The sequence below is a fragment of the Methylobacillus methanolivorans genome (assembly GCF_054588515.1).
Genome location: NZ_BAAILT010000003.1, coordinates 1 through 216831 on the forward strand (window position 1 = coordinate 1; position 216831 = coordinate 216831).

The window sequence follows — 216831 nt, forward strand, 5'->3', positions numbered from 1 at the left end:
AGTGGTGATCGCTGCCGTCAATGTTGTCTTACCATGGTCAACGTGACCAATCGTGCCTACGTTGACGTGCGGCTTCGTCCGCTCAAATTTACCTTTTGCCATTTCCGTTTCCTTTAACCGACTTTATCAAGTTAATGTGTGCGTTTAATATCCAAGCACCAAATGGTGCCCATGGCGGGAATCGGACCCGCGACCTCTCCCTTACCAAGGGAGTGCTCTACCACTGAGCCACATGGGCAATTCTTAAATTCTGATTTTGAACTGGAGCGGGCGACGAGGTTCGAACTCGCGACATCTTGCTTGGAAGGCAAGTGCTCTACCAACTGAGCTACACCCGCACATCTAACCAGAAATCTATACCCTGGCTCCAAATTCTATGCTGGTGGAGGGGGAAGGATTCGAACCTTCGTACTCTGAGAGAACGGATTTACAGTCCGTCGCCTTTAACCACTCGGCCACCCCTCCAAACAGAACCCGGGATTATGCGTATATTTTGACTTAGTGTCAAACGCATTTTGAAAGAAATGGTGCCGGATGTCGGAATCGAACTGACGACCTTCGCATTACAAGTGCGCTGCTCTACCAACTGAGCTAATCCGGCACAACTAAAACTTGTTATTTCACCACCCTTAACGAGGGTTTTTTGACTACCGGCACATCAGAAGAGGCAACCGCCTCACCGTCAGCACCTTGAGTATTTTTTTCACTTGGATCCTCAGGCGAATCCACATCAAAAAACATACCCTGATTATTCTCGCGAGCAAATATTCCTCGCACCGCACTCATGGGCACATACAACTCATTTGATGCACCGTTGAAACGGGCTGAGAATGTAACAGCATCCGCGCCAATATGCAAACCTTTTGTAGCACCGTAATTAATATTTAGTACAATCTGCCCATCTCTTACGTAAGCCATGGGCACTACAGTTTGCGAATTGACAGCAACCAACAAGTGCGGCGTCAAACCATTATCCGTACACCACTCATGAATAGCGCGCACCATATATGGTTTGGTTGAGGTAATTTCACTCATTTCCCCACCTATTTGCGCATTGCTTTTTCAGAAGGTGTCATTGCTTCAATGTAAGCCGGGCGAGAGAATATACGTTCTGCGTATTTTAGTAAAGGGGCAGCTTGCTTTGGAAGCTCGATACCATAATGCCCCAACCTCCAGAGCAACGGCGCAATGGCAACATCCAGCATAGAAAACTCATCACCCAAAATATATTCCTGACGACTAAACAGCGGCACGATCTGGGTCAGATTGTCCCGAATCGTCGCACGCGCCTTATCGGCTGCTTTAGTATTCCCCGACTCGATATCTGCAATATGGCTAAAGAGTTGCTCTTCAAAGTTATGCAAGAACAAACGGGCACGGGCACGCATTACGGGATCAGCTGGCATCAGTTGCGGATGAGGGAAACGCTCATCAATATATTCATTGATGATATTAGCTTGCTCAAGCACCAAATCACGCTCAACCAGCACAGGCACGGTGTTATGCGGATTGATGACCGCCAAGTCTTCCGGCTTGTTCGCCATATCCACATCAATCACCTGAAAGTCCATGCCTTTTTCGAACAACACGATGCGGCAACGATGGCTATAAGGACAGGTAGTACCGGAATACAAGGTCATCATAATTCATATCTCACTTGAAGAATGCCCGACGGGCAACGTGAAACCCGTCGGATAGTAGTAAAGGCCATGACCAAACGCAGCGCGTCCAGTCAAGCAAGGGCAGAATTCTACAGAAATCCCAACAAAAATGAAACAATTAGTTAAATTTAAACTTAATAATCATTGGGTTATATGGGATTTTCTATATCAATAAACTCATATTCCAAGGCAAATTTCTCTGCCAGATGCCGTCCCAACATCTCCACACCATAACGCTCGGTAGCATGATGCCCCGCTGCAATGTAGGCTACGCCAGTTTCTTGAGCCAAATGAAACACCTGCTCAGATACTTCTCCACTGATATATACATCAACACCCAGCGCAATAGCAGCCTCAAAATAGCCTTGCGCCCCACCACTACACCACGCAATACGCCGTATTTTCCTCTGAGGCTCACCAAATATCTGTGGCGTGCGTTGCAACTTTACCGCCAGCACATCGGCAAACTCAGCCAATGTACTTTCCTTAATTAAGGATCCATACGCGATAAGGCCTTGTTCCCCTGTCCAACCTTCTATTGCAATATTCATGATTTGCGCTAGCCTGGCGTTATTGCCCAGCACCCGATGAGCATCCAGCGGCAAGTGATATGCCAGCAAACCTATGTCATGCTGTAACAAGAACTTCAATCGCGCATGTTTAACCCCCGTTACCACAGGCGGTTCGTTACGCCAGAAATATCCATGATGAACCAAGACCGCATCAGCACCCGCCGATTTTGCAGCCTCAAGCAAAGCCATACTGGCCGTCACTCCAGACACCAGCTTCCTAACTTCATCACGGCCTTGCACCTGTAATCCGTTCGGACAATAATCCTTGAAGCGCTCTACCTCAAGAAATTGTCCGGTATAATCAACCAGCTCTTTCAATTTCATTGACATCTCCAACATTTAGATTCGCAACGTCGACATCAACATGCGCAAACTCTGGCTTATTTTTGCACAGACCGTCACTATCAGTCTCGCTGCTCTTTTCGTAGTGCAATTGTTCTACCCGCAACTTCTGCCCCTGAATGAAAAATCGGCGACCTCAATCAAAGAAGCGCCTTCTCAAGCTGAAGACAACCACACACAACCAGGCTCCTATCGCCATGCGGCACAAGCGGCAATGCCTAGCGTAGTCAACATTTTCACTTCAAAAAAAGCGAATCAATCCTCCGCTAACCCATTCATGGATGATCCTTTGTTTCGCCACTTTTTCGGTGATCAAATGGACGAACAACAAAGCCAACGCGAAAATAGTCTAGGTTCCGGCGTTATTGTTAACAGTCAAGGGCTAATTCTGACCAATCACCACGTGATTGAATCTGCAGATGAAATCGAAGTTGCATTACCGGATGGCAGGACCTTTCCCGCTCGCATCGTCGGCACAGACCCTGAAACCGACCTTGCTGTCCTGAAAATCAATGTCCGCAACCTGCCTGCTATTACTTTTGCCCAACCAAGCAATCTCAGTGTAGGAGATGTTGTATTGGCGATTGGCAATCCTTTCGGTGTTGGACAAACCGTTACTCAGGGCATTATTAGCGCCCTTGGTCGCAGTCATCTCGGGATTAACACCTTTGAGAACTTTATTCAGACCGATGCCCCGATCAATCCAGGCAACTCCGGTGGCGCACTCATTGATACCGAAGGCAATTTGGTCGGTATCAATAGTGCCATCTACTCCCGTAGCGGCGGTTCCATGGGTATAGGATTTGCTATCCCTGTAAGCCTGGTAAAGCAAGTCATGGAGCAAATTATCCGTCAGGGTAGTGTCACTCGTGGCTGGATTGGCATAGAAGCACAAGACATCACACCGGAACTGGCCGAGTCCTTTCACTTGAAGCAAGTGCGAGGATCTCTGGTAGCTGGCCTTGTCCGCGGCGGCCCCGCGGACAAGGCGGGATTACGGCCTGGGGATATCCTACTTGAAATTGATGGCAGGGAGGTCATCGACAGCTCGACCATGCTGAATGTGATCTCCAACCTCAAACCGGATAAGAAGGTAATGATCAAGCTCGCCCGCAATGAAAACGAACTGGTACTACCCATCATGATCGGCAAACGCCCCACACCTCAACTAGCACGCAACCGGGAATAGCAGAGTCCAGCCTCAAGTAGCCCACCCAAAGGCAACAACTCAATGCAGTTGTTGCCGACTTTTCTTCTGTATCAGGCCTGCAACTAGAATACCCACCTCATATAGCAACCATAAAGGCACGGCCAGCATTACCTGGGAAATCACGTCAGGCGGAGTAAAAATCGCCCCAAGGACAAATGCACCAACAATGACGTAAGAGCGTGCCTCGCGCAGCGAAGCGACACTAACAATGCCAGCGCTCACTAACAATACTACAGCCACGGGCACCTCAAACGCCAAACCAAAAGCAATAAATAAGGTAATGGCAAAATCCAGGTATTTCCCTATGTCCGTCATGACAGCCACTCCTTCTGGAGCTGTATGAGTAATAAAACCGAACACGACAGGAAAAACCAGTAAGTACGCAAACGCCATGCCAAACAAGAATAGCAGGGTACTCGCAAACACCAGTGGCCCGATCAAGCGTCGCTCATGTGTATAAAGACCGGGGGCGACAAATGCCCATATCTGGTACAACGTATGCGGCAACGAAATCATGAACGCTGCTAGCAGGACGACTTTCATCGGCACAAAGAATGGTGTTGTCACATCCGTGGCAATCATCCGTCCACCCACAGGCAGGCTTTGCAGCAGAGGCTGCGCCAAGAAATGATAAATATCGTTAGCAAATGGGAACAGCACCATTGTAATCAGGACGATCCCGATAATGATGCGCAACAGACGATCACGCAACTCAATCAGGTGCGAGACGAAAGTATCAGAGGGATTATTCAATCTGGTATGCCGCGTTTTTTTGTACCATCTTCCACAGGATGGTCATGGACTTGAGACTCTAGATTACCTTGGGCAGAAGAAGCCATTTGCTGCACCTCCTGCTCTATATCAGTTCCCACCTGCTTCAAGGCAGACTCGGCATCGCGCATATCAGACTGCAATCGCTGCAACTCTTCAAACCGCAACTCCCGACTGATATCAGACTTGACGTTATTGACATAACGCTGCACCCGCCCCAACAGCAGGCCTACCGTGCGGGCAACCTTAGGAAGTTTTTCCGGACCAATGACCACAAGTGCCACGATCCCGATCACCACCAGTTCTGAAAAAGCAATATCGAACACAGGCGACTCGAAATGCTACTGCTTTTCCTTGTGCCTGATATCGTTGTCTATTGTCTGCCCCTTGGCATCATCGTCAAGCGCAGCATTGCCGGATTTACCTTCGTTGACTGCTTCCTTGAAGCCTTTGACCGCACCACCGACATCGCTGCCCAGATTACGTAAACGCTTGGTGCCAAAAATCAGAACTACGATCGCAAGCACGATCAACCAATGCCAAATGCTGAATGAACCCATCGCCAGTCTCCTAATCTCAAACTTTTGGCACGGTGTCGCCACCACCAAATACGTGAATATGTAAATGAAAAACTTCTTGGCCACCTTCGCGACCAGTATTGATCATAGTGCGAAAGCCCTTCAAGCCTAACTGCGCAGCAAGCTTGGGGGCCAGTAACATTATCTGGCCAAGTAACGACTGATGCGAAGCATCGCAGCCAGCTAGGCTCTCCACGTGGATTTTCGGCACAATCAGAAAATGTACGGGAGCAATAGGACGAATGTCGTGAAAAGCAATGACTTCATCATCCTCGTAGAATTTATTGGAAGGAATATCATTCGTCACTATCTTACAAAAAATACAATCAGCACTCATCTGATATTCAACTCCAATTCAAAACGCTTAATTCTCACTCTACCGGACGAGAGGCCTTCTCTTCAAGCCCAGACAAGCCTTCGCGCCTAGCCAGTTCTTTCAGTACATCCTGAGGGCCTAAGCCTGCATGGGCCAACATAACGAGGCTATGAAACCAGAGATCTGCGGTTTCATAAATGATTTGCTCGGCATCGCCATCTTTGGCGGCAATAATCGTCTCAGCTGCCTCTTCGCCTACCTTTTTCAGGATAGCATCCAGGCCTTTTGCATACAGCTTGGCGACATAAGATGACTGGGGATCTGCGCTTTTGCGCTGTTCCAGCAACTCAGCCAGTCTATCTAGCACATCACTCATGGTGATAAATATCCTCTGGATTCTTGATAACCGCTTGGTCAACAATCCAATGTTCCTGTTCCAACTTCTGGAAAAAACAATCATGGCGCCCAGTATGACAAGCGATACCACCCACCTGCTCCACTTGAATCAAGATGACATCTTCATCGCAATCCAATCTGATTTCATGCACTTTCTGCACATGACCAGACTCCTCGCCTTTATGCCAGAGCCTTCCTCGCGAACGTGACCAATAAACAGCTTGCCGGCTTTCAGCAGTGAGGCGCAAAGCTTCGCGATTCATCCAGGCAAACATTAATACCTTGTTGGTCCCTACTTCCTGAGCAATCACGGGCACCAGACCATCCTCGGTCCATTGAACATGCTCCAGCCATTGCATACTCATAAGCGCACCTCAATCCCATGCTCTCGCATATATTCTTTGGCTTGACGCACGGTATATTCGCCATAATGGAAAATACTGGCAGCCAGCACCGCATCTGCCCCGCCCTCTTTCACGCCTTCGACTAGGTGCACCAAGTTCCCCACACCACCGGAAGCAATGATGGGCACATCCACAGCCTCACTGATTGCCCGATTCAGAGGTAGATTGAAACCCATTTTAGTACCGTCACGATCCATGCTAGTCACTAGCAACTCGCCAGCGCCCAGCTCTACCATCTTGCGTGCCCAATCTACCGCATTTAGACCCGTAGGGTTGCGTCCGCCGTGGGTAAATATTTCCCAATGGTCACCCACCTGCTTGGCATCAATGGCCACGACTATGCACTGCGATCCAAATCGGCTAGCAGCATCTGCCACCAATTGAGGATTTGTCACTGCGGCAGTATTAATGCTGACTTTATCAGCACCAGCATTGAGCAATCGGCGCACATCTTCCACCGCACGCACACCACCGCCCACCGTCAATGGAATAAATACTTGCGAAGCGACTTGTTCGATGATGCCAAGAATCAGTCCACGATTGTCAGAACTGGCGGTAATATCCAGAAAAGTCAGTTCATCCGCGCCCTGCTCATCATATCGGCGCGCAATCTCCACGGGATCGCCCGCATCACGCAGCTCCAGGAAATTCACCCCCTTGACCACACGGCCATTGGTGACATCCAGGCAAGGAATGATGCGCTTGGCTAAGCTCATGCCTGACTCAATTCATCCGCGAGCGCCTGGGCCTCGGTAAAATTCAATGTACCTTCGTAAATAGCACGACCTGTAATCGCGCCCATTACACCTTCACTCTCAACCTCAACCAGGCGTCGCACATCATCAAGATTAGTTACACCACCACTGGCGATCACTGGAATAGTCAGCGCTTGGGCCAATGCCACGGTCGCCTCAATATTGACACCAGTCAGCATACCGTCACGGCCAATGTCGGTATAAACCACGGCTTCTACACCGTAATCCTCGAACTTCTTGGCAAGGTCGATGACGTCGTGACCGGTCAGCTTGGACCAGCCATCGACCGCAACCTTGCCATCCTTGGCATCCAACCCGACCATGATCTGACCAGGGAAGGCATAACAGGCTTCATGCAAGAAACCTGGGCTCTTGACTGCAGCCGTGCCCACGATCACATAGCTAATACCGTTATCCAAGTAACGCTCTATGGTCTCGAGGTCGCGAATACCGCCACCCAGCTGGATAGGGATGTCGTTACCCACGGCTTGCACAATCGCCTTGATAGCATCCTCATTCACAGGCTTGCCGGCAAACGCGCCATTCAGGTCGACCAAGTGCAATCGCTTGCCGCCTTGATCAACCCAATGTCTGGCCATGGCACCGGGATCCTCGGAAAACACCGTGGCATCTTCCATTAAGCCTTGTTTTAAACGAACACAATGACCATCTTTCAGGTCGATAGCAGGAATAATCAGCATGATATTGACGAATTAACGATTAAAACACCCCGTCCCACTGGACGAAGTTTGAAAGAAGTTGAAGACCAGCATGATGGCTCTTTTCCGGATGAAACTGCACCGCGAACAGGTTGCCATGGGCAATAGCACTAGTAAAGCGCTTGGGATATTCGCTATAACCCGCAGCCAAACTGGTATTTTCAGGAGCCACATAATAGCTATGCACATAATAAAAGCGCTCGCCATCCTCAATGCCATGCCATAACGGATGAGCTACGCTTTGACGCACTTGGTTCCAGCCCATGTGTGGCACTTTGAGTTTGGCGCCATGCTCATCATGCATGTCGGCAGCAGCAAAGCGCTTGACCTGGCCCTTGAACAGGCCCAACCCTGAGGCATCTCCCTCTTCGCTATGCTCAAACAATAGCTGCAAGCCAATGCAGATGCCCAGAAATGGCTTATCTGCTGCGGCAGCCATCACCGCTTCGCGTAAGCCACGTGCATCCAACTCACGCATGCAGTCTGGCATGGCACCCTGACCTGGAAACACCACACGTGTGGCAGCAGCAATCGCTACCGGGTCACTGGTCACAACAACGGTCTGGTTGGGCGCAACATGCTCCAACGCCTTGGACACGGAGCGCAGATTGCCCATGCCATAATCAACAACGGCTATATCTGTCATGGTAAGTCGGTAGAAAACCGGAAATGTCTATAAACTGCCTTTGGTTGAAGGCATTATACCCACCATACGGGGGTCAAGTTCAACCGCAGCGCGCAAAGCACGGCCAAAAGCCTTGAAAATGGTTTCTGCTTGATGATGCGCATTCTTGCCGCGCAGATTGTCGATATGCAGCGTAATCGCAGCATGATTGACAAAGCCCTGGAAAAATTCACGCACCAAATCAACATCGAATTCGCCAATGCGAGCACGGGTAAAGTCCACATTGAACTCCAACCCTGGACGTCCGGAAATATCCAGCACAACCCGCGACAAAGCTTCATCCAATGGCACATACGCATGCGCATAACGGCGTATGCCCTTTTTGTCGCCCAATGCACGACTAAAGGCCTGACCCAAAGCAATGCCCACATCCTCAACGGTGTGGTGAGCGTCAATATGCAGATCGCCCTGACACTCAACGTTGATATCCATCATGCCATGTCGGGCGATTTGGTCCAGCATATGATCAAAAAAACCAACCCCGCTATTCAGCTTGGATACACCGGTGCCATCCAGATTGATGGCGACAGCAATCTTGGTTTCTAGAGTATTGCGGCTCACTTCAGCGTTACGCATGGCAGTCATTCACATCACAAATCATTGAGTCATAAAATCAAAACCGTTGCAAAACAGTCAACACAGTCTTGCAACGGTTCCAGACAAGCTAAATATTGGCATATCTTGGATATGCCACAGACAGCTTGATTAGCTGAACAGCTTCTTCAGCCAGCCGAACACACCACCACTGCTTTGGGTACCCTTAGCAGCAGCACTGATTTCAGCAGCTGCTGCTGCTGGATCAGCTGCACCGTAGATAGCAGCGCCAGCAACAACGATGGTCGCGCCTGCATCAACCACTTGCTTAGCAGTAGTTGCCTTCACGCCACCTGCAACGGAAATATCCACGCCCAGGTTCAGACCTGATACCAGACCCAGGTCAGCGAAAGGAGTTTGACCAGCCGCTTGTTGGTCCAGACCAGTGTGAACGCCGATGATGTGCGCACCCAGCTTAGCAACTTCCTTGGTACGAGCAGCCTTATCAACTACATTGATCAGGTCGATCTGTGCCTTCTTGCCGTACTTGTTAGCTACATCAATTACACCCTTGATAGTGCCGATGTCAGCAGTACCCAATACGGTAACGATGTCAGCGCCAGCCTTGAAGAATGGCTCAGCTTCGTAGAAGCCAGCATCCATAGTCTTCAGGTCAACCAAGATCTTGTTATTAGGGAACTTTGCGCGCAGAGTTTCCAGCAGTTTGATACCGTTGTACTTGATGCAGGGTGTACCGATTTCAAGAATATCAACGTGTGGTGCAACAGTCGTAGCAAGTGCTACGGTCTGATCGAAATCTAGTGAATCTAATGCCATTTGAACTAATGGTTTTGCCACGATGCTTCCTCCGCTTAATTACAGAATTATGATGTACTGACCGCGCTATGATACATTTTTTCCATTGATTAAGGGAAGTAATGGTGCACTATTCTCTTAATTTATCGGGAAATCAACGCCATAGCCCGCTAATTGCGCCAGTTTTTAAGGGGTTAAAATCTCTTTTAATGCATCAACCAGGGCTTGCGACTGCATATCAGTACCAATAGTAATGCGCAGGAAATCACTGATACGTGCCGGCTTGCTGAAATGGCGTACGATGATGCTGCGCTCCCGCAAACTGGCAGCCAACTCTGCACCACTACGCTCGCCATGCCGGGCAAAAATAAAATTGGCCGCAGAGGGTAGGACGACAAAGCCCAGGGCCTGCAATTCACGAATCAAGGCTTCTCTTGTCGTCATGACCTTGCGACAGGTCTCGTCAAAATAGGCCTTATCCTCAATCGCAGCAACTGCGCCACTGATGGCAAAACGATCCAGCGGATAGGAGTTAAAGCTATCCTTGACCCGGATTAAGGCCTCGATCAAATGAGGCTGGCCAATTGCATAACCAACTCGCAAGCCTGCCAATGAGCGCGCCTTGGACAAGGTATGGGTCACTAACAGATTGGGATACTTCACCACTAGGCCAACCGCAGACTCTGCGCCAAAATCGACATAGGCTTCGTCGATCACCACGACGGATTCTGTATTAGCATTGAGCAGGCGCTCAATCTCTACCAGCGGCAAACCACGGCCAGTGGGTGCATTCGGATTAGGGAAGATTATGCCGCCGTTTGGGCGCTGGTAATCAGCGACATTGATCTCAAAGTCTTCACCCAAGGCCACCGTTTGGTAGTCTATGCCATACAAACCACAATAGACAGGGTAAAAGCTGTAGGTAATATCAGGAAAAAGGATGGGCGCATCATGCTTGAGCAAGGCCTGGAAAGTATGCGCTAACACCTCATCAGAACCATTGCCAACAAACACATGGGTAGCAGGCACATCGTAAAACTGAGCCACGGCTTGCACCAAGCGTTCTGACGTTGGATCAGGGTAGAGGCGCAAACTATCACCAACCTCCGCCTCAAGTGCAGCAAGCACTTTGGGGCTGGGCCCATAGGGATTTTCGTTGGTATTGAGCTTGACCAGATTAGCCAGTTTGGGCTGCTCCCCAGGGACATAGGGAGTTAGCTCATGAACAACCTTGCTCCAGAACTTGCTCAAGATCAGCCTTTCAAACGAAATTCAGCCGAGCGGGCATGAGCTTGCAAGCCTTCGCCATATGCCAAAGTAGCAGCTACCCGTCCCAGTTTCTGTGCACCGGCGCTGGAAACCATGATTAAGCTAGAACGCTTCTGAAAATCGTAAACACCTAAAGGCGAGGAAAAGCGTGCAGTACGCGATGTCGGCAATACGTGGTTAGGACCAGCACAGTAATCGCCCAAAGCCTCGCAGGTATCGCGCCCCATGAAAATTGCACCGGCGTGACGGATTTTCTTGCTGTATGCCAGCGGTTCATCCACCGATAACTCCAAGTGCTCTGGCGCAATATAGTTGGCAATCTCGGCCGCCTGCTCAAGATCCTTCACTTGGATCAAGGCGCCACGATTTTGTAGCGATGTGCGGATGATTTCCTTGCGCGGCATTTCCTCGACCAGCTTTTCAATGCTGGCTTGCACAGCGTCAAGGAACGCAGCATCAGGCGAAAGCAAGATAGCTTGTGCCAATTCGTCGTGCTCGGCCTGGGAGAACAAGTCCATCGCTACCCAGTCCGGGTTGGTCTTGCCATCACAAATAACCAAGATTTCAGAAGGACCCGCCACCATGTCGATACCTACCACGCCAAATACACGGCGCTTGGCGGCGGCCACGTAGGCATTACCAGGGCCAACGATCTTGTCGACTTGCGGCACCGTTTCCGTGCCATAGGCCAATGCCCCCACAGCCTGGGCACCACCGATACAGAACACACGGTCAACACCACAAACAGCGGCAGCAGCTAGCACCAGTTGATTCTTCTCACCACCTGGTGTCGGCACCACCATGATGAGCTCTTGCACACCCGCCACCTTGGCAGGGATGGCATTCATCAATACTGATGACGGATAAGCCGCCTTGCCACCCGGCACATAGAGACCAACGCGATCTAAGGCCGTCACCTGCTGGCCCAACAACGTGCCATCTTCCTCGGTATAAGTCCAGGAAGCCATCAGTTGTTTCTCGTGATAGGTACGCACACGTTCAGCCGCGTGTTGCAGCGCATCTCGCTGCTCAGCAGGCAATCCAGCCAGCGCGGCTTGCAGCTCATCATGAGCAATTTCAAGCTGCGACATTGATTGTGCAGATTGCGCCTCCAGACGATCAAAGCGCTGGGTATACTCCAGCACCGCAACATCGCCACGAGTTTTGACATTACGCAGGATATCGGCCACCACGTTGTCTATTTGGTCATCTTGCGCAGTCTCGAATGCAAGCAAGGCCTTCAGGTCTTGATCAAAGCTCGCATCGTTAGTAGAAAAACGTCTGATATTCATGATTTCAACCTGTTATTGATTGGCCGCTACGGCCTTGGCAAACGCATCCATGATGGGCTGCAACTGGTCGCGCTTGAGTTTGAGCGACGCCTGGTTCACAACGAGGCGCGAACTGATGTCGGTAATTTCTTCCACTGCCTTGAGATTATTGGCACGCAAAGTGCCGCCAGTGCTCACCAAATCCACGATAGCATCGGCAAGGCCTACCAAGGGTCCCAGCTCCATAGAGCCATAGAGCTTGATCAGGTCGACATGCATGCCCTTGGCAGCAAAATGCTCACGGGCAGTCTTCACGTACTTGGTCACCACCTTAAGACGCGCACCGCGACGAATAGAACCGAAATAATCAAAATCCTCGCGCACCGCCACCATCATGCGGCAACGCGCAATGTTCAGGTCCAACGGCTGGTACAAACCATCCCCACCATGTTCATCCAGCACATCCTTGCCAGCGATCCCCAAATCGGCAGCACCGTATTGCACATAGGTCGGCACATCGGTAGCACGCACGATGATCAGGCGCACATCAGGGCGATTGGTCGGCAGGATCAGCTTACGGGATGCTTCCGGGTCTTCAAGCGCAGTAATACCTGCCGCCGCAAGCAAGGGTGTGGTTTCCTCGAAAATGCGACCCTTGGAAAGGGCGATAGTAATCATTGCTGTCTTTCTTGGTTATTTGACCCGCTGGATGTTTGCACCCAGTTGGCCCAATTTTTCTTCCAGGCGTTCATAGCCACGGTCAAGGTGGTAGATACGCTCAATCACCGTCTCACCACGCGCCACCAGGGCAGCCAATACCAAACTGGCAGAAGCACGCAAATCAGTCGCCATGACGGTAGCACCTTCCAGGAACTCACAACCGCGCACAATAGCGGTATTGCCTTCAACTTCAATATTGGCACCCAGGCGCTGCATCTCCTGTACATGCATGAAACGATTCTCGAAAATGGTTTCTGTCACGGTGGCTACGGCATCCGCTACCGTATTCAAGGCCATGAATTGCGCCTGCATATCAGTTGGGAAAGCCGGGTGTGGTGCGGTTCTGATACTGACGGATTTCAGCGCTCCCCGTTGTTGAAGCACACCCTGGCTTTGCACCGTAATACTATGACTGTCATATTCAATCTGCGCACCGCTTTCACGCAATTTGTCGATCACGGCATCCAGTAGATCGGCACGCGCATTGCTGAGCTTGACCTTGCCACCGGTCATCGCGGCAGCCACCATGTAAGTACCCGCCTCAATGCGGTCACAGACCACATCATGCTGAGCTGTATGCAAATTGGCAACACCAGTGACCGTAATCACATCGGTGCCCGCACCCTCAATCTTGGCACCCATCTTCATCAGACATTCGGCAAGATCCACCACTTCAGGCTCGCGTGCGGCATTTTCCAGCACAGTTGTGCCCTCTGCCAGTGCAGCTGCCATCATGAGGTTTTCTGTCCCCGTCACGGTGACGATATCCATGAAGACGCGTGCGCCCTTGAGCTTGGCTGCCTTGGCTTCGATATACCCATGCTCAATATGGATTTCCGCACCCATGGCTTGCAAACCCTTGATATGCAAATCAACAGGGCGAGAGCCAATCGCACAGCCACCAGGCAACGAAACCCGGGCATGGCCAAATCGCGCAAGCAAAGGCCCCAGCACAAGAATGGAAGCGCGCATGGTCTTGACCATGTCGTAAGGCGCTTCACAGGTATGAATATCACTGGCATCCAGGCTCAAGCCACCCTCGCCTGCGACCTCAATCTTGACACCCATGTGGGCGAGCAATTTACGCATAGTGGCAATGTCATGCAAGTCTGGCACATTGCCCAATAGCAATGGCCCATCCGTCAACAGTGCAGCACACAGAATGGGCAAGGCCGCATTCTTGGCACCGGAGACTGATATTTCACCATTTAAAGGGCTGCCGCCCTGGATGACTAGCTTATCCACGTGTTATGCCTGGGCTTCCTGCAATAGTTTTTGCAATTCACCTTGCTGGTACAGGTCGCGCATGATGTCTGCACCACCAATGAATTCGCCCTTGATGTACAACTGCGGGATAGTCGGCCAGTTGGCATAGACCTTAATGCCCTCGCGGATGGCGGGATCAGCCAACACATCAATCGCGACAAAATCCTTCAGGCCACTGGCTTGCAGAATTTGTACGGCCAGGCCAGAAAAACCACATTGTGGGAATTTTGGACTGCCCTTCATGTAAAGCACTACCGGGTTACTTGTGACCTGGCTCTTGATCAGTTCTTGCGTATCCATATTGTTTCCTTCAAATAAAATCGGTTGCCATCACAGCGTGGCATTGAGTTTGGCCCAGGCTTCCGGGGTAAATGTACGCATGGACAAGGCGTGAATTTCCTCGCGCATGCGCTCTCCCAACGCCTGATAGACAAGTTGATGCTGTTGCACCATGTTCTTGCCCGCGAACAACGGGCTGACAATGACAGCCTCAAAATGCTGTCCGTCGTCACCCAACACCTGCACATGATCACAAGCCAGGCCTTGGGTAATGTAGTTCTTTAATGCTTCTGCACTTAACACGTTCAGCCTCGTAATTTGTAGCCAGATTTCAGCATCTGTAAAGTAATGAATGATAGGGCAAAAAAGCATCCACCCACAACGCCCAGGCTGATATAAGGCGAAATATCACCCACGCCGAAAAAGCCGTAACGAAAGCCATCAATCATGTAGAAAAACGGGTTGAGGTGCGATACCTGCTGCCAAAATGGCGGCAAGGAATGTATCGAGTAAAACACTCCTGACAGGAATGAAAGCGGCATGATGACAAAATTCTGGAACGCAGCCATCTGGTCGAACTTCTCTGCCCAGATACCGGCAATGATGCCAAAAGTACCGAGCAAGCCACTGCCCAACACAGCAAACGTCAATATCCAGCCAGGGTGTGTCACGGGCAGATCAATAAAGATCATCGACACTAGGTAAATACCCAAGCCGACCACCAGGCCCCGAATGATCGAAGCTGCCAGAAAAGCAAGATACATTCCCAGATAGGAAATCGGCGTAAGCAAGATAAAAATCAGATTACCCATGACCTTGGACTGGATCAGGCTAGATGAGCTATTGGCAAAGGCATTCTGCAATAGCGACATCATGATCAGTCCAGGAATAAGAAAAGCCGTGTAGCCCACCCCAGGATACACCTGCACCCGCCCCTCCAGCACATGCGAGAAAATCAGCAGATAAAGCAATGCCGTCATGACCGGGGCCGCCACCGTCTGGAAGCTCACACGCCAGAAACGCAGCAACTCTTTCTTGAACAAAGTCCATGGGCCGCGCAGATTATGCTTGATCAGGCCGTTCATCAGCTCACGATCTCCACGAACACATCTTCAAGATCGGCTTCGATCAATTGCATATCCTCTACTGCCACACCTGCAAGCCTTAATTCAGCCAAGATGGATTCCAGTTGCGCCACTTCGGTCAGCGCGAGCACATAAGTATCGCCTTGCTGGTCACGCGCCAGCGGCAGCAAAATTGCGGGCAAGGCGGCAGAAAGCTTGAGGCGCAAACGCTTGCCGGGTACGCGATTCAAGAGGTTACGCGTACTATCCAACGCCACGATTTCACCTTGCTTCATCATGGCAATACGGCTACAGAGTGTCTCCGCTTCTTCCAGATAGTGTGTCGTCAGAATGATAGTATGGCCTTCGCGATTCAAGCGGCGAATGAACTCCCACATGCTTTGGCGCAACTCGACGTCCACGCCTGCAGTTGGCTCATCCAGCACAATGACGGGAGGTTTATGCGCCAAGGCCTGGCCGATCAATGCCCTGCGCTTCATGCCTCCAGACAAGCGACGCATATTGACATGCGCCTTGTCTGCCAGCCCGAGTGATTCGATGATTTCATCCACCCAGGCATCGTTGCTGCGTCCCTTGCCGAAATAGCCAGCCTGGAAACGCAACATTTCACGCACATTGAAAAACGGGTCAAACACCAGCTCTTGAGGCACCACCCCTAAGGCCTGTCTCGCTTGGGCATATTGGCTATTGACGTCAAATCCCATGACTTGCAATTGCCCGCTGGTAGGGCGAAGTAACCCTGCTAACAGATTAATCAGGGTAGATTTTCCCGCACCATTCGGGCCCAGCAACGCAAAAAATTCGCCTTGCTCGATAGACAAGTCTATCCCTTTTAGCGCATGTAAATCGCCAAAACGCTTGTGCACCTGCTGAATATTGATTGCGGGAATCATGAATAGAAATTGGGGCCGAAGCCCCAAAACTCAATGGCTGTGGCTAACGCCTGATTGTGGAATCAACTCTAGCACGCCATATAGCGTCGCCAAGCTGACAAGATTGGCTGGCAAATTGACCAGCTTGATATTGGCCTTATTCGCGGCAGCATGACGTAGCCACTCAAAGATCAGGCTGAGTGCCACGGTATCCACCTCTACCACCTGGGCAAGATCAACCTCCAGTGCAGCAGGCATCTGCAAAGCCTTGCTTTCAGCCAGCAACACATCGACCTGATTGATGGTCATATCACCGCTGATTAGCCAGCGACTTCCTTGTTGTTGAATCTGTGCCAAGTTCTACTCTTCGTTTACTTGTTGGATTCCTGATTCTTGGCAGCCAGCTTCTGGATCAAACCATCCAGGCCACCTTGACGAATCTCGTTGCTAAATTGACCGCGATAGTTGGTCACCAGGCTGACGCCTTCAATCGTGATGTCATATACCTTCCAGCTTTCGCCATTTTTTTCCAGACTGTAATCCACAGCAACAGGCTGACCACCGGGTTGGAGAATCTGGGTTTTCACGGTCACATCGGTGTCACTAGGCTGCGCACGAAATGGCTTGTATTCAATGGTCTGGTTGCGATATTTAGACAGTGCAGTGGCATAGGTGCGTAGCAACAAGCTGCGGAACTCTTCCTGGAAAGCCTTCTTCTGCTCAGCAGAAGCCTTACCCCAAGCCTTGCCCAGCACCAAGCGCGACACACGGTCAAAGTTAAAGTTAGGCAGGATTTTTTCTTCTGCCAATGCAAAAATCTTGCTTTGGTTACCGGCCTGGATGTCCTTATCCTGCTTCACGACAGCAAGCACATCTTCCGCTGTTTTCTTTACCAAGGCATCAGGTGCTATTTCTGCCATCGCCAGATTTGCGCAACCGACAAACGCCATTGCGACCATCCACTTCATCATCTTTTGCATACTTACTCCGCCTCTTTAGTTATCGCTCGACTTACTTGTCGTCTGATTCCGATGCCTTGCTGTAGAGGAACTGGCTGATCATCTTTTCCAGCACTACAGCATCTTGTGTCTTGCTGAACTTGTCACCATTCTGCAGCATCTTGTCATCACCACCGGCTTCCAGGCCGATGTACTGCTCACCCAGCAAGCCAGCAGTATAGATATTGGCAAACGTATCCTTGGGGAAAGGATACCGTTTGTCGACCTTGACTGTCACCAGCGCTTCATACGTCTCGGGATCGAACTTGATACTGTCTACACGCCCAACCACCACACCAGCACTTTTCACCGGTGCACGTGGCTTGAGACTACCAATATTCTCAAAAGCTCCCGTCACACTGTAGGTTTCCCCCAAGGTAGCGCTATTAAAATTACCTACTTTCAAAGCCAAACCAAACAGTGCAGCAGCACCTGCTGCAACAAAAACACCGACCCAAAGATCAATTGTTGTACGTTCCATCTTTTCTCCAGTGTGTTGCGTTTACGCAACAATCATGAACGAAGTCATTACAAAATCAAGACCCAACACTGCCAGTGATGAATTCACCACAGTGCGCGTCGTCGCACGGCTAACACCTTCTGCCGTCGGCGGCGCATCAAACCCTTCAAACAAGGCGATCATGGTACAAGCGATGCCAAACACTACACTCTTGATCACCCCATTCACAATATCTTCACGCCAATCCACGCTAGCCTGCATTTGTGACCAGAATGCACCAGCATCAACACCTATCAGTGGTACTGCCACGAGGTAACCTCCCAGCACGCCCACCATGGAAAACAAGGCTGCTAGCAAAGGCATTGAAATAACGCCAGCCCAGAATCGCGGAGCCACCACGCGCCCGACTGGGCTCACCGCCATCATCTCCATCGCAGATAACTGCTCGGTAGCCTTCATCAGGCCGATTTCCGCAGTAATCGCTGTTCCGGCACGACCGGCAAACAAGAGTGCCGTCACTACTGGCCCCAGTTCACGCACCAGCGACAAGGCCACCAACACACCGATAGCCTCGGAAGAGCCATAACGCTGCAAGGTGTTGTAACCCTGCAACGCCAGCACCATACCGACAAAAAATGCCGACACCAGGATAATAATCAACGACAGCACACCCGTCGCATAAATCTCGCGTATGGTCAGGTGCAAGCGCCGGAAGCTTTCGCCCGAATAGATCAGCACATAAAAGAAAAAGCGCAAGCTGGAGCCGAAGCGCCAGATACGATCAATGACGCGGTGGCCGATACCACGCAACACATTCGCCACTGCACTAAACATTCGCACTCCTCAAGATATCCTGCCTGTAGTCAGGGGCTGCATAGTGGAAAGGCACAGGGCCATCGACTTCACCATGTACAAATTGGTGAACAAATGGCAACTCGGATTTGCGCAGATCCTCTGGAGAGCCCTCTGCAGCCACCACACCATCAGCGACAAAATATACATAATCAGCAAAGGCAAACACCTCCTCCACATCATGCGTGACAATGATGGAGGTGGCACCCAACGCATCATTGAGGCTGCGGATCAGGTTACAGGTCACCGCCATCGAAATTGGATCCAAGCCAGCAAACGGCTCGTCATACATGATGATGGATGGATCAAGCGCTACAGCACGTGCCAACGCCACACGTCGCGCCATGCCACCGGAAAGCTCAGTCGCCTTGAGATCACGTGCGCCACGCAGCCCAACAGCATTAAGCTTCATCATGACCAAATCGCGGATCATGGATTCCGGCAGATCAGTATGCTCTCGAATGGGAAAAGCCACATTCTCATACACGGAGAGATCAGTGAACAAAGCGCCTTGCTGAAATAGCATACCCATCTTGCGGCGCAATGCATGCAGGCCCTTGCGATCCTGCTCATGCACCACCTTGCCGGTCACCCGCACCTCACCACCCGATGGCTTCAACTGCCCACCGATCAAGCGTAACAGCGTAGTCTTACCACTGCCGCTCCCACCCATGATGGCTACCACCTTGCCACGCGGGAACTTCATGTTGATCCCTTTGTGCAGCAGGCGCGTTTTGTATCCAAAAGATAAGTTGTCGATTTCGACGATGTTGTCGCTCATGATCGCTACTTTTTTGATTAGCCGACTATTTTAATGCAAAAGCGCTCGAGTTCATAACGCTGAAAAAGTAAAAGCCCGCAAATGCGGGCTTTATCAATAGATGATCACTAAAAAGACATGCATACTGTAAACATATTTCCATCGGGTACATTAGCATTTGCTAAAGATGGCCCCGGCACACCATCGGCCACTACCCGCACATTGCCAGAATTGGTGACGCCATCATCCAACAAAACATCAATTTGTTTTGCTAGACGTCCCACAACCCCGCCAGAACAAACAACAAATGCACCAACCATAGAATTCACACCAGCATCAGTAATTGTACTAAATCCATTGATGCTCTGAATTCCTAACCGTCCACCATCCGCATTTCTCGGAATATACGCTTGATCCCCGATAACAGTTGAGCCAGAGGCCAAACCTGCTAGTCGCACATGCTGCCAAAATAAATACGATTCATCGGTAGTAATTACAGAATCCCACGTACCTTCAATTCTGGCATTGCCTACTGTACCACCGGTTGTAGCAAGCACCCCATTCGTCACATGATTAGCTACATTGGCATCATCGCCAGGTAAAGCCCTGAATTTATCTTGATAGGCATAAAGTAGTATTTGCGTATTCTTGAAATCATTCGCCATGCTTTTCGCCTTGGCGCTATTAATCAACTCCTGCCCCTTAAGCACGCCGCCCAGCAGCAGGCCGATAATCACCAGGACTATCGCCAGCTCGATCAGCGTAAAGCCGGATGTTTTTTTCATATAAGATCCTTGCATGAAGTTGCCAAGATGACAGCTTCTAATAAATAAGTTGGTATGAGATATGCAACTCCCGTGCCAACCACTGGCGGTACCCAATATGCATCCAACTCAGCTAGCACAAGGCTTACAGACCGATTCTCTGCACGCCCCACAAGAGAAAATCCTGCATCAAAGTGTTGAGATTTCGTCTATAGTGACAAAATTACGACACTCATTACTAGAGATACCTTTATTTCATGGCCAGTCTGAACAGCCTTAGCAACGCCTACCGCCCCAGCGCATCTACCATGCAACAGTGGATGTTAGGATTGATGTTGTTAAGCCTGCACGGCGTTATGCTTTGGGGTTTTGATGACCCGTTGCAAAAAGGCCTCCTGCTCTGCCATTACGGCTTGTTCCTGATCTGGCAACCGATCTGGCAAACCAAGGAAAAGCTTTCAGCGCAGGCCATTCTCTTGTTTGCGGCAGGCGGCATCTTGCTCGCTACGTTTGTCAGTTGGTGGTTACTTGCTATCTGGCTTTCTGCCTTGTTTGGTCTGCTAGGCGGGCGCATCTTCTCGGCAACTGCGCAGACCTCGCGCCTCAGTTACTTATTCGCCGCCACGTATCTGCTTTCAGCCCTGTTACTGTGGGTCATCCCTCATTTACTAGATGCCGATACGGCAATAGAAGTAGCAGCTTTCCTGATGCTTTACCTGCTGCCCATCCTGCCACTGGTGATCTTGTTTCTGCGTGTCAAGCAAGAAACCCATCAGCATGCGCCTATCCTCGACTTTTTCTACACTCTGTTGTTGTTCCTGCTTTCGGTGACACTCATCCTGAGTATTGTCACGATCTCGCGCACCACTGAGGCAGATTATGCAGAAGTGGTGGTGTGGGTAGTATTTGGCCTGGCAGGCGCATTGGTACTGGCCAGCTGGCTATGGAACCCGCGCGCAGGCTTTAGCGGCATCGGGCAGCTGCTATCACGCTATCTGCTGAGTGTCGGCTTGCCATTCGAGCGCTGGATCAAGAATATTGCAGAACTTGCCGAACGAGAAACCAGCGCCAAGGAATTTATGCATGCCGCCATGAATGAAGTGGAGACCCTGCCCTGGGTGGCAGGCGGAACTTGGCAAACCGAAGAGGATGAGGGCGAATTTGGTGCCCAGGCACCTTACCATGCCGATCTTGAGTTTCACGATTTCCACCTCACGCTTTATAGCCGCTGGCCCCTCACGCCCGCCCTTATCATCCATCTCAAGCTACTCACGCAAATCCTGGGAGAGTTTCATGAAGCGAAGCGCCGCGAGGAGGCCTTGCTGCAAAACACTTATATGCAGGCCATCTATGAAACCGGCGCACGACTCACACACGACATGAAAAACATCGTGCAATCCATGAACGCACTATGCAGCGCTGCGGAACAAGCAACAGAAGCAGATAACGATCGCCTGGTAGCGCTGATTCGTAAACAGTTGCCACTCCTTAACCAACGCCTGGCATTGACGCTGGACAAACTGGGAGCGCCGCGCAACGAGGCCACACGCATGCTGCCCCTACTAGAATGGTGGGACAATCTGCAGCAACGCTACAACGGCACGCGCATCAGCTTCAGCGAATCCATCATGCTGGATAGCGAATGCAAAATCGATAGCGAAGTGTGGGACAGCGTGGTAGATAACCTGCTACAAAATGCCCTAGCCAAGGCCAGGCAAGCACCTGAAATTCTTATCCACGCTCATGTGGTGATGAATGAACAGGTGTTTGTCGAAGTCACAGATAGCGGCAACCCGATGCCGGATGATGTGGCCACCAGCCTCTTCCGCAAGCGTATCCGCTCCGAAGGTGGGCTGGGCATCGGGCTATATCAGGCTGGACGCCAAGCACAACAAGCAGGCTACCAGCTCTCACTGGTAAACAACCAGCCACGACAAGTATGCTTCAGGCTAGCAATGAAATAGCAAAAAACTCAACCATGCATAACCGCTGCATGAAGCAATAAAAAAGGCCGCATCACTGCGGCCTTTTTTATATGAAATCACTTATAACTCACCATAAGAATGCAAACCAGACAGGAACATGTTCACCCCAAGGAAAGCAAAGGTAGTGACTACTAGACCAACCAGTGCCCACCAGGCCAAGATAGGGCCGCGCAGCCCCTTGACGAGCCGCAGGTGCAACCAAGCCGCATAGTTGAGCCAGACAATCAAGGCCCAGGTTTCTTTAGGATCCCACGACCAGTAACCGCCCCATGCCTCTGCCGCCCACATGGCACCAAGGATGGTGGCAATGGTAAAGAATGCAAAACCAACAGAAATCGCCTTGTACATCAGATCATCCAGCACTTCCAGGCTGGGCAGACGTGAAGCAAGAATACCCTTGCTCACCAGCAGATAAGCCGCAGCCACCATCGCTGCCAGTGCAAATGTGCCATAGCCGATGAAGTTTGCTGGCACATGGATTTTCATCCAGTAAGATTGTAGTGCTGGCACCAGTGGCTGGATTTCATACGCCTGGCGATCAAAGGTATACCAGAGTATAAAGCCGACCGCGGCATTGATCACGATCAGCACAAAGCCACCCAACTGGCGCGTGGCATAGCGGCCTTCGTAATAAAGATAAGCCAGCGCGGTGATCAGGCAGAAGAGGATAAACACTTCATAAAGGTTGCTGATGGGGATATGCCCGACATCGGGAGCAATCAGGTAAGACTCGTACCAACGTACCATGAGCCCGATGAAGCCCATGACTACAGCAGACCAAGTCAAACCCGACCCTACCTTGGAGGCAAAGGCAGAACGCGCAAACAAGCCCAGCCAATAAGCCAGCATGGCCAGGACAAACAGTACGTTCATCCACATAATGGCAGACTGGCTGGCAAACAAGAACTTGAGGAGGAACACTTGCTCTACACTGGCCTGGCTGCCATTGTAGAGCTGTATGGCACCAAGGCTGATTGCTGCAACTACCAGCAACAAGGTGCGCACTGGCTTCCATTGCCAGCCTAGCCAGCTAAACAAGGCAACCGATCCAAACAAGATACCGACTTCATAAGCATCCATGAACTCAGCGTATTGCTGGAAGGCAAACAAGCCACCCAGCAACAACAGCAACGCATAGCCCCAATCCAGCAGCCCCAAGCGCTTGAAGAATGGTTCCGGCACATCTTCCATATAGGCAGTTTTCATCATCAACCTCAATGCATGTTGGTTACGTGACAGATGTCACACGTGCTGGTTTTCCAGCAGGCGCGCGAGCTTGTCGCGCATCTTGTCGAATTCAATATCGAAATCACGGTTCTTGCGGTTAGCCGACATGGCAAATAGCACACGATTGTTTTCCGGCTTCACCAGCAGCCAGATACGGCGCTCGCGAATATAAATCATGGCAAAAATGCCCAACACCAATAATACCGATCCAGAATACACCAGCACCTTGCCTGGTGAGCGTGTCAATTGCAAACCACTAGACTGGCGATGGTCGAACCCGCTCAATTGCAGATATAGCGGTGCTCCATAATGGAAGCTATCGCTGATCGCATGCAAGCTATCCTCGATGAAAAACTGCAAGGCATCACCGTTTTCGGCAGGAGGCAAGCCTGCACGCTCACGACTGATGGCATGTGCTGCAAAAGCCGCTGTAGTAACTACCTTGACATAAGCCTGTGCCGCACCTGCCCGTTGCGCCTCTGGTACGGCTTCGTCAATCATCTCTGCCACCTTGCCGAAACCACCCTGGCTGAATGCCTGCAACAATTGCATGACACTGGCCTCGAACCTGCTCCGCGTTTCCGTATTCAGCTCGCTATGGCTGGATAAAGCCAATTGCGAAACACGGCGCACGATTTCAGGATACAGCGATTGGTCAAACATGGCCGCACGGAAGTTCATGTACCCATCGATACTGCCTGCATCATCCGCAGGTATGCGCAAGTAACGATAGCTATCCTGCTGCATGGAGCGCATGCCGGAGAGGAAATATTGCCGCCCATCCAATATCAGCGGATTCATGTAATTCACGTACTCATGCGCCTGGCCCTCAGCATCGCGAACCTTGAAGGTAACGTTCGGCCCCACATTGCGTGGCTTACCCTTACCATCAGTAGAAAGATTCAGGATATTGAACAGACGGAAATCAGATAACTCGACGCTCAATGGGCTATTGCCACCACTCACATCATATTTATTGAACACATTGCCGGAGAATGGAATATTGTCCGCATGGCTTCCGAGTAGGTTCCACACTTTGAAATCAAGCTTGGAGCCGCCATCGCCAAAATCCGACTGATAAATCGCGACACCTTTGTAGATCAAAGGATGATTGACCTTAATAGTTGCCGTGATCGGCTCCTCATGTTCCGGGTCGATGATCATGACATCGCTCTCGAACGACTTGGGCTGCCCAGTTTCATAATGCTCGATGCGGAACGCTTTCAGCACAATGCTAAATGGCAGATCCTGCACCAGATAACCATCCCTCACCCGCATAAATGCGGCGTTGGCACCGGCACCTTCAGGCAAGGTCATATTGGCACGGAAAGAAAGATTGGCAGGTGACATGCGGCTTTCAGCCGGCACCTTGCGCTCGGGGATGTCCCGCGTTTCCACGACCTTATATCCCAGTAGCTCTTGCGCCTTGAATACCAGGTTGCCATCCATGAGGCCACCAATACAAATAATAACGATGGCCGCATGCGTAAGGATATATCCCAGGCGCTGATAACTACCCGCCTTGGCGGCAAGCAAGTGCCCGCCATCTTCCTGCGCGACCGTCTTATAGCGAAAGCCGTGCTGCGTCAGGAATTTTGCCAAGCGCGAGGTTGTTTCCTCAGTGGAATAGGGAGTGTGGTACTCATACTGATGACTGAAACTACGCAGTGAAACCTCTTTTGCCGTTTCACGGAATGCGCGCAACTCCCGCAACATCAGGGGCGTATTGCGATAAATACAGAGTGAGGTGGAAAGAACCAGAAAAACCAGAATGACCAGAAACCAGCCTGAGTGGTATACATCGTACAGGCCGAGAAACTCGAAAAACTCAAACCAGAACTGGCCAAATTGCACCACGTAATTGGTATAAGGTTCATTCTGCTTAAGCACTGTCCCGATAATTGAGGCAATGCCAAGCACGACCAATACGCTCACCGCAAAACGCATGGAACTCAGCAGCTCGTATAACCTATGCCTATGGGACTGTACGGATTTCAAAACAAGACCATTCAAAAAATTTGAGGTGAGACCTTAGATATCGATGATTGGTTGCAGCCTGACGATATAAAAAATAAGGGCGGCTATTGCCACCCTTAACGCTCGCACTTGGCTTTTGGTTGTCAGACTTGTGCAATAAGCTGCCAGATTTTACTTCAAACCCTGAATATAATCAGCGACTGCAGCAATATCGGCATCCGTCATCTTGGCAGATACCATGCGCATCATCTTGGCAGCGTCGTTCTTGCGTTGACCATCACGGAAAGCTTTTACCTGGCTAGTTGTGTAGTTGGCATGCTGGCCAGCCAAACGTGGGAAGCCAGGCGCAATACCTTCCCCATTAGCACCATGACAGGAAGCACATGCTGGAACACCCGCACCAGGAATGCCTGTCTTGAAAATCTTTTCACCTATCGACCCTGGGCCATTGCTCACAGATGGCGTAGAACGTGGGGCCTGCTTGGCATAATGTTCAGCGACCACTGCCATATCTTCATCGCTCAACGGAGCAACAATGCCCATCATGACTGGGCTCATGCGCACATTGGCCTTGATATTCTTCAACTGCTTTTCTAGGTATGCAGCATGCTGACCAGCGATTTTCGGGAACATAGGCACCATGCTATTGCCGTCAGGACCGTGACATCCAGCACAAATCTGGGCCTGAGCAGGTACTTTGCTTACGACATCATCTTCATCGTCGTCATCTTCTGCATGCGAAACTGCTGCAGTTGCCAGCATCATGGCACTCATGATCAGTACCGCATATTTACGCAACAACATAGCCACTCCTAAAGTTCTTTTCAGATACCAATACTGCGAATAGGGTCGCATTTTATATAAAAAACCCTACTTCGTGCTAATATTTTTCCCTTTCCGACGATACCCCTGCCGAATCCATGCCTTTGTTTCAAAACGCCACTTTCTACATCTCCGCACACAAGCTCAGCGACCTTCCACCTCCTGCTGGTGTTGAAGTTGCCTTTGCCGGACGTTCCAACGCTGGCAAATCCAGCGCACTCAACACGCTTGCCAACCACAATCGACTGGCATTTGTCAGTAAACAACCCGGGCGCACCCAACTCATCAACTTCTTCAGCTTAGGGAACGAGCGCTTCCTGGTGGACTTGCCTGGCTATGGTTATGCCAAGGTGCCGGAGGCCATGCGCAAGCACTGGCAGCTCACGCTGGCCAACTACTTGAGTCAGCGTCCGTGCATTGGTGGGCTAGTCTTGGTGATGGACTGCCGCCATCCACTTACTCCGCTGGATCGCCAGATGCTGGATTGGTACAGCCCAAGCGGTAAACCCATCCATGCCTTGTTGACCAAGTCGGACAAGCTATCGCGCCAGGCAGCCAACCAGACATTGCAGCAGGTCAGAAAAGAGCTTGAGGCAAACTGGGGAAATTGCAGCGTACAGCTATTCTCCAGCCTGAAAAAACAAGGCGTGGAGGAAGCTGAAGCGGTGATCGGGCGCTGGTTATTTACGCCGGAAGATGATGTCCCAGACGCCGTGGCCTAGCTTGATGCCGCGGTTCTCGAACTTGGTCAACGGACGATAGTCAGGCTTGGGGGCGTAATCTTGTGCAGTGTTTTCCAGCAAGGATTCCTGCTGCAACACATCCAGCACCCACTCGGCATACTCCTGCCAATCTGTCGCCACGTGCAGGTAAGCGCCCGCTTTCAACTTGCTGCATAGCAGCTTGACGAACTCAGCCTGGATCAACCGGCGCTTGTGATGGCGCTTTTTGTGCCAAGGATCGGGGAAGAAAATATGCACGCCATCCAGGCTCGCATCAGGAATCATGTGTTTTAACACTTCCACCGCATCGTGCTGAACGATGCGCAGGTTCTTGAGTTCCAATTCTCCAATCTGCTTGAGCAGACTGCCAACCCCAGGAGCATGCACTTCTACCCCAAGGAAATCACGCTCAGGCTGAGTCTGCGCAATTTTGGCCGTACTATCGCCCATACCAAAGCCAATTTCCAGGACTTTCAGGCTGGCATCACGCCCAAATAGCGCATTCAAGTCGATCAACGACGGTGCATAAGGCACACCAAATACCGGCATTAATTCATCCAGGGCACGTTGCTGGCCATGGGTCAAGCGCCCCTGGCGCAATACAAAGCTACGGATGGGGCGCTTCGCGAGCTCTTCCTTGCTGATATTTTCCTTGTTTGCTGCCTCTTGATCCATGCTTGACTCAACCACTGAAAAAACCGCGATTATAGGGTATGCGAACGGTCACCGCGAACAAAACCCGAGAGCGGCGCGACACCTCTGCCCAAAGCTAACACCTTGAACAACTCGCCCATTTCCGCAGGCGACAAGAGCTTTTGCGCCTGGCTGGCCAGCGGTGCATATTGCTTGAGATCATGCGCTGGCACGCGCAACATCAGGTCGGTGATGCCACAATTGATGAGGAATTGCGCCTGTCCACAATATCCCAGCAATTGCAGGCCTTGCGCTTGGCCTGCCTCGGCCATGGCAGAGAAATCCACATGAGCGGTAATATCCTGCAAGCCAGGATGAAAGAATGGATCAGGATGCGCATGATGGCGGTAATGGCACATCAATGTGCCCTGTTGGCGCTGCGGATGGTAGTACTCCGCCCGTGAAAACCCATAATCAATGAACAACAGCACGCCCTGTCGCAGGCAGTGTGCCAGGCTTGCCACCAGCGCACGGGCTGCCGGACTCACTTCCGTCTGGTAAGACCCTGGCAAGACAAGCGTATCAATGCCAGCGACCAAAGCCTGATTCAGTAGCTCCCGGGGCATCAGCATCAAGCCTGCTTGATCATCCGCCGCCACCCCCATCTCCTGCCACCCTGTGCCGTACTTGCTGATCACATGCACAGGAACAGCATCCAGCACTTCATTGGCAAGCATCACTCCGGTGAAGCTCTCAGGCAAGGCATCCAACCAGCACAGTCGCTCATACAGCATAGGAGAAAGCACAGCCTGCAAGTGCTGCTTTTGCACGGCTTGCAAATCCGCGCTGACTTCTAGGATCAGGTATTGATCCGGCAATCTATCCGCACGCTGCATTTCCTCCAGAATGGCTGCAGCCAGCCTGCCACGCCCGGCGCCGAGCTCAAGCACACTACCGCCCGTCTGCGCCAACACCTCCATTACCTGCCGTGCCAGGGTGTGGCCGAACAATGGCGTCATTTCCGGCGCGGTGACGAAATCACCGGCTTCGCCAAATTTTGTTGCTCCCGCACTGTAATAACCCAGGCCAGGGGCGTATAACGCCAGCTCCATATAATGTGCAAAGCTGATCCAGCCGCCAGCAGCGGCTAATTCGTCGCGAATCAACGCAAGCAATTGAGCGCTATGGGCAATCGCCTGGCTATCAGGAAGAGGTAAGGCAGAGATATTCATGGTATTAGATTATAATCTCGCGTTCTTCCCGAATATCGATGCGATCTGGAACATTTGGTGGATTCCTCTCTGGAAAATAAAGTTATTTTGATCACTGGCGGTGCTAAACGCGTCGGTGCGGCGATTTGCCGCCTGTTGCATGCCGGTGGCGCGCAACTAATGATCCATTATCGCAGCTCGGATGACGAGGCACGCACTCTGCAAACGGAGCTTAACCTGCAACGCCCAAACTCTGTCGCGATCATTCAGGGAGATTTGCTAAGACTCAGCGTACTGCCCAAGCTGGTGCAGGAAACCGTGCAGCACTTTGGCCGGCTGGATGCACTGATCAACAATGCCTCCAGCTATTATCCCAGCGAGTTGGGCACAATCAACGAGCACCAATGGGAAGACCTGATCGGCCCCAATCTGAAGGCACCCCTATTTCTGTCCCAAGCGGCAGCGCCTGAACTGAAAAAAACCCACGGCACCATTATCAATATCACCGATATGCATGTAGAGCGGCCCAAAAAGGGCTATATCGTCTATAGCGTCGCCAAGGCTGGGCTGGTGACCTTAACCAAATCCCTCGCACATGAGCTGGCACCCGAAGTCAGGGTCAACGCCGTCGCACCCGGGCCAGTGTTATGGCCTGAGAACAACCCGCAGTTTGACGAGGTGTATCGCCAGCGCGTGATCTCGCAGACACTGCTGAAGCGGATTGGCGAAGGCGATGATGTTGCCAAGGCTGTGCGCTTTCTGTTGCAAGACGCCCCTTTCATTACCGGACATGTGATCGCCGTCGATGGCGGACGCTCACTCAATCTTTAAAAGTATTCATTCATCATGATCAAACACTACCCCGACGACGCCTCCAATAGTTTCCTCAAGCTGCGCAACAGCTTGATCAGCGCCACTGGTAAGGCGATTGGCGACTACAACATGATAGAGGAAGGCGACACAATCCTCGTCTGCATGAGCGGTGGCAAGGACTCCTACACCATGCTCATGATGTTGCTGGCTTTGCAGGAACGCGCGCCCGTCAATTTCAGGCTTATCGCCATGAACCTGGATCAAAAGCAACCGGGCTTCCCCGAGCACATTTTGCCTGCTTACCTCGCACAGCTTGGCGTGGAACACCGTATTGTCGAAGCCGACACCTACTCCATCGTCAAGGAAAAGATTCCTGAAGGCAAAACCACTTGCTCGCTGTGTTCGCGCCTACGTCGCGGCATCATCTACCGTACCGCACAAGAGCTTGGAGCAAACAAGATCGCCCTCGGCCACCATAGAGACGACATCGTTGAAACCTTGTTCCTCAATATGTTTTTCGGCGCCAAGATGAAGGCCATGCCGCCTAAACTAGCCACCAACAAAGGCGAGTTCCACGTTATCCGCCCACTGGCTTATTGCGCAGAAAAAGATATTGCCAGCTATGCACGCAGCATGAGTTTCCCCATCATCCCTTGCGATCTCTGCGGCTCACAGGAAAACCTGCAACGCCAGAAGGTGAAGGACATGCTGCAAGCCTGGGAACGTGAGCAGCCTGGACGCGTCAACAATATCTTCCGCGCTATCTGCAATGTAGAGCCATCACACCTGGGTGATACCGATCTTTATGATTTCAAGCATATGTCGCAAACCAAGGTAGAAGACGAAGACCCATTGTTTGGCGACATCGACAAGGAAAACAATCCGGCCCTGAGCTTGGTTTCTAGCGAAGGTTCGCGCATCGAGTTCAAACGTAACATCGCTTAAACACTCCCTCCAAAACAAGAAAGTGCTGTCGGCAAGCACCTAAATTTACAGCGCTTTCTTGTGTAGCAAGCAATTTACTCTTATCATCTGCCGCTCCGCATCCCACAAATTGTGTGTCCATGTCAAAACTGCTGATCGTTGAATCACCTTCCAAAGCCAAGACCCTGCAAAAATATCTGGGCAAGGATTTTGAGGTTCTGGCCTCTTATGGACACGTGCGCGACCTGATTCCCAAGACGGGAGCCGTCGATCCGGAGCATGACTTCGCCATGAAGTATGAAGTGATCGACCGCAACTCGCGCCATGTGGATGCCATTGCCAAAGCAGTCAAGAATGCCGATGCCATCTACCTCGCCACCGACCCGGATCGCGAAGGAGAAGCTATTTCCTGGCATATTGCCGAAATCCTCAAAAGCAAGAAGCTGCTTAAGGACAAGCTGCTGAAACGCGTGGTGTTTCACGAAATCACCAAGAATGCGGTACAGCACGCGATTGACGAACCGCGCGACATCTCCATGCCGCTGGTCAACGCCCAGCAGGCGCGTCGGGCGCTGGATTACCTGGTTGGCTTTAACCTGTCGCCATTGCTCTGGAAGAAAATCCGTCGCGGCCTCTCCGCTGGCCGCGTGCAAAGCCCGGCGCTACGCCTGATTGTCGAACGCGAGCTCGAAATCGAGGCCTTCACCAGCCAGGAATACTGGACTATCCACCTCGAATCAGCCAAACACCAGCATGTGTTCGATGCCAGGCTGGTACAGCTTGATGGTCAGAAGGTAGAGCAATTTACCGTCACCAGCCAGGAGCAACAACAAGGCATTGTCGGCAAACTGCTCGCCGCCAGCGCTGGCAAGACCACGGTTACACGTGTCGAAAAGAAACAGCGCAGCCGCAGTCCGGCAGCACCATTCACAACTTCCACGTTGCAACAGGAAGCCGTGCGCAAGCTGGGCTTCACCACCAGCCGCACCATGCGCGTCGCACAGCAACTGTATGAAGGTATCGACATCGGTAGCGGCACTGTCGGCCTCATTACGTATATGCGTACCGACAGCTTCAGCCTGGCCGCCGAAGCGGTGATGCAGATTCGTGACTATATCAAGAAAAATTTTGCTGCCGACTACCTGCCAAAGTCGCCCATCATGTATAAGACCAAGGCGAAGAATGCACAGGAAGCGCACGAGGCGATACGCCCGACCGATATTACGCGTACTCCAGCCAGCGTTCGTGCCTACCTGACGGATGAGCAGTTCAAGCTGTATGAAATGATTTGGAAGCGCGCATTAGCATGCCAGATGACGCAGGCCAAATTTGATGCTGTGAGTATAGACCTTGCGGTTGGCAGTGAGGCCAATCTGTTCCGTGCCACTGGCCAGACTCTGGTATTCCCGGGCTTTATTGCTGTTTACATGGAAGGTGTGGACGACGAGGAAGAAGAAGGCGAAAGCAAGCTGCCACACCTGGAAACAGGTGAAGTGCTCGCGGTGCAGAAAATCTTTGGTGACCAGCACTTCACCGAACCGCCACCACGCTATTCTGAAGCCAGTTTGGTCAAGGCTCTGGAAGAATTCGGTATTGGCCGTCCTTCCACTTATGCCAGCATCATTTCTACCCTGCAAGACCGCGAATATGTCCTGCTCGATAAAAAGCGCTTCACACCTACGGATGTAGGCCGCGTGGTGAACAAATTTCTCACTGAGCACTTCACACGCTATGTCGACTACGGCTTTACTGCCAACCTCGAAAACGAGCTTGACGATATCGCCGAAGGCGGACGTGAATGGATTCCTGTGCTCAATGATTTCTGGCAAGGCTTCAGCAACCAGATTCAGGAAAAAAGCAATGTAGAGCGTCCTGGCGTGGAAGTGCTGGACGAGCCATGCCCGAAATGTGGCAAACCGCTGCAATCGCGTCTCGGGCGCTTTGGCAAGTTTATTGGCTGCTCAGGCTTCCCCGAGTGCGACTATATCCGCAACCCAAGCGCCAATAGCAACAACAACGAACCAACAGTCATCGGTCAAGAGCCGGAAAGTGGCAAAGATATCCTCTTGCTCAATGGCCCCTATGGTCCTTACCTACAAATCGGCCTACCCGAAGCAGACAGCAAGAAAAAACCGAAGCGTGTGAGCATTCCCAAGGAAATCTCTGCGGCCAGCATAGATATGGAGACTGCGCTAAAACTGATCGCATTGCCACGCGACCTGGGCCAACACCCAGAAACCGGCAAGAAAATCGTTGCCAACATCGGGCGCTTTGGACCTTATGTCAATCATGACGGCAAGTTCAAATCCATTCCCAAGAGCGACAGCGTTTTTGACATTGATATGCCACGCGCGGTTGAGCTATTGGCGCAAGCCAACGCAGGCCCTGCGCCAATCAAGGAACTCGGCGCTCACCCAACGGAAGAAGGGACGATTGCCATCTACTCAGGACGCTTCGGCCCCTACGTACAACACGGCAAGCTACGCGCGACGCTACCCAAAAGCCAGGAACCTGAAAGCCTGACCATGGAGCAGGCCCTGGAACTGTTGGCAGCCAAGGCGGCCAAGGATGCTCCCGCCAAGAAAACCAAGGCGACTTCCAAGGCTTCAGCGAAGAAAGCCACCACCAGCACAAAAGCCAAGAAATCCACGACCACGACACGCAAGAAAAAAACCGCGGACGACGAGTAACATCGCCACAGGAATTCAAGGCAATAAAAAAGCGGCTTATGCCGCTTTTTTATTATTCCTCAGATATTAATTCAACTAGGCTTCATCGACTAGCTCGCGTGACGATGGTTAGTACTGCTTTCTATCCATTTGCGGATTTTCTGGGCATCACCTACACGGGCATTTTTGCTGAAAGAATCCAGCAAGACGATGATAAGCGGCTGCCCACCCACTTGAGCCTGCATGACCAAACAACGCCCGGCTTCGTTGATATAGCCAGTCTTGGATAGTCCAATCACCCAGTCGCTATTACGCACCAGTACATTGCTATTCACGTATTGCAAGGGTGCTCGCGTGTTGCTCACAGGCACCGCATAAGAGCTGCTGGTCGATACATGTCGAATCTCGGGATATTGATATGCAGCACGCACCATTTTCACCAAGTCTTCTGCAGTCGAGACATTGGCACTGTTCAAGCCAGTGGGGTCAGCAAAGCGAGAATGCAACATCCCCAGCTGCAATGCCTTGGCATTCATCGCTGCGACAAATGATTCAACACCGCCTGGGTAATGACGTCCCAGCGCTGAAGCTGCACGGTTTTCAGAAGCCATCAGCGCCAGCTGCAACATTTCTGCACGTGTCAGGGCAGCACCAATCGGCATGCGCGAACCAGTACCCTTGAGAGTATCAATGTCTTCACGCGTCACATGCAGTTTTTCGTCCATATCCAATCGAGCGTCCAGCACCACCATCGCCGTCATCAGCTTGGTCAGGGAAGCGATGGGAGAAGCAATATCAGTGCCCTTGGCATAGAGGATCTCGCCTGAATCCTGATTCACGATCATGGCCTTGCTTGAAGCCAGCTTCAAGCCAGCCGCATCATCCTTGAATACGCCTGCACTTGGGCTTGCCACAGCAACAGCACTGTTTGAACGTATCGTACTGATGATACGACCACTCGCCTCATTTTTCTTGGCGACTTTGGTCTTGGTTTTTTTCTGCGCAACGACCTTTTTGCTCGCCTTGGTTTTGCTGGCAGCTGTCTTTTGCGGCTTTTTGTCTGCCGCATAAGACAATACGGGCGGCATGCACAACGCCAGCATTGTCAGTAATAGTGTAATTTTACGCATGATGTCACGCCCACCCCGTTCAATGGTCGAGAAGAATAATATCCAAAAAACTTTGATTTGTCATTTACATAGCAACGGAAGTTTATAAACTTTCTTAATAGAGAATCATAAAAAAATCTCGCGATACACTGACTTAGCTGGTTTATGCGAAAATAAGACGATATTTATCTTCTGAGCTTTCCATGAAAATCCCTGAGCATTTGCAATATACCGCTGAACATCTATGGGTACGCCCACATGAGGATGGATTCTGGCTGGCTGGCATCACCGATTATGCACAAGACTTGCTGGGCGATATTGTCTATGTAGAAGCCCCGAAGCCCGGGAGCCATATAGCCGAGGGCCAGCCTTGCGGTTTGGTAGAATCAGTCAAGACCGGCTCCGACTTGCATGCCCCGCTCAACGCAACCGTGATCGCAATCAATGAAGCATTGCAAAGTACGCCAGAAAACATCAACGATAAACCGTATGACGCCTGGATATTCTCTTTTCAGCCTGATAATGAACCCACAGGTCTGTTAAGCGCGGCTGAATATCAAGCCCTCTTGGGCTAATCCTTTTTCAGCGCTTCAACCACGCGCTCACGCAAGCTATGCGCCAGGGCCTTTTCTACCTCGGCGCTGAGCTTGGGAGTTAAGGCCTGCATTTCCTTCGCAAGGGCATCCTGAATGGCCTGGGCAATCACAGGTTGCATATCAGCCATCACCGCCTCGGCGAGCTCTTGGCGCGCAAGTAGTAATTGCGGGTGCATTGCCTCCGGTTGGGCAAACAACGGCTCATCCGCAAACTCGTCGTCGTCCTCCACATCAGCAGGCAGAAATTTTATGCCAGATTCCTGGGGATGCTCACCCTCCGCTGATATTGCTAATGATGCAGCCGCCGCAAGTTCAGCTTGTTCGGCATTCGCATAATAAGGCGCCAGCCACTGCTCAATCTCCACCGCACTGAACGCGCCGCTCCCTGCATATACATCCGTCAGCACAGGTACTTCATCCTCAGCAACTGGCGCAGAGACAGCTGCTGCACCGCTCAGTGCATGGATGCGCCGCAGCACCAGCGCCAGTTCATCTTGAGGTTGATCACTCATGAAATACTCTTTTCATCATAAAGCCGCGCCAGTAGCATCGAATGTACGGATTTCGTAACCGCGATCCCGGTAGAAACGGAAACGCTCACGTGCTGCAGCACGGTCATCCTCGTCCAAACCCACAACTTCAATCAATCGCTTGAAGCGACTAAAGAACGGTGGATACTGCCTGTCCAGATTGATCAGGATGTCATCATGCGGCAAAGGATCATGACGCCAATCGATAATGATCGGCGTCTCGGCCGCACGCGGATGCGTAGCATGACAATGCGGCAGGAAGCCGATGGGAGGATTACTCCAGAACAATGTCCCTAACTTCTCCGCTTCCTGCTGAGTAGCAGTCAACACCATCAGTCGCCGCCCACGCTGGGCAGCGCGACTACTGAGATCGGCCACATGCAAGGCCTTGTTTGGCACGTTGAAAAAGAAATCTACCCGGGTCATGCGCCTTTACTTCCCAGCGCGCTGTTTGAGGAACTCGGTCAACAGCGGCACTGGACGTCCCGTGGCACCTTTATCCTTGCCGGATTTCCAGGCAGTGCCGGCAATATCCAGATGCGCCCAGTCATATTTCTTGGCAAAACGCGACAAGAAACATGCTGCGGTGATACTGCCACCGGCCCTGCCACCAATGTTGGCCATATCAGCAAAATTGCTATCGAGCTGAGGCTGATAATCATCCCAGAGCGGTAAACGCCATGCGCGATCCTGTGCTTCGTTGCCTGCTTGCAGCAGCTCATCAGCCAAATCATCCTTGTTGCTAAACAAGCCACTGGCATGATGACCCAATGCGATCACGCAAGCACCTGTCAGGGTGGCCACATCAACCACGGCTTGCGGCTCAAAGCGTTCAGCATAGGTCAAGGCATCGCACAGAATCAGGCGACCTTCGGCATCGGTATTCAAGACCTCAATCGTCTGGCCGGACATGCTGGTCAGTACATCACCGGGGCGCGTCGCATTACCGTCAGGCATATTCTCGCAAGTCGGGATAATACCAACCACGTTGAGTGGCAAGCCCAGCTCGGCAATTGCCTTGAAGGTACCTAGCACACTGGCAGCCCCACACATGTCGTACTTCATCTCGTCCATGTCGGCACCTGGCTTGAGCGAAATACCACCGGTATCGAAGGTAATCCCCTTGCCCACCAGTACGACAGGCTTCTGCGCTTTCTTGCCTTTTTTGTGCTGCAGCACGATAAGTTTGGGTGGCTGTACACTGCCCTTGGTCACACCCAGGAAGGAACCCATGCCCAGCTTCTCGATATCAGCCTGTTCCAGCACCTCGACTTGTAGCCCGTGGCTTTTAACCAATGCCTTGGCCTGTTCAGCAAGATACGTAGGGGTACAGTAATTCGGTGCCAGGTTGCCAAGATCCTTGGCAAAGCTGATACCAGAGGCCAAAGCCTTACCCTGCTTGATCCCCTCGTTGCCAGCCGCCACATCACCGCGCTGGGCAACATGCACCTGTAATTTGGCAATGCCTTTCTTGCCATTCGTTGCCTTGCTCTTGAATCGGTCAAAACGATACGTACTGTCCTCTGCCACTTCTACCACCTGGGAAACACACCAGGTCACATCGCGCTTCTTGACTGATAATTCAGCAAGGAATGTCGCGACATCTGCATCTTCCAGGTTACCCAGCGCCTTGATAGAGGCGCGTACAGCCTGGCGATAGTTGCGTTCGTTGAGTTCACGCTCCTTGCCCAGCCCTACCAGTAGCACACGGCTGGCTGCTACACCGGGAATGGAATGCAACAACACCGTGGAACCGGGCTTGCCATCAATATCCCCGGCTCGCAGGATATTGGTCAAATAGCCATCGGAGACACGATCCAGCGCCTCAGCCGCAGTGGAAAGCTTGCGTGCTTCAAACACGCCAACCACGACGCAATCTTTACGCTGTTTTTCCGGAGTACCACTTTTTATGCTAAATTCCATTCCTTGATCCTTAAGATTAAAGCCTTCTGAATTATCCCGCGTTTTCGCGGTAAATCAACCTCAATTGCGGAATCTGGACTACCTGTTTTTCTAAGATGCTCTTCAAACGCTCACTCCTGCAAGAGCTAGTCACCACTGCCATTGGCGGCTTTATGGTGCTGTTCGGCATTGTCATCGCCCAGCGCGTAGCCTATTACATTGGCATTGCAGCAAAAGGCAGCCTAGCCAGCGATGCCATTAATACCCTGCTCGGCTTCAGCATGCTGAAGTTCTTGCCCATGATGCTATCACTCACGCTCTTCCTGGCTGTCCTGCTTACTTTATCGCGCTGGCACCGCGACAGTGAGATGGTGGTCTGGTTCAGCTCAGGGCAAGGGTTGTCCAGCTGGATTCGTCCTGTCCTGACTTTTGGCGTACCCGTTATTGTCGTCATTACCTTCCTCAGCCTGTTTGTCACGCCATGGGCAACCAACAAGGGAGCTGAATTCCGTGACCAACTGAAAAGCCGTGATGAGCTATCTTCCATCAGCCCCGGCGTATTCAAGGAATCACGCCAGGCTGATCGTGTGTTCTTTGTGGAAAGCTTTGATGAGCTAGGCAATATCGTCAAGAATATCTTTGTGCAATCCATGCAGCACCAAAAGCTCGGCATCATCGTGGCTGCTCGCGGACATCGAGAGACCGCAGAGAACAACGACAATTTTCTCGTGATGCAAAATGGCCGCCGTTATGAAGGCACCCCCAACACTGCGGAATACTCGATTACCGAATTCGAGCGCTACGCTATCCGCATCGAGCCTGCGGAAGTCCAGCAGCAACCCCCCAATACACAATCCAAAAGCAGCCTGGATCTATTCAACGAACACAGCCTGGATAGTAATGCAGAACTACAATGGCGCCTTGCCATCCCTATTTCCGCATTTGTATTGATCCTGTTGGCCATTCCACTGAGCTTTGTTGACCCGCGCTCAGGTCGCTCTGCTAACCTGATGATGGCTCTGCTGATCTATATTGTGTATAACAACCTGCTCAGCATCCTGCAAGCCTGGCTGGCACAGGGGAAAATCCCTACCATGGTTGGCCTGTGGCCAGTGCATGCATTCTTCCTGTTGCTGACATTCTGGATGTTCTATCGCCGTTTGTTCCAGCTACCGTTCCTGCCACGCCTGTGGCGCAAATAATATTGCGATGAAACTACTCAACCGCTATCTTGCCCAGGAAATCATTTCCAGCATCATGCTGATCATGCTGGGGTTGCTGGCCATGTTTTCCTTCTTTGACCTGATTCAGGAGCTGGAAAGCCTGGGCCAGGGCAGTTACGGCATCGGCAAGGTCTTGCTCTACGTATTGCTCAGCGCACCCGGCCACGTCTATGAAGTAGTGCCCGTCGCAGTGCTCGTGGGCACCATGTATTCCTTGGGCCAGTTTTCACGCTACTCCGAACTGATCATCCTGCGCGTTAGTGGCATCTCCATCCGAAAAATCGCTTTCTCCCTACTACGCGTAGGTCTGGTATTCGCCGTGCTGACTTTCCTGGTTGGCGAACTCATTGCACCTTTGAGCGAAAAAGCCGCGCAACGCATCCGCATCCAGGCGACTGACTCCGTTGTGGCACAAGACTTCCGTTCAGGGCTCTGGGTAAAGGATGGCAACAGCTTCGTCAATGTGCAGACCGTCATGCCAGACGCCTCGCTCATGAATATCAACATCTATGAATTCGACAACGAATTCCGCCTGCGCACCATCAGCAACGCCAAAGATGGCAGCTTTGACGGTAAGAACTGGAATCTGCATCAAGTCACGCAAACCCATTTTGAAGAGCAGAAAATCCGTACCAACATGTTCCCGGAAGCCACCTGGCAATCCTTGATTCGTCCGGAATTGCTCAATGTACTGCTGGTGGTGCCGGAAAAGATGTCTGCGTGGAATTTATATTTCTACATCAACCACCTGACGAGCAACAAGCAGAAAACCTCTCGCCACCAGATCGCACTCTGGTCGAAAATGATCTATCCCTTGGCCTGTCTGGTGATGGTCATCCTGGCCTTGCCTTTCGGTTTCGTGCAGCAACGCTCAAGCTCGGCAAGCACCAAGATTTTTGCAGGGATCATGCTGGGGATCGTATATCAAGTATTGAACCGGGTATTTGTACACCTGGGCTTGCTCAATGACTGGTCGCCATTATTCAGCGCAGTCATGCCGACCTTGCTCTTCATGATGGCAGGCATCTTCATGTTGTACTGGGTGGAACGTAGATAAAAGTAAAAAGCCGTATGCATGACATACGGCTTTCTTGCGTTAGTCTAACTCTTCAAGACCGGTATCGATGTCAGGATTATCGCGGCGCAATGCTTCGCGCTTCGATTCTGGCAGGCGCTTGTACTCTTCCCACTTTTTGCGCAATTCTGCTTTTTTCTCAGGCGACAGGTTCTGGTATGCCTGGTATTTCTTGCGCGCATTCTCACGCTCGTAAGGCGTCATGCGACTCCAATGCGTCAGGCGCTTCTGCACCAGTTGCTGTTGCGTAGCTGACATCTTGGGATAATCGCGTGCTATATCCAGCATTTTCTCACGCTGCCACGGACGCAAAATATCCCACTCCTGCGCCAGTGGCGCCAGCACCTGACGCTGGCTTTCATTGAGTTGCGCCCAACTTGGTTCCGATGCGCCTGTTTCGGCACCTGCTGTTAGCGTAAGCAATAACAGGCTGGCTGCTATTGCTGTTTTAACCATGAATAAAAACCTTGATCAAGATATGCCTCGGGGGGGAGTTCAGAAGCCAGCAGGAAGGCATCGCCATGTTCACCATGACCATGCTCAGTCAATTGCTGGGTAACAACAAAAGTAAACAATACAGCCGCCACCAGGGCAGCCAAAGACAAGGTACGTTGATGATGGAGGGCATAGCCCGCAACCAAGGCGAGCAACCCACGCCCCTGTGGCTGGGAAGACTGTGAGTGTGCAACCATACGCGACACCGCTCGGAGGCGCGCCTCAGCTAGGCGATTGACCACCTCGGGTGTCAGATGCTCTGTAGTTTCGTCCAATCGGCGGACGATTTCTTTTGCAAAACGCTGTTCGTGATTCATCGCTCGCCCCCAGCCTTGTCGAGCACTTCTTTAGCAAAACCGTATTTTTCAAGTGTCGCAGCCAACGCGTGGACTGCCCGGGAACAATGAGTCTTGACGCTACCTTCCGAGCACCCCATGGCTGCCGCTGTTTCAGCAACATCCATATCTTCCCAATAACGCAAGATGAATGCTTCTCGTTGACGCGTTGGCAAATTTTTTATTGCGGTTTCAATAATCGCAATGGTTTCCTGCTGTTCATACTGTTGTTCCGGGTTGTCATGATCATCTTCAGAAACCATCGTCTCCAGAGGATCATGCTCCTCGTCGTCATGCTGATTGACACCCAGCGAGGATAGCAAGGTCGTCCAGATACCACGCACCTTTTGCCGCCGCCAGTAATCCTTCATGGTGTTTTGCAGGATGCGCTGAAACAGCATGGGATATTCTTCAACAGGCCTCGCGCCGTACTTTTCCGCCAGCTTGAGCATGGCATCCTGGACAATGTCCATGGCAGCATGATCGTCGCGCACGGCATATGCCGTCTGCTTGAAAGCCCGACGCTCGACTTGTGCCAGAAAATTTGAGAGTTCTTGTGTGCTCGCCATTGAAGTGCTTGGATGCTTTTTATTGCATTTAGTGCCTCGGCACGTGGAACATCAGCTATTGCGAGTGAGTATATCAGGTTTGATTTTGTGGCCTGGCCTGCTTTTAGCTACAATCAGCCCCATTCTCCACCCACTTCATTGAGCATCATGCTGAAACTGCTGTTACTCGCTATTGTCGTCTGGTTGCTCTTCACCATCCTCAAGCGCTATCGCCATAACGTCGACCAGCCGACACAACCACGCCCCCACCCCGAAGACATGGTGCAATGCGCACATTGCCAAGTACACCTGCCGAGAAGCGAAAGCATACAGGATGGCGCGTTGCACTACTGCTCAGAGGCACATCAACAGCAACATCAATCATGATCAAGCAGTCTGCCCACACTGGCAGCAACACTAGTACGAACTTCTGGCAGCCATTAGCCCTGTTCGGGGTCTACCGCATTCTGCTTGGCATCGTCTTCCTTGCTTCGTATTTTCTGCTACAAGACACCCGCGTTTGGCTCAACTACAACCCCACGCTGTACCTCAGCTTGTCTTTGGGATACTTAAGCTTTGGTTGCCTGGCGCTATGCCTGAATGTCCTGCGCAAACCCAACTTCAGTGCCCAACTATCCCTGTTAACCCTGCTAGATATCGGCTTTATCGTTCTGCTCATGTATGCCAGTGGCGGCATCAAGAGCGGCCTCGGCTTGCTGCTGATTGTCACCATTGCCGCAGCGAGCTTGATCAGCCAGGGAAGGCTGGCCTTGTTTTATGCCGCGGTAGCGAGCATAGGCCTGCTGCTGGAGCAGTCTTACCAGATGTTGATCTGGAATGAGGATTTTGGCGATTATTCGCATGCAGCGATGCTCAGCATCAGTTGTTTTGCTACTGCCTGGCTGGCCCACAGTTTCAGCAAGCGCGCCAATCTGCATGCGCAACTTGCCTCGCAACGCGGGATCGACTTGGAGAACCTTGGCCAGGTCAACCAGCTCATCACGCAGGAAATGGATGATGGCGTCCTGGTAGTGGACGAAGCGCTCAACCTGCGTCATCGCAATCGACAGGCGGATTTTTTGCTGGGCCTGGAAGGTGATATCCGCAACCACCAGCCACTCGCCAACTATGCTCCTGAACTGCACACACTATTACAACATTGGCACCAACAAGGCCACGGCAAACCGCAAGGCTTGATCAAACTCAGCCTGAGCAAACGCGACCTGCGCCTCAAAATCATGCCGGTAGGCGAAAGCTATGCACACGGTACCGTCATCTTCATCCAGGACTGGAGCCACCTGCAAACCCAAGCACAGCAACTCAAACTGGCCGCACTGGGACGGCTTACCGCCAATATCGCCCATGAGATCCGTAACCCTCTGAGCGCCATCAGCCACGCTACGCAATTATTGCAGGAAGACGAATCACATGACCCTGCCAGTCAACGCATGCTGCAAATCATCAGCGACAATGTGCAGCGCATGGAGCAGATGATCAAGGATGTACTGGAGCTGAACCGCCGTGATCGTACAAAACAACAGAAAATCCAGCTGGCAGACTTTCTGCGCGAGTTTCACGACCAGTTCTACCAAGTGGAGAAAATTCCCGCTCAAGGCTTTGTCCTGGATACCGACGACTTGGAGCCCACGATTGATTTCGACCATCGCCATCTGCACCAAGTACTGTGGAACCTGTGTCGCAATGGATGGCGCCATAGCCAGCAGCACGATGGCAGCCTGACACTGTCATTGCGCAGTGAAGCCGAGCAATGGCTAATTGAAGTGCGTGATGACGGCCAGGGTATTCCCGAGCATGCGCTGGCACACCTGTTTGAGCCATTTTTCACGACAGAAAGCACAGGGACAGGGCTTGGCCTTTATATCGCCCGCGAACTATGCGAAGCTAATGGCGCTACCATAGAACATGTCGCCATTGAGCAAGGCTGTTCGTTTGTTATCCATATTGAGAAAACTGAATCTGCATGAGTGCTTTTCCCGCTTGCCTGGTTGTCGACGACGAAACCGATATTCGTGAGTTGCTGGTGCTCACCCTGGAGCGCATGGATATCCGTGCGGATAGCGCAAGCAACCTGACTGAGGCCAGGCATCTATTGGAGCAAGGTCAATATGGCTTATGCCTCACCGATATGCGCTTACCCGATGGCAGCGGGTTGGACCTAGTCAAGCACATCGCCCAAGATTATCCTGGGCTGCCAGTCGCCGTCATCACGGCTTACGGCAGTGCGGAAAATGCCGTTTCTGCCCTCAAGGCCGGTGCTTTCGACTACCTCACCAAACCCATCTCACTCAAGCAATTACGCCCACTGGTGCAATCCGCGCTCAAGCTTGCCTCTGTTGAAGAAGAAAATACCGCGTCAGGTACGCTGAATATGATAGGCAACAGCGCCGCCATCAAGCAAGTACGAAGCATGATAGAAAAACTCTCGCGCAGCCAGGCGCCTGTCTACATCAGTGGAGAATCTGGCAGCGGCAAGGAGCTGGCTGCACGCTTAATTCACCAGCACGGCTCCCGGCGCGATGGCCCCTTTATTGCTATCAACTGTGGCGCCATCCCGGAAAACCTAATGGAAAGCGAGTTCTTTGGCCATAAAAAAGGCGCTTTCACTGGTGCGACACACGACAAGGAAGGCATGTTCCACGCCGCCAAAGGCGGCACCCTTTTCCTGGATGAAGTCGCTGACCTGCCACTTGCCATGCAGGTCAAGCTATTACGCGCCATTCAGGAAAAGAAGGTGCGCATGGTGGGCGGCACGCAGGAAGAAAGCGTCGATGTACGCATCATCAGCGCCACACACAAGAACTTGTCCATCCTCATGGAGCGTGGTGAATTCCGCCAGGATTTATACTACCGCCTCAACGTCATTGAGCTTAAACTGCCTGCACTGCGCGACATGCAGCAAGACATCCCGCTGCTCGTTGACTCGCTGCTTGCCAAGCAATGTCGTGAGGAGAGCCGTGCCGTGCCGGCATTATCCCCTGCAGCCAACCAGATGCTGGCAAGACACAGCTTCCCTGGCAATGTGCGTGAACTGGAAAATGTGCTGGAACGCGCGCTGGCTTTGTGCGACGGCAATACCATCACGGCTGATGACCTCTTGCTGGACCAAGACCCAGCCATGCAAGTACCCACGACCAATACATCTCCAGCGGATGAAGGCCTGCCATTGCCTGACTATCTGGAGCAATTGGAAAAAAAGGCAATCATCAATGCCTTGGAAAAAACCCAACACAACAAGACGGCGGCAGCCAAACTGCTTGGCGTCAGTTTCCGTACCTTTCGCTACCGACTCAGCAAGCTGGGACTGAGCAAAGATAACGACTAACGCACTGATGAATAGCGCCTTATTGATAGACCAGCATGGCATAGTGGCAGGGGCAGAGTTCATCGCCTCACCCAACCATGATGAACGCCCGAGTGCTCAGGATATTTGCCTGATCGTCATCCACAATATCAGCCTGCCACCAGGAGAATATGGTGGCCCTGGCATCACCCAACTGTTCACTAACCAGCTAGACCCTGCAACGCACCCCTACTACGCAGCTATACATCAACTCAAGGTTTCCGCGCACTTCGTCATCCGGCGCGATGGCTCGCTGCAACAGTTCGTTGCTTGCGAGGCGCGTGCTTGGCATGCCGGGGTCTCTAGCTGGCAAGGGCGCGAATGCTGCAATGATTTCTCGATCGGTATTGAGTTGGAAGGTAGTGATGATGAACCCTTCACCGCGCCGCAGTACCAACTATTACAAACGCTACTCCATCGCTTGGTCTCGCACTACCCAATCCGCGATATTGTCGGCCACTCCGACATTGCACCTGGCCGCAAGACGGACCCTGGACCTTATTTTCAATGGGAACGGTTAGCCGACCTCAAGGCAAGCATGGAAAAAACCGGCAATTCCGGTATAGACTCCTGAATTCTCGGGACAAAGCCAGGTTGACATGCAATAGTGCCAACCAACAAGCATGAGGGATTTATCCCTCATGCAATCAATCAGGAAAACTAGAATCAATGTCAGCTTATCGTGTAGGGGCTTTTGCACTTCTTGCCCTGTTACCTTTATTGAACATCGCTTGTAGCAAAAAAGAAGAGGTAGCTAAACCTGCCTCGCTCCCCTTGGTCAGCATCGCCACGGTGGAAACAGCCCGACTCGAAATTCGTGAGCAAGCGATCGGTACCCTTGAAGGCATCATGGACCCTACGGTAGCAGCAGAGGTGCCTGCCCGCGTCTTGAGGATACTCGCCCGACCAGGACAAGTCGTGAAAAAAGGCGAAGTCATCGCCCTGCTGGATGCGCAAGACTACACATTGCAACAGCACGAGGCTGAGAGCGAAGTTGCCAGGCTGGAGGCCTTGTTGCTGAACCAGCAACGCAATGTGGAACGCAACCAGAAACTGGTCGAGAAAAACTTTATTTCTCAAAATGCACTTGATGATCTGGAAACACAACAGATCGCACTCAAACGCCAGCTTGAAGGTGCACGCTCCCGCCTTGCCACGATTACCCACAATGGCAACAAAACCCGCTTGCTTTCTCCTATAGACGGCAAGGTCGAGAAGCAGATCGTCTCTCCGGGTGATTATGTCAAGGTAGGTGATCCCATCCTACAGATCATCAGTAACCAGAAGCTGCGTGCCCATCTGCCCTTCCCGGAAAACCTGGGCTCCAAGCTCAAGCCAGGACTCACTGTCAGGCTGAAAACACCCACTGCTGATGAAGAGGCAGAAGGCGTCTTGCGTGAGTTCAAGCCGGTGATTGGCAGCAACAACCGGGCCATTGATGTGCTTGTGGACATTGTCGACCAGCCTGGATGGCAATCAGGGGCCAGCGTCACTGGAGACATCATCCTGGGGGAATATCCTGCAGCCTTGGTGGTACCAGAGCAAAGCATGGTGTTACGTCCAGCAGGGGAGGTCGTCTACGTGATCAAGGATGATGTGGCACAACAGCGTATCGTCAAAACCGGTATGTATCAGGATGGCCGCATCCAGATCCTAGAAGGTTTGCAGGCAGGTGAAACCATTGCCGTTGATGGTGCAGCCTTCCTGACCGACCAGACCCGCGTACAGATTCAAGCACAGCAGGCCCAGCGATGACCTTGCCGGAAATATCAATCAAGCGCCATGTACTAGCCTGGATGGTTTCCGGCCTGCTAGTGTTGCTGGGCATCATCAGCTATCAGCGCATCGGTGTCGACCGCCTGCCCTATATTGAATTTCCCATCATTTCGATCACGACCACACTGAATGGTGCCAATCCCGACATCATAGATGCCAGCATCACCAGCATCATCGAATCCTCGGTCAACACCACACCGGGGATCGAACACATCCAGTCCTCATCATCACCAGGCGTGTCTGTCATTACTATTACCTTCGGCCTCGAGAAGAACATTGATGTAGCGTATAACGAAGTACAAGCCAAGGTTAACCAGGTATTACGGCGCTTGCCGGATGATGCCGATCCGCCGCAGGTGCAGAAAGTGGAAACCAATGCCCAGCCCATCATGTGGCTGGCCTTGCGCGGCGACCGCACCACGCAACAGATCAATCTCTACGGTTTCAATGTCCTCAAGAAAAAACTGGAAACCATCAATGGTGTTGGCGAAGTACGTCTGGGTGGTCGCCGTGACCGTACCATCCGCGTCAATGTCTTGCCCGAGCGCATGGCTGCCCACAACATCACGGCGACTGACCTCATCGATGCCTTCAAGCGTGAGCATGTGCAATTACCAGGCGGTTTCCTGGTAGGCAATAATGCCGAATACCTGATGAAGCTGGATATGGAATTCCACAATCTGCGGGACATGGCAGAGATGATCGTGGCCTATCGCGATGGTGCCGCGATCAAGCTCAAGCAGGTTGCCGAATTGGAAGACGGCATTGCGGATTATCGCCAGCTTGGTCGCTACATGGGTAAACCTGCCGTTGGCCTGGGCATCGTCAAGGTTTCCAATGCCAACACGGTGGCGATTATTGATGACGTATTGCGCAAGCTGGACAAGGACATCCGTCCTAACCTGCCTCCAGGCATGACGCTGGATATTTCAACCAATGATGCCTTATTCATTGAGGAAATCGTCCATGCCTTGCAGGAGCACCTGTTGGAAGGCACGCTACTTGCCGCCTTGATTGTGTGGCTATTCCTGCGCTCTATCCGCTCCACCCTGATCATTGCCACGGCCATTCCTGTGTCACTGCTGGGCTCAGTCGCCGTCATGTATTTCTCAGGCTTCACCTTCAACACCATGACGCTGCTAGCGCTGCTATTGCTGATCGGCGTAGTCGTGGATGATGCCATCGTGGTGCTTGAGAACATCTATCGACACCTCAGCCTGCGTACTCAACAAGACCCAAGTGCCAATGCAAGCCTCCTGGCACGTTCCGCCGCGATTACCGGTAGCCGCGAGGTAGCATTTGCCGTGATTGCAGCCACATTTTCCCTGGTATGTATTTTTGCTCCCGTAATTTTCATGGAGGGCATTATTGGCAAATTTTTCAAATCCTTCGCTGTGGTAGTCACCTTTGGCGTGTTAGTCTCATTGCTGGTGTCACTCACCCTCACCCCCATGCTATGTTCGCGCTATCTGAAGGCTCACGAACCTACTGGACGCTTCTATTTTTGGCTAGATCGTGTCTTCAGTGGCATGGATAAAATTTACAGTGGCATGTTGGCCTGGACGCTGCAACACCGCTGGAAAGTCATGTTCTTGACTATCTTGGTCGTGGTTGGCAGCGGTTTCTTCTTTGGCAAAGTACAAAAAGAATTTATCCCCGACTCAGATGAAGGCCGCTTCCTGATTTCATTTCGCACCCCCTTAGGCTCCAGCCTCGAATACACCAACAGCCGCTTGGAGAAAATGGAAGCTGTGTTGCAGCGTTACGATGCACAGATTGCCAGTTACTTCAGCACCATAGGCGTGGGTGCACAAGGCCAAGTCAACAAAGGCACGGTTAGCATCCGCCTCAAAGACCGGCGCGAACGCGACATGACCCAACAAGCCTTGATTCGCGCCATCCGCAGCGAACTAGACCAGATTCCAGGCGTGCGTGCCTTTCCGGTACCTGTTGCCATCGTCGGGGGACAACGTTCAGAAAAACTGCAATTCAATATCACGGGTGCCAATCTGGAACAGGTCAGCCTCCTCGGCAAAGCCATGCAACGTAAATTGGGCGATATTCCAGGCATGGGCAAAGTGGACCTGGATCTGGATCTGGACCTCCCTCAGCTCACCTTGCAGATAGATCGTGTACGGGCAGCAAGCCTGGGCGTGTCGACGATAGATGTCGCCACAGCGCTTAACCTTTATACAGGCGGGATTGACATTGCCGACTTCAATGATGAGCCTGGTGATGGGCAGCGTTACGACATTCGCCTCAAAGCCAAGGAGGGCAGCCTGAAAACCCCGGATGACCTGAAGAAGATTTACCTACGTAGCAACACTGGGGAATTGGTACGCCTAGACAGTGTTGCGAGCTTCAAGCAGACCCTGGGAGCTGCCGTGATCGGGCGCTTCGATCTGCAATATGCTGCCAGCCTCTACTCCAACCCCATCATGCCGCTAGGCGATGCTGTTCAGCATGTGCGTAACTTGGCTGCCGAGACCCTACCCCCCGGCTATCAGTTCAACTTGGTAGGCCAGGCAGAAGAACTGCAAAAAACCATTAGTAGCATGGTGTTTGCCTTTGCGTTGGCCTTGGTGCTTCTGTACATGGTACTTGCAAGCCAATTTAATTCTTTCCTACAGCCCTTCATCATCATGCTGGCCCAGCCACTGGCGATTATCGGCGGTGTATTTGCACTGTGGATCACGGGGAATTCGCTCAATATTTTCTCTATGATAGGCTTGGTACTATTAATCGGGCTGGTTGCCAAGAACTCTATTTTGCTGATCGACCTTACCAACCAGTTACGCGATGAAGGCAAAAGCGTCAACGATGCCTTGCGCGAGGCCTGCCCCATTCGCCTGCGCCCAGTACTCATGACCTCGCTGACCATCATCCTGGCCTTGCTCCCGGCAGCATTCGGCCTGGGGGCTGGTGCCGAAACCAATGGACCGCTATCCATCGCCGTGATCGGTGGCATGATCTCCTCCACCCTGCTGACGTTGGTAGTAGTGCCGGCAGCTTACTCCTTGATCATGAACAAAATGGTTCGTTAACATTCATCGTTATTACCTCTTCCCCAAGGCGGCAGTGTTACTGTCGCCTTTTTTATTTTTAAGCTATTAACACCCTATCAACCTGATTAATAATGAAATTTCATTTATTGTAAATCACTGTAAAAGTAGTCCTTTTCTAGTCATTTTTCCATCATGTGACACTGAATTGTCACATTTCCTCCCAATAATCCCGCCTCATTGAATGGCAAACACGCCGTCATCTCTCTAGACTTCAATGAGGAAAAAATGAAACTGTTACGTTTGTTACCCATGACCGCGATGGCATTGGCGAGTATGTCAGCGATGGCAGACTCCACGACTGATCTTGTCAATGCATTGGTCGCTAAAGGTGTATTGACCGAAGAGGAAGGCAAGCTTCTGAGCAAGGGCCACGAAAGCGAGAAGGCAGCTCAGGACAAAGTGCTGGAGAAAAGCAGCAAGGCAGGTGGCAAGGTCACGATTTCCGACGCAATCGACAATGCCACGATCTATGGCGATATTCGCGCCCGCTACGAATTCCGTCGAGGTGAGGACTCATCCAACATCACTGAAGATCGCGAACGTGGCCGTTACAAGCTGGTGCTAGGCGTCAAAACCAACGCTGGCGATTTCTACTCCGACATCGCATTATCCATGGGGGCAAATGGTCGCTCCGACAACTCCACTTTCGGTAACGCTGCCAACAGTTCCAACGGTTCCAACACCAAAGAAACTGTCTACGTCAAACGCGCACTGCTAGGCTGGAAAGTCACAGACTGGTTGAAGGTAGAAGCAGGCCGTGTTGCCAATCCGCTCTACACGACGCCTATGGTATGGGACGGTGACTTGACCTTTGAAGGCCTGGTCGAGAAGGTAGAGTACCAATGGGGTAAGGTAAACCTGTTCGCTAATTTTGCCCAATCACAGTACATCGGTGACCGCCAAGACTTCACCATTATCAACAATGATAGGGTCACCAATGATTTGATGGCATTTCAGGGTGGAGCAAAATTTGATATTAACGAGCGTGTTTCTGCCAAGGCAGCGCTCACCTTTACCAAGTTCTCCAACGACCATGCACCAGGTGCTGGGCCATTTGTGCCCGGTTTGGGCAGCGATAGTGGTCGAGGTGTCAGCCTGGGCACAACGACGACAGCAACCAACGATATCCGCACCATCGAGATTCCCGCCGAAGTTGTGTTCAAGCTTAATGACAGCATGAAACTGATGGCGTTCAGCGACTATGTGACCAACCTGGATGGTAAGGATAGATACGAAGCCGCGGTGGCTGCCGCGACTGCCAGCTCGGCAACCAGAGGGGCTGTAATCCGCTCGGCAGGCCATGACGACAAGGCCTGGTTGCTTGGCGTGGGACTCTCTAGCCAACAGGGCAAGCAACCCAAACGTGGCGATTGGTCCAGCAGATTGTGGTATCAAGATGTGGGAATTTACGCACTTGACCCCAATACCGTCGATTCCGACTTCATGGACTCTCGAGTCAACATGAAGGGCATCGTACTCAAGGGAGAATACTTCCTGCGTGACAATGTCGTCGTGAACTTGGCTGTCGGCCATGCCAACCGCAAGAACGATAAACTATCAGCTGCCGCATCGCAGAGCGATATCGCCCTCAATCTCGACAGTTTCAGCTTGTACCAGATGGATATCACCTACAGGTTCTAGTCCAACTTCATGCACACCACTCAAGCAGCTTACGGGCTGCTTTTTCATTTCCACCCGCTTCGATCAGGCAACAAAAAAGGCAGCAAAGCTGCCTTTTTGATTAATCACCCATCAGGCGATTATGATGGGATACTGTATTACTTAACAGTAACAGTACCGCGCATCATAGTGGCATGGCCAGGGAAGGAACAGAAGAATGTGTACTTCTCACCAGCAGCCAGCTTGCTTACGTCAACCTTAACGCTGTCCTTCTCACCACCACCGACCAGCTTAGTGTGAGCAATCACACGTGCATCACCAGCCTTAACAAAGTTACCAGCTTCACCAGCGGCAACACCGTCATTCATGACAGCCTTGAAATCAGCAGTCTTAGTGATCACCAGATTGTGGCCCATGACATTTTTTGGCAGTGAACCAGTGTGCTTCAGGTTTACTGTGAACTCTTTACAGCTCTTTTCAATATCAATGTTCTTGGTGTTGAATTGCATAGCGTCGTTAGCTTCGACATCTACCGAGCAACCGGCTGCCAATACGGAGCCAGAGAACAGTGAAGCGAACAACAGAGCGACGATTTTGCTGGATTTCATAATGACTTTCCTCATCTAAAATAGGCTTATTGCCTGTGTTATAGAACTTCTCTTTTGTTACTACTCAACAACTACCGCATTTGGCTTTTTGCTGCGCATTGTTTGATGTTGCTGCATCAGAGCGCATTGCCAGTTTCCCGATTTTTACAACTGAGAAACATTATCAATTAAACCGAGTATTTTTTCCAGTATCTTAGTGATACGCTAGTTATAACGTATCACCCCCAGTTTGGATGACAGTGCGGGCAATTCTATACAAAATCATCCCCCTGCAACAGGCTTATGGTCAGAAGTTGAGACAATTTCCTGCACAATCAAGCTACCCACCATGTCCCCTTCGACATTTACCGTCGTACGTATGGTATCCAGCAGGCGATCTATAGGCAGCAAAATAGCAATGGCCTCCGCTGGCAAACCGACTGACTGCAACACCATCACCATCGTCACCATGCCAGCACTAGGAATACCTGGAGCACCAAGCGAAGCCAACATGGCCATAAAAAACACTATGAGTTGCTGAACCAGGTTAAGTTCCACCCCAGCTAGGTTGGCGATGAATAATGCAGCAGAAGCTTCATACAATGCAGTGCCATCCATATTGATCGTCGCCCCCAACGGCACAACGAACCCCGCAATGTCACGCTTTACACCTAGTTGCTGCTCGGTACACCGCATAGTCACGGGCATGGTGGCAGAACTAGAGCTAGTGGCAAATGCAGTTACCAGAGCATCACGTGCGCCTTTCCAGAATCGCCATGGTGTAACGCGCGTAACCAAGTAGAGAATGCCTGGCAGGATGATGACACCATGCACAAGGGTAATGCCCACGACCAAGAGCATGAATTCACCCATGCTTGCGAACAGGCTGGCATCCTGCGTGGCTACCAGCTTGGTGAGCAATGCCATGATGCCGATAGGCGCCAGGCGCATCACCCAACCGACCACCATCATCACCAGGTCAAAGGCTTCCTGCATGATATTGAGTAAATGACGGTAGCGTTCGCCGCCGATCACCATGGCAATGCCAACGATCAAGGCAAAAATAACCACAGCAAGCACATTGCTCTGTGCCAGCGCTGCAAATGGGTTCTGGAACAGGCCCAACAAGAATTTGCTGAAAAACTCACCAACAGTCAGCTTTTCACTATGGAAATTCTCCATGGCATCCGCAAACATACCAAGGTGCATGCCCGCACCGGGCTTGAAGATATTGGTCGCCACCAAGCCCAGTGCCACCGCAATCGCCATGGAAATACTGAAGAAGACCAAGGTGGAAATCCACACCCGATGCATTTGCCGATGCGCCTGCAAGCTTGCGACGCCGACGACGATGGATGTAAACAGCAAGGGCACCAGCACCATCTTAAGCAGGCCGATGAAGACACCACCTGCCATAGTGCTGATGTATAAGCCAGTCTCTTGTGCTGTCGAACCTGTATCTAGGCTAGCCAGCAGGAACCCCAACCCTACACCCAATAATGCACCGAGCAATATCTGTGTGTTGAGGCTGGGTAGCTTCATGCGGACTCCTTAAGTGGTGAGTTCGAACACCGCAGCAAAGAAACCATCGGTTTCATGTTGGTGCGGCAGTAATTTCAGATAAGCCCCAGTATCCAGCTCAACCTGTTGTTGTGCAAGGACTTCTGCCGCATTCACAAGCTTGAATTGTGGATGTGCGGCCAAGAAAGCTTCTGCCACCTGCTCATTTTCTTCCGCCAGCAAGCTGCATGTGGCATAGATCAAGCGACCACCTGCCTTCACCAATTTTGCTGCCCGGGTCAGTATAGCCGCCTGTTTGGCAGTTAACTCGGCAATATCGTTGGGGGTCTGCTTCCACTTCAAGTCAGGGTTACGGCGTAAGGTCCCCAGGCCACTACACGGAGCATCCACCAGCACACGATTGAACTTGCCATTCAGGCGCTTGAGTTTAGGATCACTCTCACTGCTGATCAGTTGGCTATGCAGGTTGGAAAGACCAGAACGCTTGAGACGCTGGCCCAGGTTATGCAAGCGCTTTTCTGACACATCAAAAGCGTACAACCTGCCGGTGTTACGCATCAGCGCGCCCATCGCCAGTGTCTTGCCACCTGCGCCTGCGCAGAAATCCGCAATCATCTCGCCGCGCTTAGGAGCTACCAGCAATGCCAGCAGTTGGCTACCTTCGTCCTGCACCTCGATCTTGCCATCGACAAAGAAAGGGTGACGGTTGATGGACATACGCTGCGGTAAGCGAATGCCAGTAGGCGAGTAAGGCGTTGCTTCAGCACCGGCCTTTTCACTATTAAACCGTGCCAATACTTCATCGCGGTTGCTCTTGATCAGGTTAACGCGCAAATCAAGGCTCGCAGCTTTGTGCATGCTACGCGCAATCGCCAATGCTTCCTCTGCCCCATATTGCGACTCCAGGCGCTCCCACAGCCATTCTGGCAAGTCAGCTTGTATTGCCGGGCTCAAGCCATCCGTGGACTTGGCCTTGATCTCTTGCGCCCATTCCTTTTGCTGCTGGTTCAACAACTCATCCAGCTCACGTAAGCTATTGCCCTGCACGCGCACCAGCCAAGCTACTAACAAACGGCGCGGATCTTCATTACCAGCCAAGTAAGCAAGAAATGATCTTCGGCGTAGCACGCCATATACCGCCTCGGCAATCCAGCCGCGCTCCTTGTTGCCAAACTCGCGGTGCTCACGGAAAAATTTTCCCAACTTGGCATCCGCCGGACCGGGATTACCCAATACGTCGGCAAGGGCAATACTGGTGGATCTCAGAATATTCTGGTTCATAATCTCATTTCAATAAATCAGTCGATATGCTGGTGGCAAGCTGTTCGATCACGCTGCCATCCTCTTCTGTCTTACGCATTTTAACTGGCAGGTAGTGATAATCTATCGCCAGCCATAATTCGGTTTTCTCATGGCCCGTCTGGCCTGCATGTGCAATATGCCAGGTACGTACACTGCCAAACTCGGCATTCAGGGTTTCCTCACCTTCAAAACTGTAGCTATATTCGCTCAATTTCTTGCCATTGCTGATGTGCAGCGTCAGTTGCTCCAGCGGTGGTGTGAAAATAAACTGATACATAAAGCTCAATAAATCCTGCGAGCCTGCAGGCAATGCCACGGTCTTCACCCCCTTGGCGGTTTCCAAGGTCACCGTATGCTGCTCCCAGTCAAACCGGGATTGCTGCTTCTTGTTTTCCCCCTTGCCATATTGGTAAGAGAAAAACTGCGGTTGCAAGCCTTCGCTGGTCACCACGCCTTCGCTCTGCTGCAACAATTTTCCCGCCACAACCAATGCCGCAAGCCCCTTGGCTTCAGTAGTGCTGGTCAGCTCATACCGGCCATTCTCTTGCATGCGGTAACTAATCTTGGTCACCCCGATCTTGCTACCATTTTCCCCACGCAACACCACAAATTCGGTGTCTACATAACTGAACGCGGGCATTTCATGCGCCTCAATTTCAGGTGCTTCGGCTAACCCAGCATCCTCTAGCGGCCTAACTGAATCATCAGCCTGCGGCTCATTCGCTGGCGCAACATCCACGGCAGGCATTTCATCCATAGGCTGAAAATCTGTAATGGGCTCCTGCGCCGCCATCTCAGGCAATGGCTGGCTAGCTGGCGGCTGTGCCTGTTCCGCCGCGGGTTTAGGCTTGGGTGCTGGCTGCGGCTTGGGTGCCGGAGGCAACTGAGCCAGCGGTGCGGCTTGCAAGTGTATTTGCTGCACTTGGTGATTAGATTGTGCAACATCCAGACTGGGCAAGTGCCAATACTCACTCCCCAGTATCACCAAGTGAACCAACAGGGAAAGCAATAGTGCAAGCGCCAGCCCTAGAGGCAGACGCTTCAAGAAACTCTTGCTGAATACACTACTCCACATTAATGCTCGTCAGCACCTGTTCTATCTTGCTACCCTTGTCATCCACCATCATGAGCTTGACCGGCAGGTAATGCTGCTCCACGGCAAGCCATAACTCCTTGCCATCCTCATCAGCCACTGCCTCACTGAGATGCATCACCTTGAACTTGCCAGCAGCAACCTCCAAGGCATCGCTCTTGGCATCGATCTGATAGTGATAAGTACGCAGCTTCTTGCCTGTCGTCACCGGCAATTTGAGCTCGGCACCAGTAGGGGCTGCAAACATGAACTGATAGATGAAGCTGCTGATATCCTGCGCGCCCGGCTCTAGCGGCACAGTATTAAGCTTGCCCTTCACCTTCATCTTGAGCTGGTTGTTTGCCCAATCGAAATCGGTATATAACGAGCGCTTTTCGTTATCACCCTGGTGCAACTCAAAATGCTCCGGCTTCAAGCCCTGTGCCGTCACCTCACCACTACTGGTCAATCTGCGCTCGCCAAACAAGGCATAGACACCCACGCCTTTAGTCACGCTTTCAATATGGTAGCGATTACCTTCTTGCCGATACGTTTCATTCACGGTAGCAAAGGGCTGGCCATTGCGCGTGGCTTCATAGGTAAGCTGCACCTGCTTGGGCGCAGCCAGTGCCAGATGGCTGACACATAGCAGCAATAGACTCAGGACACGGATACGGGATATGAACATGGGACCTCCTGGAACATGAAGGGCGATGCATTGCATCGCCCTGAATCAGCACTCATCCAGTGCAAGCAAACACTCTGTTGGCAACAGAATCCTGCTTTAGTTCTTTACACCACCACGGTAGGCGCTTCGCCAGCCGTCTGTGCACGGATACGGCCAATGTCCCACACTTTTTCGCCCTCTGCCGCCAGTAAAGCCTGTGCAGCAGCCGCATCTTGGGCCGACACGATGACCACCATGCCAATACCGCAGTTGAACGTACGGTACATTTCCTGATCGGTGACATTACCCTGCTCCTGCAACCAGGAAAACAGCGGTGGCATTTCCCAGCTTCCTTGGCGTACTTCAGCAGTTAGTCCTTCAGGCAACACGCGCGGCACGTTTTCAGTAATACCGCCGCCAGTGATATGCGCCATGCCTTTGACCTTGATGCTTTGCAGCAACTTGAGGATAGGCTTTACGTAAATACGCGTCGGTGCCATCACTACGTCCCGGAACGGACGGCCATAGAAATCGCTATCAAGGTCTACACCAGAAAGATCAAGCAGCTTACGCACCAGCGAGTAACCATTGGAATGCGCGCCATTGGACGCCAACCCCAGTACTACATCGCCTTCAGCGATAGTAGAGCCATCAATCAAGGCATCCTTGTCTGCGGCACCCACCACGAAGCCTGCAAGATCATATTCACCGTCCGGGTACATGCCGGGCATTTCGGCGGTTTCACCACCCACCAGCGCACAGCCAGATTGCTCGCAACCCGCAGCAATGCCTTGCACCACTTGCGCCGCAGTATCGACATCAAGCTTGCCGCAGGCAAAATAATCGAGGAAGAACAAAGGCTCCGCGCCTTGCACCAGAATGTCGTTGACGCTCATGGCAACCAGATCGATACCGACCGTATCGTGCTTGTTGAGCTGGAAAGCCAGCTTGAGTTTGGTGCCTACACCATCGGTACCAGAGACCAATACCGGGTTCTTGAATTTCTTCGGCACTTCAAACAAGGAACCGAAACCACCAATACCACCCAACACTTCCGGGCGCATGGTACGTTTTGCGAATGGCTTGATTCTCTCAACCAGGGCGTCCCCGGCCTCAATGTCCACACCGGCATCGCGATAGCTAATCGAGGTTTTTTCAGAATTCAAGTTGAGTTCTCGCTTTCCACAGGATAAATTTAGACAATTAGGGCGCAATTTTACCTGATAATAGCCCGCAAACGATAATAAAGACCTCGGCAGGATCACGATGCATCATGCACGACACTGCCAATATTTAGCTCGCAAGTGAACCATATTGAAACAACTACTTCTTGATATCCAGCCCCCCGCGGCCCCCAGCCTGGATAACTTCGTGGTCGGCCGCAATGCCGAAGCCCTGTTCCAGCTTAAGCGCACCGTGCTTGAACATGATGATGCACGCTTCATCTACCTCTGGGGAGAAACCGGTTGTGGTAAAAGCCACTTGATCCAGGCGTGTAACGCGCTTGCCCACACTGCCGACCTAGACATGATCTGCGTCGATGATGTACACACGCTTTCCGATGATGACCAAATTGCCTTGTTCGACCTTTACAACCAGTTACGCGAATCTGGCGGCAGGTTGCTGGTCAGCGGCATTGCAGCCCCAGGGCAGATGGGTTTGCGTGATGACCTGGCTACCCGGCTGGCGTGGGGACTGAGCTACCAGCTACATCCACTAAGTGATGAAGAAAAAACCCAGGCATTGAAAATCCACGCCGATGCCCGCGGCATGAAGTTGCCCGACGAAGTGCTGGACTACTGCCTGCGCCACCTGCGCCGCGACATGCCCAGCTTGATCGCTACCATTGATGCCCTGGACGAATGGTCACTCACCGACAAACGCGCTGTGACGTTGCCGTTGCTGAAACAATTACTGCAAACTTCCACCCAACCCTAGGACAACCTCATCATGGCCATCTTACGCTGTAGTCGCTGCAACTTTATCGCAGAGCTAGATCACAGCCTGATCGGACATGATGTCGCCTGCCCCAAGTGCCAACATCAGAACAAGGTGTGGGATACCAGTTTTTTTGTAGGTAAGCTGCTGGAAAAGTATTTTGCACTGCATAACACCGTCAAACGCTTGCAGGCTGAACAAACGGAAGAGACTGCAACCACGGAAGCCAGTACCACTAGTCCGCACGACTTTTCCAACACGGAAATGCTCTCCAGCCCCAGCCAATCGCAACCCATCCTGACATGGTTTGAACGCAAGAAAATCGCTGTCGAGATTAACCCCAAGGCCGTGGATACCACAGGCTTCTTCGATGAGATCGCCAATGCCATTGCCGAGGATTACGCCACCTTGCGCCCGCTGATTGCGCAAATCTGCCATGCCTACAAGGAAAACTACAACGGCACCACTATCAAGCTGGACAATCGCAAGCCCGACGATATCAACCGCATCACGCGCTTTTGTAAGCAAATGCATGATTACGCTTTCCTCAGTCGGCTAGTACAGCAAAAAAGTGAGAAAAGCCTGCGCCTGATCTTGCAACCCTCACCCGTCATTCGCCAATTCTTCAATGGCATCTGGCTGGAATGGTATGCCTTGATGCAGGCACTGGAGTTTGCAGACAAACGTAACCTACCCTTTTCCTGTGCACGTAACGCCAAGATCACGCTACCCAATGCTGATGTCTACGAGCTGGATGTGTTCTTGCTGCTTGAAGAAAAAACACCGATCTGCATTGAATGCAAATCTGGAGACTACAAGCCTTACATCGAGAAATACCGCTTGCTCAAGAAAAGCCTGGGGTTACAGAAATCGCAATTCCTGCTTTGCGTTGCCGATCTACCTGACGAGCATGCACAAGGCCTCACCAGCATGTACGACATCACCTTCACCAATCAGAAGAATCTTTTGACCCACTTGATGCGGTTATAAAACCCCTCTACTTCTTCAATAAATGCCCGGGCGCGCAGGAGAGAAGTTTGGTACCATACAAATAACCCTTATTAAAAAAGGAGTATTTGCATGGCTAACATGAAAGCTGCAGTTTTCGTCTCCCCCGGCCGCATCGAGTTGCGTGACAAACCCATCCCCGACATCGGCCCGCTGGATGCCCTGATCCGCATCACGACCACCACTATCTGCGGCACTGATGTGCACATCCTCAAGGGTGAATATCCAGTAGCAGCAGGCCTGACTGTCGGTCATGAGCCTGTGGGCATTATTGAAAAACTAGGTTCAGAAGTCCATGGGTTCAAGGTAGGCCAACGCGTGATCGCAGGCGCTATCACACCCAGCGGATACTCCAATGCTTGCCTGTGCGGCATCGGTGCCCAAGATGGCCCGGACACTCCGCATGGCTTCAAGGTAGCCGGTGGCTGGAAATTCGGCAACACGATCGATGGCAGTCAGGCGGAATACCTGCGCGTGCCGGACGCCATGGCCAACCTGAGCGTGATTCCAGACCACCTCAGCGACGAACAGGTCTTGATGTGTCCCGACATCATGTCGACTGGCTTTTCCGGTGCCGAGCGTGGCAATATCAAGATTGGCGATACCGTGGTCGTGTTTGCCCTTGGCCCAATTGGCCTCTCAGCCGTTGCAGGCGCGAAGCTGCTGGGTGCCACCAAGATTATCGGCGTGGATTCGATTCCCGAGCGCCTAAGCATTGCCCGCGCCTTGGGCGCAGATCATGTCGTCAATTTTAAGACCCATGATCCGGTACAAGAAATCCTGAAACTGACCGATGGACGCGGCGTAGATGTCGCGATTGAGGCATTGGGCGTACAGCAAACCTTTGAATCCTGTTTGCGCGTACTACGTCCAGGCGGCACCTTATCCAGCCTGGGTGTCTACTCTACGGACCTTACATTACCCCTAAACGCGTTTGGAGCAGGTTTGGGAGATTTCACCATCGTGTCCACGCTCTGCCCCGGTGGCAAGGAACGTATGCGCAGACTGATGGATGCCGTTGGCTCTGGCCGCGCGGACTTGAGCAAGCTGGTGACGCACCGCTTCAAGCTAAGCGAGATTGAAGCAGCTTATGACCTATTTGCCAATCAGCGCGATGGCGTCATGAAGGTGGCAATCACGCCTTAAGTCGCTATGAGAGTGTCATGGCATGATGACCGCTATAGCCCTTGTTGTCATGCCATTCCACGCTTACTGTATCGCCAGCTTTCGCATTCGCCACGTAAAACACCAACTCTGGATCACTGGCAATGCCTGTCCCCCATTGCGCCTCCAGCACCTGCTGCCCATTGTGGCTGAACTGCACCCATTGAATGAAATGCGCAGCTACGCGCTGGTCAGAGGCATCCAGCCTGTCACCATTCTCCATGGGATGGAATAACACCAGCGTTATCTCAGCCACCCCTTGCTGTAAGCTGGCCTGTATCGTCATCTTGTTTTGGTCAGACAACACTGCTACACCTTTTGATCAAGGACTGTAATGTAACGACTGGCTTTGTAATACTGCCCGTTAGCCTTCACGACCACTTCAACCGACTGGCTTTGCGCCAGCCGGATGCGGGTCATGATATAGGGCTGCGCCCCATGACTTAGTGTGAAATTGGCCAATAATGGGACAGCACTCTTCTTGGCAAACAAGGCGATCGCTTCCGTGCCCGGCACACGACTCATAACTTCCACCTTGATGCCATCACCATTCCCTGCCCATGCAGGCACGATAATTTCAATGTCTCCCACTTGGTCAGTCGAAGCTAGATCTAGCGGTAGCACCTGCTGCAAGGCATCCCTATTAGACGCTATTGCCTGCCATGGCACCAGCACAGTTGCCACCAGCCACTTGAGCAATGATCGCCGCCTGGATTTTGTCACCAATTTCAATTAGGCCTCTTGTCATCAAGCTGTTGCCGCAACTGGTTAAGGCGCGCCTCAACGATAGATTTTTCATAAAAGTCGCCATCAGTGGCCTTGGCCGCCAAGTCCATTTGCTCCATGGCGCCACGGAGGTTATAACGCCTTGCGTAAGCCTCGCCTTGCGCTTGGTGCATGAGCAGAGTCTTTCCCTGCATGCTGTAAACGCGTGCCTTTAACTCATAAAAGTAAGGGTCATCAGGAAATTGATCCTGTTTATCCGCGATCAAGCGCAACAACTTGTCTACCTGCCTAGAGCCAAGCAAGTGCTCGGCATAGGCATAAATCAAGGCACGATGGTCGGGATAACTGCGCAACGCCTCGAGATAACGCTGCTCGGCCACCGCCGGGGATTGGCCTGCGACGGCAACCTGGGTAGCCACGGTTTCTATCATGGCGTTGGCGATGGCATTTTTGCGTAACCACGCCACCTCAGCACTTGCACCGGCAAGGTCATTCTTGCGCAGCATTGCCAGGGCAATGCCGTAATGTTCCGCAGCTTCATTGGCATAACGCTTTTCTTGCAGGTTGATACGGAAAATATTGATGGCGCTGTCCGCGGTACCGATATTGGCCAGCAACTTAGTTTTAACAAAATAGAAATTCGGGTTTTCCTGTACAGCACGGAAGCTGCCTTGCTCGACGCGATTGCGCACATCTGCAATCCGCTCTACCGTCAGTGGGTGTGTTCGTAAAAATGCCGGCGCACTGCCCTCGGAAAAACGCGTGCCCTTTTGCAGGGTTTCAAAAAACGATGGCATTCCACGGGTGTCAAACCCCGCGTCTGCCATGATCTGCAAGCCCACGCGGTCGGCCTCGCGCTCATGCTCACGCGTGTAGTCGATCTGTTTCTGTATGGAGCCAGCCATGGCAGTAGTCAGCGCACCTCCCGTCAATTGTGGGTTGCTACGCGCTGCGAGCAGGGCCAAGGCCATGGTCGCCATGCTAATGACAGAATCGTTCTTTTGCTTGGCCAGCATCCGCGCAAGGTGGCGCTGAACCACGTGGCCGATCTCATGCCCCAATACTCCAGCAACCTCAGACTCATTCTTCGCGGCAAGCAACAAGCCAGTATGCACACCGATAACGCCGCCGGGCATGGCAAACGCATTGATGCTGTTATCCTTGACCACGAAAAAATTGAAACGCTGATATTTATCTGGCCCGTTGGCAGCAAGCCTGTGTCCTAAATCATCAATGTAATCATTGATCTCGGGGTCTTCCAACACTTGGCTGCTCGCATACACATCTCGCATGATTTCATCCGCGATGCGCTGCTCATCAAGTGGCGACATGACGGTTGCAGAATAATCACCCAGCTCCGGCAAACCATCGGCTAGAGCAGTAGGTGCGACACAGGCAAGGAATACAATTAGATAAAGCGCTTTCATCATTGCTATGATAACAACCTCACGCACCAAGTTCACTAGCGCCGGGCCATCAGGCCCACGGCCACAACGCAGGAAACCACATGAGCAAGCTCACCCATTTTGATGCCAGCGGCCAGGCCCATATGGTCGACGTTGGCGACAAAGCCGAAACCAGGCGTATTGCCATTGCTGGCGGCAGTATCCGCATGCAGCCTGAAACATTAGCCACGATAGAGAGCGGTGATACAAAAAAAGGTGATGTACTCGGCATTGCACGTATCGCCGCCATACAAGGTTCAAAACGTACCGCTGAACTCATCCCGCTCTGCCACCCTATCCCACTCACCAAGGTTGGCGTGGTGTTCACCATTGACCGCGCATTAAACAGCATCCATTGCCAAGTCACGACGGAAACCGTAGGGCGCACCGGGGTGGAAATGGAAGCGCTCGCCGCTACTAGCATCGCCTTGCTGACGATTTACGATATGTGCAAGGCCATGGATAGGGGCATGATCATTAGCGACATTCGCCTGCTGGAAAAACAGGGCGGCAAGTCAGGGCATTGGCAGGCCATTGATTAATAACGAAATTAATCATTACTAGCAACCATGTCGTTATTCTAAGCCAATAGCCTTAGCGTAAATCTGCATTCAAATCCTATGTTTGTCCATCATCTGTCCAATTGGAGGGATGTATGGCATCAATTCGTGAACGTAATGGTAAGTGGCAAGCGAGAGTAGTACGCCGCGGCTATCCTTCATCAGCAAAGTCATTTGACTCTTATGATGATGCGGTGAAGTGGGCACGTAAGTTGGAGGTCGCAATCGACACCAACACTCATCCGATTCAATCATCGATTAACAATATCAATTTTGAAGAGTTGATTTATCGTTATATTCGAGAGGTTTATAAAGATCGTCCACCAAAAGATATTGATATTGTTCGCTTGAAGGCTTTAGCCAATCGTAAAGTAGCCAAGTACCGCCTGTGTCACATGCAGAGTAATGTCATTGCCGCATATCGAGATTTACGCTTACAGGAAGTCGGAGCTGGGACGGTAATTCGTGACCTTTCATACATCTCCAGCATATGGAATCACGCCAAGAGGGAATGGGGATTAACTGTTACCAATCCCTGCAGCCTTGTCAAAAAACCTCGGAGTCCTCTAGGTAGAAATCGAATATTAAGTATTGAGGAAGAAATAGCGTTATACAATGTAATTGATAAAAATCGGAAGTCCAACCCCGAGTTACGTACCATCATCCAATTAGCGATTGAAACAGCTATGCGACGGGGTGAGTTGCTTAACCTATGCTGGGAACATGTAGATTTATCAAAAAGCGTAGCCTACTTACCTCATTCCAAAAATGGTAAGCCAAGATACATACCATTATCTTCAAAAGCCGTAGCCATCCTTCAAGTGATAAAGAAGGACTCCGGCAGTGTCTTTACAATCCAACCTCAAACATTACATGCAGCATTTTATAAAGCCGTCAGGCGAGCAGGATTAATAAATTTACGGTTCCACGACTTACGTCACACTGCAACTACGCGTATGGCCAAAAAGTTACCGAATGTCATTGAATTGGCATCTGTCACAGGCCATCAATCTATTCAAATGCTAAAACGTTACTACCATCCAGATGCTGAGTTGCTTGCACGAAAGCTAGGTTAAATAATTCAATAGTCATGATAAGGAGCCACGGCCATTTTGATACTCATAGCAGATTCATACTATTGATAAGAAAGAGAAAGGTTAGTAAAAATTGACATTAGATCAAAATAAATAAGAACAAAATAATTATTTTATTTTGTTAGAAGATCAATTTTATTGGTGATATAACTTAACTCTACAAAGGAATGATTGAATTGGAAATTATCAATTAAAGATAAAACATTTTTAGCTTGATCAATATAAATTTGATCTCCTTTATTTTCTTTTACTAAGGAATTTAATTCATCAATTTCATTACTATTTCTATAACTATTTGATGCCATCATTAGCAATCTTGCATAAATCAAATTTCCTACTGAACTAAAAACAAAATCTTTTCCACCTGGCAAGCTAGATAAGTAGCTTATTACAGATGATACAGGTGCTCCAAAATAGATAATATTCCGATAAATAGAAGCAGCCTCAAACTTCAATATAACTAACAAAACCACTACTTCCGGATATAAATAACTATCAACAGGTGTGGATTTTATGACTATCGTGAAAATTGTAAAATATTGCTCTTGGGATCTGATTGAAATGTTAAATGCGACTGTTAGATAGGTGAGAGTTTTTATCAACCCACTTTCTTCATACTGAAGTTCTTGGTATTTCTTTCTTGAGGAAAAGAATTGATTATACCCAAAGCGATTTATCAGATTATTTGCAATTGTTTTCCCATCCGGATATGGCAAATGATACTCCATATCAATAAATCTCTTCAAATATTCATTAGCATTAAATTCACTACCATAAATAGCTTTAAGACTTGAATTTAGTTGATCTTTATCAATTGCCAATATAAAAACAATATCTTCAATATTAAAAATATGCTTCACTCTCTCAAGCAACTCAACAGAATAACTTGGTCGACACCGATCTAGCTCATCAACAAAAATTATTAATTTATTAAAATTTCCTTGTTGTTTAAGCTTCTGAACAAAGTCAGACAACCTAGATCTAAATTCATTAATTAAATTCTTCTGCTTATCAAAAGCACTTACAGCATCCCTAATACCATCACCAACAGCCTCAACTAGTGCTGACTCTTGTATTTCATCAAGATCCAGCATGCCTGCAGTTAATATTTTTGCTGCAACCGGGATAGATCGTTTAGCAAGGGCAGACCCAGTTGCTTTAAGTCTATTGATATGCTTTTCCTGAATTATTTTCTTTTCATCTAATAGTTCATACAGAGAATTAATTTCTGAAAGTAATGAGATAAGCGGGTCAGATGTAAAATCAGTTTCCCACGCATTCAAATAAATACAACTACACTCATTAGCTTCGAGATAGGATTTCCACATTTTTAGAAACGTAGTTTTCCCGCTGCCCCATGGTGAATTAATACCAATAACAAAAGAAGTATCCAATCCTTTAACGAAGCCAGACAAAGCAATTGCCAGCTCCTTTCTTCCATAAGCATCTTGCTTAAAAGGATCATTATTATTTACTTCTATAGCAGATAGTTTTACTTTCATAGATTTATTCATATAAGATTTATACCATGCAGATTTCAGGCTATTCTTCCCTTCTAAACTCCCAAGGCGGAATAGCTTTATCCGCCCACAACCCTAGCCTATCACGTTGAGCAACATACTCAGCCTGGGCGTAGATAGACCTATCCTCAACATCCTGCTCCCGTTCATAAGCCTTGTAATGCCAAGCCATGCCCAATTGAATCTGTCGTAGATTCATGTCCTGGCCGTTGTACAGTACCTTGCCGATAATACGACCATAACGGTCTTTTTTGTTGTAATCAACAGTGACGGTCTGCCCAGCGATAGCTTTTGAGAGAGTGAGCTTGGATTGATTGCCATAGGCTTGAGTCTTTTCGGGAGCATCAATTCCCACCAGCCTGATCTTGTACTGGGTTTTACCTCTCAGCACAGTGATCGTATCACCATCAGCTACGCGAGTGACTTTGCCAGTAATCGTATCAGCAAAAACGGGAGAGATAGCCAAGAGTAGGGCTAAACATAGGTTCGGTAGCAGTTTAGTCAGCTTCACCTAGCTATCCAAACTCATCACGTGGCTTGCTATTGGTTTCAGTAATAATGGGCTACTCATCAAAACGGATAGCCAGGTTTTGTGTATTGCCATTGCAATTTTCTTATCTCAGATTTTCAGCAACTCTGAGGTCATGCCCTCGGACTAGGCAGTCAGTTCCTCGTTGAAATTCTGGGTACGTTTTCTCAGCTCGGATTGGGTTTGATCAAGCGACTGTTCTTGCTTAGCTAGCCGGGTTCATTTAAAAAAACAGGTTAACTGCATAAGTCAGCCCTGCAGCCAGCATCACCAGAATGATTGTGGTCGTCATGTCCATACTCTTTTGTTGTTATTGGGTGTCGGAGTAAATCAGCTTGCGATCCTTAGCTATGAGTCATGCCTGATACCTTTAGCCTTATGTGGATAGGTGTTTTCAAACAGGCTATAGCATTCGTATTTGGCTAATACGTTTTGCTCCAGATGATCCATCTGAGCCTTGTATTCCTGGAAATTGATCATAAAAGCTTGGGAAAAGGCCTTGAGCTGCCTGATCTGCTTGAGATTGTCCACATGTACCTCGGATGCACACTGAATCAGGTCTGGCTCCAGTTGCTTGAAGAAAGGACTGGCTTGTAGTTCGTTGTATTGTTCAGCCTCTTCCCACTCCAGTGTCTTGGCAATCTCCTCTGCCTGTCGTTTTCCCAAGGCTCCGCCAAACCCTCGCAGATCTCGAAATGAAATGACATTCAACTCGGTATAGCCACGCATGACTTGGTTAGGCATCTTGGCGGCAGTGTTGAGATAAGCCTCTAGCTTGGAAACAGTGCCATCGAATTGATGGTAGACATAGCCACCAGCTCCAAGTACCCCTGTCACGATCAGCAAGGTGCCAATTAATAGCTTCTTTTTCATTGTTGTTTCCCCGATATGATGTTGCAGTAGTTTTTTATGATGGTGAATTAATTGGGCAGCCTGACTCTTGGATTTCGTCTCTGCCATTCTTCGTTTCTAGCTTTCTCTGCCTCAACACACTGTTGTGCATATTTCTTGAGAGCCTGGGCTGCTGTGGCATCAATATTTCCCCCGAACTTGGTTTCCTCGGGATTCATCCTGTTGTTATTGGGGAAGCTAATGAATTGCACACGAAATTGCTTCCTGTAGGAGAACACCTCGACATGGGCATAATCATGATCCGGATTCCTGATGCCGTATTCGATATTGGGACGAAAGGTATGGCGAACAGTGCATTGAATATCTGGGACCTGTGCTACAACAATGTTGGATTCGCGCGTGTCTTCTGCATCTTGTCCTTCACTGATAAAACCTCTCTCGCGGTACACCACGCTTTCTTCTGGCTGAGATCCAGATTTGACTGGAGGTTTAGATGGAGCAACAGCTGGTTCGGGGCTACTTCTGAGCAAAGCATCCAAGCCCCATAATAAAAAGCCGCCAATGATGAAATACGCGGCGGTTTGTATGATTTGACGCTTCAGGGTGTTAGGTTTTTTCATGATTCAGCATTTGTTGTTGATGTAATTTGCTTATACCATACACTTTACGTCATTTTTAATAATTTGCAATGCGTAAACAATTAATGCCTACTTTTGCTTGGGCATTAATCTGTGAACGACGAAATAACGGCTCTAGGGCAGGTACTTGGACGGAATATTGCCAATAGACGCAAAGAGCTGGCTTTGACTCAAGCCAATCTTGCAGAGCGATTAGGGACTGACGTGGTGACAATCTCTAGGTTTGAACGAGGGAGCAACTTGCCCTCGTTGCTAAGGTGTCAGCAGATTGCAGAAGTGCTGGCAATGCCCTTGGCTCAATTGCTTTCAGAATCCTCATCCCAACTGAGTGACCAAGCATTACAACTGGAGCAATACATTTCCAGCCTAGATGGCAAGGACAGGGCTTTTCTGATTGATATGGTCAAGGCTTGGTGTGGGCATTTGAAATATGATCAACATTAAGAGCACTTAAATTACTGCGTCTAAAAAATGTGACTTGAAGCAATTTATATATAAAACTTAAAAGGCAACATCGGTTCGCTTTCCTGTGGTGCAGCAATAAGAATATCACCAATAGCATCTGCAAATCTGATGGTTACTGGTGATCTATCATTAAACAAACATGTATTAAAATTGATTTTTGTTAGTGCTAATACATCACTCATTACAATCTTTAGATCAGCTCTGCCTCGGCGAATAGTAATTTGAAGTGGATTGGGTGTGTCGGGACCCATATAAGTACTTAGTCTGGGAACAAAACCAGAAGTCCATAGAAATCCAGTGTTGTGCCCTATGATCAATGCAGTACCTCTGATAACAGGATAGGCACCTGATCGGAAAAGTTTCAGTTGATCCCATGCGTCTGCAATCTGTACACCCACTACATTAGTAGCTGTACCTTGACATGCAGAAGTAAATCCATTCCATTCATCATCATTGAATGAAGACTTTGCATGGATAAAAAGCTCAAGAGGCTCTTTTCCATGTTTCGCTTTATATTCAGCAAGAACTGTACTAACCAATCTGGCTGCGGCCTCACTATTCAAATGATATTGCTTTGTGTCTGGGTGAAACCAGGGGCCTAGAGCACCTCTAAAGACGACTCCCTCACCATCTGACAAGAACATTTGAGCAGCACAAACTGAATGACGTGGGGAACCTCCATCCTCATGACGTTTATAAACTAATCCAACATAGCAAACGCCTGGCCGCATGTTGGCTATTTGCCATGGTCTTCCTCCGCTCTTGTAGTAAGAACCGGAACAAAGTTTCCATGCAACTGTGGCTGCGTCTTCAAGCTTACGTTTAGGCTCACCTTTTGCATTGATAAAGTCATAGGGAGCTAATGTGCTTTCACGGACGAGCTGAGTGACTATTTGATGATCAAGCAGACGTGCTTTCAGTTGACGCCGAAAGTTCTTTTCGTATTTGTAGACTTCCACGTCTTCAATATCAAACAGTGTTGGCTGGGATGATAGTTTTGTAGCAGTACTTTCAGAGATAGTGACTTTCCCAGTAATCCTATCTTTCTTTGAAACGGTAGACATTGGTCTGCCGAGCTCGTATACAAATTCTGGAAGAACCACATACCAAAAACTAGGTGGATCTTCATCACGTTTCTGTTGAGTAACTAATCGATCGACAAATACATCAACAACACATTTAATGGCTTCATGCCTATTCTCGATATGAATCAATCTATGAAGTTCACTTTCGTTGATATCATCTATGATACGGTGCGGAGAAGATGACCAAGTTGCATTAAATGCTTCAGCCACTCCAGGAAAAGGAACATGATGAGGCTCGACTTCCTTCGCACCGCGACGTGGTGCAGGGGTTGGAATAAATGTCGATACTTCTTCCGCCCATTGCCTAAAACGACGGAGTCCATCTTTTGTACCAATAAACCCGTATCGAATTGGCCGTCTAGATTCAGTGGCATCAACGGGCCCGTAAAGATAGAGTCCATCTCTAGCATATTCAAGACTCTGACCATAACGAAACTCTAAAGTAGGCTCGGGAATATATATAACTTCAGGCCTACTCATTCATTGCTCTCTTCTTGAAAGTCATTGTCAAAATCATCTTGCGGAACATCAGGATCATCGTCATCATCAGACACCTGTCCAGATTCGATCACACTAACTGGACAACCAAATTGCATTGGAGGTACACCAACAGTTAGTTTCTGAGCAAGACCAACGGGAATATTTAATGTCCCCCGTCCTTCTGCAAGCCACCATAAGTAAGCACATAACATATCTCTCCACCTTGCATTACGCCAGCCCTTTGCAAATGACCTGCGAAGACGATGTGACTTGTGAACATCCTCTATAGCGTCTAATCCATTGTTTGAAAAAATCAATCGAGCAGCAATTCTATAGTGATGAAAAGGTGAGGTTCTAAGCTGTGCACTGACTGCATAGTGCCAATGAATATTACGTTTTGGGGAGTGTCCAATAATTTGCCTTGATCCACGTCTAAAGTTCCAATCGAACTTAATCTGGGAGCGTGGAGCAATTTTGATATCAGGCCACCAACTTAATCTGTGACCAGATCCCATATACCCCTTAAGGCCCCTACTAGCACAAAACTTTTCGAAAGCTTGCCCTCCAATATCAACATATACATTGCGAGCTTCGAAGCAGGACATGTCTAAATCAGGCCATCCCTCTTCAAGAAATTGGGTAGTGGTAACGGAGGCAACTAAATTACCGGGCAAATTCTCTGAGAATAGTCCATCGCTATTGGGAGTTGAGAACGTAATTACCCCTTCCCTGTATGGAACGATCGGCCATGGGTGGAGTTGGCGATTCTGAAATACTTTCAAATCAAAACCAACTGGTGGTTTACAGTAGTAAATTACTTCTGGAGAAGATTGTATTTCTAACCAATTTGAAACTAATGGCTCACTCTTATATTGTAATGTAGATGCTCCTTCTGCATGCTTATTCATCCAAGTGCTGATAGGCTCAGGTATTCCCCTTGGAAGTTGAAATGTCTCAAGTAGTTCAGTGAGTTCAACTAGTCCTGCTGCCCATCCTTGTGAAAAATTGATATATTGAAGATGAGCAACTAAAAAGTGAGGTTCAAAGCTTTCCATTCGAAGAGGAATTATGAAAGATGAATCATTAAGTTTTTTGGAGATATCCGAACCAATCTGGATTTCATTTCGTACACCCTGTTTTTCCAGACCAGCAGCGGTACATACTAGTAGCATTTTTGCTGCACGATTACGCAAAGCGTCTTCTAGCTTTCTAGACCAATCATCCCCTCCTTTCAACTGCATTACATCAGCCCAAACCTCATATCCCATGGCAGAAAGTTTTGCTCCAAGCCATAAAACAAAGGCGTTATCTTCAGGTGTCGCATGTGAAAGGAAAATTGCTTTACGAGCTTGAGCTTCTTTATTCATGCTGGATAGGTGATAGTTGGTAGCGAAGTTCACGAACAATTGATCTTAGTTATTCTTTAGCATCTTAAACTGTCACTCGTCTCCGTGTCCAAGTTTTCACTTTATCTAAAACTCTACCTCCCATTCATCGTTCAGCTTATGTGTTAAATATGGTCTTATCCTGAGGGTATAAGAACCTAGTAACCATCATCTAGGGAGGAACCATGTCCGCAGCCTTGGCTTATGTATTGCGAGCTGTACTAGTCGCACTCGTCGGAGCTCTGGCTAAGATCATCATCGAATACTTCGACCAATACGCTGGCAGTCCGCCAGCACCAGACTGGTATGAATAACTAACCAGAGACAATTTAATCAATTCAACAGCTCCGTCACGTTCACCGTTGCGGGGCTTTTTGCATTTCAGGAGCCCACAATGTCACATTTTGTCCACACCATGGCTTACGCCAACGAACTTCCCTGGCATGGCCTTGGTAACAAAGTCTCACCCCATCAACCTATTGAAGTCTGGCAACGCGAAGCAGGCATGGACTGGCAACTCAAAGAAGCCAAGGTCATGTTCAATGCAGCAGAGCAGGGAAGTGGAATCCTCGCATTACGAGACAATCCTGATGCCAAAGTCCTGTTCCGTAGCGATACCTTGGAGCCGCTATCTGTTGTATCTCCTCGCTACAAGGTCGTACAGCCCAGTGAAATCCTCGAGTTCTACCGTGATCTGGTAGCAGTTGGTCACTTTGAAATCGAAACAGCTGGTGTATTAAAGTCAGGGAGAAAGATCTGGGCACTTGCCAGGACAGGCCAGCAAATGATCTTACGTGGTGGTGATCGGGTAAAGAACTACCTATTACTTGCTACTAGTTGTGACGGATCACTGGCGACCACAGCTCAATTCACCTCAGTCAGAGTCGTCTGCAACAACACCTTGCAGATTGCTCTGGAGGATAGAACAAGCATGGTACGCATACCTCATCGCAGACCCTTTGATCCCAATGAAGTAAAAGAAGCTCTTGGTCTTGGTATGACCGCCTGGGATAGCTTCAAGAAGGCCATGCATGAACTGGCACTTAGACCAGTGAACCGCTTTGATACCAATGCCTACTTCGTTAATGTCCTGGGAGATCCAACACTGCCACTCAATGAACAACCTAACCAACGTGCACTGCAAAGCGTACATAATCTGTTCAAGGGGCAAGGCAAGGGAGCCAACCTACCGTCCAGTCACAACACTGCCTGGGGACTGCTCAATGCCGTGACGGAATACGTAGATCATCATCGAAGAGCAAGGAACCAAGACTACCGTTTGGATAGTGCATGGTTTGGCATGGGGGCAACAATAAAAGAAAAGGCATTAACTACCGCCATTAAAATCAGCTAAAGAGCTGACAAACCAGCTATACGCTGGTTTTTTACAAAAACTGTGTTTTTGTGTTCAAGTAAGGCTGTAGGAGTAGCTTATTTATAAAGAAGTACACTGATAACACTAATTACATTAAAAAGCATAGCACCTTTAGGAGTCTGTCTTCCCATATCTCTTTCATACTGAAGACATCGCTGAAATATGGTGTTTTAAGTGTAACTGGTGTTTAGGTGTTTATCGGAAACAACAAAAGAAGCAGGCTTCCGCCTGCTCCCTGTGTTTTTTTAATTGATAATGTCTCCCTTGATACCATAAAGCCGCATAGGCTTATTCATATCAGAAAATTTTTTGGAAACTGAGCTTTTACCGCCTGAATCCAGAATCAAAAAATTTCGCTCAATAAGAGCTTTCGTAACCTCACGTTGGTCAAAGCCATTACAAAGTACAGAATTGTATACTTCAGGGAAAATCCAATACTCTGTGCCATCATTGTTGTCTTGCGTACGGAAACCATACCTATCAGAGATTCTTTCCCCACTCAACCCCGGACAATTAGCTAATTGAAATTTTGATTCGCCATACCGTTGAATGATTTCTTTAACTTGATTCAATGCCCGCAACTGCTCAGAAGCAACATCTCCCCCACGCTCTAGCATCCAAGCATCAAAACACGTACGAGCAGCTTGGAAGGCCCCCCTCTCCCCCCATGGCAACAGGCCATTCCGAATGCAATATTCTCCGATCCCGGCTACCAGCCCAAACTTTGCTGCAGCTCGATGTACTTGTCCATGGGAAGTCACTGAGATAGCTTCAGAAGTAAACTCTTTCTGGGTTGCACGAATCTGCTCAATGGCCTCTTGAATACGACTATTATTAGCAGTTATAAACTTCAGCAAGCTATCACCTAGTGTGCCGTAATATTGCCCACAAGCCTCCTGCAATTGATCAGCAAAATTGGCCGCATTCTCAGCCCCATGAATATTTTCAAAGATGCCCAGGCCTCGTCCAGCATTAGCAGGAATGTCTAACAGTCGAACTTCCTGGCCAGCCCGAATCTGCTGCTTATCCTGAGCCATATGCTGGGCAAGACTAATCTCCCCACTGGAAAGGTAGAAGAAACGCCATTCTTTAGTGTCCCGTGCTTTACCATATCGATCAGCCCATACCTTTTTCTGCCCATTACCCAAGGTATAGGCAATATCACCAGCATCAGCGGGGCGAACTTGACCCATTTCGTCCAAGATAAGAATCAGATCATTAAACTGCAAGGCAAGCCCCTCAAGGCCATTGCTAGTACCACGCCATGATTTGATCATGCCATTACCACCCCAGACGCTACCTGCCACGGTCAAAGCTTTCGTTTTACCAGTACTGCTTTCACCCCGGAAATGGAATCCGCCATTCTCCTCCTCCAAGTGCTTCAAAAACGGCCCTGCGAGTGAAATACAAATCGCCAGCATCAAACGACTATTACCAAGACATTTGATACCAATATGACTATCCCACTCTGCCTTATCGCCGCTAGTAGCTACAGGGCTGACTTTACTGAAATTCGTGCTTTGGAAAAAAACTCGCTCATTCGTAGGACCATATGACTTATGAGGGAGCACAAAATTTTCGCCGCTCCAACCTGTTGCTGTAACACACAATACTCGATCAGGCGGGTTACTTGACATCAAGTATTCAGTTAATGCCTCTTTAGTCTGAGGTTGTGAAGCAATAACAGCCCCATAGTTCAAAAGCATTTGTCGATAAAGATCGCCACTTCCGGACAACATATCTTTTGGCAGTACGACTTCATGGACTTTTTCATCCAGATCAACGATGTGCAACAGAAGGCCCCAGTCACTACTCTCTTTGCTACGAGTTAGCGCGGCTACATCAATACGAGAACATACCCTCTGCCAAATACCATTATCATCTTTCCTTTGTTTCCATACCCACACTCCCTTATCATCAACCCTGAATCCTTCAGGGGCATACTCCTTTCTAGGCGGAAAAAATGTCTCGTAGTACTCTTTGCCAAGTGAAGCAATAAGATCAGCCGTCCATCCCATTGCCAAGGCATCGGCTGCATCCCACTTTTCAGGAGTTTCAAACCCCAGCTCAAAACTAGTTTTTCCATCATGAAGTACAGGTCGAATATCCAGAATCTTCATAACAGAAATCACGGTAGTTGGAGCAACTAGGTGCAAACGCTTAATAAGCTCCTCAGCATATTTTCTGCCTGCTTCATCATTATCAGGCCAAATTAGAATCTCTCTACCATAGAGGTCTGTCAGATCAGTCTTCAAAACACCATTTGCGCCGCCAAAACAAGTAGTTGCCACATAGTCAGGAAAAAGCTTGGCGGCAGCTTCAGCACTCTTTTCCCCCTCTACAACAATTACTTTCGCTTTAGGACGCTTCGTAAGCTCATCCAGGTTATAAAGTGGTCGAGGCTGAGGTACTGCTCCAAATCGCCATTGATAACCTGTTTTGGTATGCCAGCACGTGCAAGGCCGATAAGTTTTTCCATTTCCGCCAGGATTAGAGAATCGAAGTTGGTGAAGCAATACATCCCCTTCCCTTGACCGATAAACCCATCCGGCTGTAGGTTTACCGATGCCACCAAAACTCTCTGGCATTGAAGGTGCATCAGCTGGTACTGGCATACAAAGTCTATCTTCCAGCTCTTTAATAGGCTGGGCAGCACACTCAGAAAATTCAGTGTTAGCCACAACTACAGTCGTTGGAACGGAATGTTCTTCAAGAACAGCCACCAAGTATTGATAGGCTTGGTGTTGCGGATAGCCGTTGAGATATGCCACTAGAGAGACAATGTCTCCACCGGCATCACCAATTGCAAAATCTGACCATTTCCCGGTGGGCATATGAATAGTAAAGGAACCAAGCTCATCATCATTCCTCAGTGGATTCAGAGCCAGGAATTGCTCGCCTACTTGCTTTCCATGTTGCAACAGGCCAAGCTTATCCAACACCATCTCAAGGCACTGGAGTGCCCTATCATTCAATGACTTGTAATCGGTCTGGGAAAGAGACTTAGAGGACTGAGGTACTTCAATTACATTTTTTTTATTACGGTTAGTTACCATTTTTAAGCCCATTTAATTCTTCATGGAGCTAACCGCTATCTGACTTCAGACGAGCAGAGGCCCCACGAACTGTTTAGGTTCAAGAAAAGGGCCTACTAACTTCATTCTGTTACGTCCATTAATAGGTCACAATCGCTGCCAAGCGAATGCATTGTCGACTATTGGGATTACTTGGTATAACTTCAAGTGCAATTCAAAAAAATTTTCGCATATAATCTGAATAGCAATATGGAGGGACAACCTGTCCCATTTTCGTGCAATCAATATTGGACAAACACGGAGAATAATCGAGGTTAGTCTGCAGCGAACCTTACTGCCGCAAGGGCCCTGCTAACGATTTACGACATGTGCAAGGCCATGGATAGGGGCATGATCATTAGCGACATTCGCCTGCTGGAAAAACAGGGCGGCAAGTCAGGGCATTGGCAGGCCAGCTAAACTATGCAGCAAAGATGATGTTGGCAGGACAATTAACGGGTAAAAATCGATCGGGTAAAAAGTGCCCACACACAATTTACTTCTTACGCGCTCGCGGATGCGCAGCATCATAAACTTTGGCCAGGTGCTGAAAGTCCAGATGGGTATACACCTGGGTAGTACTGATATTGGCGTGCCCCAGCATCTCCTGCACCGCACGCAAGTCGCCACTGGATTGCAGCATATGACTCGCAAAGCTATGGCGCAACATGTGCGGATGCACATTGCTACTGATACCGCGTTTGAGCGCCCATTGCTTAATGCGGTATTGGATGGCGCGACCACTGATACGCTGGCCGTGGCGATTCAGAAACACGGCCTGATAATCGGCCTCTGCTGCTGGCTGACGCACTGCCAACCAGTCATGCATCGCCTGGATGGCATGGCTGCCCATCGGCACAATACGTGACTTATTGCCCTTACCCAGCACTTGCACGGTGCCTTCATTCAAATTGAGATCGCTGATATTCAAGCCAGTCACTTCAGACAACCGTAACCCGGAGGAGTAGAACAATTCCAGGATGGCTTTATCCCGAAGAGAAAGTATGTCCTCACCTTCCATATCCACCAGCTGCACCGCCTGATCAATAGCGAGTGCCTTGGGCAATGCCTTGGGAGACTTCGGTGCACGCATGTCATGACAAGGATTACTTGCCGCACCATGGCGCTTGATGAGGAAATCAAAGAAACCACGCCAGCCTGAGAGATGGCGCGCAATGGTTTTACCGCTGAGGCCCCGCCCATGAAGAATAGCCACGAAACGGCGAATGTGGGATGGTTGTAGTGCATCCAGCGCGAGCTCTGACTTCAACTCAAACAACAGGGCCAAGTCGCGCTGGTAATGCTTGACAGTAAGCTGGCTTAAGCCACGCTCGAATTGCAGATGCTCCAGATAGCGCTGCAGTTCATCCATGCTTACACAACGATATGCCGAAGCAAGGCAGCACTGACCAATTCGCCTATACGCTTGAGGTAAAGCGTGCCCATGTCGGGATAAAAACGCTTTTCGTCATCACTGGCCAGTGCCAGCACACCAAACACGTGCTCCGCCTTCAATGCCATCACGGCAAAAGCCGCTGGCCTAGCTTCTGCACCAAACCATCCCTGCAACGGCATACCAGGATGGTTACCACAATAAGGCTTAGACAGCCCCTGTGCCCAGCGCTGCGCTTCTTGATCCACCTTGGCAAACGCTGGCAAGCCGCCATTATTTTCATCCCGAGACTGCGCCCATAGGCGCAAACTCACATAAGGCACTTGAAAGTCTTCACGCAAGCTGTGCTCCAGCAAGCTGACCAGCACGGTCACTTGCTCGGTCGCCAATAACCCCAGGCTTAAGCGATGCACTTTCTCGCCAATCGCATCGTTTTCCTCGCCATATTTCATCAGCTGCGCCAGCTTGGCATCCAGCACACGGATGCGATCACGCTGCGCCAACTGCTGGCGCTCGGCGAGGGAGATTGTCCCCTGGCCATGGGGACTGGGCAGGTAGAGCTCCGCCAGGAGGCTAGTATGATGCTCAAAAAATTGTGGGTGCGCACGCAGATAACTCGTAACCTGGTACTCCGCTAACGGCGCTTCGTGATGATCTTGTGATTCCATGTTAACTCCTTGCAATCGTCATGACTGACGGTAATGATGGCTAGGCTACATCGTTGGCCCTGATTGTCCTCGCCCCTGAAACTACTGCTCCCAACTGACTGCGATCAGTCATCCAAGACGAGCCAGACCTGTGACGCCAGCCACTTTAAATCTCAATACTACCTTCAAATACAGTTTCGGCAGGGCCAGTCATCCAGACCGGCTGTTGATCCCCATCCCAGGCAATCGTTAACTCTCCACCGCGGGTCGTCACCTTTACCGGGGACTGCAATAGGCCACGCCTGATACCACTGACCACTGCAGCGCAAGCCCCTGTGCCACAAGCCAAGGTCTCGCCGCTACCACGCTCGTAGACTCGTAAGCGGATATGATGGGCACCCACCACCTGCATAAAACCGGCATTCACCCGCTGTGGAAAACGCTCATGATGCTCAATCAAAGGCCCCAGGCTTTCCACTGGCGCCGTATCGACATCACTGACCAGGGTCACTGCATGAGGGTTACCCATGGAAACCGTGGAAATCTCCAAGGTCTGGTTTGCCACCTGTAAGGGGTAAACCAACTCATCCTGATCCGCAACAAATGGGACTTCGGCTGGCCGGAAACGCGGCTCTCCCATGTTCACCGTCACCAAGCCGTTATCTTCTAGTTTGGGGAAGATAACGCCGCGTGCCGTTTCCACACAAATTTCACGCTGATCGGTCAAGGCCTTGTCATGCACAAACCGGACAAAGCAACGCGCACCATTGCCGCACTGCTCGACCTCGCCACCATCGGCATTGAATATGCGGTAGCGGAAATCCACGCCCTCAACTGTCGGCTTCTCCACCAGCAGTAACTGGTCAAAACCGACGCCAAAATGACGGTCAGCAAGGCGACATATCGTTGCAGCATCCAGATTAACTGGGCTACTGTAGCCATCGATCACGATAAAATCGTTGCCTATGCCCTGCATCTTGGTAAAAGTAAGTTTCATATCCTGCCTTGAAATTGCAGCAATCCCCCCTACTCCAGGCGATCACTCTAATATCCATAAAATACGCTTCTAGCCTTGCGCCTCACGCGCCTTGCCATGCGGCTTGGGACGCTTGAACCGACGATAGCTCCAGAGATATTGCTCGGGACACATCCTGACCAATTGCTCGATCCCTTGGTTAATATTGTCCGGGGTGGGCTCAAGATCAAGTGGGCGTATATGAATGGCGTAGCCTCTACCCCACGGCAGACGTTCCCCGTAAGCCAGCAATACTCGTGCACCAGAAGTCTCTGCCAGCTTACCCACCAGCGTCATGGTGTAGGCTGGGGTACCGAAAAAATCCGCCCAGACACCTTCACCGAACTCAGGCACCTGATCGGGCAAAATGCCGATCGCCTCACCCTGCTTCAAGGCCCTAAGCAAGCTACGCACCCCACTGAGGTTGGTCGGGGCCTGTTTGATCTGGCTGCGGTTACGCCCCTCGTCTATTAAGGGAGCCAACCATTGTTGACGCGCAGGACGGTATAGCACCGTAATCGGATGGCGAGCGGCGTAGTACAAAGCGGTAATTTCATAACAACCCAAATGAGGGGTAAGAAAGATAATACCCTGCCCTTGCGCATGTGCAGCCTCGACGTGCTCCCAGCCATGACATTCGCTAACCCAGGGCAATACCTGCTCCTGCGGCCTGAACCAGATGGCAAACGTCTCGATCAGGCCTTTGCCGGTTTCCACCACACTGCGTTTGACCAAGCGCCGATAGTCAGCTGGAGATGGCATAATGCCAGCGATATTGAGATTCTTGCGAGTACGCCGCAATACCTTCTGGGAAAAGAAATAAAGCCCCCACCCCGTTAGCACACCAATCAGATTGATAACAGGCAAAGGCAACCGCGCCAGAATGCGTAATAATGCTTTAAGCATGTACTTCTTTTTGAAACATCATGATTTTGCTATTCTAACAACCTTTTGCATAATTGATTTGGCAGGAGTTCATGAGCGAATATCTATTTACTTCAGAATCCGTTTCCGAAGGCCATCCCGACAAGGTCGCCGACCAGATTTCGGATAGCATTCTGGATGCGATTCTTGAGCAGGACCCTACGGCACGCGTAGCAGCAGAAACCTTGACTAATACTGGCTTGGTTGTACTGGCCGGCGAAATCACCACCACTGCCAATGTCGATTACATCAAGGTCGCCCGCGATGCCATCAAGCGCATCGGCTATGACAACGCCGACTATGGCATTGATCACAAAAGCTGCGCGGTACTGGTTGCCTATGACAAGCAATCCCCCGATATTGCCCAAGGCGTTGATAATGCCAATGATGACCCACTGGATCAAGGTGCGGGCGACCAAGGCCTGATGTTTGGCTACGCCTGCGACGAAACCCCGCAATTAATGCCATTGCCGATCTGGCTCTCGCATCGCTTAATGGAGCGCCAGTCACAATTGCGCAAAGATGGCCGCTTGCCTTGGCTGCGCCCTGATGCCAAAAGCCAGGTCACCATTCAATATGTCGATGGCAAACCGCACAAGATTGATACCGTCCTGATCTCAACACAACATGCCCCTGATATCTCGCTAGATCAAGTACGTGAAGGCGTAATTGAAGAAATTATCAAGCCATCCCTGCCACAAGAACTTATCAAGGGCGATATCAAGTTCCTCGTTAACCCGACCGGCCGTTTCGTCATTGGCGGTCCACAAGGCGATTGCGGCTTGACCGGTCGTAAAATCATCGTCGACACCTATGGTGGTGCAGCTCCTCACGGCGGCGGTGCCTTCTCTGGCAAGGATCCCTCCAAGGTAGACCGTTCCGCAGCTTATGCAGGCCGCTACGTTGCAAAGAACATCGTGGCCGCTGGCTTGGCATCCCGCTGCCTGGTACAGGTTTCCTACGCGATTGGCGTCGCCAAGCCAACCAGCGTCATGGTGGAAACCTATGGGACGGGCAAGGTTCCCAACGAAGTTCTCACGCAACTGGTACTGGAACATTTCGATCTACGTCCCAAGGGTATCGTACAGATGCTAGACCTTTTGCGCCCAATCTATTCCAAGACGGCAGCTTATGGTCACTTTGGTCGTGATGAGCCTGAATTCACCTGGGAAGCAGCGGATAAAGCCAACGTGCTCCGTGCTGCTGCGGGAATCTAAAAAACCAGATATATTGCTACTTAACATGTAAGTCCGGGGGGTATCAACAATGCTAAAAACAATCCCTGTGCGCGAATTGCGTATTGGCATGTATCTGCATAAGCTTGATGCCTCCTGGATTCACCACCCCTTCTGGCGCAGCGCCTTTGTCATTACCGATTACACTGATATAGAAAAGCTGCTCAGTAGCGGCATTCATACTGTCATCATTGATACCAGCAAGGGTGATGATGTGGCTCCCGCCCAGCAAGAGCTGCCATCCGAATTACCCTCCACCCCTGCTGCCGATCAGGCTCCCCTCACCACCACTAAGAAAACCAGCATTGCGGAAGAACTGGAGCAAGCAGCACGCATTTGTGCCAAAGCCAATCGCGAAGTCAAAGGGATATTTCAGGAAGCACGCCTAGGCAAAGCGGTTGACAGCGAGCAAGCCATGTCATTGGTCAGCGACATTTCCTCGTCCGTAAGCCGCAACCCAGGGGCGCTGATCAGCCTTGCACGCCTGAAGAACTACGACGACTATACCTACATGCACTCAGTCGCGGTTTGCGGACTCATGATTGCCTTGGCAATGCAACTTAATATGAATGACGAAGAAGTCCGGCTCTGCGGCTTGGCAGGCTTGCTGCACGATATCGGCAAGATGCATATCCCGATGAACATCATCAACAAACCCGGCAAACTCACAGATGAAGAGTTCGATACGGTCAGACACCACCCAGAAGCCGGGTATGCTTTGCTCTCCAACTCGCTCAACATTCACCCTATCGTCTTGGATGTTTGCCTGCATCATCACGAAAAAATTGCTGGCACTGGCTATCCACACCAACTCGCTGGTGACAATATCAGCCTCTATGCCCGCATGGGAGCGGTCTGTGATATCTATGATGCAGTGACCTCTGACCGGATTTATCACAAGGGCTGGCACCCTGCTGAAGCCTTGCGCAACATGGCTGAATGGACCACCGATCACCTCGACAACCGCATTTTCCAGGCCTTGGTCAAAAGCCTGGGCATCTACCCGATTGGCTCCCTGGTACGCCTGCAATCAGGACGCCTTGCTGTCGTCATCGATAAAAACCCGGCTTCATTGCTCAACCCTGTCGTGAAGGCCTTTTTTTCCATTAAGTCCGGTACCCGTATCAAACCAGATATCCTCAAGCTCGGCACACCTGGCTGCCAAGAGAAGATTATTGCCATTGAGCAACCAGAGGACTGGAAATTCCCTGACCTCAACCTACTCTGGACAAACGGGATCCAACACCCATGATGGTCGCCGTGCACAAGCACGGCAAAACCCTCTATAATAACGATCTACCGAGGAACGCTGCGAGGATGCTATCCCCAGGCTCGGTTGCCGCAGTACAAACTGCGTAAACGGCGTTCACCAGATTGACAGTACCGGTCATGAAGATGGTGAATTGTTGTAAACGCAGACCTCACCCTTCCACTGGTCAGACACTCCCAACGGACACAAACAGTGTCCACGTCGCTCAATGTTTTAAAGGATGAATACTGTGGCTAACACCCAAGATTACGTGATTGCCGACATCAACCTGGCTGAATGGGGCCGCAAGGAAATTGCGATCGCCGAGACCGAAATGCCAGGCCTGATGGCAATCCGCGAAGAATACGCAACCACCAAGCCTCTACGCGGTGCCCGCATCACTGGCTCCCTGCACATGACAATCCAGACTGCCGTACTGATTGAAACGCTGCGCGACCTGGGCGCAGAAGTACGCTGGGCTTCCTGCAACATCTACTCCACGCAGGATCATGCAGCCGCCGCGATTGCTGCACAAAATATTCCGGTATTCGCCGTCAAGGGCGAAACCCTGGATGAATACTGGGACTATACCCATCGCATTTTCGAGTGGGCCGATGGCGGCTACAGCAACATGATCCTCGACGATGGCGGCGATGCCACATTATTACTACACCTCGGCACACGTGCCGAGCAGGATGCCACCATTCTCAACCATCCTGCCAGCGAGGAAGAAACCAGCCTGTTCAACGCTATCAAGGCGAAACTGGCACAAGATTCAAGCTGGTATTCCACCCGTTTATCCAAAATTCTTGGCGTCACTGAAGAAACCACTACTGGCGTGCACCGCCTATACCAGATGCACAAGGAAGGCAAGCTGGCTTTCCCGGCTATCAACGTCAACGATTCCGTCACCAAGTCCAAGTTCGACAACCTCTACGGTTGCCGCGAGTCCTTGGTAGATGGCATCAAGCGTGCCACCGATGTGATGGTAGCCGGCAAAGTAGCCGTGGTTGCTGGCTATGGCGATGTGGGCAAGGGCTCTGCCCAGGCATTGCGCGCTTTATCTGCCCAGGTATGGGTCACTGAAATTGACCCGATTTGTGCATTGCAAGCCGCAATGGAAGGCTATCGTGTTGTTACCATGGATTATGCTGCCGAGCACGGCGACATCTTCGTCACTGCTACCGGCAACTATCATGTCATCAACCATGAACACATGGCAAAGATGAAGGATCAGGCTATCGTGTGCAACATCGGCCACTTCGACAACGAAATCGACGTTGCCTCGATCGAGAAATACCAATGGGAAGAAATCAAGCCACAAGTCGATCACGTCATCTTCCCTGACGGCAAGCGTATCATCCTGCTAGCCAAAGGCCGCCTGGTCAACCTCGGTTGCGCCACTGGCCACCCAAGCTACGTGATGAGCTCCTCGTTCGCCAACCAGACCATCGCCCAGATCGAGCTATTTGCAAATACTGCCAAGTATCCGGTAGGTGTTTATACTCTACCCAAGCATCTGGACGAGAAGGTTGCCTTGCTGCAATTGAAAAAACTCAATGCACAACTGACGACCTTGACCGATGAGCAAGCAGCCTACATTGGCGTGGAAAAACATGGTCCATTCAAGCCAGACCATTATCGCTACTAAAGTCTAAGCAGAGCACACGATCCTGACCAAATGCTCCGCCTTAGGGCAATGGAGTACTCGCCAGGCAAATGCGCTCAATATTCTTGAAAGCATGATGCCCGGCACAATGACCGGGCACTGCTTGCGATTTACCCAACCAACCCAGCAACATCGGGCATATGCAAGGAGGATAGCAAGATGAAGCTCTTGATCGTATGGTTACTCAATGCCCTGGCCCTGCTAGTAGTGGCTTACGTGGTACCGTCCATTCACGTTTCTGGCATCGGCAGCGCATTAATCGCAGCAGCCGTCATTGGTTTGGTCAACCTGCTTATCCGGCCAATCCTGGTAATCCTGACGCTGCCGGTCACCGTGCTGACCTTGGGTTTATTCTTGCTGGTTATCAATGGGCTGCTATTTCTCTTCGTCGGCCACATATTGAATGGATTTGAAGTACAGACACTACTTGCTGGCATTGTGGGGGCTGTTCTCTACAGCCTGATTTCCTGGGCGCTTATCGCCCTGATCCTGGGCACGAAGGACTAGCCCGTAGCATCAATCACGCATTCATATGGTTTTTCAATGAACACTGCTCCTATCATCAGTTTTGAGTTTTTCCCGCCAAAAACGGCAGAAGGCATGGCCAAGCTGCGCACCGCTCGTGAACAGCTGGCTGCCTTCAACCCCAAGTTTTTTTCCGTCACCTTTGGTGCCGGTGGCTCCACACGCGACCGTACACTGGAAACCGTCGTCGATATACAACAGGCTGGCTATGAAGGCGCGCCTCATCTTTCCTGTATATCTTCCGATAAAGCTGAAATCCGCACCTTGCTGACACAATATCAGCAACAGGGCATTAAACGACTGGTGGCCTTGCGTGGCGACGTACCCTCAGGTGAAGTCAGTGCCGGAGATTTCCGCTATGCCAATGAATTGGTCAGCTTCATTCGCGAAGAAACTGGCAATTGGTTCCAAATTGAAGTAGCTGCTTACCCCGAATTCCACCCGGAATCATCATCTCCCACTGCAGACCTGAAGTATTTCAAACAGAAAGTAGATGCCGGAGCGAATGCGGCCATCACACAGTATTTTTACAATGCCGATGCTTACTTCCGCTTTGTGGACCAGTGTGAGAAATCGGGCATTACCATCCCGATTGTGCCTGGGATCATGCCTATCTATAACTTCACGCAGCTTGCGCGTTTTTCCAGCGTGTGCGGTGCAGAAATTCCGCGCTGGTTGAGGCTGAGACTGCAAGATTATGGCGATGACCTCGCTTCCTTGCGCGCTTTTGGCACGGAAGTCGTCGAAGATCTATGCGAGCAACTGCTCGCTGGCGGTGCACCTGGACTGCATTTCTATACACTCAACCAAGCAGGAACGATCTCTTCGATTCTTGAGCAACTGGGTGCTGGGGAAAAATAAAACTTTGCCGGAGGCCGAACGGTCTCCGGATATACCTTAAAGAACTACATTGCCTTAGTGCAATGTTGGGCGATTGTCGTTAAACATGGCATCCTCGACAAACAAGTAATCACTGGCCTTATCCTGGTTCCATAACGCCATCAATACGATCCAGCGCGTCTCTTCCAAGCCAATTTCAGGCTGCAATAACGCCATAGCCCTGTCTATCACCAGCTCGCGCTGTGATGCCGTCAATACCTTGGCCTGCTCAAGAAACATGATGAAACTCAGGCTATCAGCACTTAGTTTCTTGGTTTCCGCATCACTGTAAATGCGTAACCCGGTCGTGCCAAGCTGTGGTGCATCAGCCTCAGACATCGACTCCAGAGCGTTATACCAATCAAACGCGCCATTGATGTCTTCCTGATCAAAACCTGCTGCGAATAATTCCTTGGATAGTGTTTCGTGGTCGGGATGGATATCTGACTCAAAGTAGTTTTCAAACATATACACCAGGACTTCGAACATACATTCCCCAATCAAAATGACCCGGGTGACCCTGTGATGTCTTCACTCACTTAGCAGATTTTGAGAATCGCCATTGTGTCGTGTTGATATTGTTCACAGAATTAGGCGATGCGCTGGAAACGCCCTCCCGGTAGAGAGGTTAGCTTACCTTCTAACTCCAGCACCAACAGCATGGCGGAAAGGCGTTCGGTCGTCAAGCCGCTTCTTGCTGCCAACACATCAAGGCTAACCGGGTCATACCCGAGCGCCTCAAGCAAGGGATCATGCTCGCTATCCACAGGCTGCTCTAAGCTAGGTGAATCAGCTACTGATTGCGGAGCAATCTTCATTTCATCCAAGATATCCTGCATGCTATCCACCAGCTTGGCACCCTGCTTGATAAGCTGGTGACAGCCCTTGGCCATCGGCGAGTGTATAGATCCTGGGATGGCAAACACCTCGCGCCCCTGTTCGACCGCTAAGCGCGCCGTGATCAATGATCCACTTTGCAGGTTGGCCTCGACCACCAGGCACCCTTGGCTTAAGCCGCTGATAATGCGATTGCGTCGCGGAAAATTCTGCGCACGGGAAGGTGTACCTAATGCAAACTCGGAAATGATCAGACCATGTTCGGCAATTTGGTGCGCCAGATGACGATGCCGTGCCGGATAGACGATATCCAGGCCAGTCCCCACCACGGCTATCGTAGCACCTCCCGCCTTGAGCGCACCTTGATGTGCAGCACCATCAATACCAAGAGCCATGCCACTGACAATGCACAACCCCTGTCGACTTAAGGCAGCAGAAAACTCCTCGGCATTTTTTTCACCCTGCGGGCTAGCATTACGGCTGCCTACCACCGCAATTGATGGCATATTGAGCAGCTCTAGTCTACCTTTGGCGTACAAGAGCGGGGGCGGATTGGGAATATCCAATAGGGGTTGAGGATAGCTGGCATCAGCAAGTGTCACCAGATGATTACCTTGTTGTTGCAGCCAGGCAGCAATTAAGGCCTGGTGTTCCGCTACGGGGCCTGCTGCCACAGCACTCGCCTGGGCATCAGGTAAAACATCACGCAGGCGCTGCCGGCTGGCACTATAGATTTTTTCAGGAGAACCAAACGCCGCCAGCAATTGGCAAAGCGCCTGGCTACCTAGTCCAGGCACCAGGCTCAGGCTAACCCACAGCCCGGCTTCCTCATGGCTAGTGCTACTTATGGCTTCTCCACAACATCCAGCACGTTCACCGGCTCTGTCGCCTGAACAATCAGCGCATAAGATATTTTGTCAAAAGTACGAAACACCATGGCCAGCCCAATGCGCTCATTAGGCAACTTGATGTTTTCCGGCTCTTTTGATTCCTTGTTTTTCTTGTCGTACTTCGGATTCTTGATGACCCGCCCATTGCGGTTGATAGCAAGCACATGACCTTGCTCCAACCCATCGTCGCTACCTTTGCTAATCGCAATAATGGTATTGCGCCCTGCTTCCGCCACTCCACCATAAATGGAGAGAATACGGCCTTTGACCTCGGCTTCTGGTGCTCGGGGAATAAAATTGGTTTGCAGGTTTTCCGGAGCAGCAACTAATTTGTCGCTCGCAAAAATCTCTTCCTTGGCACTGACAATGTCACCACTCGCAGGCTCACCATATTTGGTAATCCGCGCATCACCAAGATAGATAGCCTCGGTACCTAGTACCGCCTTGCTTTCGGGGTCGATATAAGTTTTACCCGTACGGTAGATATTCCACAGCGTGCCCTCACCTTCGCTGATGCGATCAACATAGACGCGCGAACCAGGGCTTAGAACCACACGGTTTTCCGGCCCAGCAATGATACTGGGAGCATCCTTTAATCCTTCGTTCTCAATGATCAAGGGCTGACTGAGGAAAGGGGAAATCACACTAGGCGAAATGGCTGGAATGGCTTCGGCATCCAGCTTCTCAGTACGAATGCCAGGCGCGAGACTCACCTCGGGGTTAGCCACCGTCTCGCGCAATAAGCGCAATTCGGGCGACCCACTACTGGTATCCAGCACCACGACATCGCCGGGATAAATCAGGTGTGGGTTCTTGATTTGCTCACGGTTCATCTTCCAGACCTGCGGCCACTGCCAGGGATCTTTGAGAAAGCGGCCAGAAATGGCCCATAAGGTATCGCCTTTGACCACAACATATCGGTCAGGATGATTGGCTTGCAGCTTCACCTCATCTGCCAGAGCAGGCAAAATCGGGCAACAAAGCAGTAGCAGCGTTATAATGTGTTTATACATCATGTATATGTTAACGGCAGGCGTAAGGATTCATTTAATATTCTGAAACTTGCATTGGATTCTGCATTCAATCTATTAAACAAGCAAGCGTTCTATGGCAATTCTAGACATCCTGACCTACCCCGATCCGCGCTTACATAAAGTGGCCGCGCCAGTGGATGAAGTCAATGACGACATCCGACAATTGGTACGCGACATGGCAGAAACCATGTACGACGCGCCAGGCATCGGCTTGGCTGCAACCCAGGTTGATGTTCACAAACAAGTGATCGTCATGGATTTATCGGAAGACAAGTCTGCACTGCAAGTCTTTATCAACCCACGCATCATCAAGAAATGTGGCAGCCAGGATTACGACGAGGGTTGCCTCTCCGTGCCGGGATTTTACGAGACAGTGACGCGCGCTGCGGAGATCACCGTAGAAGCCCTGGACGAGCATGGCAAGCCATTCACGCTGGAAGCCGAAGGCCTGCTTGCAGTCTGCATCCAGCATGAAATGGATCACCTGCTGGGCAAGGTGTTTGTCGAATACCTCTCCGGTCTCAAGCAAAACCGCATCAAGAACAAACTGAAGAAACGCCAGCGCGAACGCGCCTGATTAGCCCCTCATGAAAATCATCTATGCCGGAACCCCGGAATTTGCCGTGCCTGCTTTGGCAGCCCTGATTCAGTCCTCCCACGAAGTCAGCCTGGTGTTGACCCAGCCTGACCGCCCGGCAGGACGAGGCATGAAGCTCAAACCCAGCCCGGTCAAGAGCTTGGCACTGGAGCACAATATCCCCGTCCTTCAGCCAGAAACCCTAAAGGATGCAGCAGTGCAAGCCCAGATCGCCGCGGAAAATGCCGATGCACTAGTGGTAGCCGCTTATGGACTCATTATCCCCACGGCCGTGCTCAACATGCCACGCCATGGTTGCTACAACATCCATGCTTCACTGTTGCCTCGTTGGCGCGGCGCGGCACCTATCCAACGCTCCTTGCTTGCTGGCGACAAGGAAACCGGTGTCACCATCATGGAGGTCGTGCCCGCACTGGATGCTGGTGCCATGATTTTGCGTGGCGCATTGCCGATTACAGCGCAGGATACAGCCCAAACCTTGCATGATGGGCTGGCAAACATAGGCGCAAAGTTGATGCTGCAGGCCATGAACCAGCTGGAAAGCGCAGGAAAGCTGGCAGCCGAACCACAAGACGAAGCACTGGTGACCTATGCAGAAAAACTGCAAAAATCCGAAGCAGCTATCGACTGGCACCAGGATGCAGAGGCGTTATCCCGCCAAGTGCGCGCTTTCAACCCCTTCCCTGTCGCACAAAGCACATTGCAAGGCGACACTTGCCGCATCTGGATGGCACAAGCGCTAGATGGCCAGGCCGAACCGGGCACTATTGTGTCCTTGGATCAAGGCATTATCGTGGGCTGTGGCAAGGGCTTGCTGAAAATTGACGAATTACAACTGCCTGGCGGAAAGCGCCTGAAAGCACGCGACTTCCTCGCAGGCAACCCGCTGAAGCTGGGTGACAAATTCGGTAGCTGACATTCGCTTCGGTGCACCAAGCATCACCGCTAAAAACCTGCTTATCCACTTGAATTTTTTCCATTGATCGCTATCTAAATGGGGAAGCAAAATAGTGACGAATCGCGGCGTTATGCCGTAGGCAACACATTTAGAATGGAGTAATGCAACAATGGTAGGAAACTGGCTAAAAACTTCCATCCTCATGGCGGGGATCGTAGTCTTGTTTGGTTCAGTAGGTGCCGCACTAGGCGGTGCTGGCGGCATGATGATCGCCCTGCTGATCGCGGGGGCGATGAATGTCTACGCCTACTGGTTCTCCGACAAAGCCGTACTCAAGATGTACAACGCGCGCGAGGTTGATGCTTCCACTGCACCCGAGTTTTACAACATGGTACGAGAGCTGGCGAAGAATGCCGAGCTGCCGATGCCCAAGGTTTACATCATTGATGAAGACCAACCTAATGCGTTTGCCACTGGACGTAATCCAGAGAATGCCGCCGTGGCAGCCACCACTGGCATTATGCGTATTCTGACCCAACGCGAACTACGTGGCGTGATGGCGCACGAGCTGGCACACGTCAAGCATAGAGACACCTTGATATCGACCATTTCCGCAACGATTGCCGGCGCCATCTCCTCAATCGCACAATTCGGCATGCTGTTTGCGCATGACAGGGAGCGTGGTGTACATCCCGCTGTAGCTATCCTGATCATGATCGTGGCCCCGATTGCAGCAATGCTGATCCAGATGGCGATCTCACGTGCTCGGGAATTCGAGGCTGACCGTGCTGGCGCACAGATTTGTAACGATCCGACTGCGCTTGCTGCTGCCTTGCAGAAAATACATAACTACGCGCACAAGATCCCACTGGAAACTGCCGAGCAGCATCCAGAGACGGCACAGATGATGATCATCAACCCGCTGTCTACTGATGGCATCAAGGGCTTGTTCAGCACCCATCCGCAAACCGAGGAACGCATCAAGCGCCTCATGGCGATGGCAGCTTAAGCAGTGCAGGTCTCGCAGCAGCTTGCCGCGCAAGCCGTCGGTCAAGTGCTTGATGGACGTAACCTATCCGTAGTGCTGGAAACCCTCTTCCAGCACTACCCACATATCACCCCGCAACAACGGGCCACCAGCCAGGATTTAGCCTACGGCACGTTGCGTTTCTATGCGCGACTAGAAGCCTTCCTGCAACAACTGCTGCAAAAACCCTTGACTGAAGCCTTCATTCATCATTTGCTTCTGGTCAGTCTATATCAGCTAGCCTATGACAAGGCCGGTGCACACACCGTGGTCAACCAGGCAGTACTAGCCGCAGCCAAAACCAAAAAATCCTGGGCCAAGGGCCTGGTCAATGCCGTACTGCGTAACTTCTTGCGCCAGCGTGATGTGCTTGAACAAAAGCTCGCCAATAACCAAGTTGCGCAATATAGCTATCCACAGTGGTGGATCAACAAGCTCAAGCAACAATATCCAGATGATTGGGCATCCATGCTGGAAGCAGGCAATCAGCACCCTCCAATGACGCTGCGCGTGAATCGACGCCACAGCGATACCGATCATTACCTGCAACGATTACAGGCAGCAGACTTGCCAGCACAAGCCTTGGATGCACAAGCCATCATGCTTGAGCACGCAGTGCCGGTGAGCAGACTACCTGGCTTTGAACAAGGCCTGGCCTCAGTGCAGGATTGGGGCGCCCAATTTGCTGCCCTCGAACTAGATGCCAAGGATGGCATGCGTGTGCTGGATGCCTGTTGCGCCCCTGGCGGTAAAACCGGGCATGTATTGGAACTGGCAGATGTACACATGACCGCCATGGATAATGATGCCAAGCGCCTGCAACGTGTACAGCAGAACCTGGATAGACTAGGCCTGCAAGCCAGCCTGGTACAGGGTGATGCCAGCACGCCTGATACCTGGTGGGATGGGCAGCCTTATGACCGCATCCTGGCCGATGTGCCCTGTACTGCCTCGGGTATCGTGCGCCGCCATGTGGACATTAAGTGGCTGCGAAGGGAACAAGACATCGCAGCATTTGCAGAGCAACAACGTGTGATTTTGCAAGGCCTGTGGCGACTGCTGGCAAAGGGTGGTAAATTGCTTTACGTCACCTGCTCGGTATTTCATGAGGAAAACCAGCAGCAGATCGCGCATTTTCTGCGATCCCAACCCGATGCTCGCCTGCTGCCGTTAAAGCACGACGCATTACAATCAAACCAAGGACAACTACTCCCCGGTACAGAACATGACGGCTTCTTTTACGCTCTACTGCAAAAAGTTTAGGCTGTTCCTTTTACTGCTGCTGGCCTTTTTTAGTGCCCAGGCAGTTGCCATCCAGAGTAGCTTGTCGATCACTTCTGCCGAATTGACTGCCACCGAGGAGGGAAATTATGTGCTGGATGCAGACTTCGGACTCACGCTTAGCCCCGCACTGGAAGAAGCGATCAGCAAGGGAATGCCGCTGAACTTCCTCGTGGAATTTCAGCTGGTCTCACCCCGCCGTTATTGGTTCGATGACGAGATCGTCAGCCTCACCAGTAAGGTATCCTTGAGCTATCATGCCCTGTCGCGGCAATATCTCGTCAACCGTGACGGACACCAATTATCATTTTCCAGTATCTACGAAGCCAAAGAGGAAATTTCCCGCCTCAGGCATTGGCAAGTTGTTGACAACAGCCTGTTGAAAAAAGGGGAAAGTTACCAAGCAGGCTTACGCATGCGCCTTGATCAGTCCAAGCTACCCAAGGCCTTGCAGGTAGACACGCTCAGCTCTGAAGATTGGAATATGGCCTCCGAGCGTTTACGCTGGACCCCGACACTCGGCCAATAAACTGTCATGAAGTACATTGTCTTTATCAGCGCAGTCTTGGGAGCAGTACTGCTGTACTTGCTTTCCCACGCCAGCACCCGCACGGCCTCTGCGGGTAATTACTACAACCTGCTGCTGATCCTCAACCTGGCACTAGCCGTCGCCCTGATCGTATTAATTGGCGTGCAACTCTGGCGGGTGTATCGCCAGATGCGTAATAGCATCATGGGCAGCCGACTGACCTTGCGCCTGCTTGGCAGCTTTGCCCTGATCGCCATCATCCCCGGCGTCATCGTCTATGCTGTCTCGGTCAACTTCCTCACACGATCCATTGAGTCATGGTTCAACGTCAAGGTAGAAGCAGCGCTCGAAGGCGGCCTACGCCTAGGCCAGAGTGCACTGGACATCATGCTTTCGGATCTGGAAGACAAGGCCGAGACCATGGCCTTGTCACTTGCCTTCCAGCCCAACAATCTGCACTTGAGCGTGCTTAATGACCTGCGCGAAAAAAGCGGTGTACGCGATGCGGTACTCTTAACGGTTCAGGGACGCATCCTGGCCTTCTCCAGCGGCGACCCTTCAAGCTTCCTGCCTGATCTACCCAGCGTCCCACAGCTCCGTCAGGGACGACAACACGTTTATGGCGTGATTGAACCGATTCTAGGCAAGGGCTTGTACCTGCGTGTCCTCGCCCCAGTCACGATGAACGATATGGCAGGTGAAACCCGTGTACTGCAATTACTGCAACCCGTGCCCAAATCCCTGTCTGAAACCGCAGAAGCAGTACAGGATGTATACGAAGACTATCAAGAGCTTTCCTTCAGTCGTGAATCCTTAAAGGAAGTGTTCGCGCTGACACTGACACTGGTGTTGATGCTGGCCATGCTCTCCTCCATCGCATTTGCCTTTATCTTGAGCCGCCGACTCTCCGCGCCACTGGGCATTCTCGCAGAGGGCACACGCGCCATTGCCCGCGGCGAATATGGTACGGTTCTGCCTGCCCATGGCAAGGATGAACTCGGCATCCTGGTGCAATCATTCAATAGCATGACACGCCAGCTTAATGATGCCACCCAGACAGCCGACCGCAACCGCGCACGCCTGGAAGCTGCACGTGGTTACCTCGAAACCATTCTTGCTCACCTCTCATCCGGGGTACTGGTGCTGGGCGAGCACGGGCAACTACGCACCTTTAACTATGCGGCATCCCACATTCTTGGCGTTCGCCTGACGGAAGATACACTCAATCAACCACTTGACCTGCTCGCTCACCAGCAAGAAACCTTAGCCAGCTTCGTCAATCGCATCCAGGTCTACTTCAAGGCTGACTCTGCCTCGGAATGGCAGGAGCAAATGGAAATCAGCACCAGCCAGGGCAAGCAGGTTTTACTGGTGCGCGGTACACGCCTGCCTGACGGCCCGGATGGCGGCTTTGTCGTCGTGTTCGACGACATTACGCAATTAGCGCAAGCTCAGCGCGATGCCGCCTGGGCAGAAGTAGCGCGTCGATTGGCACATGAAATCAAAAACCCGCTAACACCAATCCAGCTCTCAGCCGAGCGTATCGAACACAAACTGGCATCCAAGCTGAATGAAACCGATGCGGCAATGTTAAGCCGGGCAACTGCCACCATCGTTAGCCAGGTCAATGCCATGAAGACCATGGTGAACGAATTCAGCGAATATGCTCGCCTACCCGCCCTCAACCTGGATACGGTAGATTTGCGGCAATTGATCCAAGATGTCCTGACTTTATATGAAGCAGGTGCTATTCAAATGGTCGTGGATATGCCGGCTGAGTTGCCCAAGGTACATGGTGATGCAACCATGCTGCGCCAAGTGCTGCATAATTTGTTGCAAAACGCACAAGATGCGCTGGAGCATCACCCACACCCTGAGATCACAATCTCTTGCGTACTCGCGGACGAACGCGTAAAACTGTGCGTCAAGGACAACGGCGCGGGCTTCCCGCTGGAAATCCTTTCCCATGCATTTGAACCCTACATGACGACCAAGCGCCACGGCACTGGCCTTGGCCTTGCCATCGTCAAGAAGATCATTGAAGAACACAAAGGCAGTATCAAGGTGGAAAACCTAGAACCTGATGGTGCTATCGTCACCGTCACCATACCAATAGCGGAGCGCAAGCAATGACGGCAAGGCAAGTGCTGGTCGTGGATGACGAAATCGGCATTCGCGAATTATTGAGGGATATTTTGCAGGATGAAGGCTATCAAGTACGCCTGGCCGAGAATGCAGCAGAGGCACGCACCTGGCGTCAGCAAACCCGGCCCGACCTAGTATTGCTTGATATCTGGATGCCGGACTGTGATGGCATCAGCCTACTCAAGGAATGGGGTAACAGCGGCCTGTTGACGATGCCGGTCGTCATGATGTCTGGGCATGGCACCATTGATACTGCCGTCGAGGCCACCCGCATCGGCGCATTTGATTTCCTCGAAAAGCCTATCGCGCTGCAGAAACTGCTCAAGACCGTCAATGCAGCGCTCAAGCATGGCGAGCAACTACCGCGCTCCGACATGAATTTGCTTAACCTGGGGAAAAGCCCAGTCATCTCCGAGCTGCGCCAACGCCTGGAGCAAGTCGCCAGCCTAAAATCTGCCTTGCTGCTGATCGGCGCCAAAGGTAGCGGTCTGGAACTTTGTGCACGCTTTCTACACCAGCCAGGCTCGCCTTGGTTGGAGCTTAATGAAACTGAGCGCCTAGCCTCGGCCCCGTTAGAATTACTCGAGCATGCCAGCGATGGCTTGATTTTCCTGCCCGAAGTCGCCGAGTTGAACAAGACCGAACAAAAGGGCTTGCTGCTTCTGCTTTCCAAAGCAGAGAAATATGCTGTGCGCGTGGTTTGCGGCACTGCTCGAGCCTTGCCACTGTTAGTACAGGAGGGTGCGTTCGACAGCACTTTGTTACAAGCCATCTCAATCGCTACGGTCAGTGTACCTGCGTTGGAAGATCATCGCGAAGATATCCCTGACCTTGCGCGCTCCATGGTCACGCTGATGGTAGAAACCGGTGAGGCTGCTTATCGCGAGTTTGACATTGCCGCCCTCAATGCCCTGCGCAATGCAGATTGGCCAGGCAACCTGGCCCAGTTGGACAGCGTCATCCGTAACCTAGTGCAAACCTCGCTGGGAGAAAAAATTACCTTGGCGGATGTCAACCGCGTCGTCGGCCAATTCGCCCAGATGCACCAAGAGAATACTGGCAATGCAGCCGCGACCTCGCTCGCAATAGACCTGGATCAGCCACTACGCGAAGCCCGGGATGATTTCGAGCGCTTGTACTTCGAGCATCACATCGCCAAGGCGGGCAGCAACATGAGCAAAGTCGCAGAGAACGTGCAGCTAGAGCGCACCCATCTTTACCGCAAACTCAAGCAACTAGGGGTTAAATCAAAATAAGCCTACTGGCGTGGCACTCTAGCATCGTAAAGACAGATGCCAAACGCTACCAACAACAGAAGCACAGGTACCAGCAAGGCTTGATTCCCCATGCTGAGGGTGCATAGGCCACCCAGCACCGCGCCAAACAAAAAGCAGGCGCATACTAAAGCAAAGATTCTTGCCTCCCGCAGCGCTAGCTTGTCAAACTGGCGCGCCACTCCCTCGAACAAGCTCTCTATGCTTCTTCTCAGGTTGCCTGTCGTCATCACTGAGTTATATTTGGCATTGCCAATATGGGTAAAACTTGAATTCTGCATCGCAGCCACCAATGCAATGCCTGGTACCAACCAAGCATCAGGAAAATCTGCCGGCAATTGGCTACCTATGCTTAGCATGACGATTTCAAGCCCCAGGCAGAACAAGGCTGGGCTGACGATTTTTTCCCTCACACTGGGCAAGCGCATGCAATTGGCCAGGAACACGCCCACCACGAACGCCAACAGTGGTGGCAAATGTCGCGAAGCCTGAGACCAATCCTGTTCTCCCACCGCTACACCCATCAGCACGATATTACCCGTCATGGCATTGGCAAATACCTGGCCATGACCAACATAGGTAAAAGCATCGAGAAAACCGCCAGAGAGTGTGAGCAGGGCAGCGACTTGCAGGGAATTATCGGCAGGTAGTGATGTAGAAGGCAGCATGCCTCAAGGAAAACATAATCCTGCATGCTGCGCAATGGCTGGGCACCATACCCCGCCATTGCAATAGCAGGAAACTGCTTAGGCCTTGCTACCAGCGACACTACGATACAACAATGCACCAATCACGCCGCCGACAATAGGGGCCAGCCAGAACAACCACAGCTGGTCGATTGCCCACCCACCTGCATAGACTGCCACACCAGTACTACGGGCAGGATTAACGGAAGTATTGGTCACCGGGATGCTGATCAGGTGAATCAGGGTCAAGGTCAGGCCGATGGCCACTGGTGCCAGGAATGTAGGTGCACGCTGATCCGTCGCCCCCATGATGATGAAAAGGAAGAACGCTGTCAGCACAACTTCTGCTACTAAGGCTGCTGTCATCGTATATCCACCGGGCGAATGCTCGCCGTAACCGTTGGAAGCAAATCCTGCCGTGACATCAAAACCGGCTTGCCCGCTAGCAATCAGATAGAGCACACCACCCGCCGCAATTGCTCCCAGAACTTGCGCCGCGATATAAGGCAACAACTGGCTACCTGCAAAGCGACCACCAGCCCACAAGCCAATGGAAACGGCAGGATTAAGATGACAACCGGAAATATGCCCAATGGCAAATGCCATGGTGAGTACGGTCAAGCCAAATGCCAGGGAAACCCCATGCAGGCCGATACCGACCTCAGGAAACGCCGCCGCCAATACCGCACTGCCGCAACCGCCCAATACCAACCAGAATGTTCCGAGGAACTCCGCACTATATCGATTCATTTTTGATCCTCCTTGTTTACGCTGTCTTTTGGCTACTCATATTCAACCATGTAGCCAGCGCAAGTATAGGAGGTTTACTGCAGCGAAAACGTAGCTAAAACGTCAACAATTGTTATCAACCGCTTCCATTGCCCATTATGAGGAAGTGTGTTTGCATTGTTCAAGAATATCGCCTGCATTACCATGATCGTCTGTAAACAAGGTCGCTTCATCCCCTTTGCTCCACCACTCTAGCGCATCATTCCGATAACGCGCCCCACTGGCGGAAATAGCTTGTACCAGCGTGTGGGTTTGCCCACAATAATGCAGCACTGCTTTATCCTGCTCGTAACTCACTTCAATCACCGTCCCGCTATCACAGTGGTAGGTCAATGCCTTGCTACCAGCATGACAAGCACTGAGCAACCAACAAACACAGATCATTAGCGCAACACGCATGATGTAAGCTCCTTATAAACGATCAAATACCGAGCCGATGTCCGGGCTAAATAAACGATGGTATAGACGGGTGGCATGCAAATCGGTCATGCCAGCGATGTAATCGCAGATTACGCGCCTAGAACGGCCACTTTCGTGAAACTGCGCCAGATAAGCAGGCGGTAGCAAGCGATCTGGGTTCTCCAGCAAGGTCACAAACAAACGCATGATCATCTGCTGCCCCTTGAACTCCAGCGCTTGCACCTTTGGATGACGAATCACCTCATCCAGCACGAATTTCTTCAAAATATCGAGCAGTTGCCGTGCTTCACCCTGCATCTCGGCCTGCAAGCGCAACAGCGGTGACGCAAAGCCATCTTGCTCCCGAATCGCGATATTGCCGATGAAGTAAGCGACCAACTTGCTGATCGCATGCTTACGGTCACGGTCACTGCCAGAAAACAGTTTGCTGTTGTAGAACTCTGCCTGTGTGTTTAAGGGAGATTCAGGCAAACTTTCAACGCGAGACATCACTTGCTCACGCCACTGCCGCTCGGTGACCAGCTCGAGTGCTAGCGCATCTTCGAGATCATGCACGCCATAGGCAATATCATCCGCCAGCTCCATGATGGAAGTATCGAAGCCCTTGTGAAGTGATTTTGCATGCTTGCCTGGCATGTGCTTGAACGCACGGAAGCCTTGCCTATCTTGTTCCGGCAATGGTGCCAATATCCACGTCAGGACATCTGCCTCATCATCATGGATACATTTGGGTGGTTTGGCATGATCAATATTGGAAGAAACGGCCTGCATCTCTTTGCCATAGCCTGCCACTTCATTGTGCAACACCGGGTATTTCAACAAGCCCAGCATGGTACGACGCGTCAGGTCTAAGCCATGCTCAGGTGAATATTCCCCCAGGCGGCCAATAATGCGCAGGGTTTGCCCATTGCCCTCAAAACCACCATGCGCGTACATCAAGGCATTCAGGGCAACCTCTCCCCCATGCCCAAACGGCGGATGACCCAGATCGTGCCCCAGGCAGATGGCCTCGATCAGGCTCAACGAAGGAATCCAGGTACTGCTCTCAGGATCATCTGCATAGCGTTGGCGTAATTGCTCGCAAATGCCCGAACCGATCTGCGCAACTTCCAGGGAATGTGTCAGCCGCGTACGGTAGAAATCGCTGTCGCCTATGCTGAAAATCTGCGTTTTGGATTGCAGACGCCGGAATGATGAGGAGTGAATAATGCGCGCGCGATCCCGCTGGTATTCACTATCAATCGAGTCGGAGTTGAAGGATTTTCCTGCATAGCCAGCGGCATAACGTCGACGGTCTATCCAGGGGGTCATGATGTGTTCTTGCTTGGTTTCCATGGCGTGATATTGCCATGAAAGGTGACGCCAGCCTAATCAGGCACCACAAGATATCAAGCTGAAGGTTGATCAAGTTGCCAGTGCCCGCGCGCATAGACATCCATCATCATACGACCCGCCTGGGAATAATGGATTTCAGTACCAGAAGGCACAACCAGCATTTCCAGCATGGTGCGCAAGGTAGCGCGAGTAACAGCAATGTCAGCGGTTGTAATATCGATACGCTGGTATACCAGGCGCTGTGAAGCATGCTGATCAATATCGCCCAATGACTGCCCCCACCCGATCACATCCCCAGCCTGGGCTTCCTGCATCAATCGTGCAAGCTCGTTCTCGCGCAGATGAAATGGGTCTGGTCTTGCATGGGCTTTCAATGGAATCTTGACGTAGACAAACAACGTCTGGGAAGTACGATCAAACACCGTACCATGGTCTGTTGCATCAACGGTATTGCCTGCGCCCATCTTGCCAGCCTCGTTTGCCATATAGTGCATCAACGATTGGCAGGCCAGGCGCGTTGACATTAACACGCCTTAGCGCCGGTTCAGCTGCCTGACCATAGCTCGGCATAACTTTGCCAGGCAGCGCGCGGGGCCTGGTCCCTGGGCGCATTGACGGGCACCCCAAGGTTCAGCAACCCAATGATCTTGTCCTGCGGCGCGAACCCCATCACCTGATTCAGCAAGCTGCCCAATGGGTCAGGTGCACTACTCCAGAATCCGCTATATCCCAACACATGAGCAGCATTGAGCATATTCATGACCGCAGCCCCTGCCGTCAGCAACTGCTCGAATTCCGGTGCCTTGGGATGTGGTGTCATCCGGGCAGCTAATACGATGACCAAAGGCGCAGTCGTCAACTTGAGGGTATATTTGCCGCGCAATGCCTGAACCTGCTCAGTCTGGGCATCGGGATGCTGCAATATCTGTTGTAATAAGGCCTGCCTAGCTTCGCCCTGCACGACCTTGAAATGCCAAGGCATCAAGCCAGCATGGTCGGGCGCCGTCGCTGCTGCTTGTAGAATGGTTTCCACCTCGCCAGCCTGCGGAGCTGGCGCCATCAATGGCCAGGCCGAACGCCGGGCCAAGAGGGTTTCTAATATCTCTGTCGTCATTTTGCTTCTACTTCCTCTTACTTAACCAAGTCTGGCGCACTATCCAATAGCACGAGCAAGCTGTGCCATTGCGCAAAAGGCCACCAGCATCAACAAGGTTGCGCTTATACGCACCACTCTCGCTATCAGCAGGCAAGCTGCAACACCACAGGGGTATGATCAGATGGTCGCTCCAGCTTGCGTGGCGCCTTGTCTATCCAACAACGCTGGCAACCCGCCTTGAGAGCATCACTCACCAGAATATGGTCAATACGTAGCCCCAGGTTGCGGCGGAAACCAGCCATGCGGTAATCCCACCAGCTGAAGCTGGCAGGTTCTTGCTCGAACAGACGGAAGCTGTCATGCAAGCCCAGCGCTGTCATGGCGCGGAAAGCTGCACGCTCCGGCTCACTCACCAATACCTGACCTACCCAAGCTGCCGGGTCATGCACATCTTGATCTTCCGGCGCTATATTGTAATCACCGAGCAAGGCCAATTTTGGATGGGCAGCGAGTTCTGCCTGAAGATAGGCAATCAACGCGTCCAGCCATCCCAGCTTATACTGATATTTGTCTGAATCCAGGCTTTGTCCATTCGGGATGTAAGCACATACTATTCTTACACCATTGATAGTAGCAGCCACTAATCGCTTTTGCTCATCATTCAACCCAGGAATGCCAAATGAGACATCCTCTATCGGGTGTGGGCTAAGAATCGCCACGCCGTTATAGGTTTTCTGGCCGCTATGCACAGCGTTATACCCTGCCTCGCGCAAGGCCTCATAGGGGAATTTACTATCTTCCTGCTTGGTTTCCTGCAGGCACAAGGCATCCGGTTTTTCCGCATTGATCCAGTCGATCACATGTGGCAAACGGACATTGAGTGAATTGACGTTCCAGGTGGCAAGCTTCATGAATGGGTAGCGTTTACTGACAATTGTTCAGTTTACCATTGCTGTCGCCCTGAATTTGCCTTTATCGGCCACGCTAGTGTTTCACGCGCCCTCAAACAGGAGTAAAGTTGGCCCATGATGCGAGGTAATTGCAACAGGGAGCAACGCCTCTACATGACTCAGTAATCGTTGCAAAAATAATGACAATCAATATGACATCAATTTTTCACCCGTGCCTCACACGTTGTAATAGCTGGGTCATGTTGGCCTGTTTGATGCTGGTTGGCTGCAACACCATGGCCCCGCCATATCAAGCCCCCGCAGCCCCTGTGGCCACTCGCTTTCCCTTTGAGCAATCGACAGGTTCAGAAGCTGCCAATCTCGCATGGCAAGATTACTTTGCCGATGCCGAACTGCGTGCCTTGATCCAAGCAGCCTTGGAAAATAATCGCGACCTGCGCATCGCCATGCTACGCATTGAGGAAACGCGGGCCCTGTACGGCATACAACGTGCCGACCTTTTTCCATGGCTCAATGGCCAAGCCAATTTTACCCGCTCGCGCACTCCTGCAGATATGAGCCTGATCGGGCGTCCACTGCTACTGAATGAATACAATGTTGGCCTGGGCGTCAGCAACTGGGAGCTGGACTTCTGGGGACGTATCCGCAGCTTGCGCGATGCCGCCCTGGAAACTTTCTTTGCAAGCAATGAAGCACGCCGCGCAGCCACCATCTCGCTAGTCGCCGAGGTCGCCAATAGCTACTTGCGGCTACGCGAATTGGATCAGCGTATCGAACTCGCAGAAAAAACCATTCAAAGCCGTGAAGAGTCCACACGGATATTCCAGCGCCGTTTCGATGTTGGCTCCACCTCCAAATTAGACCTGAAGCAGGTGCAAACCTTGCTAGCACAGGCCCAGACATTGCTCTATCAACTGCAGCAATCTCGCGCCACCGAACTCAACGCCTTGACCGTCTTGGTTGGCAAGGAAGTCGCATTGACAACGTACCAAGACAACACCATCGAGCAAAAACAGTTCCTCAACGACATCAAAGTAGGCTTGCCTTCCGAGATACTGGCTCAGCGACCAGACATCGTAGCGGCCGAGCATGTGCTCAAGGCAGCCAATGCCAATATCGGCGCCGCGCGTGCCGCCTTCTTTCCACGCATCAGCCTGACAGCGGCATATGGCACGGCCAGCCGCGAACTTGATGGTCTGTTCGAGTCAGGCAGCCAGGCATGGCGCTTCTCGCCCAGCATTACGCTGCCTATCTTCAATGCTGGTGCCAACCGTGCCAATCTTGATTTGGCGGAAGTGCGCAAAGACCAGGCCATTGCCAACTATGAAAAAACCATCCAAGGCGCTTTTCGAGACGTGGCCGATGCATTAGCAGCCCAACATGGGCTGCGCCAGCAGCTGATTAGCCAACAGGAAATGTTAGATGCGCAGGCAGAGCGTGCCCGATTAGTGAAACTACGCTATGACAATGGCGCTACCTCCTATTTCGAGGTGCTGGATGCGGAACGCAACCTGCTGGAAGTTGAACAGCAGCTCGTGCAAATGCAGCGAGCCCTCTTCTCCAGCCAGGTCAGCTTATATGCTGCGCTGGGCGGCGGGTCGCAATCGATTGCCGCATCCTCGCCAATCACCCCCCTCAGCCGGCAGCCCGCCAATTGAACGGATCACGCCATATGAACCCAAAAATCAAGAAATTCGCCCCGCTAGTGATCATTGCCGCCCTGGCCGCCGCCGGCTTTTATGCCTGGCAGGCCATGAGCAGCAATGACCATCTCGAAGGTTTTGCCAGTGGCAATGGACGGATAGAAGCCATCGAAATTGACGTTGCCACAAAATTAGCAGGCCGTATTGATGACATTCTGGTCAATGAAGGAGACTTTGTGCAAGCAGGACAACCGCTTGCCAAAATGCAGGTGCAAGTGCTGGATGCACAACGCGATGAAGCCCGCGCACAACACCAGCAAGCACTTAACAGCGTGGTGGCTGCCCAAGCACAGGTCGCCCTGCGCGAAAGCGACAAGCGTGCGACGCAGGCACTAGTGGCACAGCGCGAAAGCGAGCTAGATGCCGCTCAACGCCGCTTGGCACGCTCTGAGACACTCTCGGCAGAAGGTGCTTCATCCATCCAGGAGCTGGATGACGACCGTGCGCGAGTACGCAGCGCACAGGCCGCTGTCGAGGCGGCTAAGGCACAAGTGACTGCGGCTCAAGCCGCGATTGATGCAGCCAAGGCACAGGTGATCGGTACTAATTCCACCGTGGCTGCTGCGCAGGCCACCATCGCCCGCATAGAGGCCGACATCACGGACAGCCAACTCATTGCGCCACGCGATGGACGCGTGCAATATCGCGTGGCACAGCCAGGTGAAGTACTTGCCGGTGGTGGCAAGGTGCTCAATCTGGTTGACCTCTCGGATGTCTACATGACCTTCTTCCTGCCCGAAGCCGCTGCAGGCAAGCTGGCCATGGGTGCCGAGGCACGTATTATCCTCGATGCCGCGCCGCAATATGTCATCCCAGCCACGATCTCGTTTGTAGCCAGCACTGCCCAATTCACGCCCAAAACTGTAGAAACCGAGAGCGAGCGGCAAAAGCTGATGTTCCGCGTCAAGGCACAGATTGACCGTGAGTTACTGCAAAAACACCTGAAACAAGTCAAGACAGGCCTACCCGGCGTAGCCTGGGTCAAGGTGGATAACCAGGCGCAATGGCCTGCTGAACTGGCGGTGAAAGTACCAGAGTGAGCAACACCCAGCCGCAATCAGCAACTGTCGTCCAATTGCAGGAAGTCAGCCTGCACTATGGCAAGATCTCAGCACTTGATGGTATCAGCCTGAACATTCCTGCCGGATGCATGGTGGGCATGATAGGCCCCGATGGTGTAGGTAAATCCAGCCTGTTATCGCTGGTAGCGGGTGCCAGGGCAGTACAGGCAGGTAGGGTAAAGGTGCTGGGCGGGGATATGTCCAGCAAACAGCATCGCGATCATGTGTGTCCGCGTATTGCCTATATGCCACAAGGCCTGGGCAAGAACCTGTACCCAACATTGTCAGTGGAAGAAAACCTGCAATTTTTTGGTCGCCTGTTCGGACACGATGCCAAGGAGCGCAGGCGGCGCATTGATGACCTGACGCGCAGCACCGGTTTGCAGAAATTCCTCGACCGTCCGGCGGGCAAACTTTCCGGCGGCATGAAGCAAAAGCTCGGATTGTGCTGCGCGCTGATTCACGACCCGGATCTGTTGATCCTCGACGAGCCTACCACTGGCGTCGATCCGCTCGCCCGCGCCCAGTTCTGGGACCTGATCGAGCGCATCCGTCAGGAAAGAAGCAGCATGAGCGTCATCGTTGCCACGGCTTATATGGACGAGGCGCAACGCTTTGACTGGTTGGTAGCGATGGATGACGGTCAGGTATTGGCGACAGGCACACCACTGGAACTGCTAGAACGTACGGGCAGCACTTCGCTGGAAACCGCATTTATCGCCCTGCTGCCTGAAGAAAAGAAACAAGGTCACCAACAAGTCACGATCCCACCATTGCCAGAGGGTGATGGCAGCGACGCGGACATTGCTATCGAAGCCAAAGACCTCACCATGCGCTTTGGCGATTTCGTCGCCGTCGACCATGTCAGCTTCCGCATCCGCCGCGGCGAGATTTTCGGCTTCCTTGGCTCTAACGGCTGCGGCAAATCCACCACCATGAAAATGCTCACCGGCCTGCTACCGGCCAGCGAAGGGCAAGCATGGCTATTCGGGCATAAGATCGACCCCAGGGATATCGACACCCGCCGCCGGGTCGGCTACATGTCGCAGGCGTTTTCGCTCTACACCGAGTTGACTGTCCGACAGAATCTGGTGCTGCATGCCCGACTGTTCCATGTACCCGAGATAGATATTCCCGCACGCGTGGATGAAATGGTGCAACGATTCGCGCTGGAAGAAGCGCTCGATAGCCTGCCAGATGGCTTGCCGCTTGGCATCCGCCAGCGATTGTCATTGGCAGTGGCCATGGTGCACAAACCGGAGTTGCTGATTCTGGATGAGCCGACTTCCGGCGTTGACCCAGTCGCCCGCGATAATTTCTGGCGACTCTTGATCGAGCTGTCGCGCCGTGACCGGGTCACTATCTTCATTTCCACCCATTTCATGAACGAGGCCGAACGTTGCGACCGCATGTCGCTGATGCATGCGGGCAAGGTACTGGTCAGCGACACACCCGCCAACATCGTCGCACAGCGCAATGCTGATACGCTGGAGCAGGCATTCATCGACTATCTGGTGGAAGCCGGTGGTGGCACCGACAAGGCCCAACCAGTCGAACATGCAACGCCTAATATCGAACACACCGCACAGCATGTTCCACATCGTTTTTTTAGCCTGAACCGTATGTTCAGCTACCTCTGGCGCGAAATGCTGGAACTGCAGCGCGACCCAGTACGCGGTGGCCTCGCCCTGGCAGGCTCGATGCTGCTCATGTTTGTCATGGGCTTTGGCATCAGCATGGATGTCGAAGACCTGACCTATGCCGTGCTGGATCGTGACCAGACGACGCTGAGCCAGAACTACGCGCTCAACCTTTCCGGCTCGCGTTATTTCATCGAACAGCCGCCTATCAGCGACTATCAAGAGATGGACAAACGCATGCGTAGTGGCGAACTTTCCCTTGCCATCGAGATACCCCCGGGATTTGCCCGCGATGTGCAGCGCGGACAGCGTGCCGAGATTGGTGCCTGGGTGAATGGCGCAATGCCCCAGCGCGCTGAGACAGTACAAGGTTATGTGCAGGGCATGCACCAGCAATGGCTGCAACAACAAGCGCAGGAACGCCTGGGTGTCACGCTCGCTAGCGCAGCCAGAATAGAGACACGCTACCGCTACAACCCCGACGTACGCAGCCTGCCCGCCATGGTGCCTGCGGTCATTCCACTATTACTGCTCATGCTGCCAGCCATGCTGGCAGCATTGTCCGTGGTGCGAGAGAAAGAACTAGGCTCCATCATCAACCTTTACGTGACGCCGGTCACCCGCACCGAGTTCTTGCTCGGCAAGCAATTGCCTTATGTCGCGCTCGCCATGCTGAATTTCCTGCTGATGGCATTGCTGGCCGTGACGGTATTCGATGTGCCAATCAAGGGTAGCTTCGCCACGCTGACGCTGGCAGCTTTTATCTATTGCATTGTCGCCACCGGCATTGGCCTGCTCGCATCCACGTTTACCCGGAGCCAGATTGCTGCACTGTTTTTTACGATGATCGTTTCCATCGTCCCTTCAGTACAGTTTGCCGGCATGCTCAACCCGGTATCTTCCCTGGAAGGCGCAGGCCGGATTGTGGGCGAGATTTACCCCACAACCTATATGCTGATCATCACCCGCGGCGTTTTCAGCAAGGCACTGGATTTCTCTGACCTGCATGCTTCATTCTGGCCGATGCTGGCGGCCATTCCCGTCATCCTGGTGATGTCCATCCTGCTGTTAAGAAAGCAGGATAAATGACATGAGCACACCCCTGATGACCAGACAACCTATTGCGAGGATTGTCCTATGCGCCACCTAGCCAACATCTACCGGCTTGGCGTCAAGGAACTCTGGAGCCTGATTCGTGACCCGATCATGCTGGTATTGATCGGTTACACCTTCACCATCATGATCTACAGCTCAGCCACGGCAATACCAGAAACCCTGCACAAAGCGCCGATTGCCATCGTCGACGAAGATGCTTCACCCTTGTCCGCACGTATTGTTTCTGCATTCTATCCGCCGCATTTTTCCACGCCGCCGCTGATCACGCAGAGCCAGATCGACCCAGGCATGGATGCAGGCGACTACACGTTTGCCCTGCATATCCCGCCCAATTTCCAGCGCGACGTGCTGGCGGGTAAATCGCCCGCGTTGCAACTTAATGTGGATGCCACGCGCATGTCGCAGGCTTTTTCCGGCAATCGCTATATTCAGGAGATCGTGCTGACCGAAGTGAATGAATTCGTGCAGCGCTACCGCAGCACAGCGACCCTCCCGGTAGAGCTGTCACTGCGCATGCGCTTCAACCCCAGCCTGATCCAGGCGTGGTTTGGCGCCATGAACGAAATCATCAACAACATCACCATGCTCTCTATCATCCTCACCGGCGCAGCGCTGATCCGTGAGCGCGAGCATGGCACCATTGAGCACTTGCTGGTCATGCCTGTCACGCCAACCGAGATCATGCTGGCCAAGGTTTGGTCTATGGCACTGGTGGTCTTGGTCGCCTCGACATGCTCTTTGCTCTTCGTAGTGCAAGGTTTGCTACACGTCCCTATCCATGGCTCGATAGCACTGTTCTTGCTGGGTGCCACCCTGCACCTGTTCGCCACCACATCAATGGGCATCTTCATGGCGACATTGGCGCGCAACATGCCGCAGTTTGGCATGCTGATGATCCTGACCCTGCTGCCATTGCAGATGCTTTCCGGTGGCCTCACGCCGCGCGAAAGCATGCCAGAGTTTGTGCAGAACATCATGCTGCTAGCACCCACCACGCATTTCGTGGAGCTGGGGCAGGCGATATTGTTCCGTGGTGCGGGTATTGATGTAGTGTGGAGCTCATTCCTGGCACTGTTGTTGATTGGCACCGTGCTGTTTATCGTCTCGCTGACGCGTTTCCGCAATACCATCAGCCGTATGGCTTAGAACGACGAACAAAACTCTCTTGGCGTTGTTGCCCTGCCTTGTCGCACTCTCATTTGTACTGCCTGCGGCAGAGCGGCTAGCTAGGAGCGCTTTGCTGAGTTTTGTTAGCTATTCTAGTAAATCATGGTGACACCGTTTACCAGCGCTCGCGGCCCCATGCACGCTGGGCTGCCTGATCAAGAAAGGTCCAGGCGACAAAGCGGCTTTTCTTTTGTCCCTGTGCCATCTCCACCGTCTTGACCTTCACTGCGCCCACGGCTCTCAATGCACGGTAAACCGCAGGCAATGTGGTGGCCTTGGATACCAAGGTAGTAAACCACAGGCATTGCCCGGCAATCGTGGCGCTCTCGCTCACCATGCAGCTGATAAAAGCCTCTTCACCGCCATCACAGTAAAGCTCGGCCGCCTGTCCGCCAAAGTTGAGCTTGGGCGCGGATGAGTTGGATATTTTGCGGGCTGGCTTGCACCGGTTACGTTCCAGGTTCTGCCATTTGCGTTGCGTTCCCGCTGTGGCCTCTGCCTGTGAGGCATGAAATGGCGGATTGCACATGGTGAGGTCAAAATGCTCTCCCGGTTGTACCACCCCGGTAAATATCTTCTGTGCATTACGCTGAGAACGTAGGGCGATCACCCGGTCCAACCCGGCATTGGCCGCGATAATACGCTCTGCGTTCTTCAAGGCTGCGGTATTAATGTCAGCACCGACAAAAGACCAACCGTATTCACGCTGGCCGATGATGGGGTACACAAGATTGGCGCCAACCCCAATATCCAGCACACGCACACTTTCGCCACGAGGGATTTTGCCACCATTGCCTGCAGCCAGCAGGTCGGCAAGGTAATGTACATAATCAGCCCTACCCGGAATCGGCGGGCAGAGAAATTGCGGCGGAATATCCCATTCTGCAATCCCATAGTATTGCTTAAGCAGCGCCTGATTCAGTGTTTTGACTGCTCTCGCATCGGCAAAATCAATGCTGGCATCCTGATATTCATTCAGCCTGACAAAAGCTGCCAGCACGGGATGTGCCTCTATCAGCAAGGCAAAATCATAGCGCTGGCGATGCTGATTACGCGGATGCAACCCAGACTTGATCACGGTGTTATCTGTCATAGATGGCGACTAAGGCTGCATGCCTTGATCTACAAATGCATCCATCAGTAAGAATGTCGCTTCTTGACGTTGATATTGCGCAATAGCTGGCACCAAACGCTGGAAATGTTCTGTCTGGCAATGTGTATCCAAAGCTGCTTTATCTGGCCACTCTTCCACAAACACAAAGTGTCCTGGATCTTTCTGATTGGTAAACAAGGCATAGGAAATACATAGGGGCTCCTGCCGGGTTTTCTCAATTAACTCTTTATACAAGGGGCGCACTTGGTCAATGTATTCAGGCTTGATGAAATCCTGGGCGATAACTTTCAACATGGATAATCCTTGGCAGTAACGTTAGTGATGCCGAAAAGCACGGCTCGAAATGCTGATGGCATTTTGGTCTGGGTCTTTCGCGTTAGCAAAAGAATAGCCATTTGCCTGGTGCAAGGGCCCAAACTCCAGCCCATTTTCTCCTGCCTGCCGGATAAATGCCGTGATGTCCTCGACATGAAATGACAATTTGACGCCAACCTGCCCCAACTTCACGGACTTGGCGGCCTGATGCACCAGAATACCTGCACCACCAGCCGGAGCAAACAGTTCAATCAAGCCCTCATGAGCCTCACCTGTAGTAGTAAAACCAAAATGACGACAATAGAAATCAGCGGTGGCTTGCATATTGCGAGCGTAGAGAATAATCGTGCCAAGCGGGTAATGCATGTAAAACTACTCCTGGAAAATAACGGACACCTATTGCTAGACAAGCAGTTTGATACAGTTTTGGAAATATTCTTGGTTTTGCCATCTCGCCATCACAGTGATCACACCGCAATAGCCTGCTCTTGAACACTACTGATTGCCAAGCCTACCGGACTGGATCACAAAACGCGCTACCAAGTTGACCAGCTCTGGCATCACCGGCAACTCTGGCTGATTATAGGTGTTCCAATTTTGTGCGCGATCCGGTACCGAAAGCTTGAGGATATGGTTCATCCCCTCCATCATGATCACCGTTGCCTCTGGGTTAGCAATCTCTAGCAACGCAGCATCTTCTGCGCTCACCTGGAGATCATTGGTCCCCTGTAATACCAGCACCGGAACCTTCAGCTTAGCAATTTCGTTGGCTGGGTCATACTTAAACCACGATAGCAGGTAAGGCTGCACACTCGGGCGGAACAAGGCAACTATGGCCGGATTGACAGTAGCTACCCGCCTGCCTTGTCGCAACTGCTTGAGCACAGGGAATGCCAAGGTTTGTATCTCGACAGGCTGCTCAGCCAGTTGCCTTTCCAGCACATCACTGGCAGCACGGCCCGGGCTGCCGATCAGCACCACCTGTGCCACGCGACTACGCTGCGCTGCCAGCATCCCCAGTAATGCTCCCTCGCTATGGCCAAGCAGCGTCATCTTGCCAAAGCGCTTATCCCTGCCCAACCATGTGATCCAGTCCCGCACATCAGTCACATAATGCTCAAAGCGCAGATCTTCTTCCTTGGTGGCAGCACTGATGCTCTGTCCCACACCGCGCTTGTCGTAACGCAAGCTGGCAATGCCGTACTGCGCCAGGCCCTGCGCCAATAACAACAAGGCGTTGTGATGCAGGCCAGGCTGGTTGCCATTCCGGTCTGTCGGGCCGGAGCCAGCCACCAATAACACTACCGGCATGCTAGGCTTGGCTTCGGGTACCAAGAGGGTGCCTTCTAGCGTACCGCTCGCGGTGTCCAGCCGCACGACAGACTCTTCTATCGCAGCATAGGCTTTCACCTGCGCGTAGAGCATCAGGCAAATGGCAATCAGGTATGGGCGTATGCTGGCCAACATGGTGAGATTTTCAGAGTTGAGATGACAAGATTTCATTCTGATCATACCGTAATTCCATAGCGCCACTGCATTAACCAAACCCCATCAATCTGCAAAATTAAGGTAAATTCCCAGCATCACATCATGCAATCAGGAACATCATGATCTCACTCACCTCTCCCGTCACCGAGTTGCTAAAGACAAAGGCTATTCCCTACAGCGTCATCGCCATTCCCTTGAGTGAAGACAAGAAACCCGTGCGCAACCTGGAAGAATTATTGGAAAGTGAAGGGCTGGACCCAAAATCCGTGGTGCGCAGCGTCCTGTTCCGTACGGGGTCTGAACAGTTCATTCTGCTGGCTGTCGCAGGCGGTGGGCGTGCCGATTGGGCCACCCTGCGCAGCCATCTCAACGAACGCAAGCTGCGTATGGCGGAATATGATGAGGTACCAGAAGCAACTGGCTATGTCGTCGGTGCCGTACCACCGATTGCCCTGCCACTAGGCCTCAAGGTGATGGTGGATAACAGTGTGAAAGACTATGAGACTGTCGTAATCGGCAGCGGGGTACTGGGTTATGCCTTGGCATTGAAAGGCGCAGACCTGATAAACATGCTGAGAGATGCAGAACAAGGCAGCTTTGCCAAAGCATAAGCCACTGCCAGCAAGATCACGTTATTGCATTAAGGCGGGATTATTGCCACTTTTCACATTGCACTTCGACACTACGTTCACCATCGCTTAGCCATATCTGGCCATCTTGTATAGTGCATTGCAGGCTCATCGTGCGTTGCGCCATCTCTGCCAGCGCCTTGGTCTGCTCTTGCGGCAGGTTGAATACGCTTACCTGCTTCAGCTTCGCCAACGCGCTCCTGTTCTGTTCAAACCACATCTCTGCCGTGCGGCCACCATAAGCATACAACAGCACCTCATCTGCGCGGCCACACGCTTTGCGGATCAATCGCTCATCGGGCAACCCCACGTCAATCCACTGCTCTATCCTGCCGGTGAGATCTTTGCGCCAGATATCCGCCTCATCACCATCCGTCATGCCCTGACCAAAAGCCAATAGCTCATGTGCATTCAGAGCAAACGCCAGCAAGCGCACCATCATGCGCTCATCCGTCTCGGAAGGATGCCGCGCCAAGGTCAACGCATGATCGTTGTAATAATGCCGCTCCATATCCGCAATCTGCAGATTAGCCTTGAATACAGTGGATTTGAGCGCCATGACATGCCTAGTGAAATCGATGAAGGGGAAGAGCTTAACCTATGTGCGCAGAAAACTGCTACTGAAACTCTTACATCACATACGGCGCAATCACCAGCAGATATTGCGCCGTATCTCACCTTAAGCCGTCATGCCGTTATGCCTAAGCAAGGCATCGATACTGGGCTCCCTGCCCCTAAACGCAATGAATGATTCCAGCGCTGGTCGTGAACCACCTTGGGCCAATATTTCGTTCCAGAAACGCTTGCCAGCCTCTGCGGATAACACACCGTTTTCCTCGAACATACTATATGCATCAGCAGAAAGGACTTCTGCCCATTTGTAGCTGTAATAGCCAGCGGCATAACCTCCAGCAAAAATATGTGAGAAATTGTTGGGGAAGCGGTTCCACTTGGGTGGACGCACGACGGCGACTTCGTCGCGGATGGCTTCGATCAAGGTCAGTGCTGTCGTGGTGTCGTACTCGCTGAAATCGGCATGCAAACGCATGTCGAACAGGGAGAACTCGATCTGGCGCACGGTCTGCATACCAGCCTGGAAGTTCTTGGCAGCGACCATTTTGTCAAACAAGGCTTTAGGCAAATGCTCGCCTGTGTCGACATGTTTGGTCATGTGACGCAGCACATCCCACTCCCAGCAGAAGTTCTCCATGAATTGGCTGGGCAACTCAACAGCATCCCACTCCACGCCCTTGATACCGGAGACGCCATAATCCTCAACCTGGGTCAGCATATGATGCAGGCCATGACCAAATTCATGGAACATGGTGATGACTTCATCATGCGTGAATAACGCAGGCTTGCCTCCCACGGGTGCAGAGAAATTGCAGGTCAGGTAGGCCACGGGAATCTCGATGCCGTGTGACTTCCTGCGTCGGGTGATCGCTTCATCCATCCAAGCACCGCCGCGCTTGTTGTTGCGGGCATAGAGATCAAGGTAGAACTGGCCGATTGGTTCGCCGGCCGGGGTAGTGATTTCGTAGAAGCTGACATCCTTGTGCCAGACTGGTGCTTCCTGCTTGCGTACTTGCAGGCCGAAGATGGTCTCGGTGACCTTGAACAAGCCTTGCAGCACTTGCTGTTCAGGGAAATATTGCTTCACTTCTTGATCGGAGAAGGCGTATTTATCTTCACGCAGCTTCTCGGAGGCATAGGCAATATCCCAGGCTTGCAGGTCGGTAAGGCCGAGTTTATCGGCAGCATATTGCTTGAGCTCTTGCACGTCACGCTCGGCGAAAGGCTTGGCGCGCTGTGCAAGGTTGTTGAGGAACTCTTCTACCTGGGCAGGCGTTTCTGCCATCTTGGTTGCCAGTGATGTCTCTGCGTAGTTGTTGTAACCGAGTACAACCGCAGCCTCGTGGCGCAAGGTAAGAATCTTGCGGATCAAATCAGTGTTGTCCCACTCTGGCTTGCCAAACTCGGACGCGCGGGTGGCATAGGCGCGATAGAGCGTTTCGCGCAGCGCGCGATTGTCGGCATATTGCACGACAGGCATGTAGGAAGGGAATTGCAGGGTGAATTTCCAGCCGGGCTTTTCATCGGCCTGGGCAGCTTCTGCCGCTGCTTGCAAGGCATCTTCCGGGATACCCTTGAGCTGGGTTTCATCCTCAATGAACAAGGCGTAATCGTTGGTGGTATCGAGCAGGTTTTCCTCGAACTTGGCGGCCAGGGTGGAAAGCTCTTCCTGGATGGCCTTGAAACGGGCTTTCTTGTCTTCCGGCAATTCGGCGCCACCGAGACGGAAGTCGCGCAGCTCGTTATCGACGATCTTGCGCTGTGCGGTATTGAGCTGCTCATAAGCAGCGCTAGCCTTGATGGCACGGAACTTGGCATAGAGCCGCTCGTCCTGCGACAGGTCGGCGTAGAAGGCGGTGAGCTTGGGCAGATTGTCGTTGTAGGCTTCGCGCAGTTCGGGGCTGTTGACCACGGCATTGAGGTGGCCGACTTGCGACCAGGCACGGGAGATCTGCTCCTCGAAATCTTCCAGCGGCCGCACGAAGTTGTCCCATGTGGGTGGCGTGCTATCTGCCACCAGCGTTTCGACCAGGGCCTTGCCCTGTTGCAGCAAGTGATCCACCGCAGGGGTGACGTGTTCAGCCTTGACCTGGTCGAACTGTGGCAGGCCGGAGAAATCCAGCAATGGGTTATTGGCAATACTCACTTGGCATCCTTAACTAATCAATCGCAATGTAAACGGGTAACGGTATTCCTGGCCCTGGCTGGCAGCAATCGCGGCCAGCACGCAGAGGATGAGGTTGGCAATCCAGAGGATGCCAGCCAGCACGAAACCGACGAGGATTACCATCAATATGGAGCTGATGGCATAACCTATCAAGAGGGTGATCTGGAAATTCAGCGCCTCGCGCGCCTGTTCGGCGATAAAGGGGCTGCTATCCTTTTTCAGCAACCAGACGATAAGCGCAGGAAACACGCTGAATACCGTGCCGCCGAGATGGGTGACGACGGCGATATTCTTTTCGTCGGCACTGGGCACTGGAATCAAGTTGGTCATGGTGCATTCCCTTCAACAATAAATGACCGAAACAGCAATAGATGAACTATTGATTGAGTTTTTCCAGCAAAGGTTCGATCTTGTCGATATCGTAGGCATTCATGATCTTGCGCGTCAGCGGGATAATGGCCTCCAGCTCGGTTTGCAGCACCTGGCGCTTGATGGTGAGCACATGAGAGGGATGCATGGAAAACTGGCGCAAACCCATGCTGAGCAGCAAGCGGGTGAAATGCAGGTCACCGGCCATCTCGCCGCAGACGGAAACCGGCTTGCCCAGCTTGTTACCTGCCTTGATCGTCATCTCGATCAGCTTGAGCACGGCAGGATGCGCGGGCTTGTAAAGATGGGAGACTGAGTCATCGGTACGGTCGATGGCCAATGAATACTGGATCAGGTCATTGGTGCCGATGGAGAGGAAATCCAGCTCGCGCGCGAATGCCTCGGCATTAATGGCCGCGGCGGGAATCTCTATCATGCCGCCCAGCTTGATCTCTTCATCGAAGGGGATGTTTTCCGCCCGCAGGCTCTCCTTGGCGCGTTCCAAGTGAGTCACGGTCTGGCGCAACTCGAACAGGGAAGAGAGCATGGGGATCAATATCTTGATCTTGCCATAATGTGAGGCACGCAAAATGGCCCGCAACTGGGTATGGAAAATCTGCGGTTCGGACAGGCACAGGCGAATCGCGCGCAAGCCTAGGGCCGGGTTGGTGCAGCTACGTGCAGCATCCGGGTTCATCTGCTTGTCGGCACCCAGGTCCAGCGTGCGTATCGTCACCGCCATGCCCTTCATGGTTTCCGCCACGGTACGATAGGCTGCAAACTGCTCCTCCTCGTCCGGCATCTCGCGCCGGTTCATGAACAGGAACTCGGTGCGGTACAGGCCTATGCCGCTCGCGCCCACCGCCTTGGCCTTGGCCACGTCGGCGGGCACCTCGATATTGGCATGCAGCTCAACCTCAACACCATCCAGCGTCACGGCCTTGGTCAGCTTGAGGCGCTTGAGCTTTTGCTGCTCCAGCTCCCATTCTTCCTGCCGCAGGCGATATTCCGCCAGGGTATCCTTGTCCGGGTTGACGATGACGATGCCATGGTTGCCATCGACGATAATCAACTCGCCATCGCGGATCAGATCGCGGGCGCGATGCAACGCCACAATCGAAGGAATGCTGAGGCTACGTGCCAGGATGGCGGTATGCGAGGTGGCACCGCCAACATCGGTGATGAAGGCGGCAAAATGGTGATGCTTGAACTGGATGGCATCGGCAGGAGATACGTCGTAGGCGACGAGGATCTGCGCACTTTCATCGGGCCGCACCGCCTCGCTGGGATGGCCGAGCAATACCTTGATGATGCGCTCCACCACCTGCACCACATCCTGCTTGCGCTCGCGCAGGTATTCATCCTCGATCAGTTCGAACTGCGCCACCAGCTCCTGCATCTGCTGCTTCAAGGCCCATTCCGCATTGCACAGCTCCTGCTCGATGATGGCCTTGGGCTCTTCCGACAGGTGCTTGTCGGAGAGAATCATCAAATGCGTGTTGATAAAGGCATCCAGCTCGGCCGGGGCATTGGCGGGCAATTGCTCACGCACAGCCTGTAGGTCTTGCCTGACGCGCTCCAGCGCTTTCTCGAAGCGGATAATCTCGGCCACCAGGGCCTTTTTCGGGATCTGGTAATGCACCACTTCCACGAGGGCGTTGGTGACCAGGTGGGCGTTGCCGATGGCGATGCCGCCGGACACACCAACACCGTGCATGGAGAAACTGACCTTGTTACTCTGGGCCATAATCGGGTTATTCCTGAGGGGAGAGGAAAAACATGATGGATATTATTCTGGTTCGCCAAAACGGTCATTGATGAGCTTGACCAGCGCATCCATGGCGGCCTGTTCGTCGCTGCCGTTAGTTTCCAGCGTCACCTTGCTGCCCTTGCTGGCCGCCAGCATCATCACGCCCATGATGCTCTTGGCATTGACCCGGCGGCCATTGCGCTCTATCCAGATTTCACTGGCATGCTGGCTGGCGGTCTGCGTCAGCTTGGTCGATGCACGGGCATGCAAACCCAGTTTGTTGATGATTTCTATTTCTTGTTTAATCATGATGCTGACATGCGTCCTTGGAAAAATGTACGACCCCGTCACGTCCACCGCTGATGGACTTATCAACCAGGGTCATGATGTTGTTGCCCTGCCGGTAGGTGAGCGCACGCACCAGCATGGGCAGGTTAACCCCGGCTACGCCTTCGACATGGCCGGGAATCAACAGATTGGTCACCAGGTTGCAAGGCGTGGCACCGTAGATATCAGAAAGTATCAGCACCCCCTGCCCTTCGTCCAGCTCCCTGATCATCTGTTGCGCCTGTGGCAACAAGCCGCCTGGATCATCATGAGTGCCCACACCAAGTTGCCGCAATAATGGCGGGCGCGAGCCCATGACATGGCTTGCACAGTGAATCAGGCTTTCACCCAGCGTACCGTGGGCGATGATGAGTATTCCTATCATGCTCTTGCTTCCTGTTGTGGCAATGTGGCTACCTGCATGTTGCAGACCACGCTAATGCTGCTCCAATGACCGGTGCCTCACCAGCACACGATGTTGCTGATGGCGAAAATAACGTGCCAATCGCTCTGCTAGGTAGACCGACCGGTGCTGACCTCCAGTGCAACCAATCGCTACTGTCAGGTAGCTGCGGTTATCAGCAATAAAGCCAGGCAACCAACGCTCAATGAAATGGCGAATATCGTGATACATATCGTGCACGCTCTCGTGCTGCTCAAGAAAATCGCACACTGGCTTATCCTGCCCGGTTTGCGGCCTGAGCTCGACATCGTAATAAGGATTGGGCAAGCAACGTACGTCAAAGACATAATCCGCATCTAGCGGAATGCCATGCTTGAAGCCAAAAGAAGAGAACAGCAAGATCAACTCGCCATTTTTCTGGGTAACAAATTCCTTGACCCAATGGCGTAAGGCATTGGCGCTAAGGTTGCTGGTATCGATACGCAACCCCATGTCAACCAAAGGCTCCAACAGATGGCGCTCGTAGCTGATGCTTTCAGCCAAGGTGCTGGTGTCGTTGCTCAACGGGTGGCGGCGGCGCGTCTCGCTGTAGCGCTTGACCAGTGTCTCGACATTGGCCTCAAGGAACAATACCTGCACATCGATGCCTTCGCTCTTGAGCTTGCGAATATTGCCAGGCAAGGCCTCCAGTGAGGCACTACGGGTATCAATGCTGATCGCCACTCGCTCATGCTGCACCTGGCTCAAGTGCTCAGAGGTTTGTGGCAACAAGGTGGCAGGCAGGTTATCGATGCAATAATAGCCGCTGTCTTCCAGCAACTTGAGTACGATGCTCTTGCCTGAGCCTGAGAGACCGGTAACGATAACGAGCTGCATGGATTAATCCGCCTGGTGTTTGAGCTTTCTTGCCGTGCGCGCCATTTCACGATGCTGGCGCTGCATGAACTGCTTGGTGCCGTTGATGCCACGCAGCAAGAGCATATGATTACGCACGGCCACCTCGACCAATACCGCAATATTGCGCCCGGCAGCCACCGGGATCACCACCTTGGGGACTTTCACATCGAGGATTTGCTCATGTTGGGATTTAATCTTGAGCCGATCTAGCGGCACCATGGTATCGGCCATTTCCAGTTGCACGATGAGATCCAAGGGCTTGGTTGGCTTGACAGCGTTATCGCCAAACAAGGCACGGATATTCAGTACGCCCAGCCCACGCACTTCGAGAAAATCCTGCAGTAACGGCGGGCAACGCCCTTCGAGCCGGTCAGGCGCAATACGATAAAAATCGACAATATCATCGGCAACCAGCCGATGGCCGCGTGAAATCAACTCCAGCGCCAATTCGCTTTTACCAATGGCTGGCGTGCCCTTGATCATCAAGCCAAAGCCCTGCACCTCCATAAAAACACCATGCTGGCTTTCCGATGCAGCAACCGCTTGCGCAAGGTAGTGGCTCAACACATCCATCAGGCCAGGGCTACGCAACGGGGAGGTAAACAAGGGCGTGCTAAATTCATCCGAGGCTGCCACCAATTCATCCGGAGCCTCTTCGCCATTGGCGACAATAATCGCGGCCAGGTCAGCAGAAAACAGATTCTTGATCGCCTGGAGCAATTCGCGCGTCTTGAGACTGCGCAAATAATCCATTTCGGCACATCCCAGCACTTGTACACGGTTGGGATGCACAAAATTCAGGTGTCCAACCAAGGCCAGTGATGGCTTGGTCACCGTTTCACTCGTGAGGGGGTTATCACCGCCAGCTAACCCTGATACCCATTTCAGCTTGAGTTTGCGGCGCGTATCCTTGTAGAGCTGGGTAACACTGATTTCAGCCATGTGTGCTTAATACCTTGGAGGAAAACAAGGGAGGAAACTGGCTGCCAGAGTACCAAATCCATGCATGAATCATTGATCTGGCACTCTTTTGCAGCATTTCAATGGGAGTTATTCAACTGCCTGCTGGTGCTTGAGGCCTCCAGATGCCTGATTATGGTTGCTGACTTTTTCCTTGTGCTTCACTACCTGGCGATCCAGCTTGTCAGCCAACGAGTCAATCGCGCTATACATGCTTTCTGCCCCGCATTCAGCGTGCAGGTCGTTGCCCGGCACATGCAAGGTGGCTTCCGCCTTCTGCACCAGCTTCTCCACGCTCAGCGTCACCTTGAGGTCGATCACATGATCAAAGTGATTGCTGAGTCGGGCCAGCTTGGACTGCACATATTCGCGCAGAGCTGGTGTAACGTCGAGATGATGTCCGGTCAGATGCAAATTCATAACGCTCTCCTTACTTGAAAAACGCGCAAATCAAAGCGACTTGCGCTGGTTGGCCGCGGGTATCTGTAGAGACTCGCGGTATTTCGCTATGGTTCTTCTTGCAACAACTATGCCTTGTTTGCCAAGGATGTCGGTAATCTGGTTATCAGACAGTGGTTTTTTCGGGTTTTCCTCGCTCACCATCTGCTTGATCAACGCACGAATCGCCGTGGCAGAGCACGCCCCGCCCGATTCTGTCGCCACATGGCTGCCGAAGAAATACTTCAATTCGTAGACACCACGTGGTGTGAGCATGTACTTGCGCGTTGTCACGCGTGAAACAGTGGACTCATGCAAACCAAGTTCGTCGGCAATCTCGCGCAGCACCAATGGGCGCATCGCTACTTCACCGTGCTCGAAAAAGTTGCGTTGCCTATCTACAATCGCCTGCGACACGCGCAAGATGGTGGAGAAGCGCTGCTGGATGTTCTTGATCATCCACTTTGCCTCTTGCATCTGGCTCATGAGATATTGACTCGAACTATCGCGGTTGCGTTTCAGGATACCGGCATACAGCTGATTGATACGCAACTTAGGCACGACCTCATCATTGAGGCTGGCAATCCAGATGCCCTTGATCTTCTTCACCACGATCTCATGCTGGATGTAATGATCCGAGGTGATATGGCTGAACTCTCCGCCTGGACGAGGATTAAGCTGGGTCACCAGTTGCTGCACGGTTTTCAGCACATCGTCATCGCAATGCAACAGCTTACGCAAGCGTGTGTAGTCGCGGCTCGCGAGCAAGGGCAAATGTTGCTCGGCAACCTTGATGGCCAGATCAACATAAGGCGTATCTTCTGGCAGCGCACGCAGTTGCAGCGCAAGGCACTCTGCCAAGTTACGTGCACCGATACCGGGCGGATCAAGGTTCTGGATATGCTTGAGCGCTGTTTCCAGCTCCAGCTGGTCTATTTCCAGCTCTTCCGGCATCAGTTCTGCCAGCTCTTCCAGGGATTGCTCAAGGTAACCATCATCATTGATGGCATCCACCAGCACCATTGCCAGCGTTTGGTCACGCTCAGACAACGGCAGTAGCTTGATCTGACTTAACAGGTGCTCGCGCAGGGTGAGATTGACTGCCTCCTGGAAGCTGAAGTCATTGTCATCATCATTGTTGGAACCGCCCTCTTCCCAGCGGTTGCTGCCCTGGAAAGATTCAAAATAATCATCGCCACCACCAAATTCATCAACACGTGGCACATCTTCGCTCGCAGGCGCAGGTGTATCGCTAGCTGGCGTAGCTACCGCGACATCCGGTGTGGGGCTATAACTTTCCGACATTTCAGCCGCACCATCAGGGCCATCAACACGCTCCAGTAATGGGTTGGCCTGCAACAGCGACTCCAACTCCTGGTTAAGCTCCTGCGAAGACAGTTGCAACAGCTTGATCGACTGCTGCAACTGCGGCGTCAATGCCAGGTTCTGGGAAAATTTTAGCTGTAGACTTTGTTTCATCTCTCTAATTCTGCTTTGACTACAGGCGGAAATCCTTGCCCAAGTAAACTTCTCTGACACTTTCGTTATGGATGATCTCGCCGGGTTTGCCTGATGCAAAGACACGGCCTTCATTCACGATGTAAGCCCGATCACAGATACCCAATGTTTCACGCACATTATGGTCAGTGATCAACACGCCGATGTTACGCTCAGTCAGAAAACGTACGATCTTCTGAATATCCAACACCGCAATTGGGTCAATCCCGGCAAAAGGCTCATCCAGCAAGATAAAGCTGGGGTTGGTGGCCAAGCATCGGGCAATTTCCACGCGGCGACGCTCGCCGCCGGACAGGCTCACCGCCATGCTGTTGCGTATATGGGTGATATGGAGCTCTTGCAGCAGAGATTCAAGCTGCTCCTTTTGCTGCTCAGCCGTCATGTCCTGCAACTCAAGGATCGCCTGGATATTTTCCGTCACCGTCATCTTGCGGAAGATTGACGGTTCCTGAGGAAGATAGGCCAATCCCATGCGTGCACGCTGATGGATAGGCATGCGGCTCAAATCCTTGCCGTCGAGCAAAATGCGTCCGCCATCCAGAGGGACCAAGCCCACCATCATGTAGAAACTGGTGGTTTTACCCGCGCCGTTTGGCCCCAGCAAGCCCACCACTTCACCACTATTGAGTTGCAGCGAAATATCCTGCACCACCGTGCGGGACTTATATTTCTTGCGCAAACCTTCTACGATTAATTCACTCATTTATGCAATATCTATCGATGCCATCTCTAATCAAACACAGTACCCTGGCCCCTTTATCACCAGACCACTGCGCTTATCATCAGTTTCAGGGAGTCTCTGTGGCTGGCTTCTTCTTGGGCTGAATAATGGCGCGCACACGTCCTGTAGGCGTTGCAGGTGTCGCCGCCTGGGAGCCACCGCTGATCACCTCGGCATATTCAGCATTGGCGTCATACATGATGTAGTCGCCGTGCACGATATCCTCGCCGCGCTTGACCCATGCCTTAGTGAATAACTGCACCTTGTCCATGCGTCCATCATACTCTATCCGCTGACCACTGCCTTCCATGTATTCGTTCTTGCCGTCACGCTTCTGCTTGAAAGTGGTTGGGTTGCCATAAGAGGTGCTGTGTTGAAAGCCTTCCTTATCTTCACGCACAACCAGCTTGTCGCCACGGATCACCAATGTACCCTGGGTCAGGATCACATTGCCGGTATAGGTACTGGTCTTCTTTGCATCATTCACCTGTACCGAATCAGCCTCCAACTCGATCGGCTTATCCCGGTCTGCCTTTTCGGCATAGGCAGTCGCTGACAACATGCCGATCAATAGGGCAGGCAATAAGGAACAACGCAAGTTGCGCATAGGGTCTCCGCTGAAGAATATCGTTCTATTTGGTTTTAGTTGGCTGCTTGGCATTTTTACTATTCCCGGCTGGGGTAGATTTGCTGGACTTGCTGGCCGCTGGCTTGGCGGCAACCTGCCTAGGCTTACTGGCAGCCTTGGGCTTACTTGCCTGCGGCTTGGCCGCAGGGCGCTCATAATGGCTACGCACTCGCTTATTGAGCTGGATGGTTTGATTCTTCTTGTCGTAATACATCCCCACCGCGTGCACGACGCTCTTTGGCCCCTGGGTAATGACCACTGGCTGGTCAGTAGATGCGATTTCCTTATCCGGCTCCACGCGCAGGTATTGCGTTGTCAACGTCATCTCTGGACGGTCAGCAAAGGCGGGCCTGACCACGCGCACATCATCGCGGAACTCGACCACATCGCCCTTGCTGGACACATGGCCTCGCTTGCCCTCAATCGTCGTCGTCGGCTTGCCAACGCCAAACTGGGTAAAATGTGGATTGGTCAGCTCGGTACTGTCATCATCTGGGTAATGCCGCATTTCAGATGCCTTGAGGATATGGCTAATCGCTCCCGTCGCATCGGTCTTGGTGGTGACAAAATTATTGAGGATGTAATCCGGGTCATGACGTGTACTGCCATCCACGCGCGGCTCCGGCGGCTGCACCGTGCGGTCAATCCACAGCGTGATCAAGGCCAACAGGCCCAGCACGGCTAGTGGAAACAGGATGGTGTTGGTACGTCCTTGCATATCGCTTGATTATTTCAAATAAGGCGCCATTTGGGCATCAAACGTGCCTTGCGCCTTCATCAGCATCTCACAGACCTCACGCACCGCACCAAACCCTGCCTGGCGCTCGGTCGTGTAGTGGGCATATTCCTTCACCAGCGGCATGGCATGCGGCACGGTGATCGCCAGGCCAGCACGTCGCATGGGCGGGATATCGATGACGTCATCGCCCATGAACAGGCATTCCTCGGCAGAAACCCCCTGCTTTTCCAGCAAGTCGTTGAACGCCTCAAGCTTGTCATCAATGCCCTGGTAGATAATGCTGACGCCAGTGTTCTCGGCACGCTTGACCACGACATTGGACTTGCGCCCTGTGATGTACGCCATGCGGATGCCAGTGTTCTTGAGCATCTTCATGCCCAGGCCATCCTGTGAATGGAACACTTTGTATTCCAGGCCATCATCACCCAGCATTAAGCCACCATTGGTCAAAATACCATCCACATCGAACACTGCTACCTTGATGCGCTTTGCGCGCTCTTCTACTGAAACCACGTTCTATACCACCTTTGCCATCAAGAGGTCGTGCATATTGAGTGCGCCGACCAGGTTACCTTGCTGATCAACGACCAGCAGGCTGCTAATTGAATATTGCTCCATTAATGCCACGGCATCGACTGCCAATTGTTCGGGCGCAATCGTCTGCGGGTCAGCATGCATCACATCACCCATGCTAGTGCCGTGAATATCAATCCCGGCCTCAAAAGCACGGCGCAAATCACCATCCGTGAAAATCCCGACAGGCTTACCTGCCTCATTGAGCACGGCCGTCATGCCCAAGCCCTTGCGCGACATTTCCAGCAAGCCATCTTTGAGACTGCTGGCGCGAGGTATTCCAGGCACATCATCGCCACTACGCATCACGTCTTGCACATGCAGCAACAAGCGTCGACCAATGGAGCCACCAGGGTGCGCCAGCGCAAAATCCTCGCGAGAGAATCCGCGTTGATCAAGCAAGGTCACCGCCAAGGCATCACCCAAGGCCAGCGCAGCTGTGGTACTGGCCGTAGGTGCCAAGCCTAGCGGGCACGCCTCTTGGGTCACGTGAGCATCAAGGAAAACAGCGGCTGCCTTGGATAGGGTCGAATGACGATTCCCTGAAATACTGATAATAGGCGTGCCAATACGTTTCAAGGGCGGCAGTAGCGCCAGCAACTCATCCGCCTCGCCCGAGTTGGACAAGGCAATCACCACGTCATCCTGCGTGATCATGCCCAAGTCACCATGGCTGGCCTCGGCAGGATGCATAAAAAAAGCGGGGGTACCAGTGCTCGCAAGCGTCGCGGCGATCTTGTTACCGATATGACCGGACTTGCCGATGCCGGTCACGACAACTCGGCCCCGGCATTGTAAAATAAGCTCGACTGCGTTGACGAAGCTCTCATCCAGGCGCTCGGCCAATGCCTGGACCTCTCGCGCCTCGATGGACAATACCTCGCGCGCCAGTTGCAGTGGTGCAGTTGCGCTATTGCTTGTCTTTAACTTGGAAATTCCCATATGTGCCAAGTATAAAAGGGAATGTTCCCTGAATAAAGGATATGCCGGCAAAGTCGGCATAATTTTTGCGTGATTAATTTATTTAAGCTTGACCGCCGCCCTTATCCCAACTCCCGGAAATACTACGCATGAGCCAGCACGTACTGATTGCAGGCGGAGGCATTGTTGGTTGCTTAACCGCGATGGAGTTGGTTGCCAGAGGCTGTAAAGTTACCATTGTCGAGCGCAACAAGATTGCCAGCCAAACATCAGGAGAATCTTCCTGGGCCGGCACAGGCATCATGTTTCCGCTATTGCCGTGGATGTATTCAGATCATGTCAATACGCTCACGCATTACGGCGCTTCACGCTATGCCGATATTTGCTCGCGCCTGCTCAAGGAAACCGGCATCGATCCGCAGATGCTGAATTCTGGCTTTCTGTTATTGCCCCCATTTGACCATGAGGCCGCACTGGCTTGGTGTAAGCGTTACCAAGTCAAGGTCGAAGAAGCTAGCGTCGCAGCCTTCGGCATCACATCACCAAGTGGCGACCACGCTCTGTGGCTACCCGAAATCAACCAGGTTCGCCCACCCTGCCTCATGCACGCCTTACGCACATGGCTAGAAAACCATCATGTCAGGTTGCTTGAACACACTGAGCTCAAGCCACTACCCCAAGACACTACTCGTCTGAAATCATGGCAGACCACAACCGGCGAATGGCTGGAAGCCGACCATTTCATCGTGACTTCTGGCGCATGGAGCTTTGAGCTACTAAAAGAAGTAGCAAGCAAACTGCAAATCAAGCCCATGCGTGGGCAAATCCTGTTGTACAAACCTGAGCACAACCCCAGCACTGTGGTCTTCCGTGAAGATTTCTATTTAGTGCCGCGCCAGGATGGCTATCTGCTGGCTGGTAGCACCCTGGAAGACGTCGGCTTTGATGCATCCACCACTGATAGCGTACGCGATGAAATACGTGCCAAGGCAGAAGCCCTGTTGCCCGAACTACAACACCAGCCCATCATCAAGCACTGGAGCGGATTACGCCCCGGCACCCCTGAAAACCTGCCTGTCATCGGCCCGCATCCTGCAGTAGAAAACCTTTACCTCAATACCGGGCATTTTCGCTACGGACTCACGATGGGACCAGGTAGTGCCAGCCTAGTAGCAGCCTTGGTGTGTGGTGAAAAACCCTGGACTGATCCCACTCCTTTCTCCCTGCCACAATAAGCTAGCAAAACGAAGTTTCTCATGATCAGCCACACCCTGATCATGACTGATTTCGAGAATGATTCGCGCTACCTCAGCATTTTTTTTCTTATGGCAAAATGCTTCTTAACCTTTATCAACCCAACACAAAAAGGAATAAGCATGGCACATCAACTTCCTCCGCTTCCTTACGCCAAGGATGCCCTGGAGCCCGTCATTTCTGCTGAGACGATTGAATATCACTATGGCAAGCATCACCAGACTTATGTGACCAACCTCAACAACCTGATTCAGGGTACAGAGTTCGAGAATGCTAGCCTGGAAGAGATTGTCAAGAAATCCTCCGGCGGCATTTTCAACAACGCAGCCCAGGTCTGGAACCACACTTTCTACTGGAACGGCTTCAAGCCCAACGGCGGTGGTGAGCCCACTGGCGAGCTGGCAGAGGCCATCAACAAGGCATTTGGTTCTTTTGAAGAATTCAAGAAGCAATTCACGCAAAAAGCCATCACCACATTTGGCGCTGGCTGGGCATGGCTGGTCAAGAATGCAGACGGTAGCCTCAGTCTGGAAAGTACCAGCAACGCCGAAACTCCCCTGACCAAGGGCCAAACACCATTGTTGACGATTGATGTATGGGAACACGCCTATTACGTTGATTACCGCAACGCACGCCCAAAATATGCTGAAGAGTTCTGGAACATCATCAACTGGGACTTCGTCGCTGCAAACTTCAAGGGCTAAGCCCTGACGCGCGGTGCATCCGCGACTTCAAAGTATTACTCTCAAGGACTAGGCAATGCCTAGTCCTTGTCATTTCAACATTTCATCATAAGCTGCTAGAATCGCAACCATGTTGCGTAAATGGCTGCTCATTGCACTCCTCCCTTTCTTGCTGCTTTTTGGCCAGCAAGCACTGTTTGCGCACGAAATTTCCCACCTCGGTGATGCCGTACCGTACTCACAAGACCAGGCACCGCATGCCAGCTTTTGTAGCCAATGTCTTGCCATCAGCGGATTAGGCAGCGCCTTACCTAGCACACCCAGTAACATTCTCGTCCATACCCCACCACTACTTGCAGAAACAAAGCAGGTGCTGGTCGAGCATACCAGCCCTCTCCACGCCTATATCTCGCGCGCCCCTCCCACAGTCATTACAAGCTCCTCCCGATAAGGGACATTTAATCATTCACCATGCAGGACATGCATTGCCTTGAGCATGCTGCCTGCCTATTAGCTTGACTGCGAGAACCCTCATGCGATCGACTTCACCGGTATTTTTGCCAAAAAAAATGTTATCCGCCCTCACACTGGCGCTTGGCAGTTTCACTGCACAAGCGGCTGACGATATCAAGTTACCAACCATTGCCGTCACCGCCAACCCGCTGGGAGTGGCTTCTGACGAACTAGTCGTCCCCGTCTCCACACTGAGCGGACGCGATCTCACCCTGCAACGCGAAAGTACCCTGGGTGAAACCCTGAAATTCATCCCCGGCGTCTCTTCCACCAACTTCGGTCCCAATGCTTCCCGCCCCATCATTCGCGGCCTGGATGGCGAGCGCGTGCGCATCATGCAAAACGGCGTCAGCATTCTTGATGCCTCCAGCCTCAGCTTCGACCACGCCGTGGCCATTGACCCGCTGGTGATCGAGCAGATCGACGTCGTGCGCGGCCCGGCAGCATTGCTGTATGGTGGTAGCGCTGTTGGCGGCGTGGTCAATGCCATCGACCACCGCATCCCGAAACAAGCGATCGACGGCGTCACTGGTCGTAGCGAAGTACGTTTCGGCGGCGCCGAGAATCAAAAAAATGGCGCCGTGGTGCTGGATGCAGGCAATGGCGTGCTCACCCTGCATGCCGACGCCTACAAGCGCAAGACCGATGACCTGGATATCCCAGGCTATGCTGTTTCACGCCGCAAAAGCGAAGCTACAGGCGAAGAACGAGAGCACAAGGGCAGGCTGGTGAACAGTGCCTCAGATGCCGATGGCGGTGCAGTGGGTGCGTCGATTGCGCTCGATAACGGCTATGTAGGCTTGTCTTACTCGACTTTCAACAACAAGTACGGCACCGTTGCGGAACCGGATGTCCTCATCGACATGAAGAGTGATCGCTGGGACTTTGCCTCAGAGCTGCGCGACTTGGGGAATATCATCACTAAGGTAAAAGTCCGCATGGCCTACACTGACTACAAGCACCAGGAATTAGAAGATGGCGAAGTAAGTACTACCTTCAAGAACCGCGGCGTAGAAGGTTCAATTGAAGCCTCGCACGGCAATATCGGCCCCTTAAGTGGTGTCATCGGTCTGCAGTTCAGGGACAGTAAATTCCAGGCATTGGGTGAAGAGGCCTTCGTGCCATCGAATCGCACCAAGAGCCGTGCGGTTTACGTTTACGAAGAACTCCCCCTGGATGCCCTCAAACTGACCTTTGGCGGGCGTATCGAGCATGCCGAGCTCGACTCCAACGGCGGCGATAAATTTGGCCCCAGCCAATCACGCTCATTCACGCCTTATAGCTTTGCCACCGGCGGGTTATTCAAGCTTGATGAGCAATGGTCCATCAGCACCAATCTCTCACACAATGAGCGGGCACCCAGCTATTTCGAGCTGTTTGCCAATGGCGTCCATGTCGCTACTGATCAATACGAGCTCGGTACCGATGCACTCGACAAGGAGCGCTCCAATGGTATCGATAGCCAGTTACGCTGGAAGCAGAATCACAACTCCTTCACCCTGGGCGCCTATTACACCCGCTTCAGCAATTTCATCGGCCTGTTTAATACTGGCAACCTGGTCAATGAAGAAGGTGAAACCGGCCAGGCTGACTCCACGATTGCAGAAGCCCAATTCAGCTCGGCCAAGGCAGTGTTCAAAGGCCTGGAAGCCGAAGGCAAGTTCCGCGTCTATGACACCATTGGCGCCTTGGATTTGCACCTGCGCGGCGACTATGTGCGCGCCACCAACCGCGACACGGGTGATCCACTGCCGCGAATTTCTCCACTGAAGCTAGGCTTTGGTCTTGACTACCGCTTTAACCAGTTCGGCTCCAGGCTGGATGTACTGCACGCCTTCAAGCAAGACCGTACCGCAGACAATGAGCTACCCACCGACGGCTATACCTTGGTCAACGCAACATTGACCTACAAGCTACCGACCCCGGAAAGATTCCAGCTCGAAGTCTTTGCCAAGGCTTACAACCTGTTGGACCAAACCATCCGTGAGCACACCTCTATCCTCAAGGACATCGCGCCTCTGGGTGGTCGTTCTCTTCTCATCGGCTTACGCGGCGACTTCTAGCCTCTCCTCGTGTGGTGCCCTCGCACCACACGACAGCTTACGCTATGATGTCGGTCTTGATTCACTCATTAAGATCGACATCATGGCACGTACCGTTTTCTGCGTTAAGTTAGGCCGCAATGCTGATGGCCTGGACTTTCCTCCTTACCCTGGCGAACTTGGCAAGCGTATTTACGAACATGTTTCCAAGGAAGCATGGGCAGGCTGGCTCAAGCAACAAACCATGCTAGTCAATGAGAACCGACTGAGCCTGGCTGATCCACAAGCCCGCAAATATCTTAGCCAGCAAACAGAAGCCTATTTCTTCGGTGATGGTGCAGATACCGCATCAGGCTATGTCCCACCTAATAGTTGAACCATTTTTCATTAAACTGTCATATTGCGGGCATACAGTGAGGTTTTTATCATGTTGCCCGTCAAATTGAGTCCCGAATATTTTATCAATCGCGAACTAGGCATACTCGCCTTCAATCGTCGCGTCTTGGCCCAGGCTGAGGATGAGAGCATTCCACTGCTCGAGCGCCTCAAGTTCCTCTGTATTTTCAGCAGCAACATGGATGAGTTCTTCGAGGTGCGTGTTGCAGGCCTCAAGAACCAGATCAAATACAATTCACCTCACGTTGGTGCCGACGGCATGTTGCCCAAGCAGGCATTTGCCAAGGTCAGCACGCTGGCTCACGAAATGGTGGACCACCAATATAAGATTCTTAACGAGGTAGTGCTACCGCAGCTCGCAGCACAAGAAATCCGCTTTATCCGCCGCGGGCACTGGAACGATGTGCAACGTGAATGGATCGCGGCTTATTTTTTCCGTGAGCTGATGCCTATCTTGACGCCTATCGGCCTGGATCCGGCCCACCCCTTCCCGCGCGTACTCAACAAAAGCTTGAATTTTGCAGTAGAGCTGGAAGGTAAGGACGCCTTTGGGCGCAACTCTGGCGTTGCCATCGTGCAAGCACCACGTGCATTACCACGCGTTATCCGCCTGCCTCGCGACATCGCGGGCTGCGACCACGGCTTCGTTTTTCTTTCTTCCATCCTGCATGCCCACGTTAACGAGCTATTCTCTGGCATGACGGTCAAGGGTTGCTACCAGTTCCGCGTCACTCGCGATAGCGACCTGATCCTGGATGATGAAGAAACCAAGGATTTACGCCTGGCACTACAAGGAGAACTAACCCATCGCCAATATGGCGATGCTGTGCGCCTGGAAGTCGCCGATAGTTGCCCGGCAGAAATGTCCGCCTTCCTGCTGGGGCAATTCGGCCTGAATCAGGACGACCTTTACCAGGTCAACGGCCTCGTCAATCTCGTCCGCCTGATGCAAATCCCGGATAGCGTGGACCGCCCAGACTTGAAGTATCCACTGTATACACCCAGCCTACCCAAGGAGCTGGCCAAGGATGCAGACATCTTCAAGGCCATCCGTAAGCAGGATATTCTGCTGCACCACCCGTTCCAGTCGTTCAACCCGGTAGTCGAGTTCATCAAGCAAGCTGCGGAAGACCCGCAAGTCCTGGCGATCAAGCAAACCTTCTATCGCACCAGCGCAGACTCCACCTTGATGAAGTCTCTCATTGAGGCAGCGCAGCGCGGCAAGGAAGTGACTGTTGTTGTAGAGCTGTTGGCGCGTTTTGACGAAGAAGCCAACATCAACTGGGCCGCCCAACTGGAAAATGCAGGTGCTCACGTAGTATACGGCGTCGTCGGCCACAAAACCCATGCCAAGATGGCCATGGTAGTACGCCGTGACGATGACAAACTGCGCCGCTACGTTCACGTTGCCACTGGCAATTATCACCAGCGCACTGCCCGTCTCTATACAGATTTTGGCTTGATTACCTGCCAGGATGAGATCAGCGAAGATGTCAATGACGTGTTTGCCCAGCTCACAGGCCTGGGCAAAGCCTCCAAGTTGCGCCACTTATGGCAATCACCCTTCACGCTGCACCAGCGCACCATCAAGGCGATACAGAACGAGGCCGACATTGCCAAGTCAGGCAAGAAAGCACGCATTATCGCCAAGATGAATGCACTGCTGGATCCTGACGTCATTCGTGCTTTGTATGATGCTTCTTGCGCAGGCGTGCAGATTGAGCTGATCGTGCGTGGTGTCTGCGCGCTACGCCCAGGTATTCCCGGTGTTTCGGAGAACATCAAGGTACGCTCGATCGTAGGCCGCTTCCTTGAGCATACCCGCATCTTCTATTTCTACGATAATGGTGCGGAACACATCTATCTCTCCAGCGCTGATTGGATGTACCGCAACTTCTTCCGCCGCATCGAGGTCTGCTTCCCCTTGCTGGATGCCAGGGTCAAGAAGCGCGTCTTCAAGGAAGGCCTGGAGCCTTACCTCAAGGACAACTCCAACGCCTGGGAAATGCTGCCAGATGGTAGCTATGAACAGAAACCGAGCCGTCGTGCCGGCTTTGCTGCGCAGCAATTCCTCATGACAGAATATGGCCAGGAAGTATTACCAGATATCTGATCCTGATATTGCTTGCAATAAACGAATAAGGCCGCGTTAAATGCGGCCTTATTGTTTTTGATAATACAGAAAAATGTTGGAAAGGACTCTGTGTCGCTCAGGAACCCAAACTTAAGCTCAGGCCAACCTCTTTCCAGTAGGCAACTTCATTGAGCAACTCTGCCTCGGTCAGGGGATTTTCCTTCAACCAATCCGAATCTATCTCCAGCTGGTAGCCAGTTTTCGTAATAGAGAGCACCAAGTCTGGGCGATTATCCGGTTGGCGATTACGGTGGAACAAGACCGCCAGGCGCAAGATAAGGACCAATAAGAGGCGATCCTGATTACCCACCAGACTCAAACTAGTGTCCAGCTTGGCTAGAGAGCGTCGATGCGTCCTGACCAACAGCCCCAGGGTTTCCTGCTCCATATTGGAAAAGCCCGGCATATCAGCATTTTCCACAATGTAGGCGGAATGTTTATGATAAGCGGCGTGGGCAATCGACACACCAATTTCATGCAGACGTGCAGCCCAGGTCAGGTATTGCGCTGCGGTATCTTCATCCCATTGCTGCAAGAGGCCTGTGCATTGGGATAGCAAGCGCAATGCCATATCACGTACGCGTTCTGCCTGGTCTGGTTCGACATGGTAACGGCGCATGAAGCTGGATACCGTCACTTCACGTATATCCCGGTCATGCAAACGGCCGAGCAACTCGTAAAGTACGCCTTCACGCAAGGCACTACTTGCCGCCGTCATGCGCTCAATCTTGAGGGCATCAAATGCCGCCGTCATAATGGCTAGCCCTCCCGGCAGCACCGCTGCCCGATCTGCGCTTAACCCAGGCAATTCGATTTTCTTGATATCCTTGACCTTGATGAGATGCTGACGCAGAAATTCCAGCCCCTCCCTGGTGATTTCGCCTTCACTCAAGCCACTCAACCGAATGATTTCTCCCAGTGCCTTGGCTGTGCCAGACGATCCGACCGCCTCCTCCCAACCTTCAGCCACAAAGTGTTTGCGTATGCTCTGGATTTCAGCCGCCGCTGCAATGCGTGCTTGCTCAAAGGCATCCGCATTCAACTTTCCCTCGGGGAAATAGCGCAAACTATAGCTGACGCAACCCATATACAGGCTTTCCATCTCGATAGGCTCAAGATCCTGACCAATGATGAACTCAGTAGACCCACCGCCAATATCGATCACCAGTCGCTTATGAGTCACGGGGGGCAAACTATGGCTGACCCCGACGAAAATCATGCGCGCTTCTTCGCGGCCAGCAATAATTTCAATCGGGAACCCCAATGCGGCCTGCGCTTCCGCCATCAGGTTGGGGGCATTTCGTGCCACGCGGAAAGTATTGGTAGCAACCGCACGCACTGCTTGCGGCGGCAAACCCCGCAAGCGTTCGCCGAATCGCTTCAGGCAGTCAATCGCACGCTGCTGAGCATCGATGCTCAGGTTATTTTTTGCATCCAGGCCTGCACCGAGACGCACAGCCTCACGTAGGGAGTCATGAAAAATAAGATGACCGTCTGCAACCCGGGCAAGCTGCAGACGGAAACTGTTGGATCCCAGATCGACTGCCGCGATCTCTGGAAAATCGGATTTTTTGGTAGGCAAGTTCGACCTTCTTGTAAAACGGTAAAGCGTTTGCCTACACCACAGCTAGCAGCTTAGGGCTCCTGGGCTTCGCGTTCCATCTCTTGAACGGTGGTGTGGCGTACGTCTTTACCTTTTACCATGTAGATCACGTATTCGGCAATGTTCTTGGCATGATCACCAATACGCTCAATCGCCTTGGCAACAAACAAAACTTCCAGCGACATGGAAATGGTACGCGGGTCTTCCAGCATGAACGTGATCAACTGACGCATGGCAGCGCGGAATTGCTCATCCACTTGCTCATCCTGGCGCGCTACGTCTACGGTCTTGGTCACATCCAGACGCGCAAATGCATCCAGTGCAGTGCGCAACATTTCACGCACATGGCCGACCATGGTCTTGATCTCGTTGAAACGAGGAGTATAAAGACGACCAGACTCGGACACCTTCTGTGCAACACGAGCGATCTTGGTCGCTTCATCACCAATGCGCTCTAGGTCGGTAATGGTCTTGACCACCATCATGATCATGCGCAAGTCACCGGCAGCAGGCTGGCGGCGGGCAATGATATGGCTGCAGTCTTCATCAACCTGCACTTCAAGCGCATTCACCTTGTGGTCATTGGCAATCACCTTGTCAGCCAGGGTGGTATTCACCGTGACCAAGGCTTCTAGCGCATTAACGATTTGCTGCTCGACCAAACCGCCCATTTCGAGCACTTTTGCACGGACTGATTCCAGCTCGGCATCGTACTGCTTGTATGTATGTTCAAATTGCATAACGCGATCCCTTCCGTGATTGAATCTGGCCGGGCTGCGCTAGTCCCGACCAGGATATGAGTCAACGTTCTAGTGTAATTGCCGATTATGACAATTTCATGTTGAACTGATGCGCGTTGCTTACTTGGCGGTCAATGTCTTGACGCCATCTGCTGTTGCCAGCAGCAATACGTTCGCAGGGCGAGCTGCAAACAAGCCATTGGTCACCACACCAACGATTTCGTTGACCTTGGATTCCAGTGCCACAGGATCGGTGATGGTCAGGCCATGCACATCCAGGATAACGTTACCGTTATCAGTCGTGAAATCACGCAGCTTGGGCTGACCGCCCAGCTTCACCAACTCACGTGCAACATATTCGCTTGCCATCGGGATCACTTCCACTGGCAGTGGGAATTTACCCAGCACTGGCACCAGTTTGCTCTGGTCGCAAATACAGATGAAATCCTTGGCACAAGCCGCCACAATCTTCTCGCGTGTCAACGCACCACCACCACCCTTGAGCATGTGCATCTGCTCGGTGATTTCATCCGCACCATCCACATAGATTTCCATGCCATCTACATCATTGAGGTCAAACACCTGGATGCCATGACCACGCAAGCGTTGGGCAGTCGCCTCGGAGCTCGCAACAGCGCCATCAATCCTGTCCTTGACCTTAGCCAGTTCATCAATGAAAAAATTGGCTGTAGAGCCAGTGCCGACACCGATGATGCCACCCTTTACATACTCAACTGCCGCCTTGGCAACCTGTTGCTTCAATTCGTCTTGTGTAGCCATTTATCTAAACCTTTTACCTATTTATGACCAAATCAGGGCTTGCCAACGCTGTATGAGCCAGCGCAACATGTTGCAGACCCTCTGTTTTCTTTATAATTCAGGTTCTTTGTGAACCAACCCCTCAATCATACACTGCCGCACTATACAGTGCAGCCCTGGACAGCGTCCCTAATGAAAATCGATTACCTGCACAAAATCAAATCCGCCCGCGTTTACGATGTTGCAAGCAAAACCCCGCTGGATTTGCTCCCCAATATTTCCCGCCGCATCCATAACCAGGTCCTACTCAAGCGCGAGGATATGCAGCCAGTCTTTTCATTCAAGCTGCGCGGCGCCTACAACAAGATGGCACAACTTTCTACTGAGGCATTAGCACGTGGGGTTATCACCGCCTCAGCAGGCAACCACGCCCAAGGAGTAGCCCTGGCCGCCAAGAATGCAGGATGTCGGGCAGTAATCGTCATGCCTGTAACTACACCAACCATCAAGGTAAATGCCGTGCGCAACCGTGGTGCCGAAGTGGTGCTTTCCGGCGAATCCTATACCGACTCCTACAACCACGCGCTGAAGCTCATGGATGAGCAACAGCTCACCTTCGTGCATCCTTTCGACGACCCTGATGTGATCGCAGGGCAAGGCACAGTGGCCGTGGAAATCTTGCAGGACATCCCAGGAACGATTGAGGCAATTTTCTGCCCGGTTGGCGGCGGTGGCCTGATCGCGGGCGTGGCCGCCTATATCAAGGCAGTACGCCCCGAGATCAAGATCATCGGCGTTGAGGTCAATGATGCCAATGCCATGACCTTATCGCTGCAAAAAGGTGAACGCGTTACCCTGGACCAGGTTGGGCTGTTTGCAGATGGCAAGGCAGTGAAACTGGTCGGCGAGGAGACTTTCCGACTCTGCCAACAACACGTTGATGAGATGATTCTGGTTGATAACGATGCTATCTGTGCCGCTATCAAGGATGTTTTCGAGGATACGCGCGCCATCCTTGAACCGACGGGTGCACTGGCGTTAGCGGGCCTAAAGGCCTACGCTCAGCAGCATCAGCTAAAAGACAAAACCCTGATCGCTGTCGCCTCTGGTGCCAATATGAGCTTTGACCGATTGCGCTTCGTGGCCGAGCGCGCCGAGATCGGGGAAAAACGCGAGGCTGTGCTGGCGGTGACCATTCCAGAAACCCCGGGCTCATTCAAGAAATTCTGCCGCCTGATCGGCAACCGTAACATTACCGAGTTCAACTACCGTTACGCTGATGCCACCGCGGCTCATATCTATGTTGGCGTTGCCATTCATGACCCCAGCGAATCGGGTGCACTGGTGTCGCAACTCCAGGCACATGGTCTACCTGCACTAGACCTGAGCGACAACGAAGTCGCCAAGCTGCATTTGCGCCACCTCGTGGGCGGTCATGCGCCACAAGCGGAGCATGAGCAGGTCTACCGCTTTGAGTTTCCGGAAAAGCCAGGGGCCTTGATGAACTTTCTCGACAGCATGCGCCACGATTGGAATATCAGCCTGTTCCACTATCGTAACCACGGTGCTGACTTCGGCAGGGTTCTGGTCGGCATGCAGGTGCCACCGGGAGAGGAAAAGGAATTTGCCGCATTCTTGCAGAACCTAGGCTACCCATATTGGGATGAAAGCGACAACCCGGCTTACAAACTGTTTTTAGGATAATACCTAATAAAAAGCCCGCCAATTGGCGGGCTTTTTATTCACATTTTATTACTTCATTCTTAAAGACTGCGATCTCTGACGATGCGCGCTTAAGCCTTGTCAGAAATAGGCGTACCGTAAGCGGTAATATCGTAATCGGTCAACTCATAACCCAGCTCACGTACGATCACCTTGAGGCGCTCTTCAATGCCCAGGTCATAGAACTCGCGCACCTCACCAGTGCTGGTGCTTACCAAGTGGCCGTGGTGCTCCTCACCATCGTTCAACTCATAAACAGCCTTGTTGTTGCCCAACTGGCTCTTCTTCAACAAGCCTGTTTGCTCGAATTGCGCTAACACACGATATACAGTCGCCAAACCAAACTCGGAATGTTCGGTAATCAGGATGCGGTATACATCTTCAGCAGCAAGGTGGCGTTGTTCACTGTTACGGAAGATATCCAGCACCTTGAGGCGTGGCAACGTGATTTTCAGGCCACTATTTCTCAAATCCTGATGCGGATCGACTACTCCGTCTTCTTTTTTCGTTCCCACTATCATCTCCTTAATCAATTGAACCCTGACGCCGCAATAGCATATCACGCATTGTGATGATGCCAAGCATCAACATCAGGCAAGTCGTTTCATGATGAATTCCCAGTCCCGGGGATCCACCGGTGTAATCGAAAGGCGGTTCCCACGTTGCAAGATACGCAGATTCTGCAACTCAGGGGCGTCGCGTAACTCTTTCAAGCTTAATAAGCGCGTTTTACGCACCAGTTTCACATCCACATTGAACCAGCGAGGGTTTTCAGGCGTCGCCTTAGGGTCATAGTATTTATGACCCTCAACAAATTGTAAGCGGTCAGGGTAAGCCAGCTTGCTCACTTCGGCAATGCCCACGATCCCTGGCTCCGCGCAATTGGAATGATAAAACAACACACCATCACCAAGCTGCATCTGGTCGCGCATGAAGTTACGCGCCTGGTAATTACGCACCCCGTACCAATCTACAGTTTGATTAGGAAAAGCAGCGAGGTCATCAATCGACACGTCGGCCGGCTCAGATTTCATCAACCAGTAACGCATGAAATTCTCAAATCAATACAGATTCCGTATCATACCCCGAGTCGCATTCAAATTCAGAATCTCAGTATGGCCCGCAACGTCCTTGGCACTACATTACAAGCTTGTAGCACAGACCCTCTTACCGGTTTCACCCGCAATGGGTGTTGCGAAACCGGGCCTGAAGATATTGGCAGCCACACAGTGTGCGCCATGATGACAGAAGAGTTTCTTGCTTTCTCCATCTCACGTGGTAATGACCTCAGTACTCCCAGGCCAGAATATGGCTTTCCTGGGTTGAAGCCTGGCGATCACTGGTGTCTATGCGCCTCGCGCTGGCACGAGGCTGCCGAAGCAGGCTATGCACCTCCCGTGATTCTGGAAGCATCGCATGAGCGTGCACTGGATATTGTCAGCCTGGCTGACCTGAAATACCACGCATTAAGATAAGGTGTACTGCAATGGCTTGGAGCTCAAGGCTTCAAGCATTAATGGGAGTTCCCCGCAAATGCCATCCGAACCGGCATCCTGAACCTGTACGGTTCAAGTGGTAACGACCTAAAGCTACGTTAGGTACACCCGCATCGGAGCGCGCACACTGTTACTTAACAGACCGAAACCAAAGCCAAATTTATGGTTCAAGGAATCTATGGCCCGAACAGCACCGCAGGGAACAAAGGGAAGAAGCCGGGATGATCCAGCTTCTGAAAACTTGTGGCAGTAATGCGGCCTATTGTCATACAACAGGCTTAAAACAGTTGGCTTTGCTCCTCGCCAACGACCGCATCAATCTGCTCCTGCATGGAAGTAATTCTACGCTTGAAATCGCCAATGTCAAAACCACCCGCATTGGCTGTCAATAACTCGTGAGCAATGTTAAGAGCCGCCATGATAGCGATTTTTTCTGCGCCTACTACCTTGCCCGTATCCCGGATTTCACGCATTTTCTTGTCGAGATAATCGACGGAACGTAATAAGGACTCGCGCTCATCTTCAGAACACGCAATGGTGAGCTCACGCCCCATGATGCTGACATCGACACCACGCACATTACTCATAGCGTTCCCTCTGGCAGACGCTCAATCACCGCCTGTAATTTCTGACCGGCAAGCTCCATATTGTCCTTCAATTGCTTGTTGTCATCCTGATAACGTCCAAGCTCTTGACGCAACTCCAGATTTTCTGCCCGCAACAATTGGCATAGCGATATCAGCTGCGAGAGCTTTTCTTCCAACGTGATCAAATCAGCATTCATGGCGCCACTATAATTGCAAAATCAGCACATGGTCAACTGCACCCAAGAATTTATGGCTTATTTACAACACCTTATATTAAAAACTTATTTCACCGCATAAAGTACGAATCATTTATAATCGGCGGCAAGTTTGAAGGTGTCCTTGGCCTGTTCATGGCGCAAGGGTGAAACTGGGAAACAGGTGCGCATTGTTTAAACCACTCGCAAATCCTGTGCTGCCCCCGCAACGGTAAGCAAGCCAGATATGTCAAATGCCACTGTGACGAGACGTCATGGGAAGGCGACGTATCATTGATCTTGCAAGCCCGGAGACCGGCCTCAAAACGAAAAGGAAGTGCTGCGGGGATGCGGCTGCTACCGATGCCGTCGGCTCACAATGGCTCACCTTCCCTGCACACTCCATTCATGACCAGCTCTTGCGGGGACGCGGGAGCTTTTTGGAGTTTGCAAATCTGATGTTTCGTTTTTCCCTGGGCACGCTTGCCCTTGCTTCTGTTTATTCCCTTCCCTTGATTGCCAATGCTGCCGATATCAAGGTGGAAGATACTATTGTCACGGCTTCGCGTACTGAACAAAAAAGCAGCGAAGTGATTGGTGACGTTTCTGTGATTAGCGCAGAACAGATACAAAAAGCCGGCCAAACCACGCTGGCTGAATTACTCGCCATGCAGCCTGGCATTGAAATGAGCAGCAACGGCGGTGTAGGAAAATCCACCGACATTTTCATCCGTGGCGCCAACTCTACCCATACTTTAGTATTGGTTGATGGCATACGCATCAGCTCTGCCACGACTGGTGCCACCGCTATCCAGCATATTCCATTAAGCCAAATCGAGCGTGTCGAAATTTTGCGCGGCCCAGCCAGCAGCTTGTATGGCGCTGATGCAATAGGCGGGGTGATCCAGATATTCACCAAACAAGGACAAGGTCAGCCCAAGTTCAACGCATCAGTGGGTTTAGGCACTTATGGCACGGCAATCGGTGAGGCCGGTGTCAGTGGCCGCATCGGCAATACCAGCTATAGCCTGCAAGGTGGCATGACTCATGTGCATGGCATATCCAGTGTACAAAACAAGCGTAACACTGCTTACAACGCTGATGCAGATGGCTACCGCAACCAGAATATAGCAGCCCGCATTACCCAGCACCTTACCGAGAACCATGAAATTGGCCTTAACATTCTGGTGACCGAAGGCCGTAACTTCTATGACTCTGGCTCTACCGTTGCAACAGGGCGCTACGACTACTACATGGATCAAACCCTATCCAGCTATACCGTGCACAGCAAGAATCGTTTCACTGATTTCTGGACAAGTACCTTCAGCATCGCGCGTAGCATAGATGATCTTTCGTCCTACACGAAGCGTCCAACATCAACGTCGGAAAGCATGATCAAGACAACGCAAGATCAATTCCTCTGGCAAAACGTCTTGACCAGCAAGGCAGGGACTTTCAACCTGGGTGTGGAACGTAGGGAACAAGAGGTTGAGTCAAACTCCACCACACCGTTGCGCGTCACCGAGCGGGATATTCAATCTTACCTGGCAGGCTGGCAACAGCGGTTTAATCAACACAGCGTACAAATCAATGTACGCAACGATGACAACTCGCAATTTGGCAATCGCACCACGGGTAACATTGGTTACGCTTACCAAATCAATCCGCAGTGGAAAGCAACTGCCAGCTTCGGCACCGCATTTGCCGCACCGACATTCAACCAGCTCTATGCTCCATCCTCCACGATTCGAGGCATTACTTATGCCAGCAATCCTGACCTCAAGCCAGAAGAGTCCCGGAACAAGGAAATCGGCCTGCTTTACGACAATGGCCGCGATCTCATCAGTGCCAGTTATTACCATAACGAAGTGGATGACCTGATTAGTCGCACAGCCATAGGTTCACTACAACGTACGGTCAATATCGACAAAGCGGTGTTGCGTGGCCTGACATTGAATGGCCGCACCAATCTCGCTGGCTTCAACATCAAGGCAAATGCTGATTTCCAGCGCCCTGAGAATGCTGCCAATGGCAATCTGCTACCACGTCGCGCTAAGGAGCATGGCATGCTGGCCATCGGCAGGTCATGGCAAAACTGGGAACTGGGCAGTGAAATCATCAGTACAAGCCATCGTTACAACGATGCTGAAAACACCGTGCGCATGTCCGGCTACACTCTGGTCAATCTGTATTCCCAATACCGTATCAACGACGACTGGTCACTGAATGCACGCATCAACAACCTGTTTGATCGCAAATATGAACTGGCCTATGACTATGCCACTTTCGGCACCAACCTGTTTGTATCAGTGCGTTACGCGCCATCGCTGTAGAACCAGATCGCTAGCTGTGGCCCACAGCCAGTAACAATCTCGGTAGGGCTGGAGCATTTCAGTTAAAATTCAGCGTTATTTTGATTATTTGACCCAGCCCAAGGAAGACAACCATGCTGACACTCAACAAGAACTACCAGATCATGATCGGCCTCTTGCTCGCCGCTTTGCTCATCGTGACGCGGGGCCACCACTTTGCTGCCATCAACCACTTGCCTAGCGCATCCTGGGCCGTGTTTTTCCTGGCTGGCGTTTATCTACGCCCAGTATGGGTATTCCCAGCACTGTTTGGTCTGGCCGCTGCACTGGATTTTGCTGCTGTCACCTGGGGTGGTGTTGATGGTTTCTGCACATCACCGGCCTATGGCTTCATGATTCCTGCTTACGGCACACTCTGGCTCGCTGGTCGCTGGTTTGCCAAGCACTATCAGTTTGCTTTTAAAAGCATTGTCACACTGGCAGCGACAGTCGTTGCCAGCAGCTTCATCTGCCAGTTGTTCTCCAGTGGTGGCTTCTATTTCTTCTCTGGCCGTTATGTCGACCCGACCCTGGCCGAATTCCTGCCACGCATCGCCAAGCACTACCCCTCATCCTTGGGTACGCTGGCGTTCTACGTGGCGACTGCCGCCATCATCCACATTGTGGTGAAGGCGCTTTACGCTGATAACAAACGAACCGCATGACCGATCAGGAAAAACCAGACCTCAACCAGCGCCATTCAGACCGGATGGCGCGCAAGAAAACAGTTGTTGATGCCAAGATAGAGGCTGCGCGCATTGAGCGCGGCCTGTTTCTGGTCAACACAGGCAACGGCAAAGGTAAATCCACTGCTGCTTTTGGGCTCCTCGCCCGCGCCCTAGGCCACGGCATGAAAGCTGTCGTTGTCCAATTCGTCAAAGGCCGCTCTGACACTGGCGAAGAAGCATTCTTCCGCAACCAGCCCAATGTCACCTGGCATGTCATGGGCGAAGGCTTCACCTGGGAAACCCAGAACCGCGATCGTGATATCGCGGCCGCCCAGCAAGGCTGGCAGGCAGCTCAAGCCGCGCTACAAGATGAAAGTGTCGGCGTCGTGATCCTCGACGAACTCAACATCGTCCTTAAATATCATTATCTCGATTTGCAACAAGTATTGGCTGACATTGCCGCTAGGCCTGCCATGCAGCATGTCGTGGTCACCGGGCGAGCCGCCCAACCTGAGTTGATAGAACAAGCCGACACCGTCACCGAGATGACAATGGTCAAGCACGCTTTCAAGAATGGCGTACAAGCCATGCCAGGGGTGGAGTGGTAACAATATGGCCAGCTCTTGCCCGGCGCTACTACTTTCCGCTCCCGCATCCAATCAGGGCAAGACACTAGTATCTGCAGCGCTGGCGCGTGCTTGGCGCGATCAAGGCCTCACTGTACAAGCCTTCAAGTGCGGGCCAGACTTCCTTGATCCCATGATCTTGCAAGCCGCCACTGGTCGCCCGGTATATAATCTTGATCTGGCCATGTGTGGTGCCGATGACATTGAAGCCCGACTATATTGGGCAGCGCAAAACGCTGACGTGATCTTGGTGGAAGGCGTAATGGGGCTATATGATGGCCAACCCAGCAGCGCCGATATCGCTACGCAATTCCAGTTACCTCTTGCACTCACTATTGATGGCAGCGGCATGGCCCAGACCTTTGGCGCATTGGCCTCCGGGTTGTTTGCCCATCGGCCCGAGCTTATCCCCGCGGGCGTGATTGCCAACCGAACTGGCAGCGCCAGCCACGGCACATTGTTGCGAGATAGCCTGCCTAGTCACCTGCCGTGGCTAGGTGCATTGCAAAAGCAGGAGGTACTCTCCCTACCAGAGCGGCATTTGGGCTTGTTCCGCGCCAATGAAATTGATGATCTCGAGCAGCGCATTGCCCAGGCAGCCGCCATGCTAACAGCAGCCGGGCCGCTACCCTTGCCGCCAACAGTCAGCTTTTCACTCCCAGCAGCAAGCGCCACGCCTTCATTACTCGCGGGCAAGAAAATTGCCATCGCACGCGATGAAGCCTTTTGCTTCATCTATCCGGCCAATCTGGATTGTTTGCATGCACTAGGCGCTGAAACGCTCTTTTTCTCGCCACTGCATGACCATGCATTACCCGCCGGGATAGACGCCATCTGGCTTCCCGGTGGCTACCCGGAGCTGCATCTGGCCGCTATCGCCAACAACCATGCCATGCGTAACGCCTTACAGCAGGCATGGCAACAAGGTCTGCCCATGCTGGCCGAGTGTGGTGGCATGATGGCGGTCACCAATAGCATCAACCAGCAGCCAGGTTTTGGCTTACTGCCCGGGGATTGCAGCATGCAAGCGCGCTTCCAGGGACTGGGTGTGCAATTTGCCGAATTGCCTGAAGGCAGGTTGCACGCGCATACCTTCCATTACTCCCGTCTGGAGACGGCATTGCCAGTCTATGCACAGGCCACTACCCAACGAGGCAAGCCGGGTGAAGCCATCTATCGTCATGGCAGCCTGCTGGCAAGCTATCTGCATTTCTATTTCCCATCCAACCCACAGCTGGTTGCAGGATTGTTTTCTCGATGAATCGTCAGCTTTATACATTACTCACCGCCACAATCCTGGCTGCTTGCCAGTTACCTGTCCAGGCAGCTACCTTGTTCGGCGTGGTGTCAGACCGCACCGCGCCTGCCGCTGCCATGGCGGCACAGCAAGCTTTGCAGCAATCCGGCAAACAGGATCGCATTATCCTGCGCACGCAATCGCAAGTACTCGCCGCAGACAGCAAGACGTTGCAGCGCTGGTTGCACGATGCCGATGCAGTGTTTGCCGTAGCGGTGTACGCTGAATCATCACAGCAGTTGCAAACCCAGCTCCAGCAGCTTGGGGGAAAGCAGCCACGCAATTTCATCGCCTTTAATGGTGAAAGCGCCCTCTCATTGCAAAGCCGCTGGCAAGGCGAAGCCGTCAGCAGCTTTTCACATGCCAAGAGCCTGACGCTGACGCAGAACAATCTCTCGGAAAAAGTCGCCAATCTTGCGCAGCAGCACAACGCTGCCCGCCAGTGGCTTGGCCTGCACAACCTCTGGCAGGCTGGCGGCACTGACAATCTCAGTGCATTCATGCGCCACCTGTTACACCCCGCCACCAATCTGCCCACTATTCAGCCCGAGCCACTGCTGCGTTTGCGCCAAGGCGGCAGGGAAATCAAACAACCCAATATTCCTGGTAATGGCGCTGCTATGCTCGCGGTGCTTGACCTCAGCACTAGCGACCCGCAGCCCGTGGATGCCATCTGCGCCGCCAGTGAGGCACAAGGCCAGCCCTGTATTGGCATCATGGCACGCTGGGGAGAAGCTTCGCGCGATGCCATCGCCAACTTGAAAACCCTGCTAGCCCCGGCAACACCTAGCGGACTGGTGGTCTTGCAGGATTTTGTCGTCGGTGCCGCCGAAGGCCGCGAGGCTGTCACCGAGTTATTGGGCAAGCTGGATGTGCCGGTCTACAAGGCCATGCGCCTGACCGACCGCAGCGCCAATGCCTGGCAGCTTTCGGAAGACGGCCTGCCGATCAACTCCGTGCAATACCGCGTTGCCATGCCGGAAATCCAGGGCAGCTCGCAGCCGCTGGTCGTCGCGGCGGCTGGCCCTGCCACCATAGACAAGCTTACCGGTGTGGAGTTAAAACTGCCGCAGATCCTGCCTGCCGAGGTGCAATCGCTGGTAAGGCGCAGCCTGAATTGGCAACAGTTACGCAGCAAGCCCAACGCCAATAAGAAAGTCGCCCTGATCTATTACAACCACCCACCAGGCCGTCAAAATATCGGTGCAGATAACCTGGATGTGCCTGCCTCGCTGTTTGAGATGCTGCATGCCTTGCAACACGCTGGTTACAACACTGGCGAACTGCCTGCTTCACCCGAGACCTTGCTTGACCTGATGCAAGAGCGCGGCGTCAACTTGCCGGAAGACCAGGCCGCACTCACCGAGATGAGCAAGCATGTGAACAAGCTCGATAATGCGGCCTACCTCAATTGGTTCGGCACCCTGCCAGCACAAGTGCGCGGCGAAATGGTAGAAGGCCCGCTCGGCAAGCTACACGCCGACTTGGTTGCCGCGCAACGCGCTGGCGAAATCGACATTGCGCGCAATCGCCTCGATAAAGCCATGCATGAACTGCATCATTTACTTGAAGGCGCAGACCACCCGCAGCGCAAAAATGCGCTCAAGCAGATTGATGCACTCAACAACGCCTATCTGCAATGCCTGGACAAGCACACCGACTGCAATGCGCTTGCCTTGCAGAAAACCCGGCTTGCCGCACTTGGCATTGAGGGCATGCGCGGCTGGGGCATCGCCCCTGGCAAGGTGATGGTGCATGACAGACAAATCCTCATCCCCGGCGTGCAGTTCGGCAATATTTTCATCGGCCCACAGCCGCCACGCGGCTGGGAAGTGGATGAAGAACTGCTGCACGCCAATACCACCATCCCGCCGCCACACCAATACCTGGCGTATTACCACTGGCTGCGCAGCGTGTTCAAGGCCGATGCGCTGGTGCATATCGGCCGCCACTCCACTTATGAATTCCTGCCTGGCAAGGCGGTTGGGCTGGCAGCGAGCGATTACTCACGCCTGATTGCTGGCGACCTGCCCGGCATTTATCCCTATATCGTCGATGGCGTGGGCGAAGGCACGCAATCCAAGCGCCGAGGCCTGGCCGTGATGGTGGATCACCTGACGCCGCCACTCACCTCCACGCCGCTGTATGACCGCCTGCTGGAGCTGCGCCAGGTGGTGGAAAGCTACGAATCTTCCAGCTCCGAAACCATGAAGGTGGAAGCGGCACGCGAGATGCGCCGACTAGTGGAAGCCCTGCAACTGCGCGCCGAACTGGAAGCCAGCATGGCCGACGTGCTGGAAGTGCGCGGCATTGGCTTTGAGCAAACTGATGACGACCTGCTCGCCCATGAAATCGGCCACTACCTGACCAAGCTGCAAGAGAAATTCATGCCACACGGCCTGCATATTTTCGGCAAGGATTGGTCGGAAGAATCGCTGGCATTGATGCTGGACTCCATGGCGCGCGGCCAGGAGCAAGGCGTAAGTGCAGAAACACGCGAAAAACTCGCCATATCGCCGAGACTGGAAATGCACAGTCTGCTACATGCGCTCGAAGGTGGCTTTGTGCCACCCGGCAAGGGCAACGACCCCCTGCGCTCGCCAGATGCCCTGCCCACCGGCCGCAATTTCCATGCGCTGGATGGCGATGTGCTGCCGACCAGATTAGGTTTCCAGATCGGTGCCAACATGGCAGCCAAAGTACGTGAGCGCGATAGCGTGCAAGATAGCGAAGGCGTGATCCTCTGGGCTTCTGATGCGGTGCGCGACGAGGGCGTGATGGTGAGTTTCATCCTCAGCCTGATGGGCATAGAGCCGGAATGGAATGCACGTGGCATTGTGCAGCGCATGCAGCTCAAGCCCGGCATTGCCCGCCACGATGTGATCGTCACCACCTCTGGCCTGTTCCGCGACCTTTACCCCAACCTCATGCAATGGATAGACAATGGCGGCCGCCTAGCACTGGCGGCTTCCGCCAAAACCATTCGCGCACAATATCCTATGCTGCAAGCCGCGCTCAATGAAGCGCTAGCCCCATTGGGGGCCAGCACAGAAGAAGGTGAAGAAGCTATTGCCAGCAATGGCGTCGCCCTGCAATGGATACGCCGCACCCAGGCCCACCAGCAACATGGCCAGCCCCTGGCCCAGGCTGGGCGAGAAGCCGCCTGGCGTATTTTTGGCGATGCACCAGGTGCCTACGGCACTGGCGTCAACCGCCTCACCGAGCGCTCCGGCACCTGGAAAGACCGCAACGAGCTCGGCCAGGCCTATCTCACGCGCATGGGTCACGCCTATGGCATGGATGCCCAAGGCCAGCCTGCGCACGAGGTGCTCAAGACCGCGCTGACCAGCATTGCCAATACCTATCATGGCCGCGCCTCCAATCTCTACGGCCTGATGGACAACAACGATGCCTTCGATTACCTCGGTGGCCTCTCGCTTGCGACAGAAACAGTCACCGGAAAACGTCCCACCGCACGCATCCTCAACCACACAGACCCGGATAACCTCAGCGACGACCCGCTGGAAACCGCGCTACTAATGGAGTTGCGCGGGCGCTACCTCAACCCGGCGTGGATACGCCCGTTGATGCAGCACGGCTATGCAGGCGCACGCACCATGGGTCAGGAGTTCATGGAAAACCTCTGGGGCTGGCAAGTCACCCGGCCAGACATCATCAAGGACTGGGCCTGGGACGAGGTGAAAAAAGTCTATATGGATGACAGCCTGCAACTTGGCCTCAAGCCCTTCCTTGAGCACAAGCACAATGCTCAAGTAAAAGCACATATGCTCGCCATCATGATGGTGGCCGCACAAAAAGGCTTCTGGCATACCGATGAACAAACGCTACGCCAGCTGGGTGGCGAACTAGCGCGGCTAGTGAATAAAAATGGCCTGCCCGGCAGCGGTCACACCGCACCCAACCACCCGATGTGGCACTGGCTAGGGCAGCATCTGGACGGCGACACCGCTGTCGCGTTGCAACAAACCCTGGCCAAGGCACGCGGTGATGCCGCGCCTGCTTATGCAAGCAACGAGGCGATTGTTTCAGAACAAGTCGCCATCTCTGCAGAAGCCAAGCCAGAAGCAGCGCGAGAACCAGCAGCACCAACAGCGCAACCCAAGCCCGCTGCACAAGCGCCCGAACCTGAGCCAGCGAAGGCCGCGCCTGCGCCACGCGCTTTTGAGGTCGCCATCAAGTCCGTGCGTGAGCATTGGTACTGGTGGCTGGCATTGCTGCCGGTATTCGCAGCAGGTCTGTGGTTCGGCACGCGCAAACCCCGGCTATAACTTTTTACAGGATCACTCTCCGCCATGTCATTTGAACTCGACGCCCTGCATCACGCCATTACCTGGCTGTTAAAACCGGTCATTATTATCCTGGCGCTTAGCGTCATCATTGCCGTGCTGGAAGCCGGGTTGGCCGTAGGCGAGCGTCTGTTCGGCCTCAAGGCAATGCGAAACTCGGGCAATACTGATGCCGTGGTCAAGCTCGCCCGCCACCGGCTGGAGCGTGCCGACCTGCTCTCACGCATCCCGCCTATGCTGGGCCTGATGGCCACCATCATCCCGCTTGGCCCTGGACTAGCCGCACTCGGCCAAGGCAACCCGGCACAATTGGCACAAGCCGTCACTACAGCATTCGACGCGACAGTGCTGGGATTGATCGCCGGCATTATCGGCTTGGTTGTCGGCAAACTGCGCCGCCGCTGGTATGAGGACGTGCTGGAAACACTGGAATCGCAATCATGAGTAAGCTGCGCCTCAAAAGCCGGTTTGATCACGAAGACGAAGACCCGCGCGCCAGCCTAGTCAACCTGGTGGATGTCATGCTGGTATTCGCCTGCGGGTTACTTGCCGCCTTGAGTGCTGGCGGGCAGGCCATGCTGGTCAAGCCAAAGGAAATAGAACAAGGCAAGGAAATCGAGGCTCCGGAAACTACCAGCAGCAATGCAACAGGTAGTGGCTACGAAGCTGTCGGCCAAGTTTACCGCGACCCCAAAACCGGTAAGCTGGTGCTGATTGAGCAAACTACAACGCCTCCTTAAGTTCATGCTGCAATCCTCTTATACTTAAGCCTTAGCCTCCAAGCTCACGATCACTATGTCTAGTAACGAATTTGCCTTTACCGAACCCGAGATGAGCGGCGTTTACCGTGCCATCCACCAGCGCCGCGACATGCGCCACTTCAAGCCAGGCAAGATAGAGCCAGAAATCCTGCATAAGCTGCTGGATGCAGCGCACCATGCCCCCAGCGTCGGGCTGATGCAGCCATGGCGCTTTATCCGCATCACCAGCGCTGAGGTACGACAGGCAATTTACGACCTGGTGCAAGAGGAGCGGATGCAGACAGCGCATGCGCTGGGTGAGCGTGAATCTGAGTTTCTGCGCCTCAAGGTAGAAGGCATTCAGCAATGTGGGGAATTGTTCGTGGCTGGGCTTTGTGATCACCGCGAACGCTTTATTTTTGGGCGCCGTACCCTGCCAGAGATGGACTTGGCTTCCGTCTCCTGCGCGATCCAGAATCTCTGGCTCGCCGCACGAGCAGAAGGCTTGGGCATGGGCTGGGTGTCGATTTTCGACCCGATCAAGCTCGCCAAGCTACTGAATATGCCGGAAGGTGCCAAGCCAATCGCCATCCTCTGCCTGGGCTATGTGGATGAGTTCTACAAAACCCCGATGTTGGTAGAAGAAGGCTGGGCCAAAGAGCGCCCATTATCAGAGCTAATGATGGAAAACACCTGGGCCGCTGCAGAATGAAAGGCCCGCAGCGTATTGCCTGCCTGGCAGCGGAAACTACTGAGGTGCTTTACCTGCTGGGCGCGCAGGAGCGTATTGTAGGGATATCCGGGTTTACCACTCGCCCTGCGATTGCCCGCAAGGAAAAACCCAAGATTTCTGGTTTCAGTAGCGCGAAACTGGAAAAAATCCTTGCCGTGAAACCAGACCTGGTACTGGCATTTTCCAACCTGCAAGCCGACATTGCCGCCGAACTGGTACGCGCCGGGGTGGAAGTGCATGTCTTCAATCAACGCTCTATCCAGGGAATCTTCGATATGATCGCCACCCTGGGCGCACTGACTTATGCATCTGACCGCGCTACGGCCCTTATTGCTGACCTGGAGGCGCGTATACAGCAAGCTACCGAGACCGCGAGCTACCTGCCCTGTGCCCCCAAGGTCTATTTCGAGGAATGGAATGACCCGCTGATCAGCGGCATCCAATGGGTGGGAGAGTTGATAGCGATTGCTGGCGGCACCGATTGCTTCGCCGAATTATCCGCCTGCAAATCCGCCAAGGAGCGCGTCATTGCAGCGGATGAGGTCATCCAGCGCCAGCCTGATATCATCATCGGCTCCTGGTGCGGCAAGAAGTTCCTGCCGGAACAAGTACTGGCAAGGCCGGGCTGGCTGGCGATACCTGCCGTGCAAGCCGGGCAAGTGCATGAAATCAAGTCTGCCGACATCCTGCAACCAGGCCCCTCTGCCATTCGGCATGGCTTGGCGCAATTGCAAACCATTATTCAGCGCTGGGGCGTCCAACAGATGCACAGCAAGCATTGGAGTTGACCATGAATGCACACGACCATCACTTGATTCTGGGTGGCGCCCGCTCCGGCAAGAGCGCTTATGCAGAAAAAATAGCCCAGGAAAGTGGCCTGGAAGTTGTTTATATCGCCACGGCACAGGTCTATGACGATGAATTCGGCAAGCGGGTAGACCAGCACCAGCAACGCCGCCCATCCCACTGGCAAACCGTCGAGGTGCCACATCAACTGGCAGCAACCCTGCAACAACAAGCTGCACCGGGCCGTTGCCTGCTGGTGGATTGCCTGACCCTGTGGCTAGCGCAGTGCATCTGCCCGGAATGCGCACCGCCAGAGGGTGTGGATTGGACGCACGAACGCGCCATCCTGCTGGAAACACTGCCTGGCCTACCCGGCAAGATCTTGCTGGTGAGCAATGAAGTCGGCATGGGCATCGTGCCGCTGGGAGAAATCAACCGGCAGTTCCAGGACGAAGCAGGCCGCCTCAACCAGGCAGTTGCAGCCATCTGCAACAAAGTCAGTTTTATTGCGGCAGGATTACCATTGCAGCTGAAAAGTTAGGGGCAGCATGTATAGCGCCACATTTATTTTTGATAAAAAACAATTCGACACACGATTCCAGCAAATTGATTCAGAAATTGCTGTATTTGCCCGCAACACGACGGGCTACCTCGGTGAAGAAGCTTGGGAAAACCCGGAAAATGGGCGCATCTGCAATGTGTACTACTGGGAAAACATGCAAGGCCTGCAAGAATTAATGCAGCATCCCAGGCACCTGGAGGCCAAGGCGGCGCAAGCCAACTGGCTCAATGGCTACCAAGTGGTCATTGCGCAAGTCATCCGTGCCTACGGCGACGGTACATTCCCTCACCCGACCAACGGGTTCAAACCAGCGTAGTGGCGGCCTACTGCTGGAATAAGACCAGCTGTCGCTCACGCAGGCTCACAGCCAACCCTCCTCCGTCATGACTTCCTGAATCAGCGGCACCAGCGCCTGGGGTACTTTCACCTGGGTCAGCAAAGCTTGGTGTCCGGTTTTGGATACCTTGCGCAGCGTCTTGCGTAAAATATCCTTCCATTTCGGCACATCGTATTCAGGATGCTGACCGACAAATTCTTCCAGGTAATACTCGACAAATACCATCACAATCACATCTTCGAGCACCTGCATCTCAGCATCTGCTAGCGGCGCATCCTTGCTCACCAGCCTGGTAACCCGTGCGATCGCCTCTGCGTCATATCCCGCCTGCTGCATGATCTCGCTCGCCACTTCGGCATGATATTCCTTGAGCTTGCGCCGCCATTGGTGATAACCCGGCTTGGTCATGGGGTAAGCATCGCGCGGCAACGTCCAGCGCTCAATGTGCTGACAACGGGCCGCCAAGTGCAGTGTTTCGGGCGCATCGGGCTGGTAGCGTTGCAGCATCTCAGTCATGCGCTGGGCATAGGCCAGCTCCTTCGGCGTTGCCACAGCATCAACCAAAGTCTGGTTAGGGTCGCGGGCATTGCGTGCATCAAATGTGGTGATAGCCTGGGTGAAGCGTGACCCGAATGCTGGTGGAGAAAAATGCTGCATGACATACCCTTGTTGATGAACCAGGCGTTATTTTACGTGAAAGCAGCGCACGCTCGTTTCACCATGCTGGAAAACATGGTCTAATCGCGGGCATTCAACCTCAAGGCATGACCTCATGGAATTCACCCTGCGTGACGACTATATCGAACTGTGCAACCTGCTCAAGCTCACTGGCATCGCCGATTCCGGTGGTCGAGGCAAAACCATGGTGGCCGAGGGCCTGGTCACTGTCGATGGCCAACCAGAACAACGCAAAACCGCCAAAATCCGCGCTGGCCAAGTGGTGGAATGCATGGGTCAGACCATCACCGTACTGCCTCAGGCATAAACCAGCAACCCTATGATTTTCATTGACCTTTCCACCTCCCACCCGTAAAATCCGCCCCACTTACGGTTTTCCCCATCGTCAAGAGGGGGAAATTAATAGGGAATCCGGTGAAGACATCATGATCGTAATCCGGAACTGCCCCCGCAACTGTAATCGGTGAGTCTGTTTGCATTTCTTGCCACTGGATATTGATCCGGGAAGGCCGCAAACAAGACGATGACCCGAGAGTCAGGAGACCTGCCGCAAGTCAGTCATGTTGTTCGTGCAAGGGCGGGGTGTCCTGGAATCGGCGAATGTTCACCACATTCATTCGTACTCATTGATGCATGTATTTTGAGGGTTTGATCATTGCCCTCAAGCTGAGCTGCCATTGTGGCCGCTTTGCATGCATTGCCCCCTCTTGCCCCTACTAGATGGCTGATTTCCACATGACATCGTCATGCTGAACTATCAAATTGGGAGCAAATAATGAAAAACAGCAACTACATCCTGGCAACGGCCCTGATGGCAATCTTCTCTAGCGGGGCGCTGGCGGAAGAAACCACACTGGAAGAGGTTCAGGTCAAGGCAACATCCGAAAAATCTGGCCTCAACCTGAAAAAGCAAAACACCACAGGTAGCCGTCTAGGCCTCACGGCAAAGGAAACCCCTGCCAGTATTGAAATACTGGATACGCAAACAATTCGTCAACGTGGCGACATTACCTTGCGCGAGGCTGTCACTCGAACCACAGGTATCACCGATATCAGTGCCCCTGGTAATGGACAGGCTTTCTCTTCTCGTGGATTTACTGGTAACAATTCTGTTGCTCAAGCAGAAGATGGCGTACGCCTAATGACAGGAGCTGGAACATTAACCTACCCTTCCGACATGTGGGGGTACGAACGCATTGAGGTATTACGCGGACCAGCATCCATCATATTCGGTGATGGATCAGCAGGTGGCATTATCAATAGTGTGCGTAAACAAGTAAACCGTGAAACCTCTATCGAGGCATTGGTCGGCGCTGGGACTTATGGTGCCTATCGCGCGGCTCTGGGCGGCACCGGAGCCATTGGAGAGATTGGCGCTTTTCGTATTGATGCTTCTGTACTAGGCGGAGATGGTTATATCAGCCGTGGTGATTACGACAGCAAGAAAATCATGACTTCTTTTCTGTTCACACCTACAGAAAACCTGAAAGTCGGTTTTACCCTGGATCATTCTGATGAATCCCCAACTGCGAATTTTGGCACCCCTTTGATCAATGGCAGACTTTCGCATTCTATGCGTAACAAGAATTACAACATCGAAGATAAAGCGATGGATTTTCAGGACACTCGCGCCCGTGCAAAAATCGAGTGGGATATATCTCCAACGCTCAAATTCAGAAATGAAGCCTATTGGTTCAAGTCTGACCGGAAATGGAAAAATGCGGAAAACTATTCATTTAACTCCGCAACAAATCTAGTTCAACGATCCAGCTTCCTGAATATTGAACATGATCAAAAGCAATACGGTAACCGCATAGAACTGGCATCTACTGCTGATTTGTTTGGTCACCAAAACCGCTTTGCCGCTGGATGGGAAATATCACACACTGACTTCATCCATAGCTCAGTCAACGGTACTCCAAGCAATGTTCCTGTTAACGGCTATAAAGGGTTGTTCAATGCTCCTTCATCTCCCCTAACAAACTATGATGCTGACTTAAATCAACAAGCCTTCTTCATCGAAAACGCATTGAATGCAACAGATAATCTGAAGTTGGTTGCTGGCTTGCGCAAGGACTTTATCAATAGTAAGCGCGAAGGATATAGAACCAATCCCGACACTGACAGAGATTTGTCAGCGCTGACGTGGAGGCTGGGTACAGTGTTTGATGTCACAGAAAATACCGCACTCTATGCCCAGACCAGCAAGGGAACTGACCCGGTTACAACGCTACTGGGGATGAATCTGACAAATGCTGAATTCAGCCTAACCAAGTCACGCCAATCTGAAATTGGCATCAAGCAGGCTTTGCCCAATGCAAAGGGCGAATGGACGCTAGCAGCCTACCATATTGCCAAAGACAACATCCTGACGCAGAACCCTGACAATCCATCCTTTTCAATTCAAGGTGGCAAGCAGTCATCCCGCGGCGTTGAGTTTTCCACTGTGTTATTTCCAATCGAACAATGGCGCTTTGACTTCAACGCTACCTTGTTAAAAGCTCGCTATGATGAATTAGAACAATCAGGTGTTTCACGCGCTGGCAACACGCCCATGAATGTACCTGAAAAAGTGGCAAATGCCTGGGTTTACTATCAGGTGTCAAATTGGGAGGCCGGTATTGGCGCACGTTATGTCGGCAAGCGCTACGGTAATGATGCCAATACTTCAAGCATTAGCAGCTATACCGTTTACGATGCCAGTGCTGCATGGCATGTTAATGACCGCATGACGTTACGTGCCAACATCCGTAATCTGACTGACAAGTTCTATGCAGCACTATCACGCAACAATAATCTGCAACAAATCGTAGGCGCACCCCGCCAGCTCGAGCTCACTGCGGAATTCCGTTACTAAGCGTTCACTATTCATCTTGGGAAGATTCTCTTCCCAAGACTTTCTATTGCCTGAAAAATAACAAATGAAATCAAACTACCTGATCCATATTGCAGTCCTGTCTGCCATGACAACGAGTACTTATGCTGCTGAAACAGCGGTACTTGAAGAAATCACCGTATCCAGCCAAACAGAAAAACCCAGCATCAAACTCAACAAGGTCAACACCACTAGCAATCGTTTGGGACTGACTGCCAAGGAAACGCCTGCCAGCATCGATTCGGTGGATGCCGAAACCATTCGCCAGCGGGGCGATGTCTCTATTCGTGAGGCCGTCACACGTACCGTTGGCATTTCCGATATTGGTACACCAGGGGTCGGGCAATCTTTTTCATCGCGCGGCTTTTCCGGCAATAACTCTGTCGCCCAGGCAGAAGACGGCATCCGCCTGATTACTGCTGCCGGCACATTGACCTACCCTTCAGATAGCTGGGGATACGAAAGAATCGAAGTGCTACGCGGCCCGGCATCCGCATTATTCGGCGATGCTTCCAGCGGCGGGATTGTGAACAGCGTTCGCAAAAAGGCTAGCAGGGAAGCCTCATTGGAAGCATTGGTCGGGATCGGCACACGCGGCGCCTACCGTTCGGCGCTTGGCGGCACAGGCGCGCTCGGTGACATCGGTGCTTTCCGTATTGACGCATCTGTCATGGGTGGCAACGGCTACATCGATCGCGGCGATTACGATACGAAGAAAATCATGACTTCGTGGCAATTCGAGCCTTCCGATACTGTACGTGTTGGCTTCACGCTTGATCATGCTGAAGACTCACCTGCCGTGAACTATGGCGTTCCTGCAGTCAATGGCAACTTGCTTTACGGCCTGCGCAAGAACAATTACAACGTCGAGAACAACAAGATGGATTTTGTTGATACCCGAGCTCGCGCCAAAATCGAGTGGGATATCAGCCCAGCGCTTTCCATCAAGAATGAAACTTACTGGTTTCACGCAACGCGCGACTGGCGTTATGCAGATGACCTGCGCCTGAACCCTGCGACATTGCGCGTCACCCGTGCCGCATTCCGTAATGTGGACCATGACCTCAAGCAGATCGGCAATATTTTCCAACTTGCATCCAACTCCAGTATGTTTGGCAGGGAAAATCGCTTGGCTGTTGGTATCGACATCTCCCGCGTGGATTTCATGCACAAGATGAATACCAATAACACACTTACCGACACGGTCGATCTGTATGCCCCAGCCGCAGGTAGTTTCATCACCAACCAGGCATTGCGCAACAATTATGCTGCGGATCTTGATCAAAGAGCATTGTTTTTGGAAAACGCCTGGAATGCGACTGACAAGCTGAAGCTGCTCGTCAGCCTGCGCAAGGACTACATCGATACCAAGCGCAAGGATTACATTGCCCCCGCAGCAAGCTCTTCCCAGAGTTTCTCCCCGTTCACCTGGCGAATTGGCGCGGTCTACGACGTTACACCTGATTTCTCATTGTATGCACAGACCAGCCGCGGTACCGACCCAATCACCAATATGCTGGGGCTGAATCTCGACAATGCGAAGTTCGACCTGACCAGGTCGCGCCAATATGAAATGGGCATCAAGCACCTGCTTCCCCAATCGAAGGGAGAGGTCACGCTGGCTGCCTACCACATTGCCAAGGATGACATCATTACCAGGAGCCCGACAGATCCGTTGATTTCCGTGCAAGGAGGCAAGCAATCCTCGCGAGGCATTGAATTCACCACCACATTGCTGCCAGTTGAGCATTGGCGCATCGATTTCAATGCCGCCTTGCTGGATGCACGCTTCGATGAACTCTTTGAAGGCAACACAGGAATTTCCAGGGCAGGTAATACACCAAGCAACGTGCCGGAAAAGCTGGCCAATGCCTGGGTTTACTATCAAACCTCGCAATGGGAAGCAGGGATAGGCGCGCGGTACGTTGGCAAGCGTTATGCAAGCAATTCCAATAATGTTGCGATGGCTGGATACACTGTGTTTGATGCTAGTGCTGCATGGAATGTCAATAAGCAGATGACGTTGCGTGCCAACATCCGCAATCTGGCAGATAAATTCTATGCCTCTATGTCAAACAACAATGATCAACAGCTTGTTGTCGGCGCACCACGCCAGCTCGAGCTAACTGCGGAATTCCGGTACTAACCTAACCTTCCAAGTACGACACCATGAAACTTCTCTCCATGCGCAATCTCCACCTCTGGCATCGCTGGCTGGGGATAGCGCTTGGGGTGTTGGTGCTGCTCTGGTTCATTTCCGGGGTGGTCATGCTGTTCGTAGCTTATCCCAAGCTTACGCAGGAAGAACGCATACCTCGCCTGGAAGCAGTGGTACCAGAACGAGTGAACATCACGCCGCATCAAGTCGCGATTATGCTTGGAGGGGAGCCGGACAAACTCCGGCTGACGATGCACCAGAGACGGCCAATTTATCATGCTTTGTATGAAGATCATTGGCAATCTATCTGGGCCGATCATGGCAATTCACTGCGTGTGACGCCAGACACCATTCGCGCATCTGCACAGGCTTTCTTGCCTGGCTTATCCATCGACCACACAGAATTAATCGATCGCGACCAATGGTCAATCTCGTCTTCACTTCACCCGCACCGGCCATTGCATCGCGTGAGTTTCAGTAACGGGAACGTGTTGTATTTATCCAGCCGCACGGCTGAAGTCGTGCTGGATACCTCGCGCAGCGAACGTGCCTGGAACTGGCTGGGCTCCATCATCCATTGGATTTATTTCACGCCATTGCGTTTTGACCATCACGAAGCCTGGCGTCAAATCGTCATGTGGCTGTCCTTCCCCGCCACGGCCATGAGCCTAATGGGCATCTGGCTGGGCATAGACCGTTTGCGCTTGCGTCGCCGCTACAAGGGAGGCCGTATGACGCCCTATCGCGGCTGGGCTAAATGGCACCATGTTTCTGGCCTGCTCGCAGGCGTGTTTTGCCTGACTTGGCTATTCAGCGGCTGGCTGTCGATGAAGCCGTTCGATATGTTTTCCGGCAGGAAGCTAAGTACAGAAGAATCTCAGCATTGGGCCGGAAAACCTGGCTATGGACTATTGCCAACATTGCCAGCGTTGCTAGGTACTACAGAGAAAATTGGCGAGATTGAATGGATATATTTTGCCGGGAAACCTATTTTGCTTGGCCTTGCGCAGCATCGCACCTGGATGTTCGATACACACACTGGTGCTCGTCTAGCTCCAATTACCACCACAGCACTGGCAACCCAGGCAGCAGGGCTGCTCCCCGAGGCTCAAGTCAAAACAGCCTCACTGCTAACGCATGGCGACAGGTATTACTACGGCAAACGGCTGGAGACCGTGTCCCCGGTCATCCGCGTCGACCTGGATGATGCTTCTGCCACCAGCTATTACGTTGACCCAGCCACTACGCGCGTCGTGGCATCTCAGGACAATAACAGCCGCACCTACCGCTGGCTATTTGCAGCGCTACACCGTCTTGATTTCGCGCCGCTAGATAATGCAGAAATCCCACGTTGGATTGTCGTGATCCTGTTCTCGATCGGCGGGGTCATTCTCACCGCCGCAGGCATGGTGATGGGCTGGCGCAGGCTTACTCGCGTCTAGCCGCGATGTTGCTGCAATCACCCACAATCAACGGAGGATTGCCAGAGCCTGGCCGGAGCATCACACCACTACTCACGCCATTGGACGCAACACAGGACTGAAACCCCACGCGCGTGCTACGCGGCGTGGCAGTACTAACCAATACCTCGCGCTGTTCTTCGCTCAATGCCAGCGGCCCACGCTCGGACAAGAGCTTGCCGAAGGATGGATACACCCCATGCGCCTGGTGAAACATTTCCAGTTTGGCCTGCAACTCCTCAGCAATACGATCAGTATCCACATGGCCAGCCGCGCGTTCCGCCTTTTGCTGTTGCAGAGTTAATGCCTCCAGCGCATCTTCCTGCTGGCGTTGCTCGACCACCGCCTTGGAGACTGCAAAGATACTGACGAGGAAAAACACCAACAGCACGGTATAAATCAGGTTGATGATGATGGCGAGGACGGCAAACAAATTACCCTGCCCGGCGGCACGGGACTTGAGCCAGGCAAAGATGCCCACCACCACACCCAGCAAGGGAACACAAAATACCGAGAGCAGCAAGGCGATGATACCCAGCTTCTTGCCTGTATTTTCATTGTTCACGGTGGCATGGTTCATGTTGTCTCCTGCGTATTCAAGGCGGATCGTGTAAAGCAGGATTATAGCCTGCCCTTGGTACAGTCAAAAAAAAGCACTCCGCAGAGTGCTTGGGCATTTGGAATATGGGCGCTACGATTTAGTATTTCCAGCGCACCATCAAGAGCGCATTCCTCGGGGTGCCGTAGATGTTGTAATAGCCTGGATAACCAGGATATTGCAGGTATTTGCGGTCAAACAGGTTGTTCACTGTCAGCGATGCATCCCAATGCTGGTTGATCTGGTAGCCTAGTTTGGCAGAGGCAATGGTATAGCTGCCTTGACGTATGTAGTCGGTATACATGTCACTTTGCGCCTGTAAGCCTGCGCCCACGCTCAGTCCGTTCAATGCTCCTGCCAGCGTGCTGCCATCGAAGCGGTATTGCGACCAGAGCTTGAGCATATGCCGTGGAATCTGGTCGGCAGCAAACCGGCTGCCGGATGACACGGTAGCATCTTGCAGATAGGTGGCTTGGTTGTAGGTATACCCTGCGGAAAGATTCAGGTTGGCGCTTGGCTTTCCGGTGACTTCCAATTCCACGCCCTGGCTTTGCACTTCCCCGGCCTGGCGGTAGCATTCGCCACTGGAGTTGGCACATCCTGCCACGGTGGTATCTACAATCGCACGATTTTTGTCACGAATGCGGAATAAAGCAGCCGATGCATTGAGCTTGCCGTCGAAGAATTCACCTTTCAAGCCGGTCTCCACCTGCCAGCCAACTCTGGGGTCAAGAATGCGATCGCTGCTATTCCGCTGCGTTTGCGGCACGAAGGTATCTGCATAGCTCGCATACCAGGTAATCCGCTGATTGATATCCCAGACCACGCCAGCATAGGGCGTAAATTCATTACTGGTATCGGCATCACTTTTCTGCCAGGCCGTCTTGCTGGGCCAACTAGTGCGATCCTTAGTGCTGTAATCGCTCCAGCGCCCACCCAGGATCAGGCTGAGTGGTTCCAGCAATTTGATCTTCGCCGAGACATACAAGCCAGATTGCTCGGTGTAGGTCTGGCTTTTGGACAGGATATTGCGATTCAGCACACCATCCCAGTTGTGTGTCAGCAATGGGGCGACATTGCTGGCCGTTTCATATTGATAGCCGATGACATCATCCCTGGTGGCGCGGTTATAGCCGACGGTCAAGGTATGGGTCTGGCCAAACAGCGCAATCGGCCCGCTCAGGTTCACATCCATGCTGTGCCATGTGTTTTCAAAATTCAGGAACCCGACCCCGGCATCTCCCAATCCAGTGGCGGCATCGATCACATCGTAGCCATATACGCCAAACCCGTGATATTGGCTGTTCTTATAGCTCAATACCCCCTTGGCAACCCAGCCATTGTCAAATTTATGCTTGATATCAAAGGCGATGTTCTTGTCCTGCTTGTGGGAATTTTTATCAATGCCAACATAGGAAGAGCGGCTGGGCAGGCTACCATCGCTATATAAAGGCAAGCCCCAGAAATTCTTGTAATCCCGCTCGATATAGCTCGCCCAAAGCCCTGCCGTCGTGCTTGGCCCCAGGTCATATTCCAGCACGCCATACAGCACCTTGTTGCGATCGCTGCCGACATGGTAGAACTTGTCCTGGTCCTGATAGACCGCCACTGCCCTGCCACGCAGGCTGCCATCGGCATTGAGCGGCCCTCCCACGTCCAGCTCGCCACGCTGCTGATTCCAGGAGCCCAGGCCTGTCGCTGCCGATAGCGTAAATGCATCTTGTGGGCGTTTCAGGACATAATTAATCGTGCCGCCAGGCTCGCCACTCCCGGTCAACAGGCCTGAAGGTCCGCGCAGTACTTCAATGCGGTCATACAATGCCAGGTCGTAATGATTGGAGTCTCCCTGTTGGGGCACGCCATTGAACTGCGTATTTGCGGTATATCCACGGATAATGAAATTCTCTTCACGCTCGTAGTTATACCCCCGCACCCCGGTCACCTGGTTCAAGGCCTCAGCAACCGTCGTAAAGTTCTGGTCATTCATCTGCTGGCGGGTCATCACCGATACCGATTGCGGAATCTCGCGCAAGGTCTGCTCGGTCTTGCCTATGGTCACAGCCTTGGCGGCATAGGAGCCTGACCCTTCAGTCACCGCACTGCGCTCTGCCTTGGCAGACACACTGACTTCCGGCAAGGTAGAGGCCGAAGCACTTTTATCGCTATTGAGGGCTTTGGCCTTTTGCAGCACAAATACGCCTTTACCGCCTTCCACCGCCTGCAAGCCAGAACCTGCCAGCAAGGCGTCAAATCCCTGTTGCACGGTGTAATTGCCGCTCAAGCCCTGGCTGTTTTTACCTGCCACCAGCGCAGGCGGCACCGTGACGCTCACCCCGGCCGCGGCGGCAAAATCGCCTAATGCATGATCCAAGGCCCCTGCCTGTATCTGGTAATGATGCGCAACCTGCGCGGTATTGCTGTCTGCAAACGCCAATGACGCCTGACCGCATGTGGCACCAGCCAAGGTCAGCAGCAAGAGGGCCCCCTTGACTGCTTGGCGCAGAGGGTGGCGATGATATTGCGGATACATGAAATCCCCTTAGTAAATATGAATGCGAATTGCTTTCAATTCACTTCACACGCCAGATTGGCAAAGGGGACATCTTTAGAAATATTTTTCGTGAAATGACAGTGCAGCAGCTTAAGCTGGGCTAAAGGTGACCCAGTAGCGCGTGAGGTAACTGACTTTTACCGGCAACACCATGGGCAGGCTAGCAAACACCTGATCAGTGTCAGCCAACTGGAATGCGCCAGAAATCTTTAGCTCTGCCACATCTGGCGCACAGCGCACGACACCTTGCCGGTAGCGTGCAAGCTCGGCGACAAAGTCGGCAAGACGCATTTCGCGGGCATGCAGGATGCCTCGTGTCCAGCTATCGGCATTGGCTATCACTGCGGAAGGCGGCATGATGGCATGGTCATTAAAACGTGCTTGCCAGCCTGCTGAGATCACTTGTCGCACGCCTGCATGCGTGGTGATTTCCACGGCACCTTCCAGCACGGCAAGCTGGATGTCATCCGCAGACTGCCGCACGATAAATCGCGTGCCCATAGGCTGCAATTGCCCATGCCGCGTGGCAACCACCAGCGGACGAAATGCCGGCTGTCCCTCAGATGCTTGGCCTTTGCCGGTCTGGATCAGCACTTCGCCCGCCTCCAGCTCAATCAAGCGCTGCTTGGCATCCAATTGAGTATTAATGCCGGTAGAAGTATTGAGATGCACTGCCGTGCCATCGGCAAGCTGAACCTGCCTACGCTCCCCGGTACGTGTGCTGTATTGTGCCAAGCGTAGCCGCACTGGCTCGCTACGCCAGCCTTGCCAAGCGGCCCCACCTGCCACTACCAGCAACGCCATTGTCTTGATCGCATGGCGGCGGCTTTCAACATGGCTGCGCTGCAAGGTGGCATTCGCCAGCTTGCCGGGCACACCACCCAGCATGCCACTCACCTGCTGCGCTCGCTGCCAGGCTGTTTCGTGCATAGGATCGGCTGCTCGCCAGGCAGCACAAGCACGTTGATCAGCTTCAGAGACTTCCGCTTCCTGCAACCGGAAGAACCATTCCGCCGCTTGGAAAGCGATGGTTTTATCCATAGTCTCATCCATAAGTTTCATGGTGCAAACAGAATGCATTGCGCCATGGCCTGCACCATATAGCGCTTGATGGTGCGCTCGCTGGTGTTCAACTGTGCGGCAATTTGCGCATAGGTCATGCCCTCAAGCTGGGCAAGCAAAAAAGCCGCCCGTACTTTGCTTGGCAAACCATCCAACATGCTATCGATCTGCTGCAGCGTTTCGAGAATCAGCAGGCGTTGCTCCGCTGAAGATGTCGACAACTCTGGCATCAAAGCCAGAGAATCAAGGTAAGCTTGTTCCAGTGCCCGCCTACGGTAGAGATTGGCCACTACGCGCTTAGCGACCACAGTAAGATAAGCACGAGGTTCCTGTAACTGCCAGCCCGCCTGCTTTTCAGCGATATGTTCAGGCGCCGTAAGAATGCGCATGAAGGTGTCCTGCGCTACATCAGCAGCATCCGCCGCATCACCCAATTTGCGCCGCAACCAGTCTTGCAGCCAGCTATGGTGATGGGTATAGAGAAGTTGCAGCGATTGCTGCTCCTGATCGAAAGACATGGCCTAGCCAAAAAATAAGAATTGTTCTCATTTTAATCAGCTCTATCATCTCAGTCCATCTGTCCTGAGAGCTCATATTAATTGGGGAAAACCTTACTGCTTTGCAAAGCCTCCCCATCAGCAATAACACCTAGAAATCAATCGTGGCAGAAACACTTAATATCCTTGGCGCAGACAGTACAATGCCGCCCGACCCTGCACTGCCCTCCCAATAGCTGCGATTAGCTACATTGAGCACATTGGCACGCAATGTCAGGGGATGTCCAAGATAGTTGGTCTGATAACGCGCGCCGATGTCCCAGCGCGCCCAGCCCGGCAAAGACAGGGTGTTTTGCGCATTCACATACTGTTCACCCGTCGCTATGACACGCGTGTTCAATGTTAGGCCAGGGACAAAAGGCGTATCCCATTCCAAGCCGGCGTTCGCAATCCAGCGTGGTGCTGCCAAGGCATCTTTGCCATCGTTGAGGCCAGTCTGCGTTTTGACCTGCTTGGCCTGCATGTAAGTCACGCCGCTGATGGTACGCAAGCCCTCAGCCAGTTCGCCTGCCAAGCTGAACTCGATGCCGCGGTTGCGCTGCTCGCCATCCATACGATAGAGATAAGCGGCCGGAGTGCTGCCTGGCACATTGATGGCATTCGGCTGTTTCAGCTCGAACAAGGCGATCGTGCCCAGCAGGCGGCCAAAGTCCACCTTGACCCCGATTTCCTTTTGCTTGGTCTTGGTCGGTTCAAAGGCCTGCCCAGCATTTTCTGCCGGCGGAGTCGCTTGAGCACCTGGGCTCAACCCTTCGATGTAATTAGCGTATAGCGAGATATTGCTCCACGGCTTGACGACTAGGCCCACTGCGGGAGTATTGACCGACTTGTCGTATTCGGAAGTCTTGCTATTAATGGGCGAGCCGCCATCGTAATTGTCAACCGACACTTTTTGGCGGCGCAGGCCCAGCAACAATTGCAACGCACCGTCGTGCCAAGACATGGTATCGGATACGCCCACCGAGGTGATTCTGGTCTCAGAGGCTTTACGCATCCCGAAGAAGCCATTAAAAGGCGCATTAGAAGCAATCGGGTCAGCTACCCACACAGGAGCATGAACATTGGATGCAAAAGCTGCCCACTGCGCAAACCCATAGCCAGCCTCGATATCCAGGCTGGAATAGGACAGGTTGACCTCATGCTCGGCAGCCAATCCATTGAATTTGATGCGATTGCCCAGCAGGTAGGATTTGGTATCAGAATATTCCGGGTAGTTGACCGGGGAAACGCGCAAAAGACCGCCTGCCGCCTCAATTCTTGATTCCGTACGGAAATTGCTGTGTTGATGATCCCGTGTGCCTGCTGATCCGTAGACCGTCCAGCGCGGCGTGAGATCATACTCAGCCTGCGCTACCTGATAATCATCGCGGTATTTCCGGCGCTCCCAGTCTTGGGCCAATTGCTTACCTGCCCTGGGCGGGCTAGGTATATGCGTCAAATTGGCATTTTGCCTATATCCCAGAGAGGCGCCCCTGACATCATCGGATTGGTAGCCCAGATCCAGCGAAGCGCGCAATCGGTCGCCCCTGAAATCCAACCCGATCGCGCCCGTGATCAAGGTAGCCTCCTGGTTGGAAATAGCCGTATCTCCACTACGATACACACCGTTCACGCGTATCCCGAACTGGTTCTGCTCGCCCCAGCGTCGGCCGAGGTCGATATGCCCGCCCCATTGTGAATCCGAGGCATAATTGAGCGTAAAGCGCGTGATCGGCTGATCCGTCGCCCGTTTCGGCACCACATTGATTGCGCCGCCAACGCCGCCGCTAGGCGCCATACCCATCAGCAACGCGCCCGGCCCTTTCAGCACTTCTACGCGCTCCACGGTTTCCAGCGACAACGTACCGTAGGGCAAGACGCCATACAGGCCATTGAGAGCAACATCCCGGTTACCCAGCACAAAGCCACGCATGAAAAAATTATCCCCGCCACCAATGCTGGTATTGCGGCCGCGCGAGCTCATGCGCACGGCCGGGTCATTATCGAGCACATCCGCCAAGGTTGCTACTTGCTGGTTGCGGATCAGGTCACTGGTATAGCTGGTGATATTGAACGGCGTATCCATGACATCGCGGTTGCCCAGCAACCCCACACGTGCACCTCGTGCAACTTGCCCTCCGGCATAGCTCATTGGCAAGTCATCTGAGGAGCCAGCCTTTGCCTGTACCGCAACTTCAGGCAACATGGCATCGTCCACCAGTGAAGTTTTGCGCAAAACATAACCGCCACCGCTCACCTGTACGGCCTGCAATCCTGTCCCCGCCAGCAGGGCTGACAGCGCGGCAGACAGCGTGTAATTCCCGGCTATGCCTGCTGTCGTTTTCCCTGCAGTTTGCGCATCGGTAAAAGTCAGTAGCACATTGCTGTTGCTGGCGAGTTGGCGCAAAGCTGGTGCTAAAGGCCCAGCCGGGATACTGTAGTGCTGGCTTGCCTCAATACTGCGATGTGCTGCCGCAGGCTCAGCCTGCCCAACCCCTGGTATAGCGAGATATAGACTGGTAGAAAACAATACGGATAAAGCATTAGCGATAGATCGCCTTGGTGTACCTGTATTACATAGTGTCATGCTACGCAGATGTAATTGCCGGGCTGGCATATAACTTCCCCTTGTTTGAAAATAAAAATCAATTCCCTCACAAGGTAAGTGCCGCGAAATCATCAATCGGGCAGATTGATGCGATCATTTTATTTATCCAGCACTGGTCACCGTCACCCAATACCGGGTGCGCAACTGCACGCGTATCGGCAGCACGCTGGGTAGCGTCGCTAAAATTCGGTCAATATCGTTTAAAGGAAATACGCCAGAAAAACGCAAATCTGCTATCGCAGGATCGCAGCGTACAATGCCGGGAAGATAGCGTGCCAGCTCTGCCATGAAGTCTTCCAAGCGTATATTGTCGGCAATGATCTGGCCCTTGATCCAACCTAGTGCTTGCTCATCCAGTGGCACTGGCGCACCCAGACTGGTACTGGTAAAAAGCAGGCGTTCGCCCTGTTTTACAACACGATGGTTTGCGGGATTGTCAGCAAGCACAACATCCACGGCACTCTGCAACACCGCTACAGTGCTATGTCCATCCCACTGCCGCACGACAAAATGCGTGCCCAAGGCCTGGATGCGGCCTTGGGCAGTGTGTACATACAAGGGTCTAGGGTCGGCAGGAGCGCCAGACGCAGCATGCCGGGTAAGGAGTGCTATTTCACCAGCCACAAGCTGAATAACACGGGCATGCGCATCAAAGCGTACTTCTATCGCACTGGCAGTATTCAAGGTCACCATGGTGCCATCGTCCAGTGTCAGGCTACGTTGCTCACCTGCTGCAGTGTGATAATCAGCAGTGCATCTTTGCCAAAAGCTGCTACGCGAGACCACTGCACCGCTGGAGATGGCAATCGCGCCGAATGACAACAAAGTGATGATCTTGCGCCGACCAGGTAACTTAGGCATGTTGGATTGTGTATAAGGCGAGAGTACGCCATAAGCCGCCTGCGGTTGCATGCCTCCTAGCCAACCAGTGACTGCTTCGATATGAGACCAGGCATGTTCATGGTCAGGATCAGCCTCGCGCCATTGTTGCCAGCGTTGCTTATCTTCCTGCGTAGCTTCGCCCGACATCAGCAACGTCAGCCATTCGGCAGCCTCATCCGCTGCCGCTGCCTTGATTGGCCTTCCACCCACTAACAGCATGGGTACCGACACATCATGGGAATCAGGTAGGGACATCAGGCGTTACACAACCAATGCGAACAAACACTGACGGTTGGCCTTAGTAAGGTATTGCTTCACCGAGCTGGTAGACACTTGCAGACGCTCGGCAATCGCCGCATAACTCAAGCCCTCCAGATGAGCCAGCAAGAAAGTCTCTCTCACTTGTGGTGGCAAACCATCCAGCGCTTTATCAAGCTGTTGCAAGGCTTCCAGCGCCATGAGCCGTATTTCGGGTGCGGGCACCATAGCTTCTGGCAAGCAAGAAAGCATTTCCAGATAACTGGCTTCCAATAATTGCCGCCGATAACGATGTGCCATCAACCGCCGCGCTATCGTCACCAAGAAAGGCCGCGGCTCGCGGATATCATCTGCGGCATTGGCGGACATGATGCTGACAAAAGTATCTTGCGCGAGGTCATCCGCCAAGAAGGAGTCGCCCAGCTTGCGCCGCAACCAATCATGTAGCCAGCGATGATGATGGTGATACAGACTATGCAAAGATTGCGGCTGATCGACAGACATGGCGAAAGAAATATAATAAGAATTGTTCGCATTCTAATGCAAATATGGGGATGAAGGCACGACCCTGAAATGATTATTTCCTTTGCCTATCAAGGCAAATATGGCTGCAACTTGCCCCAATCCAGATGCTGTTCCACCTCATCCGCTAGGCGCTCTAGGCTAGCTTCGCGCAGAGCGATGTAATCGTAATGAGCGATTTCTTCTTGCGCCTGTTTCAGCTGGTTATATCCTGCCCAATCCAGCCAGGCCTGGGTGGCCTCGGCATGGTCAAACAAGCCATGCAGGTAAGTGCCCGCTATCTGGCCATCTACACTCAGAGCTCCTTCTGGCTGGGCCCCCAAATACAGCAAGGGACGCTTGAGGGCTGAGCCGCTGCTGACACCCATGTGGATTTCGTAGCCGGTAACGGTCGCGTCAGCAAACGTGAGTTTGCCTTCGACTTGTTTGAGGTGCTTTTCCTTGGTGAGCGTAGTTTCCATATCCAGCCAGCCAAAACCATCGCTAGAGCCAGCATCGCCTTCCATACCATGTGGATCATGAATATGGCGGCCCAGCATCTGGAACCCGCCGCAAATACCAAGCACTTTACCGCCATAGCGCAGGTGGCGGGCGATTTTATCGCGCCAGCCATGAGCTTCAAGCACGGCCAGGTCGCCACGTACATTTTTGCTGCCAGGCAGGATAATAAGGTCGGCCGGGGGCACAGGCTCATTGAGTTCAATAAACTGGAAATCAACATGCGGATGCATACGCAGGGCGTCCATGTCAGTGTGGTTGCTGACATGAGGCAGCACCGGGGCAATAACGCGTAGCCAGGTCTGCGATTTTTCTGGGGTATCTCGCGCCACGCTATCTTCGGCTTCGAGATGCAGGTTGCGCAGGTAAGGCAGCACGCCAAGCACGGGTTTGCCGGTTTCCTGCTCCAGCCAATCCAGGCCGGGTTGCAGCAAGGCAATATCGCCGCGGAAACGATTGATGACAAATCCAACAACACGCTTTCTTTCCGACTCGGAGAGCAAAGCCATGGTGCCGACAATATGAGCAAACACGCCGCCGCGATCAATATCTGCAATCAGGATCACCGGGCAATCTGCCGCTTCGGCAAAGCCCATGTTGGCAATATCGTTCTGCCGCAGGTTGATTTCCGCAGGGCTACCCGCGCCCTCGACAATGATGCACTCATACTGCTCGCGCAGCCGCTGCCATGAGGCCAGCACCGCTTCGCGTGCTTTGGGCTTGTAGGCGTGGTAGGCCGTAGCCTCAAGATTGGTGAGGACCTTGCCATGAATAATGACTTGGCAGCCGGTGTCAGTATTCGGCTTGAGCAGCACCGGGTTCATGTCGGTATGCGGTTGCAAGCCACACGCCTGCGCCTGCACCGCCTGCGCACGGCCTATCTCGCCACCATCGCTGGTCACAGCGGAATTGAGCGCCATGTTCTGCGGCTTGAATGGCACGACACGCACGCCCCTGCGGTACAATACCCGGCATAACGCAGCCACCAGCGTGCTTTTGCCCGCGTCGGAGGTGGTACCCTGAACCATCAATGTGTTGGCATATGTCATTGGCCCATTATCCCATTAGTTTCCTTGCAACCCCAGCCCTGCTGATCGCCGCCCTGTTGCTGGATCGGCTGCTAGGCGAGCCTGGACGCTGGCATCCGCTGGTAGGTTTTGGCAACCTGGCCTCCACACTGGAAAAACGCCTCAATCGCCAGCATGCGCCACTCACGGCGCGCGTGATGGGCCTGCTAGCCTGGCTGACCTTGCTGCTGCCAGCATTTGTGCTGGCCTACTGGCTCACGCAACTCACGTATGGCTGGCTAGTCGACATCGTGCTGCTGTATTTCGCTATCGGTGCACGCAGCCTCAAGGAGCATGCCTTGCGCATTTACCACGCACTCTCCCGGCAAGATTTACCTGCCGCACGCCATGCCGTGGGGATGATTGTGAGTCGTGACACCGCTGAACTCAACGAGCGTGACATTGCCACCGCCAGCGTGGAATCGGTACTGGAAAACGGCAATGATGCCATTTTTGGTGCGATATTCTGGTTTGTGCTCTTAGGCGGCCCTGGCGCACTGTTGTTCAGGCTAGCCAACACGCTAGATGCCATGTGGGGCTACCGCACCCCGCGCTTTCTTTATTTCGGCTGGGCCGCCGCACGGTTAGATGATCTGCTCAACCTTATCCCCGCCAGGCTGACAGCCTTGAGCTATGCGCTGTGTGGGCATATTAGGAGTGGATTATCGTGCTGGTGGCAACAAGCACGGCTATGGTACAGCCCCAATGCGGGGCCGGTGATGGCCGCAGGCGCAGGCGCTTTGCAGGTCACACTGGGAGGCAAAGCGCGCTACCACGGGCAAGATAAGCTACGCCCCACACTAGGCACAGGGCCAGCCGCCTCGGCACCCAGCATTAATGCCGCGGTTCGGCTGGTAGATCGCAGCATTGTGATCTGGTGTTTGGTGATTATCGTGGCTTACGCCTTGCTCGGAGCATGCCATGCTTGAGCACGGAGGCAACTTGCACCATGCGAGCCAGCAATACGGCATCTCATTAGCAGATTGGTTAGACCTTTCCACTGGTATCAACCCGCATGGCTACCCGGTGCCAGACATTCCCACAGCAGCCTGGCAACGCCTGCCAGAAACGGATCAGCAACTAGAAGACATTGCGGCACATTATTACGGTGCCCAGCACCTGCTGACGACTGCAGGCTCGCAAGCCGCGATACAAACATTGCCCAGGCTACGCGCAACATGTCGGGTAAGCTTCCTTGGCCCCATGTATGCAGAGCACGCGCATGCCTGGCGACAACAAGGGCATCACGTCAGCGAACTCCTGCACCTGCCCGAAACCAGCGAACTCGCTAATATCGACGTACTGATTCTATGCAACCCTAACAACCCCACTGCTCGGTTGATTCCCCCGGAAACGCTGCTGATCTGGCACCAGGCACTGGCCCAGCATGGTGGCTGGCTCATTGTTGATGAAGCCTTCATGGATACAACACCGGAGCATAGCGTGGCCGCATTCAGCCACTTGCCCTGCCTGATTATCTTACGTTCATTGGGTAAATTTTTTGGCCTCGCCGGTGCCAGGATCGGGTTTCTGCTTGCCGATCCAACATTATTGCGCAGCGCAGCAGATATTTTAGGTCCTTGGCCTGTCACTGGCCCCGCAAGAATCGTGGCCCAGGCCGCATTGGCGGATGTAAGCTGGCAAGAGCAGAACCGCGCCAGGCTAATCAAAGAAAGCCAACAACTAGCTACGTTATTACAAGGATCTGGCCTAGATACGCTCAATGGTTGCGCATTGTTTCAATGGCTGAAGCCGGATCATGCTGAGGACCAGCATAGACAACTGGCAAGCCGGGGGATATGGACACGCCATTTCCCTGCCCAGCAAGGGCTACGCATTGGGCTACCTACCATAGAGGGCTGGAGCAAGCTGCGTCAGGCGCTGCTAGCACTCGGGCTAGCAGACTCACCCCAGTTCAGCGATTAACGTAGGCTACCTTCGTGACACGGTCATCCAGAATGATCTTGCTCACGCTGGCATAATCCACCTGTAATTTAAACGTGTGCACCAAAGGCAATTCCAGCGCATATCCCGTCAAGGCACGGATAACACCTGCATGCGTGAACACCAGCGCTGGCTGGTCATCATGCTGCAACTCTGCAATAAAGGCTTGCGCACGCTGTGAAAGTTGCAAGAAAGATTCCCCGTTCGGCGGCACATGGCGCACATGATCTTCTGCCCAAACATCCACCAGGCCACGTGGAATATCATTCCAGGACTGCATTTCCCAATCGCCAAAATTCAGCTCCTTGAGCCTGGCATCCCGCTTTACCGTGATTTGTGGACTGAATGTCGCCGCCATCGCCTCTGCCAACTTGACGCAACGCTGCAACGGGCTGCTATAAATCACGGGATTACGCAGATGCCCGAGTTTAGGATGCAGGGCTTCAAACTCGGCAAGAAAAGTTTCTGTCACATCAACATCGCTATGCCCGTAACAGGTGCCAGGCAACACGGCAGGCGTCGTATGACGCACCAGGTAAATTTCCAAATCACTTACTCCACACTCAATTTGCCACGCATAGCAATACGCCCAGATAAAACGCCAGCTCAGTGAACTGCTGCATGGCACCCAGGCAATCTCCGGTGTATCCACCCAGGCGCTGCCTGAGCTTACGACTGAACCAAAGCCAAACCAGCACAACAGGCACCCACGCCAACCACAAGCCAGCAGGCAACAAAGCCAGTGGCGCAAAGCCGGTGAATAATGCCACGCCTAAGCTGGTAGCACTCAGCTTGTGCGCCAGCGGCTTAGCCTTGCCTTCTTCCCGCACATACTCCTGCGAAGCAATGACCAACACGGCAGCCAGGCGGCTCACCGCATGCGCTGCCAACATCACGAAAGGTAATATCTCCAGGGGAATATGGCTTAGGCTAACAAATTTGAGCAGCAAGGCCAGCACCAAGGCGATCGCCCCATAACTGCCGATGCGTGAATCCTTCATGATGGTGAGCACCTGCTCCTTGGTCCAGCCGCCACCGAGACCATCCATGGTGTCTGCCAGCCCATCTTCATGAAACGCACCCGTCAGCCACACACTAGCCACCATACTCAGGATGATCGCCACCATCACAGGCAACTGCAGGTGCAAACTTGCCAACAACACCAGCGCGGCAAGTAAACCCACAATCATGCCGACTAATGGGAAATAGCGTGCGGCATCATTCAACTCTGCCGGATCAAAGCCTTTGATAGCAGGCAAGGGCAGGCGCGTCAGAAAGCCCAATGCTAGGAGAAACAAGCGCCACTGATGCTTCATGAAGCATCCTGGCGGCTGATATTTGCAGAATCAAATGAAGCCATCTGGTTGAGAAAATTCACGGCAGCCTGCACTAGCGGGTAAGCCAGCGCTGCCCCCGTTCCCTCACCCAGTCGCAAACCAAGATTCAGCAATGGCTTCGCCTGCAACTGCTCCAACACCAACTGATGTCCAGCCTCATCAGAACAATGCGCAAAAATACAATACTCCAATATGGCAGGAGCAATGCGGCTCGCCACCAGCAAAGCAGCTGTGGCAATAAAACCATCAATCAACAAAGCCACCCGGCGTTCCGCAGCGCCCAGCATGGCACCCACCATCATGGCAATCTCAAAGCCACCAAATGTTCTCAATACAGCCAAAGGGTCACTACTATCCACTTTATGCCGCGCAATTGCCTGACTGATGACCTCTGCCTTGTGAGCGACACCTGCATCATCCAGGCCAGTGCCCCTCCCAACACATTGTTCCACCGGCAAATTGCATAGTACCGCCACCAGCGCCGAGGCCGAAGTAGTATTACCTATCCCCATTTCGCCAAAACCCATGATGTTAGTGCCAGCATCTGCCTCTGACTGGGCGAGCTTATAACCCTTGATCAAGGCTTGGGCACACATACTGGAAGACATGGCCGCCATCTTGAGGAAATTATTAGTGCCCATGCTGACCTTGGCGCGTATCAATTCCGGATGCGCAGAAAACTCATGACACACCCCTGCATCGACAATCCGGATACGCATGCCATTTTGCTGGGTAAACACATTAATACCTGCGCCACCGGCAAGAAAGTTCATCACCATTTGCCGCGTCACTTCCTGCGGATATGGGCTGACACCTTCCTCAACCACCCCATGATCACCAGCAAACACCAGCATGGCAGGGCGTTGCAGCACTGGCGTCAAAGACTGCTGGATTAATCCCAGCTGCAAAGCCACATGCTCCAGCTTGCCCAATGCGCCAATAGGCTTGGTTTTGTTATCGATCTTGGCTTGTAATGCAACTGCCAGGCTTTGATCCAAGGGAGGTATAACAAATGCTGGCAAGGACGACGTTGGGAAGCTCATGAAATTTACTTTTCAAATCAAGCCCGAAGCATAACCGACCCCGCCATTTTTTTAAACTAGAGGAATAAAACCGGAAAATTTTCGATCTCAGCTAGACGAAACGCCGAAGTTTGCTATAATGCTGGCCTTGCGTGAGCTTCTAGAGCCAACGTAATCCAAGTAGTAAAGGCCAGGTAGCTCAGTTGGTAGAGCAGCGGATTGAAAATCCGCGTGTCGACGGTTCGATTCCGCCCCTGGCCACCAAGGAATATCAAAGGGTTAGCTTCAGTGATGAGCTAGCCCTTTTTCATTTTTAGCAATTTCCTGCAAAACATTGCGCGCCTGAGCATTTCAGGCGCCTTTGATAGTCGCACCTGTACAATGTCCGCTTTGGCTATCTCGTCTTATCTAAAAGCCTCATGAAAGCCCTCTCCTTTTATCAACCTATTGCCTGGATGTTGGCCCATGGTCATTTTGTTGTCGATGACAGAACCTGGATTCCTTATTACCGAGGGCCAATCGCGATTCATGCCAGCAAAACAGGGCTAGAGGAATATATTCATTACTGTAGGCAGATTGCTGGCGTTGATGTGCCTGATATGGTCGACCTCGAGCGTGGGGGGATTATCGGCGTGGGTGAGCTGGTTGATGTGCTGAGGCCTGGTGAATCCGGTGGCTTCCCGCTTGAAAAGCGCGCCTATAGCGGCCCCGGTCACTATGGGCTGGTCTTTGCCAATGTGACCCCTGTGGCATTCATTCCATACCGTGGAAAGCCCGGGCTGTTTGATCTCGATTTCGACCCTCGAACTTACCAAGCGCCCAAGGTTATTGCCCCCCAGAGAAACTTATTCGATTAAAACACCCTATTATTCCCCATGGCACATCTTCCCTATCTTAACGGCTACCCCGCACCTCTGCTGGCACAGGTCTGCACCATGCTGGAACAAGGGCGGCTGGGTCAGTGGATAGCGCATAAATACCCTGCGCGGCATGACGTGCAAACGGATAAGTCGCTGTATCAATATGTCTCTGACATCAAACAGCGGTATCTGAAGAATGCCCCTGCTCTCGCGAAAATACTGTTTGATAACCAGCAACATCCAGTAAAGGGAACGCTAGGGACGAATACCTTTGTCGCCCGGGTGCAAGGCAATAAGCTAAAGAACAAGAATGAAATACGTATTGCCGCGCTTTTTCGTGAGGCGCCCGCAGAGTTTCTACGGATGATTGTGGTACATGAACTCGCGCATCTGAAGGAAAAAGACCACAACAAAGCCTTTTACCAATTGTGCGTGCATATGGAACCCGATTACTTGCAGCTGGAGTTTGATATGCGTGTATGGCTGACTTGGCGCGAGTATCAACCGTCATTGACTGCAAAATCTGTTCCTGCCTAAATGTAGCCCTTCATGCAACTTTGATCCATGTCATCGGACTGTCAAAAAGCAGTGATACTATCTTAATAAGAGATCAACAATTACTCCTGATCTTCTGCCATCTGGTTGTCAAATAAGCACAAAAGCTTTATCTTAGGCTCGTATTTCATAGGCGTCCCAATCACTTTAATGCTTTCCCGGCGGTTCAAGAAATTTTCCATGTATCTGGTATTGCTGCTTGCCATGCTGCAAGTGCTTTCGCCATTGATACATGCGCACCCTGCCGGGACACCATTGTCAGGAATGGGTAGCGGTATCCATGTGCATGACGTCCTCAGCGGGTTTGACAACAACTGGACCATGCCAGTCGTCCATACCCAGCATCATTACGTGCAGGTGATTGGCGTAGGCAATGCCTATGAGCCCGAGCGCCTGAATTTACCCAACCTATTCCTGCTAGCCTCCTGCCTGCTGCTTGCCTTGTGTTTTGGCGGCGCAACGCGCCGTGTCTATTGGCGCGAGCATAACTGCCGCCCCACTCCTACCCCTACCTATTTCAGCTCCCCGCTGCGCGCCCCACCTCTACGTTGATTCATCCCCACTAGCCTAGCGCTGTTTTGCGCTGGACGCTGTGCTCTGCATTGTGTTGGAGCACTGGATCAACCATTAGAGGGTCTCGATTTTGAAAGCATCTCGAACGACATGGCTTGTGTTCGCCATGTGTTGCCTATTTTTCCAGGCGCAAGCCGCACCTGATGAATTAGACGGCAATGAAGCATTTCCTCCCATTCATATCGACCATGACGATGTGCTGGAGGGTAGTACAACACTTTCCATGTTTCAGGTGTTGGAAGCAGCCTATGCCCGCAACCCGCAGCAAAAGCTGTTGCAGGCGCTGGATGGCGAGGCGCAAGCCAGCTATACACGTGCCAAAAGCATGTTGCCCATGGCACCTGCCGTGGGTGTTCGCCACGTCAACGATAGCCTCAGTAGTGGCCGCGGGGAGCGTGAGTGGGAAGCTGGCTTGGACTTGCCAGTCTGGTTACCGGGGCAGCGCGCCGCCAGGCAAGCCGTTGCAGACCATGCCCAGGAAGGGGTAGCAGCAAGCCGGGAAGGCTTCATGATGCAACTCGCAGGACTAGTGCGCGACACGGTCTGGGATGTGGCAATGCGGGAAAATGACCTCAAGCTGGCACAATACCGGCACAAGAACGCGCAAGCCATCCATAAAGATGTCATGGCGCGTTTCAAGGCCGGGGAACTGCCACGCACCGACACTATGCTGGCCGAGGATGAAACCTTGAAAGCACAAGCCGCGGTTATCCGAGCTGAGGCCGAAGTCAAGCATGCAAGGCATCGCTATACGCAGCTCACCGGCCTCGATATCTTGCCAGCCCGGCCTACAGAAGATTTGGCCAGTATCCGCACTTTGCAGGACAACCATCCTTTGTTGAAGGAAGCCAGAACCAAGCTGGCGCTGGCAGAAGACGAAGTGCATCTGGTGAATATCGAAAAACGCGAGAACCCGATGGTGAACGTGGGTACGCGCACCATTCGCGGCGGCTTTGATACCCAATTCAACAGCGCGCTCACTGTGAGCCTGCGCATCCCCTTCGATGCAGAAGTGCGCTCAGCTCCCATGCTAGCTGCTGCCAACAGCAACTTGGCCCGAGCCTCGGCAGAGCTGGAACGGCTACGCCTGGTGATGCAGACCATGCTGCATGAAGCCATGCACAACCTGGAAGTCACTCACGAAGAACTGGAGATTGCCACGCGCCAGCGTGACCTTGCACAGGAAAACCTGCGCCTGTCCCGCAAGGCTTTCCAGCTTGGTGAAAGCGATCTGGTGAGCCTCATGCGCATCCAGGCACTGGCCACTGAAGCAGAGCGGGCATATCGCAGCCGCCAAACCCAAATGAAATGGGACATTGCCAAATACAATCAGGCAGTAGGAGTTTTGCCATGAACATGAACAAGATCACCGTGATAGCGCTCTACCTGGGCTGTAGCCTGCACGCTATCGCGGCAGAAACCATTACCATCACACCGCAGCAACAAGCTTCCCTTGGCATCCGCACGGGTCAAGCTGAAGCAGTCACTACCGTCCACAGCCTCAAATTGCCCGGCGAGGTGATTCTACCCGTGGGCAAAGAGCATATTGTCAGCGCACCGCAAGCAGGCCTGATCGACAGGATGTATGTAGGCGCAGGCCAACAGGTGCAGCGCGGTCAACCAATGGCACATCTCAGCAGTCAGGAACTGACGACCCTGCAACGTGATTACCTGCAATCGCAAACCCGGCAACGCCTTGCCAAGAAAAATCTGGATCGCGATGCGGAGCTGTTTAAGGATGGCATTATTGCCGAACGCCGTTATCTCACCACGCAAGCCGAGTTTGAGGAAGCCGACACCGCCTTGCAACAAGGCCGGCAGAGCCTGCGCATTGCAGGCCTTGGCGATACAACGATTGACGGCATCAAGAACGCCCGCCATCTTGGCAGCGGAACGACATTGACAGCGCCCATCAGCGGCCAGGTGATCGAGCAAAACATCAGCACCGGGCAACGTGTAGATCCTGCGACTGCGCTATTCAGGATTGCCGATCTCTCGACACTATGGCTGCTGATTCATGTGCCGGTTGATGCATTGGGAACTATCCACAATGGCACCAACGTGACTCTTGATGCCCAGGGGATTAGTGGCAAAGTGATCAGCATTGTGCGCAACACCACCCGCAACCAGCAGACAGTGCAGGTACGCGCCGAATTTCGTGACCCTGAACAACGCTTGGTACCGGGGCAATTCGTCGAAGCACAACTGGCACTGAATCAATCAAACGATCAGGCGAATGTCACGCCAATGTTCCGCCTGCCACGCACCGCAATCACGCGTTATCAAGGCAAGGCATATGTGTTCAGCCAACGTAGTGCGCAAGATTTCGAGCCGCAACAGGTTGAGGTGGTTGCTGACAATGGTGCGCACATCACGATCAAGTCTGGCAATGCACTGCGCTACCCCATCGCCATTAGTGGCATCGCCACGCTCAAGGCGATGTGGACCGGCCACTCCGGGGAGGACAATTAAATGCTGACCTCTCTGATTCGGCTCGCACTGACGCAGCGCTTGTTCATGCTGGTCATGACGGCCATCCTGGTCGGTGCCGGAGTACAGGCGTTCCGCCAATTACCCATTGACGCATTTCCCGACGTGTCATCTACCCAGGTCAAGATCATTATCAAGGCACCGGGCATGCCCCCCGAGGATGTCGAGGCACGCATCACCGCGCCTATTGAAATCGAGATGCTAGGGCTACCCAACCAGACCATGCTGCGCTCTGTCGCGAAGTATGCACTAACAGACATCACGATCGACTTTGCCGATGGCACGGATATCTACTGGGCCAGGCAGCAGGTCACCGAACGCCTGAATAGTGTCTGGGATAAATTGCCGCCTGATGTCACTGGCGGGGTAGCACCGCTTACCACGCCGCTGGGTGAGATGTTTATGTTCACCATCGAAGGCGATCTGCCATTGCAGGAAAAACGCAGCCTGCTCGACTGGGTGATCCGTCCACATTTACGTACCGTGCCGGGCGTTGCCGATGTCAATCCGCTGGGGGGTACCGTACGCAGCTTTGAGATTGTGCCAGATCGCGCACGCATGTATGCCCGCGGCATCAGCATGGATCAACTGCAACAGGCACTGGAGCTCAATAACCGCAACGATGGTGCCGGGCGACTTGATGATGGAGAGGAGTCGTTGCTGGTACGGGCAGAAGGTCGCTTCCAGAACCTGCAGGATGTCGAAGAAACTGTTGTGCGCAGTACTGCTGGCTCACCCCCGGTACGTATTGGCGACTTAGCGACTGTGAAGATAGGCGCACTCACCCGCTATGGTGCTGTCAGCGCCAACGGCCAGGGTGAGGCGGTACAAGGCCTGGTGCTTAGCCTGCGTGGTGCCAATGCCAAAGAGGTCGTACAGGCGCTCAAAATCAAGCTTGATGAAATCACGCCACAATTGCCCAAGGGCGTGACCCTGCATACGTTTTATGACCGTAGCTCACTGGTAGACCGGGCAATAGCGACTGTCAGCAAAGCCTTGATAGAAGCCATCGCGCTGGTCGTTGTGCTGCTGATCCTGTTCCTCGGCAACCTGCGTGCCGCCCTCACCGTGGCGCTGTCGTTACCGCTGGCGGTACTCATCACCTTCATACTCATGAAGCAGTTCAATATTTCTGCCAATCTCATGAGTCTGGGTGGGCTGTCCATCGCCATCGGCATGCTAGTCGACGCTGCGGTTGTAGTGGTCGAGAACGTCGTCTCGCACCTGGCACATGGTGAGCAATCCCGCCTGCCGCGCCTGCACTTGATTTTCCGCGCAGTGAAGGAGGTAAGCGTACCTGTCACCTCAGGCATCCTGATTATCATCACGGTATTCCTGCCCCTGCTTACGCTACAAGGCCTGGAGGGCAAGCTGTTCTCGCCGGTGGCTCTTACCATTGTGTTTGCGCTGTCAGGTTCATTGCTATTGTCGTTTACCGTGATCCCAGTGCTGGCATCCTTCCTGTTGGGCAAGGTCAGCCATGAAGAACCCTGGCTGGTGCGCAAGGCCTTGCAGCTTTATCAGCCAACCCTGCACTGGGCATTGGACCATGGCCGCCTGGTGTTCGGTATCGCATTAGCTTTATTGGTCGCAACAGGGTTTGTCTACACCCTGATCGGTAAAACATTCATGCCGGAAATGGATGAAGGTGACCTGGTGATGCAGACGGAAAAGCTGCCTTCCATTAATCTGGAGTCTGCCCTGGCAATCGATAAAGTCGTGCAGCAGAAAATCCTGTCAACAGTGCCGGAAGTCACGCAGATGGTTGCACGTACGGGCACAGATGAAATCGGCCTTGACCCGATGGGACTCAACCAGACCGATAGCTTTCTGGTGCTAAAGCCACGTGCGGAGTGGCGCTCGCCGCATAAGGATGCTTTGCTCGATGAGTTGCGTAAGGTCATGCAGGATATCCCCGGCATGCACTATGCCTTTACCCAACCCATCGAGATGCGCGTCAACGAGATGATTCTGGGCGTGCGTGGAGATCTTGCCATCAAGATATTTGGGCACGACATTGAAGAGCTCAATCGCCTGGCGCTCAAAACCGTTGATGTGCTGCAACAGATTCAGGGTGCAGAGGATGTCTACACGCCCATCAACAGCGGCGTGCAATACCTGCGTATTACTGTCGACCGTCTCGCGGCTGGCCGCCTTGGCATTGATATTTCCCAGCTTGAAGATATCCTGCGCGCGCAACTCGAGGGCAAGCAGCTCGGCATCGTGCAGGAAGGCCCGCGCCGTACTCCGGTACTGCTGCGTGGTAGCCAGGATTTGCAGCAATCTGCTGCCGAGTTTGGTAATTTACGCATCACCTTGCCCGATGGCAGCAATGTGCCGATTGCCACAGTAGCCAAGCTGGAGCGTGTTGATGGCCCGGTAAAAATAGATCGCGAACGCGGCAACCGCATGGTGGTGGTCATCGCCAATGTGCGTGACCGCGACCTGGTCGGCTTTGTAGAAGAAGCCCAGCACACAGTGCAACAGCAAGTGAAGCTACCGCAAGGCTATCTGATGAAATGGGGTGGGCAATTCGAGAACCAGCAACGGGCTGCCGCACGGCTCGCGATTGTCGTGCCTTTGGCTATCGGACTGATTTTCCTGCTGCTGTTCGCCACCTTCCGCTCGGCACGCCAAGCCAGCCTTATTCTCTGCAATATCCCCTTTGCGATGATAGGTGGTGTCTTTGCGCTTTGGGCCTCGGGTGAATATCTCTCCGTGCCTGCATCGGTCGGCTTTATCGCCTTGCTGGGCATTGCAGTATTGAATGGCGTGGTCATGATGAGCTATTTCAACCAGTTGGCCGAACAAGGCATGAGCATCGCACAAGTCGTGATTGAAGGTGCCAAGCGCCGCCTGCGCCCTGTCCTCATGACAGCCAGCATTGCAGCCTTCGGCTTGGTGCCCCTGTTGTTTGCCACCGGACCTGGCTCGGAAATCCAGCGGCCTCTTGCCATCGTTGTCATCGGCGGGTTGGTGACATCCACCCTGCTGACGCTGGTGCTGCTGCCCATTCTTTATCGTCGCTTCGGCATACCGGAAAGGAATTGATATGTTGCATCACTTGGTACACATCCTGGTGTCACCCAAACTAGAAGATGCCATGGTTGACTGGCTGCTGACACAAGAGCCAGCCCTCCTCTTTGAAACCAGCCGGGTGCAGCAATATGGCCGCCCCCTGGACAGCCTGACTGAACGGGTGACAGGCTTTCGCCTGCAATTACTCTTTATGCTACAAATCCCGGCAACGGCATTGGGCACCTTCCTGCCAGCATTAGAGGAAACCTTTGGCAAAGAGGCCATCCACTACCGTGTGCTGGCACTCAGCCACAGCCATATCCCCTTGGCAAGAGCCTAAGGCTGGCTATGGTATGATGTGCCGTTTATCACCAGCGACACCGCCCATGGCCAGCCATATCGATATTGATGCCAGCGAACTGCATACCCTGCTTGAATCACAGAACACCATCCTGATTGATGTCCGCAACGACGATGAAGTCGCGCGCGGCATCATCAAGGGCGCCATGCACATGCCAATGGCCGTGATTCCCGGCATTGGTAACTTGTTGTGCGAACACAATGACACGGCGCTGATTTTCTACTGTCACAGCGGCATACGCTCGGCACAAGCCGCTGCCTTTATTGCCAACATGGAACGCGACAACGTTTACAACCTGCGTGGCGGCGTTCTGGCATGGGCCAATGCTGGTTATTCCTTTGTAACGAAAACTGATTGATTATGGAATTTCATCAAGAGCTAGACGCGCGCGGCCTCAGATGCCCACTACCCATTCTGCGTTGCAAAAAGGCATTGTCCGACGTTGCCGCAGGCGAAATCCTCAAGGTCACCGCCACTGACCCTGGCTCGGTGAAGGATTTCCAGGCATTCTGCAAACAGACCGGGCATGAAATGCTTGCCATGGCGGAAAACGCGGATGCGCCAGAGAAAGAATTCATCTTCCATATCAAGAAGCGGCTAGCCTGACCTCACAACAACCAAGGAGCCAGCATCATGAGTAAAGGGTTGAGATTATCCGAGAAGTGGTTTCGACGTGGTTTGTGGCTGGTTGCCTTCATCTTCGCCAACTTTCTCATCGGGATGGGTCAAAGCGTCATCCAGGATTTGCCGCGGGTTGAACATCACTACTCCACCGAGGATTTCCTTGACCATGCGCAAGCAGACCCCCTGCGCGCAAGCCTGGATAGCACGCGACAGCAACGCCAGGATATTCATGACACGCTGCAACAAGCCCAGTTAAGGCGCAATACGGCGACGACAGATTATCAAGCGGCCCGTGATACCTTCAACAACTGGCTCTCCACACGCCATGCCACCGAGCAAGCATCACAAGATACAGAGCTGATCAGCCGCGCGCAGCAACTGGACAAACTCAAGGCCGTGGAGCGCGAGGCCCAATCCAGTGTCGAGCAACTGGAAAAGCAGTCACTGGACGTTCATCAGCAAGAGTCTCGCGTACAACAACAGCTGGAAAAACTGCAGCAAACGGCTTACGAGCATTATGAGGCCGCCATGCATGCACAGGAAATCCGTGTTTTCCTCTATCGACTGGCCTTGACCTTACCCTTACTACTGCTGGCGGCCTGGCTATTCTTGAAGCACAGGAAAAGCACATACTGGCCCTTCGTCTGGGGTTTCATCTTCTTCGCGGTATTCGCGTTCTTTGTCGAGCTGGTGCCCTACCTCCCCAGCTATGGCGGTTATGTCCGTTACGGTGTAGGCCTGCTACTGACCATCTTGATCGGGCGACAAGCTATCATCTCGCTCAACAGATATCTTGAAAAACAGAAGCTGGCAGAACAACAGCCCGAAATAAAGCGCCGCGAAGAGCTCAGCTACGACACAGCACTGGCACGGCTTGCCAAGAATGTGTGCCCTGGTTGTGAACGTAATGTCGACCTGAAAGATGCCTTGAACGACTTCTGCCCGCATTGTGGCATTGGCCTGCATAACTATTGCACGGCTTGCAATGCGCGCAAGAGCGCTTTCTCTCGCTTCTGCCACAAATGCGGCACATCTGGTGCCCAGCCCACAGCCGATTAAGCTATAACAGCACACCCTCTTGCGCCTGCAATGCAGGCGGCAATGGCTCATCCAGCAACTCCAGTATGCCAATCTCGATATTGCGGCTCATGGCATCCAGCGGCAAATCGTTAGGCTCGGTGCCAAACGGGTCGGCAATCTGGTCACCCAGGGCATCCAGCCCAAAGAAGGTATAGGCCAGAATGCACACCGCCACAGGCGTGAGCCAGCCTATGCTATCCACCAGGCAGAACGGCAGGAGGAAACAATACACATGCACCACCCGGTGCAACATCAAAATGTAGGGGTAAGGAATCGGCGTACTCTTGATACGCTCGCAACCACCCAGCACATGCGAGAGCTGATTGATCTGGGCATCCATCTGCGCCAGCAGGATGGGATCCAGTTTCGATAGTCGCGCATACTCCGTCACACGCTTTCCCAATGTCATCAACATTAATGATGGTGCGTGAAGCTGGCGCTTTACCTCATCATCCGCAATTCGATTGGTATTATCATATATAACGTCACGCAAAAAATTTCGCATGGCGTATGGATAAGCCAGCAAAGGTTGCAGCAGATACAAGCGCTCTTCGCGATCGAGTTGTGGAAAAAACTGCTGCACTTGGCGCGTAAAATTGCGTGCACTGATCAACAATTCTCCCCATAGCGTGCGCGCCTCCCAGAAACGCTGATAAGCCGCGCTGTTGCGAAAACCAAGGAAAATCGCCAGCGTCAGCCCCCACAAGGTGAACGGCGTAGCCGTCAACGTCACCTTGTAGTGGTATAGGGTTCCGTGGGTCGCCACCACCAGCGAACTCAGCACTGTAGTAAACAGCACCTTGCGCCAGATCGCAGGAATAATGGAACCCTTGAGTGAAAACAGCAGCACCCGGGCGCTGGGATTCTGTGGATGAGTAATCATGAACTTCTCCTGTTATCCCGACCCGGGCGAGGTTTATTTCAGCTTGGCAAGCTGGGCCTGCAATTTGGCAAGCGTATCGCTAAATGCCGCCAACCGGGCTTTTTCCTGCTCAACTACCGCTGCCGGTGCACGCGCCACAAAGCTCTCATTGCCCAGCTTGGCTTGTGCCTTGGTCATCTCGCCATCAATCCGGCTGATTTCCTTGCCTAGGCGCTCCTTCTCGGCAGCTACGTCAATCTCAATCTTGAGCATGAGCTTGAAATCACCCGCGAGTGCCACAGGCGCATCGGCCTCCGGTAACTCCGCGACAATCTCGACCTCGGACAGTTTAGCCAAGGCCTTCAGATGCGGCGCATAGGCAGCAAGCTTTTCCTGATCACCAGCCGCAATCAAGGGAACACGAGTGGCAGGTGATACTCCCATCTCGCCACGCAAACTACGGCAGGCATCCACCGATTCCTTGAGCAAGGCCACCCAGGCTTCGGATTGCTCATCCAGCTTGGCTGGCTGGCTCACCGGATATTGCTCCAGCATGATGCTGGGGCCAGTGCGGCCAGACATCGGGCCTACCGTCTGCCAGATTTCTTCGGTGATAAACGGCATCAATGGGTGCGCCAGGCGCAGGATGGTTTCCAGTACGCGCAGCAAGGTACGGCGCGTGGCGCGCTGTTGAGCCTCGTCGCCATTCTGCAACTGCACTTTGGCCAGCTCCAGATACCAGTCGCAGTATTCATCCCAGACGAACTTGTAGATCGCCTGCGCTACGTTGTCGAAACGGTATTCGGCAAAACCACGCTCAATATCTGCCTCGGTGCGCTGCAAGAGGCTGACGATCCAGCGGTCGGCTGGCGAGAAGTCCAGGTAACCATCAGGCTGCGTCTTGCAATCTTCCAGACCGTTATCCTTGCCCTCGGTGTTCATGAGCACAAAACGGGTAGCGTTCCACAGCTTGTTGCAGAAATTGCGATAGCCTTCGCAACGTTGCAGGTCAAACTTGATATCTCGCCCGGGCGAAGCCAACGAAGCAAAGGTGAAACGCAAGGCATCAGTACCAAATGCAGCAATACCTTCAGGGAACTCCTTGCGCGTGCGCTTCTCGATCTGCTCAGCCTGCTTGGGGTTCATCAGGCCAGTGGTACGCTTCTTCACCAGGTCTTCAATGCCAATACCGTCGATCAGGTCGATCGGGTCGAGCACGTTGCCCTTGGACTTGGACATTTTCTGGCCTTCCGCATCCCGGATCAGGCCATGCACATAAACATCCTTGAACGGAATCCTGCCGGTGATGTGCTTGGTCATCATCACCATGCGCGCTACCCAGAAGAAGATGATGTCAAAACCAGTCACTAATACGGAAGAAGGCAGGAACTGCTGCAACGCCTGGTTGGCCTGATCTTGCGCCTCGTCACCAGTCCAGTCCAATGTAGAAAATGGCCACAAGGCAGCGGAATACCAAGTATCCAACACATCAGAGTCACGTTTCAGGTTGCCACGATAACCATCGTTAGCAGCAAGCTGGATCGCCTCGGTTTCGTTATGCGCAACATAGACCTTGCCATCATCGCTATACCAGGCGGGAATCTGGTGTCCCCACCAGAGTTGGCGCGAAATACACCAATCCTGGATGTTATTCAGCCACTGGTTATAGGTATTCACCCAGTTTTCCGGCACGAAGCGGATTTCGCCATTGGCAACCACTTCCAGCGCTTTTTCCGTGATGCTCTTGCCATCATCGCCCGGCTTGCTCATGGCGACGAACCACTGGTCAGTGAGCATCGGTTCAATCACCACATTGGTACGATCACCGCGCGGCACTTTGAGCTTGTGCTTATCAACCTTGACCAGAAATCCCTGGGCTTCGAGGTCTGCCACAATCTGCTTTCTGGCCTCAAAACGATCTAGACCAATAAACTTCTGTGGAACAATTTTTCCCTCAATTTCATATTGGAAAATTGGATGACCTTCAGGAGCTTTTATAAGATCTGCCGAGGACATATTCCTTGTCAAAAAAGCTGCATCATCTGTATCAAGCATGCCTAGTGGAGCGATTAAACCACTCAACGTCATGATGCTAAATAATGGAAGCTCAGGATGGCGCTGATATACGGCATAGTCGTTGAAATCATGCGCAGGCGTCACCTTGACCGCGCCGGTACCGAATTCGCGATCTACATAGTCATCGGCAATCACCGGGATTTCACGCTCGCAAAGGGGCAGCTTGACCTGCTTGCCGATCAGGTGAGCATAACGTTCATCTTCGGGGTGTACCATCACGGCGACGTCGCCTAGCATGGTTTCGGGACGGGTCGTCGCCACCGTCAGCTCGCCATTGCCATCAGCCAGGGGATAACGGATATGCCAGAGGTGGCCGTCTTCTTCCTCTGAGATCACTTCGAGATCGGACACCGCGGTGTGCAGTTTGGGGTCCCAATTCACCAGGCGCTTACCGCGGTAGATCAGGCCTTCGTTGTAGAGACGCACGAAGGTTTCGGTGACGGTGCGTGACAGACCTTCGTCCATGGTGAAGCGTTCGCGGCTCCAGTCGGGCGAAGTGCCCAGGCGACGCATTTGCTTGGTGATGCTGCCGCCAGAGTATTCCTTCCATTCCCAGACTTTTTCCAGGAACTTGTCACGCCCGAGGTCGTGACGGCTGACGCCTTGCGCATCGAGCTGGCGTTCCACCACGATCTGCGTGGCAATGCCCGCATGGTCGGTACCCGGCTGCCACAGGGTATTGGCGCCACGCATGCGGTGATAGCGCGTCAACGCATCCATGATGGTCTGGTTGAAACCATGGCCCATGTGCAGCGTACCGGTCACGTTCGGTGGCGGCAGCAGGATACAGAAATTGTCTTGTTTGCTGGCATCCAGCCCTGCTGCATAGTAGCCGCGGTCTTCCCAGAATTGGTACCAGCGGCTTTCTATGTTCTTGGGTTCAAAGGATTTATCCAGTGTTTGGCTTGCTGTAGTGTCGGTATTCATAGGGGTGGGATTTTAGCATAGCGCCCTCACCGCCATCACCTGTTACGCTAAAAACCTAGCTGCCGGCCATTAAGCGCAATAACACCAGCAACATCCCGACAAATATCAATCCATGCAGCCAGCACCATCGTTGATAGCGTCGCTTCAAGCCTTGGGGTGACAAGCTGGAAAGCAAAAACAGGCGACCATCTGCAGGGGCGCGCATCACATGCACTCCGGGCGATGCACGCAATACCCTATGCTGTTTTTCCACCTCGCGCACTGCGGCACGACGCGCCAACTCCCACTCCTTGAGATCGATTTCACCATTGCCATCCAGATCAAAGCGCTCCAGCAAACCGGCCTTATCACGCTTCCATTCAGCCAATAGTTCAGCGACATCCTCTTTCTGATTGAGTGGCATATTGGCACCACCCACTGTGCTGAATTCACCCAGCACATAAATAGACCCGGCGAACAGGATATCTTCCACCCGCTTGTAGTCTCCGGCATAGCTTACCCTGCGTTCGGGTCCAATCACCTCGGCATGGTCAGGGTCGACAAAACACTGGCCAGAACCATCACTGATGACAAAGGTTTCGTGGCTGCTACCTTCATGCACCAGCTGCCAATGGCGCCGATCACGGCGCTGGAATACCTGGAAGCGATACCAGACACAACGAACAGCGGAGTAAGGACTGACGATCAAATGTTCAGGATCGGGTACTGCCCTGCCATAAAGCTCCACATATCCTTGCGCAGCAGAAGCAATACGCGAAGTAGGCAGGTCGGCAATCATGCGGCTACGTTTGTTGCTGCCTATCCAGGCAACAAAGCTGATCACCGCCACCAGCAGCACGCACACCATGGATGCCTGGCGGTCATTCAACTGCAATGCAACCAACAGCAATGCCAGATATGCCGCACCACTCAGGCAATCAAGGTAGTAGCTACGCCAACCGCGCCACATCAACCTCATGGGTGAGAAACCAGTCCTGCGACTACGACTTGAAGCGCGCAGCGATATCAACATCCTTGAGTTCACTGCGGGCAAAACGCAGCATTGTCTCGCGGTTGAAACCCAGGGTACGGGCTACCAGCAGGTCAGGAAACTGTGCGATACGCACATTGTGCAGGTTGACACTGTCGTTATAAAACTCGCGTCGGTCAGCGATTGCGTTTTCAAGATTGCTGATGCGCGCCTGCAAATGCAGGAACTGCTCATTGGCTTTCAGCTCAGGGTATGCTTCCGCCAGCGCAAACAATGTCCCCAAGCCGGCACGCAACGCGCCCTCTGCTGCGCCCAGCGCCGCCACATCATGATGCTGGCTGGCCTCCTGCACACGTGAACGTGCCTGTATCACCTGCTGCAAGGTTGCCTGCTCATGCTGCATATATTGCTTGCAGGTATCCACCAACTTGGGCAATTCGTCATGACGCTGCTTGAGCAAGACATCAATATTGGCCCATGCCTTTTCGACATTATTCTTGAGACTTACCAGGCCGTTATAGACCATGATGAAATACACAACGGCCACCACCAGCAATACCAGCAAGAAAATCTGCATATGCCCTCCCTTTTTTGCTGGCAGTGTAATCTGCATCATCTTCCGCAGGCAACGATATCAAACAAAAAGCCGGCAATGCCGGCTTTTTGTTGTGCTGGTTTGATGCCTAGCTAGACATCTTGCGGCGTGCGACAAACCCGACCAGAGACAGACCTAGCAACATCATGCCATAGGCGCTAGGCTCCGGCACTGGTGCCAGGGTTGCGGTAAAGGCCAAATCGCCACCCAGGGATGTATTCCAGGCAGCCCCCGTCAACTGGCTACGATCATTGCCATTATTGAGGTAAACGAAGCTACCGCCGGTATAGGCCGTATCTGGCGCGAAAGCCCATTCATTGGTACTGGTGCTATCACCCTGGATTCCAGAAGTGGTGAAGTACAGTACGTATTGCTGATTTCCCGCCAGGGTGACAGAAGGATAAGCAGTAATTTCGGTATATTCACTGCTGGCAGAAAAACTGAATGGATCAGATTGATAAAGCACTTCACCAACGCGTGAACCCGTCCAGGTGCCCACCTCGATAGTGAATGGCGCCTCTAGCGCGGTCAGGACAAAAGAGAAAGATTGCAACACTTGATCCTGCTCACCAATGGTAATTGTTTGACCATAAGTCGCGGTATCTGGTGTGCCAAATGGAGAGACGGAACCGTCCCATTCATCCATGGTGCTGATGGTAGTAGCGGCATGAACTGCCGGTGTAAATGCTAATGTCAAAAGAAAACCCGCTGTGGGAAATTTCATCACGACCTCCTTGATGTTGAAAAGATAAAGTTCAAGCTTCAACCTCGTGCTCGAAAATTCCCCCCCGCTGCCAGACCGCAAGCAAGACGTAAAGTTCTGGTACGATGACGCACTAAACAATCACCGGGATTCAATCAACATGCTGGAACCGCTATGGATCTGGGCCATACTTGGGTTAGCCCTCATTGCGCTGGAAATGCTGACAGGTACGCTGTACATCCTCTGGTTTGGCATCGCCGCGCTGGGCCTGGCATTACTGACCTCCCTGGCACCATCCCTGGCGGTCGCGTGGCAGTTGTTGATTTTTGCTGTGCTTTCGCTTGGCTCCCTTGCGATCTGGAAGCAGTTCTACCGCCGCGAACACAATGACTCCAACATCGGGCAATCACGCGGTGATGAAATTGGCCGTATCGGGATCATCACTGTCGCTGTCAGCCCTCGACAAAACGGCCAAATCGAGTTTGCCCAAGGCGTGCTGGGCAGTCGCCTGTGGATTGCCATCGCCAATGAAGAAATCGAGGCCGGTAGCGAAGCGGTGATTGTCGCCGTGGAAGGTAACCGACTGCGCGTGAGTAAAAGAACCCAACCATAACAACTCCGAGGAGAGACCATGTTCGAGTTTGCATTTGTATTGATCGCGGCGGCAGCCGTACTGGCCTGGAAAGGCATACGCATCGTACCGCAAGGCGAGGAATGGGTCGTGGAGCGCTTGGGCAAGTTCAACGCTGTACTCACCCCCGGCCTGCATATCATCAACCCTATCTTCAGCAAGGTGACCTATAAAGTCACGACCAAGGACATCATCCTTGATGTCCCTGAACAAGACGTCATCACCAAGGATAATGCCGTCATCCTCGCCAATGCCCTGGCTTTCATCAAAGTTACCAATATCGAGCGTGCGGTCTATGGCATTGAGGATTTCCGCGAAGCCATGCGCAACATGGTGCAGACCAACCTGCGTTCGATTATCGGCGGCATGGATTTGAATGAAGCCCTCACTTCACGCGAGCGCATCAAGACCGAATTGAAAACAGCCATTGCCGACGAAGCCTCTGACTGGGGCCTGACCGTCAAGTCAGTAGAGATTCAAGACATCAAGCCCTCGGCGAATATGCAAAATGCCATGGAGCAGCAAGCCTCTGCCGAGCGTGAGCGCGTTGCCGTGGTGACACGCGCCGAAGGCGACAAGCAATCTCTCATCCTCAATGCCGAGGCCCGCCTGGAAGCTGCAAGAAAAGATGCAGAAGCACAAAAAGTAGCTGCAGAAGCGTCGGCAGAGTCCATCCGCTTGATTGCAGAAGCCGTGCAGCACAACGACACATCCGCCACCTTCCTGCTGGGTGACCGTTATATCCAGGCCTTGCAGCGCATGTCTAACGCCAACAACAGCAAGATTGTGGTGATGCCGGGAGATGTCGTTAGTGCGGTAAAAGCACTGGTGGGTGGCAGCAAGTAAGCTAGATTATTGGTGCTGGCAAACCTGGCAGGTCGGGTCTTTTGCCAGCTTGAGGCTGCGCCATTCCATGGTGATGGTATCTAGTAGCAGCAACCTGCCCTGCAAGCTCCTGCCCAGGCCCAGCAGCAACTTCATCGCCTCTGCTGCCTGGGTAGTGCCTATCATGCCCACCAGCGGGGCAAACACGCCATTCTCTGCACAGCGCAGTCCTTCGTCACCACCAAGATTGGGGAACAGGCAGTGATAGCAAGGGCTATCGTCATGGCGCATATCGAATACCGTCACCTGCCCCTCAAAGCCAATCGCGGCACCTGACACCAACGGTTTGTGCAATTCCACACAGACCTGATTCACGGCATAACGCACCGTAAAGTTGTCTGTGCAATCAATCACCACATCTGCAGCATGCACCAGCTCCCGCAGGCTGGCTTCATCTACACGCTGCTGCATGGCATGGACTGTCACTTCCGGGTTGATGCTGGCAATGGTTTCTGCCGCCGATTGCGCCTTGTTGCGCCCCACGGCAGCTGTAGTATGAATGATTTGTCGTTGCAGGTTGGTAAGGTCCACCTCGTCAAAATCGCAGATCGTGAGTTTGCCCACACCACCCGCAGCGAGATAAAGCGCCACAGGTGAGCCCAAACCACCCGCGCCTATCACCAGGGCATGACTGTTGACGAGCTGCTCCTGCCCTTCATAACTGATTTGCGGCAGGAGGATGTGGCGGCTGTAGCGAAGTAATTGGTTGTCGTTCATCAAGCAGGCTGCCAAGGATTAATCAGTGTCAGATTTTTAATATTGGCAAAATCTTTGGTATTGCGCGTGACCAGCGCGCAGTTATTGCACAGTGCAATCGCAGCAATCTGAGCATCTTCCGTGCTGATGGGCATACCTCCAGCCTGACGTGCAGCAACCAGCAACGCATATTCTTGCGCAGCTCGATGATCAAAAGGCATGCAATTGCTACTGAAATCTTCATCAAACATATTCATGACAGCCTGTGCCAACACTTCCCGTCGCTTTCCCAACGGCAGTAAAGCGACGCCCAACAACATTTCAGCCTGTGTAATGCTGCTGGTATACAGCTGCGCCTGTGGCTTGTCGGCAAACCAAGCCAACACTTGCGCATCTGGCTTGGCACGAATCAACTCAGACAATACATTGGTATCCAGCATAAAACCACGTTGCATCACTTAATCTTCCAGTGCAATCTGGCGCACGGTTTGTCGCGCGGGAATCTCCAACTCACCCTCAAGCCCAGCAAACCGTTGTCGAATCTTCTGCGCAAAACCCAACTCCGTGCCAGGCTCACTTACCGCACGCCGCAAGATTTCGCGGGCCTCCTGCTCCATGGACCACCCATGCTCAGCTGCCTGCAAGCGTAACTTGGTTTTTAAAGCATCGTCCAGATTTCTGATGGTCAAACTTGCCATGTAGCACCTCAAAAAATGATTGCAATGCAATCATTTTAATCACCCTTCATGTACTAAGCAAATTCTTCAGGAACTCAGGGACTATGGCAATCGACCAGTAGCAATAAGCTTATTGAGTAATATAGGGCGAGAAAGCCAAATCAACATGTCATCATAATTGTTAGAGAAATCACTAACTTGGTACACATTGTCGACCACTGCATTGTGCCCATCTGCCATTAGATTTTTACCAGCAGAAAATACAATAGCCAACGGCCTTTCTGGCGCGCTGCTAGACAAGAGGCTATTACCATTAGCATCCTGCAAATCTAGATCATCAATAAATAAGAATTGAGTTGTTGGGGCAGCCAACATCTTAGTACTAAAACTGGTCGAATTGGTAAACCCTTGATCTACCCGATAATGCCATCTTCCGCGCCATGCATCGGTAGCATCAACACTGAGAGTACGCCAAGGTAAGAACCCCTCCTTCCCTTGATTGCTTGAACAATCTTCTATTCCCCCGTTAGTTAACTCCACATCAGCAGACATAGCAGGAGCAGGGCAAGGTAATCGGCCATTTAGAACGACAAACCCAATGATGGCCTCATTAATCGTTTTCAACGCACTACGATTAGCCTCAATATAATGAATATCCCGTTGAGCTCCGATTGGGATAAGCAAAGCACTTATGACGAAACCTACTATCACCAGCACCATCGCCATTTCGACTAAGGTAAACCCTTGATAGCGGCTCATCACCACACTACCTGGTCATTAAACGTAGAGGTTAGCGGCCATTGTTGATCAAATATCAAAGCTTCTGAGACATTATTCACACTGTCAAAATAATCTTGCAAATTAGCACTATTCCTCTGTTGGGCTGGATTGCTGGAATTAAACTGCTCGCCTGACTTCAAAAGCGTCTGATTAAGCGCCACACCTGCACTCATTACAACCAGTGGTAAATTATCCGCCTTGGTCTGGCCATGCATGACAACTTGCAAACACCCTTCAGAACAAGAACGACTAGCATTTGGTTGATAAGCAGGTGCTAGTGCAGCATAAATGTATTGATACCACTGATTATCTCTATACCAATCAGGCAGAATAGGATACTGAATTTGAGTAGCCAGCATTGACTCCTCACTAATTGGTGCTACAGAGTCTAAACGTGCCTTGCCAACAAGATTGATACCATCATAGTCTTTGATTGTCAGTACTTCTTTTAAAGTGCCATATTTTGTTAAGAAAATACGCCGCGCATGTGTAGTTGAATCTAGTACAAAATAACTTTGTTGCTTTTTCATACTAGGTATATTTATTTTTACTATTCGCTTGGTTACCCCACTAGGCAACCCGGTATCTAATGTATCCTCACATTTATAATTAGGATTATTTGAATTCACAGTAGTGACATCAATCGTTGTGCACTTCCCCTTATCTTCAAAGTAATTAAGATATGTCAACATTTCTTCTAATGTCATTCCACTCAGAGTTCCGGAATGTTCTTTCAACTCTGGTTCTTTTACAATTAAGCGTAAGCGATACAATTGATTAGGATTGCAATTTTTTTGTGTACTACTAGCCTCACAAATAACGAATGGGACCAATCCTTTAGAACTATACTCACCATCGACCCAAGCAAAATTTGTAAGTAACTCTGGATTCTTGAAAGGTAACAACCATGGCCTATAAGACACTCCATAAATGCGCGGGTAATCCAGTGCCTTCTTGACCTCCTGAGCTACCCGCTTTTCCAGCATAGGCACAAGTTGATCTATCGTCACATAGAGCAATCTGTCATTCGCTACATTTATCTGCTCTTGCCCAGGAATAATGTAATCATTATCCATATCTGCATTGCTATAGCTCCCTGGCACACAAGGTTTGATGCAGTCGTCAGACACCACTAGCTTATCAAGATAATTTGTCACATCAGTTGCAGGTGCAACTGCCCGATACTGATTGTTTAAAGGTTGACCTGGCAGCATCACGATAAATGCCACTCGATCACTCAAAACATTGCCCCGCTGGTCACGCACAGTGAGCCATGGATGAGCGAGGCTGCCCCCTGATGGATTACAAACATATCCTTGATATTGCATCCTCAAGATCCCGGGATTAACCATCATGCATGTACCATCCACCAAGTTAGCGGACACAGCATACCAAGGCATCTCCCCGATACTATCCTGCTGACTCGTACTAGCCGTCATCATGGCAAGGCGGCGCCAAGGCAAACGTCCCAGGCAGCGCATATTCTGGCCGGAGGAAATCAGTGGCAAACCATTGGCTTTGCTAGCATCCATACATCCACCATCCGGCTCTCCGTCATAAACAGGAGGTGTTTCCGCAAGATAATCAGGTATTGGCATCCCACCAGGCCATTCCCCATTCCCGATACGACCTAATGTATAAGCAAAGATAGCTTCGCGAGCATTATTTAGTGCATCGTCAAATTTTTCAGCTTGGCGAGCCTTAATTGACAAATTATCAAGCGATCCGAGTAAATAGGTAAGCATTGCGATACCTATGATAGAGACCAACAATAGCAGAGCAACGCCTCGCTGGTGACGACAAGGGAAATAGTGATTGTCAAACGGCATCACGCCACCACCTAGCGAATCACGCCTTGCTCAGCCGCGCTGGTGGGTACGTCAGGCGTCGTATGCACATTGCGCTCAATGATCTGCCCGGTTTCCGGGTTGAATACTTGCCCTGCCTTGAGGCGCACATGCTGCCCATTTTCATGCACAGTCAGCGGTACGCCTTGTTGATTCACTGTGCCTACCTGCACTTGGCCATTGTTGCTGCCTTCCTGCACTGGCTGGTGATTGATCCAGACTGTGCCCTTGCCACCATCACTCCTCTTTACATAGCCTTGCACACTAAGATCTGGTGTGGGTAATGGCACCGTAGCTGGCATGTGAGCTGGAGCCTCAGGTTGGGAGACTTGCTCCAGCAATTGCCCACGTTGGCTCTGGCGTAATTTCTCCAGGTTGCTTCGCTCAAGCGGAGTAGTGAACAAACGTCCGAATGGCTCTGCTGCCATGCTGGCATGTGTCAAAAATAACAGGGCAATCAAGAGCACTCGCATCATGGCGTAGCTCCTATTGTAGATTCGTGTAAAGTCAGCCAATCAATATCGCAGGACATGGTCGCAACTGGCGTTAATGTCGTCGTTGCCGCCATGGCGTTACGGGTGATAGTGCAATCCCGCACGAGGAAAGGTGTGCTCTGTTGATGCTTGAGGCCATCTAGCAGCGCAAGCATATCGCCCTCATGCAGCAAGGGCAGCTCCAGCTTCATGATGGAGCGGTACAAGGTGAAAGGTGCGGTATTGCCAATAAAGCTTGGTTGATAAGTCGCTTGTGCCCCGATACTGTACTTGATACCAAACAAGCGCTCGGACTGATGGATATTACGCAGTGCATCTACCCACTCAATGCGGCGCTCCTCGCCAATAAAACCTTGGTGTATCAGGCGTTGGTACACAGGTAGGTAGCGCATGATGTTATCCCGCTCCTGGTCTGACGATAATAAGCGCGAACGCGCCTGCATCAATTGGTTTTGCTGCTGTTGCAGCCGCTGCCCAACCTCCTCACGATAAATCTGCGCATAGGTCACAATGCCGATCGCAAATACCATGGCAACCAGCAATGCCAACAAGGGCAATGCCAGCCGGTGCCAATCTTGTCGACTCAGCTTCATGATCATGGCCTGACCTCGGGTTTCAACACCAGCTTGAGCTTGAACACGGCTTTTTCATTTTGGGCAGTGCGCTCATCTGATGTGCTGCCCTGCAAACTGGAGTAAGAGCTCACATTCACAGGCTGCTGCACCACACTTACTTCCTGTATGGCAACATTCGATTTCAGTGTTTCGGCAAAATGATTGACCATGTCCAACGCGGCGCGATAATCACCATTGAAGCCGCGAATTTCGCCGCTCATAAACCCAATCTGGTACAACACTGCACCCACATTAGCAGGGGTTGTCGACGTAGCAGTATTCGCGTTGTCTTCATCCTTGATACCAATATCGTCACTCATCACCCAACGCAAACGGTTTAATTGGATGTTGCTCATCTGGTCCATCACTTGACTCAATACCAGCAGCATCCTGGCAGGGCTGGCCTCCTGCCTGATGATGGCATCGTGCACATTAGCCGCCACTGACAAATCCATGCCCTGGATAGGTGTCGCGGGGAAGTTATTGGCAATCTCGTTATAGCGCTGCTCCTGTTGACGCGTTTCAATGGCGCGCTCATGTAACTGTTGCACCTCATCAAGCGATTGCGCCAGGTATAGCAAAGTGATGAGCAATCCCAGCACTGCCACGATCAATGCCGACAGCACCAAGCCCTTGCGCAGGAGCTCCATCCGGTATGTCTTGACCAGTGGCTCTGGCGCGAGGTTGTCTGGTCGATGCCCGCGGGCCAGCATCTGCATATGCACCAGCTCAGGCCACTGTCGCACCAGCTCCAGCGGCAATCCCTGATTTTTCGCCAGTTGTACCAGATGAATTGGCTCACATTGCAGGCCCTGTTCCTGCTGGATATTGCGACTGATCTGCTCTGCATCTTGCGCAGGGGTAAGCACCACCACCCTGAGGGCAGTATCACGCGCAATTAGGCGCTGGCTTAATAGGTACAACCTGGCCTTGTCTGTTTCCACCAAGTGGAAATATGAGATTTTCTGATAAGCCTCGGGGGGTATCTGCACCAAGCGGCTAATCCGTAATCGCCCTTGGTGCAGATAGCTTTGGCGCAGCCCTGATGAAAGTTGCTCGCTAAGCAAAATATCATTGGCCTTGAACTTGAGCTTGCTCAACAAAAGCTGGCTGACCATAGGCAAGCTATACACACCGGCAAGCGGCACTTGCTGCGCCACCAGCGCATCCAGCCAAGGTTGCAGGCTGTCGGTGTTGTTCAGTGCCACAAAGAGGAAGCGATCATCACGGCGCTTGTCACGCTCACGGTTAAGAAACTGTGCCGCCTTGAGGGTGGTATTCCGATAGACCTGGTTGAGTTTGCGCTGCAACAACTCCTTGCGTGAGCGTCCTGAAGTATGGGGCAAGACTTCCAAGTGGAAATCTTCTTCCAGCGCATCCACCATGAGATAAGTCGGGATGTAATGATGCTGCATCAGGAATTCGGTGAACTCTAGATGCCCTTGCGGCTGGTTATCGAATATCTCTATCCCGCGCAAACGACCAAAACGCCATCGGCCAGCAATCAGCCGGTCATGCGTTGCACAAAGAATGAGACGTTCGAACATAGGGCTATAATTTGAGTTGGCTAAAGGAATCGTACACCGGACCAAGCACCGAAAACATGATCAGGGCAAGGATGGCACCTAGTATCACGGTCAATGCGGGCTCTATCATCTTGAGCAATTTTTCCACCGATTCGTTGACATCCCGATCATAGAAATAACTGACATTGAGCAAGGCCTTATCCAGCCCGCCTGTGCTTTCCCCCACGCGTATCATGCGCACTACCAGCGGTGGAAACAGCCCAACATTACGAAAACTGTCGCTCATGCTCTCCCCCGCATTAATCTGTTGCAACGCCCGATTCAATGCCTCCGCTACTACGAGGTTATCCACCACTTCTTCGCAACTGCGTATGCCATCCAGCACAGGGATGCCCGTTTGGTACATCAACGCAAAATAACGCGAGAAGCGCGCCAGGATGATTTTACTAAGGATATTGCCTGTCACCGGTAAATTCAGCTTGGCCTGATCATACCGATAGCGCACTTCCTGACTACGATGGATGGCGATGCTGAGCAGGATCACTGTTAGCATCGGCAGGCCGAGCATCAACCACCAATAATCCACGACAGCATTCGACACCGCAATCAGAATACGCGTCTGCAATGGCAGAGCCTGGCCCATATTGCCGAGAAAAGACACCATCTGCGGCACCAGATAGGCCATGAGGAATATCACTGCAGCGACAACCACAACCAACACAAACATGGGATAGGCGAGCAATTTGCGAGTTTGCGCAATCAGCTCATCCTGCCACTTTAAGGTATCGGCAAGATGGCGAAAAATTTCCGGCAAGCGCCCGGTTTGCTCGCCAGCCTTGATCAGGCTAACGAATACACGGTTAAAAACGTAAGGGTGCTCGGCCAATGCCTGCGACAACATCTTGCCGCCCTCCACCGATGACACCAAGGAGCCGATAATCTTCTGGAAATGCAGATTGGTAGTACTGTCCCGCAAGTCCACCAGCCCTTCGAGCAATGGCACACCCGCTGTTGTGAGTTGCTCCAACTGAAAGCAGAAAATCACTAAATCCTGCAAACTGACCTTACGGCGACTCAACACCGAGGGTCTCAGGCTGGAAGGCCGGAAGGTGATCAAGTCCAGGCCCACGCGCTTGAGGCGCAACTCCAGGTCAATCTCGTTCAAGGCATCAATCTGGCCATGTGCCGCCTTGCCTGTTTGGTCGACCGCTTTGTAAGTGAACGAGGGCATGTTTGCAGGCGTTAATTGATGCGACTGGTAAGATCAATCACCCGCATCACCTCGGACAAGCTGGTGTGTCCTTCGATAATGCGCCGGATGCCATCTTCTGCCAGCGTGACAAAGCCTTTTTTCAGGGCAAGGTCTCGCATTTCGTCAAAGTGCGCACGGCGCGCCACCAGTGCATCCATCTCGCTATCTACCCGCAACAACTCCATGATCGCCATGCGTCCACGATAACCGGCATAGCCGCATTGCTTGCACCCGATCGCTCGGTGGATGCGCAAATCTAGCCGGACATTCTTGCCCAGCAATTTGCGCTCGTCATCGTTAGGAGCATAAGCTTCCTTGCAATGGGGGCATAGCACCCGCACCAAGCGTTGCGCCACCACACCGATGATGTTCCCCGCCATGATGTCAGGCGAAATGCCAATATCAAGCAAACGCGGGAAAGTACCCAGTGCAGAATTGGTATGTAGCGTGGTGAAAACCTGGTGCCCGGTCATCGCGGCGCGAAACGCCATGGTGGCCGTGTCAGCATCACGCACCTCGCCAACGAGGATAATGTCTGGGTCCTGGCGCATGATGGAGCGGATGCCGTTGGCAAAATCCACCTTGTTCACTTCTGCCACCGAGGTCTGGCGCATCATGGTGACGGGATACTCCACCGGGTCTTCCAGGGTCATGATATTGACCCCCTCTGTATTGAGGAATGACAATAAGGAATATAGCGTCGTGGTCTTACCGCTGCCAGTCGGCCCGGTCACGATGACAATCCCTTCTGGCCGCGTCATCATGAGTTTCAATTCATCCAGTGCCTGATCGCGCAAGCCCATGCGCTCAAGTGGGATGATCGATTTTTCCCGATCAAGCACCCGCAGCACGATATTCTCGCCATGAATAGTGGGGTGGCTTGCAACACGAAAATCGATCGGCCTGCCTGAGAGATTCATGTTCAGGCGCCCATCTTGTGGAGAACGCGTCTCGGCGATATCCATGCCGCAGATCACCTTGAGGCGCACGGCGACACCGGGCCAATAGGTCTTGTGCAAGCTACGCACTTGCTGCAATACGCCATCGATGCGGTAGCGGATGCGCAAGAAAGCATATTCCGGCTCGAAATGGATATCCGAAGCCCCGCGCTTCACTGCATCCATGAGCAAGGCACCCACCAAGCGCACCACAGGCTGGGTGTATTCATCCCCGCCTGCCTGCAAACTCTGGTAGTCAATTTCCCCAGTTTCGATCTCGCGCAAGATGCCATCAACAGAAAGCTCGTAACCATAGAACTGGTCAATATAATCTTCAAGCTGGGCATCTGCCGCCAGCACCGGCTTCACCTGCACCTGTGAACCGACGGTGGCACGTAATTGATCCAGTGCTACCACGTTGAACATATCGGACATTGCCACCGTCAACTGACGCGTGTTGGCATCAAACGCCACGGGCAGGATATGATAACGGCGCGCAAAGCCTTCTTGCACCATCTTCAACGCCTCAGCATCTGCCACCACCGTGGAAAGGTCGATACTTTCCTGGCCTATGGTATGCGCCACCAGATCACGCACCATCGCCTCAGTAACAAAGCCAAGACGCACTAATTGGCGTCCCAGCGGGATATTGCTCTGCTCCTGCTCCATGAGGGCAATACGCAGCTGATCCTGACTGATCAGGCCTTGCTGCACCATGAGCTCTCCCAAGCGGAGCTTGCGACGTTGTTCTACCATGAATGAATCTTACATCCGTTATGTGTTGGCCCGGACACACCAGGCCGTGAGCATATCCTATGCACGGAAAGTGTTACTGAAGCTGGCGTATCCTGGCAGCCAACTGCGCCTGATTTACGCTGGGTGATTCCTTACCAGCCAGCAATGCCTGGGCTTGCTGATAATATTGCAATGCCAAGTTGGATTTACCCAATTGATCCAGGCTCACTGCCAAGTTGAAGGCATATTCAGGATTGGCCGCATCGAGATGATGCGCCTGGAAATAAGACTGCTGTGCCAACGGCCATTGCCCTTGCTCAGCATAATGATGTCCCAATGCAGCATGCAAGTAGGCTGCCTCTGGTTGTTGGGCAATAAGATTTTTGAGTCGAGTTTCATTGCTCAACGGATCAGCCAAGCCTTGCAAATCCAGCAATGCCGCCTGGGCAATGCCGTTACGCGGCTCGACTTGCAATACTTGTTGATACCAACTCACGGCATCCTGCTGGCGACCATGTCGTGCAGCAATAGCGGCCATGCCCAATAGCGCATCCACATTCCGTACATCAGCCTGCAATGCCTGTCGATATGCCTGCTGGGCAGCGGCATCATCACCAAGATTAAATGCTTGATAAGCTTCCAGCACATGCTGATTGACTGTAGCGACAGGTCGGTTACGCGTCACCTGAACTTGGCTGTTAGTCGTCGCCTGCGGCACCTCACCAAATACCTGGGGCAAAGGCTGCTGGATGATATTGGTACGCTGCTTGGAGCTGTCGACAGGAGTAATAGGAGCTGCCATCACCTCTGCCGGACTTGTGTTGCCATGTACCTCTTCACTAATATCAGGCTCAGCAACCGAATCCTGCCCAGCAACATTTGCGAGAGGTTCCAGGTTAGTGTCTGGTGCGGTATTCAACACTACCGGCCTGGGCACAATTACTTCCGGCTGGGTCAAGGAACTGACATACCAGAACACGCCACTGCCCACTAGCAACACTAGCAATAACAACAACAAACCTTGGGTAAATGGCGAGAGCAGCGTCTCTCGCTTAGCAGCACCAGACCTGGCAGCCAACAGCTGTGCTGCTGCGCGTTGTTGGGCGATGGATTCCTCAGAAGCATGACTGGATTTAGGACTGAGCGAAGATTGGGATTGACTGGCTTCGCCACCATGCACAGGCTCAGCCGGTGCAATATCCAGCAAAAACTCCTCAATCTCAGCCTTTTCCAAAGGCTGTTGTTTGGCTTGTTCCGCTTTCTGCAATGCGCTAATTAACAGACTCATTAATTAACCTTTGCAGTTGCTGGGCAGGCAAATATTGCTTATATGAATTAAGCTCGTCACTTTCCAGGCTGGCATTCTGCACCACGACTGGACGCAAGAAGATCACCAGCTCGGTCTTCACATTGAAATTGCTACGTGCAGTGAACAACTTACCCACTAATGGCACCTTGGCAATACCAGGCACCTTATCTGTTGCCTGCTGGATATTGTCTTGCATCAAACCACCCAGGACTGCCGTATCGCCACTATTCACCCGCAACACAGACTCGAACTCGCGCACCTGAATTTGCGGTATCTTACTTTCAATTCTAGTTGTCGTCGTACCGTTTGTTAACGTCAATTGCGGATTGGGATCATCGACATAACTCAGCACACGTGAAATGGTGGGGCGCACGTTGATATTCACCTGTCCGGCATCATTGATCTGCGGCGTGACACTCATCACCATGCCCACAGGCACCGTATTCGGTGTGGTCGTCACCGATTGTAAATTAGTTGAGCCTTGCCCAACACCTTGTGAGACCTGGGATTGAATCGTGAAGTACACCAGGTTATCCACCACCTTCATTACCGCAGTCTGGTTATTAAGCACCATCAATTTTGGACTGGAAAGTACTTTGGTATCGCCAAATCGTTGCAGCAAACGCAAGTTAAAATCCACGCTGCTGTTATCGCTAGAATAGCCAATACTGAAAGGTAGTGTTGTTCCTGCCGTACCCGCAATCCCGGCCGGCGTCAGCACTGTACTCAACCCCAATTGATTCGTCATGTTGAAGCCATTGCCCAGCTTGGTCCAATCAATACCAGCTTGGTAGGTGTCATTCAAAGTGACCTCAACAATGGAGGCCTCAATCAATACCTGCCGCTTGGCACTGCTCATGACCTTGTCGAGAAATTCCTGCACCTTTTCGTGCTGGCGATGAGTTGCTCGCACACTGACAATACCAGTTTCCGGGCTGGCAATCACAGTAGCGGCAAACAAGGTTTTATACTCGGTGCGCGCATCCTCGCGCTCTTGCGTTGTATTGCGGGAGGCAGATAGCTGCGCGGCAGCTCTATCCCCACCCTCGGGAACAGACGCTTCCGCAGATTGTTGTGAAGCTGCTGTACCACTACGGGTAATAATCACTTCCTTGTCGGTTTCCGCCAGAATGTCTTTCAGATTCTGGATCAGGGTTTCCCAGAAATGGTTGGTAGCCAGGCTATTCACTGCGGTACGCGAACTATTGGCGGCTCCCGTGCCTGAGCTAGAAGAGGTGCTAGAGCTAGACGTCCCTCCTGCCCCGCTGGTCGTAGATGCGCTCCGTCCTGTACTTGCAATCTCCGCTGCCGCACCGATAAAGCCTGTGGTATCGCGCGACATGTTCACATAATCCACCTTGTAACTGCGCAACACTGGCATATCTGGCGTAATGCTCAGCACGTTGCCATCTACACGGTAGGTTAAATCAACTTGCTTGGCGAGACGCTCCAGAATTGCAGGCAGGGTTTGATCAACGGCATTCAGCGTGGCCCGCCCCTGGATGGCAGGATGAATATCAATATTGAGCTTGCTCTCGCGCGCGAGCGCAAAAAGAATTTCCTTAACCGGCACATCATTGACCACTACGCTGTAAGTCTGCTCTTTGGCCCTGGGTTTGGGTGGCGGCAGGTAGCTACTACTTTTGACTGGCTTGGGAATTTCGGCTGGCTGAATAGATTTGGTTGATGACGTTTCGTCGATGTGCCCGGTGGAAGGAGAAACGGTAGATTGATGGGCGCAACTTGTCAGGCCAAGCAGACATGGCAGTAGCAGAATGCTGGCAACTTTTGGCAATTGGCCGGACAAAACGTATCCCCTCTACTGATCATGTTGATATTCCGGGATTTATCCCACAATCAGTACATGTTTGCAAATGAAGATCACAACCAGATAATTGTGATCAAGTTATTGATGCTGCAACAGTTCTTCCCTAACACCTGCAATCGTTCGCAAATGTGCCCCTGTTTGTAATGCTGCTGGCAACGACTGTAGCTCAGTCAGTGCATCCTGGCGGCTTTTGTATGCGCCATACAATATGATAACGCTGGCTTTGTCACCAACTTTAGCCTGCACGGCATGAAGATTATCAAGCACCAGTTGTGCCACCATCGGCCGGAGTTCGTGATCCAGTGCACTGCCTGCCGCATGGTATGCCAGTTGTATGGTGATATATTCGTGCGGAATGCTGCCCAGCCAGGCTAATGAAGCCTCTCCACGCTGTTCTATCTCTTGCATGACGTCTGCGTCTGGCTCAGCGAGTTTGCTTGCGTGTTCCAGCAAGGGCTGCACTGCCTCGACTGGCTCCTGCCGCAACTGAGCATTCATCATAGACGGCCAGGGTAGCGCTCCCTGACTCCAGGCATAAGCCACCACGCCAGTGATCACAAAAAATACTCCGAACCACGCAAACCCTACCCAGCGTCTTGCCGGCCGTGTTATCTCTTGAGCAAACTCGCTATCCCGTATTGCAGCAGCAACATGTCGTGGCGTAACCTGGTAAGTATTCGCGGCAAATGCTGCCAACAAGGATTTATCCGCCAGGATATTCACCCGTCGCACCAAACCCTGCGCCATCGTAGCCAATTGCTTGATTGCCCGCTTGGTAAATAATGGCGGCCCGAAATACCCTGCTGCACGCAGACGGAACATCAGGTACTCCGCAATTTCATCATTGCTCAGCGGACCAAGATAAAAGCTATGGGTAATGCGCTCCTTGAGCTGGCGGATTTCGCGCTGGTTCAAGTTGTCATCCAGCTCGGGCTGGCCAAATAACACGATTTGCAGCAACTTGTGGTGACGAGTTTCCAGATTGGTCAACAGGCGGATTTCTTCCAGCGTCGCCAGCGGCATACCTTGAGCCTCTTCCACGAATACCACCACCTGGCGTTTGGCTTCGTGCTTTTCCAGCAACACCTGTTGCAAGCGTTGCATAACCTCCAACCGACTCAAACCAGAAGGCAGATCAAGCCGTAACTCCAATGCAATAGCGTGCAGCACGTCTTCTGGTGCCATACTCGGATTAGCAAGGTAGACATTATCCACATGCTCCGGCAACTGCATTTGCAGCATGCGGCACAGCATGGTCTTGCCACTACCCACTTCGCCAACAACTTTGACAATCCCCTCACCGTGCAAGATGGCATAGCGCAATGCGTCCAGCACTGCACCACGATTGCCGCCAGAAAAGAAAAAGTCAGTATTGGGTGTTATCTTGAATGGAGGCTCTTTCAGGCCAAAATGGGCGTAATACACTATTCGCCTTTGTAGTCCTGCTGCAGCTGGATGCGGCTATAGAGCGTGGTACGGTTGATACCCAGCAGCTTGGCCGCCTGGCTCAGGTTGCCATGGGTAATTCTCATCGCCGCGTCAACATACGCCCGCTCCCAGGATTTGAGCACTTGGTCCAAATTAACATTGGCCTGCGTTTGCAAATGCTTATGTGCCTGGCTTGCCATGGCAGCTTCATCGGTCAAAAGTGGTGCATCAGCACCATTTGCAGCGGCCTGGCCAAGTCCCGTATGCATCAAGTCCAACTCGGCTGCCAATTGTGCATCTGTCACAAGCTGACCAGCATATTTAGCCACCAGGCGGATAATAATATTGCGCAGCTCACGCACATTACCTGGGAAGTGATAGCCCAGCCACCGCTGCTTGGCCTGGTCATCAAGCGCAAAAGTCTTCTGCCCGGTTTCACGTGCATAAAATTGGTTGAAATGATCTAGCAAGACGTAGCGATCCTGCTCTAGGTCTCGCAATGGCGGAACCCGTACGGAAAACACACTCAGGCGGTGATAAAGATCAATGCGAAAATTGCCTGCACGCACTTCTTCCCGCAAGTCACGATTTGTCGCTGCGACAATACGCGCCCGACTACGACGAGACTGGGTCTCACCAATGCGCTGATACTCACCGTTTTCCAACACCCTGAGCAACTTGGCTTGAAGCTCTAACGGTAATTCGCCAATTTCATCCAGGAATAAAGTACCCTCACCCGCATCCTCAAAATAGCCACTATGTGCATTGGCCGCCCCGGTAAAGGAGCCTTTGCCATGCCCAAACAAGATAGATTCAGCCAGATTCGGGGAAATAGCCGCACAATTAAGAGAGAGATAGGGTTGTTGTGAGCGCCGACTGAGTCGATGCAGGCAACTAGCAACCAATTCCTTGCCACTACCTGACTCCCCTTCAATCAACACCGGAAAAGGCGCATCGGCAAACTGGGTAATCTGTGTACGCAATGTTTGCATCGGCAGGCTGATGCCGAGTAAACCGCCGCCCTCTTCTGCATTAACCGTTTCACCGAGCTCAGCATCCTGTAACTTGAGTGCGTTGTGCAGCAATTGCCGTAAACGCTCAACATCACAAGGCTTGGGAATAAAGTCCACTGCACCCAACGCCAAGGCATGCTTGACGTTGGCCTCTTCATTCTGGCCGGACAATACCAGAATTTTCATGGTGGGTGCATGAGCTAATAGCTCCCCAATCACCTTGAAGCCCTCATCCGGCTTGTGGGGTACCGGCGGCAAGCCGAGATCGACCAGCGCCAATGGTGGCGGGCTTTCCAGTTGGCGCAATAAGCTCCTTGCTTGCATGCGCGATTCGGCAACATACACCTCAAAATCCTTGCCAAGCAGGAAATGTAAGGTATCAGTGATTAGGGGATCATCATCGATAATGATCAATGCAGGTAGCTGTGCCACCATCAGAAAGGCTTTCTGCGAATCATATGGGGGGAATAATGAGTACAAAGCATGACGTTACTATAAGCACATCGCCACAATCACACAAGACAAGCCCTGAAAGCTGCCAGCCTTGATAAATCAGGAAGTCGCGTAGGATTTCATAGATAATATCGGCACAATTTTCAGGAGCCCATTATGTCTTTAGACGAACGTGCAATTAATACCCTCAATGAATACTTTCCATCCATCGCGCAAATTGCCTTGGATCATACTTACGAAGTGGTGACCGAAGAAACCAGCTTTGCAGAATTCATGGAGTCACTGCTCAACAAGATCAACCAATATGCAGCAGAGCACGTGGCAACTGAAGTTCTAGGGCTGTCATCCCGAAAGATCGAAACCATCAACGATGGCACAGGCATCAGCGTAGACGATATACAAGACCTTATCGATACCGCAGGAGATGATGATGAAGACTATGATGCATACTAACTAAGTATCAGCATACTGGGCTTGAGGTGATGGCCTCAAGCTGAAGAGCTTATATTTTTTGATGGGGAATGGGGTGGCTGATGGGGCTCGAACCCACGACAACTGGAATCACAATCCAGGGCTCTACCAACTGAGCTACAGCCACCATTGAAACTGAATAACCAGTGTCATGGCCTGCCCGACAGGAATCGAACCTGTAACCCCCAGCTTAGAAGGCTGGTGCTCTATCCGGTTGAGCTACGGGCAGATTGTCGGGCAATCTAGACTTACTACAAAACTGGTCGGGGTGGAGAGATTCGAACTCCCGACATCCTGGTCCCAAACCAGGCGCGCTACCAGGCTACGCTACACCCCGAGGGCGAGAAATATAGCGCACTCTAGCGGGAAGGTCAAACTGATTCTGCTAAAATGTCGCATTATTTTTGAAAAAACTTGTCATGACCGCCAACATCATCAACGGAAAATCCATCGCTGAAGTCACGCTTTCCGAAACAAAATCCTTAATAGACAATCGCTTGGAAAAAGGATTGCGTGCGCCGACCTTGGCCGTGATCCTGCTTGGCGCTGACCCTGCTTCTGCTATCTATGTGCGCAATAAAAGACTCGCTTGCGAGAAAACCGGCATTCGTTCCCTGGCTTATGATTTGCCTAGCACCACCAGTGAAGCTGAATTACTCGCGCTGATTCAGCAACTCAATGAGGATGAAACAGTGGATGGCATCTTGGTGCAGTCTCCCGTGCCTGCGCATATAGAAGAAAAAAAAATCATCGAAACAATTAGCGCGGCCAAAGATGTGGACGGCTTTCACCCTTACAACATTGGCAGGCTGGCGGTGCGTCAACCGACATTGCGCTCATGCACACCTTACGGCGTCATCAAGCTTCTGCAATCAACTGGCATCAAACTACTTGGGCTGGACGCGGTTGTCGTTGGGGTATCCAATCACGTGGGCCGGCCAATGGCCCTAGAGCTGTTGCTAGCCGGCTGCACCGTGACCAGCTGTCACCGTCACACCAAAGATCTGCAAGCGAATGTTGCGCGAGCGGACATTGTGGTAGCCGCTGTTGGGAAGCCACACCTGATCAAAGGCGAATGGATCAAGCCCGGGGCAATCGTCGTGGATATCGGTATCAATCGCCTAGCGGATGGCAGCTTGTGTGGCGATATTGAGTTTGAAACCGCAAAAACGCGTGCAGCATGGATCACACCCGTTCCAGGCGGAGTAGGCCCCATGACCGTTGCCACGTTAATGCAGAACACGCTGGCAGCACTGGAATTGCGCGAATCTGGCCTCACTTCCATTTAATTGTCGAACCAACGGCTTGATTTGAGTTGAAGCCTTGGGGCACAAGGCTTTTGCATCACTGAATTATTCAGTGTACACTTGCGCCTGCTTTATTTTTCTGTTAATCGAAAGTTAACTCTTAAGGCGCACATGGCTGAAGCAATTACAAGACAATTTGTTCCTTACCAACCCAAGGCTGGCGAGGAATACATGAATGATAAGCAACGTGATCATTTCCGGAAAATCTTGAATGACTGGAAAGCAGAGCTTAGTCATGACATTGACCGCACAGTGCATACCATGCAGGACGAAGTCACCATGTTTGCCGACCCAAATGATAGGGCAAGCCAGGAATCTGACATGGCGCTGGAACTGCGTAACCGCGACCGCGAGCGCAAGCTGATCAAGAAGATTGATGAAACTCTCAACAAGATCAATGAAGGTGAATACGGTTATTGCAATGGTTGCGGTATCGAAATCGGGTTAAAGCGACTAGAAGCACGCCCCACAGCAACACTTTGCATCGACTGCAAAACGCTGGATGAAATTCGCGAAAAACAAGTCGCAAAGTAATTTCACTGCCATTCATTCAATAAAAAGCCCATCCATTTTCATGGTGATGGGCTTTTTACATGCTCGACTCTTGAGCATATCTTCACAGCAACAAATCTGATGTTGTGAACACAAATAAAAAAGCCGGTTTCAAACCGGCTTTTTTATTGAGCTAACGCAACCAGATTACTGTTGGTCAGTAACTGTTGCTGAAGAGTCTTCTGCAGCAGGCGCTTCAATCAAAGCTTTAGCACTCAGGCGCACACGACCCTTGTCATCCACTTCCAACACCTTGACCTTGACCACTTGACCTTCCTTCAGGAAGTCAGCTACAGCATTCACGCGCTGATGGGCAATTTGGGAAATATGCAGCAGGCCATCCTTACCTGGCAACAAGGAAACAATCGCACCGAAATCCAGCAACTTAAGCACAGTACCGTCATAGACCTGGCCTACTTCCACTTCAGCAGTGATAACTTCGATACGCTTCTTGGCTTCTTCACCAGCTTCTGCACTGGTGCAACCAATCTTGATCGTGCCATCTTCTTCAATATCGATCGTTGTTCCAGTTTCTTCGGTCAGCGCACGAATCACCGCACCGCCCTTACCGATGACGTCACGAATCTTCTCAGGATTGATCTTCATGGTAATAATACGTGGCGCAAATGCGGACAACTCCTGCGGCTGCTCACCAACCGCTTCCTTCATCAAGCCGAGGATATGCATACGGCCTTCCTTGGCTTGCGACAGGGCAACACGCATAATTTCTGCAGTGATACCAGTAATTTTGATGTCCATTTGCAACGCAGTGATACCGGCTTCAGTACCTGCCACCTTAAAATCCATATCGCCGAGGTGATCTTCATCGCCCAGGATGTCGGTCAAGACGGCAACACGGTTACCTTCCTTGATCAGCCCCATGGCAATACCAGCCACTTGCGCCTTCAACGGCACGCCTGCATCCAGCAAGGATAGGCAGCCACCACAGACGGACGCCATCGAGCTGGAACCATTGGACTCAGTAATTTCAGACACAACACGTACGGTATAGCCAAACTCTTCCTGGCTTGGCAATACTGCCAGCAGTGCGCGCTTGGCCAAGCGACCATGCCCGATTTCACGACGCTTAGGTGTACCAACACGACCAGTTTCGCCAGTAGCGTACGGAGGCATGTTGTAATGCAGCATAAAACGATCTGCATATTCACCCTGCAAAGCATCAATGATCTGCTCGTCACGACCTGTACCCAATGTGGCCACGACCAGCGCCTGGGTTTCACCACGAGTGAACAGGGCGGAACCGTGGGTGCGTGGCAGTACGCCAGTGCGAATGCTAATTGGACGCACAGTGCGCGTATCACGACCATCAATACGTGGTTCGCCATTCAGAATCTGAGTACGCACAACCTTGGCTTCCAGGTTGAACAAGGCACCCTTGATTTCGTTAGCTTCAGCAGTAGAGGTTTCTTCTGTAATCAATTCGCCCAACACACGGCTCTTGATTTCATCCAGCTTGCCGGAACGTGCACCCTTGGACTTGATCTTGTACGCTTCGTTGATGTCGGCGCCAGCCAGAGCCTCGACCTTGGAGATCAAGTCGGTATTAGGCTCCGGAGGAGCCCAATCCCAAGGCTCCTTGCCAACTTCGGCTGCCATTTCGTTAATAGCATTGATCACAGCCTGCATTTGCTCATGACCGTAAACGACGGAGCCCAACATGACGTCTTCTGGCAACTCCTTGGCTTCAGATTCAACCATCAACACAGCGCTGTCAGTGGCAGCTACCACGAGATCAAGCGCGGTTTCCTTCAACTGGGAAGCTGTCGGGTTCAATACATATTCGCCATTGATGTAACCAACACGTGCGGCACCAATCGGGCCATAGAATGGAATACCGGAAATCGCCAACGCAGCGGAAGCACCAATGATTGCTGGAATATCCGCATCAATTTCAGGGTCGGAAGACATCACGGTCGCCACCACTTGCACTTCGTTGTAGAAGGCTTCAGGGAATAGTGGGCGCAATGGGCGGTCGATCAGACGGGAAGTCAGTGTTTCCTTTTCAGAGGGACGACCTTCACGCTTAAAGAAACCACCTGGGATCTTGCCGGCAGCGTAGGTTTTTTCCTGGTAATCCACAGTCAATGGGAAGAAGTCTTGACCAGCCTTCACTTCACGTTTGCCCACTACACTCACCAGCACTACGGTATCACCATAGCTGACCATCACGGCGCCATCAGCCTGGCGTGCAATTTCTCCGGTTTCAAGTGTCAGCTCATGCTGACCATAGGTAATCGTTTTCTTGATTGCCGTCACAATATTTGTCCTTTAATAAAAAAATAAGCCGATAAGCATTGCGTCTCCGCTTTGCTTTCGGCTTATTTATGAGTTCACAAGTGCGCGATGATTACTTACGCAGACCCAAGCGCTCGATCAATGTACGATAGCGATCAGCATTCTTACGCTTGAGGTAGTCCAGCAGTTTACGACGCTGACTTACCAACTTCAGCAGACCACGACGGGAGTGGTGATCCTTGGCATTGCTTTTGAAATGCTCGGTCAAATAAGTAATACGGGCGCTAAGAAGTGCAACTTGAACTTCTGGGCTACCTGTATCGTTCGGAGCTTGTTGGAAATCAGCAACAATCTTTGCTGTTTCTTGAACTGTAATTGCCATAACTTAATCCTAATGTTGTGAGATGTGTTGTGCGTCAATGCAAATGCAGGAACATCTAGCCCGCTAGAGCATTCATTTACAATCAACTTTTTATTATATCGCTAATTACCGCTAAGTTCAATAAACCAGTGATTTGATCGTTTGAATGGACGAGTGCTTGCTGATGACTAAAACCAGGATGCCGGACTTACCGAAAAGGTAGGCATACAAATGGGCTGAATGAAGGCCTTACAAGACCTGGCGGAGTAAACGCTTTGGGGCGATAGAACCACGTGAGGTTTGTTCACCTATGCCAAGAAAAACTCCTTGCGGCGAATACAGTCTGAACATACCTTCAATATTTAGGCCAGACTTCCACACTTCTTGACCGCGTAATAAATAAAATACGCTATCGTCGTCGATACTGACTTGTGGCAAATCTTTAATCGAGGCGTCCGCTCCCAACAGGGTTGCATCCCGCTGCTCTAACGACATTTGCTCAAGCTGTTCTATCGTAACAGCCTCGCTCAGATCAAAATGGGCTGTTGTGAGGCGACGCAAACCACCCAAATGTGCCCCGCACCCCAGCAAGTTACCAATGTCTTCTGCCAGCGTCCGGATGTAAGTACCCTTGCTGCACGACACCACCATCTCAAACTGCTGACCATCAAACCGCTCAAGGGTGATGGCATGAATAGTCACAGGCCTAGGCTCTCGAGCGATTTCCACCCCATCTCTGGCATATTCGTAAAGAGCCTTACCACCATGCTTCAAGGCAGAATACATAGGTGGCACTTGCAAGATATCTCCGACCATTTTTTTCAGTGCCGCTTCCAGCTCAGGCTGGGTTGTGTTGACAGGTAGCCGCTGCAACACTTCACCTTCAGCATCACCGGTCGTTGTGGTGCTGCCCAAAGTCACCAATGCGCGGTAACTTTTGTCAGCATCTAATAAAAAATGGGAAAACTTGGTGGCTTCGCCAAGGCAAATGGGCAATAAACCGCTCGCCAATGGATCCAGGCTACCGGTATGACCAGCTTTGGCGGCTTGATACAGCCGCTTGACTATCTGTAGTGCTTGGTTGGAAGAAATGCCGAGTGGCTTGTCCAGCAATAGCACGCCATCGATATTGCGCTTGATCCGTCTGAATTGCACAGCGTGACCGTTTTGCTTAGACAGACTCGTCGTCTTGATCCGGCTCGGCAGGAGGCAAGACCTCATCGATCAACTTGGCAATGTACATGCCACGATCAATAGAAGCATCGTAACTGAAATGCAGTTGCGGTACCGTTCTCAACAACAGGCGTTTGGCCAACTGGCTACGTAGAAAGCCTGCAGTTTTTTCCAGGCCTTTTTGCAACTCAGGCGTACCTTGCGGTGCAGTGTAATAGATCTTGGCATGCGCCATGTCGCCACTCACCTCAACTTCAGTCACCGTCACCATGGAGGACACTCTGGGATCTTTTACTTCGAATTGCAGCAGATCAGCGAGTTCTCGCTGAATCTGCTCGGCAACACGATCGCTTCTGGAAAATTCCTTGGCCATACGCTTAAAGTGTTCTCGCTACTTCGACGACTTCAAACACTTCCAGAATATCGCCTATCTCAATTTCGTTGTAATTCTTCAAGGATAAACCGCATTCGAAGTTAGATTTCACTTCCTTGACGTCATCCTTGAAGCGCTTGAGCGAATCAAGATCACCAGTGTGGATCACAACATTATCGCGAATCAGGCGGATCTTGGAGTTACGGCGGATGACACCATCCTGCACGTAGCAACCAGCAACAGAGCCAACCTTGGAGATACGGAATACTTCACGAATCTCGACGGTACCGATCACGCTTTCCTTCTGCTCTGGCGACAGCATGCCACCCAATGCAGCCTTCACCTCATCGACTGCTTCGTAAATGATGTTGTAGTAACGTACATCAACACCGGAACTGTCGATCAGCTTGCGAGCACCGGCATCTCCACGCACGTTGAAGCCAATCAACACGGCCTTGGATGCAGCCGCCAAGTTAACATCAGACTCACTGATCGCACCTACGCCAGTATGGATGATGTTGACCTTGACCTCATCGGTGGACAACTTCTGCAAGGAAGTCGACAGCGCTTCATAAGAGCCCTGGACATCGGACTTAATAATCAGCGGCAAGACCTTGACCTCGCCTTCGCCCATTTGCTCGAACATGCTTTCCAGCTTCGCAGCTTGCTGCTTCGCCAGCTTCACGTCGCGGAACTTGCCTTGACGGAACAAGGCAATTTCACGTGCCTTGCGCTCATCATTAAGCACAATGACTTCTTCACCAGCACTCGGCACATCTGAAAGACCAAGAATTTCAACCGGAATAGAAGGGCCGGCCTCTTTCACATCCTGTCCAGATTCATCCAGCATGGCACGCACACGACCATAGGCCGTACCCGCCAAGATCATATCGCCACGTTGCAATGTACCTGCTTGCACCAAAATAGTGGACACTGGACCACGGCCCTTGTCCAGTCGACCTTCGATCACCAGGCCCTTGGCAGGGATATTCTTTGGCGCCTTGAGTTCAAGCACTTCAGCTTGCAACAATACAGCTTCCAGCAGGTTATCGATGCCAAGACCAGTTTTCGCAGATACCTCTACGAACATGGTGTCGCCACCCCAGTCTTCAGGCACAACTTCATGACTCACCAACTCCTGCTTTACCCGCTCTGGATTGGCTTCAGACTTATCAATCTTGTTGACAGCCACCACCAGTGGCACTCCGGCCGCTTTGGCGTGGTGTACGGCTTCGATCGTTTGCGGCATCACGCCGTCATCGGCAGCCACCACCAGGATCACAACGTCAGTCGCCTTGGCTCCTCGTGCACGCATGGCGGTAAACGCCTCGTGACCGGGAGTATCCAGGAAAGTCACCATGCCACGCGGTGTTTCAACGTGGTAAGCACCAATGTGCTGGGTAATCCCGCCAGCTTCAGCCGAAGCCACACGACTGCGGCGAATGTAATCGAGCAAGGAAGTCTTACCATGGTCCACGTGGCCCATCACGGTCACCACCGGTGGACGCGACTCCTGCACCGCTTCTGCATGATCTGATTCATCGAGGAAAGTTTCAGGATCATTGGAGGCCGCCGCCTTGGCGTTATGGCCCATTTCCTCAACAATGATAATGGCGGTTTCCTGATCAAGCACTTGGTTGATCGTCACCATCATGCCCATCTTCATCAGGGTCTTGATGACTTCACTGGCCTTAACCGCCATCTTGTGAGCAAGATCGCCAACCGTGATGGTTTCTGGCACCAATACATCATGCACAATCGGCTCTGTTGGCGCATTAAATGCGTGTTGTTGGCTTTCATTGCCTTTGGACTTGGACTTACCTTTCTGCGCACGCCAGCCTTGGCCTGCAGCTCCAGCATCTCCGCGGGTTTTTACGGCACCACGCTTCTTGCCATCATTATCATTCCAATCCTTGCCACCACTCTTACCTGGCTTCTTAGCATTCTTGTCATCAGCTTTAGGCGCTTCTTTCGCTGCGGGCTTATGCAATGTACCTTCAGACAGCTTACTCGCAGCGGCTTCAGCAGCACGCTTGGCTTCTTCTTGACGACGCTGCGCCAACTCTTGCTTTTTACGCAGCTCTTCAGCCTGAATCGCCATCAGAGCAGCCTGACGCTTGGCTTCACGCTCACGCAATGCCAACTCCTCAGCTCCCAGCAGCTCTTTGGCTGTCAAGCGCGGACGCGCTTCCTCTGCGGACTTTTCTTCGACATTAACTGCTGCCACCTCTATCACTTCAGGCTCTGGCTCAACGACGGGAGCCGGTTCTGGTTCTGGCTCAGCTTGCACGACGACTGGCTCCGGCTCAGGAGCTACTTCGACAACAGGCTCGGGTACAACCTCGACCACTGGGGCTTCCACCACTACCTCTTCAAGCACTGGCGCTTCAAGAATAGCGTCTTCTTCGGCCACTGCTTCAGATGGGTCGCGCCGCACAAGCACACGCTTTTTGCGAACCTCCACCTGGATAGTACGTGCCTTACCGCTGCTATCAGATTTTTTGATTTCAGTAACTTGTTTACGGGTCAGCGTAATCTTATTCTTAGGCTCTTGTGCACCGTGCTCCTTGCGCAAATATTCCAGCAAAGAGGTTTTATCCTGCTCAGTGAGGGTGTCGTCATACGCAGCCTTGCTGACACCTGCACTTTTTAATTGCTCCAGAAGCAGTTCAGCTGGCAACCCCAACTCACTGGCAAACTGTGCTACGCTCGATTGTCCCATTCAGTTACTCCAATCTCTTTCACTTGCACTGTCAGCCAGTGCATTTCTTTTAGCTACGCTCTCTATCGCCTTAAGCAAACCAGGGCGCACGCGCAGTCATAATCAATTGCTTGGCACGCTCGACATCCATGCCGGTCAGCTCAACCAAGTCATCCACTGCGAGGTCTGCGAGATCGTCCATCGTAGCCACGCCCTTGCCTGCCAAGGTACGAGCAGTCGCATCATCCATGCCTTCCATATGCAGCAAGTCCTCAGACGCCTCACCCACCTTCTCTTCCTTGGCAATCGCTTCAGTCAACAAGGCCGCACGTGCACGCTTACGCAACTCATTGATGGTATCTTCATCAAAAGCTTCAATTTCGCTCATTTCAGCCAGAGGCACGTAAGCAATTTCTTCAAGAGTACTAAAACCCTCTTGCACCAGAATATCGGCTACTTCTTCATCCACATCCAGCTTATCGACAAACAATTGCAAGATGTTGCTATGTTCTTCTTCGTTCTTCTTGGCGGCTTCTTCTTCGGTCAGGATATTTAATGTCCAGCCCGTCAATTCGGAAGCCAGACGCACATTCTGACCATTACGACCAATCGCCTGCGCCAATTGCTCTTCATCTACGATAACATCCATGCTGTGGGCATCTTCATCCACCACAATGCCGGATACCTCTGCAGGCGCCATGGCATTAATGACAAACTGGGCGGGCTCCATCGACCACAATACGATATCGACACGCTCGCCGGCCAATTCGCCAGTCACGGCTTGTACACGTGAACCGCGCATACCAACGCAAGTACCGACTGGATCCAGGCGCTGATCATTGGACTTCACTGCAATCTTGGAACGCAAACCAGGGTCACGAGCGGCCGACTTGATTTCAAGCAGCCCCTCTTCAATCTCAGGCACTTCCAGCTCGAACAATTTGACCAGAAACTCTGGCGCAATGCGCGAGAGAATTAACTGAGGGCCACGACCACCACGCTCAATGCGAGAAAGGTAAGCGCGCACACGATCGCCCACACGCAAATTCTCCTTTGGAATCATTTGCTCACGCGGCAACATTGACTCCAAACGACCTACCTCAATGATTGCATTACCCTTTTCCATACGCTTGATGACACCAGTCACCAAATGCTCTTTACGTGCAAGGAAGTCATCCAGAATCTGCTCACGTTCAGCTTCACGCACCTTTTGCAAGATGACCTGCTTAGCAGCCTGCGCACCAATACGACCAAACTCTACAGACTCAAGTGGTTCTTCAATATAATCACCCAATGCCAGACCTTGAGCGCGCTCGTCCTCTAGCGTAATTTGCGCATCAGGATTTTCCAGCTCCTCGTCTTCAACCACTTGCCAGCGACGGAATGAATTATATTCCCCGTTATCACGGTTGATTTCCACGCGTACATCAGCATCTTCAGTGAAGCGTTTTTTGGTAGCCGAGGCCAGTGCCAATTCCAATGCCGTAAAAATAACGGTTTTAGCCACATTTTTTTCATGGGCCAATGCATCGACCAATAACAATATTTCGCGACTCATTTCAATCTCCGCCAAAAAATTGGTGCTTAGAACTCAGGGGACAATCTTGCTTTATCAATGTTGGAAAATGGCACGCGCTGTTCCACGCCCTCACATTCCAATACAAGATAGTCTTGGTCCACGCCACGCAATATGCCTAAAAAATTCTTCCGGCCTTCAACAGGCACGCGCAATTTCACTTGGGCACGCTCGCCCACAAACCTCACAAAATCAGACTCTTTCTTCAAAGCCCGATCCAAGCCAGGAGAAGATACCTCCAGCCTGTCGTAATCAATATCATGCTCTACAGCCAATAAATTGCTTAAGTGATTACTCACCAAAACGCAGTCATCAATATTGATACCTTCCGGCTTATCAATAAATAAGCGGATCAATTTTCCACGATTGGACAACTCCATATCGACCAACTCATACCCAAGCTGATCAAGAGACTTTTCCAACAATGTGTTTAAATCCTGCATAGCAAACCTTATTGCCTGATTCTACAAATAAAAAATGGGCTCAACGCCCATCCCCAATGATCACTATTATAGCAATCCGTCATGCATAACACAAAAACAAAAGCCCTCTTGTAGAGGGCCGTTGTCGTCATCCAGATGAAATCTGGATGTTAAATAAAAGCCTGGCGGTGACCTACTTTCGCATACGAGAAGTATACTATCATTGGCGCGGAATCGTTTCACGGCCCTGTTCGAGATGGGAAGGGGTGGTTCCAATTCGCTATGGCCGC

Annotated in this window: 216 protein-coding genes, 8 tRNA genes, 1 rRNA gene, 1 other RNA gene, 1 pseudogene and 3 riboswitches; of the genes and pseudogenes, 83 read left to right on the top strand and 144 right to left on the bottom strand. The window is 52.3% G+C overall.

The genetic code is table 11. The features are described from left to right. The 8 genes from LG202_RS08795 to LG202_RS08830 form a co-directional block, all read right to left on the bottom strand. The coding region (locus LG202_RS08795; protein WP_033456734.1) for a GTP-binding protein at positions 1-102 on the bottom strand (102 nt) is incomplete at its 3' end. Between the two features lie 61 nt (positions 103-163). Further along, positions 164-238: transfer RNA gene (locus LG202_RS08800), tRNA-Thr, on the bottom strand. Between the two features lie 24 nt (positions 239-262). Continuing rightward, positions 263-338, bottom strand: a tRNA-Gly gene (locus tag LG202_RS08805). A gap of 42 nt (positions 339-380) precedes the next feature. Then, positions 381-465: transfer RNA gene (locus tag LG202_RS08810), tRNA-Tyr, on the bottom strand. Positions 466-525: 60 nt separating this feature from the next. After that, a tRNA-Thr gene (locus tag LG202_RS08815) sits at positions 526-601 on the bottom strand. A 14-nt stretch (positions 602-615) separates the two neighbouring features. Next, entirely contained in the window at positions 616-1035 is a 420-nt protein-coding gene (locus tag LG202_RS08820; RefSeq protein WP_230348081.1) for a ClpXP protease specificity-enhancing factor, read from the bottom strand. An 8-nt stretch (positions 1036-1043) separates the two neighbouring features. Next, positions 1044-1643, bottom strand: a complete 600-nt coding sequence (locus LG202_RS08825; RefSeq protein WP_230348082.1) for a glutathione S-transferase N-terminal domain-containing protein — start codon at positions 1641-1643, stop codon at positions 1044-1046. Positions 1644-1810: 167 nt separating this feature from the next. Beyond that, positions 1811-2557 (bottom strand): Nif3-like dinuclear metal center hexameric protein, encoded by a 747-nt coding sequence (locus tag LG202_RS08830; RefSeq protein WP_230348083.1) that lies wholly within the window; start codon positions 2555-2557, stop codon positions 1811-1813. A 40-nt stretch (positions 2558-2597) separates the two neighbouring features. Here LG202_RS08830 and LG202_RS08835 point away from each other — a divergent pair, with 40 nt between their 5' ends. After that, positions 2598-3764 (top strand): Do family serine endopeptidase, encoded by a 1167-nt coding sequence (locus tag LG202_RS08835; RefSeq protein WP_230348084.1) that lies wholly within the window; start codon positions 2598-2600, stop codon positions 3762-3764. A gap of 39 nt (positions 3765-3803) precedes the next feature. On the opposite strand, the gene tatC is transcribed toward LG202_RS08835, so the two are convergent. From tatC to LG202_RS08960, 25 genes are all read right to left on the bottom strand, one after another. After that, positions 3804-4538, bottom strand: a complete 735-nt coding sequence (gene tatC / locus LG202_RS08840) for a twin-arginine translocase subunit TatC (RefSeq protein ID WP_230348085.1) — start codon at positions 4536-4538, stop codon at positions 3804-3806. Continuing rightward, a complete protein-coding gene (gene tatB / locus LG202_RS08845; protein WP_230348086.1) occupies positions 4535-4882 on the bottom strand; it encodes a Sec-independent protein translocase protein TatB in 348 nt (115 codons plus the stop codon). Before tatB ends, tatC begins: the two co-directional genes overlap by 4 nt. A gap of 15 nt (positions 4883-4897) precedes the next feature. Further along, complete coding sequence (gene tatA / locus LG202_RS08850) at positions 4898-5116, bottom strand: Sec-independent protein translocase subunit TatA (protein WP_230348087.1); 219 nt, start codon at positions 5114-5116, stop codon at positions 4898-4900. Between the two features lie 16 nt (positions 5117-5132). Continuing rightward, on the bottom strand, positions 5133-5471 hold the full coding sequence (locus LG202_RS08855) for a histidine triad nucleotide-binding protein (RefSeq protein ID WP_230348088.1): 339 nt from the start codon (positions 5469-5471) through the stop codon (positions 5133-5135). Positions 5472-5505: 34 nt separating this feature from the next. Further along, entirely contained in the window at positions 5506-5826 is a 321-nt protein-coding gene (locus LG202_RS08860; protein ID WP_230348089.1) for a phosphoribosyl-ATP diphosphatase, read from the bottom strand. Beyond that, positions 5819-6211 (bottom strand): phosphoribosyl-AMP cyclohydrolase, encoded by a 393-nt coding sequence (gene hisI, locus LG202_RS08865; protein ID WP_230348090.1) that lies wholly within the window; start codon positions 6209-6211, stop codon positions 5819-5821. Before hisI ends, LG202_RS08860 begins: the two co-directional genes overlap by 8 nt. Further along, entirely contained in the window at positions 6208-6966 is a 759-nt protein-coding gene (gene hisF / locus LG202_RS08870; protein WP_230348091.1) for an imidazole glycerol phosphate synthase subunit HisF, read from the bottom strand. The genes hisI and hisF overlap by 4 nt, the downstream gene beginning before the upstream one ends. Beyond that, positions 6963-7706: a 1-(5-phosphoribosyl)-5-[(5-phosphoribosylamino)methylideneamino]imidazole-4-carboxamide isomerase gene (hisA, locus tag LG202_RS08875; protein ID WP_230348092.1), complete on the bottom strand. Its 744-nt coding sequence runs from the start codon at positions 7704-7706 to the stop codon at positions 6963-6965. The genes hisF and hisA overlap by 4 nt, the downstream gene beginning before the upstream one ends. 19 nt (positions 7707-7725) lie before the next feature. After that, complete coding sequence (gene hisH, locus LG202_RS08880; RefSeq protein ID WP_230348093.1) at positions 7726-8370, bottom strand: imidazole glycerol phosphate synthase subunit HisH; 645 nt, start codon at positions 8368-8370, stop codon at positions 7726-7728. Positions 8371-8397: 27 nt separating this feature from the next. Continuing rightward, positions 8398-8985, bottom strand: coding sequence for an imidazoleglycerol-phosphate dehydratase HisB (gene hisB, locus LG202_RS08885; RefSeq protein ID WP_230348094.1), 588 nt, complete (start codon positions 8983-8985; stop codon positions 8398-8400). A 129-nt stretch (positions 8986-9114) separates the two neighbouring features. Beyond that, the gene (gene hxlA / locus LG202_RS08890) at positions 9115-9780 is read right to left on the bottom strand and encodes a 3-hexulose-6-phosphate synthase (RefSeq protein ID WP_230348286.1); all 666 of its coding nucleotides are present in this window, start codon (positions 9778-9780) and stop codon (positions 9115-9117) included. Between the two features lie 165 nt (positions 9781-9945). Further along, positions 9946-11010, bottom strand: a complete 1065-nt coding sequence (hisC, locus tag LG202_RS08895; RefSeq protein WP_230348095.1) for a histidinol-phosphate transaminase — start codon at positions 11008-11010, stop codon at positions 9946-9948. Between the two features lie 2 nt (positions 11011-11012). Beyond that, positions 11013-12320 carry a histidinol dehydrogenase gene (gene hisD, locus LG202_RS08900; protein ID WP_230348096.1) on the bottom strand — a complete coding sequence of 436 codons (1308 nt, stop codon included), beginning with the start codon at positions 12318-12320 and terminating at the stop codon, positions 11013-11015. Between the two features lie 12 nt (positions 12321-12332). Next, positions 12333-12977 (bottom strand): ATP phosphoribosyltransferase, encoded by a 645-nt coding sequence (gene hisG / locus LG202_RS08905; protein ID WP_230348097.1) that lies wholly within the window; start codon positions 12975-12977, stop codon positions 12333-12335. A 15-nt stretch (positions 12978-12992) separates the two neighbouring features. Further along, positions 12993-14264 carry a UDP-N-acetylglucosamine 1-carboxyvinyltransferase gene (gene murA, locus LG202_RS08910; protein ID WP_230348098.1) on the bottom strand — a complete coding sequence of 424 codons (1272 nt, stop codon included), beginning with the start codon at positions 14262-14264 and terminating at the stop codon, positions 12993-12995. 3 nt (positions 14265-14267) lie between these two features. Continuing rightward, positions 14268-14585 (bottom strand): Grx4 family monothiol glutaredoxin, encoded by a 318-nt coding sequence (grxD, locus tag LG202_RS08915; RefSeq protein ID WP_230348099.1) that lies wholly within the window; start codon positions 14583-14585, stop codon positions 14268-14270. Between the two features lie 30 nt (positions 14586-14615). After that, positions 14616-14867 (bottom strand): BolA family protein, encoded by a 252-nt coding sequence (locus LG202_RS08920; RefSeq protein ID WP_230348100.1) that lies wholly within the window; start codon positions 14865-14867, stop codon positions 14616-14618. Positions 14868-14869: 2 nt separating this feature from the next. Further along, a complete protein-coding gene (locus LG202_RS08925) occupies positions 14870-15649 on the bottom strand; it encodes an ABC transporter permease (RefSeq protein ID WP_230348101.1) in 780 nt (259 codons plus the stop codon). Beyond that, positions 15649-16542: an ABC transporter ATP-binding protein gene (locus tag LG202_RS08930; protein ID WP_230348102.1), complete on the bottom strand. Its 894-nt coding sequence runs from the start codon at positions 16540-16542 to the stop codon at positions 15649-15651. The genes LG202_RS08925 and LG202_RS08930 overlap by 1 nt, the downstream gene beginning before the upstream one ends. 30 nt (positions 16543-16572) lie before the next feature. Further along, positions 16573-16878, bottom strand: coding sequence for an STAS domain-containing protein (locus LG202_RS08935; protein ID WP_230348103.1), 306 nt, complete (start codon positions 16876-16878; stop codon positions 16573-16575). 14 nt (positions 16879-16892) lie between these two features. After that, a complete protein-coding gene (locus LG202_RS08940) occupies positions 16893-17492 on the bottom strand; it encodes an MlaC/ttg2D family ABC transporter substrate-binding protein (RefSeq protein WP_459724768.1) in 600 nt (199 codons plus the stop codon). A gap of 40 nt (positions 17493-17532) precedes the next feature. Further along, positions 17533-18000: an outer membrane lipid asymmetry maintenance protein MlaD gene (gene mlaD / locus LG202_RS08945; RefSeq protein ID WP_230348105.1), complete on the bottom strand. Its 468-nt coding sequence runs from the start codon at positions 17998-18000 to the stop codon at positions 17533-17535. 21 nt (positions 18001-18021) lie between these two features. After that, positions 18022-18813, bottom strand: a complete 792-nt coding sequence (gene mlaE, locus LG202_RS08950) for a lipid asymmetry maintenance ABC transporter permease subunit MlaE (RefSeq protein WP_230348106.1) — start codon at positions 18811-18813, stop codon at positions 18022-18024. After that, the gene (locus LG202_RS08955; RefSeq protein ID WP_230348107.1) at positions 18806-19612 is read right to left on the bottom strand and encodes an ABC transporter ATP-binding protein; all 807 of its coding nucleotides are present in this window, start codon (positions 19610-19612) and stop codon (positions 18806-18808) included. Before LG202_RS08955 ends, mlaE begins: the two co-directional genes overlap by 8 nt. A gap of 107 nt (positions 19613-19719) precedes the next feature. Continuing rightward, on the bottom strand, positions 19720-20376 hold the full coding sequence (locus LG202_RS08960; RefSeq protein ID WP_230348108.1) for a prepilin-type N-terminal cleavage/methylation domain-containing protein: 657 nt from the start codon (positions 20374-20376) through the stop codon (positions 19720-19722). Between the two features lie 236 nt (positions 20377-20612). Here LG202_RS08960 and LG202_RS08965 point away from each other — a divergent pair, with 236 nt between their 5' ends. After that, the gene (locus LG202_RS08965) at positions 20613-22319 is read left to right on the top strand and encodes an ATP-binding protein (RefSeq protein ID WP_230348109.1); all 1707 of its coding nucleotides are present in this window, start codon (positions 20613-20615) and stop codon (positions 22317-22319) included. 81 nt (positions 22320-22400) lie between these two features. Here the strand turns inward: LG202_RS08965 and ccsB are convergent, their stop codons facing one another. The 3 genes from ccsB to LG202_RS08980 all read right to left on the bottom strand — a co-directional run bounded on the left by ccsB (position 22401) and on the right by LG202_RS08980 (position 26348). Then, positions 22401-23546: a c-type cytochrome biogenesis protein CcsB gene (gene ccsB, locus LG202_RS08970; protein ID WP_230348287.1), complete on the bottom strand. Its 1146-nt coding sequence runs from the start codon at positions 23544-23546 to the stop codon at positions 22401-22403. Between the two features lie 36 nt (positions 23547-23582). Further along, the gene (locus LG202_RS08975) at positions 23583-25514 is read right to left on the bottom strand and encodes a cytochrome c biogenesis protein ResB (protein WP_230348110.1); all 1932 of its coding nucleotides are present in this window, start codon (positions 25512-25514) and stop codon (positions 23583-23585) included. A gap of 201 nt (positions 25515-25715) precedes the next feature. Next, positions 25716-26348 carry a c-type cytochrome gene (locus LG202_RS08980; protein ID WP_230348111.1) on the bottom strand — a complete coding sequence of 211 codons (633 nt, stop codon included), beginning with the start codon at positions 26346-26348 and terminating at the stop codon, positions 25716-25718. A gap of 116 nt (positions 26349-26464) precedes the next feature. On the opposite strand from LG202_RS08980, the gene yihA reads away from it, so the two are divergent. Beyond that, positions 26465-27088, top strand: coding sequence for a ribosome biogenesis GTP-binding protein YihA/YsxC (yihA, locus tag LG202_RS08985; RefSeq protein ID WP_230348112.1), 624 nt, complete (start codon positions 26465-26467; stop codon positions 27086-27088). Here the strand turns inward: yihA and trmB are convergent. Together trmB and LG202_RS08995 are read right to left on the bottom strand one after the other, a co-directional pair. After that, positions 27047-27763: a tRNA (guanosine(46)-N7)-methyltransferase TrmB gene (trmB, locus tag LG202_RS08990; protein ID WP_230348113.1), complete on the bottom strand. Its 717-nt coding sequence runs from the start codon at positions 27761-27763 to the stop codon at positions 27047-27049. The two genes, yihA and trmB, sit on opposite strands and share 42 nt — an antisense overlap. A 29-nt stretch (positions 27764-27792) precedes the next feature. Further along, complete coding sequence (locus LG202_RS08995; protein ID WP_230348114.1) at positions 27793-28953, bottom strand: class I SAM-dependent methyltransferase; 1161 nt, start codon at positions 28951-28953, stop codon at positions 27793-27795. Positions 28954-29010: 57 nt separating this feature from the next. Between LG202_RS08995 and LG202_RS09000 the strand changes: the two genes are divergently transcribed. From LG202_RS09000 to topA, 3 genes are all read left to right on the top strand, one after another. Further along, on the top strand, positions 29011-29763 hold the full coding sequence (locus LG202_RS09000; protein WP_230348115.1) for a pteridine reductase: 753 nt from the start codon (positions 29011-29013) through the stop codon (positions 29761-29763). A gap of 15 nt (positions 29764-29778) precedes the next feature. Further along, a complete protein-coding gene (gene ttcA, locus LG202_RS09005) occupies positions 29779-30690 on the top strand; it encodes a tRNA 2-thiocytidine(32) synthetase TtcA (RefSeq protein WP_230348116.1) in 912 nt (303 codons plus the stop codon). A gap of 119 nt (positions 30691-30809) precedes the next feature. After that, positions 30810-33359 (top strand): type I DNA topoisomerase, encoded by a 2550-nt coding sequence (gene topA, locus LG202_RS09010; RefSeq protein ID WP_230348117.1) that lies wholly within the window; start codon positions 30810-30812, stop codon positions 33357-33359. Positions 33360-33448: 89 nt separating this feature from the next. Here topA and pbpG read toward each other — a convergent pair whose 3' ends face one another. After that, the gene (gene pbpG, locus LG202_RS09015; protein ID WP_459724770.1) at positions 33449-34471 is read right to left on the bottom strand and encodes a D-alanyl-D-alanine endopeptidase; all 1023 of its coding nucleotides are present in this window, start codon (positions 34469-34471) and stop codon (positions 33449-33451) included. 179 nt (positions 34472-34650) lie between these two features. On the opposite strand from pbpG, the gene gcvH reads away from it, so the two are divergent. After that, positions 34651-35022 (top strand): glycine cleavage system protein GcvH, encoded by a 372-nt coding sequence (gcvH, locus tag LG202_RS09020; RefSeq protein WP_230348119.1) that lies wholly within the window; start codon positions 34651-34653, stop codon positions 35020-35022. Here the strand turns inward: gcvH and LG202_RS09025 are convergent. The 3 genes from LG202_RS09025 to LG202_RS09035 are packed head-to-tail and all read right to left on the bottom strand — an operon-like array spanning position 35019 to position 37496. Next, positions 35019-35555, bottom strand: coding sequence for a hypothetical protein (locus tag LG202_RS09025; RefSeq protein ID WP_230348120.1), 537 nt, complete (start codon positions 35553-35555; stop codon positions 35019-35021). The two genes, gcvH and LG202_RS09025, sit on opposite strands and share 4 nt — an antisense overlap. A 15-nt stretch (positions 35556-35570) precedes the next feature. After that, complete coding sequence (locus tag LG202_RS09030; protein ID WP_230348121.1) at positions 35571-35999, bottom strand: DNA polymerase III subunit chi; 429 nt, start codon at positions 35997-35999, stop codon at positions 35571-35573. Between the two features lie 6 nt (positions 36000-36005). After that, entirely contained in the window at positions 36006-37496 is a 1491-nt protein-coding gene (locus LG202_RS09035; RefSeq protein WP_230348122.1) for a leucyl aminopeptidase, read from the bottom strand. Between the two features lie 95 nt (positions 37497-37591). On the opposite strand from LG202_RS09035, the gene lptF reads away from it, so the two are divergent. Both lptF and lptG read left to right on the top strand, forming a co-directional pair. After that, positions 37592-38677 (top strand): LPS export ABC transporter permease LptF, encoded by a 1086-nt coding sequence (lptF, locus tag LG202_RS09040; RefSeq protein ID WP_230348123.1) that lies wholly within the window; start codon positions 37592-37594, stop codon positions 38675-38677. Between the two features lie 7 nt (positions 38678-38684). Further along, complete coding sequence (gene lptG, locus LG202_RS09045) at positions 38685-39755, top strand: LPS export ABC transporter permease LptG (protein ID WP_230348124.1); 1071 nt, start codon at positions 38685-38687, stop codon at positions 39753-39755. A gap of 39 nt (positions 39756-39794) precedes the next feature. Here lptG and LG202_RS09050 read toward each other — a convergent pair whose 3' ends face one another. From LG202_RS09050 to LG202_RS09060, 3 genes are read right to left on the bottom strand one after another with little or no spacing between them, the layout of a single operon-like run. Next, positions 39795-40229, bottom strand: coding sequence for a DUF3106 domain-containing protein (locus tag LG202_RS09050; RefSeq protein WP_230348125.1), 435 nt, complete (start codon positions 40227-40229; stop codon positions 39795-39797). Then, the gene (locus LG202_RS09055; RefSeq protein WP_230348126.1) at positions 40211-40585 is read right to left on the bottom strand and encodes a DUF3619 family protein; all 375 of its coding nucleotides are present in this window, start codon (positions 40583-40585) and stop codon (positions 40211-40213) included. The genes LG202_RS09050 and LG202_RS09055 overlap by 19 nt, the downstream gene beginning before the upstream one ends. Further along, positions 40582-41172, bottom strand: a complete 591-nt coding sequence (locus LG202_RS09060) for an RNA polymerase sigma factor (protein ID WP_230348127.1) — start codon at positions 41170-41172, stop codon at positions 40582-40584. Before LG202_RS09060 ends, LG202_RS09055 begins: the two co-directional genes overlap by 4 nt. A 147-nt stretch (positions 41173-41319) precedes the next feature. Between LG202_RS09060 and LG202_RS09065 the strand changes: the two genes are divergently transcribed. The 7 genes from LG202_RS09065 to LG202_RS09095 all read left to right on the top strand — a co-directional run bounded on the left by LG202_RS09065 (position 41320) and on the right by LG202_RS09095 (position 50994). Beyond that, positions 41320-41538: a PP0621 family protein gene (locus LG202_RS09065; RefSeq protein ID WP_230348128.1), complete on the top strand. Its 219-nt coding sequence runs from the start codon at positions 41320-41322 to the stop codon at positions 41536-41538. After that, positions 41535-43136 carry a sensor histidine kinase gene (locus tag LG202_RS09070; protein ID WP_230348129.1) on the top strand — a complete coding sequence of 534 codons (1602 nt, stop codon included), beginning with the start codon at positions 41535-41537 and terminating at the stop codon, positions 43134-43136. Before LG202_RS09065 ends, LG202_RS09070 begins: the two co-directional genes overlap by 4 nt. Further along, entirely contained in the window at positions 43133-44494 is a 1362-nt protein-coding gene (locus LG202_RS09075) for a sigma-54-dependent transcriptional regulator (protein WP_230348130.1), read from the top strand. Before LG202_RS09070 ends, LG202_RS09075 begins: the two co-directional genes overlap by 4 nt. Positions 44495-44501: 7 nt before the next feature. Beyond that, positions 44502-45086 carry a 1,6-anhydro-N-acetylmuramyl-L-alanine amidase AmpD gene (gene ampD / locus LG202_RS09080; RefSeq protein ID WP_230348131.1) on the top strand — a complete coding sequence of 195 codons (585 nt, stop codon included), beginning with the start codon at positions 44502-44504 and terminating at the stop codon, positions 45084-45086. 95 nt (positions 45087-45181) lie between these two features. Then, positions 45182-46267, top strand: coding sequence for an efflux RND transporter periplasmic adaptor subunit (locus LG202_RS09085; RefSeq protein WP_230348132.1), 1086 nt, complete (start codon positions 45182-45184; stop codon positions 46265-46267). Continuing rightward, positions 46264-49332, top strand: a complete 3069-nt coding sequence (locus LG202_RS09090; protein WP_230348133.1) for an efflux RND transporter permease subunit — start codon at positions 46264-46266, stop codon at positions 49330-49332. The genes LG202_RS09085 and LG202_RS09090 overlap by 4 nt, the downstream gene beginning before the upstream one ends. Positions 49333-49578: 246 nt before the next feature. Next, the gene (locus LG202_RS09095) at positions 49579-50994 is read left to right on the top strand and encodes a putative porin (RefSeq protein WP_230348134.1); all 1416 of its coding nucleotides are present in this window, start codon (positions 49579-49581) and stop codon (positions 50992-50994) included. A 137-nt stretch (positions 50995-51131) separates the two neighbouring features. On the opposite strand, the gene azu is transcribed toward LG202_RS09095, so the two are convergent. The 6 genes from azu to purM form a co-directional block, all read right to left on the bottom strand. Beyond that, on the bottom strand, positions 51132-51581 hold the full coding sequence (gene azu, locus LG202_RS09100; RefSeq protein ID WP_230348135.1) for an azurin: 450 nt from the start codon (positions 51579-51581) through the stop codon (positions 51132-51134). 261 nt (positions 51582-51842) lie between these two features. Then, positions 51843-53102 (bottom strand): dicarboxylate/amino acid:cation symporter, encoded by a 1260-nt coding sequence (locus tag LG202_RS09105; protein ID WP_230348136.1) that lies wholly within the window; start codon positions 53100-53102, stop codon positions 51843-51845. A 9-nt stretch (positions 53103-53111) separates the two neighbouring features. After that, complete coding sequence (locus tag LG202_RS09110) at positions 53112-54362, bottom strand: RsmB/NOP family class I SAM-dependent RNA methyltransferase (RefSeq protein WP_230348137.1); 1251 nt, start codon at positions 54360-54362, stop codon at positions 53112-53114. A 4-nt stretch (positions 54363-54366) separates the two neighbouring features. Next, positions 54367-55428 (bottom strand): DUF3108 domain-containing protein, encoded by a 1062-nt coding sequence (locus tag LG202_RS09115; RefSeq protein ID WP_230348138.1) that lies wholly within the window; start codon positions 55426-55428, stop codon positions 54367-54369. A gap of 19 nt (positions 55429-55447) precedes the next feature. Further along, on the bottom strand, positions 55448-56143 hold the full coding sequence (locus LG202_RS09120; protein ID WP_230348139.1) for a DUF3108 domain-containing protein: 696 nt from the start codon (positions 56141-56143) through the stop codon (positions 55448-55450). A gap of 104 nt (positions 56144-56247) precedes the next feature. Then, entirely contained in the window at positions 56248-57288 is a 1041-nt protein-coding gene (gene purM, locus LG202_RS09125; protein ID WP_230348140.1) for a phosphoribosylformylglycinamidine cyclo-ligase, read from the bottom strand. 148 nt (positions 57289-57436) lie between these two features. Here purM and LG202_RS09130 point away from each other — a divergent pair, with 148 nt between their 5' ends. The 3 genes from LG202_RS09130 to LG202_RS09140 all read left to right on the top strand — a co-directional run bounded on the left by LG202_RS09130 (position 57437) and on the right by LG202_RS09140 (position 60214). Continuing rightward, positions 57437-58060: an HdaA/DnaA family protein gene (locus tag LG202_RS09130; RefSeq protein ID WP_230348141.1), complete on the top strand. Its 624-nt coding sequence runs from the start codon at positions 57437-57439 to the stop codon at positions 58058-58060. Between the two features lie 12 nt (positions 58061-58072). Further along, positions 58073-59050, top strand: coding sequence for a PDDEXK family nuclease (locus LG202_RS09135; RefSeq protein ID WP_230348142.1), 978 nt, complete (start codon positions 58073-58075; stop codon positions 59048-59050). 90 nt (positions 59051-59140) lie between these two features. Then, positions 59141-60214, top strand: coding sequence for an NAD(P)-dependent alcohol dehydrogenase (locus LG202_RS09140; protein ID WP_230348143.1), 1074 nt, complete (start codon positions 59141-59143; stop codon positions 60212-60214). Positions 60215-60218: 4 nt separating this feature from the next. Here the strand turns inward: LG202_RS09140 and soxZ are convergent, their stop codons facing one another. The 3 genes from soxZ to LG202_RS09155 are packed head-to-tail and all read right to left on the bottom strand — an operon-like array spanning position 60219 to position 62385. Then, positions 60219-60539, bottom strand: coding sequence for a thiosulfate oxidation carrier complex protein SoxZ (gene soxZ, locus LG202_RS09145; protein WP_459724712.1), 321 nt, complete (start codon positions 60537-60539; stop codon positions 60219-60221). 2 nt (positions 60540-60541) lie between these two features. Continuing rightward, positions 60542-60955 carry a thiosulfate oxidation carrier protein SoxY gene (locus LG202_RS09150; protein WP_230348288.1) on the bottom strand — a complete coding sequence of 138 codons (414 nt, stop codon included), beginning with the start codon at positions 60953-60955 and terminating at the stop codon, positions 60542-60544. A gap of 5 nt (positions 60956-60960) precedes the next feature. Continuing rightward, entirely contained in the window at positions 60961-62385 is a 1425-nt protein-coding gene (locus LG202_RS09155) for a M48 family metallopeptidase (protein ID WP_230348289.1), read from the bottom strand. Positions 62386-62465: 80 nt separating this feature from the next. On the opposite strand from LG202_RS09155, the gene moaC reads away from it, so the two are divergent. Further along, on the top strand, positions 62466-62945 hold the full coding sequence (gene moaC, locus LG202_RS09160) for a cyclic pyranopterin monophosphate synthase MoaC (RefSeq protein ID WP_230348145.1): 480 nt from the start codon (positions 62466-62468) through the stop codon (positions 62943-62945). 113 nt (positions 62946-63058) lie between these two features. After that, complete coding sequence (locus LG202_RS09165) at positions 63059-64039, top strand: site-specific integrase (RefSeq protein WP_230348146.1); 981 nt, start codon at positions 63059-63061, stop codon at positions 64037-64039. A gap of 131 nt (positions 64040-64170) precedes the next feature. Here the strand turns inward: LG202_RS09165 and LG202_RS09170 are convergent, their stop codons facing one another. The 4 genes from LG202_RS09170 to LG202_RS09185 all read right to left on the bottom strand — a co-directional run bounded on the left by LG202_RS09170 (position 64171) and on the right by LG202_RS09185 (position 67578). Beyond that, entirely contained in the window at positions 64171-65559 is a 1389-nt protein-coding gene (locus LG202_RS09170) for a P-loop NTPase fold protein (protein WP_230348147.1), read from the bottom strand. Positions 65560-65599: 40 nt separating this feature from the next. Next, positions 65600-66088, bottom strand: coding sequence for a thermonuclease family protein (locus LG202_RS09175; protein ID WP_459724714.1), 489 nt, complete (start codon positions 66086-66088; stop codon positions 65600-65602). A gap of 366 nt (positions 66089-66454) precedes the next feature. After that, complete coding sequence (locus tag LG202_RS09180) at positions 66455-66979, bottom strand: hypothetical protein (RefSeq protein ID WP_230348148.1); 525 nt, start codon at positions 66977-66979, stop codon at positions 66455-66457. Between the two features lie 47 nt (positions 66980-67026). Further along, a complete protein-coding gene (locus LG202_RS09185; protein WP_230348149.1) occupies positions 67027-67578 on the bottom strand; it encodes a hypothetical protein in 552 nt (183 codons plus the stop codon). 111 nt (positions 67579-67689) lie between these two features. Here LG202_RS09185 and LG202_RS09190 point away from each other — a divergent pair, with 111 nt between their 5' ends. Beyond that, positions 67690-68040, top strand: a complete 351-nt coding sequence (locus LG202_RS09190; RefSeq protein WP_230348150.1) for a helix-turn-helix domain-containing protein — start codon at positions 67690-67692, stop codon at positions 68038-68040. A gap of 44 nt (positions 68041-68084) precedes the next feature. Here LG202_RS09190 and LG202_RS09195 read toward each other — a convergent pair whose 3' ends face one another. Together LG202_RS09195 and LG202_RS09200 are read right to left on the bottom strand one after the other, a co-directional pair. Beyond that, on the bottom strand, positions 68085-69626 hold the full coding sequence (locus tag LG202_RS09195) for an argonaute/piwi family protein (protein WP_230348151.1): 1542 nt from the start codon (positions 69624-69626) through the stop codon (positions 68085-68087). Beyond that, positions 69623-70993 (bottom strand): toll/interleukin-1 receptor domain-containing protein, encoded by a 1371-nt coding sequence (locus LG202_RS09200; RefSeq protein ID WP_230348152.1) that lies wholly within the window; start codon positions 70991-70993, stop codon positions 69623-69625. The genes LG202_RS09195 and LG202_RS09200 overlap by 4 nt, the downstream gene beginning before the upstream one ends. A 203-nt stretch (positions 70994-71196) precedes the next feature. On the opposite strand from LG202_RS09200, the gene LG202_RS09205 reads away from it, so the two are divergent. Next, entirely contained in the window at positions 71197-71325 is a 129-nt protein-coding gene (locus LG202_RS09205; RefSeq protein WP_268867637.1) for a hypothetical protein, read from the top strand. Between the two features lie 80 nt (positions 71326-71405). Continuing rightward, the gene (locus LG202_RS09210; RefSeq protein ID WP_230348153.1) at positions 71406-72365 is read left to right on the top strand and encodes a DUF932 domain-containing protein; all 960 of its coding nucleotides are present in this window, start codon (positions 71406-71408) and stop codon (positions 72363-72365) included. Positions 72366-72631: 266 nt separating this feature from the next. On the opposite strand, the gene LG202_RS09215 is transcribed toward LG202_RS09210, so the two are convergent. Beyond that, positions 72632-75454, bottom strand: a complete 2823-nt coding sequence (locus LG202_RS09215) for a DUF927 domain-containing protein (protein ID WP_230348154.1) — start codon at positions 75452-75454, stop codon at positions 72632-72634. A 312-nt stretch (positions 75455-75766) separates the two neighbouring features. On the opposite strand from LG202_RS09215, the pseudogene LG202_RS09220 reads away from it, so the two are divergent. Further along, positions 75767-75880, top strand: a pseudogene (locus tag LG202_RS09220) (cyclic pyranopterin monophosphate synthase MoaC); the annotation flags it as partial. Positions 75881-75956: 76 nt separating this feature from the next. On the opposite strand, the gene xerC reads toward LG202_RS09220, so the two are convergent. The 4 genes from xerC to LG202_RS09240 all read right to left on the bottom strand — a co-directional run bounded on the left by xerC (position 75957) and on the right by LG202_RS09240 (position 79421). Next, the gene (gene xerC / locus LG202_RS09225) at positions 75957-76832 is read right to left on the bottom strand and encodes a tyrosine recombinase XerC (protein WP_230348155.1); all 876 of its coding nucleotides are present in this window, start codon (positions 76830-76832) and stop codon (positions 75957-75959) included. Positions 76833-76834: 2 nt separating this feature from the next. Beyond that, the gene (locus LG202_RS09230) at positions 76835-77521 is read right to left on the bottom strand and encodes a DUF484 family protein (protein ID WP_230348156.1); all 687 of its coding nucleotides are present in this window, start codon (positions 77519-77521) and stop codon (positions 76835-76837) included. 145 nt (positions 77522-77666) lie between these two features. Continuing rightward, positions 77667-78497, bottom strand: a complete 831-nt coding sequence (gene dapF / locus LG202_RS09235; protein ID WP_230348157.1) for a diaminopimelate epimerase — start codon at positions 78495-78497, stop codon at positions 77667-77669. A gap of 69 nt (positions 78498-78566) precedes the next feature. Then, complete coding sequence (locus tag LG202_RS09240; RefSeq protein ID WP_230348158.1) at positions 78567-79421, bottom strand: lysophospholipid acyltransferase family protein; 855 nt, start codon at positions 79419-79421, stop codon at positions 78567-78569. Between the two features lie 71 nt (positions 79422-79492). Between LG202_RS09240 and metK the strand changes: the two genes are divergently transcribed. The 5 genes from metK (at position 79493) to metF (ending at position 84978) form a co-directional block, all read left to right on the top strand. Beyond that, positions 79493-80656 (top strand): methionine adenosyltransferase, encoded by a 1164-nt coding sequence (gene metK, locus LG202_RS09245; protein ID WP_230348159.1) that lies wholly within the window; start codon positions 79493-79495, stop codon positions 80654-80656. A 49-nt stretch (positions 80657-80705) separates the two neighbouring features. Beyond that, complete coding sequence (locus LG202_RS09250) at positions 80706-81926, top strand: HD-GYP domain-containing protein (protein ID WP_230348160.1); 1221 nt, start codon at positions 80706-80708, stop codon at positions 81924-81926. Positions 81927-81969: 43 nt separating this feature from the next. Next, positions 81970-82049, top strand: a riboswitch (S-adenosyl-L-homocysteine riboswitch). Positions 82050-82164: 115 nt separating this feature from the next. Further along, entirely contained in the window at positions 82165-83574 is a 1410-nt protein-coding gene (ahcY, locus tag LG202_RS09255; protein ID WP_230348161.1) for an adenosylhomocysteinase, read from the top strand. A 177-nt stretch (positions 83575-83751) separates the two neighbouring features. Beyond that, the gene (locus LG202_RS09260; RefSeq protein ID WP_230348162.1) at positions 83752-84099 is read left to right on the top strand and encodes a phage holin family protein; all 348 of its coding nucleotides are present in this window, start codon (positions 83752-83754) and stop codon (positions 84097-84099) included. Positions 84100-84135: 36 nt separating this feature from the next. Continuing rightward, positions 84136-84978, top strand: a complete 843-nt coding sequence (gene metF, locus LG202_RS09265) for a methylenetetrahydrofolate reductase [NAD(P)H] (protein ID WP_230348163.1) — start codon at positions 84136-84138, stop codon at positions 84976-84978. Between the two features lie 54 nt (positions 84979-85032). Here metF and LG202_RS09270 read toward each other — a convergent pair whose 3' ends face one another. From LG202_RS09270 to LG202_RS09280, 3 genes are all read right to left on the bottom strand, one after another. Beyond that, entirely contained in the window at positions 85033-85485 is a 453-nt protein-coding gene (locus tag LG202_RS09270; RefSeq protein ID WP_230348164.1) for a Smg family protein, read from the bottom strand. A 101-nt stretch (positions 85486-85586) separates the two neighbouring features. Further along, complete coding sequence (gene dprA / locus LG202_RS09275) at positions 85587-86630, bottom strand: DNA-processing protein DprA (RefSeq protein WP_230348165.1); 1044 nt, start codon at positions 86628-86630, stop codon at positions 85587-85589. A gap of 47 nt (positions 86631-86677) precedes the next feature. Further along, positions 86678-87736: a LysM peptidoglycan-binding domain-containing protein gene (locus LG202_RS09280; RefSeq protein WP_230348291.1), complete on the bottom strand. Its 1059-nt coding sequence runs from the start codon at positions 87734-87736 to the stop codon at positions 86678-86680. A gap of 94 nt (positions 87737-87830) precedes the next feature. Between LG202_RS09280 and def the strand changes: the two genes are divergently transcribed. The 7 genes from def (at position 87831) to LG202_RS09315 (ending at position 95491) form a co-directional block, all read left to right on the top strand. Continuing rightward, positions 87831-88334 carry a peptide deformylase gene (gene def / locus LG202_RS09285; RefSeq protein ID WP_230348166.1) on the top strand — a complete coding sequence of 168 codons (504 nt, stop codon included), beginning with the start codon at positions 87831-87833 and terminating at the stop codon, positions 88332-88334. A gap of 10 nt (positions 88335-88344) precedes the next feature. After that, positions 88345-89271 (top strand): methionyl-tRNA formyltransferase, encoded by a 927-nt coding sequence (gene fmt, locus LG202_RS09290; protein WP_230348167.1) that lies wholly within the window; start codon positions 88345-88347, stop codon positions 89269-89271. A gap of 151 nt (positions 89272-89422) precedes the next feature. Then, positions 89423-90262, top strand: a complete 840-nt coding sequence (gene htpX / locus LG202_RS09295; protein ID WP_230348168.1) for a zinc metalloprotease HtpX — start codon at positions 89423-89425, stop codon at positions 90260-90262. A 3-nt stretch (positions 90263-90265) separates the two neighbouring features. Next, positions 90266-91543, top strand: a complete 1278-nt coding sequence (gene rsmB, locus LG202_RS09300) for a 16S rRNA (cytosine(967)-C(5))-methyltransferase RsmB (protein ID WP_230348169.1) — start codon at positions 90266-90268, stop codon at positions 91541-91543. Then, positions 91506-92090, top strand: coding sequence for a DUF4390 domain-containing protein (locus LG202_RS09305; protein ID WP_230348170.1), 585 nt, complete (start codon positions 91506-91508; stop codon positions 92088-92090). The genes rsmB and LG202_RS09305 overlap by 38 nt, the downstream gene beginning before the upstream one ends. Before the next feature lie 6 nt (positions 92091-92096). Next, positions 92097-94223 carry a sensor histidine kinase gene (locus tag LG202_RS09310; protein WP_230348171.1) on the top strand — a complete coding sequence of 709 codons (2127 nt, stop codon included), beginning with the start codon at positions 92097-92099 and terminating at the stop codon, positions 94221-94223. Next, positions 94220-95491 carry a sigma-54-dependent transcriptional regulator gene (locus LG202_RS09315; protein WP_230348172.1) on the top strand — a complete coding sequence of 424 codons (1272 nt, stop codon included), beginning with the start codon at positions 94220-94222 and terminating at the stop codon, positions 95489-95491. Before LG202_RS09310 ends, LG202_RS09315 begins: the two co-directional genes overlap by 4 nt. Positions 95492-95493: 2 nt before the next feature. Here the strand turns inward: LG202_RS09315 and LG202_RS09320 are convergent, their stop codons facing one another. From LG202_RS09320 to xth, 7 genes are all read right to left on the bottom strand, one after another. Next, positions 95494-96177, bottom strand: a complete 684-nt coding sequence (locus LG202_RS09320; RefSeq protein WP_230348173.1) for a YoaK family protein — start codon at positions 96175-96177, stop codon at positions 95494-95496. Between the two features lie 78 nt (positions 96178-96255). Next, positions 96256-96945 carry an aquaporin Z gene (gene aqpZ, locus LG202_RS09325; protein WP_230348174.1) on the bottom strand — a complete coding sequence of 230 codons (690 nt, stop codon included), beginning with the start codon at positions 96943-96945 and terminating at the stop codon, positions 96256-96258. A 135-nt stretch (positions 96946-97080) separates the two neighbouring features. Next, a complete protein-coding gene (locus LG202_RS09330; RefSeq protein WP_230348175.1) occupies positions 97081-97383 on the bottom strand; it encodes an MliC family protein in 303 nt (100 codons plus the stop codon). 12 nt (positions 97384-97395) lie between these two features. After that, positions 97396-98739: an anti-phage deoxyguanosine triphosphatase gene (locus tag LG202_RS09335; protein WP_230348176.1), complete on the bottom strand. Its 1344-nt coding sequence runs from the start codon at positions 98737-98739 to the stop codon at positions 97396-97398. Between the two features lie 53 nt (positions 98740-98792). After that, on the bottom strand, positions 98793-99263 hold the full coding sequence (locus LG202_RS09340) for a hypothetical protein (RefSeq protein WP_230348177.1): 471 nt from the start codon (positions 99261-99263) through the stop codon (positions 98793-98795). 20 nt (positions 99264-99283) lie between these two features. After that, positions 99284-99853, bottom strand: coding sequence for a nitroreductase family protein (locus LG202_RS09345; RefSeq protein ID WP_230348178.1), 570 nt, complete (start codon positions 99851-99853; stop codon positions 99284-99286). Positions 99854-99978: 125 nt separating this feature from the next. Then, positions 99979-100746, bottom strand: coding sequence for an exodeoxyribonuclease III (gene xth / locus LG202_RS09350; protein WP_230348179.1), 768 nt, complete (start codon positions 100744-100746; stop codon positions 99979-99981). A 239-nt stretch (positions 100747-100985) separates the two neighbouring features. On the opposite strand from xth, the gene LG202_RS09355 reads away from it, so the two are divergent. The 4 genes from LG202_RS09355 to LG202_RS09370 are packed head-to-tail and all read left to right on the top strand — an operon-like array spanning position 100986 to position 107412. Beyond that, a complete protein-coding gene (locus tag LG202_RS09355) occupies positions 100986-102404 on the top strand; it encodes an efflux transporter outer membrane subunit (protein ID WP_459724728.1) in 1419 nt (472 codons plus the stop codon). Between the two features lie 14 nt (positions 102405-102418). Beyond that, entirely contained in the window at positions 102419-103489 is a 1071-nt protein-coding gene (locus LG202_RS09360; RefSeq protein ID WP_230348181.1) for an HlyD family secretion protein, read from the top strand. Continuing rightward, the gene (rbbA, locus tag LG202_RS09365) at positions 103486-106239 is read left to right on the top strand and encodes a ribosome-associated ATPase/putative transporter RbbA (protein ID WP_230348182.1); all 2754 of its coding nucleotides are present in this window, start codon (positions 103486-103488) and stop codon (positions 106237-106239) included. Before LG202_RS09360 ends, rbbA begins: the two co-directional genes overlap by 4 nt. Before the next feature lie 48 nt (positions 106240-106287). Beyond that, positions 106288-107412 carry an ABC transporter permease gene (locus LG202_RS09370; RefSeq protein ID WP_230348183.1) on the top strand — a complete coding sequence of 375 codons (1125 nt, stop codon included), beginning with the start codon at positions 106288-106290 and terminating at the stop codon, positions 107410-107412. 136 nt (positions 107413-107548) lie between these two features. Here LG202_RS09370 and rlmF read toward each other — a convergent pair whose 3' ends face one another. From rlmF to LG202_RS09390, 4 genes are all read right to left on the bottom strand, one after another. Then, positions 107549-108526: a 23S rRNA (adenine(1618)-N(6))-methyltransferase RlmF gene (gene rlmF, locus LG202_RS09375; protein WP_230348184.1), complete on the bottom strand. Its 978-nt coding sequence runs from the start codon at positions 108524-108526 to the stop codon at positions 107549-107551. A gap of 9 nt (positions 108527-108535) precedes the next feature. Beyond that, complete coding sequence (locus LG202_RS09380; protein ID WP_230348185.1) at positions 108536-108841, bottom strand: putative quinol monooxygenase; 306 nt, start codon at positions 108839-108841, stop codon at positions 108536-108538. A 21-nt stretch (positions 108842-108862) separates the two neighbouring features. Continuing rightward, complete coding sequence (locus LG202_RS09385; protein ID WP_230348186.1) at positions 108863-109228, bottom strand: VOC family protein; 366 nt, start codon at positions 109226-109228, stop codon at positions 108863-108865. 129 nt (positions 109229-109357) lie between these two features. Beyond that, positions 109358-110374: an alpha/beta hydrolase gene (locus LG202_RS09390; protein WP_230348187.1), complete on the bottom strand. Its 1017-nt coding sequence runs from the start codon at positions 110372-110374 to the stop codon at positions 109358-109360. Between the two features lie 95 nt (positions 110375-110469). Here LG202_RS09390 and LG202_RS09395 point away from each other — a divergent pair, with 95 nt between their 5' ends. After that, on the top strand, positions 110470-110961 hold the full coding sequence (locus tag LG202_RS09395; RefSeq protein WP_230348188.1) for an aminoacyl-tRNA deacylase: 492 nt from the start codon (positions 110470-110472) through the stop codon (positions 110959-110961). A 40-nt stretch (positions 110962-111001) separates the two neighbouring features. Here LG202_RS09395 and LG202_RS09400 read toward each other — a convergent pair whose 3' ends face one another. From LG202_RS09400 to LG202_RS09470, 15 genes are all read right to left on the bottom strand, one after another. Continuing rightward, positions 111002-111538 (bottom strand): YaeQ family protein, encoded by a 537-nt coding sequence (locus LG202_RS09400; protein WP_230348189.1) that lies wholly within the window; start codon positions 111536-111538, stop codon positions 111002-111004. A gap of 120 nt (positions 111539-111658) precedes the next feature. After that, the gene (locus tag LG202_RS09405; RefSeq protein WP_230348190.1) at positions 111659-113698 is read right to left on the bottom strand and encodes a M3 family metallopeptidase; all 2040 of its coding nucleotides are present in this window, start codon (positions 113696-113698) and stop codon (positions 111659-111661) included. Positions 113699-113707: 9 nt separating this feature from the next. Next, complete coding sequence (locus LG202_RS09410; RefSeq protein WP_230348191.1) at positions 113708-114049, bottom strand: DUF4870 domain-containing protein; 342 nt, start codon at positions 114047-114049, stop codon at positions 113708-113710. A gap of 46 nt (positions 114050-114095) precedes the next feature. Then, positions 114096-115835 carry a phosphoenolpyruvate--protein phosphotransferase gene (ptsP, locus tag LG202_RS09415; RefSeq protein ID WP_230348192.1) on the bottom strand — a complete coding sequence of 580 codons (1740 nt, stop codon included), beginning with the start codon at positions 115833-115835 and terminating at the stop codon, positions 114096-114098. Positions 115836-115877: 42 nt separating this feature from the next. Further along, on the bottom strand, positions 115878-116147 hold the full coding sequence (locus tag LG202_RS09420; protein WP_230348193.1) for an HPr family phosphocarrier protein: 270 nt from the start codon (positions 116145-116147) through the stop codon (positions 115878-115880). Beyond that, on the bottom strand, positions 116140-116550 hold the full coding sequence (locus LG202_RS09425; protein ID WP_230348194.1) for a PTS sugar transporter subunit IIA: 411 nt from the start codon (positions 116548-116550) through the stop codon (positions 116140-116142). Before LG202_RS09425 ends, LG202_RS09420 begins: the two co-directional genes overlap by 8 nt. A gap of 51 nt (positions 116551-116601) precedes the next feature. Further along, complete coding sequence (gene rapZ / locus LG202_RS09430) at positions 116602-117444, bottom strand: RNase adapter RapZ (protein WP_230348195.1); 843 nt, start codon at positions 117442-117444, stop codon at positions 116602-116604. 3 nt (positions 117445-117447) lie between these two features. Continuing rightward, complete coding sequence (gene hprK / locus LG202_RS09435; protein WP_230348196.1) at positions 117448-118407, bottom strand: HPr(Ser) kinase/phosphatase; 960 nt, start codon at positions 118405-118407, stop codon at positions 117448-117450. A gap of 108 nt (positions 118408-118515) precedes the next feature. Then, a complete protein-coding gene (gene hpf / locus LG202_RS09440) occupies positions 118516-118845 on the bottom strand; it encodes a ribosome hibernation-promoting factor, HPF/YfiA family (protein WP_230348197.1) in 330 nt (109 codons plus the stop codon). A 30-nt stretch (positions 118846-118875) separates the two neighbouring features. Further along, complete coding sequence (locus LG202_RS09445) at positions 118876-120342, bottom strand: RNA polymerase factor sigma-54 (RefSeq protein WP_230348198.1); 1467 nt, start codon at positions 120340-120342, stop codon at positions 118876-118878. 19 nt (positions 120343-120361) lie between these two features. Then, positions 120362-121084, bottom strand: coding sequence for an LPS export ABC transporter ATP-binding protein (lptB, locus tag LG202_RS09450; RefSeq protein WP_230348199.1), 723 nt, complete (start codon positions 121082-121084; stop codon positions 120362-120364). 85 nt (positions 121085-121169) lie between these two features. Then, positions 121170-121709 carry a lipopolysaccharide transport periplasmic protein LptA gene (lptA, locus tag LG202_RS09455; protein WP_400881621.1) on the bottom strand — a complete coding sequence of 180 codons (540 nt, stop codon included), beginning with the start codon at positions 121707-121709 and terminating at the stop codon, positions 121170-121172. A gap of 25 nt (positions 121710-121734) precedes the next feature. Then, entirely contained in the window at positions 121735-122448 is a 714-nt protein-coding gene (gene lptC, locus LG202_RS09460; RefSeq protein WP_230348200.1) for an LPS export ABC transporter periplasmic protein LptC, read from the bottom strand. A 9-nt stretch (positions 122449-122457) separates the two neighbouring features. After that, the gene (locus LG202_RS09465) at positions 122458-122982 is read right to left on the bottom strand and encodes a KdsC family phosphatase (protein WP_230348201.1); all 525 of its coding nucleotides are present in this window, start codon (positions 122980-122982) and stop codon (positions 122458-122460) included. Between the two features lie 3 nt (positions 122983-122985). After that, entirely contained in the window at positions 122986-123984 is a 999-nt protein-coding gene (locus LG202_RS09470; RefSeq protein ID WP_230348202.1) for a KpsF/GutQ family sugar-phosphate isomerase, read from the bottom strand. Positions 123985-124112: 128 nt separating this feature from the next. On the opposite strand from LG202_RS09470, the gene LG202_RS09475 reads away from it, so the two are divergent. The 6 genes from LG202_RS09475 to ppk1 all read left to right on the top strand — a co-directional run bounded on the left by LG202_RS09475 (position 124113) and on the right by ppk1 (position 130964). Beyond that, positions 124113-125198, top strand: coding sequence for an NAD(P)/FAD-dependent oxidoreductase (locus LG202_RS09475; RefSeq protein WP_230348203.1), 1086 nt, complete (start codon positions 124113-124115; stop codon positions 125196-125198). 141 nt (positions 125199-125339) lie between these two features. After that, positions 125340-125921 (top strand): superoxide dismutase [Fe], encoded by a 582-nt coding sequence (sodB, locus tag LG202_RS09480; protein WP_230348204.1) that lies wholly within the window; start codon positions 125340-125342, stop codon positions 125919-125921. Positions 125922-126030: 109 nt separating this feature from the next. Further along, positions 126031-126351, top strand: a complete 321-nt coding sequence (locus LG202_RS09485) for a hypothetical protein (RefSeq protein WP_230348205.1) — start codon at positions 126031-126033, stop codon at positions 126349-126351. 118 nt (positions 126352-126469) lie between these two features. Then, the gene (locus LG202_RS09490) at positions 126470-128476 is read left to right on the top strand and encodes a TonB-dependent receptor (protein ID WP_230348206.1); all 2007 of its coding nucleotides are present in this window, start codon (positions 126470-126472) and stop codon (positions 128474-128476) included. 82 nt (positions 128477-128558) lie between these two features. Further along, a complete protein-coding gene (locus LG202_RS09495) occupies positions 128559-128831 on the top strand; it encodes an oxidative damage protection protein (RefSeq protein ID WP_230348207.1) in 273 nt (90 codons plus the stop codon). A gap of 51 nt (positions 128832-128882) precedes the next feature. After that, entirely contained in the window at positions 128883-130964 is a 2082-nt protein-coding gene (gene ppk1 / locus LG202_RS09500) for a polyphosphate kinase 1 (RefSeq protein ID WP_230348208.1), read from the top strand. Between the two features lie 97 nt (positions 130965-131061). Here ppk1 and ppx read toward each other — a convergent pair whose 3' ends face one another. The 3 genes from ppx to rpiA form a co-directional block, all read right to left on the bottom strand. Then, complete coding sequence (gene ppx, locus LG202_RS09505) at positions 131062-132567, bottom strand: exopolyphosphatase (RefSeq protein WP_230348209.1); 1506 nt, start codon at positions 132565-132567, stop codon at positions 131062-131064. Positions 132568-132620: 53 nt separating this feature from the next. Continuing rightward, a complete protein-coding gene (gene phoU, locus LG202_RS09510) occupies positions 132621-133328 on the bottom strand; it encodes a phosphate signaling complex protein PhoU (protein ID WP_230348210.1) in 708 nt (235 codons plus the stop codon). Between the two features lie 120 nt (positions 133329-133448). Continuing rightward, the gene (gene rpiA / locus LG202_RS09515; protein WP_230348211.1) at positions 133449-134108 is read right to left on the bottom strand and encodes a ribose-5-phosphate isomerase RpiA; all 660 of its coding nucleotides are present in this window, start codon (positions 134106-134108) and stop codon (positions 133449-133451) included. 171 nt (positions 134109-134279) lie between these two features. Here rpiA and ilvA point away from each other — a divergent pair, with 171 nt between their 5' ends. Next, complete coding sequence (gene ilvA, locus LG202_RS09520) at positions 134280-135791, top strand: threonine ammonia-lyase, biosynthetic (protein ID WP_230348212.1); 1512 nt, start codon at positions 134280-134282, stop codon at positions 135789-135791. Positions 135792-135880: 89 nt separating this feature from the next. Here the strand turns inward: ilvA and LG202_RS09525 are convergent, their stop codons facing one another. Beyond that, positions 135881-136324, bottom strand: a complete 444-nt coding sequence (locus LG202_RS09525; RefSeq protein ID WP_230348213.1) for a transcriptional repressor — start codon at positions 136322-136324, stop codon at positions 135881-135883. Between the two features lie 75 nt (positions 136325-136399). After that, the gene (locus tag LG202_RS09530) at positions 136400-136858 is read right to left on the bottom strand and encodes an EVE domain-containing protein (RefSeq protein ID WP_230348214.1); all 459 of its coding nucleotides are present in this window, start codon (positions 136856-136858) and stop codon (positions 136400-136402) included. Positions 136859-136924: 66 nt separating this feature from the next. On the opposite strand from LG202_RS09530, the gene LG202_RS09535 reads away from it, so the two are divergent. Further along, positions 136925-137284, top strand: coding sequence for a DUF2237 family protein (locus LG202_RS09535; RefSeq protein WP_230348215.1), 360 nt, complete (start codon positions 136925-136927; stop codon positions 137282-137284). Positions 137285-137329: 45 nt separating this feature from the next. On the opposite strand, the gene ssrS is transcribed toward LG202_RS09535, so the two are convergent. The 3 genes from ssrS to LG202_RS09550 form a co-directional block, all read right to left on the bottom strand. Further along, positions 137330-137510, bottom strand: a non-coding RNA gene (ssrS, locus tag LG202_RS09540) — 6S RNA. A 73-nt stretch (positions 137511-137583) separates the two neighbouring features. Beyond that, positions 137584-137892, bottom strand: coding sequence for a cell division protein ZapA (locus LG202_RS09545; RefSeq protein ID WP_230348216.1), 309 nt, complete (start codon positions 137890-137892; stop codon positions 137584-137586). Beyond that, the gene (locus LG202_RS09550) at positions 137889-138089 is read right to left on the bottom strand and encodes a 26S proteasome regulatory subunit family protein (RefSeq protein WP_230348217.1); all 201 of its coding nucleotides are present in this window, start codon (positions 138087-138089) and stop codon (positions 137889-137891) included. Before LG202_RS09550 ends, LG202_RS09545 begins: the two co-directional genes overlap by 4 nt. A gap of 117 nt (positions 138090-138206) precedes the next feature. Next, positions 138207-138424: riboswitch (cobalamin riboswitch) on the top strand. A gap of 120 nt (positions 138425-138544) precedes the next feature. On the opposite strand from LG202_RS09550, the gene LG202_RS09555 reads away from it, so the two are divergent. The 11 genes from LG202_RS09555 (at position 138545) to LG202_RS09605 (ending at position 150472) form a co-directional block, all read left to right on the top strand. Next, complete coding sequence (locus tag LG202_RS09555) at positions 138545-140419, top strand: TonB-dependent receptor domain-containing protein (RefSeq protein WP_230348218.1); 1875 nt, start codon at positions 138545-138547, stop codon at positions 140417-140419. A gap of 113 nt (positions 140420-140532) precedes the next feature. After that, entirely contained in the window at positions 140533-141102 is a 570-nt protein-coding gene (locus LG202_RS09560) for a hypothetical protein (protein WP_230348219.1), read from the top strand. Next, positions 141099-141713: a cob(I)yrinic acid a,c-diamide adenosyltransferase gene (cobO, locus tag LG202_RS09565; protein ID WP_230348220.1), complete on the top strand. Its 615-nt coding sequence runs from the start codon at positions 141099-141101 to the stop codon at positions 141711-141713. The genes LG202_RS09560 and cobO overlap by 4 nt, the downstream gene beginning before the upstream one ends. A gap of 4 nt (positions 141714-141717) precedes the next feature. After that, positions 141718-142992, top strand: a complete 1275-nt coding sequence (locus LG202_RS09570) for a cobyrinate a,c-diamide synthase (protein ID WP_230348221.1) — start codon at positions 141718-141720, stop codon at positions 142990-142992. Continuing rightward, positions 142989-147317: a cobaltochelatase subunit CobN gene (locus LG202_RS09575; RefSeq protein WP_230348222.1), complete on the top strand. Its 4329-nt coding sequence runs from the start codon at positions 142989-142991 to the stop codon at positions 147315-147317. Before LG202_RS09570 ends, LG202_RS09575 begins: the two co-directional genes overlap by 4 nt. A gap of 24 nt (positions 147318-147341) precedes the next feature. Continuing rightward, entirely contained in the window at positions 147342-147779 is a 438-nt protein-coding gene (locus tag LG202_RS09580; RefSeq protein WP_230348223.1) for a MotA/TolQ/ExbB proton channel family protein, read from the top strand. Continuing rightward, a complete protein-coding gene (locus LG202_RS09585) occupies positions 147776-148075 on the top strand; it encodes a DUF2149 domain-containing protein (RefSeq protein ID WP_230348224.1) in 300 nt (99 codons plus the stop codon). The genes LG202_RS09580 and LG202_RS09585 overlap by 4 nt, the downstream gene beginning before the upstream one ends. Before the next feature lie 55 nt (positions 148076-148130). Further along, positions 148131-148787, top strand: a complete 657-nt coding sequence (gene bluB / locus LG202_RS09590) for a 5,6-dimethylbenzimidazole synthase (protein WP_230348225.1) — start codon at positions 148131-148133, stop codon at positions 148785-148787. Next, positions 148784-149596 (top strand): cobalamin-binding protein, encoded by an 813-nt coding sequence (locus LG202_RS09595; protein WP_230348226.1) that lies wholly within the window; start codon positions 148784-148786, stop codon positions 149594-149596. The genes bluB and LG202_RS09595 overlap by 4 nt, the downstream gene beginning before the upstream one ends. A 2-nt stretch (positions 149597-149598) precedes the next feature. Beyond that, entirely contained in the window at positions 149599-150135 is a 537-nt protein-coding gene (gene cobU / locus LG202_RS09600) for a bifunctional adenosylcobinamide kinase/adenosylcobinamide-phosphate guanylyltransferase (protein WP_230348227.1), read from the top strand. Between the two features lie 7 nt (positions 150136-150142). Beyond that, on the top strand, positions 150143-150472 hold the full coding sequence (locus LG202_RS09605; protein WP_230348228.1) for an antibiotic biosynthesis monooxygenase: 330 nt from the start codon (positions 150143-150145) through the stop codon (positions 150470-150472). 45 nt (positions 150473-150517) lie between these two features. Here LG202_RS09605 and LG202_RS09610 read toward each other — a convergent pair whose 3' ends face one another. After that, positions 150518-151150: a DUF4202 domain-containing protein gene (locus LG202_RS09610; protein WP_230348229.1), complete on the bottom strand. Its 633-nt coding sequence runs from the start codon at positions 151148-151150 to the stop codon at positions 150518-150520. 115 nt (positions 151151-151265) lie between these two features. On the opposite strand from LG202_RS09610, the gene LG202_RS09615 reads away from it, so the two are divergent. The 4 genes from LG202_RS09615 to LG202_RS09630 all read left to right on the top strand — a co-directional run bounded on the left by LG202_RS09615 (position 151266) and on the right by LG202_RS09630 (position 157646). Further along, on the top strand, positions 151266-151478 hold the full coding sequence (locus LG202_RS09615) for an RNA-binding S4 domain-containing protein (RefSeq protein ID WP_230348230.1): 213 nt from the start codon (positions 151266-151268) through the stop codon (positions 151476-151478). A 46-nt stretch (positions 151479-151524) separates the two neighbouring features. Further along, positions 151525-151737: riboswitch (cobalamin riboswitch) on the top strand. Positions 151738-151946: 209 nt separating this feature from the next. Beyond that, positions 151947-154028 (top strand): TonB-dependent receptor, encoded by a 2082-nt coding sequence (locus LG202_RS09620; RefSeq protein WP_230348231.1) that lies wholly within the window; start codon positions 151947-151949, stop codon positions 154026-154028. A gap of 64 nt (positions 154029-154092) precedes the next feature. Continuing rightward, positions 154093-156192 carry a TonB-dependent receptor gene (locus LG202_RS09625; RefSeq protein ID WP_230348232.1) on the top strand — a complete coding sequence of 700 codons (2100 nt, stop codon included), beginning with the start codon at positions 154093-154095 and terminating at the stop codon, positions 156190-156192. A 23-nt stretch (positions 156193-156215) separates the two neighbouring features. After that, on the top strand, positions 156216-157646 hold the full coding sequence (locus LG202_RS09630; protein ID WP_230348233.1) for a PepSY domain-containing protein: 1431 nt from the start codon (positions 156216-156218) through the stop codon (positions 157644-157646). Here LG202_RS09630 and LG202_RS09635 read toward each other — a convergent pair. The 8 genes from LG202_RS09635 to LG202_RS09670 all read right to left on the bottom strand — a co-directional run bounded on the left by LG202_RS09635 (position 157633) and on the right by LG202_RS09670 (position 168207). Continuing rightward, a complete protein-coding gene (locus tag LG202_RS09635; protein ID WP_230348234.1) occupies positions 157633-158244 on the bottom strand; it encodes a hypothetical protein in 612 nt (203 codons plus the stop codon). The genes LG202_RS09630 and LG202_RS09635 overlap by 14 nt on opposite strands. 118 nt (positions 158245-158362) lie before the next feature. Beyond that, the gene (locus LG202_RS09640; RefSeq protein WP_230348235.1) at positions 158363-160792 is read right to left on the bottom strand and encodes a TonB-dependent siderophore receptor; all 2430 of its coding nucleotides are present in this window, start codon (positions 160790-160792) and stop codon (positions 158363-158365) included. A 111-nt stretch (positions 160793-160903) separates the two neighbouring features. After that, a complete protein-coding gene (locus tag LG202_RS09645; RefSeq protein WP_230348236.1) occupies positions 160904-161854 on the bottom strand; it encodes a FecR domain-containing protein in 951 nt (316 codons plus the stop codon). A 17-nt stretch (positions 161855-161871) separates the two neighbouring features. Continuing rightward, entirely contained in the window at positions 161872-162393 is a 522-nt protein-coding gene (locus LG202_RS09650; RefSeq protein ID WP_230348237.1) for a sigma-70 family RNA polymerase sigma factor, read from the bottom strand. Between the two features lie 130 nt (positions 162394-162523). Then, positions 162524-164998, bottom strand: coding sequence for a TonB-dependent siderophore receptor (locus tag LG202_RS09655; protein WP_459724749.1), 2475 nt, complete (start codon positions 164996-164998; stop codon positions 162524-162526). Between the two features lie 123 nt (positions 164999-165121). Next, complete coding sequence (locus LG202_RS09660) at positions 165122-166156, bottom strand: FecR domain-containing protein (protein WP_230348239.1); 1035 nt, start codon at positions 166154-166156, stop codon at positions 165122-165124. A 6-nt stretch (positions 166157-166162) separates the two neighbouring features. Further along, positions 166163-166663 carry a sigma-70 family RNA polymerase sigma factor gene (locus tag LG202_RS09665; protein ID WP_230348240.1) on the bottom strand — a complete coding sequence of 167 codons (501 nt, stop codon included), beginning with the start codon at positions 166661-166663 and terminating at the stop codon, positions 166163-166165. A gap of 89 nt (positions 166664-166752) precedes the next feature. Then, positions 166753-168207, bottom strand: coding sequence for a cobyric acid synthase (locus LG202_RS09670; protein WP_230348293.1), 1455 nt, complete (start codon positions 168205-168207; stop codon positions 166753-166755). Positions 168208-168221: 14 nt separating this feature from the next. On the opposite strand from LG202_RS09670, the gene cbiB reads away from it, so the two are divergent. Together cbiB and cobD are read left to right on the top strand one after the other, a co-directional pair. After that, a complete protein-coding gene (gene cbiB / locus LG202_RS09675) occupies positions 168222-169175 on the top strand; it encodes an adenosylcobinamide-phosphate synthase CbiB (protein ID WP_230348241.1) in 954 nt (317 codons plus the stop codon). Further along, positions 169168-170172 (top strand): threonine-phosphate decarboxylase CobD, encoded by a 1005-nt coding sequence (gene cobD / locus LG202_RS09680; RefSeq protein ID WP_230348242.1) that lies wholly within the window; start codon positions 169168-169170, stop codon positions 170170-170172. Before cbiB ends, cobD begins: the two co-directional genes overlap by 8 nt. Here the strand turns inward: cobD and cobC are convergent. The 3 genes from cobC to cobT are packed head-to-tail and all read right to left on the bottom strand — an operon-like array spanning position 170162 to position 172570. Further along, on the bottom strand, positions 170162-170737 hold the full coding sequence (gene cobC, locus LG202_RS09685) for an alpha-ribazole phosphatase (RefSeq protein WP_230348243.1): 576 nt from the start codon (positions 170735-170737) through the stop codon (positions 170162-170164). The two genes, cobD and cobC, sit on opposite strands and share 11 nt — an antisense overlap. A gap of 16 nt (positions 170738-170753) precedes the next feature. Further along, positions 170754-171506: an adenosylcobinamide-GDP ribazoletransferase gene (locus LG202_RS09690; RefSeq protein ID WP_230348244.1), complete on the bottom strand. Its 753-nt coding sequence runs from the start codon at positions 171504-171506 to the stop codon at positions 170754-170756. Then, complete coding sequence (cobT, locus tag LG202_RS09695) at positions 171503-172570, bottom strand: nicotinate-nucleotide--dimethylbenzimidazole phosphoribosyltransferase (protein WP_230348245.1); 1068 nt, start codon at positions 172568-172570, stop codon at positions 171503-171505. The genes LG202_RS09690 and cobT overlap by 4 nt, the downstream gene beginning before the upstream one ends. A gap of 167 nt (positions 172571-172737) precedes the next feature. Between cobT and LG202_RS09700 the strand changes: the two genes are divergently transcribed. The 11 genes from LG202_RS09700 (at position 172738) to LG202_RS09750 (ending at position 182089) form a co-directional block, all read left to right on the top strand. Continuing rightward, a tRNA-Phe gene (locus LG202_RS09700) sits at positions 172738-172813 on the top strand. 155 nt (positions 172814-172968) lie between these two features. Further along, positions 172969-173406: an ASCH domain-containing protein gene (locus tag LG202_RS09705; RefSeq protein WP_230348246.1), complete on the top strand. Its 438-nt coding sequence runs from the start codon at positions 172969-172971 to the stop codon at positions 173404-173406. 18 nt (positions 173407-173424) lie between these two features. Then, complete coding sequence (locus LG202_RS09710; RefSeq protein WP_230348247.1) at positions 173425-173946, top strand: YgjP-like metallopeptidase domain-containing protein; 522 nt, start codon at positions 173425-173427, stop codon at positions 173944-173946. A gap of 198 nt (positions 173947-174144) precedes the next feature. Further along, positions 174145-174516 (top strand): hypothetical protein, encoded by a 372-nt coding sequence (locus tag LG202_RS09715; RefSeq protein WP_230348248.1) that lies wholly within the window; start codon positions 174145-174147, stop codon positions 174514-174516. Positions 174517-174643: 127 nt separating this feature from the next. Then, entirely contained in the window at positions 174644-175891 is a 1248-nt protein-coding gene (locus LG202_RS09720; RefSeq protein ID WP_459724753.1) for a TolC family protein, read from the top strand. Continuing rightward, the gene (locus tag LG202_RS09725) at positions 175888-177009 is read left to right on the top strand and encodes an efflux RND transporter periplasmic adaptor subunit (protein WP_230348250.1); all 1122 of its coding nucleotides are present in this window, start codon (positions 175888-175890) and stop codon (positions 177007-177009) included. Before LG202_RS09720 ends, LG202_RS09725 begins: the two co-directional genes overlap by 4 nt. After that, complete coding sequence (locus tag LG202_RS09730) at positions 177010-180078, top strand: efflux RND transporter permease subunit (RefSeq protein WP_230348251.1); 3069 nt, start codon at positions 177010-177012, stop codon at positions 180076-180078. 1 nt (position 180079) lies between these two features. After that, a complete protein-coding gene (locus tag LG202_RS09735) occupies positions 180080-180385 on the top strand; it encodes a DUF3240 family protein (protein WP_230348252.1) in 306 nt (101 codons plus the stop codon). A gap of 13 nt (positions 180386-180398) precedes the next feature. Continuing rightward, a complete protein-coding gene (locus LG202_RS09740; protein ID WP_230348253.1) occupies positions 180399-180764 on the top strand; it encodes a rhodanese-like domain-containing protein in 366 nt (121 codons plus the stop codon). Positions 180765-180766: 2 nt separating this feature from the next. Then, positions 180767-181012, top strand: a complete 246-nt coding sequence (locus LG202_RS09745; protein ID WP_230348254.1) for a sulfurtransferase TusA family protein — start codon at positions 180767-180769, stop codon at positions 181010-181012. Between the two features lie 27 nt (positions 181013-181039). Next, entirely contained in the window at positions 181040-182089 is a 1050-nt protein-coding gene (locus LG202_RS09750; RefSeq protein WP_230348255.1) for a zinc ribbon domain-containing protein, read from the top strand. A gap of 1 nt (position 182090) precedes the next feature. Here LG202_RS09750 and LG202_RS09755 read toward each other — a convergent pair whose 3' ends face one another. From LG202_RS09755 to LG202_RS09775, 5 genes are all read right to left on the bottom strand, one after another. Next, positions 182091-182993, bottom strand: coding sequence for a bestrophin family protein (locus tag LG202_RS09755; protein ID WP_230348256.1), 903 nt, complete (start codon positions 182991-182993; stop codon positions 182091-182093). Positions 182994-183026: 33 nt separating this feature from the next. After that, positions 183027-185975, bottom strand: a complete 2949-nt coding sequence (locus tag LG202_RS09760; RefSeq protein WP_230348257.1) for a valine--tRNA ligase — start codon at positions 185973-185975, stop codon at positions 183027-183029. Between the two features lie 55 nt (positions 185976-186030). Further along, a complete protein-coding gene (locus LG202_RS09765) occupies positions 186031-186933 on the bottom strand; it encodes a hypothetical protein (protein WP_230348258.1) in 903 nt (300 codons plus the stop codon). Between the two features lie 22 nt (positions 186934-186955). After that, positions 186956-187522 carry a LemA family protein gene (locus tag LG202_RS09770; RefSeq protein WP_230348259.1) on the bottom strand — a complete coding sequence of 189 codons (567 nt, stop codon included), beginning with the start codon at positions 187520-187522 and terminating at the stop codon, positions 186956-186958. 106 nt (positions 187523-187628) lie between these two features. Continuing rightward, positions 187629-188264, bottom strand: a complete 636-nt coding sequence (locus LG202_RS09775; RefSeq protein WP_230348260.1) for an FxDxF family PEP-CTERM protein — start codon at positions 188262-188264, stop codon at positions 187629-187631. A 139-nt stretch (positions 188265-188403) separates the two neighbouring features. On the opposite strand from LG202_RS09775, the gene LG202_RS09780 reads away from it, so the two are divergent. Further along, positions 188404-188856, top strand: a complete 453-nt coding sequence (locus LG202_RS09780; protein ID WP_230348261.1) for an NfeD family protein — start codon at positions 188404-188406, stop codon at positions 188854-188856. Positions 188857-188874: 18 nt separating this feature from the next. Further along, entirely contained in the window at positions 188875-189720 is an 846-nt protein-coding gene (locus tag LG202_RS09785) for an SPFH domain-containing protein (protein WP_230348262.1), read from the top strand. A 6-nt stretch (positions 189721-189726) separates the two neighbouring features. On the opposite strand, the gene LG202_RS09790 is transcribed toward LG202_RS09785, so the two are convergent. The 14 genes from LG202_RS09790 to LG202_RS09855 form a co-directional block, all read right to left on the bottom strand. Next, positions 189727-190476 carry a HesA/MoeB/ThiF family protein gene (locus LG202_RS09790; protein WP_230348263.1) on the bottom strand — a complete coding sequence of 250 codons (750 nt, stop codon included), beginning with the start codon at positions 190474-190476 and terminating at the stop codon, positions 189727-189729. Beyond that, positions 190476-190910 (bottom strand): type II toxin-antitoxin system VapC family toxin, encoded by a 435-nt coding sequence (locus tag LG202_RS09795; protein ID WP_230348264.1) that lies wholly within the window; start codon positions 190908-190910, stop codon positions 190476-190478. Before LG202_RS09795 ends, LG202_RS09790 begins: the two co-directional genes overlap by 1 nt. Positions 190911-190913: 3 nt before the next feature. Then, positions 190914-191153, bottom strand: a complete 240-nt coding sequence (locus LG202_RS09800; protein ID WP_230348265.1) for a FitA-like ribbon-helix-helix domain-containing protein — start codon at positions 191151-191153, stop codon at positions 190914-190916. An 81-nt stretch (positions 191154-191234) separates the two neighbouring features. Next, positions 191235-191891 carry a type II secretion system protein gene (locus LG202_RS09805; protein ID WP_230348266.1) on the bottom strand — a complete coding sequence of 219 codons (657 nt, stop codon included), beginning with the start codon at positions 191889-191891 and terminating at the stop codon, positions 191235-191237. After that, positions 191891-193744: a hypothetical protein gene (locus LG202_RS09810; RefSeq protein ID WP_230348267.1), complete on the bottom strand. Its 1854-nt coding sequence runs from the start codon at positions 193742-193744 to the stop codon at positions 191891-191893. Before LG202_RS09810 ends, LG202_RS09805 begins: the two co-directional genes overlap by 1 nt. Before the next feature lie 8 nt (positions 193745-193752). Further along, positions 193753-194235, bottom strand: coding sequence for a hypothetical protein (locus LG202_RS09815; protein ID WP_230348268.1), 483 nt, complete (start codon positions 194233-194235; stop codon positions 193753-193755). Continuing rightward, positions 194232-194846 (bottom strand): hypothetical protein, encoded by a 615-nt coding sequence (locus tag LG202_RS09820; RefSeq protein ID WP_230348269.1) that lies wholly within the window; start codon positions 194844-194846, stop codon positions 194232-194234. The genes LG202_RS09815 and LG202_RS09820 overlap by 4 nt, the downstream gene beginning before the upstream one ends. A gap of 2 nt (positions 194847-194848) precedes the next feature. Continuing rightward, the gene (locus LG202_RS09825; protein WP_230348270.1) at positions 194849-196414 is read right to left on the bottom strand and encodes a hypothetical protein; all 1566 of its coding nucleotides are present in this window, start codon (positions 196412-196414) and stop codon (positions 194849-194851) included. Positions 196415-196418: 4 nt separating this feature from the next. Then, a complete protein-coding gene (locus LG202_RS09830) occupies positions 196419-197624 on the bottom strand; it encodes a type II secretion system F family protein (protein ID WP_230348271.1) in 1206 nt (401 codons plus the stop codon). Positions 197625-197635: 11 nt separating this feature from the next. Continuing rightward, a complete protein-coding gene (locus LG202_RS09835; protein WP_230348272.1) occupies positions 197636-199339 on the bottom strand; it encodes a GspE/PulE family protein in 1704 nt (567 codons plus the stop codon). 73 nt (positions 199340-199412) lie between these two features. Beyond that, positions 199413-200606 (bottom strand): tetratricopeptide repeat protein, encoded by a 1194-nt coding sequence (locus LG202_RS09840; RefSeq protein WP_230348273.1) that lies wholly within the window; start codon positions 200604-200606, stop codon positions 199413-199415. After that, positions 200590-202434 (bottom strand): pilus (MSHA type) biogenesis protein MshL, encoded by a 1845-nt coding sequence (gene mshL / locus LG202_RS09845; protein ID WP_230348274.1) that lies wholly within the window; start codon positions 202432-202434, stop codon positions 200590-200592. Before mshL ends, LG202_RS09840 begins: the two co-directional genes overlap by 17 nt. A 99-nt stretch (positions 202435-202533) precedes the next feature. Then, positions 202534-203880 carry an ExeA family protein gene (locus LG202_RS09850; RefSeq protein ID WP_230348275.1) on the bottom strand — a complete coding sequence of 449 codons (1347 nt, stop codon included), beginning with the start codon at positions 203878-203880 and terminating at the stop codon, positions 202534-202536. Continuing rightward, positions 203880-205331 (bottom strand): sigma-54-dependent transcriptional regulator, encoded by a 1452-nt coding sequence (locus tag LG202_RS09855; protein WP_230348276.1) that lies wholly within the window; start codon positions 205329-205331, stop codon positions 203880-203882. Before LG202_RS09855 ends, LG202_RS09850 begins: the two co-directional genes overlap by 1 nt. A 174-nt stretch (positions 205332-205505) precedes the next feature. On the opposite strand from LG202_RS09855, the gene LG202_RS09860 reads away from it, so the two are divergent. Then, a complete protein-coding gene (locus LG202_RS09860) occupies positions 205506-205802 on the top strand; it encodes a hypothetical protein (RefSeq protein WP_230348277.1) in 297 nt (98 codons plus the stop codon). A gap of 69 nt (positions 205803-205871) precedes the next feature. Here the strand turns inward: LG202_RS09860 and LG202_RS09865 are convergent. From LG202_RS09865 to LG202_RS09875, 3 genes are all read right to left on the bottom strand, one after another. Further along, positions 205872-205947, bottom strand: a tRNA-His gene (locus tag LG202_RS09865). Between the two features lie 25 nt (positions 205948-205972). Next, a tRNA-Arg gene (locus LG202_RS09870) sits at positions 205973-206049 on the bottom strand. Positions 206050-206080: 31 nt separating this feature from the next. Then, a tRNA-Pro gene (locus LG202_RS09875) sits at positions 206081-206157 on the bottom strand. Positions 206158-206239: 82 nt separating this feature from the next. Here LG202_RS09875 and folD point away from each other — a divergent pair. Both folD and dksA read left to right on the top strand, forming a co-directional pair. Then, entirely contained in the window at positions 206240-207109 is an 870-nt protein-coding gene (gene folD, locus LG202_RS09880; protein WP_230348278.1) for a bifunctional methylenetetrahydrofolate dehydrogenase/methenyltetrahydrofolate cyclohydrolase FolD, read from the top strand. A 129-nt stretch (positions 207110-207238) separates the two neighbouring features. Then, a complete protein-coding gene (gene dksA, locus LG202_RS09885; protein WP_230348279.1) occupies positions 207239-207661 on the top strand; it encodes an RNA polymerase-binding protein DksA in 423 nt (140 codons plus the stop codon). A gap of 165 nt (positions 207662-207826) precedes the next feature. On the opposite strand, the gene pnp is transcribed toward dksA, so the two are convergent. The 8 genes from pnp to rrf all read right to left on the bottom strand — a co-directional run. Beyond that, positions 207827-209956, bottom strand: a complete 2130-nt coding sequence (gene pnp / locus LG202_RS09890; RefSeq protein WP_230348280.1) for a polyribonucleotide nucleotidyltransferase — start codon at positions 209954-209956, stop codon at positions 207827-207829. Between the two features lie 91 nt (positions 209957-210047). Further along, positions 210048-210317 carry a 30S ribosomal protein S15 gene (gene rpsO / locus LG202_RS09895; protein WP_015829110.1) on the bottom strand — a complete coding sequence of 90 codons (270 nt, stop codon included), beginning with the start codon at positions 210315-210317 and terminating at the stop codon, positions 210048-210050. Between the two features lie 228 nt (positions 210318-210545). After that, positions 210546-211451 carry a tRNA pseudouridine(55) synthase TruB gene (gene truB, locus LG202_RS09900; RefSeq protein ID WP_230348281.1) on the bottom strand — a complete coding sequence of 302 codons (906 nt, stop codon included), beginning with the start codon at positions 211449-211451 and terminating at the stop codon, positions 210546-210548. Positions 211452-211467: 16 nt separating this feature from the next. Next, positions 211468-211842: a 30S ribosome-binding factor RbfA gene (rbfA, locus tag LG202_RS09905; protein ID WP_230348282.1), complete on the bottom strand. Its 375-nt coding sequence runs from the start codon at positions 211840-211842 to the stop codon at positions 211468-211470. 4 nt (positions 211843-211846) lie between these two features. After that, the gene (infB, locus tag LG202_RS09910; RefSeq protein WP_230348283.1) at positions 211847-214564 is read right to left on the bottom strand and encodes a translation initiation factor IF-2; all 2718 of its coding nucleotides are present in this window, start codon (positions 214562-214564) and stop codon (positions 211847-211849) included. 70 nt (positions 214565-214634) lie between these two features. After that, positions 214635-216101 (bottom strand): transcription termination factor NusA, encoded by a 1467-nt coding sequence (nusA, locus tag LG202_RS09915; RefSeq protein WP_230348284.1) that lies wholly within the window; start codon positions 216099-216101, stop codon positions 214635-214637. 26 nt (positions 216102-216127) lie between these two features. Then, on the bottom strand, positions 216128-216562 hold the full coding sequence (gene rimP / locus LG202_RS09920; protein WP_230348285.1) for a ribosome maturation factor RimP: 435 nt from the start codon (positions 216560-216562) through the stop codon (positions 216128-216130). Positions 216563-216721: 159 nt separating this feature from the next. Further along, a 5S ribosomal RNA gene (gene rrf / locus LG202_RS09925) occupies positions 216722-216831 on the bottom strand; the annotation flags it as partial.

What these genes read in the sequence shown, in the direction of transcription:
- LG202_RS08820 (WP_230348081.1), bottom strand. Translation starts at nt 1,035, where the DNA reads ATGAGTGAAATTACCTCAACCAAACCATATATGGTGCGCGCTATTCAT.
- LG202_RS08825 (WP_230348082.1), bottom strand. Translation starts at nt 1,643, where the DNA reads ATGATGACCTTGTATTCCGGTACTACCTGTCCTTATAGCCATCGTTGC.
- LG202_RS08830 (WP_230348083.1), bottom strand. Translation starts at nt 2,557, where the DNA reads ATGAAATTGAAAGAGCTGGTTGATTATACCGGACAATTTCTTGAGGTA.
- LG202_RS08835 (WP_230348084.1), top strand. Translation starts at nt 2,598, where the DNA reads ATGCGCAAACTCTGGCTTATTTTTGCACAGACCGTCACTATCAGTCTC.
- tatA (WP_230348087.1), bottom strand. Translation starts at nt 5,116, where the DNA reads ATGGGTTCATTCAGCATTTGGCATTGGTTGATCGTGCTTGCGATCGTA.
- LG202_RS08855 (WP_230348088.1), bottom strand. Translation starts at nt 5,471, where the DNA reads ATGAGTGCTGATTGTATTTTTTGTAAGATAGTGACGAATGATATTCCT.
- LG202_RS08860 (WP_230348089.1), bottom strand. Translation starts at nt 5,826, where the DNA reads ATGAGTGATGTGCTAGATAGACTGGCTGAGTTGCTGGAACAGCGCAAA.
- hisI (WP_230348090.1), bottom strand. Translation starts at nt 6,211, where the DNA reads ATGAGTATGCAATGGCTGGAGCATGTTCAATGGACCGAGGATGGTCTG.
- hisF (WP_230348091.1), bottom strand. Translation starts at nt 6,966, where the DNA reads ATGAGCTTAGCCAAGCGCATCATTCCTTGCCTGGATGTCACCAATGGC.
- hisA (WP_230348092.1), bottom strand. Translation starts at nt 7,706, where the DNA reads ATGCTGATTATTCCTGCTATCGACCTGAAAGATGGTCATTGTGTTCGT.
- hisH (WP_230348093.1), bottom strand. Translation starts at nt 8,370, where the DNA reads ATGACAGATATAGCCGTTGTTGATTATGGCATGGGCAATCTGCGCTCC.
- hisB (WP_230348094.1), bottom strand. Translation starts at nt 8,985, where the DNA reads ATGCGTAACGCTGAAGTGAGCCGCAATACTCTAGAAACCAAGATTGCT.
- hxlA (WP_230348286.1), bottom strand. Translation starts at nt 9,780, where the DNA reads ATGGCATTAGATTCACTAGATTTCGATCAGACCGTAGCACTTGCTACG.
- hisD (WP_230348096.1), bottom strand. Translation starts at nt 12,320, where the DNA reads ATGAATATCAGACGTTTTTCTACTAACGATGCGAGCTTTGATCAAGAC.
- hisG (WP_230348097.1), bottom strand. Translation starts at nt 12,977, where the DNA reads ATGATTACTATCGCCCTTTCCAAGGGTCGCATTTTCGAGGAAACCACA.
- grxD (WP_230348099.1), bottom strand. Translation starts at nt 14,585, where the DNA reads ATGGATACGCAAGAACTGATCAAGAGCCAGGTCACAAGTAACCCGGTA.
- LG202_RS08925 (WP_230348101.1), bottom strand. Translation starts at nt 15,649, where the DNA reads ATGAACGGCCTGATCAAGCATAATCTGCGCGGCCCATGGACTTTGTTC.
- LG202_RS08930 (WP_230348102.1), bottom strand. Translation starts at nt 16,542, where the DNA reads ATGATTCCCGCAATCAATATTCAGCAGGTGCACAAGCGTTTTGGCGAT.
- LG202_RS08940 (WP_459724768.1), bottom strand. Translation starts at nt 17,492, where the DNA reads ATGATGAAGTGGATGGTCGCAATGGCGTTTGTCGGTTGCGCAAATCTG.
- mlaD (WP_230348105.1), bottom strand. Translation starts at nt 18,000, where the DNA reads ATGGAACGTACAACAATTGATCTTTGGGTCGGTGTTTTTGTTGCAGCA.
- mlaE (WP_230348106.1), bottom strand. Translation starts at nt 18,813, where the DNA reads ATGTTTAGTGCAGTGGCGAATGTGTTGCGTGGTATCGGCCACCGCGTC.
- LG202_RS08955 (WP_230348107.1), bottom strand. Translation starts at nt 19,612, where the DNA reads ATGAGCGACAACATCGTCGAAATCGACAACTTATCTTTTGGATACAAA.
- LG202_RS08960 (WP_230348108.1), bottom strand. Translation starts at nt 20,376, where the DNA reads ATGAAAAAAACATCCGGCTTTACGCTGATCGAGCTGGCGATAGTCCTG.
- LG202_RS08965 (WP_230348109.1), top strand. Translation starts at nt 20,613, where the DNA reads ATGGCCAGTCTGAACAGCCTTAGCAACGCCTACCGCCCCAGCGCATCT.
- ccsB (WP_230348287.1), bottom strand. Translation starts at nt 23,546, where the DNA reads ATGAAAACTGCCTATATGGAAGATGTGCCGGAACCATTCTTCAAGCGC.
- LG202_RS08975 (WP_230348110.1), bottom strand. Translation starts at nt 25,514, where the DNA reads ATGCGTTTTGCGGTGAGCGTATTGGTCGTGCTTGGCATTGCCTCAATT.
- LG202_RS08980 (WP_230348111.1), bottom strand. Translation starts at nt 26,348, where the DNA reads ATGTTGTTGCGTAAATATGCGGTACTGATCATGAGTGCCATGATGCTG.
- yihA (WP_230348112.1), top strand. Translation starts at nt 26,465, where the DNA reads ATGCCTTTGTTTCAAAACGCCACTTTCTACATCTCCGCACACAAGCTC.
- trmB (WP_230348113.1), bottom strand. Translation starts at nt 27,763, where the DNA reads ATGGATCAAGAGGCAGCAAACAAGGAAAATATCAGCAAGGAAGAGCTC.
- LG202_RS08995 (WP_230348114.1), bottom strand. Translation starts at nt 28,953, where the DNA reads ATGAATATCTCTGCCTTACCTCTTCCTGATAGCCAGGCGATTGCCCAT.
- ttcA (WP_230348116.1), top strand. Translation starts at nt 29,779, where the DNA reads ATGATCAAACACTACCCCGACGACGCCTCCAATAGTTTCCTCAAGCTG.
- topA (WP_230348117.1), top strand. Translation starts at nt 30,810, where the DNA reads ATGTCAAAACTGCTGATCGTTGAATCACCTTCCAAAGCCAAGACCCTG.
- gcvH (WP_230348119.1), top strand. Translation starts at nt 34,651, where the DNA reads ATGAAAATCCCTGAGCATTTGCAATATACCGCTGAACATCTATGGGTA.
- LG202_RS09025 (WP_230348120.1), bottom strand. Translation starts at nt 35,555, where the DNA reads ATGAGTGATCAACCTCAAGATGAACTGGCGCTGGTGCTGCGGCGCATC.
- LG202_RS09030 (WP_230348121.1), bottom strand. Translation starts at nt 35,999, where the DNA reads ATGACCCGGGTAGATTTCTTTTTCAACGTGCCAAACAAGGCCTTGCAT.
- LG202_RS09035 (WP_230348122.1), bottom strand. Translation starts at nt 37,496, where the DNA reads ATGGAATTTAGCATAAAAAGTGGTACTCCGGAAAAACAGCGTAAAGAT.
- lptF (WP_230348123.1), top strand. Translation starts at nt 37,592, where the DNA reads ATGCTCTTCAAACGCTCACTCCTGCAAGAGCTAGTCACCACTGCCATT.
- lptG (WP_230348124.1), top strand. Translation starts at nt 38,685, where the DNA reads ATGAAACTACTCAACCGCTATCTTGCCCAGGAAATCATTTCCAGCATC.
- LG202_RS09050 (WP_230348125.1), bottom strand. Translation starts at nt 40,229, where the DNA reads ATGGTTAAAACAGCAATAGCAGCCAGCCTGTTATTGCTTACGCTAACA.
- LG202_RS09055 (WP_230348126.1), bottom strand. Translation starts at nt 40,585, where the DNA reads ATGAATCACGAACAGCGTTTTGCAAAAGAAATCGTCCGCCGATTGGAC.
- LG202_RS09060 (WP_230348127.1), bottom strand. Translation starts at nt 41,172, where the DNA reads ATGGCGAGCACACAAGAACTCTCAAATTTTCTGGCACAAGTCGAGCGT.
- LG202_RS09065 (WP_230348128.1), top strand. Translation starts at nt 41,320, where the DNA reads ATGCTGAAACTGCTGTTACTCGCTATTGTCGTCTGGTTGCTCTTCACC.
- LG202_RS09070 (WP_230348129.1), top strand. Translation starts at nt 41,535, where the DNA reads ATGATCAAGCAGTCTGCCCACACTGGCAGCAACACTAGTACGAACTTC.
- LG202_RS09075 (WP_230348130.1), top strand. Translation starts at nt 43,133, where the DNA reads ATGAGTGCTTTTCCCGCTTGCCTGGTTGTCGACGACGAAACCGATATT.
- ampD (WP_230348131.1), top strand. Translation starts at nt 44,502, where the DNA reads ATGAATAGCGCCTTATTGATAGACCAGCATGGCATAGTGGCAGGGGCA.
- LG202_RS09085 (WP_230348132.1), top strand. Translation starts at nt 45,182, where the DNA reads ATGTCAGCTTATCGTGTAGGGGCTTTTGCACTTCTTGCCCTGTTACCT.
- LG202_RS09090 (WP_230348133.1), top strand. Translation starts at nt 46,264, where the DNA reads ATGACCTTGCCGGAAATATCAATCAAGCGCCATGTACTAGCCTGGATG.
- LG202_RS09095 (WP_230348134.1), top strand. Translation starts at nt 49,579, where the DNA reads ATGAAACTGTTACGTTTGTTACCCATGACCGCGATGGCATTGGCGAGT.
- azu (WP_230348135.1), bottom strand. Translation starts at nt 51,581, where the DNA reads ATGAAATCCAGCAAAATCGTCGCTCTGTTGTTCGCTTCACTGTTCTCT.
- LG202_RS09105 (WP_230348136.1), bottom strand. Translation starts at nt 53,102, where the DNA reads ATGAAGCTACCCAGCCTCAACACACAGATATTGCTCGGTGCATTATTG.
- LG202_RS09110 (WP_230348137.1), bottom strand. Translation starts at nt 54,362, where the DNA reads ATGAACCAGAATATTCTGAGATCCACCAGTATTGCCCTTGCCGACGTA.
- LG202_RS09120 (WP_230348139.1), bottom strand. Translation starts at nt 56,143, where the DNA reads ATGTTCATATCCCGTATCCGTGTCCTGAGTCTATTGCTGCTATGTGTC.
- LG202_RS09135 (WP_230348142.1), top strand. Translation starts at nt 58,073, where the DNA reads ATGGCCATCTTACGCTGTAGTCGCTGCAACTTTATCGCAGAGCTAGAT.
- LG202_RS09140 (WP_230348143.1), top strand. Translation starts at nt 59,141, where the DNA reads ATGGCTAACATGAAAGCTGCAGTTTTCGTCTCCCCCGGCCGCATCGAG.
- LG202_RS09155 (WP_230348289.1), bottom strand. Translation starts at nt 62,385, where the DNA reads ATGAAAGCGCTTTATCTAATTGTATTCCTTGCCTGTGTCGCACCTACT.
- moaC (WP_230348145.1), top strand. Translation starts at nt 62,466, where the DNA reads ATGAGCAAGCTCACCCATTTTGATGCCAGCGGCCAGGCCCATATGGTC.
- LG202_RS09165 (WP_230348146.1), top strand. Translation starts at nt 63,059, where the DNA reads ATGGCATCAATTCGTGAACGTAATGGTAAGTGGCAAGCGAGAGTAGTA.
- LG202_RS09170 (WP_230348147.1), bottom strand. Translation starts at nt 65,559, where the DNA reads ATGAAAGTAAAACTATCTGCTATAGAAGTAAATAATAATGATCCTTTT.
- LG202_RS09180 (WP_230348148.1), bottom strand. Translation starts at nt 66,979, where the DNA reads ATGAAAAAGAAGCTATTAATTGGCACCTTGCTGATCGTGACAGGGGTA.
- LG202_RS09185 (WP_230348149.1), bottom strand. Translation starts at nt 67,578, where the DNA reads ATGAAAAAACCTAACACCCTGAAGCGTCAAATCATACAAACCGCCGCG.
- LG202_RS09195 (WP_230348151.1), bottom strand. Translation starts at nt 69,626, where the DNA reads ATGAGTAGGCCTGAAGTTATATATATTCCCGAGCCTACTTTAGAGTTT.
- LG202_RS09200 (WP_230348152.1), bottom strand. Translation starts at nt 70,993, where the DNA reads ATGAATAAAGAAGCTCAAGCTCGTAAAGCAATTTTCCTTTCACATGCG.
- LG202_RS09205 (WP_268867637.1), top strand. Translation starts at nt 71,197, where the DNA reads ATGTCCGCAGCCTTGGCTTATGTATTGCGAGCTGTACTAGTCGCACTC.
- LG202_RS09210 (WP_230348153.1), top strand. Translation starts at nt 71,406, where the DNA reads ATGTCACATTTTGTCCACACCATGGCTTACGCCAACGAACTTCCCTGG.
- LG202_RS09215 (WP_230348154.1), bottom strand. Translation starts at nt 75,454, where the DNA reads ATGGGCTTAAAAATGGTAACTAACCGTAATAAAAAAAATGTAATTGAA.
- xerC (WP_230348155.1), bottom strand. Translation starts at nt 76,832, where the DNA reads ATGGATGAACTGCAGCGCTATCTGGAGCATCTGCAATTCGAGCGTGGC.
- LG202_RS09230 (WP_230348156.1), bottom strand. Translation starts at nt 77,521, where the DNA reads ATGGAATCACAAGATCATCACGAAGCGCCGTTAGCGGAGTACCAGGTT.
- dapF (WP_230348157.1), bottom strand. Translation starts at nt 78,497, where the DNA reads ATGAAACTTACTTTTACCAAGATGCAGGGCATAGGCAACGATTTTATC.
- LG202_RS09240 (WP_230348158.1), bottom strand. Translation starts at nt 79,421, where the DNA reads ATGCTTAAAGCATTATTACGCATTCTGGCGCGGTTGCCTTTGCCTGTT.
- metK (WP_230348159.1), top strand. Translation starts at nt 79,493, where the DNA reads ATGAGCGAATATCTATTTACTTCAGAATCCGTTTCCGAAGGCCATCCC.
- LG202_RS09250 (WP_230348160.1), top strand. Translation starts at nt 80,706, where the DNA reads ATGCTAAAAACAATCCCTGTGCGCGAATTGCGTATTGGCATGTATCTG.
- ahcY (WP_230348161.1), top strand. Translation starts at nt 82,165, where the DNA reads ATGAATACTGTGGCTAACACCCAAGATTACGTGATTGCCGACATCAAC.
- LG202_RS09260 (WP_230348162.1), top strand. Translation starts at nt 83,752, where the DNA reads ATGAAGCTCTTGATCGTATGGTTACTCAATGCCCTGGCCCTGCTAGTA.
- metF (WP_230348163.1), top strand. Translation starts at nt 84,136, where the DNA reads ATGAACACTGCTCCTATCATCAGTTTTGAGTTTTTCCCGCCAAAAACG.
- LG202_RS09270 (WP_230348164.1), bottom strand. Translation starts at nt 85,485, where the DNA reads ATGTTCGAAGTCCTGGTGTATATGTTTGAAAACTACTTTGAGTCAGAT.
- LG202_RS09280 (WP_230348291.1), bottom strand. Translation starts at nt 87,736, where the DNA reads ATGTATAAACACATTATAACGCTGCTACTGCTTTGTTGCCCGATTTTG.
- def (WP_230348166.1), top strand. Translation starts at nt 87,831, where the DNA reads ATGGCAATTCTAGACATCCTGACCTACCCCGATCCGCGCTTACATAAA.
- fmt (WP_230348167.1), top strand. Translation starts at nt 88,345, where the DNA reads ATGAAAATCATCTATGCCGGAACCCCGGAATTTGCCGTGCCTGCTTTG.
- htpX (WP_230348168.1), top strand. Translation starts at nt 89,423, where the DNA reads ATGGTAGGAAACTGGCTAAAAACTTCCATCCTCATGGCGGGGATCGTA.
- LG202_RS09305 (WP_230348170.1), top strand. Translation starts at nt 91,506, where the DNA reads ATGACGGCTTCTTTTACGCTCTACTGCAAAAAGTTTAGGCTGTTCCTT.
- LG202_RS09310 (WP_230348171.1), top strand. Translation starts at nt 92,097, where the DNA reads ATGAAGTACATTGTCTTTATCAGCGCAGTCTTGGGAGCAGTACTGCTG.
- LG202_RS09315 (WP_230348172.1), top strand. Translation starts at nt 94,220, where the DNA reads ATGACGGCAAGGCAAGTGCTGGTCGTGGATGACGAAATCGGCATTCGC.
- LG202_RS09320 (WP_230348173.1), bottom strand. Translation starts at nt 96,177, where the DNA reads ATGCTGCCTTCTACATCACTACCTGCCGATAATTCCCTGCAAGTCGCT.
- aqpZ (WP_230348174.1), bottom strand. Translation starts at nt 96,945, where the DNA reads ATGAATCGATATAGTGCGGAGTTCCTCGGAACATTCTGGTTGGTATTG.
- LG202_RS09330 (WP_230348175.1), bottom strand. Translation starts at nt 97,383, where the DNA reads ATGCGTGTTGCGCTAATGATCTGTGTTTGTTGGTTGCTCAGTGCTTGT.
- LG202_RS09335 (WP_230348176.1), bottom strand. Translation starts at nt 98,739, where the DNA reads ATGGAAACCAAGCAAGAACACATCATGACCCCCTGGATAGACCGTCGA.
- LG202_RS09340 (WP_230348177.1), bottom strand. Translation starts at nt 99,263, where the DNA reads ATGTCAACGCGCCTGGCCTGCCAATCGTTGATGCACTATATGGCAAAC.
- LG202_RS09345 (WP_230348178.1), bottom strand. Translation starts at nt 99,853, where the DNA reads ATGACGACAGAGATATTAGAAACCCTCTTGGCCCGGCGTTCGGCCTGG.
- xth (WP_230348179.1), bottom strand. Translation starts at nt 100,746, where the DNA reads ATGAAGCTTGCCACCTGGAACGTCAATTCACTCAATGTCCGTTTGCCA.
- LG202_RS09355 (WP_459724728.1), top strand. Translation starts at nt 100,986, where the DNA reads ATGTTGGCCTGTTTGATGCTGGTTGGCTGCAACACCATGGCCCCGCCA.
- LG202_RS09360 (WP_230348181.1), top strand. Translation starts at nt 102,419, where the DNA reads ATGAACCCAAAAATCAAGAAATTCGCCCCGCTAGTGATCATTGCCGCC.
- LG202_RS09370 (WP_230348183.1), top strand. Translation starts at nt 106,288, where the DNA reads ATGCGCCACCTAGCCAACATCTACCGGCTTGGCGTCAAGGAACTCTGG.
- rlmF (WP_230348184.1), bottom strand. Translation starts at nt 108,526, where the DNA reads ATGACAGATAACACCGTGATCAAGTCTGGGTTGCATCCGCGTAATCAG.
- LG202_RS09380 (WP_230348185.1), bottom strand. Translation starts at nt 108,841, where the DNA reads ATGTTGAAAGTTATCGCCCAGGATTTCATCAAGCCTGAATACATTGAC.
- LG202_RS09385 (WP_230348186.1), bottom strand. Translation starts at nt 109,228, where the DNA reads ATGCATTACCCGCTTGGCACGATTATTCTCTACGCTCGCAATATGCAA.
- LG202_RS09390 (WP_230348187.1), bottom strand. Translation starts at nt 110,374, where the DNA reads ATGATCAGAATGAAATCTTGTCATCTCAACTCTGAAAATCTCACCATG.
- LG202_RS09395 (WP_230348188.1), top strand. Translation starts at nt 110,470, where the DNA reads ATGATCTCACTCACCTCTCCCGTCACCGAGTTGCTAAAGACAAAGGCT.
- LG202_RS09400 (WP_230348189.1), bottom strand. Translation starts at nt 111,538, where the DNA reads ATGGCGCTCAAATCCACTGTATTCAAGGCTAATCTGCAGATTGCGGAT.
- LG202_RS09410 (WP_230348191.1), bottom strand. Translation starts at nt 114,049, where the DNA reads ATGACCAACTTGATTCCAGTGCCCAGTGCCGACGAAAAGAATATCGCC.
- ptsP (WP_230348192.1), bottom strand. Translation starts at nt 115,835, where the DNA reads ATGGCCCAGAGTAACAAGGTCAGTTTCTCCATGCACGGTGTTGGTGTG.
- LG202_RS09420 (WP_230348193.1), bottom strand. Translation starts at nt 116,147, where the DNA reads ATGATTAAACAAGAAATAGAAATCATCAACAAACTGGGTTTGCATGCC.
- LG202_RS09425 (WP_230348194.1), bottom strand. Translation starts at nt 116,550, where the DNA reads ATGATAGGAATACTCATCATCGCCCACGGTACGCTGGGTGAAAGCCTG.
- rapZ (WP_230348195.1), bottom strand. Translation starts at nt 117,444, where the DNA reads ATGCAGCTCGTTATCGTTACCGGTCTCTCAGGCTCAGGCAAGAGCATC.
- hprK (WP_230348196.1), bottom strand. Translation starts at nt 118,407, where the DNA reads ATGGCTGAAATCAGTGTTACCCAGCTCTACAAGGATACGCGCCGCAAA.
- hpf (WP_230348197.1), bottom strand. Translation starts at nt 118,845, where the DNA reads ATGAATTTGCATCTGACCGGACATCATCTCGACGTTACACCAGCTCTG.
- LG202_RS09445 (WP_230348198.1), bottom strand. Translation starts at nt 120,342, where the DNA reads ATGAAACAAAGTCTACAGCTAAAATTTTCCCAGAACCTGGCATTGACG.
- lptB (WP_230348199.1), bottom strand. Translation starts at nt 121,084, where the DNA reads ATGAGTGAATTAATCGTAGAAGGTTTGCGCAAGAAATATAAGTCCCGC.
- lptA (WP_400881621.1), bottom strand. Translation starts at nt 121,709, where the DNA reads ATGCGCAACTTGCGTTGTTCCTTATTGCCTGCCCTATTGATCGGCATG.
- lptC (WP_230348200.1), bottom strand. Translation starts at nt 122,448, where the DNA reads ATGCAAGGACGTACCAACACCATCCTGTTTCCACTAGCCGTGCTGGGC.
- LG202_RS09470 (WP_230348202.1), bottom strand. Translation starts at nt 123,984, where the DNA reads ATGGGAATTTCCAAGTTAAAGACAAGCAATAGCGCAACTGCACCACTG.
- LG202_RS09475 (WP_230348203.1), top strand. Translation starts at nt 124,113, where the DNA reads ATGAGCCAGCACGTACTGATTGCAGGCGGAGGCATTGTTGGTTGCTTA.
- sodB (WP_230348204.1), top strand. Translation starts at nt 125,340, where the DNA reads ATGGCACATCAACTTCCTCCGCTTCCTTACGCCAAGGATGCCCTGGAG.
- LG202_RS09485 (WP_230348205.1), top strand. Translation starts at nt 126,031, where the DNA reads ATGTTGCGTAAATGGCTGCTCATTGCACTCCTCCCTTTCTTGCTGCTT.
- LG202_RS09490 (WP_230348206.1), top strand. Translation starts at nt 126,470, where the DNA reads ATGTTATCCGCCCTCACACTGGCGCTTGGCAGTTTCACTGCACAAGCG.
- LG202_RS09495 (WP_230348207.1), top strand. Translation starts at nt 128,559, where the DNA reads ATGGCACGTACCGTTTTCTGCGTTAAGTTAGGCCGCAATGCTGATGGC.
- ppk1 (WP_230348208.1), top strand. Translation starts at nt 128,883, where the DNA reads ATGTTGCCCGTCAAATTGAGTCCCGAATATTTTATCAATCGCGAACTA.
- phoU (WP_230348210.1), bottom strand. Translation starts at nt 133,328, where the DNA reads ATGCAATTTGAACATACATACAAGCAGTACGATGCCGAGCTGGAATCA.
- rpiA (WP_230348211.1), bottom strand. Translation starts at nt 134,108, where the DNA reads ATGGCTACACAAGACGAATTGAAGCAACAGGTTGCCAAGGCGGCAGTT.
- ilvA (WP_230348212.1), top strand. Translation starts at nt 134,280, where the DNA reads ATGAAAATCGATTACCTGCACAAAATCAAATCCGCCCGCGTTTACGAT.
- LG202_RS09530 (WP_230348214.1), bottom strand. Translation starts at nt 136,858, where the DNA reads ATGCGTTACTGGTTGATGAAATCTGAGCCGGCCGACGTGTCGATTGAT.
- LG202_RS09535 (WP_230348215.1), top strand. Translation starts at nt 136,925, where the DNA reads ATGGCCCGCAACGTCCTTGGCACTACATTACAAGCTTGTAGCACAGAC.
- LG202_RS09545 (WP_230348216.1), bottom strand. Translation starts at nt 137,892, where the DNA reads ATGAGTAATGTGCGTGGTGTCGATGTCAGCATCATGGGGCGTGAGCTC.
- LG202_RS09550 (WP_230348217.1), bottom strand. Translation starts at nt 138,089, where the DNA reads ATGAATGCTGATTTGATCACGTTGGAAGAAAAGCTCTCGCAGCTGATA.
- LG202_RS09555 (WP_230348218.1), top strand. Translation starts at nt 138,545, where the DNA reads ATGTTTCGTTTTTCCCTGGGCACGCTTGCCCTTGCTTCTGTTTATTCC.
- LG202_RS09560 (WP_230348219.1), top strand. Translation starts at nt 140,533, where the DNA reads ATGCTGACACTCAACAAGAACTACCAGATCATGATCGGCCTCTTGCTC.
- cobO (WP_230348220.1), top strand. Translation starts at nt 141,099, where the DNA reads ATGACCGATCAGGAAAAACCAGACCTCAACCAGCGCCATTCAGACCGG.
- LG202_RS09570 (WP_230348221.1), top strand. Translation starts at nt 141,718, where the DNA reads ATGGCCAGCTCTTGCCCGGCGCTACTACTTTCCGCTCCCGCATCCAAT.
- LG202_RS09575 (WP_230348222.1), top strand. Translation starts at nt 142,989, where the DNA reads ATGAATCGTCAGCTTTATACATTACTCACCGCCACAATCCTGGCTGCT.
- LG202_RS09580 (WP_230348223.1), top strand. Translation starts at nt 147,342, where the DNA reads ATGTCATTTGAACTCGACGCCCTGCATCACGCCATTACCTGGCTGTTA.
- LG202_RS09585 (WP_230348224.1), top strand. Translation starts at nt 147,776, where the DNA reads ATGAGTAAGCTGCGCCTCAAAAGCCGGTTTGATCACGAAGACGAAGAC.
- bluB (WP_230348225.1), top strand. Translation starts at nt 148,131, where the DNA reads ATGTCTAGTAACGAATTTGCCTTTACCGAACCCGAGATGAGCGGCGTT.
- LG202_RS09595 (WP_230348226.1), top strand. Translation starts at nt 148,784, where the DNA reads ATGAAAGGCCCGCAGCGTATTGCCTGCCTGGCAGCGGAAACTACTGAG.
- cobU (WP_230348227.1), top strand. Translation starts at nt 149,599, where the DNA reads ATGAATGCACACGACCATCACTTGATTCTGGGTGGCGCCCGCTCCGGC.
- LG202_RS09605 (WP_230348228.1), top strand. Translation starts at nt 150,143, where the DNA reads ATGTATAGCGCCACATTTATTTTTGATAAAAAACAATTCGACACACGA.
- LG202_RS09610 (WP_230348229.1), bottom strand. Translation starts at nt 151,150, where the DNA reads ATGCAGCATTTTTCTCCACCAGCATTCGGGTCACGCTTCACCCAGGCT.
- LG202_RS09615 (WP_230348230.1), top strand. Translation starts at nt 151,266, where the DNA reads ATGGAATTCACCCTGCGTGACGACTATATCGAACTGTGCAACCTGCTC.
- LG202_RS09620 (WP_230348231.1), top strand. Translation starts at nt 151,947, where the DNA reads ATGAAAAACAGCAACTACATCCTGGCAACGGCCCTGATGGCAATCTTC.
- LG202_RS09625 (WP_230348232.1), top strand. Translation starts at nt 154,093, where the DNA reads ATGAAATCAAACTACCTGATCCATATTGCAGTCCTGTCTGCCATGACA.
- LG202_RS09630 (WP_230348233.1), top strand. Translation starts at nt 156,216, where the DNA reads ATGAAACTTCTCTCCATGCGCAATCTCCACCTCTGGCATCGCTGGCTG.
- LG202_RS09635 (WP_230348234.1), bottom strand. Translation starts at nt 158,244, where the DNA reads ATGAACCATGCCACCGTGAACAATGAAAATACAGGCAAGAAGCTGGGT.
- LG202_RS09640 (WP_230348235.1), bottom strand. Translation starts at nt 160,792, where the DNA reads ATGTATCCGCAATATCATCGCCACCCTCTGCGCCAAGCAGTCAAGGGG.
- LG202_RS09645 (WP_230348236.1), bottom strand. Translation starts at nt 161,854, where the DNA reads ATGGATAAAACCATCGCTTTCCAAGCGGCGGAATGGTTCTTCCGGTTG.
- LG202_RS09650 (WP_230348237.1), bottom strand. Translation starts at nt 162,393, where the DNA reads ATGTCTTTCGATCAGGAGCAGCAATCGCTGCAACTTCTCTATACCCAT.
- LG202_RS09655 (WP_459724749.1), bottom strand. Translation starts at nt 164,998, where the DNA reads ATGACACTATGTAATACAGGTACACCAAGGCGATCTATCGCTAATGCT.
- LG202_RS09660 (WP_230348239.1), bottom strand. Translation starts at nt 166,156, where the DNA reads ATGTCCCTACCTGATTCCCATGATGTGTCGGTACCCATGCTGTTAGTG.
- LG202_RS09665 (WP_230348240.1), bottom strand. Translation starts at nt 166,663, where the DNA reads ATGTCTGTCGATCAGCCGCAATCTTTGCATAGTCTGTATCACCATCAT.
- LG202_RS09670 (WP_230348293.1), bottom strand. Translation starts at nt 168,207, where the DNA reads ATGGTTCAGGGTACCACCTCCGACGCGGGCAAAAGCACGCTGGTGGCT.
- cbiB (WP_230348241.1), top strand. Translation starts at nt 168,222, where the DNA reads ATGTCATTGGCCCATTATCCCATTAGTTTCCTTGCAACCCCAGCCCTG.
- cobD (WP_230348242.1), top strand. Translation starts at nt 169,168, where the DNA reads ATGCTTGAGCACGGAGGCAACTTGCACCATGCGAGCCAGCAATACGGC.
- LG202_RS09690 (WP_230348244.1), bottom strand. Translation starts at nt 171,506, where the DNA reads ATGAAGCATCAGTGGCGCTTGTTTCTCCTAGCATTGGGCTTTCTGACG.
- cobT (WP_230348245.1), bottom strand. Translation starts at nt 172,570, where the DNA reads ATGAGCTTCCCAACGTCGTCCTTGCCAGCATTTGTTATACCTCCCTTG.
- LG202_RS09705 (WP_230348246.1), top strand. Translation starts at nt 172,969, where the DNA reads ATGAAAGCCCTCTCCTTTTATCAACCTATTGCCTGGATGTTGGCCCAT.
- LG202_RS09710 (WP_230348247.1), top strand. Translation starts at nt 173,425, where the DNA reads ATGGCACATCTTCCCTATCTTAACGGCTACCCCGCACCTCTGCTGGCA.
- LG202_RS09715 (WP_230348248.1), top strand. Translation starts at nt 174,145, where the DNA reads ATGTATCTGGTATTGCTGCTTGCCATGCTGCAAGTGCTTTCGCCATTG.
- LG202_RS09720 (WP_459724753.1), top strand. Translation starts at nt 174,644, where the DNA reads ATGTGTTGCCTATTTTTCCAGGCGCAAGCCGCACCTGATGAATTAGAC.
- LG202_RS09725 (WP_230348250.1), top strand. Translation starts at nt 175,888, where the DNA reads ATGAACATGAACAAGATCACCGTGATAGCGCTCTACCTGGGCTGTAGC.
- LG202_RS09730 (WP_230348251.1), top strand. Translation starts at nt 177,010, where the DNA reads ATGCTGACCTCTCTGATTCGGCTCGCACTGACGCAGCGCTTGTTCATG.
- LG202_RS09735 (WP_230348252.1), top strand. Translation starts at nt 180,080, where the DNA reads ATGTTGCATCACTTGGTACACATCCTGGTGTCACCCAAACTAGAAGAT.
- LG202_RS09740 (WP_230348253.1), top strand. Translation starts at nt 180,399, where the DNA reads ATGATGTGCCGTTTATCACCAGCGACACCGCCCATGGCCAGCCATATC.
- LG202_RS09745 (WP_230348254.1), top strand. Translation starts at nt 180,767, where the DNA reads ATGGAATTTCATCAAGAGCTAGACGCGCGCGGCCTCAGATGCCCACTA.
- LG202_RS09750 (WP_230348255.1), top strand. Translation starts at nt 181,040, where the DNA reads ATGAGTAAAGGGTTGAGATTATCCGAGAAGTGGTTTCGACGTGGTTTG.
- LG202_RS09755 (WP_230348256.1), bottom strand. Translation starts at nt 182,993, where the DNA reads ATGATTACTCATCCACAGAATCCCAGCGCCCGGGTGCTGCTGTTTTCA.
- LG202_RS09760 (WP_230348257.1), bottom strand. Translation starts at nt 185,975, where the DNA reads ATGAATACCGACACTACAGCAAGCCAAACACTGGATAAATCCTTTGAA.
- LG202_RS09765 (WP_230348258.1), bottom strand. Translation starts at nt 186,933, where the DNA reads ATGAGGTTGATGTGGCGCGGTTGGCGTAGCTACTACCTTGATTGCCTG.
- LG202_RS09770 (WP_230348259.1), bottom strand. Translation starts at nt 187,522, where the DNA reads ATGCAGATTTTCTTGCTGGTATTGCTGGTGGTGGCCGTTGTGTATTTC.
- LG202_RS09775 (WP_230348260.1), bottom strand. Translation starts at nt 188,264, where the DNA reads ATGAAATTTCCCACAGCGGGTTTTCTTTTGACATTAGCATTTACACCG.
- LG202_RS09780 (WP_230348261.1), top strand. Translation starts at nt 188,404, where the DNA reads ATGCTGGAACCGCTATGGATCTGGGCCATACTTGGGTTAGCCCTCATT.
- LG202_RS09785 (WP_230348262.1), top strand. Translation starts at nt 188,875, where the DNA reads ATGTTCGAGTTTGCATTTGTATTGATCGCGGCGGCAGCCGTACTGGCC.
- LG202_RS09790 (WP_230348263.1), bottom strand. Translation starts at nt 190,476, where the DNA reads ATGAACGACAACCAATTACTTCGCTACAGCCGCCACATCCTCCTGCCG.
- LG202_RS09795 (WP_230348264.1), bottom strand. Translation starts at nt 190,910, where the DNA reads ATGCAACGTGGTTTTATGCTGGATACCAATGTATTGTCTGAGTTGATT.
- LG202_RS09800 (WP_230348265.1), bottom strand. Translation starts at nt 191,153, where the DNA reads ATGGCAAGTTTGACCATCAGAAATCTGGACGATGCTTTAAAAACCAAG.
- LG202_RS09805 (WP_230348266.1), bottom strand. Translation starts at nt 191,891, where the DNA reads ATGAGCCGCTATCAAGGGTTTACCTTAGTCGAAATGGCGATGGTGCTG.
- LG202_RS09815 (WP_230348268.1), bottom strand. Translation starts at nt 194,235, where the DNA reads ATGATGCGAGTGCTCTTGATTGCCCTGTTATTTTTGACACATGCCAGC.
- LG202_RS09820 (WP_230348269.1), bottom strand. Translation starts at nt 194,846, where the DNA reads ATGAAGCTGAGTCGACAAGATTGGCACCGGCTGGCATTGCCCTTGTTG.
- LG202_RS09825 (WP_230348270.1), bottom strand. Translation starts at nt 196,414, where the DNA reads ATGTTCGAACGTCTCATTCTTTGTGCAACGCATGACCGGCTGATTGCT.
- LG202_RS09830 (WP_230348271.1), bottom strand. Translation starts at nt 197,624, where the DNA reads ATGCCCTCGTTCACTTACAAAGCGGTCGACCAAACAGGCAAGGCGGCA.
- LG202_RS09835 (WP_230348272.1), bottom strand. Translation starts at nt 199,339, where the DNA reads ATGGTAGAACAACGTCGCAAGCTCCGCTTGGGAGAGCTCATGGTGCAG.
- LG202_RS09840 (WP_230348273.1), bottom strand. Translation starts at nt 200,606, where the DNA reads ATGAGTCTGTTAATTAGCGCATTGCAGAAAGCGGAACAAGCCAAACAA.
- LG202_RS09855 (WP_230348276.1), bottom strand. Translation starts at nt 205,331, where the DNA reads ATGGTGGCACAGCTACCTGCATTGATCATTATCGATGATGATCCCCTA.
- LG202_RS09860 (WP_230348277.1), top strand. Translation starts at nt 205,506, where the DNA reads ATGTCTTTAGACGAACGTGCAATTAATACCCTCAATGAATACTTTCCA.
- folD (WP_230348278.1), top strand. Translation starts at nt 206,240, where the DNA reads ATGACCGCCAACATCATCAACGGAAAATCCATCGCTGAAGTCACGCTT.
- dksA (WP_230348279.1), top strand. Translation starts at nt 207,239, where the DNA reads ATGGCTGAAGCAATTACAAGACAATTTGTTCCTTACCAACCCAAGGCT.
- rpsO (WP_015829110.1), bottom strand. Translation starts at nt 210,317, where the DNA reads ATGGCAATTACAGTTCAAGAAACAGCAAAGATTGTTGCTGATTTCCAA.
- rbfA (WP_230348282.1), bottom strand. Translation starts at nt 211,842, where the DNA reads ATGGCCAAGGAATTTTCCAGAAGCGATCGTGTTGCCGAGCAGATTCAG.
- infB (WP_230348283.1), bottom strand. Translation starts at nt 214,564, where the DNA reads ATGGGACAATCGAGCGTAGCACAGTTTGCCAGTGAGTTGGGGTTGCCA.
- nusA (WP_230348284.1), bottom strand. Translation starts at nt 216,101, where the DNA reads ATGAGTCGCGAAATATTGTTATTGGTCGATGCATTGGCCCATGAAAAA.
- rimP (WP_230348285.1), bottom strand. Translation starts at nt 216,562, where the DNA reads ATGCAGGATTTAAACACATTGTTGGAAAAGTCTCTTGATCAGCTTGGG.